This window comes from Streptomyces sp. NPDC005962, assembly GCF_040629205.1.
Lineage (GTDB): Bacteria > Actinomycetota > Actinomycetes > Streptomycetales > Streptomycetaceae > Streptomyces.
Window position 1 is genome coordinate 172,010 of sequence record NZ_JBEXVE010000002.1, and the last position, 230,686, is coordinate 402,695.

General features: G+C 72.2%; 115 protein-coding genes, 4 pseudogenes and 1 riboswitch (2 of these 120 cut by a window edge). Of the genes and pseudogenes, 70 read left to right on the forward strand and 49 right to left on the reverse strand.

What is annotated here, in order from left to right; translation table 11 throughout:
• From ABZ370_RS04770 to ABZ370_RS04810, 9 genes are all read left to right on the forward strand, one after another.
• On the forward strand, positions 1–710 hold the final stretch of the coding sequence (locus tag ABZ370_RS04770) for a hypothetical protein (RefSeq protein WP_358616451.1). 949 nt of this gene lie to the left of the window's left edge; the window shows 710 of its 1,659 coding nt (coding positions 950–1,659); its start codon lies beyond the left edge, outside the window; it ends in the stop codon at positions 708–710.
• Positions 707–1,474, forward strand: a complete 768-nt coding sequence (locus ABZ370_RS04775; protein ID WP_358617417.1) for an SDR family oxidoreductase — start codon at positions 707–709, stop codon at positions 1,472–1,474. The genes ABZ370_RS04770 and ABZ370_RS04775 overlap by 4 nt, the downstream gene beginning before the upstream one ends.
• A 187-nt stretch (positions 1,475–1,661) precedes the next feature.
• Positions 1,662–2,312, forward strand: coding sequence for a TetR family transcriptional regulator (locus ABZ370_RS04780; RefSeq protein ID WP_358616453.1), 651 nt, complete (start codon positions 1,662–1,664; stop codon positions 2,310–2,312).
• A 120-nt stretch (positions 2,313–2,432) separates the two neighbouring features.
• On the forward strand, positions 2,433–2,633 hold the full coding sequence (locus tag ABZ370_RS04785; protein ID WP_358616455.1) for a ferredoxin: 201 nt from the start codon (positions 2,433–2,435) through the stop codon (positions 2,631–2,633).
• On the forward strand, positions 2,630–3,823 hold the full coding sequence (locus ABZ370_RS04790) for an FAD/NAD(P)-binding oxidoreductase (protein ID WP_358616457.1): 1,194 nt from the start codon (positions 2,630–2,632) through the stop codon (positions 3,821–3,823). Before ABZ370_RS04785 ends, ABZ370_RS04790 begins: the two co-directional genes overlap by 4 nt.
• Positions 3,820–5,106 carry a cytochrome P450 gene (locus ABZ370_RS04795; RefSeq protein WP_358616460.1) on the forward strand — a complete coding sequence of 429 codons (1,287 nt, stop codon included), beginning with the start codon at positions 3,820–3,822 and terminating at the stop codon, positions 5,104–5,106. Before ABZ370_RS04790 ends, ABZ370_RS04795 begins: the two co-directional genes overlap by 4 nt.
• 171 nt (positions 5,107–5,277) lie before the next feature.
• Positions 5,278–6,540 carry an amidohydrolase gene (locus ABZ370_RS04800; RefSeq protein ID WP_358616462.1) on the forward strand — a complete coding sequence of 421 codons (1,263 nt, stop codon included), beginning with the start codon at positions 5,278–5,280 and terminating at the stop codon, positions 6,538–6,540.
• 176 nt (positions 6,541–6,716) lie between these two features.
• Positions 6,717–8,039 (forward strand): PHB depolymerase family esterase, encoded by a 1,323-nt coding sequence (locus ABZ370_RS04805; protein ID WP_358616464.1) that lies wholly within the window; start codon positions 6,717–6,719, stop codon positions 8,037–8,039.
• Positions 8,040–8,151: 112 nt separating this feature from the next.
• Complete coding sequence (locus ABZ370_RS04810; RefSeq protein ID WP_358616466.1) at positions 8,152–8,940, forward strand: fumarylacetoacetate hydrolase family protein; 789 nt, start codon at positions 8,152–8,154, stop codon at positions 8,938–8,940.
• A gap of 22 nt (positions 8,941–8,962) precedes the next feature.
• Here the strand turns inward: ABZ370_RS04810 and ABZ370_RS04815 are convergent, their stop codons facing one another.
• Together ABZ370_RS04815 and ABZ370_RS04820 are read right to left on the reverse strand one after the other, a co-directional pair.
• Positions 8,963–9,556, reverse strand: a complete 594-nt coding sequence (locus tag ABZ370_RS04815) for a TerB family tellurite resistance protein (protein ID WP_358616469.1) — start codon at positions 9,554–9,556, stop codon at positions 8,963–8,965.
• Between the two features lie 135 nt (positions 9,557–9,691).
• A complete protein-coding gene (locus ABZ370_RS04820; protein WP_358616472.1) occupies positions 9,692–10,660 on the reverse strand; it encodes an endonuclease/exonuclease/phosphatase family protein in 969 nt (322 codons plus the stop codon).
• A gap of 193 nt (positions 10,661–10,853) precedes the next feature.
• Here ABZ370_RS04820 and ABZ370_RS04825 point away from each other — a divergent pair, with 193 nt between their 5' ends.
• The 6 genes from ABZ370_RS04825 to ABZ370_RS04850 all read left to right on the forward strand — a co-directional run bounded on the left by ABZ370_RS04825 (position 10,854) and on the right by ABZ370_RS04850 (position 44,677).
• Positions 10,854–15,788 carry an SDR family NAD(P)-dependent oxidoreductase gene (locus ABZ370_RS04825; protein ID WP_358616474.1) on the forward strand — a complete coding sequence of 1,645 codons (4,935 nt, stop codon included), beginning with the start codon at positions 10,854–10,856 and terminating at the stop codon, positions 15,786–15,788.
• A 40-nt stretch (positions 15,789–15,828) separates the two neighbouring features.
• Positions 15,829–26,079 carry a type I polyketide synthase gene (locus ABZ370_RS04830; protein ID WP_358616477.1) on the forward strand — a complete coding sequence of 3,417 codons (10,251 nt, stop codon included), beginning with the start codon at positions 15,829–15,831 and terminating at the stop codon, positions 26,077–26,079.
• Between the two features lie 7 nt (positions 26,080–26,086).
• A complete protein-coding gene (locus tag ABZ370_RS04835; RefSeq protein WP_358616480.1) occupies positions 26,087–32,113 on the forward strand; it encodes a type I polyketide synthase in 6,027 nt (2,008 codons plus the stop codon).
• A gap of 100 nt (positions 32,114–32,213) precedes the next feature.
• The gene (locus ABZ370_RS04840) at positions 32,214–33,179 is read left to right on the forward strand and encodes a proline iminopeptidase-family hydrolase (protein WP_358616483.1); all 966 of its coding nucleotides are present in this window, start codon (positions 32,214–32,216) and stop codon (positions 33,177–33,179) included.
• Between the two features lie 7 nt (positions 33,180–33,186).
• On the forward strand, positions 33,187–43,359 hold the full coding sequence (locus tag ABZ370_RS04845) for a type I polyketide synthase (RefSeq protein WP_358616485.1): 10,173 nt from the start codon (positions 33,187–33,189) through the stop codon (positions 43,357–43,359).
• A 79-nt stretch (positions 43,360–43,438) separates the two neighbouring features.
• Positions 43,439–44,677 (forward strand): cytochrome P450, encoded by a 1,239-nt coding sequence (locus ABZ370_RS04850; protein WP_358616488.1) that lies wholly within the window; start codon positions 43,439–43,441, stop codon positions 44,675–44,677.
• A gap of 97 nt (positions 44,678–44,774) precedes the next feature.
• On the opposite strand, the gene ABZ370_RS04855 is transcribed toward ABZ370_RS04850, so the two are convergent.
• On the reverse strand, positions 44,775–46,343 hold the full coding sequence (locus ABZ370_RS04855) for an MFS transporter (RefSeq protein ID WP_358616490.1): 1,569 nt from the start codon (positions 46,341–46,343) through the stop codon (positions 44,775–44,777).
• A gap of 97 nt (positions 46,344–46,440) precedes the next feature.
• Here ABZ370_RS04855 and ABZ370_RS04860 point away from each other — a divergent pair, with 97 nt between their 5' ends.
• The gene (locus ABZ370_RS04860; RefSeq protein WP_358616493.1) at positions 46,441–47,037 is read left to right on the forward strand and encodes a TetR/AcrR family transcriptional regulator; all 597 of its coding nucleotides are present in this window, start codon (positions 46,441–46,443) and stop codon (positions 47,035–47,037) included.
• 1 nt (position 47,038) lies between these two features.
• Here ABZ370_RS04860 and ABZ370_RS04865 read toward each other — a convergent pair whose 3' ends face one another.
• On the reverse strand, positions 47,039–48,553 hold the full coding sequence (locus tag ABZ370_RS04865) for an AMP-binding protein (RefSeq protein WP_358616495.1): 1,515 nt from the start codon (positions 48,551–48,553) through the stop codon (positions 47,039–47,041).
• 150 nt (positions 48,554–48,703) lie between these two features.
• Between ABZ370_RS04865 and ABZ370_RS04870 the strand changes: the two genes are divergently transcribed.
• Entirely contained in the window at positions 48,704–48,940 is a 237-nt protein-coding gene (locus ABZ370_RS04870; protein WP_358616497.1) for an acyl carrier protein, read from the forward strand.
• 16 nt (positions 48,941–48,956) lie between these two features.
• Here ABZ370_RS04870 and ABZ370_RS04875 read toward each other — a convergent pair whose 3' ends face one another.
• The gene (locus ABZ370_RS04875; protein WP_358616499.1) at positions 48,957–49,898 is read right to left on the reverse strand and encodes an ACP S-malonyltransferase; all 942 of its coding nucleotides are present in this window, start codon (positions 49,896–49,898) and stop codon (positions 48,957–48,959) included.
• A 281-nt stretch (positions 49,899–50,179) separates the two neighbouring features.
• Here ABZ370_RS04875 and ABZ370_RS04880 point away from each other — a divergent pair, with 281 nt between their 5' ends.
• The 5 genes from ABZ370_RS04880 (at position 50,180) to thiO (ending at position 66,303) form a co-directional block, all read left to right on the forward strand.
• Positions 50,180–51,778: an AMP-binding protein gene (locus ABZ370_RS04880; protein ID WP_358616502.1), complete on the forward strand. Its 1,599-nt coding sequence runs from the start codon at positions 50,180–50,182 to the stop codon at positions 51,776–51,778.
• Positions 51,779–51,841: 63 nt separating this feature from the next.
• Complete coding sequence (locus tag ABZ370_RS04885; RefSeq protein ID WP_358616505.1) at positions 51,842–62,506, forward strand: type I polyketide synthase; 10,665 nt, start codon at positions 51,842–51,844, stop codon at positions 62,504–62,506.
• Positions 62,503–63,066 carry an FcoT family thioesterase gene (locus tag ABZ370_RS04890; RefSeq protein ID WP_358616508.1) on the forward strand — a complete coding sequence of 188 codons (564 nt, stop codon included), beginning with the start codon at positions 62,503–62,505 and terminating at the stop codon, positions 63,064–63,066. The genes ABZ370_RS04885 and ABZ370_RS04890 overlap by 4 nt, the downstream gene beginning before the upstream one ends.
• 28 nt (positions 63,067–63,094) lie before the next feature.
• A complete protein-coding gene (locus ABZ370_RS04895; protein ID WP_358616511.1) occupies positions 63,095–65,209 on the forward strand; it encodes a type I polyketide synthase in 2,115 nt (704 codons plus the stop codon).
• The gene (thiO, locus tag ABZ370_RS04900) at positions 65,206–66,303 is read left to right on the forward strand and encodes a glycine oxidase ThiO (RefSeq protein ID WP_358616513.1); all 1,098 of its coding nucleotides are present in this window, start codon (positions 65,206–65,208) and stop codon (positions 66,301–66,303) included. The genes ABZ370_RS04895 and thiO overlap by 4 nt, the downstream gene beginning before the upstream one ends.
• Positions 66,304–66,370: 67 nt before the next feature.
• Here thiO and ABZ370_RS04905 read toward each other — a convergent pair whose 3' ends face one another.
• From ABZ370_RS04905 to ABZ370_RS04920, 4 genes are all read right to left on the reverse strand, one after another.
• Positions 66,371–69,496, reverse strand: a complete 3,126-nt coding sequence (locus ABZ370_RS04905) for a type I polyketide synthase (RefSeq protein ID WP_358616516.1) — start codon at positions 69,494–69,496, stop codon at positions 66,371–66,373.
• Positions 69,493–88,638: an SDR family NAD(P)-dependent oxidoreductase gene (locus ABZ370_RS04910; RefSeq protein ID WP_358616519.1), complete on the reverse strand. Its 19,146-nt coding sequence runs from the start codon at positions 88,636–88,638 to the stop codon at positions 69,493–69,495. Before ABZ370_RS04910 ends, ABZ370_RS04905 begins: the two co-directional genes overlap by 4 nt.
• A 216-nt stretch (positions 88,639–88,854) precedes the next feature.
• Positions 88,855–91,665, reverse strand: coding sequence for an AAA family ATPase (locus ABZ370_RS04915; protein ID WP_358616521.1), 2,811 nt, complete (start codon positions 91,663–91,665; stop codon positions 88,855–88,857).
• Positions 91,666–92,049: 384 nt separating this feature from the next.
• Positions 92,050–92,913 carry a calcium-binding protein gene (locus tag ABZ370_RS04920; protein ID WP_358616524.1) on the reverse strand — a complete coding sequence of 288 codons (864 nt, stop codon included), beginning with the start codon at positions 92,911–92,913 and terminating at the stop codon, positions 92,050–92,052.
• Between the two features lie 398 nt (positions 92,914–93,311).
• Here ABZ370_RS04920 and ABZ370_RS04925 point away from each other — a divergent pair, with 398 nt between their 5' ends.
• The 3 genes and pseudogenes from ABZ370_RS04925 to ABZ370_RS04935 all read left to right on the forward strand — a co-directional run bounded on the left by ABZ370_RS04925 (position 93,312) and on the right by ABZ370_RS04935 (position 97,291).
• Positions 93,312–95,717 (forward strand): excinuclease ABC subunit UvrA, encoded by a 2,406-nt coding sequence (locus tag ABZ370_RS04925; RefSeq protein ID WP_358616527.1) that lies wholly within the window; start codon positions 93,312–93,314, stop codon positions 95,715–95,717.
• A 142-nt stretch (positions 95,718–95,859) separates the two neighbouring features.
• Positions 95,860–96,250, forward strand: a pseudogene (locus tag ABZ370_RS04930) (VOC family protein).
• Positions 96,251–96,355: 105 nt separating this feature from the next.
• Positions 96,356–97,291, forward strand: a complete 936-nt coding sequence (locus ABZ370_RS04935) for a serine hydrolase (protein WP_358616530.1) — start codon at positions 96,356–96,358, stop codon at positions 97,289–97,291.
• A gap of 95 nt (positions 97,292–97,386) precedes the next feature.
• Here the strand turns inward: ABZ370_RS04935 and ABZ370_RS04940 are convergent, their stop codons facing one another.
• The 4 genes from ABZ370_RS04940 to ABZ370_RS04955 all read right to left on the reverse strand — a co-directional run bounded on the left by ABZ370_RS04940 (position 97,387) and on the right by ABZ370_RS04955 (position 112,171).
• Positions 97,387–108,480: an amino acid adenylation domain-containing protein gene (locus ABZ370_RS04940; RefSeq protein ID WP_358616533.1), complete on the reverse strand. Its 11,094-nt coding sequence runs from the start codon at positions 108,478–108,480 to the stop codon at positions 97,387–97,389.
• Positions 108,404–109,873: an AMP-binding protein gene (locus tag ABZ370_RS04945; protein ID WP_358616535.1), complete on the reverse strand. Its 1,470-nt coding sequence runs from the start codon at positions 109,871–109,873 to the stop codon at positions 108,404–108,406. The genes ABZ370_RS04940 and ABZ370_RS04945 overlap by 77 nt, the downstream gene beginning before the upstream one ends.
• Before the next feature lie 81 nt (positions 109,874–109,954).
• Positions 109,955–111,217, reverse strand: coding sequence for an MFS transporter (locus ABZ370_RS04950; protein WP_358616537.1), 1,263 nt, complete (start codon positions 111,215–111,217; stop codon positions 109,955–109,957).
• A gap of 150 nt (positions 111,218–111,367) precedes the next feature.
• The gene (locus ABZ370_RS04955) at positions 111,368–112,171 is read right to left on the reverse strand and encodes a DeoR/GlpR family DNA-binding transcription regulator (RefSeq protein WP_358616540.1); all 804 of its coding nucleotides are present in this window, start codon (positions 112,169–112,171) and stop codon (positions 111,368–111,370) included.
• A gap of 116 nt (positions 112,172–112,287) precedes the next feature.
• On the opposite strand from ABZ370_RS04955, the gene ABZ370_RS04960 reads away from it, so the two are divergent.
• The 5 genes from ABZ370_RS04960 to ABZ370_RS04980 are packed head-to-tail and all read left to right on the forward strand — an operon-like array spanning position 112,288 to position 117,827.
• Entirely contained in the window at positions 112,288–113,007 is a 720-nt protein-coding gene (locus ABZ370_RS04960) for an HAD family phosphatase (RefSeq protein WP_358616543.1), read from the forward strand.
• A gap of 5 nt (positions 113,008–113,012) precedes the next feature.
• On the forward strand, positions 113,013–114,128 hold the full coding sequence (locus tag ABZ370_RS04965; protein WP_358616545.1) for a 2-hydroxyacid dehydrogenase: 1,116 nt from the start codon (positions 113,013–113,015) through the stop codon (positions 114,126–114,128).
• Positions 114,125–115,585 (forward strand): FGGY-family carbohydrate kinase, encoded by a 1,461-nt coding sequence (locus ABZ370_RS04970; RefSeq protein WP_358616548.1) that lies wholly within the window; start codon positions 114,125–114,127, stop codon positions 115,583–115,585. Before ABZ370_RS04965 ends, ABZ370_RS04970 begins: the two co-directional genes overlap by 4 nt.
• Entirely contained in the window at positions 115,582–117,366 is a 1,785-nt protein-coding gene (locus ABZ370_RS04975) for a dihydroxyacetone kinase family protein (protein ID WP_358616551.1), read from the forward strand. The genes ABZ370_RS04970 and ABZ370_RS04975 overlap by 4 nt, the downstream gene beginning before the upstream one ends.
• Positions 117,363–117,827: a ribose-5-phosphate isomerase gene (locus ABZ370_RS04980; protein ID WP_358616553.1), complete on the forward strand. Its 465-nt coding sequence runs from the start codon at positions 117,363–117,365 to the stop codon at positions 117,825–117,827. Before ABZ370_RS04975 ends, ABZ370_RS04980 begins: the two co-directional genes overlap by 4 nt.
• A 50-nt stretch (positions 117,828–117,877) precedes the next feature.
• Here the strand turns inward: ABZ370_RS04980 and ABZ370_RS04985 are convergent, their stop codons facing one another.
• Complete coding sequence (locus tag ABZ370_RS04985; protein WP_358616555.1) at positions 117,878–119,407, reverse strand: amidase family protein; 1,530 nt, start codon at positions 119,405–119,407, stop codon at positions 117,878–117,880.
• A gap of 166 nt (positions 119,408–119,573) precedes the next feature.
• Between ABZ370_RS04985 and ABZ370_RS04990 the strand changes: the two genes are divergently transcribed.
• Positions 119,574–120,854, forward strand: a complete 1,281-nt coding sequence (locus tag ABZ370_RS04990) for a YeeE/YedE family protein (protein WP_358616558.1) — start codon at positions 119,574–119,576, stop codon at positions 120,852–120,854.
• A gap of 49 nt (positions 120,855–120,903) precedes the next feature.
• Positions 120,904–121,857 (forward strand): NAD-dependent epimerase/dehydratase family protein, encoded by a 954-nt coding sequence (locus tag ABZ370_RS04995; RefSeq protein ID WP_358616561.1) that lies wholly within the window; start codon positions 120,904–120,906, stop codon positions 121,855–121,857.
• Positions 121,858–121,893: 36 nt separating this feature from the next.
• Here ABZ370_RS04995 and ABZ370_RS05000 read toward each other — a convergent pair whose 3' ends face one another.
• Positions 121,894–122,943: an NAD(P)/FAD-dependent oxidoreductase gene (locus ABZ370_RS05000; protein ID WP_358616563.1), complete on the reverse strand. Its 1,050-nt coding sequence runs from the start codon at positions 122,941–122,943 to the stop codon at positions 121,894–121,896.
• 76 nt (positions 122,944–123,019) lie between these two features.
• Positions 123,020–123,958 (reverse strand): helix-turn-helix domain-containing protein, encoded by a 939-nt coding sequence (locus ABZ370_RS05005; RefSeq protein WP_358616566.1) that lies wholly within the window; start codon positions 123,956–123,958, stop codon positions 123,020–123,022.
• Between the two features lie 200 nt (positions 123,959–124,158).
• Between ABZ370_RS05005 and ABZ370_RS05010 the strand changes: the two genes are divergently transcribed.
• The 3 genes from ABZ370_RS05010 (at position 124,159) to ABZ370_RS05020 (ending at position 125,624) form a co-directional block, all read left to right on the forward strand.
• The gene (locus ABZ370_RS05010; RefSeq protein ID WP_358616569.1) at positions 124,159–124,620 is read left to right on the forward strand and encodes a hypothetical protein; all 462 of its coding nucleotides are present in this window, start codon (positions 124,159–124,161) and stop codon (positions 124,618–124,620) included.
• Complete coding sequence (locus ABZ370_RS05015) at positions 124,617–125,018, forward strand: DUF6010 family protein (RefSeq protein WP_358616571.1); 402 nt, start codon at positions 124,617–124,619, stop codon at positions 125,016–125,018. Before ABZ370_RS05010 ends, ABZ370_RS05015 begins: the two co-directional genes overlap by 4 nt.
• A gap of 123 nt (positions 125,019–125,141) precedes the next feature.
• Entirely contained in the window at positions 125,142–125,624 is a 483-nt protein-coding gene (locus ABZ370_RS05020) for a hypothetical protein (protein WP_358616574.1), read from the forward strand.
• A gap of 258 nt (positions 125,625–125,882) precedes the next feature.
• Here the strand turns inward: ABZ370_RS05020 and ABZ370_RS05025 are convergent, their stop codons facing one another.
• Positions 125,883–126,314, reverse strand: a complete 432-nt coding sequence (locus ABZ370_RS05025) for a hypothetical protein (RefSeq protein ID WP_358616577.1) — start codon at positions 126,312–126,314, stop codon at positions 125,883–125,885.
• A 133-nt stretch (positions 126,315–126,447) separates the two neighbouring features.
• On the opposite strand from ABZ370_RS05025, the gene ABZ370_RS05030 reads away from it, so the two are divergent.
• Both ABZ370_RS05030 and ABZ370_RS05035 read left to right on the forward strand, forming a co-directional pair.
• Entirely contained in the window at positions 126,448–127,995 is a 1,548-nt protein-coding gene (locus tag ABZ370_RS05030) for a DUF4158 domain-containing protein (RefSeq protein ID WP_358616580.1), read from the forward strand.
• 385 nt (positions 127,996–128,380) lie between these two features.
• On the forward strand, positions 128,381–129,670 hold the full coding sequence (locus ABZ370_RS05035) for a transposase (protein ID WP_358617419.1): 1,290 nt from the start codon (positions 128,381–128,383) through the stop codon (positions 129,668–129,670).
• Between the two features lie 175 nt (positions 129,671–129,845).
• Here ABZ370_RS05035 and ABZ370_RS05040 read toward each other — a convergent pair whose 3' ends face one another.
• A complete protein-coding gene (locus tag ABZ370_RS05040) occupies positions 129,846–130,457 on the reverse strand; it encodes a helix-turn-helix domain-containing protein (protein ID WP_358616583.1) in 612 nt (203 codons plus the stop codon).
• 131 nt (positions 130,458–130,588) lie between these two features.
• Here ABZ370_RS05040 and ABZ370_RS05045 point away from each other — a divergent pair, with 131 nt between their 5' ends.
• The 3 genes from ABZ370_RS05045 (at position 130,589) to ABZ370_RS05055 (ending at position 133,712) form a co-directional block, all read left to right on the forward strand.
• The gene (locus ABZ370_RS05045; protein WP_358616586.1) at positions 130,589–131,521 is read left to right on the forward strand and encodes a chlorophyllase; all 933 of its coding nucleotides are present in this window, start codon (positions 130,589–130,591) and stop codon (positions 131,519–131,521) included.
• A gap of 41 nt (positions 131,522–131,562) precedes the next feature.
• Complete coding sequence (locus ABZ370_RS05050) at positions 131,563–132,414, forward strand: LLM class flavin-dependent oxidoreductase (protein WP_358616588.1); 852 nt, start codon at positions 131,563–131,565, stop codon at positions 132,412–132,414.
• A gap of 230 nt (positions 132,415–132,644) precedes the next feature.
• Positions 132,645–133,712: a tyrosine-type recombinase/integrase gene (locus ABZ370_RS05055; protein WP_358616591.1), complete on the forward strand. Its 1,068-nt coding sequence runs from the start codon at positions 132,645–132,647 to the stop codon at positions 133,710–133,712.
• A gap of 65 nt (positions 133,713–133,777) precedes the next feature.
• Here ABZ370_RS05055 and ABZ370_RS05060 read toward each other — a convergent pair whose 3' ends face one another.
• From ABZ370_RS05060 to ABZ370_RS05070, 3 genes are all read right to left on the reverse strand, one after another.
• Entirely contained in the window at positions 133,778–133,954 is a 177-nt protein-coding gene (locus ABZ370_RS05060; RefSeq protein ID WP_358616594.1) for a hypothetical protein, read from the reverse strand.
• Positions 133,955–134,124: 170 nt separating this feature from the next.
• Positions 134,125–134,589 carry a hypothetical protein gene (locus ABZ370_RS05065; protein ID WP_358616597.1) on the reverse strand — a complete coding sequence of 155 codons (465 nt, stop codon included), beginning with the start codon at positions 134,587–134,589 and terminating at the stop codon, positions 134,125–134,127.
• A 21-nt stretch (positions 134,590–134,610) separates the two neighbouring features.
• A complete protein-coding gene (locus ABZ370_RS05070; RefSeq protein ID WP_358616600.1) occupies positions 134,611–135,342 on the reverse strand; it encodes a helix-turn-helix transcriptional regulator in 732 nt (243 codons plus the stop codon).
• 440 nt (positions 135,343–135,782) lie between these two features.
• On the opposite strand from ABZ370_RS05070, the pseudogene ABZ370_RS05075 reads away from it, so the two are divergent.
• The 6 genes and pseudogenes from ABZ370_RS05075 to ABZ370_RS05100 all read left to right on the forward strand — a co-directional run.
• Positions 135,783–136,043: pseudogene (locus tag ABZ370_RS05075) on the forward strand (TerD family protein); the annotation flags it as partial.
• Positions 136,044–136,079: 36 nt separating this feature from the next.
• Positions 136,080–137,226, forward strand: a pseudogene (locus ABZ370_RS05080) (DUF475 domain-containing protein).
• Between the two features lie 564 nt (positions 137,227–137,790).
• Positions 137,791–149,496 carry an amino acid adenylation domain-containing protein gene (locus tag ABZ370_RS05085; protein ID WP_358616603.1) on the forward strand — a complete coding sequence of 3,902 codons (11,706 nt, stop codon included), beginning with the start codon at positions 137,791–137,793 and terminating at the stop codon, positions 149,494–149,496.
• Positions 149,493–151,472, forward strand: coding sequence for a class I adenylate-forming enzyme family protein (locus ABZ370_RS05090; RefSeq protein ID WP_358616605.1), 1,980 nt, complete (start codon positions 149,493–149,495; stop codon positions 151,470–151,472). The genes ABZ370_RS05085 and ABZ370_RS05090 overlap by 4 nt, the downstream gene beginning before the upstream one ends.
• 1 nt (position 151,473) lies before the next feature.
• The gene (locus ABZ370_RS05095) at positions 151,474–152,040 is read left to right on the forward strand and encodes a cupin domain-containing protein (protein WP_358616607.1); all 567 of its coding nucleotides are present in this window, start codon (positions 151,474–151,476) and stop codon (positions 152,038–152,040) included.
• A gap of 115 nt (positions 152,041–152,155) precedes the next feature.
• On the forward strand, positions 152,156–153,610 hold the full coding sequence (locus tag ABZ370_RS05100) for a glyceraldehyde-3-phosphate dehydrogenase (RefSeq protein ID WP_358616609.1): 1,455 nt from the start codon (positions 152,156–152,158) through the stop codon (positions 153,608–153,610).
• Here ABZ370_RS05100 and ABZ370_RS05105 read toward each other — a convergent pair.
• From ABZ370_RS05105 to ABZ370_RS05115, 3 genes are all read right to left on the reverse strand, one after another.
• Entirely contained in the window at positions 153,589–161,772 is an 8,184-nt protein-coding gene (locus ABZ370_RS05105) for a type I polyketide synthase (RefSeq protein WP_358616611.1), read from the reverse strand. The genes ABZ370_RS05100 and ABZ370_RS05105 overlap by 22 nt on opposite strands.
• A 63-nt stretch (positions 161,773–161,835) precedes the next feature.
• A complete protein-coding gene (locus ABZ370_RS05110; protein ID WP_358616613.1) occupies positions 161,836–164,940 on the reverse strand; it encodes a glycoside hydrolase family 2 TIM barrel-domain containing protein in 3,105 nt (1,034 codons plus the stop codon).
• 48 nt (positions 164,941–164,988) lie between these two features.
• A complete protein-coding gene (locus ABZ370_RS05115; protein ID WP_358616616.1) occupies positions 164,989–167,211 on the reverse strand; it encodes a family 43 glycosylhydrolase in 2,223 nt (740 codons plus the stop codon).
• 174 nt (positions 167,212–167,385) lie between these two features.
• Between ABZ370_RS05115 and ABZ370_RS05120 the strand changes: the two genes are divergently transcribed.
• The 3 genes from ABZ370_RS05120 to ABZ370_RS05130 all read left to right on the forward strand — a co-directional run bounded on the left by ABZ370_RS05120 (position 167,386) and on the right by ABZ370_RS05130 (position 171,178).
• Positions 167,386–168,207, forward strand: coding sequence for a PaaX family transcriptional regulator C-terminal domain-containing protein (locus tag ABZ370_RS05120; protein WP_358616619.1), 822 nt, complete (start codon positions 167,386–167,388; stop codon positions 168,205–168,207).
• 179 nt (positions 168,208–168,386) lie between these two features.
• Positions 168,387–169,808, forward strand: coding sequence for an MFS transporter (locus ABZ370_RS05125; RefSeq protein WP_358616622.1), 1,422 nt, complete (start codon positions 168,387–168,389; stop codon positions 169,806–169,808).
• Positions 169,805–171,178, forward strand: coding sequence for a DUF6351 family protein (locus ABZ370_RS05130; protein ID WP_358616625.1), 1,374 nt, complete (start codon positions 169,805–169,807; stop codon positions 171,176–171,178). Before ABZ370_RS05125 ends, ABZ370_RS05130 begins: the two co-directional genes overlap by 4 nt.
• Here ABZ370_RS05130 and ABZ370_RS05135 read toward each other — a convergent pair.
• The 5 genes and pseudogenes from ABZ370_RS05135 to ABZ370_RS05155 form a co-directional block, all read right to left on the reverse strand.
• The gene (locus ABZ370_RS05135) at positions 171,175–171,789 is read right to left on the reverse strand and encodes a DUF742 domain-containing protein (protein WP_358616628.1); all 615 of its coding nucleotides are present in this window, start codon (positions 171,787–171,789) and stop codon (positions 171,175–171,177) included. The two genes, ABZ370_RS05130 and ABZ370_RS05135, sit on opposite strands and share 4 nt — an antisense overlap.
• A gap of 7 nt (positions 171,790–171,796) precedes the next feature.
• A complete protein-coding gene (locus ABZ370_RS05140) occupies positions 171,797–172,240 on the reverse strand; it encodes a roadblock/LC7 domain-containing protein (RefSeq protein ID WP_358616630.1) in 444 nt (147 codons plus the stop codon).
• A 32-nt stretch (positions 172,241–172,272) separates the two neighbouring features.
• Complete coding sequence (locus ABZ370_RS05145; RefSeq protein ID WP_358616633.1) at positions 172,273–175,116, reverse strand: nitrate- and nitrite sensing domain-containing protein; 2,844 nt, start codon at positions 175,114–175,116, stop codon at positions 172,273–172,275.
• A 270-nt stretch (positions 175,117–175,386) separates the two neighbouring features.
• Positions 175,387–175,536 carry a hypothetical protein gene (locus ABZ370_RS05150; RefSeq protein WP_358617461.1) on the reverse strand — a complete coding sequence of 50 codons (150 nt, stop codon included), beginning with the start codon at positions 175,534–175,536 and terminating at the stop codon, positions 175,387–175,389.
• A 350-nt stretch (positions 175,537–175,886) separates the two neighbouring features.
• Positions 175,887–177,203: pseudogene (locus ABZ370_RS05155) on the reverse strand (OFA family MFS transporter); the annotation flags it as partial.
• A gap of 568 nt (positions 177,204–177,771) precedes the next feature.
• Here ABZ370_RS05155 and ABZ370_RS05160 point away from each other — a divergent pair.
• Both ABZ370_RS05160 and ABZ370_RS05165 read left to right on the forward strand, forming a co-directional pair.
• On the forward strand, positions 177,772–178,170 hold the full coding sequence (locus ABZ370_RS05160) for a DUF485 domain-containing protein (RefSeq protein ID WP_358616636.1): 399 nt from the start codon (positions 177,772–177,774) through the stop codon (positions 178,168–178,170).
• Positions 178,167–179,762: a cation acetate symporter gene (locus tag ABZ370_RS05165; RefSeq protein ID WP_358616638.1), complete on the forward strand. Its 1,596-nt coding sequence runs from the start codon at positions 178,167–178,169 to the stop codon at positions 179,760–179,762. The genes ABZ370_RS05160 and ABZ370_RS05165 overlap by 4 nt, the downstream gene beginning before the upstream one ends.
• Before the next feature lie 63 nt (positions 179,763–179,825).
• Here ABZ370_RS05165 and ABZ370_RS05170 read toward each other — a convergent pair whose 3' ends face one another.
• Positions 179,826–180,908, reverse strand: coding sequence for a LacI family DNA-binding transcriptional regulator (locus ABZ370_RS05170; protein ID WP_358616641.1), 1,083 nt, complete (start codon positions 180,906–180,908; stop codon positions 179,826–179,828).
• A gap of 193 nt (positions 180,909–181,101) precedes the next feature.
• On the opposite strand from ABZ370_RS05170, the gene ABZ370_RS05175 reads away from it, so the two are divergent.
• From ABZ370_RS05175 to ABZ370_RS05205, 7 genes are all read left to right on the forward strand, one after another.
• Positions 181,102–182,028 carry a sugar ABC transporter permease gene (locus ABZ370_RS05175; RefSeq protein WP_358616644.1) on the forward strand — a complete coding sequence of 309 codons (927 nt, stop codon included), beginning with the start codon at positions 181,102–181,104 and terminating at the stop codon, positions 182,026–182,028.
• A 4-nt stretch (positions 182,029–182,032) separates the two neighbouring features.
• Positions 182,033–182,980, forward strand: coding sequence for a carbohydrate ABC transporter permease (locus ABZ370_RS05180; RefSeq protein WP_358616646.1), 948 nt, complete (start codon positions 182,033–182,035; stop codon positions 182,978–182,980).
• Between the two features lie 74 nt (positions 182,981–183,054).
• Positions 183,055–184,395 (forward strand): sugar ABC transporter substrate-binding protein, encoded by a 1,341-nt coding sequence (locus tag ABZ370_RS05185; protein ID WP_358616649.1) that lies wholly within the window; start codon positions 183,055–183,057, stop codon positions 184,393–184,395.
• Positions 184,396–184,440: 45 nt separating this feature from the next.
• Entirely contained in the window at positions 184,441–186,510 is a 2,070-nt protein-coding gene (locus ABZ370_RS05190; protein ID WP_358616651.1) for a beta-galactosidase, read from the forward strand.
• A 29-nt stretch (positions 186,511–186,539) separates the two neighbouring features.
• Positions 186,540–188,591 carry a glycoside hydrolase gene (locus ABZ370_RS05195; RefSeq protein ID WP_358616654.1) on the forward strand — a complete coding sequence of 684 codons (2,052 nt, stop codon included), beginning with the start codon at positions 186,540–186,542 and terminating at the stop codon, positions 188,589–188,591.
• 131 nt (positions 188,592–188,722) lie between these two features.
• Positions 188,723–190,609, forward strand: coding sequence for a glycoside hydrolase family 9 protein (locus tag ABZ370_RS05200; protein ID WP_358616657.1), 1,887 nt, complete (start codon positions 188,723–188,725; stop codon positions 190,607–190,609).
• A gap of 90 nt (positions 190,610–190,699) precedes the next feature.
• Entirely contained in the window at positions 190,700–192,043 is a 1,344-nt protein-coding gene (locus tag ABZ370_RS05205) for an NAD-binding protein (RefSeq protein WP_358616660.1), read from the forward strand.
• Between the two features lie 9 nt (positions 192,044–192,052).
• Here ABZ370_RS05205 and ABZ370_RS05210 read toward each other — a convergent pair whose 3' ends face one another.
• From ABZ370_RS05210 to ABZ370_RS05220, 3 genes are all read right to left on the reverse strand, one after another.
• Positions 192,053–194,014, reverse strand: a complete 1,962-nt coding sequence (locus ABZ370_RS05210) for a phosphatase PAP2 family protein (protein WP_358616663.1) — start codon at positions 194,012–194,014, stop codon at positions 192,053–192,055.
• 84 nt (positions 194,015–194,098) lie between these two features.
• On the reverse strand, positions 194,099–194,740 hold the full coding sequence (locus tag ABZ370_RS05215; RefSeq protein ID WP_358616666.1) for a YceI family protein: 642 nt from the start codon (positions 194,738–194,740) through the stop codon (positions 194,099–194,101).
• Between the two features lie 275 nt (positions 194,741–195,015).
• The gene (locus ABZ370_RS05220) at positions 195,016–196,233 is read right to left on the reverse strand and encodes a helix-turn-helix domain-containing protein (protein ID WP_358616669.1); all 1,218 of its coding nucleotides are present in this window, start codon (positions 196,231–196,233) and stop codon (positions 195,016–195,018) included.
• Positions 196,234–196,421: 188 nt separating this feature from the next.
• Here ABZ370_RS05220 and ABZ370_RS05225 point away from each other — a divergent pair, with 188 nt between their 5' ends.
• Positions 196,422–198,212: an FAD-binding dehydrogenase gene (locus ABZ370_RS05225; protein ID WP_358616671.1), complete on the forward strand. Its 1,791-nt coding sequence runs from the start codon at positions 196,422–196,424 to the stop codon at positions 198,210–198,212.
• 41 nt (positions 198,213–198,253) lie between these two features.
• Here the strand turns inward: ABZ370_RS05225 and ABZ370_RS05230 are convergent, their stop codons facing one another.
• Both ABZ370_RS05230 and ABZ370_RS05235 read right to left on the reverse strand, forming a co-directional pair.
• Positions 198,254–199,399, reverse strand: a complete 1,146-nt coding sequence (locus ABZ370_RS05230; protein ID WP_358616673.1) for a Glu/Leu/Phe/Val dehydrogenase dimerization domain-containing protein — start codon at positions 199,397–199,399, stop codon at positions 198,254–198,256.
• A 139-nt stretch (positions 199,400–199,538) separates the two neighbouring features.
• Positions 199,539–200,453, reverse strand: coding sequence for a LysR substrate-binding domain-containing protein (locus ABZ370_RS05235; protein WP_358616676.1), 915 nt, complete (start codon positions 200,451–200,453; stop codon positions 199,539–199,541).
• A 176-nt stretch (positions 200,454–200,629) separates the two neighbouring features.
• On the opposite strand from ABZ370_RS05235, the gene ABZ370_RS05240 reads away from it, so the two are divergent.
• The 5 genes from ABZ370_RS05240 to ABZ370_RS05260 all read left to right on the forward strand — a co-directional run bounded on the left by ABZ370_RS05240 (position 200,630) and on the right by ABZ370_RS05260 (position 206,917).
• Positions 200,630–201,805: an FAD-binding oxidoreductase gene (locus ABZ370_RS05240; protein ID WP_358616679.1), complete on the forward strand. Its 1,176-nt coding sequence runs from the start codon at positions 200,630–200,632 to the stop codon at positions 201,803–201,805.
• A 71-nt stretch (positions 201,806–201,876) separates the two neighbouring features.
• Positions 201,877–203,280, forward strand: coding sequence for a VOC family protein (locus tag ABZ370_RS05245; protein WP_358616682.1), 1,404 nt, complete (start codon positions 201,877–201,879; stop codon positions 203,278–203,280).
• Positions 203,281–203,309: 29 nt separating this feature from the next.
• The gene (locus ABZ370_RS05250) at positions 203,310–204,839 is read left to right on the forward strand and encodes an aldehyde dehydrogenase family protein (protein ID WP_358616685.1); all 1,530 of its coding nucleotides are present in this window, start codon (positions 203,310–203,312) and stop codon (positions 204,837–204,839) included.
• Positions 204,840–205,000: 161 nt separating this feature from the next.
• A complete protein-coding gene (locus tag ABZ370_RS05255; protein ID WP_358616688.1) occupies positions 205,001–206,503 on the forward strand; it encodes a hypothetical protein in 1,503 nt (500 codons plus the stop codon).
• A gap of 84 nt (positions 206,504–206,587) precedes the next feature.
• Positions 206,588–206,917 (forward strand): hypothetical protein, encoded by a 330-nt coding sequence (locus ABZ370_RS05260; protein ID WP_358616691.1) that lies wholly within the window; start codon positions 206,588–206,590, stop codon positions 206,915–206,917.
• Between the two features lie 37 nt (positions 206,918–206,954).
• On the opposite strand, the gene ABZ370_RS05265 is transcribed toward ABZ370_RS05260, so the two are convergent.
• From ABZ370_RS05265 to ABZ370_RS05310, 10 genes are all read right to left on the reverse strand, one after another.
• Positions 206,955–208,289, reverse strand: coding sequence for a protein kinase (locus ABZ370_RS05265; RefSeq protein ID WP_358616694.1), 1,335 nt, complete (start codon positions 208,287–208,289; stop codon positions 206,955–206,957).
• Positions 208,286–209,191, reverse strand: coding sequence for a protein phosphatase 2C domain-containing protein (locus ABZ370_RS05270; RefSeq protein WP_358616696.1), 906 nt, complete (start codon positions 209,189–209,191; stop codon positions 208,286–208,288). The genes ABZ370_RS05265 and ABZ370_RS05270 overlap by 4 nt, the downstream gene beginning before the upstream one ends.
• Complete coding sequence (locus ABZ370_RS05275) at positions 209,185–209,847, reverse strand: tellurium resistance protein (protein WP_358617422.1); 663 nt, start codon at positions 209,845–209,847, stop codon at positions 209,185–209,187. The genes ABZ370_RS05270 and ABZ370_RS05275 overlap by 7 nt, the downstream gene beginning before the upstream one ends.
• 65 nt (positions 209,848–209,912) lie before the next feature.
• Positions 209,913–210,044, reverse strand: a complete 132-nt coding sequence (locus tag ABZ370_RS05280) for a hypothetical protein (RefSeq protein ID WP_267893802.1) — start codon at positions 210,042–210,044, stop codon at positions 209,913–209,915.
• Between the two features lie 61 nt (positions 210,045–210,105).
• Positions 210,106–211,731: a hypothetical protein gene (locus ABZ370_RS05285; protein WP_358616698.1), complete on the reverse strand. Its 1,626-nt coding sequence runs from the start codon at positions 211,729–211,731 to the stop codon at positions 210,106–210,108.
• On the reverse strand, positions 211,728–214,199 hold the full coding sequence (locus ABZ370_RS05290; RefSeq protein WP_358616701.1) for a GTPase-associated protein 1-related protein: 2,472 nt from the start codon (positions 214,197–214,199) through the stop codon (positions 211,728–211,730). The genes ABZ370_RS05285 and ABZ370_RS05290 overlap by 4 nt, the downstream gene beginning before the upstream one ends.
• Positions 214,196–215,485 (reverse strand): hypothetical protein, encoded by a 1,290-nt coding sequence (locus ABZ370_RS05295; RefSeq protein WP_358616704.1) that lies wholly within the window; start codon positions 215,483–215,485, stop codon positions 214,196–214,198. The genes ABZ370_RS05290 and ABZ370_RS05295 overlap by 4 nt, the downstream gene beginning before the upstream one ends.
• A gap of 1 nt (position 215,486) precedes the next feature.
• Complete coding sequence (locus ABZ370_RS05300) at positions 215,487–217,277, reverse strand: hypothetical protein (RefSeq protein WP_358616707.1); 1,791 nt, start codon at positions 217,275–217,277, stop codon at positions 215,487–215,489.
• Between the two features lie 588 nt (positions 217,278–217,865).
• A complete protein-coding gene (locus tag ABZ370_RS05305) occupies positions 217,866–220,682 on the reverse strand; it encodes a SpoIIE family protein phosphatase (protein WP_358616710.1) in 2,817 nt (938 codons plus the stop codon).
• 33 nt (positions 220,683–220,715) lie between these two features.
• Complete coding sequence (locus ABZ370_RS05310; protein ID WP_358616713.1) at positions 220,716–221,102, reverse strand: VOC family protein; 387 nt, start codon at positions 221,100–221,102, stop codon at positions 220,716–220,718.
• Positions 221,103–221,193: 91 nt separating this feature from the next.
• Here ABZ370_RS05310 and ABZ370_RS05315 point away from each other — a divergent pair, with 91 nt between their 5' ends.
• Positions 221,194–222,216: a WYL domain-containing protein gene (locus ABZ370_RS05315; protein ID WP_358616715.1), complete on the forward strand. Its 1,023-nt coding sequence runs from the start codon at positions 221,194–221,196 to the stop codon at positions 222,214–222,216.
• 68 nt (positions 222,217–222,284) lie between these two features.
• Here ABZ370_RS05315 and ABZ370_RS05320 read toward each other — a convergent pair whose 3' ends face one another.
• Together ABZ370_RS05320 and ABZ370_RS05325 are read right to left on the reverse strand one after the other, a co-directional pair.
• Positions 222,285–223,172 carry a fructosamine kinase family protein gene (locus ABZ370_RS05320; protein ID WP_358616718.1) on the reverse strand — a complete coding sequence of 296 codons (888 nt, stop codon included), beginning with the start codon at positions 223,170–223,172 and terminating at the stop codon, positions 222,285–222,287.
• Positions 223,169–223,633: a low molecular weight protein-tyrosine-phosphatase gene (locus tag ABZ370_RS05325; RefSeq protein WP_358616720.1), complete on the reverse strand. Its 465-nt coding sequence runs from the start codon at positions 223,631–223,633 to the stop codon at positions 223,169–223,171. The genes ABZ370_RS05320 and ABZ370_RS05325 overlap by 4 nt, the downstream gene beginning before the upstream one ends.
• Positions 223,634–223,727: 94 nt before the next feature.
• Here ABZ370_RS05325 and ABZ370_RS05330 point away from each other — a divergent pair, with 94 nt between their 5' ends.
• Complete coding sequence (locus ABZ370_RS05330; RefSeq protein WP_358616723.1) at positions 223,728–224,222, forward strand: MarR family transcriptional regulator; 495 nt, start codon at positions 223,728–223,730, stop codon at positions 224,220–224,222.
• A gap of 18 nt (positions 224,223–224,240) precedes the next feature.
• Here ABZ370_RS05330 and ABZ370_RS05335 read toward each other — a convergent pair whose 3' ends face one another.
• Positions 224,241–225,791 (reverse strand): carboxylesterase family protein, encoded by a 1,551-nt coding sequence (locus tag ABZ370_RS05335; protein ID WP_358616726.1) that lies wholly within the window; start codon positions 225,789–225,791, stop codon positions 224,241–224,243.
• A 159-nt stretch (positions 225,792–225,950) separates the two neighbouring features.
• Here ABZ370_RS05335 and ABZ370_RS05340 point away from each other — a divergent pair, with 159 nt between their 5' ends.
• Positions 225,951–226,106: a DUF6131 family protein gene (locus ABZ370_RS05340; protein WP_358616729.1), complete on the forward strand. Its 156-nt coding sequence runs from the start codon at positions 225,951–225,953 to the stop codon at positions 226,104–226,106.
• A 37-nt stretch (positions 226,107–226,143) separates the two neighbouring features.
• On the opposite strand, the gene ABZ370_RS05345 is transcribed toward ABZ370_RS05340, so the two are convergent.
• Complete coding sequence (locus ABZ370_RS05345; protein ID WP_358616732.1) at positions 226,144–226,998, reverse strand: LysR family transcriptional regulator; 855 nt, start codon at positions 226,996–226,998, stop codon at positions 226,144–226,146.
• Between the two features lie 68 nt (positions 226,999–227,066).
• On the opposite strand from ABZ370_RS05345, the gene ABZ370_RS05350 reads away from it, so the two are divergent.
• The 3 genes from ABZ370_RS05350 to ABZ370_RS05360 form a co-directional block, all read left to right on the forward strand.
• Positions 227,067–227,996: an EamA family transporter gene (locus ABZ370_RS05350; RefSeq protein ID WP_358616735.1), complete on the forward strand. Its 930-nt coding sequence runs from the start codon at positions 227,067–227,069 to the stop codon at positions 227,994–227,996.
• Between the two features lie 85 nt (positions 227,997–228,081).
• Positions 228,082–228,283, forward strand: a riboswitch (cobalamin riboswitch).
• A gap of 27 nt (positions 228,284–228,310) precedes the next feature.
• Complete coding sequence (locus ABZ370_RS05355; protein WP_358616737.1) at positions 228,311–229,411, forward strand: HoxN/HupN/NixA family nickel/cobalt transporter; 1,101 nt, start codon at positions 228,311–228,313, stop codon at positions 229,409–229,411.
• 146 nt (positions 229,412–229,557) lie between these two features.
• Positions 229,558–230,686 carry the 5' portion of an aconitate hydratase gene (locus ABZ370_RS05360; protein ID WP_358616739.1) on the forward strand. Its footprint extends 848 nt past the window's final position, so 1,129 of the gene's 1,977 nt are visible here — the first part of the coding sequence; its start codon is at positions 229,558–229,560; its stop codon lies beyond the right edge, outside the window.

The window sequence follows — 230,686 nt, forward strand, 5'->3', positions numbered from 1 at the left end:
CGGTCGCCGCCGACGGGGCGGACGAGGCGGGCGGCGTCACCTCGCTCACCCTGATGCCCTTCGTCCACGGTGTGACCAACGCGGGCGGACTCGTGCACTTCACCTCCCAGTACGGCGACGTCCACACCCACGACCCCGACCGGCGGACCACGCGGCAGCGGGCGACGGGCCTGACCGAGCCGGTCGGCATCGCCGTGGGCCCGGACGGCTCGCTCGTCGTCGCGGAGGCGGGCGCGGGCCGGATCGTGTCCATCAGCGATGACGATGGCGATGGCGACACCGTTACCGTCCTCGCCGAAGGGCTCGGCCACCCGGTGGACGTGGCCTTCGACGACCGGGGACGGTGCCATGTGAGCGACGACCGGCTCGGGGCCGTCCTCCGGATCGGCGAGGACGGGACGACGGCAGTGGTCGCGGACGGGCTCGGCGCACCCCAGGGGCTGGCGGTCCGCGGCGACACGCTGTTCACCGTCGAGACCGGGCCGCGCAGGCTGACGGCGATCTCGCTGAGCACCGGGGAGCGCCGGACCGAGGCCGAGGATCTGCCGGTCGGACAGCCCCCGGGCACCGCGCCGCGCACCGCGCCCGCGCTCTTCGCCCACGGCATGGTCGGCGCTCCCCGCCCGTTCGCCGGACTCGCCACCGGCCCGGACGGCTCCCTCCTCCTCTCGGCGAATGGGGAGGGGACGGTATGGGAACTGAAGCCATGACCGGTACGGGTCTTGAGGGCCACGGTGTCGTCGTCACCGGCGCCGCGTCCGGAATCGGCCGGGCCACGGCCCTGAAGTTCGCGGGGGAAGGCGCGAGGGTGCTGGTCGCGGACGTCGACCGGGCGGGCGTCGAGGAGACCGTGGCGGAGATCGGCGCCGCCGGGGGAACGGCCCTCGCGGTCGTCGGCGACCTGAGCGACCGGCGGGTGGTGGACGAGGTGGCCGGGCGGGCCGTCGACGCCTTCGGCCGCCTCGACGTCCTGGTGAACAACGCCGGGATCATGGACCGTATGTCCGCGCTCGGCGAGACCGACGACGCCGAGTGGGAACGGGTCATCCGGATCAACCTGACGGCGCCGTTCCTGCTCACCCGTGCGGTGCTGCCGCAGATGCTGGCGGCCGGACGCGGGTCGATCGTCTTCACCGCGTCCGAGGCGAGCCTGCGCGGCAGTACGGCGGGCGCCGCCTACACGGCCTCCAAGCACGGCATCGTCGGCCTGGTGAAGAACCTGGCCGTCATGTACCGGGGGCAGGGTATCCGTGCCAACGCCATCGCCCCCGGGCCCACCCTGACCGGTATGCGGGTGGACGCCGCCGAGGAAGCCCTCGGGCCCGCCCTCGTGAGCCGGTTGAGCGCCGCCATCATGGGCCGGTACGGGTCGGCGGAGGAGCAGGCCGCCGCCATCGTCTTCCTGGCCTCCGACGCGGCGTCCTTCGTCAACGGCGCCGTCCTCCCGGTCGACGACGGCTGGGCCGCCGTCTGACGGAAGCCGCTGTCTGACGGAAGGGGCTGTCGGACGGAAAATAACGGGGTTGGTGGACGATTGTCCGGGTCGGCCGTGGGATTGCGTACGCTTTCCCCGTCCGACCTCGCCGACCGGCCGAGGAGCCGCGGTGGCCTGGGGGACGGGCCCCCGCGGACCAATGTGATGTCCCGAAGCGGTGGTGACGATGACCGGCAGGGTGCGGCGGGACGAGCAGGTCAGTGCGACACGGGAAGCGCTCCTCGGGGCGGCGGAGCGGCTGTTCGCCGAGCACGGGGTGCACGCGGTCGCCAACCGGCAGATCAGCCTGGCCGCAGGGCAGGGAAACAACGCCGCGGTCACCTATCACTTCGGCGCCAAGACCGACCTGGTGCGCGCCATCGCCCGCAGGCACGCCGAGACGATGGAGGCCGGGCGGCTGCGCATGATGACCGACATCGGCGACTCCACCGATCTGCGGGACTGGGTGGCCTGCGCGGTCCGCCCGGTCACCGGGCATCTGGAGGCCCTGGGCACCCCCAGCTGGTACGCCCGCTTCATCGCCCAGGTCACGGCCGACCCGGCGCTGCGCGCGATCACGGTCGAGGAGTTCGCGGCGGGCTCGTCGTCGATGCGGAAGCTTCAGGAGGGGATGGAGCGCTGTCTGCCCGACCTTCCGGCCGAGGTGCACGCCGAGCGCGCCGCCATGACACGTCACCTGATCACTCAGATGGCCGCGGAGCGGGAGCGTGCCCTCGCGGATAACGCACCGACGTCCAGGGCAAGTTGGCGGGAGACGGCGGACGGTCTGATCGACGTCATCGTCGCCCTGTGGCAGGCGCCGGTCACGGCCGCGTAGAGCCCCAAGAGCCTGGCTTGATCGTGGGGGTCGCACAAGATCGTTTAAGTCATTTGCTTGACTTTATTAAATCATCGGGTTTACCTGTGGGGGTCGACGGATCAACGAAGGGGCTCGGCGATGAAGGTCACTGTGGACGACGAGAAGTGCTGTGCCGCGGGCACCTGCGTGATGCTCGCGCCGGAGGTGTTCGACCAGCGTGAGGAGGACGGCATCGTCATCCTGCTGGACGCGGCGCCTCCCGGGGAGCTGCACGACATGGTGCGTGAATGCGTGCAGGTGTGCCCCGCGGGCGCGATCCAGGTGAGCGAGGACGCGTGAGTACTCCTGCCGGTGTTCTGGTGGTCGGGGCCTCCGCGGCCGGGCTCTCCACCGCGGAGGCCCTGCGGCGCAAGGGATTCCAGGGCCGCGTGACCCTGCTGGGCGCCGAACCGCATCAGCCCTACGACCGGCCGCCGCTGTCCAAGCAGGTCCTCTCCGGCACCTGGGAACCGGACCGGGCCCTGCTGCGTCAACCTGACCAACTCGCCGCTCTGGGCGCCGAGTTCATCCTCGGCGACCCGGCGGTCAGCCTTGACGCGGCGGCCCGCACCGTCCACACCGCATCGGGCCGGGTGCTGCGGGCCGACGCCGTCGTCCTGGCCACCGGTCTGCGACCCCGCACCTTCACCGGGCAGGACACTCTGGCCGGGGTCCATGTACTGCGCACCCTGGATGACGCGCAGGCACTGCGCGCCGAGCTGATGACCGCCTCGCGCGTCGTGGTGGTGGGGGACGGCGTGCTCGGCACCGAAATCGCCGCGACCACACACACCATGGGCCTGCCGGTCACCCTGGCCGGACCCCAACAGGCACCACTGGAAAGCCAGTTCGGCCCACTCATGGCGCGGCAACTCGCCGCACTCCACACCGACCGCGGCGTCGAACTGCGGCTCGGCACCGCGGTGACCGGCCTGGCCGAACACAACGGACACGTCACGGGTGTGCGCCTGGCCACCGGCGAGCTACTGCCCGCCGACGTGGTCATAGTCGCCTTCGGCTCCGCCCCGGCCACCGACTGGCTCACGGGCAGCGGCCTCAAAATCGACAACGGAGTCGTATGCGACTCCACCTGCCGCGCCGCCGACGGCATCTACGCGGTCGGCGACGTAGCCCGCTGGCACCACCACGGCCTGAACACCCTCCTGCGCCTGGAAAACCGCACCAACGCCACCGAGCAGGCAGCCCACGTGGCCGCCGCCATCCTCGGCGACCGGCGCCCCTACACCCCGGTCCCGTACTTCTGGACCGACCAGTTCGACGTCAAGATCCAGGCGTACGGCGTACCGTCGGCCGACGCCGAAGTAACCGTCGTGGAGGGCGACCTGGCACAGGGCCGCTTCGTCGCACGCTACCGCCGCAACGGCACCACGACCGGCGTACTCGGCTGGCGCATGCCCAAACAGACCCGGCTGCGCCGCCAGGAAGTCGTCGACGCGTTCCAGGACTCCCTCAGCGGAGGCACGCCATGACACGTGCGGCGAATCCGCCCGCGGAAGGCGCCGCGGGCGCCGAGACGGCGGAGCTCCCGGAGTTCCCCATGCCCCGGGCGCGAGGGTGCCCCTTCGACCCGCCCCCGGCGTTCCACGCGCTGCGGGAGGAGGGCCCGCTCACCCGGGTCCGGCTGCGGGACGGCAGCACCCCGTGGGTGGTGACCCGGTATGCCGAGCAGCGGACCCTGCTGGCCGACCCGAGGCTCAGTGTCCTCCCCGCCCTGCCCGGCTTCCCGCGCCCGGAGCGGCCGTCCGCCGACGCCGACACCGGCCACGGGGGCGGCGAGGAGTCGTCCGCCGACGCCCATGGCCTCAGCTTCATCAACATGGACGACCCCGAGCACGCCCGGCTGCGCCGGATGGTCACCGGGCCGTTCGCCATCAAGCGGATGGAAGCCATGCGCCCGGCGGTCCAGAAGATCGTCGACGATCGGATCGACGACCTGCTGGCCGGACCGAACCCGACCGATCTGGTCGAGGCCTTCGCCCTGCCGGTGCCCTCCCTGGTGATCTGCGAACTGCTCGGCGTGCCGTATGACGACCACGCGTTCTTCCAGGTCAACAGCAAGGCCATCATCACCCGCTCCTCGACGCCCGAGCAGCGCGCCGAAGCCCACCGCCGACTGGGCGACTACCTCGGCGGCCTGCTGGACACCAAGCGCGACGAGCCCGGCGAGGACGTGCTGTCCGACCTGGCCGTGAAGGTGAAGGACGGCGCGCTGACCCGCCGGGAAGCGACCTCGATGGCGGTCCTCCTGCTGTTCGCCGGGCACGAGACCACCGCCAACATGATCTCCCTGGGCACCCTGGCCCTGCTGGAGAACCCTGGCCAGCTGGCCAGGCTCCGGGAGAGCGACGACCCGGCATTCGTCGCGGGCGCGGTCGAGGAACTGCTGCGCTACCTGCACATCCCGCACCTCGGGATGCGCCGGGTCGCCCTGGAGGACATCGAGGTCGGCGGCCGGACCATCCGCGCGGGCGAAGGGCTGCTGCTGCTCAACGAGATGGGCAACCGGGACCCCGACGTCTTCCCCGGCGGCGACCGCCTGGACCTCGACCGCGAGGCCCGCCGCCACATCACCTTCAGCTTCGGCGTGCACCAGTGCCTGGGCCAGCCGCTGGCCCGCATGGAACTCCAGGTCGTCTACAGCACCCTCTACCGCCGCATCCCCACCCTGCGCCTGGCCACCGAAGTGGATCACATCCCCTTCAAGCACGACTCGTTCGTCTACGGTGTCCACGAACTCCCCGTGGCCTGGTAAGACCACGCGCCGTGCGCTGATCGGCCCCGTGGCGAACGCGCAGCCGCAGCCGCCGGGGCCCCGTTCCGCCCCTGCTTCCCACCAGGCGGTACGCGGCCGTCGATCGCCGTGGCCGGGCCGTCTAACCTCGGCGAAAGGCGGCCTTGACCGGGCGGCCGTACACCGAGGAAAGTGAGACCACTGGTGGACTTCGAACAGCTCGTCGCCTTGCGCCGGGAACTGCACCGCAACCCGGAGCCCGCGTTCGTGGAGGTCGGCACGGCGGCCCGGATCGAAGCGGCCCTCGGGGGGCTGCCGATACGCGTCCTCACGGGGAAGGCCGCCCAGGACCTCTCCGCCGTCGTCAACTTCCCGTCGCCCGAGACCCTGGACGAATGGGCGGCGCGCGCGGTCGCTTCGGGTGCTCCGGAGGAGCGGGTGCGGTACTTCCGGGAGAACGGCACCGCGCTGGTCGTCGACCTCGTGGGCACCCGTCCCGGGCCGCGATGGGGGCTTCGCGTCGACATCGACGCGCTGCCGATGCGCGAATCGGCCGACGCCGCCCATTTCCCGGTGGCGAACGGGTTCGCCGCGACGAACGGCGCCATGCACGCATGCGGCCACGACGCCCACGCCACCATCGGCGTCGGCCTGCTGCACCGGCTGGCGGACCGCGACTTCGCGGGGTCGCTGCGGGTCCTGTTCCAGCCCGCCGAGGAGGGGGTCAGGGGAGCGCAGACGATGATCGACGCCGGGGTGGCCGACGAGATCGACCACATGCTCGCCCTGCACATGGCCGGGGACATGGCCGTCGGCGGGGTCGTGGGCAGCTTCACCGGTGGTCTGGCCACCCGCAAGCTGAAGGTCGACTTCGAGGGCAAGGCCTCGCACGCGGCCGGTGCGCCGGAAGCGGGCCGTAACGCGCTGCTCGCGGCGGCCACCGCCGCGCTGGGCATCATGGGCGTCCCGCGCTTCAGCTCGGCGGACACCCGGCTCAACGTCGGCACGCTCGTCGCCGGTGACGGAGTGAACATCGTGCCCTCCTCCGCGGCGATGACCTGCGAGGTCCGGGCGACCGACGACGAGGTCGTCGACGAACTGGTCGACCGGGTCCGGTCGATCGTGGAGGGGGCGAGCCTGGCGCAGGGGGTCCGGGGGAGCGTCGCGGTGATGGGCCAGTCCGCCACCGTCACACCGGACGACGAGATGATCGACCGCATCGTGGAGGTGGCCACCGCCCATGACGATGTCACCGAGGTCATCCGCACCCGGGCGTTCTCGGGCAGCGACGACGCCAACCTTCTCATCCGCCATGTCCAGCGGCGCGGGGGCAAGGGCGCCTATCTGATGGTCGGCGCGGGGAGCCCGGGGCCGCACCACAGCGAGAACTTCGACATCGGGGAGGAAGCGATCCCGACCGCGATCGACATCCTCGCCTCGCTGATCCGCGGATAGCCGCCGCTCTCCCGGGGCCCGTCGGCGTGGGAGCGTCGTGGGAGCTGTGGGAGCGCTTCCATGACGGTCGTGTTCATGCCACGATGCTGGGCGGGCAGGCCGCGCACGGGGGCGTCCTTCAGCGGCATGTCCTGATCACGAACGATCCGCGACCGCGATCAGGAAGGGATGAGGACGTGTCCCCATCGACCCGCACCACCCCGCGCAGACCACGGCGTTCGGTGCTCGTCGCCCTCGTCGGAGCGCTGGTCTCGTTACTGGCGGTCATGCTGCTGGGCGCGCCCACCGCCTCGGCCCGTACGGCCGCCGCCAAGGCTCCCACTGCGGCCCTCACCGAGATCAAGAACTTCGGCACCAACCCCAGCGATCTCCAGATGTACCTGTACGTCCCGGACAACGTCGCCCCCCACCCCGCCGTGGTGGTGGTCGTGCACTACTGCACGGGATCCGGGCCCGCGATGTACTCCGGCACCGAGTTCGCCTCGCTGGCCGACCGGTACGGCTTCATCGCCGTGTATCCGTCCGTCACCCGCAGCAGCAAGTGCTTCGACGTCTCCTCACCGCAGGCGCTGCGCCGTGGCGGGGGAAGCGACCCGGTGGGCATCAAGTCCATGGTCGACTGGGTGACCCGTACCTACTCCGCCGACACCAGCAGGGTCTTCGCCACCGGTACCTCCTCCGGCGCGATGATGACCAATGTGCTGCTGGGGGACTACCCCGATGTGTTCGCGGCGGGTTCGGCGTTCGCCGGTGTGCCGTTCGCCTGCTTCGCCACCACCAACGGGTCCGAGTGGAACAGCGACTGCGCCAACGGCACCATCACCCACACCCCGCAGCAGTGGGGCGATCTGGTCCGCGGCGCCTACCCGGGGTACAGCGGGCCCCGGCCGCGTATGCAGCTCTGGCACGGAACGCAGGACGAAACGCTGCGCTACCCCAACTTCGGGGAGGAGATCAAGCAGTGGACGAACGTCCAGGGCGTCGGCCAGACCCCGGCCCGCACCGACTCCCCCCAGTCCGGCTGGACCCGTACTCGCTACGGCTCCACCGGTGACCAGGCCCCCGTCGAGGCCATCAGCTTGCAGGGCGTCGGCCACAACCTGGTCACCAGCGGAATGGCGGCCCGCGTGATCACGTTCTTCGGCCTGGACGGCGCGGGCCCCGGCCCCGGGCCCGAACCGCAGCCGGGCGCCTGCCGGGTGTCGGCCACCACCAGCCCCTGGAGCACCGGCCTGACCGCGTCCGTGACCCTCACCAACACGGGCACCACCACGCTGAACGGCTGGCAGCTGGGCTTCACCCTGCCCTCCGGCCAGACCATCACCGGCGGCTGGGGCGCCACATACAGCCCGGCGAGCGGAGCCGTGACCGCCACCAACGCCGCCTACAACGCCACACTCGCCCCGGGCGCGAGCGTCACCATCGGCTACCAGGCCAACCACACGGGCACCACGAGCGCCCCGGGTGCCTTCACCCTCAACGGAAAGACCTGCACCTGACGTCCGCGGAGACTCTCGTGTCCACGGATTCGTAAGGTCGGTGTACAACAGGGTCACGTGCCGGGCGACTGGAAAGGCACTGGCGAGCCGCATGTTCGACGAGGAGCACGGGATGACCCTGACCGACGCACAGCGCGAGGAAGCCTGCCGACTGCTGCGGGAGGCCGAACGGAGCGTGGCGCCGATCGACCCGCTGACGGAGCTGATGCCCGGCCTGGAGGTGGCCGACGCCTACGCCGTCCAGCGGGACAACATCGCGCGGCGGCTGGCCGCCGGGGCCACGGTCGTCGGCCACAAGGTCGGGCTGACCGCCGCCGCGATGCGGCAGCTCCTCGGCGTGGACGAGCCGGACTTCGGCCAGCTGCTCGACGACATGGTCCACCGCGACGGCGGTACCGTACCCGCGGCGCGCTACTGCGCCCCGCGCATCGAACCGGAGATCTGCTTCCGTCTCGCCGCGCCGCTGCGCGGACCGGGCGTCACCGTCGAGGACGTCCTCGCGGCCACCGACGCGGTCGCCCCGGCCCTGGAGATCGTCGACAGCCGGATTCGCGACTGGAAGATCACCCTGGCCGACACGGTGGCGGACAACGCCAGTTCCGCCGGTCTGGTCCACGGCGCCTGGACGCCCCTGGCCGAGGCGCCCGACCTCGCCACCGTCGTGGCCGACCTGGTGGTCGACGGTGAACCGGTCGCCTCGGGCAGCGGCCGCGAGGTGCTGGGCCACCCCGCTGCCGCGGTCGCCTGGCTGGCCAACACCCTCGCCGGGTTCGGCACCGCCCTGGAGCCCGGACACCTGGTGCTGCCCGGCACCATGACCGGCGCCCCGTTCGTCAGCCCCGGCCAGCGGGTCGAGGCACGCTTCAGCGGCCTCGGGCCGGTGTCGGTGACCTTTACCTGAGATACCCGGCACCGGCCGCGGCTCAGATACCGAATTCCGTGGGCGCGATCCCGAGGGTGGCGCAGGCCTCGCGGATGGCCTGCTGCTCGGACGGCTCGATGTAGCCGTCGGCCCCGGCGATGATGATGCCGGTCTGGATGACCGCGCGGGCCTCCGTCGGCTTCTTGGCCGCCTTGGCGATCTCCTGCATCGCCTCGGTCTTGCCCAGCTGGAAGTTGGCCACGAGCCGGTCCAGGTTCTTGTTGAACCGCTGGCGGAGCTGGTCCGCCGGGAAGTTCTGCAGGACGTCGTTGGTGGTGATCAGTTCCTCTACGCGCTGCCGCTCGGCGGGCTCGATGTGCCCGTCTGCCGCGGCCACCAGCGCGCACATCGCCATCGTGGCATCGCGGTAGGCGCCGCTCTTCAGCTCGGTCTTGACCGACGCGAGCTGGGTCTTGAGCAGTCCGACCAGCTGGGCCTTGGAGCCGCCGGAGGACGAGCCGGACCCGTGGCCGCCGCCGTGCTGCCCCTGCCCGTAGGAGCCCTGCCCCTGCTGACCGGCCCCGCCTCTTCCCCGGGCGCTCTGGGTCTGCTGCAGGTTCTTGGCCTGGTCCTTGAGCCGGTCCCACATTGCCATCGGTGCCACCTCGGCTTCTGTTGCTGCTTATCCGGTTCTGCTCGTCTGTCGCGCTGCTTCGCGGTCTGCCTCAGGTGAACGCGCCTGGCGGCGACCGGGTTCCCTCACAGCAAAGCACACGTAAAGTCCCGCGCGTCAGCCCCGGGTGATCCGGGCCGTGACCGGAAGGTGGTCGCTGCCGGTGGCGGGCAGGGTGCGGAGGGGGCCGACCGTCGCCGAACGGGCCATGACCTGGTCGATCCGGGCCAGCGGGAAGGCGGCCGGAAAGCTGAACGCGAAACCCCGCTCCGCCACCTTCATCCGCGAGGTCAGCGGGGACAGCCCGCGGTCGTCGACCGTGCTGTTGAGGTCGCCCAGCACCAGCACGCTCCTCACCTTCTCGGCGGCGACGGCCTTCCCCAGCAGACCGGCGCTCTCATCGCGCCAGGCGGACCCGAGTCCGCCCGCCCCGACCCGGACCGAGGGCAGGTGCGCGACGTACGCCGCGATCCGGCCGCGCGGCGTGTGGACGACGGCCCGTAGCCCGCGACTCCAGTTCTCCGTGATCGCCCGGGGCTTGATGTCCACCCGGCGGGTGCCGCTCAGCGGATGCTTGGACCAGAGCCCGACGGTGCCGTGGACCGTGTGATACGGGTAATCCGGGGCGAGGGTCTTCTCGTAGACCGGCAGCGCCGGCGGAACCAGTTCCTCCAGCGCGATGAGATCGGGCCCGGCGTCGGCCAGGGCGCGGGCCGTTCCCCCGGGGTCGGTGTTCTCGTCGCTCACGTTGTGCTGCACCACGACCAGATCGTGCGCCGAGGGCTCCGCACCGGGGAGGAGCAGCGGGCCGAAGAGATACGCCCAGACCGCCGCCGGAAGCAGCAGGGCCACCAGCGCCGTGGCCGAGCGGCGCAGCAGCGCCGGGCCGAGCAGCACCACGACCGCCAGCCCGAGCCAGGGCAGGAACGACTCCAGCAGACTGCCCAGCCGGACCCCGGAGTTGGGCACGGCCCGGGGGAACGCCAGCAGCCCGGCCGTCAGCACCGCGAGCGCGGCGAGCACCCGCCCCCGCTGCCACCCCCACCGGCGCGTCGCCTTGTCGTCGCCGTCCGCCCGCTCCGTCATGTCTTTCCTCTCTGTAGCGCCCTCGCCTGTCTGGACGAGCGGGCAGGTGGATCAGGTTCTGCCGAGACGGAGCCGCTTTGCCGTCGCCGACGTTAGGGGCGATCAGGGGTTGGGGGGTCATTTCACCCTGCGTAGCGTTCCCGGCAAGCGCGCGTCGCAGTGTCGGGCGCCTCTTCGACCCGGGGTGGCTGTGGTGGGCAACCAGGAGAAGCTTCTCGACTACCTCAAGCGCGCGACCACGGACCTGCGCGCTGCCCGTAGGCGCATCGCGGAGATCGAGGACCGCGACCGGGAGCCGATCGCCATCGTCGCGATGGCGTGCCGCTATCCGGGTGGGGTGGACTCGCCGGAGGGGTTGTGGCGGCTGGTCGACGAGGGTGTGGACGCGATCTCGGAGTTTCCGGCCGACCGTGGCTGGGGCGTCGAGGACATCTACGACCCCGAGCCCGGCAAACCCGGGAAGACAGCCGCCCGCGAGGGCGGATTCCTCCATGACGCGGGCGAGTTCGACGTCCAGCTCTTCGGCATCAGCCCACGTGAGGCCACCGAAACCGACCCGCAGCAGCGATTACTGCTGGAGGTGTCGTGGGAGGTGCTGGAGCGCGCCGGAATCGATCCGCTGTCGCTGAAGGGCAGCCCGACGGGCGTGTTCGCCGGGCTGATGTACCACGACTACGCGCGCGGCAGCAACGGCGGCAGCATCGTCTCGGGCCGGGTGTCCTACACGCTCGGTCTCGAAGGCCCGGCGGTGACCGTGGACACGGCGTGCTCGTCGTCGCTGGTCGCCCTGCACATGGCCATGCAGTCGCTGCGTTCGGGGGAGTGCACGCTCGCGCTCGCGGGCGGAGTGACGGTGATGTCCACCCCCGAGATGTTCATCTACTTCAGCGAACAACGCGGCCTGGCGACGGACGGCCGCTGCAAGTCGTTCGGCGCGGGCGCTCATGGTGTGGGCTGCTCCGAAGGCGCGGGAGTTCTCCTCCTGGAACGCCTGTCGGACGCGCGCCGCCACGGTCACCCGGTGCTGGCGGTGGTGCGGGGGAGTGCCCTGAACCAGGACGGTGCCAGTAACGGCATGTCGGCTCCGAACGGTCCGTCGCAGCGGCGTGTCATTCGTCAGGCGTTGGCGAACGCGGGTCTGTCGGCGGGTGATGTGGACGCGGTCGAGGCGCATGGTACGGGGACGACGCTGGGTGATCCGATCGAGGCGCAGGCGCTGCTGGCCACGTATGGGCAGGACCGTGCGGAGCCGCTGTGGCTGGGGTCGGTCAAGTCCAACATGGGCCACACCCAGGCCGCTTCGGGCGTGGCCGGGATCATCAAAGTGGTGCAGGCGATGCGGCACGGGGTGTTGCCGAGGACCCTGCACGTGGAGGAGCCGACGCCGCAGGTGGACTGGTCGGCGGGGAATGTCCGGCTGTTGACCGAGCCGAGGGAGTGGCGGCGTGGCGAGCGCCCGCGCCGTGCGGGCGTCTCCTCGTTCGGAATGAGCGGGACGAACGCCCATGTGATCGTCGAGGAGGCGCCACCGGTCGAGGACGAGCCCGAGGAGCGCCGCGAGCTGCCGGTGGCGCCCATCGTCCTCTCGGCCGGAACCGCCGAGGCGCTTCAGGCGCAGGTTCAGCGGATGCGCGCGTTCGCGGCGGATCACGATGAGCTTGATGTGGCGTTTTCGGCGGCGACGGGGCGTGCCGCGCTGGAGCATCGTGCGGTGCTGGTCGGGTCGGAGACGGTCAGCGGGGTGGCGGCGTCGGGTGGGGGCGGCGGCAAGGTGGCGTTCCTGTTTACGGGGCAGGGGAGTCAACGCCTGGGTATGGGGCGGGAGTTGTATGGCGGCTTCCCGGTGTTCGCGGCGGCGTTCGATGCGGTGTGTGAGGCGTCGGGGCTTCCGCTGAAGGATGTGGTGTGGGGTGACGATGCGGCGGTGCTGCACCGTACGGAGTTCACCCAGCCCGCGATCTTCGCTCTGGAAGTGGCGCTGTATCGGCTGGTGGAGTCCTGGGGGCTTCGTCCGGATTTCCTGGCCGGGCATTCCATTGGTGAGCTGGCGGCGGCGCATGTGGCGGGTGTGCTGAGTCTGGAGGACGCGACGCGGTTGGTGGTGGCGCGGGGGCGGTTGATGCAGGCGCTGCCGTCGGGTGGGGCGATGGTGGCGATTCAGGCCACGGAGGAGGAGGTGGCGCCGCTGCTGGACGGTGAGGTGGGGATCGCGGCGGTCAACGGCCCGTCGTCGGTGGTGGTCTCCGGTACGGAGGGTGCCGTAGCAGCGGTTGCTGCCCGGTTCGGCGACCGTAAGACGAGCCGCCTGTCCGTCTCGCACGCATTCCATTCCCCCTTGATGGACCCGATGCTGGAGGAGTTCCGCAAGGTCGCGGAGAGTGTGGAGTACCGCGAGCCGATGGTCCGTTTTGTCAAGGATGTGGCGTCGGCGGAGTACTGGGTGCGGCATGTGCGGGAGGCGGTGCGGTTCGCCGATGACGTGCGTGCGCTGCGGGACGAAGGGGTCACGCGGTTCCTGGAGGTGGGTCCGGATGGTGTGTTGACGGCGATGGCGCAGCAGTCCGTCGAGGGCACGATGGCGGCCACGTTGCGCCGTGACCGGTCCGAGGTGGAGGGGGTGTTCGCGGGGGTTGGGCGGTTGTATGCGGCTGGGGTGGCGGTGGATTGGGGTGCGGTGTTCGCGGGGCGTGGTGCCCGGCGGGTCGAGTTGCCCACGTATCCGTTCCAGCGCAAGCGGTACTGGCTGGTCGAGCAGTCCAAGGCCCTCGCCGGGGCCGATGCCGTAGACCACCCGCTGCTGACCTCGATGGTGGAGCTTCCCGAGGACGGCGGGGCCGTGTTCACCGGGCGGCTCTCCCTCGACTCCCACCCCTGGCTCGCCGAGCACGACGCCTTCGGCGCGGTGGTGGTGCCCGGGCAGGTGTTCCTGGAACTGGCCCTGTTCGCCGCCGAGCGGACGGGCCATGGCCGGGTCGATGAGCTGGATCTCCACGCACCGCTGGTCCTGGCCGCCGACGAGGACGTCATGACGCTGCGCGTGCTGGTCGGCGCGGCGGGGGCCATCAGTGTGCACGCGCGGAGTGACGGCCGGACGGCCTGGGTGAAGCACGCCACGGGTGTCCTGGCCGCCGGGACCGGGGCCGAAGGTTCCTCCTGGGTGCGCGATGAGGCGACGTACGCCGAGATGCTCGACGCCGCCGCGCAGGCCGCCGGGGTCCACACCGACGGCGTACCGACCCTCGCTCACGAGTGGCGCGGGGCCTCGGTGCGCGTCGACGAGGAGGGGTGTCCGGTCCTGGCGGTGGAGTCGGCCGGGACACGTGCGATCTCCACGGAGGAGGTGCGGGCCCACACCGGAGGCCGCGAATCGCTCTTCCACGTGGAGTGGATCGCGCCCCCGGCACCGCCCGCAGACGCAGACGCCGAGACCGGCGCTCACCTGGTCTATGCGTGTCCGCCGGTGGCGGACGCCACGCCGGAGGGCTTCCGCGCGCTGGCCCGTCAGGTGCTGTCCGACGTCCAGAAGTGGCTGACCGATGAGCAGGCAGCGTCGTCCAGGCTCGTGGTCGTCACACGCGGTGCGACCGACGGCACCGACCTGGGGCATGCGGCGGTGTGGGGGCTGGTGCGCGCGGCGGCGGGGGAGCATCCGGGCCGGTTCGTCCTGGTTGACCTGGACGCCGATGCCGACGATGACGCCGAGCTGCCCGAGACGGCGCTGCGCCTCGACGAGCCCGAGATCGCCGTTCGCGGCGGCCAGATCCTGGTGCCGAGGCTTGCGCGCGTCCCAGCGCTGGACGGTGCCCCGGCGTGGGGGCCGGACGGTACGGTCCTGATCACCGGTGGCACGAGCGGGCTCGGCGCCCTGACCGCCCGCCACCTGGCCGGTGAGCACGGCGTGCGGAGCCTGCTGCTGACCAGCCGCCGAGGCATGGACGCGCCGGGCGCGTCCGAACTCGTCAAAGAACTAAACGAGTTGGGTGCCACGGCAGAAGTGGCGGCCTGCGATGTCACCGACCGGGACGCCGTGGCCGCGCTGCTGTCCGGCCGGTCCCTGACGGGCGTCGTGCACTCGGCCGGGGTCGTGGACGACATGCTGATCGGGGCGTTGACGCCCGAGCGGCTGGACGCGGTCATGAGGCCGAAGGTGGACGCCGCCTGGCATCTGCACGAACTCACCCGCGAACACGACCTCTCGGCGTTCGTGATCTTCTCGTCCGTCGCGGGCACCCTCGGCGGCGCCGGACAGGGCAACTACGCTGCCGCGAACGCCTGGCTGGACGCGTTCGCCCGGTACCGCACCGCCCAGGGGCTTCCCGCGCTGACCCTGGGCTGGGGACCGTGGACCCAGGTCGGCGGCATGGCCGACCGGCTGGACGAGGCCGAGTTGCAGCGGCTCCGGCGCACCGGAATGCCACCGCTGTCCCCCGACGAGGGACTGGCGCTGCTGGACGCGGCGACCGTGCCGGGGCGGCCGCCGGTGACACTTCCGGTCCGGTTCGACCTGGCGGTGATGCGCTCCCAGGCCGGAGCGGGGACGCTCCCCGCCCTGTTCGGCGGGCTGGTGCGCGCCCCGGCCCGCCACGCGCCGTCCGGCCGGGAGTCGCTGGAGCGGCGGCTCAACGGGCTGACCGGGACGGAACGCGAACAGCTCCTGCTGGAGCTGGTGCGCGGCCATGTCGCGCGCGTCCTGGGACACGACGGCGTCGAGGAGGTGCCGCCGGACCGCGCGGTGAACGAGCTGGGCCTCACCTCGCTGGGCGCGGTGGAACTGCGTAACGCGCTCAACGCCGAGACCGGTCTCGCGCTGCCGCCGACCCTGGTCTTCGACCACCCGACGCCCCTCGCCGTCGCCGGTCTCCTGCACGACGGGCTGCGGCCGGCCGAGGCCGACCGCGCCGCGCCGCTGCTGGCCGAACTGAACCGGCTGGAGGCCGCCCTGACCACGCTCGCCTCGGACGACGGCGCCGCACACGCCAAGGTCACGGCCCGGCTGGAGGCGGCGTCGCGGCGGGCCCGGGACGTGCGCAACGGCGTGGTGGCGGATGCCGGGCCGGACGACGCCCTCGCGCCCTCGTCAGACGACGAGCTGTTCGAGGCGCTGAACAAGGAACTGGGACTGTCCTGACGGACACCGCGTCTGCTTGTGGACTTTCACGGATGGGTTGATGACGATGTCGAAGGACTCCAACGAAGACCGGCTGCGGGAGTATCTGCGGCTCGCCACCGGTGAGTTGCAGCAGACCCGGCGCCGTCTGCACGAGGTGGAGGACCGGGAGCGTGAGCCGGTCGCGATCGTGGGAATGGCATGCCGTTTCCCCGGTGGCGCCGCCACGCCGGAGGGGCTGTGGGACCTGGTCGCCGACGGCCGGGACACGGTGGGCGAGTTCCCCACCGACCGGGGCTGGAACCTGGACGGGCTGTACGACCCGGACGGGACGGGCGAGAACACCAGCTACGTCCGGCTGGGCAGTTTCCTCGACGGCGCGGGCGACTTCGATCCGGAGTTCTTCGGCATCAGCCCGCTGGAAGCCCTGGCCATGGATCCCCAGCAGCGGCTGCTGCTGGAGACGTCCTGGGAGGCCGTGGAACGGGCCGGAATCGATCCGCCGTCGCTGAAGGGCAGCGCCACGGGCGTGTTCGCCGGGCTCGTGTACCACGACTACCCGGGCAGCAGCGTGACGGGCGCGCTGGTGTCCGGCCGCGTGGCCTACACCCTGGGCATCGAGGGCCCGGCGGTGACGGTCGACACCGCCTGTTCGTCGTCGCTGGTCGCGCTCGACATGGCGGTCAAGGCGCTGCGCGGCGGGGAGTGTTCCCTGGCGCTGGCCGGTGGGGTGACGGTGATGTCGACGCCGGTCACCTTCGTGGAGTTCAGCCGTCAGCGGGGCCTGTCGGTGGACGGCCGCTGCAAGGCGTTCGCGGCGGCGGCCGACGGCACCGGGTGGGGCGAAGGCGTCGGTGTGCTGGTGCTGGAGCGGCTGTCGGAGGCGCGCCGCAACGGCCACCGGATACTGGCGGTCGTACGCGGCAGCGCCGTCAACCAGGACGGCGCCAGCAACGGCCTGACCGCGCCGAACGGCCCGTCCCAGCGCCGGGTCATCCAGCAGGCGCTGACCAACGCGGGCCTGTCGGCGGCCGACGTGGACGCGGTGGAGGCCCACGGCACCGGGACGACGCTGGGCGATCCGATCGAGGCGCAGGCGCTGCTGGCCACCTATGGCCAGGACCGCCCCGACGACCGGCCGCTGTGGCTGGGATCGGTCAAGTCGAACGTCGGCCACACGCAGGCGGCCGCGGGCGTCGCCGGTGTCATCAAGATGGTGCAGGCGATGCGGCACGGCACGCTGCCCAAGACACTGCACGTGGACGAGCCGACGTCGCAGGTGGACTGGGCGGCGGGGAACGTCCGGCTGCTCACCGAGGCCCGCGCCTGGCCGGAGGGCGAAGGCCCGCGCCGCGCCGCCGTGTCGTCGTTCGGCGCCAGTGGGACGAACGCACACGTGATCCTGGAGGAGGCCCCGCCGGTCGAGGACGCGCCGCAGGAGGGCCCGGAGTCGCAGGACGGCTCGGAGGAGCGTGTAGTTCCGTGGGTGATCTCGGGCAAGTCCGAGGCCGCGGTGCGTGCGTACGCGGCGCGGCTGCGGGACGTGGCGGCGGAGCTGTGCCCGGCGGACGTGGGGTGGTCGCTGGCGACACGGCGGGCGCCCTTCGCGTACCGGGCCGCGGTGATGGGCGCCCGGGGCGAGGAGGTCGCGCAGGCCCTCGACGCCGTGGCGCAGGGGCAGGCTCCGGTGGTGTCCGCCCGTTCCACGACCGGCCCGGTGATGGTGTTCCCGGGGCAGGGGTCGCAGTGGGTAGGGATGGCGACCGAACTGATCGCTTCGTCCCAGGCGTTCGCGGAACACATGGCCGCGTGTGAAGAGGCGCTGGCGCCCTTCGTGGACTGGTCGCTCCGCGACGCGCTGGGCGACGAAGCCATGCTGGAGCGGGTCGATGTGGTCCAGCCCGTGCTGTGGGCGGTAATGGTGTCGCTGGCGGGGCTGTGGCGGCACTACGGCGTGGAGCCCGTCGCGGTGGTGGGCCACTCCCAGGGGGAGATCGCCGCGGCGACCGTGGCCGGAGCGCTGTCGTTGCGGGACGGCGCCCGGGTGGTGGCGTTGCGCAGCAGGGCGCTGCCCGCGCTGTCCGGCCTGGGCGGCATGGTGTCGGTCGCGCTGCCCCGGGAGGAGGTGGAACGGCGGCTCTCGCGGTGGGGCGACCGGGCGTCCGTCGCGGCGGTGAACGGTGGCGCCTCCACCGTGGTCTCGGGCGAGGTGGACGCCTTGGAGGAACTGCTCGCCACGTGTGAGGCGGAGGACGTGCGGGCGCGGCGGATTCCGGTGGACTACGCCTCGCACTCGGCCCAGGTGGAACGGATCGAGCAGGAGCTGCTGGAGGTGCTGGCCCCGATCCGGCCCCGCGCCGCGCGGATTCCGTTCCACTCCACCGTGACCGGCGACCTCATGGACACCACGGGGCTGGACGCGGGCTACTGGTACCGGAATCTGCGGCAGACCGTGGAGTTCGACCGGGCGATCGGCCTGCTCACCGAGCGCGGCATGGACGTGTTCATCGAGGCCAGCGCGCATCCGGTGCTGGCACCCAGCATGGAACAGACCGCGATCGGCACCCTGCGCCGCGACGACGGTGGCCTGGACCGCTTCCTGACCGCCCTGGCCCAGGCCCACACCCATGGCGTGGACGTCGACTGGGAGAAGGTGTTCGCCGGGTCCGGGGCCCGGCAGGTGGAGCTGCCGACGTACCCCTTCCAGCACCGCCGGTACTGGCTGACCGAACAGGCGGGAGGCGCCGACGCCGGCTCGATGGGCCTGGGCGCGCTGGGCCACCCGCTGCTGGGTGCGATGGTCATGCTCGCGGGATCGGACGAGGTGGTCCTCACCGGACGGCTGTCGACCGGCACCCAGCCCTGGCTGGCCGACCACGTCATCGACGGATCGGTCCTCTTCCCCGGCACCGGGTTCGTGGAGCTGGTGGTGCGCGCGGGCGACGAGGTCGGCTGCGGCCGGATCGAGGAACTGACCCTCCACGAGCCCCTGGTCCTCACCGAGCGCGGCGGAGTGGCCGTACAGGTCGTCGTCGGCACGGCGGACGAGGCGGGCCGCCGCGCGGTCACCGTGTACTCCCGCGACCAGGACGCCATCGACCTGCCCTGGAACCGGCATGCCACCGGTCTGCTGACCGTGGCCACCCCGGCCGGTGGCAGCGCCCTGACCGCTTGGCCGCCACCCGGGGCCGAGCCACTGGACCTCGATGTCGCCACCCTGTACGGGGAGTTGGTCGACGCGGGGCTGGCGTACGGGCCGACCTTCCAGGGGCTGCGGGCGGCCTGGCGGGCCGGGGACGAGGTGTTCGCCGAGATCGCCCTGCCGGACGGTGCCGAGCCGGATGGCTTTGGTCTGCACCCGGCCCTGCTCGACGCGGGCCTCCACACGATCGGCCTCTCCCCGGCGGGGGCCGGTGACGGGGCCGGTGATGGCGCCCTGCTGCCGTTCGCCTGGTCGGGCGTGGAACTTCACGCCTCCGGCGCGGGCGCACTGCGGGTGCGCGTCACCCCGCGCCAACACGGCGCCGTGGCGCTGACGATCGCCGACGCGACCGGTGAACCCGTGGCGACGGTCGAGTCCTTGGTGTTGCGCCCCCTCACCGCCGTCACGACACGGCCCCGCACCGAATCGCTCTTCCACGTCGCCCTGACCCCGCTTCCCGGCAGCGGGGACACGGCCACCGAAGCGGCTACGCAGGACACGCAGAACACGGACGTGCTGCGCGTCGCCGCCGGAGCCGATGTGCGTACGGCGGTGAACCAGGCGCTGGAGGCACTGCAGTCCGCCACCTCCCGGCTGACGGTGGTCACGCGGGGCGCGGTGCCGCTGACCGGCGAGGACGCCCCCGACCTGGCCGGGGCGGCGGTCTGGGGCCTGGTCCGCAGCGCCCAGACCGAGGACCCGGGCCGGTTCGTCCTCGTCGACCTGGACGACACGGCCGAAGGCCCGGACGACGCCGCCATCGCGTCGGCGTGGGCGACCGGAGAGCCCCGGATCGTGGTGCGCGGAGCCACTCTCTACGCTCCCCGGCTCGCCCGGGTGGCGGACACATCGGAGACGGAAGACGACGCGGCACCGGCGTTCGGCGACGCGGTGCTGATCACCGGCGGGGTGGGGGTGCTGGGCGGTCTGGTGGCCCGCCACCTCGTCACCGAGTACGGGGTACGACGGCTGCTGCTGACCGGCCGCCGGGGAGCGGACACGCCCGGCGCCGCCGAACTGGTGGCGGAGCTGACCGGGCTGGGGGCCGAGGTGGAGGTGGTGGCGTGTGATGTCGCGGACCGTGAGGCGCTGGCCGCGTTGCTGTTGGGCCGGGAGTTGTCGGGTGTTGTCCATGCGGCGGGTGTGCTGGACGACGGGGTGATCACGTCGCTGACGCCGGAGCGGGTGGACCGGGTGCTGCGTCCGAAGGTGGACGCGGCGCTGCATCTGCACGAGCTGACACGCGGGATGGACCTGAGCGCGTTCGTACTGTTCTCCTCGGCTGCCGGGGTGATCGGCTCACCGGGACAGGGGAATTACGCGGCGGCCAACGCGTTCCTGGACGCCCTGGCCGCACACCGCCGCGCCCAGGGCCTGCCCGCCCAGTCCCTGGCGTGGGGAGTGTGGCAGACCGACTCCGGTATGGCCGGGAGCCTGGGCGACACCGACCGGTCCCGGATGGCCCGCGGTGGCATCCTCCCGCTGTCCCACCGCGAAGGCCTGGCCCTCTTCGACGCGGCCGTGCGCGCGGACTCCGTACGAGCGGAAGCCGCGCTCGTCCCCGTGAAACTGGACCTCGCGGCCGTCCGGGCCAGCGGCTCGGTGCCGGAGCTGCTGCGCGGGCTGGTGCCCGTCGTCACCCGTGGCACCGCCCGGACCAGGGACGACGCGGACGGTCTCCGTCAGCGGCTGGCGGGCCTGACCGAGGACCAGCGGCTGGAGACGCTGCTGACCCTGGTCCGCGCCCAGGCCGCCATGACACTCGGCTACGCCGGACCGGAGGCCGTCGACCCGCAGCGCGCGTTCCGCGATCTGGGGGTCGACTCGCTGGCGGCGATGGAGCTGCGCAACGCGCTGAGCCAGACCACGGACCTCCGGCTGCCGGTCACCTTGGTGTTCGACTACCCGACCCCCACCGTTCTCGCGCGCCATCTCCTGGACGAGGTGTCGGGAACCGTGCACGAGGGCCACGTCACGCCCGTCACGACCCCGGCCGACAGCGACGATCCGATCGCGATCATCGGCATGGCTTGCCGCTATCCCGGAGGAGTGGCCTCGCCGGACGACTTGTGGCGGCTGGTGGACGACGGGACGGACGCCATCTCGGCCTTCCCCGACAACCGGGGCTGGAACCTGGAGCGGATCTACGACCCGACGGCCACCCGGCCACGGACCACCTACGTCGACAAGGGCGGTTTCCTCTACGACGCGGCCGAGTTCGACCCCGGCTTCTTCGGGATCGCGCCGAACGAGGCGCTGGTCATGGACCCGCAGCAGCGGTTGCTGCTGGAGGCGTCCTGGGAGGTGCTGGAGCGCGCCGGAATCGATCCGACGACGCTCAAGGGCAGCCCGACCGGTGTGTTCGCCGGGATGATGTACCACGACTACAGCCAGAACAGCAGCACGGGCGCCATCGTCTCCGGCCGCGTCGCCTACACCCTCGGCCTGGAGGGCCCGGCCGTCACCGTCGACACCGCCTGCTCGTCCTCCCTGGTCGCCCTGCACCTGGCCGCCCAGGCGCTGCGGTCGGGCGAGTGCACCCTCGCCCTCGCGGGCGGCGTCACCGTGATGGCCACGCCGGACAACTTCATCGAGTTCAGCGAGCAGCGCGGCCTGTCGCAGGACGGCCGGTGCCGGTCCTTCGCCGCCGCGGCCGACGGCTCCGGCTGGGGTGAGGGCGTGGGCATGCTGCTGGTCGAGCGGCTGTCGGACGCCCGCCGCAACGGCCACCCGGTGCTGGCGGTCGTACGGGGAACCGCGACCAACCAGGACGGTGCCAGCAACGGCCTGACCGCCCCCAACGGCCCCTCCCAGCAGCGCGTGATCCGTCAGGCGCTGGCCAATGCGGGCCTGTCGCCGACCGAGGTGGACGCGGTCGAGGCGCATGGCACGGGCACCACGCTGGGCGATCCGATCGAGGCGCAGGCGCTGCTCGCCACCTATGGGCAGGAGCGGGACCTGCCGCTGTGGCTCGGCTCGATCAAGTCGAACATCGGCCACACCCAGGCCGCGGCCGGGGTGGCGGGCGTCATCAAGATGGTCCAGGCGATGCGGCACGGCGTCATGCCGAGGACACTGCACGTGGACGAGCCGACACCACAGGTCGACTGGGCGGCGGGCGAGGTCCGGCTGCTCACCGAGCCGAGGGAGTGGCCACGCGGCGAGCACCCGCGCCGCGCGGCCGTGTCCTCCTTCGGCATCAGCGGGACCAATGCCCACGCCATCATCGAAGAAGCCCCGCCGCAGACCGAGGAAGTCGCTGCGGAACGACGGGAGTTGCCGGTGGTTCCGCTGGTGATGTCGGCCAGGACACGGGCGGCGCTGGAGGCCCAGCTCGACCGGATGACCGCCACCGGACAGGACGCGCTGGACGTGGCGTACTCGGCCGCCACGGGTCGGGCCGCGCTGGAGCACCGCGCGGTGCGGGTCGGGCCGTCCGAGACCGTCGTCGGCTCGGTCACCGAGGGCAGGCTGGCGTTCCTGTTCACCGGGCAGGGCAGCCAGCGGGCGGGAATGGGCCGGGAGCTGTATGACACATTCCCGGTGTTCGCGGCGGTGTTCGACGAGCTGTGCGACGCGCTCGACGTGCCGCTGCGCGAGGTGATGTGGGGCGACGAAGTCGCCCTGCACCGCACGGAGTTCACCCAGCCCGCCGTCTTCGCGCTCGAAGTGGCGCTGTTCCGGCTGCTGGAGTCGTGGGGAATGAAGCCGGACGTGCTGACCGGGCATTCCATCGGCGAGGTGGCGGCGGCACATGTGGCCGGGGTGTTCGACCTCGCGGACGCGGCCCGCCTGATCACCGCGCGCGGACGGCTGATGCAGGCGCTGCCGCCCGGTGGCGCCATGGTGGCCATCGAGGCCACCGAAGAGGAGATCACCCCGCTGCTCGGGGAACGGGTGGGGCTCGCGGCCGTCAACGGCCCGGCGTCCATGGTCGTCTCCGGCGCCGAGGACGCCGTGGCTGCCCTCGCCGAGCGGTTCGGCGACCGCAGGACGACCCGGCTGAAGGTGTCCCACGCGTTCCACTCGCCGCTGATGGACCCGATGCTGGACGACTTCCGGGAGGTCGCCGAGGGGGTCACCTACCGTGAACCGGCCATCCGGCTGACGAAGGACATGGCGTCGGCCGAGTACTGGGTGCAGCATGTTCGGGACACCGTGCGGTTCGCCGACGATGTGCGCGTACTGCGGGACGAAGGCGTCAGCCGGTTCCTGGAGATCGGGCCGGACGCCGTGCTGACGGCGATGGTGCGGCAGACGGTGGCCGAGAGCACGACGGCGGCTGAGGGCACGACACTGGCCGAAGGGGCGGCGGCCGAGGGCACGATGGTGGCCACCTTGCGCCGTGGCCGTCCCGAGACCGAAAGCCTGTTCACCGCGGTCGGGCGGCTGTTCACCGCCGGAGTCCGGGTGGACTGGGCGGCCGTGCTCGGCGGCCGCGGGGCGCGGCGCGTCGATCTGCCCACCTATCCCTTCCAGCGGCAGTCGTTCTGGCTGGAGTCGGGGCGCGGGCCCGAGTCGTCCGATCATCCGCTGCTGGATGCGGCGGTCGCAGTGGCGGGCACGGATCAGACGGTGCTGACCGGGCGGCTGTCGCCCGGCACGCAGCCCTGGCTCGCCGAACACGTCGTCGGCGGCGGGCCGATCTTCCCCGGTACCGGCTTCATCGAGCTGGCGGTCCGCGCGGGCGACGAAGTGGGATGCGGCCGGATCGAGGAACTGACGATCGAGACGCCACTGGTCCTCGCGGAGCGCGGCGCCGTGGCCCTCCAGGTGCTGGTCGGGCCGGATGACGGCTCGGGGCGTCGGCCGGTCGAGGTGTACTCGCGCGGCGAGGACGAGATCCATCAGCCCTGGGCCCGGCACGCCGCCGGAACCCTGGCCCCGGCACCGGCCACCGCCACCGAGGCGGCCCAGCCGATGCCGTGGCCGCCGCCCGGGGCGGAGCCAGTGGAGGTGGCGGGCCTGTACGAGGCGCTGGCGGATGCCGGAGTGGCGTACGGGCCGGTGTTCCAGGGGCTGAAGGCCGCGTGGCGGCGCGGCGACGAGGTGTTCGCCGAGGTCGTGCTGTCCGGCGCGGCGGACCGGTTCGGGCTGCACCCGGCGCTCCTGGACGCGGCCCTGCACGCGATTCCGCTGCTGTCGGCCGAGGACCGCGTCGTGCTTCCGTTCTCCTGGACGGGCGTGGAACTGCACGCCTCCGGCGCCGATGTGCTCCGCGTGCGGCTGACGTCGCCCGGCCAGGATCAGGTCACCCTGGACGCCGTGGACGGCACGGGCCGTCCGGTCATCTCTGTGGACTCCCTGACCCTGCGCCCGATGGCGACACCGTCGCTCGCCCGCGTCGACTCGCTGTTCCAGGTGGAGTGGACACCGGTGGCGGTGGCCGCGCAGGGCCATGACGACTTCACGGTGTGGCGGGCCGAGGGCGACGACGTCCGGTCCACGCTGCGATCCGCGCTGACGGCGCTCCAGGGGGCCGGGACCGGCACCCTGGCGGTCGTCACCCGGGGCGCGGTGTCGGTGGCCGATGAGGAGATCACCGACCTGGCCGGTGCGGCGGTGTGGGGCCTGGTGCGCAGCGCCCAGTCGGAGGACCCGGGGCGGTTCGTCCTGGTCGACGTGGGCGTGGCCGGGACGGCGGACGACGCGGATGACGCGGACATCGCGCTGGCGCTGGCGGCGGGCGAGCCGCAGGTGGCGGTCCGGGACGGGAAGGTGTACGCACCGCGCTTGCGGGCCGCTTCGGTGACGGAGTCCGAACCGTCGTCCGTCTTCGGCGACGAGGTACTGATCACGGGCGCGTCCGGAGCGCTGGGCGGGTTGGTGGCGCGCCACCTGGTCACCGGACACGGGGTCCGGCGGCTGCTGCTGACCAGCCGTCGAGGGATGGCCGCACCGGGCGTGGCCGAGCTGGTGGCGGAGCTGACCGGCCTCGGTGCCGAGGTGGAGGTGGCGGCGTGTGATGTCGCGGACCGGGAGGCGCTGGCCGCGTTGCTGGCGGGTCGGGAGCTGTCGGGTGTTGTCCATGCGGCGGGTGTGCTGGACGACGGGGTGATCACGTCGCTGACGCCGGAGCGGGTGGACCGGGTGCTGCGTCCGAAGGTGGACGCGGCGCTGCATCTGCACGAGCTGACGCGTGAGATGGACCTGAGCGCGTTCGTGCTGTTCTCCTCGGCGGCGGGCGCGGTCGGCGCGCCGGGTCAGGGGAATTACGCGGCGGCCAACGCGTTCCTGGACGCGCTGGCCGCACACCGCCGCGCCCAGGGCCTGCCCGCCCAGTCCCTGGCCTGGGGCCTGTGGGCCACCGACGCCGGTATGGCCGGGGAGCTGGCGGACCACGACCGGCAGCGGATGGGCCGTACGGGCCTGGTGGGGCTGTCGCCCGCCGAAGGGCTGAAGCTCTTCGACACGGCCTGCGCACTCGCCACCCCCGTACTGGTCCCCGTGAGCCTGGACATCAAGGCGCTGAACGCGGCCGAGGTGCCCCCGATGCTGCGCGGCCTGGTGCGTGGCTCCACGCGGCGCGCGGTGTCGGGGCGGCACGACGAGGGAAGGTCGGCCGAGCTGCGGCAGCGGATGGCCGCACTGCCCGCCGACGAGCGGTACGACGAACTGCTCACCCTCGTCCGCACCCATGCGGCCGCCGTGCTGGGCCACGCGGGTCCGCAGGCCATCGAACCCGAGCGGGCCTTCGGCGACCTCGGATTCGACTCGCTGGGGGCGGTCGAATTCCGCAACGCCGTCAATGCCGCCACCGGACTGCGGCTGCCACCCACCCTGATCTTCGACTATCCCAATGCCCGGGTGCTGGCCGAGCACCTCGCCGCCGAACTGGCGCCCGACGGCGCCGACGGTGGCGCGGGCACCGACGAGGAGGAGACGGTCCGCCGTCTGCTCGCCTCGATCCCGCTCACCCGGCTGCACGACGCGGGGGTGATGGACACCCTGCTCGAACTCGCCGGAGCCGCCCCCGCCCCCGCCACGGCCGCGCCGGTGGCGGAGCAGGGGGACGCGATCGACGCGATGGACACCGAAACCCTCATCAGCATGGCGCTGCAGGACACCGCCGTGGCTGCCCTGGACGACGACGCGACGCGAGAAGCCTGAGGACACGATGGCCGACACCGACCACAAACTCGTGGCGGCGCTGCGCGCGTCGCTCAAGGAGACCGAGAACCTGCGCGTCCGCAACCGCGCCCTGCTGGCCGCCTCCCGCGAACCCATCGCGATCGTGGCCATGAGCTGCCGCTACCCCGGCGCGGCCTCGCCCGAGGAGCTGTGGCGGCTGGTCGCCGACGGGACGGACGCCGTCTCACGGTTTCCCACCGACCGCGGCTGGGACGAGAAGGGCATCTACGACCCCGAGCCCGGCCGCCCCGGCAAGACGTACAGCCGGGAAGGGGCGTTCCTGTACGACGCGGCCGAGTTCGACGCCGAGTTCTTCGGGATCGCGCCGAACGAGGCGATGGTCATGGACCCGCAGCAGCGGTTGCTGCTGGAGGCGTCCTGGGAGGTGCTGGAGCGGGCGGGCATCGATCCGACGACGCTCAAGGGCAGCCCGACCGGTGTGTTCGCCGGGATGATGTACCACGACTACACCTACAACAGCAGCACGGGCGCCATCGCCTCCGGCCGCGTCGCCTACGCCCTCGGCCTGGAGGGCCCGGCCGTCACTGTCGACACCGCTTGCTCGTCCTCGCTGGTCGCCCTGCACTGGGCGGTCCAGGCGCTGCGGTCGGGGGAGTGCTCGCTCGCGCTCGCGGGCGGTGTCACGGTGATGGCGACGCCCGAGACGTTCATCGAATTCAGCCACCAGCGCGGGCTGGCGCCCGACGGCCGCTGCAAGTCGTACGCGGCGGCCGCCGACGGCACCGGCTGGGGCGAGGGCGTGGGCATGCTGCTGGTCGAGCGGCTGTCGGACGCGCGCCGCAACGGCCATCCGGTGCTGGCGGTGGTACGGGGCATGGCGGTCAACCAGGACGGCGCCAGCAACGGCCTGACCGCCCCCAACGGCCCCTCCCAGCAACGTGTGATCAAGCAGGCCCTGGCCCACGCCCGGATATCCGCCGACCAGGTCGACCTGATCGAGGGACACGGCACGGGAACGACGCTCGGCGACCCGATCGAGGCGCAGGCGCTGCTCGCCACCTACGGCCAGGAGCGGGACCGCCCGCTGTGGCTCGGCTCGATCAAGTCGAACATCGGCCACACTCAGGCGGCGGCGGGCGTGGCGGGCGTCATCAAGGTCGTCCAGGCGATGCGGCACGGCGTCATGCCGAGGACGCTGCATGTGGACGAGCCGTCACCGCAGGTGGACTGGGCGGCGGGCGAGGTCCGGCTGCTCTCCGAGGCGCGGGAGTGGCCCCGCGGCGAACATCCGCGCCGCGCGGGCGTCTCCTCCTTCGGCATCAGCGGGACCAACGCCCACGTCATCATCGAGGAGGCGCCGCCCGCCGAGGCGGACGAGGACGCGCCACCGGCCGCCGCCACGGTCCCCACTCTGTGGACCCTGTCGGCCAGGAGCCCGGAGGCGCTGCGGGCACAGGCCGAACACCTCCACTCCCACCTGGAGCAACGCCCGGACCTGGCCCCCGAGGACGTGGCCTTCTCGCTCGCGACCGGCCGCGCGGCCCTCGAACACCGTGCGGCGGTCGTCGCCGACGACCGCCCCGGCCTCCTCGCGGGCCTCACCACACTGGCCCGGGGAGTCCCGTCGCCGTCCGCCGTCACCGGCAGGGTCCGCGAGGGCAAGGTGGCGTTCCTGTTCACGGGGCAGGGGAGTCAACGCCTGGGTATGGGGCGGGAGTTGTATAGCGGCTTTCCGGTGTTCGCGGCGGCGTTCGACGCGGTGTGCGAGGCGTCGGGGCTTCCGCTGAAGGAGGTGGTGTGGGGTGACGATGCGGCGGTGTTGCACCGTACGGAGTTCACTCAGCCCGCGATCTTCGCTGTGGAGGTGGCGTTGTATCGGCTGGTGGAGTCCTGGGGAGTCCGCCCGGGCTATCTGGCCGGTCACTCCATTGGCGAACTTGCCGCCGCCCATGTCGGGGGAGTGCTGAGTCTCGCGGACGCCGCGCGGTTGATTACGGCGCGGGGGCGGTTGATGGGGGCGTTGCCGTCGGGTGGAGCGATGGTGGCGATTCAGGCCACGGAGGGGGAAGTTGCGCCGCTGCTGGATGGTGAGGTGGGGATCGCGGCGGTCAATGGTCCGTCGTCAGTGGTGGTCTCCGGTGCGGAGGGTGCCGTAGCGGCGGTGGCCGAGCACTTCAAGGACCGTAAGACGAGCCGCTTGTCCGTCTCGCATGCCTTCCACTCGCCCTTGATGGACCCGATGCTGGAGGAGTTCCGCAAGGTCGCGGAGAGTGTGGAGTACCGCGAGCCGGTGGTCCGTTTCGTCAAGGATGTGGCGTCGGCAGAGTACTGGGTGCGACATGTGCGGGAGGCGGTGCGGTTCGCCGACGACGTACGGCAGTTGGACGCGGAGGGCGTGACCCGGTTCCTGGAGATCGGGCCGGACGGCATCCTCACCGCCATGGCCCGGCAGACCGCGCCGGACGCCACCACGGTGGCGGCCATGCGCCGCGACCGTTCCGAGGCCGGGACACTGCTGACGGCGGTCGCGCAACTGCACACCACGGGCGCCTCTCCCGACTGGTCGGCCCTTTTCGCGGGACGGGGAGCACACCGCGTCGATCTGCCCACCTACGCCTTCCAGCGACATCGCTACTGGCTGTCGGAGCCGGTGGCCGGGACGGGCGGAAACGCGGTGTCCATGGGCCTCAGCGCGCTCGATCACCCCCTGCTGACCGCCGAAGTGGCGGTGCCGGGCTCCGAGACCGTGGTGTTCACCGGGCGACTGTCGACGGACACCCATCCCTGGCTGGCCGACCACGCGGTGTTCGGCACGACGCTGCTGCCGGGGACCGGGTGCGTCGAACTGGCCCTACGTGCGGGTGACCAGGTCGGGTGCCGTGTCCTCGAAGAGCTGACGCTGCACGCGCCGCTGGCCCTGCCCGAGGGCGGCGGTGTGCGGCTGCGGCTGACGGTCGGCGCGCCGGACGGCGTCACGGGCGCCCGCCACCTCACCCTCCACGCGCAGGCCGAGGACACCGACGCGGAGGCGGACTGGACCCTGCACGCGGAGGGTGTGCTGACGCCCGAGGACACCGCCGCCGCGCCGCCGTCATTCGACGATCTGAGGCAGTGGCCACCGCCGGGGGCGGCGAGGCTCGCCACCGACGGCGCCTACGAACGTTTCCGGGACTTCGGTTTCGCGTACGGCCCGGCGTTCCAGGGACTCAAGGCGGCCTGGCGCGTCGGCGACGAGACCTTCGCCGAGGTGGCGCTCGGCGACGCGGTCGGCGCCGGGGGATTCGTCCTGCATCCGGCACTGCTCGACTCCGCGCTGCACGCGATACTGCTCGGCTCGGGCGACGACGACGCGACGGCGTTGCCGTTCGCCTGGAAGGGCGTCCGGCCGCACGCCTCCGGCGCCACCGCCGCGCGCGTCCGGCTCACGCCCAAGGGCGAGGGCGCGATGGAAATTCGTATCGCCGACGCCCAGGGGCGGCCCGTGGCCACCGTGGACTCGCTGATCGCGCGGGAGGTCTCGGCCGAGCACCTCGCACCACCACCCGCACGGCCCGCCGACTCCCTCTTCCACGTGGCCTGGACGCCCGCCTCCGCCGTCACTGCCGGAGCCGACTGGACGATGGTCGCCGACCTGGCGGAACTCCCCGACCCGGTGCCCGCCACTGTGGCGTTGACGCTCCCCGGCGGCACGGGCGACCTCGCCGACGACGTCAGAACGGTCACCGGCGCGACACTCCGGGCCCTGCAGACCTGGCTCACGGACGAACGCTTCGCCGACCGCAGGCTCATGGTGGTCACCCGTGGCGACGACCTCGCCCACGCGGCCGCGAAGGGCCTGGTCCGCGCCGCCCACGCGGAGGACCCGGAGCGCTTCGCACTGCTGGACACCGGCAGCGACCACACCGGCGGCGACCACACGAACGGCGATGGCCTGGAGACGATCGGACGCGCCATCGCCTCCGGCGAACCGGAACTGCGCATCCAGGGCGCCGAAATCCTCGTACCCCGCCTGGCGCGCATCCCCGCCGACCCCGAACACGCCACCGCCTGGGACCGGTTCGGAACCGTGCTGATCACCGGCGGTACGGGCGGCCTCGGCGCGCTCGTCGCCCGCCATCTGGTCGCCGAGCACGGCGTCCGCGACCTGCTGCTGACCAGCCGTCGCGGCCTGGACGCCGAGGGCGCGGCCGGGCTCTGCGAGGAGCTGACCGGACTCGGCGCGACGGTCGAGATCGCGGCCTGTGACGTGGCGGACCGGGAGGCACTGAAGGCGCTGCTCGCCGATCGCCCGCTCGGCGCCGTCGTGCACACGGCCGGGGTGCTGGCGGACGGCCTGATCGCCAACCTGACGCCGCACACCCTCGACCAGGTGCTGCGCCCCAAGGTGGACGGCGCGCTCAACCTGCACGACCTCACGCGCGGCCACGACCTGGGCGCCTTCGTGCTGTTCTCGTCGTCGGCGGGTGTGCTCGGCGCGCCCGGCCAGGGCAACTACGCCGCCGCGAACACGTTCCTCGACGCGCTCGCCCGGCACCGCCACGCCGAAAGGCTGCCCGCGCAGTCCCTCGCCTGGGGGCTGTGGGCGGACACCGGTGGAGTGGCGGGCGGTGGAACGGCGGGTGCCGGGATGGCGGGCGGCCTGAGCGAGGCCGACCTGCGGCGGCTGCGCCGCCAGGGCATGCCCCCGCTGTCGTCGGCCGACGGTCTCGCACTGTTCGACGCCGCGTCCGCCCGCACCGAACCGGTGCTGGTGCCGATGGGGCTGGATCTGCGGACGCTGCGGAGCGGGACCGGTGGCGAACTCCCGGTGCTGCTGCGCGGTCTGGTTCCGGCCACCGGACGCCGTGCGGCGTCCGCCGATCCGGCGGCGCTGCGGCGCGAGCTGGTGGCGATGCCCGCCGAACGGCGGGAGGCGGCACTGCGCGACCTGGTGCTGGGCCTGGCCGCCGCCGTGCTCGGGCACAGCGGCCCCGAGGCGGTCGACCCCGAGCGTGACTTCCTGGAGTCCGGGTTCGACTCGCTCACCGCGATGGAGCTGCGGACCGCGCTGAACGCCGCCACCGGGCTGAAGCTGCCCGCGATGGCGGTGTTCGACAGCAAGAACCCGTCCCTGCTGGCCCGTCTCGTCGCCGATGAACTGGCACACCTCCCCGCCATCGAACCGCAGACGCAGACGCAGACGCAGACACAGGCACAGGCACAGACAGCGGCGGTGCCGGACGAGACCGTGACCGAGCTGTTCCGGCGGGCCGTCCACGCCGATGACACCTCCGGCGCGCTGGCGCTGATGTCGGCGGTGGCGGCACTGCGGCCCCGGTTCGCCGCGCCCGGCGACCTCGACCGCGCACCGCAGACGGTGCGGCTGGCCGATGGTCCGCGCCGCACACGGCTGATCTGCCTGGCCACGCCCATGGCCGCCGGTGGTGTGCACCAGCACGCCCGGCTGGGTGCGGAGTTCCGGGACATCCGCCAGGTGTCGGCGCTCGCGCTGCCCGGTTTCGCCCGGGACGAGCCGCTGCCCGATTCGGCCGAGGCGCTGTCGCGGGTGCTGGCCGACGCCGTACTGGCGGCGGCCGAGGGCGAGCCGTTCGCGCTGCTCGGCTACTCCTCCGGCGGCATCATCGGCCACGTCCTCGCCCGGCATCTGGAGGAGGTGGCCGGGGCCCCGCCCGCCGGGCTGATCCTGATCGACACCTTCCGCGTCGACGACACGGCGATGCAGGTCGGGTTCGGGCAGCTCATGCGGAACGTGCTGGCCATGGAGTCGGCCTACGGCCCGTACGACGCGGCGCGGCTGTCGGCGATGCCGCACTACTTCGGCGTACTGGGGGAGTTCGATCCCGTACCGCTGGCCGCGCCGACCCTGTTCGTCCAGGCCGCCGAGCCGTTCGTCGAGCCGCCCGAGGGCGTCGACCCGGCCGAGATGCGGGCCCGGCCCTGGGACCCGGAACACACGCTGCGCACCGTGCCGGGCGACCACTTCTCGCTCGGGCAGCGGCACGCCCCGACGACCGCCCGGACCATCGACGAGTGGCTGACGACGCTTGAGTGACACGCGACCGACGTACACGTTCCCCCGGGGAAATCCACGCCGCGCACGGGGGACGCGGAACCCCGCTGCCGAGCAGGACCGAACCGAGGTGGTTTGAGAAATGGCGCCCACGCCCAGGCCCAGGCCCACGCCCACGCCAAAGCCAACGGCCAAAGGAACCGTCCCCTTCCGGGAGTACCGCACCTGGTACCGCGTCACCGGACAGCTGGGGGCGGGCCGCCCGGCCCTCGTCGTCGTCCACGGCGGCCCCGGGTCCACCCACGACTACCTGATCCGGCTGGCCGCCTTCGCCGAACACGGCTGGCCCGTGGTGCACTACGACCAGATCGGCAACGGGGGCTCCACCCACCTGCCGGACGCCGACCCCGGCTTCTGGACACCTCAGCTCTTCCGCGACGAGCTGGAAAACCTCCTGCACCGGCTCGGCATCGCCGACGGTTACATCCTGTTCGGGCAGTCGTGGGGCGGGATGCTGGCCGCCTGGCACGCCTCGACCCGGCCCGCCGGGCTGCGCGGCCTGATCGTCGCCAACGCCCCTGCCTCCTACCGGCTGTGGCTGTCCGAGATGGACGTGTTGCGCGCCCAGCTGCCACCCGGTGTGGACGAGACACTGCGGCGGCACGAGGCGGCGGGCACCACCGACAGCGACGAGTACCTGGAGGCGATGCTCGTCTTCTACAGCCGCCACGTCTGCCGCCTCGACCCGTGGCCCGGCGAACTCATGGCCTCCTACCTGGAGGCCGTCACCGATCCGACGGTCTACCGCACCATGAACGGGCCCAACGAGTTCCACGTCATCGGCAGCCTGCGCGACTGGTCGGTCATCGACCACCTGCCCCGCGTCGAGGCGCCCACCCTGGTGGTCTCCGGCCGCCACGACGAGGCCACCCCGGTCACCGTGCGCCCCTTTGCGGAACTCATTCCGAACGCCCGCTGGGAGATCTTCGAAGACTCCAGCCACGCCCCGCACCTCGAAGAACCGGAACGCTTCACCGAGGTGCTCGGCACATTCCTTGACACGGTCGGCGCACCCGGCGCGCGGACCACGACGGTGAGCGGAGGCTGAGACGACGGTGGAAGCCAAGGTCGAGGAGATCGTCGAGGCGCTGCGCGGCTCGCTCGTGGAGAACGAGCGGCTGCGGCAGGACAACGAGAGCCTGCGCGCCGCCGCGCACACCGCCGCCGAACCCGTCGCGATCATCGGCATGGCCTGCCGTTTCCCCGGCGGTGTCACCTCCCCGGAGGGCCTGTGGGAGCTGGTCGCCGACGGCCGCGACGCCATCGGCCCGTTCCCCGCCGACCGTGGCTGGGACGTGAGCGCCCTGTACGACCCGGAGCCCGGAAAGCCCGGCAAGAGCTACGTCCGCCACGGCGGTTTCCTGTACGACGCCGCCGACTTCGATCCCGAGTTCTTCGGCATCAGCCCGCGCGAGGCCCTCACCATGGACCCGCAGCAACGGCTGCTGCTGGAGATCACCTGGGAGGCGGTGGAACGGGCGGGCCTCGACCCGGCGGCGCTGCGCGGCAGCCGTACCGGTGTCTTCGCCGGCGCGATGTACCACGACTACGGCATCACCAGCAGCGACGGCAGCCTGGTGTCCGGACGTGTCGCCTACAGCCTCGGCTTCGAGGGCCCGGCGGTCACCGTCGACACCGCCTGCTCCTCCTCGCTGGTGGCGATGCAGTGGGCGGCGCAGGCGCTGCGGACGGGGGAGTGCACGCTGGCGCTGGCGGGGGGCGTCAGCGTCATGGCCACGCCCGAGACGTTCGTCGAGTTCAGCGAGCAGCGCGGGCTCTCGCCCGACGGCCGCTGCCGCTCGTTCGCCGCCTCCGCCGACGGCACCGGCTGGGGCGAGGGCGCGGGCGTCCTGCTGCTGGAGAAGCTGTCCGACGCCCGCCGCAACGGCCACCCCGTGCTGGCCGTGGTGCGCGGCTCGGCGGTCAACCAGGACGGCGCGTCCAACGGCTTCAGCGCCCCCAACGGCCCCTCCCAGCGCCGCGTCATCAAGCAGGCGCTCACCGCGGCCGGGCTGACGACCGCCGACGTCGACGCCATGGAGGGACACGGCACCGGAACCTCGCTCGGCGACCCGATCGAGGCGCAGGCGCTGCTCGCCACCTACGGGCAGGAGCGTGCGGAGCCGCTGTGGCTGGGGTCCATCAAGTCCAACATCGGCCACTCCCAGGCCGCCGCCGGGGTCGCGGGCGTCATCAAGATGGTCGAGGCCATCCGGCACGGCACCCTGCCGAAGACCCTGCACATCGACGCGGCGACACCGCAGGTGGACTGGGACGCCGGAAACGTACGCCTCCTCACCGAGGCCCGCGCCTGGCCCGACACCGGCCGTCCGCGCCGCGCCGCGGTCTCCTCGTTCGGCGTCAGCGGGACCAACGCCCACGTCATCATCGAGCAGGCGGACCCCGACGCCGACCCCGAGCCCCGGTCCGCCGGGCGGCCGTCGGCCGTCCCCGTGCCGCTGCCCCTGTCCGCCCGCAGCACGGCCGCCCTGCGCGCCCAGGCCCGGCAACTTGCCGACCTCCTGCGGAACACGCTCGGCCTGGACCCCGTGGACGTGGGATTCTCCCTCGCCACCGGCCGTGCCGCCCTGACCCGCCGCGCCGTCGTCATCGGCAGCGACCGCGAAGAACTCCTGACCGCGCTGACCGCGCTGGCGGACGACACGGACGACGCGGCCCTCGGCGCCGCCGCCCGGCCGACCGGGCTGACCGCCTTCCTGTTCACCGGCCAGGGCAGCCAGCGCCTCGGCATGGGCCGGGAGCTGCACGCGGCGTTCCCCGTCTTCGCGCGCGCCTTCGACGAGGTGTGCGCCGCGCTCGACCCCGCCGTACGCGAGGCGGTGTGGAACGACGAAGTCGCCCTGCACCGCACCGAGTTCACCCAGCCCGCCGTCTTCGCACTCGAAGTGGCGCTGTTCCGGCTGCTGGAATCCTGGGGCGTACGGCCCGACTTCGTCGCCGGACACTCGATCGGCGAACTGGCCGCCGCCCATGTGGCCGGGGTGTTCACCCTCGCCGACGCGGCCCGGCTCATCACCGCCCGGGCCCGGCTGATGGGCGCGCTGCCGCCCGGCGGCGCCATGGTGGCCGTCGAAGCCACGCCGGACGAAGTGGCCCCGCTGCTCGGCGAGGGCGTCGGCATCGCCGCCGTCAACAGCCCCGCCTCGGTGGTGCTCTCCGGCACCGAGGACGCCGTGACGGCAGCCGTCGCGGCGGCCCTCGAACGGCTCGGCGCCCGCAGGACCAACCGCCTCACCGTCTCGCACGCCTTCCACTCGCCGCTGATGGACCCGATGCTCGACGAGTTCCGCCACGTCGCCGAGACCGTCACCTACGCCGAGCCGCGCATCCCGGTCATGGCGGACGGCGAGGTCACCACCGCCGGCCACTGGGTGCGCCACGTCCGTGAGACGGTCCGGTTCGCCGACGCGGTCGCCCGACTGGAGGCCGAAGGCGTCACCCGGTACGTGGAGCTGGGGCCCGACGGTGTGCTGACCGCCATGGCCCGGCAGTGCCTCACCACCACCGCCGATACCGCCGTACTCGTCCCGGCGCTGCGCCGCCGCGACCCCGAACCCGTCGCCGTCCTCACCGCCCTCGGCCAACTGCACGCCGCGGGCCTGCGCGTCGACTGGGCGGGCGTGTTCGACGGACGTGGCGCCCGGCGGGTCGACCTGCCCACCTACCCCTTCCAGCGCGCCCGCTACTGGCTCGACAAGAGCGGCCACGGCGGTGACCTCACCTCCGCCGGACTCGACCGGCCCGACCACCCGCTGCTCGGCGCGATGGTGCGGCTGCCCGGCTCCGACGGTGTGGTGTTCACCGGACGGCTGGCCACCGGAGCCCACCCCTGGCTGTCCGACCACACCGTGCTCGGCTCCGTACTCCTGCCCGGCACCGCGTACGTGGAACTGGCCATACGAGCCGGAGACCAGGTGGGATGCCACCGCGTCGAGGAACTCACCCTGGGCGCGCCCCTGATCCTGCCCGAACACGGCGGCGTCCACCTCCAGGTCGCCGTCGACGCGCCCGACGCGTCCGGCCGCCGCCCGGTGGCCGTGTACTCCCGCGCCGACGACGCCCCCCTCGACCGCGAATGGGTTCAGCACGCCGAAGGGGTCCTGGCACCCGACGCCGGTGAACCGTCCACCGACCTCGCCGCGTGGCCACCGCGCGACGCCGAACCCCTGGCCGCCGAAGGGCTCTATGAGCGGCTCGCCTACGGGCCCGCGTTCCACGGACTGCGCACCGCGTGGCGGCGCGGCGACGAGATGTTCGCCGAGGTCGCCCTCCCGGCAGGTATCGACGCCGGACGCTTCGGCCTCCACCCCGCCCTGCTCGACTCGGCGTTGCACGCGCTCGACCTGGCGGACGGCGCCGCGACCGTCCTTCCGTTCTCCTGGTCGGACGTCACACTGCACACCGAAGGCGCCACGGCCGCCCGCGTCCGCCTGCGCCTCCGGAGCGACGACACGGTGTCGCTGGAGCTGGCCGACGCCATGGGACGGCCCGTCGCCTCGGTCGGCGCGCTGACGCTGCGCCCCGTCACCGCGGACGGTCTCGCCCTGGCCTCGGCCCAGGTCACGGACGCCCTCTTCCGCGTCGAGTGGGTCCCCGCCACCGGCGGTGCGTCGCCGGACGACGACGCCGAAGTGGCCGTCCACCACTGCCCGCCGACCACCGGCGACACGCCGACCGCGGTGCGCGCGGCGGTGGGCGGCGCGCTGGCAGCCGTACAGGCGGCGGCCGATCGAGACGCCACCCTCGTCGTCGTCACCCACGGCGCGATCGACGGCTCCGACCTCGGCCACGCCGCCGTCCGGGGACTGGTACGCGCCGCCGCGAGCGAGAACCCCGGCCGCGTCGTCCTCGTCGACACGGACTCCCCTGCAGATCCGCGCGCCGCCCTGAAGACCGGTGAACCCGAACTGTGCATCCGTGGCGGCGAGGTGCGCGTACCGCGGCTGACCAGGGTGCCACTCAGCCCGGACACCCTCGTCTGGGACACGGAACGCCCCGTCCTGATCACCGGCGGAACGGGCGCCCTCGGCGCCGCCGTCGCTCGCCACCTCGTCACCCGGCACGGGGTGCGGCGGCTGCTGCTGACCAGCCGCCGCGGACCGGAGGCGCCGGGCGCCGCCGAGCTGGCCGAGGAGCTGACGGCGCTGGGCGCCGAGGCCGAAGTGGCGGGGTGCGACGTGTCCGACCGCGACGCCCTGGCCACGCTGCTCGACGGCCGGGCCATCGGCGGGGTCGTGCACACGGCGGGCGTACTGGACGACGGCGTGATCGCCTCGCTGACACCCGACCGCGTCGACCACGTGCTGCGCCCGAAGGCGGACGCGGCATGGCATCTCCACGAACTCACCCGCGACATGGGGCTCACCGCGTTCGTCCTCTTCTCGTCCGTCGCGGGCGTCCTCGGCGCTCCCGGACAGGGCAACTACGCGGCCGCCAACACGTTCCTCGACGCCCTCGCGTACCACCGCCACGCGCACGGTCTCCCCGCGTTGTCGCTGGCCTGGGGCCCGTGGGCCGGGGACGGCATGGCGGACGGCCTGGACCAGGCGGGCCTGCGCACCCTGGCACCGGAAGAGGGCCTCGCGCTGCTCGACGCCGCCGCCGGTGGCGTGGACCCCGCGCTGGTGCCCGCCCGGTTCGACCCGGCGGCCTTCGACACGCCCCCGCCGCTCCTGCGCGGCCTCGTTCGCGGCCGGTCGCGCCGCGTCGCCGACGCCACCGCCTCCGCGACCGGAGCGCTGCGGCAGCGCCTGGCCGCACTCACCGACGACGAACGCGCCGCCGAACTCCTCGGCCTCGTCCGCGCCCGGGCCGCCACCGTCCTCCGCAGCGCCGGCGCCGAGGCCATCGACCCCGAACGGGCCTTCCGCGACCTTGGTTTCGACTCCCTCACCGCGGTCGAACTGCGCAACCTCCTGGGCGCCGCCACCGGTCTCCGGCTGCCCGCCACCCTCGTCTTCGACTACCCGACCCCCGGCGAGCTGGCCCGCCACCTCCTCGGCGAGCTGTCCGGCGCCGTCGAGAACACCCCGGTCGCGACCGCCACCGCCCGGGCGGACGACGAGCCGATCGCCATCGTCGCGATGGCGTGCCGCTATCCGGGTGGGGTGGACTCGCCGGAGGGGTTGTGGCGGCTGGTCGACGAGGGTGTGGACGCGGTCTCGGAGTTTCCGGCCGACCGTGGCTGGGGCGTCGAGGACATCTACGACCCCGAGCCCGGCAAACCCGGCAAGACCTATGTGCGCGACGGCGGTTTCCTGCACGACGCGGCGGAGTTCGACGCGGACTTCTTCGGCATCAGCCCCCGCGAGGCCCGCGAGATGGACCCGCAGCAGCGGCTGCTGCTGGAGGTGTCGTGGGAGGCGCTGGAGCGCGCCGGGATCGACCCGGGCACCTTGAAGGGCACCCCGACAGGTGTGTTCGCCGGGGTCATGTACCACGACTACTCCGGCGGCACCGGCGGCGGCAGCCTCGTCTCCGGCCGGGTCGCCTACACCCTCGGCCTCGAAGGCCCTGCGGTGACCGTGGACACGGCGTGCTCGTCGTCGCTGGTCGCCCTGCACTGGGCGGCCCAGGCGCTGCGTTCCGGCGAATGCTCACTCGGCCTCGTCGGCGGCGTGACCGTCATGGGAACGCCGCAGTCGTTCATCGACTTCAGCGAACAGCGCGGCCTGGCGGCAGACGGCCGCTGTAAGTCCTTCTCCTCTTCCACGGACGGCACCGGGTGGGGCGAGGGCGTGGGCATGCTGCTGGTCGAGCGGCTGTCGGAGGCTCGCCGCCAGGGCCATCCGGTGCTGGCGGTGGTGCGGGGGAGCGCCCTGAACCAGGACGGCGCCAGCAACGGCATCTCGGCCCCGAACGGTCCGTCGCAGCGGCGTGTCATTCGTCAGGCGTTGGCGAACGCGGGCCTGTCGGCGGGCGAGGTGGACGCGGTCGAGGCGCATGGCACGGGGACCACGCTGGGCGATCCGATCGAGGCGCAGGCGCTGCTGTCCACGTATGGGCAGGGGCGGGAAGAGCCGCTGTGGCTGGGGTCGGTCAAGTCCAACATGGGCCACACCCAGGCCGCCGCCGGGGTGGCGGGCATCATCAAGATGGTGCAGGCGATGCGCCATGGCGTGTTGCCGAGGACGCTGCATGTCCAGGAGCCGACGCCGCAGGTGGACTGGTCGGCGGGCAATGTCCGGCTGCTGACCGAGCCGAGGGAGTGGCGGCGTGGCGAGCGCCCGCGCCGTGCGGGCGTCTCGTCCTTCGGCATCAGTGGGACGAACGCCCATGTGATCGTCGAAGAAGCCCCGCCGGTCGAGGACGAGCGCCAGGAGCGCCGTGAACTCCCGGTGGCGCCCATCGTCGTGTCGGCGAAGACGCATGACGCACTCCAAGCCCAGATTCAGCGGATCGGCGCCTTCGCCGCCGATCACGATGAGCTTGATGTGGGGTTCTCGGCGGCGATGGGGCGGGCTGCGCTGGAGCATCGTGCGGTGCTGGTCGGTTCGGAGACGGTCAGTGGTGTGGCGGCGTCGGGTGGGGGCGGCAAGGTGGCGTTCCTGTTCACGGGGCAGGGGAGTCAACGCCTGGGGATGGGGCGGGAGTTGTATGGCAGCTTTCCGGTGTTCGCGGTGGCGTTCGATGCGGTGTGTGAGGCGTCGGGGCTTCCGTTGAAGGATGTGGTGTGGGGTGATGATGCGGCGGTGTTGCATCGTACGGAGTTCACTCAGCCCGCGATCTTCGCTCTGGAAGTGGCGCTGTATCGGCTGGTGGAGTCCTGGGGGCTTCGTCCAGACTTCTTCGTCGGCCATTCGATCGGAGAGCTGGCGGCGGCCCATGTCGCGGGCGTGTTCAGCCTGGAGGATGCGACGCGGTTGGTGGTGGCGCGGGGGCGGTTGATGGGGGCGTTGCCGTCGGGTGGGGCGATGGTGGCGATTCAGGCCACGGAGGAGGAGGTGGCGCCGCTGCTGGATGGTGAGGTGGGGATCGCTGCGGTCAATGGGCCGTCGTCGGTGGTGGTCTCCGGTGCGGAGGATGCCGTAGCGGCGGTTGCTGCCCGGTTCGGTGACCGTAAGACGAGCCGCCTGTCCGTCTCGCACGCATTCCATTCCCCCTTGATGGACCCGATGCTGGAGGAGTTCCGCAAGGTCGCGGAGAGTGTGGAGTACCGCGAGCCGATGGTCCGTTTCGTCAAGGATGTGGCGTCGGCGGAGTACTGGGTGCGGCATGTACGGGAGGCGGTCCGGTTCGCCGACGACGTACGGCAGTTGGACGCGGAGGGTGTGACCCGGTTCCTGGAGATCGGGCCGGATGGTGTGCTGACGGCGATGGCGCAGCAGTCCGTCGAGGGCACGATGGCGGCCACATTGCGCCGCGATCGGTCCGAGGTGGAGGGGGTGTTCGCCGGGGTTGGGCGGTTGTACACCGCTGGGGTGGCGGTGGATTGGGGTGCGGTGTTCGCGGGGCGTGGTGCCCGGCGGGTCGAGTTGCCCACGTATCCGTTCCAGCGCAAGCGGTACTGGCTGGTCGAGCAGTCCAAGGCCCTCGCCGGGGCCGACGCGGTCGACCATCCGCTGCTGGGCGCGAGGATCGTGCTGCCGGACACCGGCGGGGCCGTGTTCACCGGGCGGCTCTCCCTCGACTCCCACCCCTGGCTCGCCGACCACGATGTGCTGGGCACTCTGCTGCTGCCCGGCACCGGGCTGGTCGAGCTGGCGTTGCACGCCGCCCAGCAGGTGGGATGCGAGGCCATCGACGAGCTGACCCTCGAAGCGCCACTCATCGTTCCCGAGAAGGGCGGGGTCGCGGTGCGGGTCGTGGTCGGCGGCCCGGACGCCTCCGACGCCGCGCGCACCATCGAGATCTACTCGTCCCTCGACGACGAGACCTGGACCCGCAACGCGGCCGGTGGCATCGTCCCGTCCGCCACCACGTCACCGTCGTCCGATCTGAGCGTCTGGCCGCCGGTCGACGCGACGCCGCTTCCGGTGGACGGCGCCTATGAGCGGCTGCTCGCCCGGGGGTATGACTACGGCCCGGCCTTCCAGGGGCTCAGGGCGGCCTGGCGGCGCGGCGACGACGAGGTGTTCGCCGAGGTCGCGCTGGAGGACGGGGCGGAGGCGGCCCGGTTCGGTGTGCATCCGGCGCTGCTGGACGCGGCGATGCACGGCGGCCTGATCGAGGGTGACGACGACGGTGCGCCGGAGTTGCCGTTCTCCTGGGGCGGCGTCGTACTCCACCGGGCCGGTGCCTCGGCGCTGCGCGTCCGGCTGTCGCACCGGGACGGGGGCGACGGCACGGAGGTGCTGGTCGCCGACGAGACCGGCGCGCCCGTCCTTTCCGTTGCCGCCCTGGCATCGCGGCCCGTTTCGGTCGGGCAGTTGCGGAGGGGCGGTGACCACCGCGAGTCGCTGTTCGCCCTCACCTGGACCAAGGCCGCCGCTCGCCCCGCGCCGGAGACACCTGTCGAGGCGCCCGTCGAGGTGTACGAGGTCCCGCAGGCTGCGGAGGACACGCCCGAGGCCGTACGCCGCGTCCTGGCCGAGGTGCTGACGCGGCTCCAGGAGTGGCTGGCCGATCACGGCAGGGACGAGGAGAAGCTCGCGGTCGTCACCCGTCGTGCGGTGTCGGTCGAGGGCGAGGACGTCGACTTGAGCCAGGCGCCCGTGTGGGGTCTGGTCCGGGCGGCCGCGGCGGAGAATCCCGGCCGGTTCCTGCTGCTCGACCTCGACGACCTCGATCACCTCGACGACGAGGCCACCGTGTCACCCCTGATCGCCGCGGCCGACGCGCCCGAGATGGCGATCCGGGGCGGTGAGTTGCTGGTCCCCGAGTTCGCCCGGGTTCCCGCTGCCGCCGTGGACGAGGCGCACGGTCCGTGGGACCGGGCGTCCACGGTGCTGATCACGGGCGGGACCAGTGGCCTCGGTGCCCTGGTCGCCCGCCACCTGGTGACGGCACACGGCGTCCGGCGGCTCGTCCTGACCAGCCGCCGGGGCGAGAGCGCGCCGGGCGCGGCGGAACTGCGCACCGAACTGGCGGCCCACGGCGCGCACGTGGCCATCGAGGCGTGCGATGTGGCCGATCGCGCCGCGCTCGCCGGAGTACTGGACCGCCATCCGGTCGACGCGGTCGTCCACGCGGCCGGTGTCGTGGACAACGGGCTGGTCCGGGGGCTCACGCCGGAGGCCATGGACGCGGTCCTGCGGCCCAAGGTGGACGGGGCCTGGAACCTGCACGAGCTGACGGCCGACCGCGACCTGTCGGCGTTCGTCCTGTTCTCCTCGCTCGCAGGGCTCCTGCTGGCCGCGGGGCAGGGCAACTACGCGGCGGCGAACGTGTTCCTGGACGCGCTCGCCCACCACCGCCACCGCGCCGGTCTGCCCGTGACATCGCTGGCGTTCGGGCTGTGGGAGGCCGACACCGGTCTCGGCGAGCTGGCCGAGGCCGACCGGAAACGCATGCTGCGCATGGGCCTGCCCGCACTGTCGCAGGAGGAGGGCTTGGCGCTGCTGGACGACGCGTTGCGTACGCGGGAGCCCGCGCTGGCGCCGTTCCGCCTGGACGCGGGCGCCCTGCGCGCACGCCCCGCCGACCGGCTCCCGGGGTTGCTGCGCGGACTGGTGCCCACTTCGCGCCGCCGTGCCGGGGGCCCGGGTGTGGCGGGCGGCGGGGACGGCGGCGCGGGGCTGCGGCGGAGGCTGGCGGCCCTGGCCGACGACGCCGAACGCGACGGCCTGCTGCTGGACCTGGTGCGGACGCAGGTCGCGGCGGTGCTCGGCCACGACGGGTCCGACGCCGTCCGGGCCGACCGGGCGTTCAAGGACCTGGGCTTCGACTCGCTCACCGCCGTGGAGTTGCGCAACGGCCTGCGCGCGGCGACCGGGCTGAAGCTGCCCGCCACGCTGGTGTTCGACCATCCGACGCCCGCCGCGGTCGCCGACGAGTTGCGCGAGCAGCTCAGCGGCGGCGAGGAGCGCCAGGAGCCAGCCGGGTCGCCACTCGATGCCGAACTGGCCCGGCTGGAGGCGGCGTTGGCGTCGGCGACACCGGACGAGGAGGCCTACGGCCGAGTCGCCGACCGGCTGCGTGCGCTGACGGCCGGTTGGCTGGAGACCCACCGGCCGGACGGGGGCGAGGAGGCCGACCTCGCATCGCTCTCGGCCGACGAGCTGTTCGACGTCCTCGACGACGAACTGGACACCCGGTCCGCACCGTAGCCGCGCACCGGACCACACCCAACCGCCACACCCAACCAAGGCACCACACACAGGCACCACACCGAGGAGAACGCCCCAGATGACCACCGAAACGACCCCGACGGCCCAGCAGGCCGACGAAGCGCTGATCGCGCTCATCTCGCCGCCCTTCCCCGCCGACCCCTTTCCCCTCTACGAGACGCTGCAGTCGGTGAATCGGGTCCACAACGCCGCCGCGCTCGGCGTGTGGGTGATGTCCGGGTATGAGGAGGTCACCGAGTTCCTGCGGCTGCCCGACGTCCAGAGCGGCGCCCGTGCCGCCACCCAGATGCGCGAGGACTGGGCCGACCATCTCTCCCTGCGCATGTACCTGAACTCGATGGTCACCCTCAACCAGCCCGACCACGGCCGCATCCGCGGTCTGGCTGCCCGCGTCTTCACCCCCAACAAGATCAAGACGATGCAGCCCGCGGTGGAGCGGCTGACCACCGGACTCATCGACGGCCTCGTCGAGCGGGCCGACGGCGGCGAGCCGGTCGACCTCGTCGACCTGCTGGCCGTGCCGTTCCCGGTCGCCGTCATCAGCGACATGCTCGGCCTTCCGTTCGAGGACGGCAATCACCTCTGGAAGCTGGCCGACGACTGGTCACACGTCTTCTCCGGCCTCTACACCGACGAAGACCTGGTGCGCGCCGACGCCGCGGCCGAGGAGCTGGCCGAGTACTTCCGTGAGGTGATCAAGAGTCGCCGCGCCAGTCCGCGCGACGACCTGATGTCCTCCCTCGTCCAGGAGGCCACCAACGGCCGTCTCGACGAGGACGAGCTGATGGCGCTCATCCTGTTCCTGTTCACCGCGGGCTTCGCGGCCACCACCAACCTCGTCGCGAGCGGGGTGCTCGCGCTCCTCGACCACCCCGACGAGCTGAACCGCTGGCGCGCGGACAAGAGCATCACACCGTCGGCCGTGGAGGAACTGCTGCGCCACACCACCCACACCACCGCGGCGAGCAGGGTCACCACACGGCCGGTCACCATCGCCGGTGCCGAGATACCCGAGGGGGTGCTCGTCCTGACCCTGCTCGCCGCCGCCAACCGCGACCCGCGCCGGTTCCCCGACCCGCACCGCCTGAACCTGACCCGCGACAACGGCCCCCACCTGAGCTTCAGCGCCGGAGCCCACTACTGCTTCGGCGGCAGCCTCGCGCGCATCGAGGGCGCCGAACTCTTCCCGAAGCTCATCGACACGTTCCCGAAGATCGAGCAGGCCGGTACGCCCGAGCGCCGCGCCGTCATGGGGCTGACCGGCTACACCACGCTCCCCGTGATCCTCGGCCGCTGACGGCCCGTAAGGCCCGTAAGGCCCGTACGGACGGAGTCCCTGCGCGACCATCGCGCAGGGACTCCGTCGTCACTTCCTCGTACGGCAGGGGCAGCGCTCACTCCGTGCTGGGCGCGGGAGCGGGCTCGGCCTTGGCCGGGGCGGCCGTGGCCGGTGCGGCGGCGGGAGTCGTGACGTGGCGCATGAGCAGCGCGGTGGCCACGGCGCCCACCAGCATGACGGCCCCGGCGACCATGGCGCTGATGTTCATACCTCGGGTGAACGCCTCCCCGGCGACCTGGAGGAGCGGCTCGCTCGCACGGTCGGGCAGGTGCTTGGCCACCTCCGCGGCGCCACCGAGCGAGCCCTGCGCGGCGTCGGCGGCCTCGTGCGGAAGTCGGGACGTCGCGTCGGACACATCGCGGGTGTAGATGGCGGAACCGATGCTGCCCAGGATGGCCACCCCGAGCGCCCCGCCGAGCTGGTTGCTGGTCTCCGGCAGCGCCGAGGCCGCGCCCACACGCTCCGGTGGCGCCGCGGAGACGATCAGGTCGGCGGTGAGGGGGATCGCCATGCCCACCCCGCCCGAGATCACCGTCGCACCGATCACCGCGACGGCCAGGCTCGAATCGGCGCGCAGCTGCGTCATGACGACGAATCCGGCGGTGGCGATGACCATGCCGGCGCTGATGATGTAGCCGGGGCGGATGGACTTGGCGAGCACGGCGGCCACCGTTGTCGTCACCGCCACCGCCAGTGGCGCGGGCAGTGTCCACAATCCGGCCTTCAACGGGCTGAGCCCGTAGACCAGTTGAATCCACTGGGTGGCGAACAGCAGGAAGCCGACCATCGCGAACAGGGACACCAGGTTGACGCCGATGGACGCGCTGAACCCCCGGTCGCGGAAGAGGCTGAGGTCGATCAGCGGGTTGGCAGCCGAGCGCTGACGGAGGAAGAACAGCACACCGATGACGACCCCGGCGGCCGTGCTGGCCGCGTACTTCCACGCGAAGCCGTCGTTGGCCAGTTCCTTGATGCCGTAGATGACCGGGAGCACGGTGCCCAGCGACAGGGCGGCGCCGAGGAGGTCGAACCGGCCGGGCCGCGGGGCGCGGTACTCCGGCAGCAGCAGCGGGCCCAGCAGCAGGATCACGGCCATGACGGGGATGTTGATCAGGAAGACCGAGCCCCACCAGAACTTCTCCAGCAGCAGCCCCGACACGATCGGCCCCAGCGCGGCGCCACCGGAGAGGCCCGCCGTCCAGATCGCGATGGCGGTGCGGCGCTCGGTGGGATCGTGGAACATGTTGCGGATCAGCGCGAGGGTCGACGGCGCGAGCACGGCCCCGGCGATGCCCAGGACGGCACGCGCGGCGATCAGCAGCTCGGCGCTGCCCGCGTAGGCGGCGCCCAGGGACGCGGCGCCGAACACCACGGCCCCCAGCATCAGCAGCAGTCTGCGGCCGATGTGGTCGCCGAGGGTGCCCATGGTGATGAGCAGCCCGGCGAGCATGAACGCGTAGATGTCCACGATCCATAACTGCTGCGTGGCACTCGGTTCCAGGGACGCACTGAGGAACGGCAGCGCGAAGTACAGGACGGTCATGTCCATCGACATCAGAAGGACCGGGATGACGAGGACGGCAAGGCCGATCCACTCTTTCCGGCTTGCTCGTTCGTGAGTCATGGCCTGAGTCATGGCGTTGACTCTAGATTTGTATAAGTAATCTGTCTAGGACGCTTGTCTAAGACAGATCTCTGGTCGTGCGACTAGACTCCCCGGCATGGGACACCGAGAGGACCTGCTGGCCGGGGCGAAGCGCTGCCTGTACGCGAAGGGGTACGCCCGCACCACCGCGCGGGACATCGTCGAGGCGTCCGGCGCCAACCTGGCCTCGATCGGCTACCACTACGGCACCAAGGAGGCCCTGCTCAATGCCGCCATCATGGAGGCGCTGGAGGAGTGGGCCCAGGAGCTGAAGCGGGCCGTGGCCGATGTGGGAGACCTGCCCGACGACCCGATCGGACGGTTCGAGCGGGCCTGGACACGGGTGATCGAGCTCTTCGAGCGGCACCGCCCGGTATGGGCCGCCCAGTTCGAGGCGATCTCCCAGATCGAGCACGTACCCGAGGTCCGCAGCTTCATCGCCGAGGCACAGCAGCAGGCCCAGAAGGGCCTGGTGGAACTCCTCCTCGGCGGCGAGGAGTTGCCCCCGCACACCGAGACCGCGGTCGGGCAGTTCTACCACGCGCTGCTCAGCGGCGTGATGATGCAGTGGGTCATCGACCCCGAGCACGCCTCGACGGGCGCGTCGCTCGCCGAGGCGCTGCGGACGGTCGTCGAGGACGCCCGCCGCTTCGGGTCGGGAATGGCCGTCTGATTTACGACGGGCCCTCCGCCGCCGCGGCCGCCTCGCGGGCCAGCCGCCCCCGGTCCACCTTGTGGTTGGCGTTCAGCGGGAACTCCGCCACATGCCGGAACACCTTGGGCACCATGGGGTCGGGCAAATGCGCGGACAGCTCGCGGTGCAGCGCCACCGGCGCCATGCGGTCGCCGGTGTAGTAGAGGACGAGTTCCAGCCCGCCACCCGGCGCCGGGCGGGTCACGGTGGCGGCGTTCTGGACGCCCGTACACCGCCGGACGACATGGTCGACCTCGGCCAGTTCGACCCGGAAGCCCTGGATCTGGACCTGGGTGTCCAGTCGGCCGAGATACATCAGCTCGGCGTCGTCCAGCCGCCGTACCCGGTCGCCCGTCCGGTACCAGCGGCGGCCGTCGCGCTCCAGGAACCGGCCCTCGTTGTCCTCGGGGTCCAGATAGCCGGGCGTCATCTGCGGCCCGGTGATACACAGTTCGCCTTCCACCGCCGACTCGGTGTCCCCGTCGAGCAGCAGATGGTCATGGCCGGGGTGCACGTTTCCGATCGGCACGACGCCGTTCACCGCCCGGCCCGGTGACGTCTCCGGTGACCAGCGGTGGCCGGTGATGGTGACGGTCAGCTCGGTCGGCCCGTAGAGATTCTCGATCCGCGAGTTCGGCGCGGCGGCCTGCCAGGCGGCGGCGTCGTCGCACAGCAGCGCCTCGCCCGCGAAGAAGCTCCACCGCAGTGTGGGCATCGCCCCGGGGGTCAGTCCGCCCATCCGCCGGATGAACGACGTACCGCTCGGGGTGGAGAACCACACGGTCATCCGCCGCTCGGCGAGGAACGCGGGCAGGTCCCGGTGGGCCGCGGGGGGAATGGCGTGCACCGGGGCGCCGCGTCCCCAGGCGCAGAACAGCTCGAACATCGCGCAGTCGAAGTTGAGGCCCACGTTCTGGCAGAACACATCGCCGGGGCCGAAGTCGTAGCGCCGGTCCAGCAGGGTGAAGTAGTGGTCGTTGGCCCCGTGGGTCATCGGCACGCCCTTGGGGCGGCCCGTCGACCCCGAGGTGAACAGGACGTACGCGATGTCCGACGGCCGCACGGCCACCGGCGCGTCCAGCGGGGGAGCGGCCGAGGACTCGTCCAGGACGGGCAGGTCGAGCTCGGTTTCGGCGAGCGCGGCCCGGCCGACCGGATCGGCGACGACCGTCGAGACGCCCGCCGCGGTGAGCATGCGGCGGGTGCGCTCGGCGGGGAACCGCGGATTGAGCGGTACGAGGGTGGCGCCCGAGTACAGCGCCGCCAGTATCCCCACGTACGCGGTCAGGCTCTTGTCCGCCAGGACGGCGACGGCGCCCGGACCTTGCGGGGCCCGGGCCAGCAGCGCCCCCGCCCGGCGCAACGCCAGTTCGTGCATCGCCTCGTACGTCAGGGTCTCGTCGTCCACACGGATCGCGGCCCGGCCGGGCGACAGCGCCAGACCGCGCAGAAACCGTTCGTGCAGACCGTGTCCGGGGACCGGTGTCTCGATCATTGTCCTTCCTCCGGGGAGAGAAAAGGGGTGGATAGGGGTGCCGACTCGCGGGAGGCAGGGCTTACGTTGGCCGCGACGCCGACTATTCGGCAGCCGGTTATTCGGACACCGATCATTCGGTAAGGGCCAGGAGAAAACAGGGGAGCGCGCATGTGGGACGAGTCTTTCGGGCAACTGCTCCGCAAACACCTTCCTTTACTGGAATCGGGGGATGAACTCACCGCAGACCTGAATCTGCGTGACTTCGGCCTCGATTCCATGGGAATGGTCGCGCTGCTGTCCTCGCTGGAGGACATGTACGGCGTCCGTTTCGTCGACGACGCGCTCAACGACGACAACTTCGCCACCCCCACCACGCTGTGGAAGACCCTGGCGGCCATGCGCTGACCCGCCCACCGTCCGCTCATGCGATCGCGCTGCGCCGGCGCGGTCGCATGGCCGTCTCCGGCCGCACCGCCACCACCTCGAACGCCTCGGTCATGACGTCCACCCGGCCCCACAGCCCGTCCTGCCCGGTGACGTGCACCCGCTCGACGCCCAGCCCCTGGAGTGCGCCGACGACGGCCGGCCAGCGCACCGTCCGGGTCACCGCGTCCAGCAGCAGCGCCCGTACCCCCGCGCCCGTCCGCACCAGCGAACCGTCGTGGTCGGAGACGACGGGGATCTCGGGGTCGCGGAACGGCACGGTCGCGGCGAGCTCCGCCTCGAGCTCCGTCCGCAGGTCGCCGAAGACGGCCGAGTGCATCGGCGGCCGCATGACGTACAGCGGCAGGCCGCCCACCGCCCGCAGCCGTCGCTGCAGCCAGTCCACCATCTCCTCGCGCACCGACAGCATGTGGAAGTCGTGGTCGACGTGGCAGGCCACCTCGTTCCATTCGCCGCGCGCGTCCAGCTCGGCCCGGATCTCGGCCAACTGGGCGGACGGGACGCGGGCGAACGACTGGGCGACGAGATCGCCGTGCTCGCGGGCGAAGTACGCGTCCACCAGGCGGCCCTGCGCGGCGGTCATCGCCACGGCGTCGGCGAACGGCAGCGCCCCGGCGAACACCGCCGCCGCGGTGCCGCCGAAGCTGGCACCGGCGCACGCCACCGGCGCCACCTCGTGCTCGGCGACCGTCCATTCGGCCAGCGCCAGACAGGAGACCAGGAAGGCGATCCGGGCCGGTTCGGGGAACGCGCCCTGGTCGCCGCGGGCCTCGGCCTCCCGGTACCGGTCGATCAGGGAATAGCCCAGGGCCCGGTCCGCCTCGGCGACCAGGCGGCGTGCCACCGGATGCACCGCCAGGAACCGTGCCGAGTCGGCGAACCGCGTCGGGCCGATTCCAGGAAAGACAATCGCCGACATATTCTCGCTCTCCCTTGTGTCACGCTCGTCGCGTGCGCATTCTGAAAGCCCGGAAGTTCGATCTCGTACAGTTCGGCTTGTTCAGTTCGGCATGTTCAGTTCGATCTTATTCTTTCCGGCCAGTCTTGTTGGCCCCCGGTACCCGCATAACCCCTAACGCCCCCTAGTTCACCGGTAGGCGGGCGAGAGTTCTTGTGGGGTGTAAAAGGGCCCTGTTAGAAACAGCCTGGCATTTACTGGGAAGGCCCGAATCGGAAGGGTGGCGCATGAGCCCGAAGCGCATGAGCCCGAATGGAGCGCGTCCCGCCCGGGCGCACGCATCGGTGGACAACCTGCGGACCTATCTGCTGGCCGCCGCCCGCGGGGGCCCCGACCGGCCTGCCGTGATCCAGGCGGCGGCGGACGGCGGTCTGGAGACGGTCACCTACGGCGAGCTGGAGCGGCGCACCGACGCCTGCGCCGAGGCGCTCGACGCGCTCGGCCTCGACGTCGGCGACCGCGTCATCCTGGAGTCCGACACCGACGCCGACGCCGTGGCCACGCTCCTCGCCTGCGCCACTCTGGGGCTGCCGTTCACCCCGGTCAGCCCCGAGACCCCGGACGAACGGCTGCTGACGATCATCGACAGCGCGGAGCCCGCGCTGTACCTCCAGCCCGCGCACGGACAGCGCACCGGCATCCCCGCGACCGTCGGCACGGCCCGGTTCGGCGCGGGCGGCCTCACCGTGGAGCGGGCGCCCGCGCCACGTGTGCGCCGCCGCCGCGCGGTCACCCCCGTCGACACCGCGTACATCACCTTCACCTCGGGCACGACGGGCCGCCCCAAGGGCGTGGTCATGAGCCACCGCGGGGTCATCGCGTTCCTGCGCGGCGCGGAGGCCGCGGAGCTGATCACGGCCGAGGACCGGGTGGCGGGCACCGCGCCGCTGCAGTTCGACTTCGCCCTGTTCGACATCGGGTTCGCCCTCAGCCACGGCGCCGCGCTGGTGCCCGTACCGCGCGACCGCCTCAACTGGCCGCGCCGCTTCCTGTCGTTCCTGCGCGACACCGGAACGACGCAGGTCGACGCCGTCCCGTCGGCGTGGCGCCCGGTGCTGCGCCACGAGCCCGACCTGCTGGCCGAGCTGGGCGAGCACGGCACGCTGCGGCGTATCGCGTTCTCCGGGGAGGACTTCCCCCTGGAGGAACTGCGCGCCCTCCAGGAGTTGTTGCCGAAGGTGCGCTTCACCAACGGCTACGGGGCCACCGAGACGATGGCCGCGTCCATCACCGAAGTGCCCAACCCGCTGCCGCCCGGCACCGAACGCCTGTCGATTGGCCACGCGGTCGCGGGCGCGGAGATGCTGCTCATCGGGCCCGACGGCCGCCCGGTGGACGAGCCCGGAGTGCTCGGCGAGATCCATCTGCGCACCCCGTCGCTGTTCTCCGGCTACTGGAACGACCCGGAGGCCACCCGCGCCGTCGTCGTCCCCGACCCGTTCGACCCCAGGTCGGGGCAGCTGGTGTTCAAGACCGGCGACCTGGCCACCATGGGGCCGGACGGTGAGCTGTACTTCCACGGCCGCGCCGACTCCCAGGTGCAGATCCGTGGCAACCGCGTCGAACTGGGCGAGGTGGAGCGCCGCATCGGCGAGTTCACCGGCATCACCGGCGCTGTCGCGATGATCCTGCCGCGCACGGACGGTGACCCGGTGCTGCACGCGTTCGTCACCCGCGCCCCCGACGGTCCCGCGCCGGACGCCAGGGACGTCATCGCGTTCTGCCGCGCCGCGCTGCCCGGCTACATGATCCCGCAGGGTCTGCACGTGGTGGACGAGTTCCCGCTGACCGTCAACGGCAAGGTCGACCGCGCGGCCCTGACCGCCCTCGCACCGTCCTGACCTAACGGTCGCCCTCATCGTCCTGATCGTCTCCCTGCCTCTTCTTCGTTGCGGAGTATGCACATGACCGAGCAGTCACAGGCCGCGATGCTGGAACTGGTGCTGGCGCAGGCCGCCGCCGTCCTGCGGGCCGCCGACCCCGACGCCTACGGGGACGCGCCCACCGACGTGGCGGCCGACCGCCCGTTCCTGGCGGAGGGCCTGGACTCGCTCGGCCTGGTCCAGCTGCACCGGCGGCTCACCGCCGAACTGGGGGTGGAACTGCCCGTCACCATCGGCTTCGACCACCCGACACCGGCCGCGCTGGCCCGCCATCTGGTGGCCGTGGTGCACGGCACCACGGAGCCGGAAGACCACCACGAGCCCGCGGCGCCCGCCGCCCCCACGGTGTCCGACGAGCCGATCGCCATCGTCGGCATCGGCTGCCGCTTCCCCGGCGGGGTGACCTCGCCCGACGACCTGTGGCGCATCCTGGTTGACGGCACCCATGTGCTCACCGACTTCCCCGCCGACCGAGGCTGGGACCTCGACCGCCTCTACGACCCCGACCCGGCCGCCACCGGCACCAGCTATGTGCGGCGCGGCGGATTCCTGCCGGACGCCGCCGACTTCGACGCCGACTTCTTCCAGATCAACCCCAAAGAGGCCCTCGCCATGGACCCCCAGCAGCGGCTGCTGCTGGAGACCACCTGGGAGGCGCTGGAGCGCGCGGGCATCGACCCGGGACGGCTGCGCGGCACCCCGTCGGGCGTGTTCATCGGCGTGGAGCCGCACGAGTACGGGCCCCGCACCCACGAGGCGCCGGACGGCCTCGATGGCTACGTCCTGGGCGGCAGCCTGCCCAGCGTCGTGTCCGGCCGCGTCGCCTACACCCTCGGCCTCGAAGGGCCCACGCTCACCGTCGACACCGCCTGTTCGGGCTCGCTCACCGCGCTCCACCTGGCCGTACGGTCCCTCCAGCGCGGCGAGTGCGGGCTGGCGCTGGCGGGCGGCGTGACCGTCATCTCCAGCCCCGGAACGTTCACCACGTTCAGCCGTCAGCGCGGTCTGGCCCCGGACGGGCGCATCAAGGCGTTCGCCGCGGCGGCGGACGGCACCTCCTTCGCCGAGGGCGCGGGCGTGTTCGTCCTGGCCCGCCTCTCCGACGCGCTGCGCGAGGGACACCCGGTGCTGGCCGTGATCCGCGGCACCGCCATCAACCAGGACGGCGCGAGCAACGGCCTCGCGGCGCCCAACGGCCTCGCGCAGCAGCGCGTCATCCGCCAGGCGCTGGCCGACGCGGGGCTTGTCCCCGACGAGGTCGACGCGGTCGAGGCACACGGCACCGGCACCACGCTCGGCGACCCCATCGAGGGCCAGGCCCTGGTCGCCGCCTACGGACGCGGACGCTCCTCCGACAACCCCCTGTGGCTGGGGTCGGTGAAGTCCAACATCGGGCACACCGGCGCGGCGGCGGGGGCCGCCGGGATCATCAAGATGGTCCAGGCGATGCGGAACCGTACGCTGCCCCGCACCCTGCACGTGGACGAGCCGACCCCGCACGTCGACTGGTCGGACGGCACCGTCCGGCTCCTCACCGAACCCGTCCCGTGGGAGGCCGCGGACACTCCGCGCCGGGCCGGGATCTCCTCGTTCGGCGCGAGCGGCACCAACGCCCACGTCATCATCGAAGAGCCACCGGTCGAAAGCGCCGAAAACGCCGAAAACGCTGAGGACTCCGCGCCCCCCGCCGCCGACCGCCCCGTCCCCGTCGTCCTGTCCGCCCAGGGGGAGGACGCCCTGCGCGGCCAGGCCGCGCGGCTCCTGACGATCGTGGACGAGGCGTCACCGCTGGACATCGCGTACTCGGCCGCCACCACACGCGCCGCGCTTCGCCACCGCGCCACCGTCGTTGCCACCGACCGCGACCAGCTGCGCCGCGCCCTGACCGCCCTCGCCGAGGGCGCCACCGCGCCCGGACTGCTCACCGGGGCGACGCGGGCGACGGGCCGGACCGCGTTCCTGTTCACCGGCCAGGGCAGCCAGCGCCCCGGCATGGGCCGCGAACTGGTGCGGGCCTTCCCGGTGTTCGCGCAGGCGCTCCAGGAGGCCGCCGACCACCTCGACCTCCACCTCGACGAACCACTCGGCGACGTGCTGTTCGCCGAGCCCGGCTCGCCGCGGGCCGGACTCCTCCACCAGACCCGGTACGCGCAGCCCGCGCTCTTCGCCGTCGAGACCGCCCTGTTCCGGCTGCTGGAGTCGTGGGGCGTCACCCCCGGCCTCGTCACCGGACACTCCATCGGCGAGATCGCCGCCGCGCACGCCGCCGGGGTGATGTCGCTGGCCGACGCGGCCCTGCTGGTGGGGGCGCGCGGCACGCTGATGCACGAACTCCCCCAGGGCGGCGCGATGGTGGCCGTCCAGGCCGAAGAGGCCGAGGTCCTCCCGTATCTGACCGAACGGGTCGGCCTCGCCGCCGTCAACGGCCCGGCCGCGGTGGTGCTGTCCGGGGAGGCCGACGCCGTCCTGGCCGTCGCCGCCCGCTTCGCCGGGCAGGGCCGCAAGACGCGGCGGCTGCGCGTCTCGCACGCGTTCCACTCACCGCTGATGGACCCCATGCTCGACGACTTCCGCCGGATCGCCGAAACCCTGGCGTACGCGCCGCCGCGCATCCCCCTGGTGTCCACCCTGACCGGCGAGGTCGGCACCGTGTTCGACGCCGACTACTGGGTGCGCCACGTGCGCGAGCCGGTGCGGTTCGCCGACGGCATGCGTCTGCTGGAGGGCCACGGCGTCACCACCTACCTGGAGCTGGGCCCCGACGCCGTCCTGTCGGCGATGGGACGCGACTGCCTCACCGACGGCGGCCCCGACACCGCGTTCGCCGCGCTGCTGCGCGACGGGCACGACGAGGAGCGCCAGGCCGTCACCGCGCTCGGGGTGGCGCACGCCCACGGCGCCGCCGTCGACTGGGACCGCTTCTTCGACGGCCGCGGCGCCCGCCGGACCGCGCTGCCCACCTACGCGTTCCGGCGCAAGCGGTACTGGCTGGACGCCGGGAGCGGCCCGGGCACCCTCGGGCATCCGCTGCTGGACACCGCCGTCAGCCTCGCGGGCGTCGACGGGCTGGTGCTGACGGGCCTGCTGTCCACCCGGTCGCAGCCCTGGCTGGCCGACCACGTCATCGCCGGTGTCGTCCTCGTCCCCGGCACCGCCCTGGTCGAGCTGGCCGTGCGGGCCGGGGACGAGGCGGGCTGTGGCGTGGTGGAGGAACTCACCCTGGAGACGCCGCTGTCGCTGGCCGGGGACGCGGCGGCGGAGGTCCAGGTCGTCGCCGGGGCGCCCGACGCGGCGGGCCGACGTACCGTCGAGATCTACTCGCGCCCCGCGCGCAGCGAGGAGAGCTGGACCCGGCACGCCAGCGGGGTGCTGGCCGAACACGGCGAGGGTGCGGCGGCCGACGGGGCCGCTTTCGCCCAGTGGCCACCGGACGGCGCCGAGCCGATCGACGTCGACGGCCTCTACGAGCGCCAGGCCGCGCAGGGGTACGGCTACGGGCCCGCGTTCCAGGGCGTGCGCGCCGCGTGGCGCCGCGGGGACGAGGTGTTCGCCGAGGTCGCCCTCGACGAGGCGGGCGCCGACCGGTTCGGGCTGCACCCGGCGCTGCTGGACGCCAGCCTGCACGCCGCCGAGGGGCCGGAGGACGACGGTCAGGTGCGGCTCCCGTTCGCCTGGCTCGGCTACGAACTCCACGCCGCCGGCGCCACCGCCGTACGCGTCCACCTGCGCCGGACGGCCGCCGACGAAGTTTCGGTCGAACTGGCCGACACCACCGGGACCCCCGTCGCCACCGTCCGGTCGCTCGTCCAGCGGCCCGTGCCGCTGAACGGGGTGCTCTCCGGTGCGCGGGACGGGGCGCTGCTGCGCGTCGAATGGACCGAGATCCCGGCCCCGCCGGATCCGGACACCACGGCCACCGGCCGGGCCGCCGGGGAATTCCACCTCGCCCATGTGCCCGCCACCTTCCCCGGCGCACCGGCCGAGGCGGCGCGCGAGGCCACGCTGTACGGCCTGAAGCTCATCGAGAACGCGCTGCGCGACGACACCCGGCTGGCCATCGTCACCCGTGAGGCGCCGGGCGATCTCAACCTCGCGCCCCTGTGGGCGCTGGTGCGCTCCGCCCAGGCCGAGAACCCCGGGCGGTTCGTCCTCGTCGGCACCGACCGCGAGGTGCCCGAACCCCGGATACGCGCCGCCCTGGCCACCGGAGAACCCCAACTCGCCCTGCGCGACGGCGCGGTGCTCGTACCGCGCCTGGCACGCACACCCCTGCCCGACGCCCCGCCGCCCGTCGCCTGGGACCCGGACGGCACGGTGCTGATCACCGGCGGCACCGGGGGGCTCGGCGGCCTGGTCGCCCGCCACCTCGTCCGCCGGTACGGGGTGAAGCACCTGCTGCTCACCGGGCGGCGCGGCCCGGACGGCCCGGGAGCCGCCGAACTCGCCGCCGATCTGCGGGCGTTGGGCGTACGGGCCACCGTGGCCGCGTGCGATGTCGCCGACCGCGCCGCCCTGGCCGCGCTGTTGGAGACGATCCCCGACGAGCATCCGCTGACGGCCGTCGTCCACGGCGCCGGAGTCATCGACGACGGCCTGGCCGGATCGCTCACGCCCGAGCAGGTCCGTACCGTCTTCCACGGCAAGGCGGAAGGCGCCTGGCATCTGCACGAGCTGACCCGGGACCGTCCACTGGCCGCGTTCGTGCTGTTCTCCTCCGCGGCCGGGACCCTGGAGTCCGCCGGGCAGGGCAACTACGCCGCCGCCAACGCCTTCCTCGACGCGCTCGCCGAACACCGCGCCGCCCACGGCCTCCCGGCCACCTCCCTGGCGTGGAACCTGTGGGCGGGCGACGCGGGCATGGGCGCCCGCCTCGACGAGGTGACCCTCCGCCGCGCCGCGCGCTCCGGGCTCCCCGCCCTCGGCTCCGACGAGAACCTCGCCCTCCTCGACCAGGCCCTCACCTCCGGCGTCCCCGCCCTGGTGCCGCTGCGCCTCGACGTCCCCGCGCTGCGGGCCCGCCCGGACGGCATCCCGCCGATGCTGCGCGGCCTGGTCCGCGCCCCCGCCCGCCGCACCGCCGCCGCCACGGCCGCGGGCGGCGGCCCCGGTGGCGCGCTCGCCGACCGGCTGGCCGGGAAGCCCGACGCCGAACAGGCCCGGATCGTCCTCGACCTGGTCCGGGCGCAGATCGCCGTCGTCCTCGGCCACGACGGCGCCGCCGCCATCGACCCCCGCCGCGCCTTCACCGAGCTGGGCTTCGACTCCCTGGCCGCCGTCGAACTGCGCAACGCGCTCGGCGAGGCCACCGGGCTCCGGCTCACCTCCACCCTGATCTTCGACCACCCGACCCCGGGCGCCCTCGCCGACCATGTGCTCGACAAGGTGAGCGGTACCGTCCCCGCCGCCGCCCCGCCGCGCACCACCGTGCGGGCCTCGGCGGACGAGCCCATCGCGATCGTGGCGATGGCCTGCCGCTACCCCGGCGGCGTCACCTCCCCCGAGGAGCTGTGGCGGCTGGTCGCCGACGGCACCGACGCGATCGCCCCGTTCCCCGAGGACCGGGGCTGGAACACCGAGGAGATCTACCACCCCGAGCCCGGCAGACACGGCACCACCTACGCCCGCGAAGGCGGCTTCCTCTACGACGCCGCCGACTTCGACCCCGCCTTCTTCGGCATCAGCCCGAAAGAGGCCCAGGCGATGGACCCGCAGCACCGTCTGCTGCTGGAAACCGCGTGGGAGGCCGTGGAGCGCGGCGGCATCGACCCGCTGTCCCTGAAGGGCAGCCCCACCGGCGTGTTCGCCGGGGTCATGTACCACGACTGGGCGCCGCCCTCCGGCTCCGTCCCCGAAGACCTCGCGGGCTTCACCGCGGGCGGCGGCCTCGGCAGCGTCGCGTCCGGCCGCATCGCCTACACCCTCGGACTCCAGGGCCCCGCGGTCACCATCGACACCGCCTGCTCCTCCTCCCTGGTCGCGATGCACTGGGCGATGCAGGGGCTGCGGCAGGGCGAGTGCACCCTCGCGCTGGCCGGTGGCGTCACCGTGATGGCCACCCCCGAGACGTTCATCGGGATGAGCCTGCAGCGCGGACTCGCCGCCGACGGCCGCTGCAAGTCGTACGGGGCGTCCGCCGACGGCACCGGCTGGGGCGAGGGCGCGGGACTGCTGCTGCTGGAACGCCTCTCGGACGCGCGCCGCGCCGGACACCCGGTGCTCGCGGTGATCCGCGGCTCGGCCGTCAACCAGGACGGCGCGTCCAACGGCCTCTCCGCGCCCAACGGCCCGGCCCAGCAGCGCGTCATCCGGCAGGCCGTGGCCGCCGCCGGGCTGACCCCCGCCGACATCGACGCCGTCGAGGGCCACGGCACCGGCACCACCCTCGGCGACCCGATCGAGGCGCAGGCGCTGATGGCCACGTACGGGCAGGAGCGCGGCGCGGACGGCGAACCGCTGTGGCTGGGGTCGGTCAAGTCCAACCTGGGGCACACCCAGGCCGCCGCCGGGGTCGCGGGCGTCATCAAGATGGTGATGGCGATGCGCCACGGGGTGCTGCCCCGCACCCTGCACGCCGACACCCCCTCCCCGCACATCGACTGGACCGAGGGCGCCGTCGAACTGCTCACCGAGGCCAGGGACTGGCAGGCCGACGGCCGCCCGCGGCGGGCCGCGGTGTCCTCGTTCGGCGTCAGCGGCACCAACGCCCATGTGGTCCTGGAGGAGGCTCCCCCGACCAGCGCGAGTGAATCGCGTGGCGAGCGGCCCCCGGTCCTGCCGCTGACCGTGGCGGCGTCGTCCGCCGAGGCGCTGCGCGCCCAGGCGGCACGGATCGCCGCCCATCTGCGTGACCACGACGACACCGGCACACTCGACACCGACACACCTGACGTCGACCTTCTCGACGTCGCCGCCTCGCTCGCCCGTGGCCGCGCCGCCCTGGAACACCGGGCCGTCATCGTGGACGGCGACCGCGACGGACTGCTCGCCGGGCTCGACGCGGTCGCGGCCGGGAAGACGCCCGCCTCCGTCGTCCAGGGCGTGCGGCGCGGCGACCCGCGCGCGGTGTTCGTCTTCCCCGGGCAGGGCTCGCAGTGGCCCGGCATGGGCGTGGCGCTGCTGGAACACTCACCGGCCTTCGCGACCCGCCTCGGCGAATGCGCCAAGGCCCTCGAACCGTACGTCGAATGGGACCTGCTCGACGTGTTGCACGGCGTCCCCGGCGCACCACCCCTGGAGGCCGTCGACGTCATCCAGCCCGCGCTGTGGGCCATGATGGTGTCGCTGGCCGAGGCGTGGCGCGCCGCCGGGGTCGAACCGGCCGCCGTCGTCGGCCACTCCCAGGGTGAGATCGCCGCCGCCTGCGTGGCCGGTGCGCTGTCGCTGGAGGACGGCGCGCGCGTCGTCGCCCTGCGCAGCCGGATCATCCGCGAGGACCTGGCGGGCCGGGGCGGCATGATGTCGGTGGCACTGTCCGCCGACCGTACGGCAGGGCATCTGGCCGACTGGGACGGCCGCCTCCAGCTCGCCGTCATCAACGGCCCCGGCTCCGTCGTGGTGTGCGGCGAGCCGGGGGCCCTGGACGAGCTGCGGGACCGGCTGGACGCCGAGGGCGTCCAGACCCGCCGTATCCGCGTGGACTACGCCTCCCACTCGGTGTTCGTCGAGGAGATCCGCGACCGGCTGCTCACCGAGCTGACCGGCCTGACCCCGCGCACCTCGGCCGTCCCCTTCTACTCCACCGTCACCGCCGGGCAGTTCGACACCGCCGGTCTGGACGCCGCGTACTGGTACACCAACCTGCGGCAGACCGTCCGGTTCGAGGAGACGACACGGGCACTGCTGGCCGACGGCTTCGAGATCTTCGTCGAGACCAGCCCGCACCCCGGCCTGCTGGCCGGACTCGGCGAGACCGCCGAATCGGCCGCGGTGGCCGCCACGCTCGTCGGCACCCTGCGCCGCAACGCCGGAGGCCCGCGCCAATTCCTCACTTCGCTGGCCGAGGCGTACGTCCAGGGCGCCACCGTCGACTGGGAACCCGGGTTCGCCGGAACCGGGGCCCGCCGCGTCGACCTGCCCACCTACCCGTTCCAGCGCAAGCGGTACTCGCTGCCCGCGCCCGAACACACCGGCGACGCGCGGGGCATCGGCCAGCTGCCCGCCGACCACCCGCTGCTGGGCGCGGCGGTGCCGGTCGCCGGGGCCGGGGGAGTGCTGCTCACCGGGCGGCTCTCGCTCTCCGCACAGCCGTGGCTCGCGGACCACGCCGTCGGCGGCACCGTTCTCTTCCCCGGCTCCGGCTTCGTGGAACTGGCCGTCCGGGCAGGCGACGAGGCGGGCCGCGGCCGCGTGGAGGAGCTGGCGATCGAGACGCCCCTCGCCCTCCCGGCGCGTGGCGGCGTGGCGATCCAGGTCGTCGTCGGCCCGGACCTGCGCACCGTGTCCATCCACTCGCGGCCCGACGACGCGCCCGCCGACGCCACGTGGACCCGCCACGCCCAGGGCACGCTCGCCGACGCCGCCCCGGAACCGGCCCCCGACCCTGCGCCCTGGCCGCCACCGGGCGCCGAACCGGTCGACCTCACCGGCTTCTACGAGCCCCTCTCCGACGAGGGGCCGGTGTACGGGTCTGTCTTCCAGGGGATGCGCGCCGCGTGGCGGTCCGGCGACGAGGTGTACGCGGACATCGCGCTGCCCGAGCAGGCCGCCGCCGACGCCCCGCGGTTCGGGCTGCACCCGGCCGTACTCGACGCCGCGCTGCACGCCACCGCGCTGCTCGCCACCGACGACGGGCGGGTCACGCTCCCGTTCGCCTGGACACGGATCGACCTCCACGCCTCGGGGGCCGCCGCGCTCCGGCTGCGGATGACCCGGCTGGGCGACGACGAGGTCGCGCTGCGCCTCACCGACACCGCGGGCCGCCCCGTCGCGTCCGTCGACTCGCTCGTGCTGCGCCCGATGGCCACCGGTCGACCGGCCCCGACTTCCCACGACGCGCTGTACGAACTCACCTGGGCGCCCGCCGTGTCGCGCGAGGCCACCGCCCCTGCTCCGGTCGTCGTGCACCGCTGCGCGGGCGGCACGACCGCCGAGGCCGTACACGCCGGGACCGCGGCGGCGCTGGACACCCTCCAGTCGTGGTCGCGGGACGACCGGGACGACGACGCCACGCTGGTGGTCGTCACCCGGGGCGCCGTATCGGTCGACGGCGAGGACATCACCGATCTCGCCGGGGCCGCGGTCTGGGGGCTGGTCCGCAGCGCCCAGACGGAGAACCCGGGGCGCGTCGTCCTCATCGACCTCGATGCCACCGAAGCCGGGGCCGCCGAGCCCGACGTCGGCGCGGCGGTGGCCACCGGCGAAGCGCAGCTCGCACTGCGCTCCGGCACCCTCCACCGCCCCCGCCTGACCCGCGCCACCGCCACCGCCTCCGGCGACCGGTCCGGAGCCCCCGCCACCGTCTTCGGCGACCGGCCCGGCACCGTGCTGATCACCGGCGGCACCGGCACCCTGGGCGCTCTGGTCGCCCGCCACCTGGTCACCGCCCACGGTGTCACCGACCTGCTGCTCACCAGCCGCCGCGGCCCCGGCGCACCCGGCGCCGACGGCCTGGCCGCCGACCTCACCGCGCTCGGCGCCCACGTAGAGGTGGCCGCCTGCGACGCCGCCGACCGTGACGCGCTGGCCGCCCTGCTGACGGGCCGTACCCTCGCCGGAGTCGTCCACACCGCGGGCGTCCTCGACGACGGGACCATCTCCTCCCTGACACCGGAGAAGCTGGCCACGGTGCTGCGCCCCAAGGCCGACGCGGCGCTGAACCTCCACCAACTCACCGCAGACCAGGACCTCTCGGCGTTCGTACTGTTCTCGTCCGCCGCGGGCGTGACCGGGGGCGCCGGGCAGGGCAACTACGCTGCCGCCAACTCCTTCCTCGACGGCCTCGCCGCCCACCGCCGCGCCCGTGGCCTGCCCGCGCAGTCGCTGGCCTGGGGGCTGTGGGCGGAGGCCAGCGGCATGACCGGCGCGCTGGACGCCGCCGACCTGGCCGGTATGCGGCGCGACGGCGTCCTGCCCCTCGCCTCCGACGAGGGCATGGCGCTGCTGGACGCCGCCGGGGCGCTCGACCGGGCGTTCCTGGCCCCCGTACGGCTCGACCTGACCGGGCAGCGCCGCTCCGACGTGCCGTATCTGATGCGCGACCTGGTACGCGGCCCGGCCCGCCGCGCCGTCGACCCCGCCGCCACCGCCACCGAACCCGCCGAGAGCCTGCGCGACCGGCTGGCCCGCCTGACACCCGCCCGCCGGGAACAGGCACTGCTCGACGTCGTCCGCACCCGGGCCGCCGCCACCCTCGGCTTCGCCGACGCCGACGAGGTCGACGCCGAACGGTCCTTCCGCGACATGGGCTTCGACTCCCTCGCCGCCGTGCGGTTCCGCAACGCCCTCGGCGAGGCCGTCGGGGAACGCCTGTCCGCGACGCTCGTCTTCGACCACCCGACCGCGCTCGTCCTCACCCGCCACCTGCTGGACGAACTGGGCCTGAGCAACCCGGAATCCACCCCGGACGGCCCCGAGCCGGGCCCGGACGCGCAGGACACGCAGGACCTGGAGAACCGCACCGCGGCCATCCAGAACATGAGCCTGGCCGAACTGCTCCGCACCGCGCAACGATCAGGAGATCCGACATGACCCGGTTGCTCGACGACACCGATCAGCGCGTCTACCCCACCGACGAGGAACTGCTGCACCGCGTGCTCACCCCCTACCGGGCCAAGCGGTGCGAATACCTCACCTCGGCCGCGGTCACGGTGGAGGGCGACCCCCTCGACGGCGGACGGCTCGGCGCCGCCTGCACCTTCCTGATCCCCGAGTCCTGCTACATCGACGACACCGGACACTTCAACTCGGTCGAGTTCAACATCTGCTACAACCAGATGGCCTACTACCTGATGGCCAAGTCGGTGAAGGAATCGCTCGTCGCGCCCTTCTCCCACTGGACGCTGGAGCAGTTCTGGACCCGGCAGCTCGCGGACGTGTTCATCACCGACTTCAGGAGCACCTTCCGCACCGCCATGAGCGGCCGCCACTTCCGCGGCGAGATCGAGATCGCCGACATCGCCGAATGGGACGCCAACGATCTGCGCGACGCCCTGGTGATGCTGCGGACCCGCTGCCGCTACTGGGACGAGCACGGCGGCGAGAGCCATGGCGAGATCGCCGCCGCCATCACCAACCCGCCCGAGAACTGATCCGCCCGGCCCCGCGGAGGAAGCGACCATGAACAACCCGGAACGGCCAGGGCTTCCGAGGGAAGCCCGGCAGATCGACATCGCACACATCTACCGCCGTCTCGCCGACCGCGGCCTCCCGTACGGGCCCGCCTTCCGCGGCCTGCGCGCCGTGTGGTCCGACGGCGAGGAGGTCTACGCCGAGGCCCGGCTCGACGACGCGTCCGCCGGTGACGGCGACTACCACCTGCACCCGGCGCTCTTCGACGCCGCCCTGCAGGCCGCGCTCGTACCGGACCTCGACCGCGACGACGCCACCTTCCTGCCCTTCGCCCTGCGCGGGGTGCGCCTCCACAAGGCGGGCGCGCGGCGCCTCGGCGTCCACACCCGGCCCGGCGAGGGCGGCGTGTCCCTGGCCCTGACCGGCGACGACGGCGAACCGGTCGTCACGGTCAAGTCCCTCGTCAGACGCCCCGTCACCGCCGACCAGCTCGACGCCGCAGCCCAGCGCACCCAGCTGCTGCGCGTCGCCTGGAAGGCCGTCGAACAGCCGTCGGTCGCCGCGGACCAGAGCCGCTGGGCGTTCCTGGGCACCGACCACATCGGCGTCACCGGCGCCCTGAAGTCCATCCGCCGCTCGTTCGACTCCTACCCCTCGCTGGCCGCCCTCGACTCCGCGCTCCGCGACGGCGCCTCCGTACCCGACGTGGTCGTGGTCTCCTGCACGGACCAGGACTCGCCGGTGCGCTCCGCCGCCCAACGCGCCCTGATGCTCGTCCAGGAGTGGTCGGCCGACCGCCGCCTGGCCGGTGCCCGCCTCGTCCTGGTCAGCAGCGGCGCGCTGGCCACCCGCCCGCAGGAAGACCTGTCCGACCTGCCGGGCGCGGCCGTCTGGGGCCTGCTGCGCAGCGCCCAGACCGAACACCCCGGCCGCTTCGTCCTCGTCGACGTCGACGACCCCGAGGACTCGGGCCGCGCCCTCCTCGCCGCCGTGGCCTCCGGCGAACCGCAACTCGCCGTGCGCCACGGCGCCCTGTTCCGGCCACGCCTCGTCCGCTGCCCGCCACCACCGGGCCGTACGAGCCTCACCGGCACCGTCGTCATCACCGGCGGCACCGGCGCGCTCGGTCGCCTGGTCGCCCGGCACCTGGTCACCCGCCACACCGTCCGCCACCTCGTACTGCTCAGCCGCCGCGGCCCGGACACCCCCGGCGCCGACGGCCTGAGCGCCGAACTCACCGCGCTCGGCGCCCGCGTCGACCTCATCGCCTGCGACGCCGCCGACCGCCCGTCACTTGAGCGCGCCCTCGCGGACATCCCCGCGCCCTCCGCCGTCATCCACACCGCGGGCGTGCTGTCCGACGCCACGGTCGACACCCTGACGCCGCGCAGGCTCGACGCGGTGCTGCGCCCCAAGGCCGACGCCGCGCTCCATCTGCACGACCTGATCCGCGACCCGGACTGCGCGTTCGTGGTGTTCTCCTCCGTCGCCGGGCTGACCGGCAACGCCGGACAGGGGAACTACGCCGCCGCCAACGCCGTCCTCGACGCGCTCGCCCACCACCGCCGCACTCTCGGGCTGCGCGGCACCTCCCTCGCCTGGGGGCTGTGGGAGAGCGAGGACGGCATGGGCGCCGAGCTGTCCACCGCCGACCTCACCCGCATCAAGCGCTCCGGCTTCGCCCCGCTCGGCCACGACCAGGGCCTGACCCTCTTCGACGCCGCCCTCGCCGGGGACGAGGCCGTCCTCGCGCCCGTACGGCTCAACGAGTCGGCCCTCGCCGGGTCCGCCGCCGGGTCCCTCACCGGGGGCATCCCGCCCGTCCTCTCTGATCTGGCGCCCGCCGCCACGCCCCGGCCCGCCACGACCGACACCCTGCTCGTCCGCCTGGCGACCCTCCCCGAGGCCGAACACGACCAGGCCGCGCTGGAGTCCGTCCGCATGGCGGCCGCCACCGTCCTCGGCTACGACAGCCCCGACGACATCGACCCCGACCGGGAGTTCCACACGATCGGCCTGGACTCCATCGGCAACCTCGAACTCAGCCGCCACCTGTCCGCCGCCACCGGACTGCGGCTCCCCGCGACCCTCACCTTCGACCATCCGACCCCCGCAGGCCTCGCCACCCATCTGCGGCGACTCCTCCAGGAGAGCGAATCATGAACACCGTTGTCGTCGGCGGAGGCGTCATCGGCCTCGCCACCGCCTGGCGGGCCCTGCGCCTCGGCGTCACCGTCACCGTGATCGACCCGGCCCCGGCCACCAAGGCATCCCACGCGTCGGCGGGCATGCTCCCGCCCAGCAGCGAGCAGATCCATTCCGAGAACGACCTGCTGCGGCTCTGCCTGGCCTCCCGCGACCTCTACCCGTCCTTCGCCGCCGAACTGGAGGAGTTCGCCCCCTCCGGTTTCCGGCGCGACGGCGTCCTGGACGCCGCCTTCGACGAGGACGCCCTGCGCGGCCTCGACCACCAGCAGGCCTTCCGGGAGTCGCTCGGCATCCGCAGCGAACGCCTCACCCCCGAGGAGTGCGCCAAGCTCCAGCCCGCCTTCGCCCCCACCCTGGGCGGCCTGCTGGGACCCGACGACGGTGCCATCGACCCGCGCACCCTCACCGCGGCGCTGCTCACCGCCATCGACGCCCTCGGCGGCACCGTCATCCGCCGCCGCGCCATCCGGGTCGCCCACCACACCGTCACCCTCGACAACGGCGACACGGTGCCCTTCGACCGCGTCGTCCTGGCCGCCGGCTGCTGGACCCACCACATCGGGGGTCTCCCCGAAGCGGCCATCCCGCAGATCCGCCCCGTCAAGGGCCAGATCCTCCGCCTGCACTCCGACCCGCCCCTGCTGGGTGTGACGGCCCGTGCCCTCTCCAAGGGCCGGTCCCTCTACCTGGTGCCCCGGCTGGACGGCGAACTCGTCGTCGGCGCCACCTACGAGGAGCGCGGCTACGACGAGACCGTCACCGCCGACGGCACCCGCGGCCTGCTGGCCCGCGCCGCCGAGGTCATCCCCGGCGTCGGCGCCCTGCGCTTCGCCGAGATCAGCGCGGGCCTGCGCCCCGCGTCGCCCGACGAGCTCCCCCTCATCGGCCCGACCGCCGTCCCCGACGTCCACCTCGCCACCGGCCACTTCCGCATGGGCATCCAGCTGACCCCCATCACCGCCGAGGCCATGGCCGCCTACCTCACCGACACCGCCCCGCACCCCTCCGCGCTGCCGTTCACCCCGCTGCGCCTGGGCGGCGCGGCCTGACAGAACACACCGACAGGGCCGGACACCGTGATCGGTGTCCGGCCCTGTCGGCGCGTACGCGGGACGGTCAGGAGACCGGCACGGGGGCGGGGGTGCTCAGGTGGCCGGTGGCGTTCTCCGTCCAGGCGTGGTCGCCTTCCGAACGGGACCTGATGGTCAGGGCGCGGCCCGTGGACGGGTCCTCGGGGCCGGCGATGACCTGGAGCAGCGCCGCGCCCTGGGCGCCGAAGGTGACGGGGGCGTTCAGGACGAGTTCCGCTATCTCGTCGGTCCCCACCGCATGGGCGGCGTGGAACGCCAGCTCGACGAAGGCGGTGCCGGGCAGGATGACGGTCCCCATGACGATGTGGTCGCCGAGCCACGCGTGGTCGGCCAGCGTCACCCGGCCCGTGAACAGGCGGCTCCCGTCCGGGAGTTCGGTGGCCGTGGCCAGCAGCGGGTGCGAGGCGGGCTCCAGGCCCAGGCCCGCGGGGGAACCGGCGGGATCGGGGACGCCGAGCCAGTAGCGGCGGCGCTGGAAGGCGTACGTGGGAAGGGGGACGCTCCGGGCCCCGAGCCTTTCGAGGAAGCCCTTCCAGTCGACGGCGACGCCGTACGCATGGGCCTGGGCCAGGCCGCTGACCAGGCTGGTCGGCTCATGGTGGCGGGGGCGCAGCAGCGGTACGGCGGCGGCCTCGGGGAGCGCCTCGCGGGTGAGCGCGGTGAGCACGGCGTCCGGGCCGATCTCCAGACAGGTGGTGACGCCCAGGCCGTCGAGCGCGGTGAGGCCGTCGTGGAAGCGGGTGGTGCCGCGGATGTGCTCGGTCCAGTAGGTGGCGTCGAACGCGGTGCCGACCTCCCCGGTCAGGGTGGACACCAGCGGGATGCGCGGCGCGTCGTAGGTGAGCGTCTCGGCGACCTGGCGGAAGTCGTCGAGGACGGGGTCCATATGGGGTGAGTGGAAGGCGTGGCTGACGGTGAGGCGGCGGGTGCGCCGTCCCTGGCCGGAGAACTCCTCGGCGATGGCGGTGACGTCGGTTTCGTCGCCGGACACGACGACCGAGCGGGGCCCGTTGACGGCCGCGACGCCGACACGTTCGGTGAGATACGGGGTGACCTCGTCCTCGGTCGCCTCGACGGCGACCATGGCGCCACCGGGAGGCAGGGCCTGCATCAGGGCGCCGCGGGCTGCGACGAGGCGGCAGGCGTCGTCGAGGGAGAGGACCCCCGAGGTGTGGGCGGCGGCGATCTCACCGATGGAGTGGCCGATCAGATGGCTCGGGGTGATGCCGAAGTCCTCGCGGAGGAGCCGGGTGAGGGCGGTCTGGAGCGCGAACAGGCCGGGCTGGGTGTAGCGGGTCTGGTTCAGGAGGGTGGGGTCGTCCGCGAAGACGACGTCCTTGAGGGGGCGTTCGGCGGTGAGATGGCGGTCGAGGGTGGCGCAGACCTCGTCGAACGCGCCGCGGAAGGTGGCGTAGGTGTCGTAGAGCTGTCGGCCCATGCCCGGGTGCTGGGCGCCCTGGCCGGTGAAGAGGAAGGCGACCTTCTTGGTGCGGGGCCGGGCGGGGAGAGCGGCGGAGCCGGGGTCCTGGGCGAGGGCGTGGAGCTGGGCGAGGAGTTCGTCGCGCGTGGCACCGACGACGGCGGCGTGGTGGTCGAAGGTGGTGCGGGTGGTGGCGAGGGTGTGGGCGATGTCGGTGGGGTGGAGGGTGGGGTGTTGGGCGAGGTGGTCGAGGAGGCGTTGGGCCTGGTCCCGGAGGGCTTGTTCGGTCTTGGCGGAGAGGAGCCAGGGGACGGTGGCGGTGTCGGTGGGGAGTTCCGGCGCGGGGGTGGTGGGGGCTTGTTCGAGGATGAGGTGGGCGTTGGTGCCGCTGATGCCGAAGGAGGAGATGGCGGCGCGGCGGGGGTGGTCGGTCTCGGGCCACGCACGGGCCTCGGTGAGCAGCTGGACCTTGCCCGAGTCCCAGTCGATGTGGGGGCTGGGTTCGTCGACGTGGAGGGTTTTGGGCAGGGTGGCGTGGCGCATGGCCTGGATCATTTTGATGACGCCACCGATGCCCGCGGCGGCTTGGGCGTGGCCGATGTTGGACTTGAAGGAGCCCAGCCACAGGGGTTCGTCGCGATTCTGTCCGTAGGTGGCGAGCAGGGCCTGTGCCTCGATGGGGTCGCCGAGGGCGGTGCCGGTTCCGTGCCCTTCGACCGCGTCGACCTGGTCGGGGGTGAGCCCGGCGCTCGCGAGGGCGGCATGGATGACCCGCTGCTGGGCGGGGCCGTTGGGCGCGCTCAGCTGGCTGCTCTTGCCGTCCTGGTTGATCGCCGAGCCACGGATGACGGCCAGGACGTGGTGGCCGTTGGCCTCGGCGTCGGAGAGCCGTTCGAGCAGGATCGTGCCCGCGCCCTCGGCCCACGTGGTGCCGTCGGCGGCCGCGGAGAAGGACTTGCACCGGCCGTCCGCGGCCAGTCCGCGCTGACGGCTGAACTCCACGAACATCCCCGGCGTCGGCATCACGGCGGCGCCACTGGCCAGCGCCATGGCCGACTCGTCGTTCCGCAGCGACTGGCAGGCCATGTGGAGGGCCACCAGGGAGGAGGAGCAGGCCGTGTCCACGGTGACCGCCGGGCCCTCCAGACCGAGCGTGTACGCGATCCGCCCGGACGCCACGCTGAGCGTGGTACCGGTCAGCAGATGCCCCTCGACATCCTCCGGGCCCCGGTGGATGAGTGAGGCGTACTCGTGCCCGGACACCCCGCTGAACACCCCGGTACGGCTGCCGCGCAGCTCGCCCAGGGACAGCCCCGCGCTCTCCACGCACTCCCAGGCGGTTTCGAGGAGCAGCCGCTGCTGGGGGTCGAGCGCGAGGGCCTCGCGGGGGCTGATGCCGAAGAACTCGGGGTCGAAGCGGTCGGCGTCGTAGAGGAAGCCGCCCTCGCGGGCGTAGGTCTTCCCGGTGGCGTTGGGGTCCGGGTCGTACAGACCGTCCAGATCCCAGCCCCGGTTGTCCGGGAACGGCCCCACCGCGTCGCGCCCCTCGGACACCAGCTCCCACAGCCCGTCGGGCGTGGTGGCCCCGCCGGGGAAGCGGCAGGCCATCCCGACGACCGCGATCGGCTCGCGGCTCCGTGACTCCGCCTCGGCCAGCCGCTGACGGGTCCGCTGGAGGTCGGCGGTCACCCGCTTCAGATAGTCGCGCAGCTTGTCCTCGTTCATGGTCATGAGAGCCCCAGCTCATTGTCGATGAAGTCGAAGATCTCGTCGTCCGTCGCGGACTCGATCTCCACGTCCTCCGGCCCCGGCCGCTCCGCTCCGGCGTCCTCCGCCGCCAGGCCGTCCAACCGCAGCAGCAGCGCCTGCATACGCGCGGCCACCGCGGTACGGACACCGGGGACGGCGGTCCGCAGACCGCTCTCCAGCCGGTCCAGTTCGGCCACCAGGAGCGGCGGAACCTCGTCGGGAGCCCGGTCGGGGGCCAGTTCGGCACGGAGCATGGCGGCCAGCTGAACCGGTGTGGGGTAGTCGAACAGGGTGGTGGGCGGCAGCCGGAGGCCGGTGGCGTGGTTGAGGTTGTTGCGGAACTCGACGGTGGTGAGCGAGTCGAGCCCCATCTCCAGGAATCCGCTGTCGGCGTCGATGGCGTCCGGCGAACCGTGGCCGAGGACCGCGGCGGCCTGCCCGCGGATGTAGGTGAGGAGGATGTCCAGCTGTGTGGGCTCGTCATGCGGGGCGAGCCGCTGCCGCAGCGTGTCCGCGTCGCCCGCACCGCCCGTGGCGGCGGCCCGCCGGGCCCGGGAGCGGACCAGCCCTTGGAGGACCACCGGAACCGGCGCGTCGCCGCCGCCCAGCCGCGCGAGGTCCAGCTTCGCGGGCATCAGAACGGCCTGGGGCGAGCCAAGCGCCAGGTCGAGCAGGCCGAGCGCCTGCGCCGTGGGCATCGCGGCGATGCCGCCACGGCCCAGCCGCGCCCGCCCGACGGTGTCCAGCCCCGAGGTCAGTTCGCTGGTCTGCGCCCACAGGCCCCACGCCAGCGAGAGGCCCGGCAGGCCCCGTCCCCGGCGGTGGCAGGCGAGGGCGTCCAGGAAGGTGTTCGCCGCCGCGTAGTTGGCCTGACCGGCGTTGCCGATCGCCCCGGCCGCGGAGGAGAACAGCACGAACGCGGCCAGGTCCAGGTCTTCCGTCAGCCGGTGCAGGTGGTAGGCGGCGTCGACCTTGGGCCGCAGCACCGCCGACAGCCGTTCCGGTGTCAGCGAGGCGATGGCGGCGTCGTCCAGGACTCCGGCCGTGTGGAACACCCCGGTCAGCGGATGCGCGCCGGGAATCGACCGCAGCAGCCCGGCCACCGCCTCGCCGTCCGCGGTGTCGCAGGCGACGACGGAAACGTCGGCGCCCAGCGCCTTCAGCTCGGCGGCCAGCTCCGTCGCGCCGGGCGCCGCCGGACCGCGCCGACCGGCCAGGAGCAGATGGCGTACGCCGTGCCGCTCCACGAGGTGCCGGGCCAGCACGCCACCGAGGGTGCCGGTGCCGCCGGTGATGAGTACGGTCCCCTCGGGGTCGAGCCCGGCGCCGTTCTCTCCGCCATCCGTCTCCGGCGCGGGGAGCGTCGCACGCACCAGCCGGGGCACGCGCAGCTCACCGCCGCGGATGGCCACCTGCGGCTCTCCCGTGGCGAGCGCCGCCGGGAGCGCCCGGTACGAGGCGTCCGACTCGTCCAGGTCGACGAGCACGAACCGGCCGGGGTACTCCGCGTCCGCCGTGCGCATCAGCCCCCACACCGTGGCCGCCGCCGGATGCGGCACCCGCTCACCGTCCGCCGCGGCCACCGCCCCCCGGGTCAGCACCACCAACCGCGCGTCGGCGAGGGTGTCGTCGGAGACGAAGTCCTGTACGAGGGCGAGGAGTTCGGCAGTCGTGGTGTGCGCGTCCGCCGCCAGGTCACCGCCATCGGAGCGGCCGGGCCCGGCCACCACGATCTGCGGTGGCTTGGTGCCCTCCCCCGCCAGTCCACCGAGCGTGGCGTGAGCCACCGCGTCGATCCCGGCGGTACGGAGCGCGGTGGCCACTTCCGCCACGCCGACCACCGCCCACGGGCCGCTGCTCTGCGACGCAGGCGCCGGTACGGGCAGCCAGCTCGGCTCGTACAGGGCGTCGCTCTGCCGGGCGCGGGCGGCGGCGAGCTGATCCGGGGCCACCTCGCGCATGGCCAGCCCGCCGATGCTGAGCACGGGAGCGCCGGTCGCGTCGGCCACTGCCAGCGCCATCACGTCCCGCTCCGAGCGGGACAGCCGCACCCGCAACCGGGACGGGCCGACGGCGTGCAACGCCGCACCGCTCCAGGAGAAGGGCAGCCGGACGCGCTCCGACTCGTACCAGAACAGCATGAGCGGATGCAGCGCCGAGTCCAGGAGGGCGGGGTGAACGCCGTACGCCTCCGGGTCCGTGCCGTCCGGGAGCGCGATCTCCGCGTAGAGGGTGTCACCGACCCGCCAGCCCGCCCGGAAGCCCCGGAACAGCGGCCCGTATTCGTATCCGCGCCCGATGAACCCGCGGTAGAAGTCCTCGACGTCGATCGGCTCGCCCTCCGCGGGCGGCCACGCCGTGAGGTCGAACGCGGGCTCCGGCGCGCCATCGGCGAGGAAGCCACTGGCGTGACGGGTCCACTCGGCCGTCTCCTCGGTCGCCTCGCTCTCCGACGAGAACAGGGAGAACGACCGCCGCCCCGCCTCGTCGGCGGCGCCCACGGAGAGCCGCAGCTGCCTGGCCCCCCGCTCCGGTACGGCCAGGAAGGCGTGGTGGGTCAGCTCTTCGATCTGATCGCATCCGACGTACCCGGCCGCGTGCAGCAGCAGATCCACGAAGGCGACTCCCGGCAGCACCACCGTTCCGTGGACGACGTGATCGTTCAGCCACGGCTGGGCCTTCAGCGACACCTCGCCGGTGAACACGGCCCCTTCGCCGTCGGGGAGGGTGATCGCCGCGGTGAGGAGGGGGTGGGTGGAGGCGTTCGGGGCGCTGGTGGTGGGCTTCGACGTCTCCAGCCAGTAGCGCTGGCGCTGGAAGGGGTAGGTGGGGAGGGTCGTGGGGAGGGAGGTGTCGCCGATCAGGGAGGTCCAGTCGATGGTGGTGCCGTGGGTGTGTGCGGTGGCGAGTGCGGTGAGGAGGGTGTTCGTTTCGTCTCGGTCGCGGTGGAGGAGGGGGATGAGGGTGGTGTCGGTGTCGTCGGGCAGGCTGTCCTGGGCCATGGTGGTGAGGGTGGCGTCGGGGCCGAGTTCGAGGTAGTGGCGGACGCCGTGGGTGTGGAGGGTGGTGATGCCGTCGGCGAAGCGGACGGCTTCGCGGATGTGGCGGGCCCAGTAGGCGGGGGTGGTGATCTCGTCGGGGTCGGCGAGTTGCCCGGTGAGGTTGGAGATGAGGGGGATGGTCGGTGCGTGGTAGGTGAGTTCCCCGGCGATGCGCGTGAACTCCTCCAGCATCGAGTCCATGTGGGGGGAGTGGAAGGCGTGGGAGACGGTCAGTCTGCGGGTTTTGATGCCGTCTTTGGCGAGGGTGGTGGCGATGTCGGTGGTGGCTTGTTCGTCGCCGGAGATGACCAGGGAGGTCGGTCCGTTGATGGCGGCGATGGCCACTTCGTCTTCGCGGCCTTCCAGCAGGGGACGTATCCGCTCTTCGGTAGCGCGTATGGAGATCATCGCTCCGCTGGACGGAAGGGCCTGCATGAGGGTGCCACGGGCGGCGACCAGGCGGCAGGCGTCGTCGAGGGTGAGGATTCCGGCGATGTGGGCTGCGCTGAGTTCGCCGATGGAGTGGCCGGTGACGTAGTCGGGGGTGATCCCGAAGGATGCGACCAGGCGGTAGAGCGCGGTTTCCAGGGCGAAGAGGCTTGCTTGGGTGTAGAGCGTCTGGTTCAGCGCGCCCTGGTCCTCGGCGAAGGTGACGTCCTTGAGGGGGCGTTCGGCCTGGAGGTGCTGGTCGAGGGTGGCGCAGACCTCGTCGAAGGCGTCCCGGAAGGTGGGGTAGGTGTCGTAGAGCTGACGTCCCATGCCTGCCCGTTGGGCGCCTTGGCCGGTGAAGAGGAAGGCGGTCTTGCCCGGGTGGGGTGTGCCATGGACCACGGCCGGGGACGGTTCGCCCCGGGTGAGGGCGGCCAGTGCGCGTTCGAACGCCTCGCGCTCATCCGCCACCACCACGGCCCGGTGGTCGAAGGTGGTGCGGGTGGTGGCGAGGGTATGGGCGATGTCGGTGGGGTGGAAGGTGGGGTGTTGGGCGACGTGGTCGAGGAGGCGTTGGGCCTGGTCCCGGAGCGCTTGTTCGGTCTTGGCGGAGAGGAGCCAGGGGACGGTGGCGGTGTCGGTGGGGAGTTCCGGCGCGGGAGCGATGGGGGCTTGTTCGAGGATGAGGTGGGCGTTGGTGCCGCTGATGCCGAAGGACGAGATGGCGGCGCGGCGGGGGTGGTCGGTCTCGGGCCACGCACGGGCCTCGGTGAGCAGCTCGACCTTGCCCGAGTCCCAGTCGATGTGCGGGCTGGGTTCGTCGACGTGGAGGGTTTTGGGCAGGGTGGCGTGGCGCATGGCCTGGATCATCTTGATGACGCCACCGATACCGGCGGCCGCTTGGGCGTGGCCGATGTTGGATTTGAAGGAGCCCAGCCACAGGGGTTCGTCGCGGTTCTGCCCGTAGGTGGCCAGGAGTGCCTGTGCCTCGATGGGGTCGCCCAGGGTGGTGCCGGTGCCGTGGCCTTCGACCGCGTCGACCTGGTCGGGGGTGAGCCCGGCGCTGGCCAGGGCGGCGGTGATGACGCGCTGTTGGGACGGTCCGTTCGGTGCGGTGAGGCCGTTCGACGCGCCGTCCTGGTTGACCGCCGAGCCACGGATGACGGCCAGGACGGGGTGGCCGTTGGCCCGGGCGTCGGAGAGCCGCTCCAGCAGGACCATGCCCGCGCCCTCGGCCCAGATCGTGCCATCGGCGGCGGCCGAGTAGGACTTGGCCCGGCCGTCGGGCGCCAGTCCGCGCTGGCGGCTGAACTCCAGGAACATCCCCGCATTGGCCATGATCGTGGCGCCACCGGCCAGGGCCATGGTGCATTCGCCACTGCGCAGCGACTGGCACGCCAAGTGGAGCGCCACCAGCGACGAAGAGCACGCCGTGTCGACCGTGACGGCCGGGCCCTCGAAGCCGAATGTGTACGACACCCGCCCGGACGCCACGCTCGCCGTCGTGCCCGTCAGCAGATAGCCCTCGACGGGCTCGCCGCCGTGATGTGTCAGCGACACGTACTCCTGGGCGGCCACTCCGGCGAAGACACCGGTGGCGCTGCCGCGCAGAGTGTCGGGCCGAATCCCCGCGTCCTCGAACGTCTCCCAGGCCGTCTCCAGAAGGAAACGCTGCTGAGGGTCGAGCGCGAGGGCTTCACGTGGGGTGATGCCGAAGAACTCGGGGTCGAAGCGGTCGGCGTCGTAGAGGAAGCCGCCCTTCTGGACGTAGGTCTTGCCGCGCACATCGGGGTCGGGGTCGTAGAGGTTCTCGACGTCCCAGCCACGGTTGTCGGGGAACGCGCCCACCGCGTCGCGGCCCTCGGCCACCAGCCGCCACAGCTCCTCCGGTGTGCTCGCGCCACCGGGGAAACGGCACCCCATGCCCACGATCGCGATCGGATCGGCCGTGTCGGTTGCCGCCGGTGCGGTACGGGTGGTGCGCCGGGCCACCTGGGCACCGGTCTCCGCCTGCCCGCTGCCCATCAGCTCGCCGCGCATGTAGCCCGCCAGCACGGCGGGGGTGGGGTAGTCGAACAGCAGGGTGGACGGAAGGCGCATCCCGGACGCCTTGTTGAGCGAGTTGCGCAGTTCCACCGAGCTGAGCGAGTCGAAGCCGAGGTCCTTGAACGAGTGCGCGGGGTCGATCGCGTCGGGCGAGCCGTGTCCGAGGACGGTGGCCACGTGGCCACGCAGGAAGTCCAGGATGATCCGGTTCTGCTCGGGCTCGGGATGACCCGCGAGCGACTGCCGCAGGCCGCCCGCGTCCCCTCCGGCCGCGACCGACTGGGCGGCGCTGCGCAGCGGCGTGCGGACCAGCCCACGGAAGATCGGTGCCACGGGGGCGGACGTGGCACGGGCCCGCAGACCCGCGAGGTCGAGCTTGGCCGGGACCACCACCGCCGGTTCCGCGCCGAGCGCGGCGTCGAAGTGGGCGAGCGCCTGTTCGGCGGGCATCGGCAGCAGCCCGTTGCGGCTCATCCGGGCCCGGTCCTGCTCGTCGAGGGTTCCGGCCATGCCGCCACCCTGATCCCACAGCCCCCAGGCGAGCGACGTCGCGGGCAGCCCGGCCGCACGGCGGTGCTGGGCGAGTCCGTCCAGGAAGCTGTTGGCGGCCGCGTAGTTGGCCTGCCCGGGCGAGCCGAGGACACCGACCGCCGACGAGAACAGGACGAACGCGTCCAGGTCCGCGTCCCGGGTCAGCAGATGGAGGTTCCACGCGGCGTCCACCTTCGGGCGGAGCACCTCGTCGAACCGCTCAGGGCTGAGCGCCGTCACGATGCCGTCGTCCAGCGTCCCGGCGCAGTGCACCACCGCACCGAGCGGATGCTCCTCCGGCAGGCTCCCGAGCAGGGCTTCCAACGACGGCCGGTCGGCGGCGTCGCAGGCCGCGACCGTGACCTCGGCGCCGAGTTCGGCGAGTTCCGCGGCGATGGTGCTCCCTGCCCGTGGGCCGCTCCGACTGATGAGCAGCAGCCGCCTGACGCCGTACGTGGTGACGAGGTGGCGGGCGAGGAGCGTGCCCAGGGCGCCGGTGCCGCCGGTGATGAGCACCGTCTTGTCGGGGGCGAACGGCGCGGCTGAGGGGGCGGGTGCGGTGTCGGGAGCGGTTTCGGTGGCGGTACGGGCGAGGCGCGGGGCCAGGAACGCGCCGTCCCGCACGGCGAGTTGGGGCTCTGCCGTGGCGAGGGCGGCGGGTACGGCCCTCAGCGAGGAATCCGAGCCGTCGAGGTCGATGAGGGTGAACCGGTCCGGGTGCTCCGACTGAGCGGTACGGATCAGTCCCCAGACCGCCGCTCCGGCCAGGTCGGTCGGCTCGTCGTCGGGGCTGGTGGACATCGCGCCCCTGGTGAGGATCACCAGGCGGGAGTCCGGCCGTTCGTCGGACACGACGGCCTGGACGAGACCGAGCACGCGATGTGTGAGGGAGCGGGTGGACTGTGCCGGGTCGGCGTCGGTATCGGCGTCGTCCTCGTTCTCGTCGTCGGAGACACACCACGTGACGAACACTTCGGGCCCGGTGGTGCTGTTGTCTCGCTGCGCCGTCGGGAGTGCCACCGCATCCTGTGGGACCTCGACCGTTTCCCGAACCTCGTCCTCGGGCGTCGGAACGGCGAGCCAGTCGACCTCGTACAGCTCTCCGGCGTCGGCGGCACGTGCGGCGGCGAGTTGGTCGGGGCCGACCGATCGCATGATGAGGGCGTCGATCGTCATCACCGGCGCACCCGTCTGATCGGCGATGACCAGCGACACCGTGTCCGGGGTGGGCCACATGAGGCGGATGCGCAGGGCCCGCGCGCCCGTCGCGTGGAGGGACACGCCGCTCCACGAGAACGGGACCCTGATGGTGTCTTCCGTCGCGTCGCGCCCTGCGATGAGCGCCGCCGGTTGGAGCGCCGAGTCGAGCAGGCCGGGGTGGATGCCGTACGCGCCGGGGTCCGCGTCCGTGGGGAGGGACACCTCCGCGTATGTGGTGTCCCCGTCCCGCCAGGCCGCGCGCATCCCTCGGAACAGCGATCCGTAGCCGAAGCCCGCACCGGTGACCCGCCGGTAGAACTCCTCCGTGTCCATGGGGGCCGCGGTGGCCGGGGGCCAGACATCGTCCGTCAGCACGCCGGTCGTCGAGGGGGCTTCCCGCTCCTCGGCCGCGAGCACTCCCGTGGCATGGCAGGTCCACTCGTTCTCGGCCGGGGCGTCCTCCGGCCGGGAGTAGACCGCGAGGGAGCGCCGCCCGGAGTCGTCCGCCGGTTCGACGAGGACCCGTAGCTGGAGGGCGCCGCGTTCCGGCACGGCCAGGAACACATGGTGGGTGAGTTCCTCGATGTGGCCGCAGTCCACATGGCGTGCCGCGTGGAGCAGGAGATCGACGAAGGCCACACCGGGGACGATCATGGCCCCGAAGATGGCGTGCTCGGCCACCCAGGCGGGGTCGGACCCGGTGACGCGGCCCGTGAAGAGGTGCCCGCCACCATTGGGAAGCTCGGCCAGGGTGGTCAGCACGGGGTGGCCGGTCGCCGTCAGCCCCAGACCGTCGGCACCCGCGGTGGGCTTGTGCCTCTCCAGCCAGTAGCGCTGGCGCTGGAAGGGGTAGGTGGGGAGCTCGGTGGGGGTGGGGGTTTCGCCGATCAGGGCAGTCCAGTCGACGGTGGTGCCGTGGGTGTGTGCGGTGGCGAGTGCGGTGAGGAGGGTGTTTGTTTCGTCCCGGTCGCGGTGGAGGAGGGGGATGAGGGTGGTGTCGGCCTCTTCCGGTATGGAGTCCTGGGCCATGGTGGTGAGGGTGGCGTCGGGGCCGAGTTCGAGGTAGTGGCGGACGCCGTGGGTGTGGAGGGTGGTGATGCCGTCGGCGAAGCGGACGGCTTCGCGGATGTGGCGGGCCCAGTAGGCGGGGGTGGTGATCTCGTCGGGGTCGGCGAGCTCGCCGGTGAGGTTGGAGACGAGGGGGATGGTCGGTGCGTGGTAGGTGAGTTCCCCGGCGATGCGCGTGAACTCCTCCAGCATCGAGTCCATGTGGGGGGAGTGGAAGGCGTGGGAGACGGTCAGTCTGCGGGTCTTGATGCCGTCTTCGGCGAGGGTGGTGGCGATGTCGGTGGTGGCTTGTTCATCGCCGGAGATGACCAGGGAGGTCGGTCCGTTGATGGCGGCGATGGCCACTTCGTGTTCGCGGCCTTCCAACAGCGGGCATATCTGCTCCTCGGTGGCGCGCACGGAGATCATGGCGCCGCCGGAGGGGAGTGCTTGCATCAGTGAGCCACGGGCGGCGACCAGGTAGCAGGCGTCGTCGAGGGTGAGGACTCCGGCGATGTGGGCTGCGGTGAGTTCGCCGATGGAGTGGCCGGTGACGTAGTCGGGGGTGATCCCGAAGGACTCCACGAGGCGGTAGAGCGCGGTTTCCAGGGCGAACAGTGCGGCCTGGGTGGAGCGGGTCTGGTTCAGCGCGCCCTGGTCCCCGGCGAAGACGATGTCCTTGAGCGGCTGCTCGGCTTCCAGGTACTGGTCGAGGGTGGCGCAGACCTCGTCGAACGCGTCGCGGAAGGTGGGGTAGGTGTCGTAGAGCTGACGTCCCATGCCCGCTCGTTGGGCGCCCTGGCCGGTGAAGAGGAATGCGGTCTTGCCCGGATGGGGCGTGCCATGGACCACGGCCGGGGACGGTTCGCCTCGGGTGAGGGCGTCGAGTGCGCGGTCGAACGCCTCGCGCTCGTCCGCCACCACCACGGCCCGGTGGTGGAAGAGGGACCGTGTGGTGGCGAGTGCGTAAGCGACGCGGTCCGGGCGCAGCTCGGGGCTCAGCCCCAGGTGGGTGCGCAACTGCTGGGCCTGGTCCCGCAGGGCCTGCTCGGTCTTGGCGGAGAGGAGCCAGGGGACGGTGGCGGTGTTCGTCGACGGTTCTTGGACGGGGGCGGCGGGGGCCTGTTCGAGGATGAGGTGGGCGTTGGTGCCGCTGATGCCGAACGCGGAGACGGCGGCACGTCGGGGGCGGTCGCCCTCGGGCCAGGGCCGGGCCTCGGTGAGCAGTTGGACTCTGCCGGTGGTCCAGTCGATGTGCGGGCTGGGTTCGTCGACGTGGAGGGTCTTGGGCAGGGTGGCGTGGCGCATGGCCTGGATCATTTTGATGACGCCACCGATACCGGCGGCGGCCTGCGCGTGGCCGATGTTGGACTTGAAGGAGCCCAGCCACAGGGGTTCGTCGCGGTTCTGGCCGTAGGTGGCCAGGAGTGCCTGTGCCTCGATGGGGTCGCCGAGGGTGGTTCCGGTGCCGTGGCCTTCGACGGCGTCGACCTGGTCGGGGGTGAGCCCGGCGCTGGCCAGGGCGGCGGTGATGACGCGCTGTTGGGACGGTCCGTTGGGTGCGGTGAGGCCGTTCGAGGCGCCGTCCTGGTTGACCGCCGAGCCACGGATGACGGCCAGGATGCGGTGGCCGTTGGCCTGGGCGTCGGAGAGCCGTTCGAGCAGGACCATGCCCGCGCCCTCGGCCCAGATCGTGCCATCGGCGGCGGCGGAGTAGGACTTGGCCCGGCCGTCGGGCGCAAGCCCGCGCTGGCGGCTGAACTCCAGGAACATCCCCGCATTGGCCATGACGGTGGCGCCACCGGCCAGGGCCATGGAGCACTCGTCACCGCGCAGGGACTGGCACGCCATGTGGAGCGCCACCAGCGAGGAGGAGCAGGCGGTGTCGACCGTGACCGCCGGGCCTTCGAAGCCGAACGTGTACGCCACCCGGCCGGACGCCACGCTCGCCGTCGTGCCCGTCAGCAGGAAGCCGTCGACGGGCTCGCTGCCCTGGTGGACGAGGGAGCCGTACTCCTGGGTGACGACTCCGGCGAAGACACCGGTGGCGCTGCCGCCCAGGGTGTCGGGGCGCAGCCCCGCGTCCTCGAACGTCTCCCAGGCGGTCTCCAGCAGCAGCCGCTGCTGGGGGTCGAGCGCGAGTGCTTCGCGGGGGCTGATGCCGAAGAACTCGGCGTCGAACTCGGCCGCTTCGTAGAGGAATCCGCCCTCGCGGGCGTAGGTCTTGCCGCGCACGTCCGGGTCGGGGTCGTACAGGCCGTCGAGGTCCCAGCCACGGTTGTCGGGGAACGCGCCCACCGCGTCGCGGCCCTCGGCCACCAGCCGCCACAGCTCCTGTGGTGAGCTCGCGCCACCGGGGAAACGGCACCCCATGCCGATGACCGCGATCGGCTCGTCGTCGGCAGCGGGCTTGGTGGGCTTGGTATCAGCGGCGAGTGGGGTCTCCGGAGCCCTCGTCGCTTGGGCAGGGGCAGGGGCATCCGACAGGGGAGCGTCGCCGCCCAGTTCGTCCCTGAGGTGGGTGATCAGGGCGGCGGGGGTGGGGTGGTCGAACAGCATGGTGGACGGCAGGTGCAGTCCCGAGGCCTCGCCCAGGACGATGAGCAGTTCGATGCCCGCGAGCGAGTCGAAGCCCAGGTCCTTGAACGAGGTTCCGGGGTCGATGTCGGGCGGCGAGCTGTGGCCCAGGACGGTGCCGATGTGCATGCGGAGGACGTCGAGCAGTAGGTCGCGCTGTTCGGCCTCGGGCAGCCCGGCGAGCCGCCCGCGCAGCGAGGCATCCTGGCCGGTGTCGCCATCCCGGGCGGGGCGCGGGGCCGGGACGGAGGCGGGGACCAGATCGGCGAGCAGCGGGGACAGCGGGCTCGACGCGTGCCGCGCACGTGCGCCGGTGACATCGAGCCCGGTGGGCACGAGCACCGGGTGCCCGGCCGCGAGGGCCGCGTCGAAGAGCGCGAGCGCCCGGTCGGTGGGCATCGGCGCGAGCCCCTCGCGGCTCATGCGGGCCAGGCCCCGGCGGTCCAGGGTGCCGCCCATGCCGCCCTCTTCCGCCCAGAGGCCCCAGGCGAGGGAGGTGGCGGGCAGGCCGTGCTCGCGGCGGTGGTGGGCGAGCGCGTCGAGGAAGGCGTTGGCGGCGGCGTAGTTGGCCTGCCCCGAAGTGCCCAGGGTGCCTGCCACGGAGGAGAACAGCACGAACGCGGTCAGGTCGGCGTCCCGGGTCGCCAGGTGGAGGTTCCACGCGCCGTCGGCCTTGGGGCGCAGCACCGTGTCCAGCCGGTCCCGGTCCAGTTCGGTGACCACGCCGTCGTCCAGGACGCCCGCGCAGTGCACCACCGCGCCGAGGCGGTGTTCATCGGGCAGGGCCGCCAGCAGCGCGGCCAGGGCCTCGCGGTCGCCGACGTCGCAGGCGGCGACGGTGACCTCGGCGCCGAGAGCGGTCAGCTCCTCGACGACCGGGCCCGCCGCTTCGGGGCCGCTCCGGCTGGTCAGCAGCAGCTTCCGGACGCCGTGCCGGGTCACGAGGTGGCGCGCGAGGAGGGCGCCGAGGGCGCCGGTGCCGCCGGTGATGAGGACCGTGCGTCGTGCGTCGAATGCCGTGGCGGGCACTGGGGGCGTGGTCGGTCCCGACGCCGTACGGGTGAGTCGGGGAACGAGTAACCGGCCCTCGCGTACGGCTAGTTGGGGCTCATCGGTGGACAGGGCCGTCTCCATGGCCTCTTCGGAGGCCTGCGAGCCGTCGAGGTCGATGAGGGTGAACCGGTCCGGGTGCTCGGACTGGGCCGAGCGGATCAGGCCCCACACCGAGGCCGAGGCCGGATCAACTCCGAGCTCAGCGTGGTTCGCCGAAGTGGACATCGCGCCCTCGGTGAGAACCACCAGGCGCGAGCCCGGCTCCCCGTCGGCCAGGGTCGCCTGCAGCAGGTCCAGGGCGTGGCGCGTCGCGGCGTGTGCGGCCTCGGCCCCGCCTCCGGCGGCCCCGGCGCACCGGGCGACGACCGTCTCCGGCCGGGCCGCACCGGACCGCAGCGCCGTGCGCAGGGCTTCGGCGTCCGGGTATGTCCCGGCCGCGGGGCCGAGCGCGGCCAGTGTCGCGGCGACCAGCCGGTCGTCCGCGTCCCCGACCACGGCCCACCCCGCCCCCTCCGGGGACACGGCGCCCTCCGGGGACACGGTGGTGTCCGGTGGCGTGGCCACCGCGCGCCAGGTGACCTCGTGGAGCGCGCCGTCGCGGTCGGGCCTGGCCGCGGCGAGCTGCTCGGGCCCGACCGGGCGCAGGACAAGGGAGTCGACGGTCAGAACCGGCGCACCGGCCGGGTCCATGACCCGCAGCGCGACCGCGTCCGGCCCCAGCGGCGCGAGCCGGACCCGCAGGGCGCGTGCGCCGGTGGTGTGGAGGGCCACGCCGTTCCAGGAGAACGGCACATTGAGCGTGCCGTCCTCGGAGTCGCCCGAGGCCAGGGCGAGCGGGTGGAGCGCGGAGTCGAGCAGTCCGGGGTGGATGCCGTAGGGGCCCGGGTCGGTGCCCGTGGGCAGGGCGACCTCGGCGTAGAGCACACCGTCGCCGTCCCGCCAGGCGGCCGTGAGCCCCTGGAAGAGCGGGCCGTAGCCGAAACCGGCGTCGGCGAGCCGCCGGTAGAGGCCGTCGGTGCCGAGGGGTTCGGCGGAGGCCGGAGGCCACGCCGCGTCGGCGGGCACGCCGGTGTCCTCCGTGGCGTTGCCGAGCGCGCCGGTGGCGTGGCAGGTCCAGTCGGTGCCCGGCGGGGCGTCCTCGGGGCGTGAGTGGACGGCGAAGGTACGCCACCCCGTGTCGTCCGCCGCCCGGATCAGGACCCGCAGCTGGAGGGCGCCGTGCTCGGGCAGGGCCAGGAAGACATGGTGGGTCAGCTCCTCGACGCGGGCACACCCCACCCGTGCCGCGGCGTGCAGCAGCATGTCCACGAACGCCACGCCCGGCATGACCGGTGTGCCGAAGACGGCGTGGTCGGCCGCCCAGCCGGGGGAGGTGGCGTTCACCCGGCCGGTCAGGAGCAGCCCGCCCGGGTCGGGAAGTTCGGCCGCGGTGGTCAGCACCGGGTGGCCGGTCGCCGTCAGGCCCAGGCCACCGGCGCCCACGGTGGGCTTCGGCATGTCCAGCCAGTAGCGCTCGTACTGGAACGGGTAGGTGGGCAGGTCGACGGCCGGGGGCGGGGCGTCGCCGAACAGGCCCGCCCAGTCCACGGCGACGCCATGGGTGTGCAGTCGGCCCAGAGCGCCCATCAGCGCCTGCGGTTCGTCGCGGTCGCGGTGGAGGGTGGGGACGAGGGTGGCGCTGTCGGGGTCGGTGAGGCTGTGGCGGACCATGGCGGTCAGGACACCGTCGGGCCCCAACTCCACGTAACGCGCGACGCCTTCGGCCTCCAGCCGGGTCACCGCGTCGGCGAACCGGACCGTCCCGCGCACATGCCGCACCCAGTACTCGGGGTGCGCCACATCGCCGTCCGCCACCACCGGGATACGCGGCTGGTCGTACGTCACGGCCCGGGCGACCTGCCGGAAGTCCTCCAGCATCGGGTCCATCAGCGGCGAGTGGAACGCGTGGGACACCGTCAGGCGGTTCGTCCTGCGCTCACCGAGCCGTTCGAGGATCGCGGCGACGGCGTCGGTGACGGCGTCCTCGGTGCCCGAGAGCACCACGGAGGTGGGGCCGTTGACGGCGGCGAGATCCACCCGCTCGGTCAGATACGGCGCCACCTCGTCCTCGGTGGCCTCGACCGCCACCATCGCACCCCCGGGCGGCAGCGCCCCCATCAGCCGCCCCCGTGCGGTGACCAGTGCGGCGGCGTCCTCCAGCGAGAACACCCCGGCCACGTGTGCGGCGGCCAGCTCCCCGATCGAGTGACCGGCGACGACGTCGGGCCGTATCCCCCAGGACTCCACGAGCCGGAACAGCGCCACCTCCACCGCGAAGATCGCGGGCTGGGTGAACTCCGTACGGTGGAGCGCCTCCTCGTCCCCCCACATCACCTCGCGCACCACGGGGTCGAGCGCGGCGCACACCTCGTCGAAGGCGCGCGCGAACACCGGGAACGCCTCATACAGCCCCCGGCCCATCCCCAGCCGCTGACTGCCCTGCCCTGTGAACAGGAAGGCCGTCCTGCCGGGGCGGGAGGTGCCGCGCACCACGGCGGGCGACGGTTCGCCGCGGGTGAGGGCGTCCAGCGCGCGGTCGAACGCCTCGCGGTCGGCCGCGATGACGGCGGCGCGGTGGGGGAGATGGGCGCGCGTGGTGGCCAACGAGTGGCCGATGGCGGCGGGCGTGAGACCGGGAAGGTCGGCCAGGTGGCCGCGCAGCCGCCGGGCCTGGTCCCGCAGAGCCTGCTCGGACTTGGCGGAGAGCACCCATGGGATCAGGGCCCCTTCGGGCGCGTCCTGGCCCTGCAGGTCCTCCGCGTCCTCGGCGGCAGGGGCTTGTTCGAGGATGAGGTGGGCGTTGGTGCCGCTGATGCCGAAGGACGAGACGGCGGCGCGGCGCGGGTGGCCGTTCTCGGGCCAGGGCCGGGCCTCGGCGAGCAGCCGGACGCTGCCGGTGGTCCAGTCGACGCGAGGGCTGGGCTCGTCGACGTGGAGGGTTCTGGGCAGGGTGGCATGGCGCATGGCCTGGATCATCTTGATGACGCCACCGACACCGGCCGCCGCCTGCGCGTGGCCGATGTTGGACTTCAACGAGCCCAGCCACAGCGGCTCTTCGCGCCCCTGGCCGTAGGCGGCGAGCAGGGCCTGCGCCTCGATGGGGTCGCCGAGCGTGGTGCCGGTGCCGTGGCCCTCGACGGCGTCCACCTGGTCGGGGGTGAGCCCGGCCCCGGCCAGCGCGGCGGCGATGACGCGCTGCTGCGACGGCCCGTTCGGCGCGGTGAGGCCGTTCGACGCACCGTCCTGGTTTACCGCAGAGCCACGGATAACGGCCAGGACGGAGTGACCGTTGGCCCGGGCGTCGGAGAGCCGCTCCAGCAGGACCATGCCCGCGCCCTCGGCCCAGATCGTGCCGTCGGCACCGGCCGCGAACGACTTGCACCGGCCGTCCGGGGCCAGCCCGCGCTGCTGCCCGAACTCCACGAACATGCCGGGGGTCGCCATGACGGTGACGCCACCCGCCACCGCCAGCGCACAGTCCCCGGCCCGCAGCGCCCGCACCGCCTGGTGCATCGCGACCAGCGACGACGAGCAGGCCGTGTCGATCGTCACCGCCGGGCCTTCGAGCCCGAAGGCGTAGGCGAGCCGCCCCGAGGCGACACTCGCGGTGGTGCCGGTGAGCAGATAGCCCCCCAGCCCGTCGTCGCCCTCGTGCAGCCGCGGGCCGTACTCCTGCGACATCGCACCCACGAACACCCCGGTGCCGCTGCCGTGCAGGGTGCCCGGATCGATCCCGGCGCGCTCGAACGCCTCCCAGGTGACCTGCAACAACACCCGCTGCTGCGGGTCCATCGCGGTGGCCTCGCGCGGGCTGATGCCGAAGAACTCCGCGTCGAACCCGGCGGCGTCGTCCAGGAACCCGCCGTGCCGGGTGTAGGTCTTGCCCCGCACACCGGGCTCGGGGTCGTACAGGGCGTCCAGATCCCAGCCCCGGTCGGCGGGGAAGCCCGAGATGGCGTCCACGCCGCCGTCGACCAGCCGCCACAGCTCCTCGGGCGAACCGGCGCCACCGGGATAGCGGCAGGCCATGCCGACGACCACGATCGGGTCGTCGGCGTCCACCGCCCGTGCCACGGACGCGACGGGCAATGCGCCCTCGCCCAGGGTCAGTTGGCACAGCCGCCGCGCCAGCCGGGACGGGCTGGGGTGGTCGAAGACGATGGTCTCCGGCAGCGTCAGCCCGGTGAGGTCCATGAGGTTCTGCCGCAGCTGGACCGCCAACGTGGAGTCCATGCCCAGCTCACGGAACGCCCGGTCGACATCCACCGTGTCCGTGCTCAGGTGGCCGAGGACGATGGCCGTGCGCAGCCGCACCAGCTCCAGCGCCGCACGGTCCCGCTCGTCTTCCGGCAGCCCGGCAAGCCGCTCCGGCCACGTCCGCGGCGCGGAGTGCGCCGCGGGGGTCTCCGTGCGCTCCGCCGCCCGGTGCCGCTCGGCGGGCTCGAACGCGGTGGACACCTCCGGCCAGTGGCGCTCGCGCTGGAACGCGTAGGTGGGCAGCGCCACCCGACGCGGTGTCCGCCCCGTGAAGGCGGCGGACCAGTCCACGGGCAGGCCGCGCACATGCAGCTCCGCCAGGGAGGTCAGCAGCGGCGGCCACGGCTCCTCGTTCCGCCGCAGCGACCCCACGACCAGCGCGTCCGGCAGCGTCTCGCGCAGTCCGAGCGTGAGCACGGGATGCGGGCTCGACTCGACGAACGTGCCGAATCCCGCCTCCGCCATGGTCCGCAGCGTCGTCTCGAAGAGGACGGGCCGACGGAGGTTGGTGTACCAGTACGCGGCGTCCAGCCCGGCCGTGTCGATGGCGCTTCCGCTGACCGTCGAGTAGAACGCGATGTCACACGAACGCGGCGTCACCCCGGCGAGCTGCTCCAGCAACCGCTCCCGGATGGCCTCCATATGCGGCGAGTGCGAGGCGAAGTCCACGGCGGGGACGGCCTTCGCCCTGATCCCGTCGGCCTCGCAGCGGGCCAGCAACGCGGCCACCACCTCGGGAGCCCCGGCCACCACCGTGGTGCCGGGCCCGTTGACCGCGGCGATGGAGAGCCCGTCGGACCCGTCGCCGAAGGGGGCGATGTACGCGGTGACCCGCTCGGCCGGCAGCGGCACCGACGCCATCGCCCCGGTGCCCGCCAACGTCATGATCGTCTGACTGCGCAGCGCCACCACCCGGGCGGCGTCCTCCAGACTGAGCGCTCCCGCGATATGCGCCGCCGCCACCTCGCCCTGCGAATGCCCGACCACCGCGTCCGGCCGCACACCCAGCGACTCCCACACCCGGGCCAGCGACACCATCACCGCGAACAGCACGGGCTGGACGACGTCCGCCCGGTCCAGGGACGGTGCGCCGGGCGCACCGGTGAGCGTGTCCAGCAGCGACCAGTCGGTGTGCGGGGCGAGCGCCTCGTGGCAGGCCTCGATCGAGGCGCGGAAGACCGCCGACGTACGCAGCAGCTCGCGCGCCATGCCCTCCCACTGCGAGCCCTGCCCCGGGAAGACCAGCGCCACCTTGCCGTGGTCGCCCGTGACACCCGTGATCAGCCCCGGCACCTCGTCCCCGGCCCGCAACGCCGCCAACTGCGCGTCGTGGTCGAGTCCGAGAGCCACGGCGCGGTGCTCGAAGTGGGTGCGGGTGCGGGCCAGGGACCAGCCGATGTCGTACGTGTCGCCTTCCCCGTCCCCCTCGCCGTCCGCCGTCCGGCGCTCCAGCAGCCGTCCGGCCTGGGCGCGCAGGGCCGCCTCCGTACGGCCGGAGACCAGCCACGGCGCCAGCGGGATTGCCGAGCCCCCCTCGGAAGCGGCGGGCGCGGCCTCCTCGGGCGCCTCGGCGACCACGACGTGGCAGTTCGTGCCGCCCACGCCGAACGAACTCACCCCGGCCAGCAGCCGCGCGTCCGGCCACGGGCCGTGCTCGCTCTGGACCCGCAGGTTCAGCGCCTCGGGGTCGATACGCGGATGGGGCCGCTCGTAGTTCAGGCTCGCCGGAAGCTCCCGGTGCCGGATGCTCAGCGCCGTCTTGATCAGCCCGACGATCCCCGCCGCGCCCTCCAGATGCCCCACGTTGGTCTTGGCCGAGCCGACGCGCACGGGCGAGCCCGTGGGCCGCGCGCTGCCGTACGCGGCACCCACGCCCGCCGCCTCCAGCGGATCGCCCGTCGGCGTGCCCGTGCCATGGAGCTCCACATAGCCCACCCGCGCCGGGTCCACCCGCGCGTTCTCGCACGCCTGTCGCGCCACCGCCGCCTGCGCCTCGGCGCTGGGCACGGTGAGCCCGTCGGTGGCGCCGTCGTTGTTGACCGCGCTGCCGAGGATGACCCCGTACACCGTGTCCCCGTCGCGCACCGCGTCAGCGAGGGGTTTCAGCACGACGACCCCGCCGCCCTCACCGCGTACGTAGCCGTTGGCCCGTGCGTCGAAGGTGAAGCAGCGCCCGTCCGGGGAGAGTCCGCCGAACCGCCCGGCGACCTCGGCGCTCTCGGGCGCGAAGTTGAGCGCCACACCGCCCGCCAGGGCCAGCGTGCACTCGCCCCTGCGCAGGCTCTCCACCGCCAGGTGCACCGCCACCAGCGACGACGACTGCGCGGTGTCCACCGCCAGGCTCGGGCCGCGCAGACCCAGCGCGTACGACACCCGGTTGGCGATGACACCGCGGTTCAGCCCCGGCAGCGAGTGCTGGGTGATCGCGCCACCGCGCTGCGCCACCGCCGCGTAGTCCGAGGCGATCGCCCCGACCATCACACCCGTGGCGGTGGAGCGCAGCGTCTCCGGGACGATGCCGGCGTCCTCCAGCGCCTCCCAGGCCAGTTCGGCGAAGAGCCGCTGCTGCGGGTCGATCGCCACCGCCTCGCGCGGCGAGATGCCGAAGAACGCCGCGTCGAACGTGTCCACCCGGTCCAGGAAACCGCCGTGGCGCAGCCCGGCCCGATGCCGTTCCCCCGCGTCCGAGAACACCGAGTCCGGCGGCACCGAGTCCGGCAGCACCGCGTCCGGGTCCCAGCGGTCCGGCCGTACCTCGGTGATCGCGCTGCGGCCCGCGCGCAGCAACTCCCAGAAGGCACCGGGGTCGGGCGCCTGGGGGAGGCGGCACGACACGCCGGTGATTGCGATGGCATCGGTACCGTGAACAAGATCACTCGTCATGGTGGCGAGTGCCTCCCTCATCGCGCGCTGTCGAAAACGCCGGGCTGGCGTTCGTCCTGAGGGACGATCCTCGGCTCCGCCACGCGCCCCTAGCTACCCGTAGAGCCCCCTAGGAGGCCGTGTGCCAGGCGGCGATGGCGTGGCGGAACGCGAAGTCCGCCTGCCCCGGAAGGAAACGGGACAGGCGGACGACGCCCCCTCGCGGAGGCACAACGGGCCAGGCGGGGTCAGGCGCGGTCAGGCGGACTCGTAGCTGACGGCGTGGGCCCCCTGCAGCAGCTGCTCGCGGTTTCTGATGCCCATCTTGCGGTAGACGCGGGTCAGATGCTGTTCCACGGTGCTCACCGTGATGAACAGCTTGTCGGCGATCTCGCGGTTGGCGTACCCCTGGGCGGCCAGCATGGCGACGCGCCGTTCGGATTCGCTGAGTCCGCCGAAACCGCCCTGGTCGGCACGGTCGCCACCGAGGGATTCCGCGCTTCCCCCCGTGCCGATGCTCCGTGGCGCGGACGTCGGAAGCAGCTCCTGGCACAGGGGTTCCGCCTGGCAGCTCTTGGCGAGCCGCCACGCCCGCCGCGCCGTCGGCCGGGCCCGCTTGTCCCCCAGCTGCTGGTACGCACGGCTCAGATCGGCCAGCACCGCGGCCGCCTCGTACCGTGCGCCACTGCCCTCCAGCAGGCGGAACGCGTCCCGCAGGATGGGGGGTTGCTGGGCGGTGGCCTGGACCAGGGCCAGACCGTGCAGGGCCATCCCGCGCGACCGGCTGAGCCCGGTGTCCGGCCGCGCGAGCTGCTTCTCGACGAGCCGGGCCGCCCGCTCCCGGTCGCCCAGCCGCAGCCACGCCTCCGCCTCGCCCAGCCGCCAGGGCGCCAGGGCGGGCGTGTCGATGTTCCAGCGGCGCATCAGGCTGCCGCACCCCTGGAAGTCGGACAGTGCCAGATACGTCTTGCCGGTGGCGAGATGGTGGCGGCCGCGCGCGTACAGATAGTGCAGCCCCGCGCGGGTGAAGAACAGCTCCGGCGGCGGCTCCGGCGCCAGATACCCGGCCGCGGCCTGGTGGTCGCCCATCGCGGTGTGCGCCTCGATCAGTATGGCCAGCGCCAGCGCACTGCTGACGTTCCACCTCGGCCCGGACAGCCGGGCGTACGCCGCCTCCGCCTGGCGCACGGCGTCGGCCAGCCGCCCGCGCCGCAGCGCCACCAGGGCGCCGACGCAGGCGATCTGCGCCCGCCAGGCCGGGGCGTCATGGCGCCCCGCGTCGCCCGCCAGCTGGTCGTGCCACTTGGCCGCGGCGTCGAGCTGATCCGCGTAGCAGAGCGCGAGCAGCGCCTTCGGTAAGCTGCTGAGCTGCGACGTCACCGCGTTCTGGCTGCTGCGGAACACCTGCTCGGCCAGGGCGAGGGCGTATTCGTCGGCCCCCCGCTCCAGGACCAGGGCGAGGGCGTGCCGGGCCCGCAGCTCGGAGTGGGACATGGCCGGGGCGGCGGTGGCCGGCAGCGGACGGCTCAGCCGGTCGAGCAGCCCGGGGACCTCCGAGGCCATGAGCATCCGCGTGCCGTGCAGCGCGGTTGCCATCTCCTCGTCCCCGTCGTTGAGATACTCGACGGCCAGTAGCGCCTCGTCGAAGTTCAAGTGGAACAGCATGCCCTCCGCGACCCACAGCGCGTCGTGCCCCGCCAGCTTGCCTTCGAGGATGGGCGCCTTGAGCGCGAGGAAGTGCGGGGCCGAGTCGGCGGGCCGCAACTGCCACTGGCCACAGGCATATTGCGACTTCACCGACAGCCGCTGCCCCTCGTCCGAGCAGCACTCACGGGCCAGCTCCAGGCACCGGATGCCCCGCTGGACATCACCGTCGTCCAGGGCCTGGCAGGCGGCCTCCCGCAACACGCCCAGCGCCCAGTCCTCGTGCAGCGGACCGGCGCCGAGCAGCTGCACGGCGACCGCCTGGGGCGGCGCGCCGCTGTCGTACAGCAGGCGGGCGGCGCGATACCGCAGCGCCGTCGCCTCCTCGTGGGGCATCTCGCCGAGGACCGCCTGCCGTACGCCCGCGTGCCGCAGCCGCGCACCGCTGAGCACACCGATGCCGGTGAGCAACCGGAGGTAGCGCTTCAGCAGCTCCGTGTCGATGCCGCTCAACCGGCTCAGCAGCAGGGGCGTGGCCGCCTCGTCCAACAGCGCGACACACCGGGCCAGCAGGACCGCGCGCGGGCCGATCCGGTGCAGATACGCGAGGACCGCCTGATGGAAGAGGGGCCCGATCGGCACCCCTCCCTCGGGCAGCGGCCCGGCCCCCTCGCACTCCGACGAGGCCGGTCCCGCCCCGGATTCGGGCGCGGCGCGCAGCCGGTGCTCCTCGATGAGCGCCTGGGCGAGCAGCGGATTGCCACCGCTCAGGGTGTGGATCTCGGCGAAGAACCGGTCCGATGGCAGAGCCGAACCAGCCGAGGCGGATGGGGCAGGGGCGGGTGCCAGCTCCCTGATGCCCGCCCGCGAGAGCGGCCCCAGGTGGAAACGGCGCACGCTCGTCCGGTACAGCAGGTCGTGCAGGATGCGCGACGGCTGCTCCTCGACGGTGACCCCGCGCGTGAACACCAGCGCCACGGGGAGCCGGGTCAGGCGCTGCGCCACGTAGCGCAGGCAGGAGAGGCTGGCCGTGTCGGTGTGCTGGATGTCGTCCACCGTGATGAGCAGCGGACACCGGGCCGCCAGGGCGGCGATGACCTGGTACGTGTGCTGTGCGGCGGCCAGGGAGTCGTCCCCGGCCACCGGCGGTACGGAACGCGCGTCGAGCGCGTGGAAGAGCTGGGCGAGCGCGCTGTACGGGACCTCGCGCTCGTGGGGCGAACTCACCACACCGAGCACCGTGGCCCCCGCCGCGGTGGCCCGTTCGGCCAGTGCGTTGAGCACGGTGGTCTTGCCCATCGCCGTCGAACCGCTGACCGCGGCGATGGCCCCCCGGCCTCGCGCGGACTGTGTCAGGAGATCATCGAGCTGTTCCAGTAATTTTCTTCGCTCCACCAACACTGCTGAGCTTCCCCCTGTCGGCATCTTTGATCACGAAGCCGGTTCCGCTTTCCAGCAAGGCCGGAAACGGAACGGACCCGTCAATGCTGGAAGTTCACGACCTTCATTCGACTACTATCCGGGCGGTAGGATATTCGGCGTGACGCCGCTGAACACCCCTTGGCCGTGTTCCTAGGGGAATCTTAGTCCTGGGAACCCGCGGTTTCCTGGAAGAAGGCCCGGTCAGGTCGTTGCGGAGTGATGAATTCCCTGCGTGTCGCGCGCTCGGATCATGGAAATGCCAAAGCAGTAGAGAAACAGGGTATTTTGTTGTAGACACCTGTCACGCACCGAGACCAGAAGTCATAGTCCTGAACACGGCGAAGACCGCGGCGGGGTCCGCCGCGGTCTTCGGTGACGGCTCGGCCGTCAGTCCTGGTACACCTTGTTCCGGCCCGCGCCGCCGGAGAGCGTGTCCGTGCCCTTGCCGCCGTACAGCGTGTCGTCGCCGCTGTTGCCGTACATGGTGTCGTTGCCGTCTTCGCCGTACAGCGTGTCGTTGCCCTTGCCGCCGTATACGAAGTCGTTGTCGGCCCCGGCGCGCAGGATGTCGTCGCCGTCGTCGCCGTACAGGTTGTCGGCGTCGCCGGTTCCGGTGAGGGTGTCGTTCCCGGCGTCGCCGCGGCACTCGTACTCGCAGGCGCCGGTGATGGTGTCGTCGCCGTCGCCGCCGCGGACGCCCATGCCGTTGCCGCCGTCGACGCGGTCGTCGCCGCCCTCGCCCATGAATTGGTTCTGCCCGGTGCCCTTGAGGACGTCGTCGCCCTCGCCGCCGCGGAGCGCGGCGATCGTACCGGCCTTGCCGTCGACCGTCGCGGTGTCGTCGCCGTCGCCGAGGAAGAGCTCGAAGGTGGTCGAGTCGTCGGAGCCTAGCGGCTCGGCGATGACGCACCGCACGACGGTGTGATCGGCCGCCGAGGGGTACTTACAGGCGTCCCACTGCCCGGCGGACGGGTCGATGGCCATGCCGGCCTGGTCGCGGAAGGTGATGAGGAAGTCGCCGCCGAACTCGGAGGGGTCGACGTCGATGTTCTCCGTGGAGACTGTCACGTTGTTTTGCTGCCCGGCGGCGGCCTTGTACGAGAGCACACCGTCGTCGTGGGTCAGGGTGGTCTGGGCCGCCGCGGCGGCGGTGTCCGCCTGGGCGGCGGGCGCCCAGAGCACGGCTCCGCCTAAGGCGATGAGCGCGGTGGCGGCGGTGGCGGCGGAGGCGAGGATTCTGTGCTGAGCCATGCGGAAGTGCCCCTTCAGGGAACGGGTGGATGATCGCCCGCTAAGACAGGGCGCCGGGGGAGGGGGTTGCGCTGGAACGGCCACCTCGGTTGCCCTGCGCGAACATGTCACCCCGGCGCTTCCCCGCGTTCTCCCGGAGAGCACCGGAGGGCAACCCCCGAGGCGGATTCCCGGACCGGTCAGAGATGGAGAAGCGCGGCGGCCGGGCCGAAGCTAGCGTGGCTCCAGCGCGTCATGGCCGCCTCTTGCCCCGACTGCCCCGGCCGCCCCGACTGCCCCGGCCGCACCGACGTGTAAGAAGCGAGACATACTACTCGAAGCCGGTCAGGCCGGTCAGGCCGGGTCGGGCGACGCCGACGGAGCCCGCGAAGGCGGCCCGCCCCATGGATGGAGACACGATGAGCATGACCCGAGGGACGGACCCGCGGCCGCCTGCCCCGCATATCGCCGACAGCCATGATCTGATCCGTGTGCACGGCGCCCGCGAGAACAACCTCAAGGACGTCAGCATCGAGATCCCCAAGCGCCGCCTGACGGTGTTCACCGGTGTCTCCGGCTCGGGCAAGAGCTCGCTGGTGTTCCACACGATCGCCGCGGAATCGCAGCGGATGATCAACGAGACCTACAGCACCTTCGTCCAGGGCTTCATGCCCACGCTCGCCCGGCCCGAGGTCGACGTACTCGACGGGCTGACCACCGCGATCATCGTCGACCAGCAGCGGCTGGGTTCCGACCCCCGCTCCACGGTCGGCACCGTCACCGACGTCCACGCGATGCTGCGCATCCTCTTCAGCCGGCTCGGGCAGCCGTACATCGGCCCGCCCGGCGCGTTCGCCTTCAACGTCCCCTCGGTCCGGGCGAGCGGCGCGATCACGGTCGAACGCGGCAACAGCAAGGCCGTGAGGACGACCTTCAGCCGCACCGGCGGCATGTGCCCGCGCTGCGAGGGCCGGGGCACGGTCTCCGACATCGATCTCACCCAGCTCTACGACGACTCCAAGTCGATCACCGAGGGCGCGTTCACCATCCCCGGCTGGAAGTCGGACAATGTATGGACCGTGGGGATCTACGCCCAGTCCGGCTTCCTCGACCCGGATAAACCGATCCGCAGGTTCACCAAGAAGGAGATGCAGGACTTCCTCTACCGCGAGCCGACCAAGGTCAAGGTCAACGGCGTCAACCTCACCTACGAGGGGCTGATCCCGAAGATCCAGAAGTCGTTCCTGTCCAAGGACCGGGAGGCGATGCAGCCGCACATCCGGGCGTTCGTGGACCGGGCGGTCACCTTTACCACCTGCCCCGACTGCGACGGCACCCGGCTGAACGAGGGGGCCCGGTCGTCCCGCATCGGCGGAATCAACATCGCCGACGCCTGCGCGATGCAGATCAGCGACCTGGCCGCCTGGGTCGGCGAGCTGGCCGAGCCGTCGGTGGCGCCGCTGCTCGCCGCGCTGCGGCACACCCTCGAATCGTTCGCCGAGATCGGCCTCGGCTATCTCTCGCTCGACCGGCCCTCGGGCACGCTGTCGGGCGGCGAGGCGCAGCGCGTCAAGATGATCCGCCACCTCGGCTCTTCGCTCACCGACGTCACCTATGTCTTCGACGAGCCCACCATCGGGCTGCACCCCCATGACATCCAGCGCATGAACAACCTGCTGCTGCGGCTGCGGGACAAGGGCAACACGGTGCTCGTCGTGGAGCACAAGCCCGAGACGATCGCCATCGCCGACCATGTCGTCGACCTCGGTCCCGGTGCGGGGACGGCGGGCGGCAGTGTCTGCTTCGAGGGCACCGTCGAGGGGCTGCGGACCGGTGGCACGGTCACCGGCCGCCACTTCGACGACCGGGCCGCCCTCAAGGAGACGGTGCGCAAGCCCACCGGCACCCTGCCGATCCGTGGCGCGAGCGCGCACAACCTGCGCGACGTCGACGTCGACATCCCGCTCGGCGTGCTGGTCGCCGTCACCGGCGTGGCGGGCTCCGGCAAGAGCTCGCTCCTGCACGGCTCACTGGTGGGCAGCGCGCAGGCCGCCGACGCGGGTGTGGTGGCGATCGACCAGAGCGCCATCCGCGGCTCCCGGCGCAGCAACCCGGCCACGTACACCGGTCTGCTCGAACCGATCCGCAAGGCGTTCGCCAAGGCCAATGGTGTGAAACCGGCGCTGTTCAGCGCCAACTCCGAGGGCGCCTGCCCCCACTGCAACGGCGCCGGTGTCATCTTCACCGATCTGGCGATGATGGCCGGTGTCTCCACCACCTGCGAGGAGTGCGACGGGAAGCGGTTCCAGGCGTCGGTGCTGGACCACCGGCTCGGCGGCCGCGACATCAGCGAGGTGCTCGCGATGCCGGTGGCCGAGGCCGAGGAGTTCTTCGGGGCCGGTGAGGCACGTACCCCGGCCGCGCACCGCGTCCTCGGCCGCCTCGCCGACGTCGGGCTCGGCTACCTCAGCCTGGGCCAGCCGCTCACCACGCTGTCCGGCGGTGAGCGGCAGCGGCTCAAGCTGGCCACGCACATGGCGGAGAAGGGCGGTGTCTACGTCCTCGACGAGCCGACCACCGGTCTCCACCTCGCCGATGTCGAGCATCTGCTCGGCCTGCTCGACCGGCTCGTCGACGCGGGCAAGTCGGTCATCGTCATCGAGCACCACCAGGCGGTGATGGCGCATGCCGACTGGATCGTCGACCTCGGCCCCGGCGCGGGCCACGACGGCGGCCGGATCGTCTTCGAGGGCACCCCCGCCGACCTCGTCGCCGCCCGCCCCACCCTCACCGGCGAACACTTGGCGGCCTACGTCGGCGGCTGAAGACCCGAAGCTGGTGGTACGGGACACCAGCGCGCCACCCCGGCCGTAGGGCCCCACCTACCCCGGCGTAGACGGCTGCTCCGGCGGGGTAGGTGGTCCATACCGATCCGAACATCCGTTACTTGACTGGGAGATCCTGGACATGGCCAGTAAGTTCACCGAGCTTGCGATCGACTGCGCCGATCCTCAGGGTCTCGCCCGATTCTGGTGCGTGGTCCTCGACTACGAGGTGCGGGACGAGGAGGACGGGCTCGTCACCATCGGCTCCCCCGCGGTGCCCGAGGGCAGGAACCGTCCCGGGGCCGGTGCCGCCGACGTTGACCTTCGCGCGCGTGCCCGAGGGCAAGACCGCCAAGAACCGGCTCCACCTCGACGTCAGCCCGACCGACAGGGAGCGGGACGAAGAGGTCGGCCGCCTGCTCGACCTGGGCGCCCGGCACGCCGATGTCGGTCAGACGGGCGACGAAAGCTGGGTCACGCTGGCCGACCCGGAGGGCAACGAGTTCTGCGTCCTCGCGGGCCGCCACCCCTGATCGTGCACACCCCTGATGGTGTAGAGGGGCCCCGCAGTGCGTTCCTCCTGCACACAGTGAGACGATGCGCCCGCTGAATCGATCTTCAACTGAAACGGAGGGCGAATGCATAAACGTCGTGGAACCGTGACCCGTCGCTGGAAAGTGGCGGCAGTCGCGTCCACGGTGGCCGTGGCGATCGTGGTCCCGGTGGCGGTGGCTCAGGCCTCGACCGAACCACCGGAGGTCAGCGCCAAGGGCGCGTACCTGCTCGACACCGGCTCCGACGAGGAGCTGATGGCCAAGGACGCCGACACCAAGCGTCCGATAGCGAGCACTACGAAGATCATGGCCGCGCTCGTGGTACTCGAGACCAAGAACGTGGACCTCACCAAGCAGGTCACCGTCAAGCAGGACTACCGGGACTACGTCACCAAATCGGAAGCCAGCACGGCGGACCTGCAGACCGGTGACAAGCTGACCGTCAACCAGCTGCTGTACGGGATGATGCTCCCGTCGGGCTGTGACGCGGCGATGGCACTGGCCGACACGTTCGGCACCGGCGACACCGTGGCCGACCGCACCAAGTCGTTCGTCTCCAAGATGAACGCCAAGGCGAAGGACCTGGGGCTCACCAACACCCACTACGACTCCTTCGACGGTGTCTCGGCGAGCAGCGACAACTACTCGACGCCCCGTGAGGTGGCGGAGCTGACGCAGCGGGCGATGGAGCACTCCAGCTTCGAGACGGTCGTCAAGTCGGTGTCCACCAAACAGGAGGCACCGGCGGCCAACGGCCGTACCCGGTACTACTCCTGGGACAACACCAACCGCCTCCTGGGCTCGTACAAGGGTGCGATCGGGGTCAAGACGGGGACCACCACCCCCGCCGGTCCCTGCCTGGTGTTCGCCGCCAAGCGCGATGGCCGCACGGTCGTGGGAGTCATCCTCAACGACGCCGCGGACCGTTACCCGGACGCGCAGAAGATGCTCGACTTCGCGTATGACGCCGACACCGACATGAAGTTGCGCAAGCTCCCGGCGGACGCTCAGCGGGACTGACCCGTACAGCCTCCCGAAACAGGAGCAAGAGGTAGGAGCAAGAGCAGGAGCATGGTGCCCCGGCCGGGTTGTTTCCCGGCCGGGGCACCGGCGTTTCAGGCCGAGCCCGTACGTCGATCCGCCGCCGACGCGTCGAGGGTGTGGCCGAGCAGATGGAGCGGCGCCGCGCTCACCCCGGCCGCCTCGACCGCCTCCCAGTAGGCGTGGGCGTGGGAGGCGTCGACCAGCCCGTGGACCAGCGGCAGGCCCGGCACGGCGGTGTGCAGCAGGGATTCGAGCCGACAGGAGGCGACCGTGCCCGGCAGCCACGACTGTGCCGCATAGCCGGAGGCGGCTGCCGGTGGCAGACCGTCGGCGATGTGCCGCAGGGTGTCGCCGACCGCGAGCAACCCGCCCCCGACCATGAGCACATCGCGCCGCCGACGCATCCGGTCGAGGGCGCGTGCGGTGTCGAAACAGTGCGGGAACGAGTCGTCGACCACGACGGTTCCGGCGCGCAGCCGGTCGACGTCGAGGACGGTCGTACCACCGCTGACGGCCGTGACGATCAGGTCGGCCTCGTACACCACATCGGGCACGGCCGGGGCGGACTCGGCCGTCTCCACCGGCCCGGCGAGACCGCTTCCGCGCAGCTCCGCGGCGAGCGCGCGCAGACGCGGCGCGCTGCCCGCGAGGTCGCACAGCACCAGGCGGGCGGGTGGCCGCGGGGCGTTGCCGAGCAGCAGGTTGAGGGACGACGTGCCGATCGAGCCGAGCCCGACCATGGCGACGGTGAGGTCCCCGATGTCGTGTCCTGCCGCTCCGTCCGCCGCGAGTGCGGCATGGACGGTCTTGACCACGGACACCGCGGTGGCCGCGTGGCCGGTGGTGACGGTCGTGTCCCCGCCGATGGGGTGTGCGGTGGCGGGTGCGTTGACGCGTGCGGTGGCGCGTACCACCTCGAATCCGTAGCCGGTGTACGCGGGGATCATCCCGGCCAGGGAGACACAGCGCGCACCGAGGGAGGCGGCGTGGCCGACGGCGCGGGCGGTGTGGCCGATGAGCCCGTTCCCCGGCGCCAGTTCGTCGGCGAACAGGGGCAGCGATACGAACGCCGAGCGGCCCAGCGGCGTACTGATCTCTTCCAGCAGACGGGGGCCGCCGTCCGGGAAGAGCAGGTTCCGCAGGTGTTCCCGGGGCAGCTCCGGGGCCGGTACCCCGGCGAGCGCCGCCAGGTGTCCGGGCGCCGGGAGGTAGCCGACGAGCGCGGCGTCCGTCCCGGAAGAGCGCTTGGTACGGCGCGGGCGCGGCGCGACGGCCCGGGTCAGCTCGTCCCGCAGCGCACGGGCGAACGCCTCCGTGGCCGTCGCGTCGAGAGCCGCGGCCGAGGCCCGCAGGGTGACGCGCAGGCCGTCGCCGACCGGCCGGACGGCCAGGAACACATCGGTTCCCACCGGGGGCGGGGCGAGTTCCGTGTCGTGGTGATCCCAGTCGAGGGTGAGGGACGCGCCGGTGGACGGCCCGAGGGCGGAGAAGTCGAGGTAGCTGAAGAGGAACTGGGTGGCGCGTGGCAGGCCGTGACTGTGGCCATGGCTCTCGCCGGACGGCTCGCCACCGGTGCCGTACGCCCGCGCGGTGGCCGCTTCTTTGGCGATCCGGCGCAGATCGTCGCGGAAGGCCGTGGCGGGTGTGGTGCTTTGGTCCTCTTCCGCCATGGCCGGGCGCAACGGCACGGCGGCGGCCAGCGGGCCGAACAGCCGATTGATGTCGGGCAGCGTGTGGTCGCGTCCGGTGACCGCGAGCCCGAGGACGAGGTCCCGTTGGGCGGTGAGATCCGCCAGGGCCCGGTAGTAGGCGGTCAGGACGGGGGCGTACGGCGTGGCGCGAACGGTGGCGGCGAGTTGGCGCAGCCCGGCCGTCACCTCGGCGTCGAGGGTGAACCCCGCGACCTCGGTCGTGTCCCCGGTGCCGCGGCGCAGCGTGGGCCGCTCGTACGGAGCGTCGTGGCGGGCCCGCCAGGTGCTTACCGCCGGGTCCGGGTCCGGGGCCGACTGCCCGAGCAGGGTCACGTAGTCGCGGAAGGTGCTGCGCAGCGGGGGTGGTGCGGGCTGTTCGCCGCGGCCGAGCCGGCCGTAGACGTCGAGCAGTTCCCGGCCGAACAGGGCCGCGCTGTAGCCGTCGCCGATGAGGTGGTGGGCGTGGACGACGAGCGTGTGTTCGTCGGGGGCGAGCGTCAGCACCCGCAGGCGCAGAAGTGGCCAGGCCCACGGTTCGAACCGGCGACGGCGTTCGTCGGCGACCCGTTCGTCGAGTTGTCCGGGGGACGTCAGGGTCTCGAAGTCCACCGGGAGCCGCAGCGCGGGCGGCAGCTCCTGCTGGACCGGCGGGCGGGCGCCCGAGGGGAAGACGGTGCGCAGCATGGGGTGGCGGACGACGAGGGCGTCGACCGCGCGCTGGAAGAGTTCGGCCCGCAGCGGGCCGCGCAGCCGCAGCCGGGCTAGCCACGCCGAGCCGGACCCGGGCGCGATGGCCTCGGCGACCAGGAACCCGCGTTGGGTGGGGGTGAGGGGGTACGGCGTGGCGTCCGCCCCGGCGGGGGCGGTGGGCACCTGGTCCGTGGCGGGCGTCTCGTCGACCGCGGTGGCCAGCGCGGCGAGCGTGCTGTGTTCGTAGATGACTGTCGGCCTGGGCAGGGTGGTGTTCCGCCGTGCTTCGTCGTACGTCTTCTCCAGCCGGGCGAACACCTCCAGGATGAGGAGGGAGTCGCCGCCGAGCGCGAAGAAGTCGTCGTCGCGGCCGACCTGCGTCACGCCCAGCACCTCGGACCAGATGTGGGCCAGGGTGTCTTCGGTGGGTGTGGCGGGTGGGGCTTTGAGGCTTGCTGCTCCGGTGTCCGTGTCCGGCGCCGATGTGTCGAGGTGCCGGCGGTCCACCTTGCCGGTGCCGGTGAGGGGCAGCGTATCGAGGTACCGGAAACGGGCCGGGAGCATGTAGTCCGGCAGTGTGCCGCGCAGATGGGCACGGAGCTGTGCCGGTTCGGGGCGCGGCCCGCCCGGCAGGGGTTCCACGAAGGCGGTCAGGCGGCCGTGCCGGTGGAGTACGGCGGCCTGCGCGACGGCGGGGTGGGTGTGCAGCACCGCCTCGATCTCGCCCGGTTCGACCCGGTGGCCGCGCACCTTCACCTGGTCGTCGAGACGGCCGAGGAACTCCAGTACGCCGCCTGGCCGCCTGCTGACCCGGTCGCCGCTGCGGTACCAGCGCCTGCCGTCGCGCTCGGTGAACGCCGCCGCCGTCTGCTCGGGGTCGCCGAGGTAGCCCGGCGTCAGCCCCGTGCCGCCGATGAGCAGTTCACCGGGCTCGCCCGGGGCGCAGTGGCGCCCGTCCTCGGCCACCACCGCCACCACGGTGCCGGAGACGGGGAGGCCGATCGGCAGTCGGCGTACGTCGTCGCCGGGGCGGGTGTCGATGACGTGGCAGGTGGCGTTGATGGTGGCCTCGGTGGGCCCGTACAGGTTCGCGATGCGGTGGCCGGGCCCGAACAGGTCGTACCAGCGGCGGACATGTGCGGCGGGCAGCGCCTCCCCGCCGACGTGAATCCAGCGCAGCGCCGACAGATCGGGGCGGGGCGCACCGCGCCGCACCCTGGTCTCGGCGGCGGTCAGCAGCCGTTCCCACAGGGTCGGCACCGAACTCCATACGGTGATCCGGTCCCGTACGACGCGGTCCAGCAGCGCTTCGGGGTCGCGGACGAGGTCGCGCGGCAGGGTGTGCACGGTGGCTCCGACCAGCAGCGGTGCCAGCAGCTGGCGTACGGACGCGTCGAAGCACACCGAGGCGGTCTGGGCGAGCCGGTCGCCCGCCCGGTAGCCGAAGGTGTCCACGGCCCAGTCCAGGTAGTTCACCATCGCCCGGTGGGTGATGGGCACGGCCTTGGGGTGGCCGGTGGAGCCCGAGGTGAAGATGGTGTAGGCGATCGCGTCGGGATCGGCCGGTGCGGGGTCCGGGGTGCGGGTGGGCGCGGGCGACGGATCGTCGATGGCGACGGCCGTCACCTCGTCGAACGCGTCGGCCATGGCGCGGGTGGCGGGGTGGCACACCACGGTCCGGGCCGTCGACCGGTGCAGCTGGTCGGCCAGGCGCGCGGCGGGATGGGTGGCGTCCAGCGGCACCCACCCGGCTCCGGCCCGCAGGATGCCGACCACACCGACGACGGTGTCGGCGCCCGGCTCGGTCAGCAGGCCGACCAGATCCCCGGGGGTGACGCCGTGGGCGCGCAGGCGGGCGGCGAGCGTGGCGGAGGCCGCGTCGAGTGCCGCGTACGTCATGGTGGCCTCGCCGGTGTCCACCGCCACGTGGTGGGCGGCCGCCCGGAACCGTGCGCACAGGCGCTCGACGATCCCGCTGTGTTCGGCGGGTGTGGTTCGTTCGGTGAGTTCCGTGAGTTCCGCGAGGTGTTCGTGGGCCAGGCGCTCCACGGTGGCCGGGGTGAACAGCCGGGCCGGGAAGTTCCAGGAGAAGTGGAGGGCCCCGTCGCTCTCCCAGCACAGCAGTCCCAGGCGCGTGGCGGCGGAGGCGGTGCGCGCCGCGGCCGGGCGTACCGTGACCGGACAGTCGGGGTCCGTGGTGACGGGGAAACGGGCGAAGCTGAACCCCGCCGGGGAGACCGTGCGCGGCCGCGCCCCCACGGTGGGCAGCAGCCGGGCGATGTCGAGGCCGGACAGCCTCGCGTGCCGCTCGGCGTCCAGCCAGACCTCGCGCAGCCGCTGCGCCAGGGCGGGCACCGGTTCGTCCGGGGCGACGGTGGCCAGCAGCGGCAGGGTGTCGGCGAGCGGGCCGACCAGCCGGTCGAGCCCGGCGAGCCGCAGCTCACGACGGGCGCGGGCCACGTTGACCGCGATGTCGCGCTGCCCGCTCCACCGCGCCAGGCAGCGCGCGTAGGCGGCCAGCAGCAGGTGGAAGAGTGACACGCCGTGGGCGGCGGCGCAGTTGCGCAGCGCGGCGGTGAGGCGGGGGTCGGTGGCCACCTGGTGTGCGGTGAGTGGTGCGGCGGGAGGTGTGTCGGGGTCGCCGTCCCACGGCAGGTTCAGGGGGCGGGTGCGGTCGGCGAGCCGGTCGCGCCAGTACCGGCGGTCCGCGTCGGATTCCGGGGAGGACCGTTCCGCGTCGACGGCGGTGGCGTAGTCGGCGAAATCGGCGTGCAGGGTCGGTAGTTCGGGGGAGCGGTTGTGGGCGAGGGCGGTGTAGACCGACCACAGCTCCTCGCCGAGGACGTTGACGCTGAATCCGTCGGCGGCGGCGTGATGCAGGACGAGCAGCAGGTGGGCCAGGTCCGCGTGTTCGCGTACGAGCACGGCACGTACCGGTGCCTCGGTGGTCAGGTCGAAGGGCTGGTTGCACAGCGCCCCCTCCAGGTCGGTCAGCGAGCCGCCGTCGGCGTCGCGGACCTCGTACCAGGAGGGGGTGGTGTGCGGTTCGGGCGCCGCCACGCGCTGCGTGGGCGCCGTACCGCCGGGGCCGGGCTCGATCCTGACGCGCAGCATCGGGTGCCGCTCGGCGAGGAACGCGAGCGCCCGGCCGAGCAGTTCGCCGTCCACGGCGCCGCTGACGGTCTGGCGTACGTATGCGTACGCGGCGACCTCGGGATGCAGCCTGCTGCCGGTGTGGAAGGCCAGCTGTACGGGGGTGAGCGGAAGCGGTGCGCCGGTGCCGGTGCGGCTGTGGGTGGGGTGTGGCGGGTGGACGGTCGGCTGTGCGCCCACCCGGTCCGGGTCGGCCGTCAGGTGCGCGGCCAGCTCGCGGATCGTCCGGTACTCGAAGAAGAGGGTGGGCGGCAGCGCCCGCCCCACCTCCGACTCCAGCCGCCGGACGAGGTCCACGGCGGAGAGCGAGTCGAGCCCCATGGTGAGGAACGGCTCGTCGTCGGCGACATCGGCGGGCGCGCGGTGCAGGGCCTCGGCGAGGAGGCGGCGCAGGATATCGGCGAGGAGGCGGGGTGAGGCGGCGTCGGCCGCGTGTGGCGCGGCGGGGGCGGACAACGGCCCTGCGTCCCCGGTTCCGGCTGCGGTCGGCGGCGGGGTTGCGTTGGTCCCGGACGGTTCGGGTTCGGTTGCGTCGGCCCTGGACACGGCGGCCTTCGCTGCGGGTGCCGTCGTCGGCGGCACGGCGTTGAGCTCGGCCTCGCCGGTCCTGGGCCGGTCGGGCCCCGGCGCGTCAGCCCAGGCGGTGGCGTGGGCAGCTGCCTGGGTGGCCGATGTTGCGGCCCCTGCTCCGCTTGTCGTCGGAAACGGTGCGGCGTTGGTCTTGGATGTGTCGGTGCTGGGCTGGCCGGGGTTGGACGCGTTGGCCTCAGATGTGGCGGCCCCTTCCCCCGCCCCCGTCGCGGTTGCCGTCGGCGACGGCGCGGCGTCGGCCTTGGCCCCGTCGGTCCTGGGCTGGTCGGGCCCGGTCGGGTCCGTCCGTGACGCGGCGAGGGGCGCCGCTTCGGTGGCCGACTCGGCGACGGTGAGCCCGGCGGCGGCCGACGTGGCAGGGGCAGGCCCAGTGGCGGCCGACACATCGGCGGGTGACGTGGCCGTGGCGGTGGCCGATACACTGGCCGCCGACTCCGTCGCCAACTCGGCCACGACCAGCTGGGCGGTGTCCATACCGCAGGCCGTGTGCAGCGCTGCCAGCCCCGTGCCGGTGGTCAGCGGTGCGATGCCCCGGGCAGCGGCGGTTGCCCGGGACGGTCCCCGCGCGGCCAGGCCGGTGTCCGTGAACGCGGCGAAGTTCAGCGACTGCCACGGCCGCCCGGCGGCCCGTTCGGCGGTGGCGAACGCGTCGAGGAAGGCGTTGGCCGCGGCGTAGTCACCGAGGGCGCCCGCCAGCCCCGGCAGCACGGCGGAGACCGAGGAGAACGCCACGCACACCGCCGGGCGGTGGCCGTGCCGCCACAGGGCCCGGGACAGCAGCTGGCTGCCGCGCACCTTGGCGGCCATGACCTCGGCCATCTCCTCCGGCGACTTGGTCCGCAGCGTGCCGGGGCGCACTACTCCCGCCGCATGGAACACCCCGTCCAGCGGCGGCAGTCCGGCCATCAGGGCCTCGACGTCGGCTTCGGCCGACACATCCGCCACGCGGTACTCGGCGGTGGCGCCGAGCGCGCCGAGTTCGGCCGGCAGACGGTCCGCCGGACGGGCCGACCGGCCGACCAGCACCAGGGTCGGACGGCCGCGTCCGGCCAGGTCACGTGCGAGCGCGGCGCCGATTCCGCCCGCACCGCCGGTGATCAGGTAGGTGCCGTCGGGCGGCAGTGGCGGCAGTGGCGACGCGGGTGGCGGACCGGCCACCGCCGGTGTGGTCGTACGGGCCAGGCGGTGGCCCGCACGCCACGCCACCGCCCCGCGGTCCGACGGCGCGTGGCGCCCGCACACCTCCCGTTCCAGCTCGTCGAGCCGGACGTCCAGGGAGTCGTACGAGGACACGTCGACGCTGTACGCGGTGAGGCCGGAAAACTCCTCGGGCAACGCGAGCGTCAGGCCGGTCAGCAGCGCCTGGGCCGGGCGGAGCCGTTCGGCGGCCGCCCCGGTGGCGTGCACATCCTCCGTGACCGCCACCAGACGCGCGCCGTCCTGGCTCATCCGGGTGAACAGATCCCGCAGCGTGGACACGGTGGACAGCACGGTGTGCGTCGTGGCATCGAGGTCCGCCACGGTCGCGCAGTCGGCCGCCGGTCCGGCGAACAGCACGGTGACCGGCGCGGACGGCTCGGCGGGGGACGCGTCGCCCCTCAGGACCGCGATTCCGCGCCGCTCCAGGCGGTGGGCCAGCGCGCGGGACAGCTCCGAGTCCGGCCCGGCCAGCCGGACCGCGCGCGGGGTGTCCCCGGCCGCCGCCGGAGGCGCGTCGCACCAGGTGAGGCGGTGCAGAAGCGGCGCCGCCGCAGGCTCGGGCCAGTACCGGCGGCGCTGGAACGGATACGTCGGCACGGCGACGCGGGACCGCCCCGCGCCCAGCGCCGCGTGGTCCAGCTCCACCCCGCGCGTCCACAGCCGCCCCAGGGCCGTCAGCAGTGCCCGCCCGGTGTCGTCGCCCGGCCCGGGAGCCGCGAGCGCGAACACCTCGGGCGACGGGTCGCGTCCGGCCGCGACGGAGCGGACCGGCCCCGGCAGGGTGGCGCCGGGCCCCAGCTCGACGAACGTGTCGTATCCGTCGTCCAGCAAACGCTCCACGGCGGAGCCGAAGCGCACGGGCCGCAGGGCGTGTTCGCGCCAGTGCGCCGGGTCCGGCGACGGCTGCCACCGGGCGGTCAGCGTGCTCAGCAGGGGGACCGATGGCGGACGGGGGGCCAGGGTGGCGGCCGCGGCGGCGAGCGGATCGGCCACCGGGAGCATCGCGGGGGAGTGGAAGCCGTGGGAGACCGGGAGGATACGGGCCGTGATCCCCTCGGCGGCCAGCCGCGCCACGGCCCGGTCGATGGCGTCCGGGGTTCCGGAAATGACCGTCTGATCGGGGGAGTTGGCGGCGGCCACGCACAGCGCACCTGCCGATTCGGCCAGCAGCGCGGCGACGGCGTCCTCGCCACCCCGTACGGCGGCCATGGCGCCGGGGGCGGCCAGATCGCGCATCAGACGCCCCCGCTCGGCGGCGAACCGCACCGCCTCGGCCAGGGTGAGCGCCCCGGCCACGCAGGCGGCGGTGATCTCGCCGACGCTGTGCCCGGCCACCGCGTCCGGGCTCACGCCCCAGCCGCGCAACTGCCGGGCGAGCGCGACGCCATACGCGACGAGCAGCGGCTGCGCGACCTCTGTACGGGCCAGATCGGCGGGCGTGGCATCGGGGTCCAGACACCACCGGGTCAGGGTGCGTCCGCACACCGGGCCGATGAGCGCGGACGCCTCGTCCATCGCGTGGCGGAACGCGGGCGCGCGGCGATACAGCTCACGGCCTGCCCCCGGTCGGACGGCGCCCTGGCCGGGCAGCAGGAACACCAGCCGGGGCCGGAACGCGGCCACCGCGGGAGCGGGGTGGGCGGCGAGGCGTTCGGCCAGGTCGCCCCGGGACACCACCGCCAGGCGGTGACGGCCGTGGTCGCGGGCGGTGTTGACGGTGGCGCACACGTCGCCCTCGTCCAGCTCCGGGTGGGCGCGCAGATGGGCCGCGAGGTCACGGGCCGCGGTCTCCAGGGCGTCGACGCCGCGCGCCGAGAGCGTCAGCAGATGCGGGCCGTCGTCCTCGCGGCTCGACGCGCCGTCCGCACGTGGTGGCGCCTGCTCGAGGATCGCGTGTGCGTTGGTACCGCCGAACCCGAAGGCGTTGATGCCCGCCACCAGCGGGCCGGGGGCCGTCCATGGGCGATGCTCGCCGACCACCGCGAAATCATCCGCTTCACCTGGCGGATCGTGGTGCAAGGAGGCGGGCAGCTCCCGGTGGCCCAGGGCCAGGACCACCTTGACCAGGCTCGGCATGGCGGCGGCGTTGAGCAGATGGCCGACGTTGGTCTTCACCGAGCCCAGCGAGCGGAGCCGTCCGTCGGCGCGTGGCCCGAATGCCTGGCGCAGGGAGCGCAGTTCGACGGGGTCACCGAGGGCCGTACCGGTGCCGTGCGCCTCGAGGTAGGACACGCTGTCGGGGTCGACACCCGCGTCCCGGTACGCCTGGACGATGATCTCCCGCTGGGTGAGCGCGTTGGGGGCCAGCAGACTCAGCGAGCGCCCGTCGTTGTTCACGGCGGTGCCGCGCAGCACGGCCAGGACCGGGTCTTCCGCGCGGTACGCGTCGTCCAGCCGGGCCAGCACGATCGCCGCGCCGCCCTCGCCGGGGACGAAACCGTCGGCCGCGGCGCTGAAGGCGCGGCAGCGCCCGGTCGGCGACAGCACCCCCGCCTGCTCCAACAGCCGGTGGCCGGTGGAGGTCAGCGCGAGGTTGACCCCGCCGACGACGGCGAGATCGCACTCGCCGGACTGCAGGCTGCGGCGCGCCAGGTGCAGCGCGACCAGCGCCGACGAGCAGGCGGTGTCGACGGCGAGGGCCGGGCCGGTCAGGTCCAGGCTCTGCGCCACCCGGGCGGCGACGAGGTTGGGCAGGTTGCCGGTCAACGCGGCGGGCGGCAGCCCGCCCTCCGGCCCGGCGGCCCGGGCCAGCACCTCGCGGTAGCCGCTCTCCCCGGTCGCGGCAAACACACCGACGCGTCGGCCCGCCCGTCGCGGGCCCGCGTATCCGGCGCGTTCCAGGGCCTCGTGGGCCAGCTCCAGAAAGATCCGGGCCTGCGGGTCGGTCGCGCTCGCCTCCTGCTCGTCGATGCCGAAGTACGCGGCATCGAAACCGGCCGCATCGGCCAGGAACGCGCCCCACCGGGCGGTGGCCTCCGGCGGGGTGGCCCACCGGTCGGCCGGTACGGGACCGACGGCGTCGTGGCCCGCCACGAGCCGGTCCCAGAAGGCCTCCGGGGTGTCCGCCCCGGGAAAGCGGCAGGCCATGGAGACGACGGCGATCGCGCTCTGGCCGCCCCCGCTCGGACGTGAGCGACCGGATTCCGGCTGCTCACCGCTCCGGGCCGCCACCAGGTATTCGGTGAGCGCGGCGACGGTGTCGTGGTCGCGCAGCACGCCCGGCGGTACGGAGACCCCGAAGGTGTCCTCCAGCGCGGCCAGCACCTCCATCGCCTTCAGCGACGACCCACCGATGGCAAGGAACCGGTCGTGCACCCCGATGCTGCGCGCAGGCCGCCCCAACACCCGAGCCCAGACCCCGCTGACCACCCCCGCAACCTCCCGCCACGAAGCCGCCACCCCGGACCCCTCTGCCGCCATCGCGGCGCCGCCCATCGCGCTGCGACCGTTCGCAGAGTCGCCCTCGGCGGGGAGGGCCGGGGGCGGGGCAATCGCCGCCGGGCCATGCCCTGCCGGGCCGCCCCGCTCCGGGCCGTCTTCCGCCGGAGTGGCCGCACCGGTGGTGGCTGGCGTGGTGGCCGACCATCGGGTTTCGACCGTCGCGTACGCCCCGGCCTCGAAGCGCTCGCGCATCGTGCGGCGGCGGAGCTTGCCGCTGGTCGTCCGAGGGAACGCTGCCGGGGGCAGTGGCAGCACTCGTACGTTGTCGTGGGCCAGGGCCTGGCGTACGCGGGCCCTCACCTGGGCGAGTACGGTCGCCGCTTCACGAGGTGGCCTCGGCCACTGGACGAAGACGACGACGCGCTCCGTGCCGTCGGCCGGGTCGGTCGAGCCGATCACCGCGGCCAGCGGGGCCGGCAGGCCGGGGGGGGGCCGTCGCCACGTGCTCCAGGTCCGGGGCGTGGAAGGTGCGGCCGCTGACGAACACCACGTCCTTGTCGCGGCCGGTTACGCACAACCGGCCGTCGTCCAGGAACCCCAGGTCGCCGGTGCGCAGCCAGCCGTCGGTGAACGTGGCGGCGGTCGCCTCGGGGGCCTCGCGGTAGCCGCGGGCGACCTGGGGGCCGCGTACCTGGATGTGGCCGACCCGCCGGTCGCCCAGGGCGCGGCCCGCGTCGTCCGTGATGCGCACCTCGCAGCCCGGCACCGGCAGGCCGACGTCCATCAGCTCCACCGCGTCCGGGCCCGGGGCGGTGTCCACCGCGCGGCCGCGGCTGAGGGCCGCGCGGTCCAGGACGCGGGGTGCCGCCACCTCGTCCAGGGGCGGGAAGGTGACGGCAAGGGTGGCCTCGGCCAGGCCGTAGACGGGTTGCGGGGCGCGGGCGTCGAGCCCGGATGCCCGGGCCTTCGTGGTGAACCGCCGCCACACCGCCGGGGCGATCGGCTCGGCGCCCACCAGGACCAGCCGCACGGCGGTCAGGTCGAGTCGGCCGAACACCTCGTCGGGAATCCGCCGGGCGGCCAGCGCGAGGGCGAAGTTGGCCGCGGACAGGAGCGTGGCCCGGTGCCGGGCCGCCGTCTCCAGCCACAGCGCGGGCCGTTTGGCGAACGACAGCGGCTCCAGCCGCACCTGCTTGGCGCGCGCGGCGAGCGGGGCCAGATGGGTGCCGATGAGCCCCATGTCGTGGAAGTACGGCATCCAGCTCGCCACCACGTCGTCGGTGGTGAGGGCCGCGGCGGCGCGGATCTGCTCCAGGTTGGCCAGGACGCAGGCATGGGTCAGCTCCACGCCCTTGGGCGCCCCGGTGCTGCCCGACGAGAACTGCAGGAAGGCCACGTCATCGGGGGCGGCCACCGGAAGCCGTCCGGGCGGGCGGCCCCGCCGTAGCGTTTCCAGCCTCAAATGCCGTACGCCGGAGGGGAGTTCGGCCAGCAGGGAAGCGGTCGTCCCGTCGACGGCCACCGGCGGATGGCCGAGCAGTTCCCACACCGGCAGCACCCGCCGCGCATCGGGCGCGAGGGGCACCGGGACGAGCCCCGCCGCCAGCGCGCCCCAGAACATCGCCTGGAAGTCGTCACCGCGGTCGGCGAGCAGGGGGACGCAACTCCCCGGGGCCACACCGGCCGCCGCGTAACCGCCCGCGACGCGCAGCGCTTCGTCCCGCAGCTGCGCGTGGGTGACGGTCCGCTCGGTACCGTCGCCCCGCACATGCACCATCACCTGGTCGGGAGCCACCTCGGCGGCGTCCAGCAAGACCCCCAGGAGCGTGGTCTCGCCATTCGGTCCGGACATCAAGGCTCTCCTCGTTCGCTCGCTTCCATCCTGAGGGAGGGGCGAGGGGGAGTGCCTGGTTCCGTAGAGCGGTTTACGACGTTACGCGGAGGTCGTGGTCGCGCCCGCCCGGGGCTGATCGGGGGCCGTCGGCTCGCCGTCCCGCTCCTCCGGCAGCTTCAGCAGCAGCGTCAGCACGAACGCGACGAGATAGAGGGCGAGGAAGACCAGGGTGACTCCGCCGGCGCCGACGAGCGGGAAGAACAGGCTGGCGAGCGCCGGGCCGACGAAGGCCGCGCCGCCCGCGCCCAGGTTGAGCAGGGCCATCGAACCGCCCTTGTTCTCCGGGGCCATCGACGGGATGAGCGCCGAGATGGGCACGAACCCCGCGAGGGTCGCCCCGTAGAACATGCCCGCGAGCACCGCGACCCAGAAGTAGTCCGGGCCGAGCCACACCGGTACGAAGTACAGCGTCGTGACGCTGATCGCGCAGCCCAGGGCGCCGAAACCGGCGATGGTCGTGCGCCAGCCGATGCGGTCGGAGAGGACACCGAAGATGAGGTTGAAGAAGATGTTCGTGCCGTAGATGATCGCCAGCAGCTGAAGCCACTTGTCCTCGCCGAAGCCGACGTCGTCGGAGAAGATCCGCGGCAGGTACACCAGCATGCCGAACTCGGGGGCGGTGTTGATGACCCGGACCAGGCAGCCCACCAGGACACGCGGATGGGTCCAGATGATGGAGACCGAGTTGAGCAGGCTCTCCCCGGTGGTGACCTCCGGTGGCGCCATCCGGTCACCGCCGGGCCTCCGGCGCGCGCCGACGAGGGCGATGGCACCGCCGAGGAGGATGAGGGCGAGCGCGGACCACAGCGTGCCGAGGCGGCCGAACGAGGGGATGGTCAGGCTCGACCACAGCGAGCCGAGGGTGGGCAGGCCGCCGGTGAAGGCGAAGTAGAACCAGCCGACGGCCGTACCCAGCCGGGCCTTCGGTGCCGTGTTGGTGATCCAGACGAGGAAGCCGAACGCGAAGAGCGGGTAGCCGAAGCCCCGGAGGCCGTAGAAGAGCAGCATCAGCGGGTAGTTCTCGGTGCCCAGGGCGAAGAGCAGATACGCGGCGTCGAAGACGGCCCAGATCACCAGGCCCACCCACATCACCCGGCGCGGCCCCCACACCTGGCAGAGCGCGCCGGAGAACCAGGACGCCAGCATGACGGCGATGCCGTACACCGTGATGACGTACCCGGCCCGTACGTCCGTCCCGGCGCCGTGGTCGGCCATGTACGGGGCGATGAAGCCGGATTCGACGCCATCGCCGATCATGAACAGGAGCACGCCCACATAGCCCAGGACCAAGGCTTTCGGCATCGCTACCTCCACTCTGAGGTGTTGACGGAGTATGACCGCAGATACTCAAGCGCGCCGAGAGAAATATCAAGAGTCTTGGTAAGACTAACGAGATCGGATGTTAATTATCCCGCCTGGATCACGCTCGGTCCCGCCTCGGTCACGCCTCGATCACGCCTCGATTCCCCTCGAACCCCCCTCGATCACCCGCACATCGGTCAGCTCCCGCATCTCCCGCACCAGCTCCTCGTCCACCGGGCCGGTCAGCAGCACATGGTCGAAGGAGTCCACGCTCTCCAGCCGGTGCAGCGCCCGGCGGCCCACCTTGCTGTGGTCCATGAGCAGCACGCTCGTCGCGCCCGCCTGCCGGGCCGCCCGCTTGATGCTGACGATCTCCTGCTCCTGATGGAACGTCATGCCCGCGGTCATCCCGGAGGTGGACAGCACGGTCAGATCGACCGAGATGCCGCTGATCATGTCGATCGCGGGCAGTCCGATCCACGAGTCGTGGGTGCGCGAGTACTCGCCGCCCACGCAGATCAGCCGGATGCCCTCGGCGTTCCTCAGCTCCTCCGTGATCAGGCGGTAATTGGTCACCACGGTCAGCGGCCCCACGTCGGGCAGCATCCGGGCCAGGGCCAGCGCCGAGGTCGAGTCGTCCAGCATCACCGACATCCCCGGCGCCACGAACGGCAGCGCGGCGCGGGCCAGCGCATCCTTCTCCTCGCGGTGCGCGTGCAGCCGGAAGTCCGAACTGGACTCGAAGACCATCGAGGGCTGCGCGGAGACACCGCCGTGGTACTTGCGCAGGATGCCGCGGTCCGCCAGCTCGGCGATGTCCCGGTGGACCGTCATCAGGCTGACGCCGGTCAGCTCGGCGAGTTCGGCCACGGTGGCGTCCCCCCGGGCCAGAACGTGGTCGACGATCACTTGGTGTCGCTGTTGCCGCGCACCGCGCGAAGACGGGAGAGTCATGGCTCCATCCTGCCGTGCCGATTTCTCACATGGAACCAGTGACAAGTCACACCGCGACTGTTAATTTCGCTGTGACGTAATCAGCAGCCAGGGGATCAAGGGGATCAGGGGTACGCATGGCCGACGCAGTGGTCTTCGACATGGATGGCGTACTGGTGGAGAGCGAGCATCTGTGGGAGGAGCTGTGGACCGCGTACGCCGCCGCACACGGCCGTTCCTGGGGCCCGGACCAGACCCGTGACGTCCAGGGGATGAGCGCCCCCGAATGGGCCGCCTACCTCACCCGCTTCTGCGGGGCGGACGGCTCCGCCGAAGGCGCCCAGGCGACCGAAGGCGCCCAGGGGACCGCCGAGGACACCGAACGGACCGTCGTCGACGGCATGGTCCAGGCGCTGGCCGACGGGCGCATCGAGCTGCTGCCCGGCGCCCGCGAGATGATCACCGACACGGCCGAGCGCGGCCCCGTCGCGCTCGCCTCCTCCGCGCCGCGCCGGGTCATCGACGCCGTCCTCGTCCACCACGCGGTCGACCACCACTTCAAGGCGACCGTCTCCAGCGCCGAGGTGCCGCGCGGAAAGCCGAGCCCGGACGTCTATCTCGCCGCCGCGAGCGCGCTCGGCGTGGCCCCGGAGCGCTGCCTCGCGGTCGAGGACTCCAGCAACGGACTGCGCGCCGCGGCGGCCGCCGGGATGACCGTCGTGGCCATCCCCAATCCGCAGTACCCACCGGCCGAGGACGCCCTCGCGGCCGCCGCCTTCCGCTCCCCGGACCATGGAGCCGTACGCGACTTCCTGCTCAGCAAGCTCGACGCCCAGCCCGACACCCGAGGGGAGTGACCGACATGACCACGGTCCTGGTAGCAGGCGACGACTTCATCGCCCCCGAACTCTTCTCCGCCGCCCTCAGCGAGGCCGCCCTCAGCGAGGCCGCCCTCGGCGGGGCTGCCCAGAGCGGGGCCGCGCCCTCCGCAGGGCTGGCCTTCCGTACGCTGCGCACCCGCTGGCCGAACGAACCCTTCGGCCCGGTCGGGGCCGACGCCGACGGAAACGGCGGCGTCAAGGAGGCCAGCGGCACCGAGGAACAGGTGCTGGAGGCGCTCGGTGACGCGAGTGTCGCCCTCACCCAGATGGCGCCCTTCACCGCCCGCGTCATCCGCGAGTCGCCCCAGCTGAAGTTCATCGGCGTGGCCCGCGGCGGCCCCGTCAACGTGGACGTGGCCGCCGCCACCGCCGCCGGAATCCCCGTCACCTTCACCCCCGGGCGCAACGCCGCCGCGGCCGCCGAATTCGCCGTCGGCCTGATCCTCGCCGCCCTGCGCCGCATCACCTTCGCCGACGCCGCCCTCAAGGAGGGCGTGTGGCGCGGCGACTACTACGCCTACGAGAACGCCGGGCTGGAACTCGACGGCGCCACCGTCGGCCTCGTCGGGTACGGCGCCATCGGCGCGATCGTCGCCCGCGTGCTGCGCGCCTTCGGCGCCCGCGTCCTGGTGTCCGACCCGTACGCGGACCCGGCCAAGGCGCAGGCCGACGGGGTCGAACTCACCGGCCTGGACGACCTGTTGCGGCGCAGCTCGGTGGTGAGCCTGCACGCCCGGGTCACCCCCGAGACGCGGCATCTGCTCAACGCCGAGAACCTCGCGCTGCTGCCCGAGGGCGCCGTCCTCGTCAACTCGGCCCGTGGCGATCTGCTCGACTACGCCCCGCTGCCCGGGCTGCTGGAGTCCGGTCGGCTCGGCGCGCTCGCGCTCGACGTCTACGACGTCGAACCGCCCCCGGCCGACTGGCCGCTGCACCGCGCCCCCAACGTCATCGTCACGCCGCATCTGGCGGGCGCCACCCGGCAGACCGCCGACCGGGCCGCCACGATCACCGCGGCCGAGGCCGCCCGCTTCCTGCGCGGCGACCCGCTGCGGCACGTCGCCAACCCGGAGGTGCTGACCGGAGGCCGATCGTGATCGTCGGAGTCGATATCGGTACGTCGGTCACCAAGGCCCAGCTGATCTCCCGCGACGGCCGCACCACCCCCGCCCACGAGGCCCGCAGCACCGTCTACACCCTGCCCGGCCAGCGCGTCGAACAGGATCTGGACGACGTCGTGGGCACGGTGGAGACCGTCATACGGGCGGCCCTCGCCGACACCGCGCAGATGAAGGGCGAACCGGTCGAGGCCCTGGCCCTCACCGGGCAGGGCGACGGCCTGTGGCTGCGCGACGCCACCGGCGCCCCCGTCGGCCGCGCGCTGTCCTGGATGGACGGCCGGGCCGCGGACCGGCTCGACCGGTGGACCGCCGACGGCACCCTGCGCGCCCTGCACCGGCGTACCGGCGTCGGCCTGTTCCCCGGGTCCGCCGCACCCCTGCTGGCCCATCTCGCCGAACACGAGCCGGACCGGCTGGCGGCGGCCCACGTCGCCGGGTACTGCGTGGACGCCGTCGTGCAGCGGCTGACCGGCGAGGTGACCGTCGACGCCTCGGACGCCTCGCAGCCGTTCCTCGACGTCGCCACCCGTACGTACGACGACGCCGCGCTCGAACTGTGCGGACTGTCCGACCACCGTCGACTGCTGCCGGACCCGGCGCCGCCCGGCACCCTGCACCGGCTGCTGCCCGAGGCCGCGCGGCGGCTGGGCCTGCCCGCCGGACTGCCGGTCTCCGCCGGTCCGTTCGACATACCGGCCTGCGCCTTCGGCTCGGGAGTCGCCGAACCCGGCGAGGGCAACCTCATCATCGGCACCACCCTCGCCGCCCAGACCCTCGACAGCGAGCCGCGCCCGGCCGCCACCGACGAACCCGCCGGAATGGTCCTGGCCACCCCGTACGAGGGCCGGTTCCTGCGCGTCATGCCCGCCATGATCGGCACCGCGGGCCTGGACTGGCTGCTGAAGCTGCTCGACGTGAAGATCGAGGCGCTGGACGCGCTGCTCGTCCAGTCCGCGCCCGGCGCCGCGGGCGTCACCGCGCTGCCGTTCCTGTCCGCGAGCGGTGAGCGCGCCCCCTTCGTCGACGCGCGGGCCCGCGGCCGTTTCGACGGCCTCTCCCCGCTGACCGGCCGCGCCGACCTGGTACGGGCGCTGTGCGAGGCCGTCGCCTACTCGGCCCGGCACTGTATGGACACCCTCGGCGTCAGCGGGGCCATCACCGCGTGCGGCGGCGGCGCCCGCTCCGGGGAATGGGCGCGCATCTTCGCCGGAGTCCTCGGCCGCGACCTGGAGGTCTGCGACGACGCGGTGGGCATCCGTGGCGCCGCCCAGACCGCCTGGTACTCGCTCGGCATGCCCGTCGACACCGGCGTCTGGCGCGCGCCCCGCCGTACCGTGCCCGCCGAGCGCGGGCTGATCGACCACTACGCCGAGGGCTACGCCGACTACCGCCTCGCCCTCGATGCCGCACGCGACGGCTGGAGCACACGATGACCAGGCTCTTCAACGACCCCGCCCGGTTCACCGACGACATGATCACCGGGTTCGCCGCCGCCCACCCCGAGCATGTACGGGCCGTCCCCGGCGGGGTGGTGCGCGCCCGCGCCACCCCTGCGGGGAAGGTGGCGGTCCTCACCGGCGGCGGCTCCGGCCACTATCCCGCCTTCTGCGGTGTCGTGGGCGCCGGATTCGCCGACGGCTCGGTCATCGGCGACGTGTTCACCTCCCCGTCGGCCGCCCGCGCCCGCTCGGTCGCCGAAGCGGCGGAGGCGGGCGGCGGTGTCCTCTTCCTCTTCGGCAACTACGCCGGTGATGTGATGAACTTCGGCCTCGCGGCACGGCAGTTGGAGGGCGACGGCATTCCCGCCCGCTGCTTCGCCGTCACCGACGACATCGCCTCCGCACCCGCCGACCAGGTGGCGCGGCGGCGTGGCATCGCGGGCGGCTTCGTCGTCTTCAAGACGGCGTCGGCGGCGGCCGAGGAGGGCGCCCCGCTGGCCGAGGTCGTCCGCGTCGCCGAGCACACCAACGCCCGCACCCGCACCCTCGGCGTCGCCTTCGACGGCTGCACCCTGCCCGGCGGCGACGCCCCCCTGTTCACCGTCCCCGAGGGCCGTCTCGGCCTCGGCCTCGGCATCCACGGCGAACCGGGTGTGAGCGAGGACGCCCTCGGCACGGCGGAGGAGCTGGCCCGCACCCTGGTGGCCGGGGTGCTGGCGGAGCGGCCCGCCGACGCGGGCGACGGCGGGCGGGTCGCCGTCGTCCTCAACGGCCTCGGCGCCACCAAGTACGAGGAGCTGTACGTGGTGTGGGGCGCCGTGGCCCGGCTGCTGGACGAGGCCGGGCTCACCCCCGTACGCCCCGAGGTCGGCGAACTCGTCACCAGCCTCGACATGGCGGGCTGCTCGCTGACCCTGAGCTGGCTGGACGACGAGCTGGAGCGGCTGTGGCGCGCCCCCGCCGACACCCCCGCCTTCCGCCGAGGCGCCCTGCCCGAACTCCCGGCCGGTGATACCAACACCAACACCGCCACGGCCGACGCCTCCGCCGACACCGGACGACCCGCCGCCGCGCGCCGCCCGGACCGGGCCGCCACCGCGTCCGGCGCGGCGGCCGAGGTCGCGGAACTGGCCGTCCACGCCCTGCGTGCCGCCCGCGACACGCTGCACCGGGACGCGGCGGAACTGGGCCGACTGGACGCCGTCGCGGGCGACGGCGACCACGGCCGCGGCATGTGCAAGGGCGTCGACGCGGCCCTCGCGGCCGCCGAGAAGGCGCACACCGAACAGCTCGCCCCGGCCGTGGTGCTCACCGCCGCCGGTGACGCCTGGGCAGCGGAAGCCGGAGGCACCTCCGGTGCGCTGTGGGGCGCGGCGCTGCGCGCCCTCGGCGCCGTATTCCCGGCGGACCGGGCGCCCGGGCGCGAGGAGCTGGCGGCCGCCGCCATGGAGGCGCTCACCGCTGTCACCTCGCTGGGCGGGGCCGAAGTGGGCGACAAGACCCTGGTCGACGCGCTCGCCCCGTTCGCCACGGCCTTCGCGATGCGGCTGCGCGCCGGAACCCCGGTGGCCGAGGCGTACGCGTCGGCCACGGCCGAAGCCCGTACGGCCGCCGAGCACACCGCCACCCTGCGCCCCCGCCTCGGCCGCGCCCGCCCGCTCGCCGACCGCAGCGTGGGCACCCCCGACCCCGGGGCCACCTCGCTCGCCGCGGTACTGACCGCGGTCGCCACCCTCCCCACAACTCCCGCGACGACAGGAAGCGATGCCGTATGACCACCGCGACCCCGTTCCGGATCGTCGTCGGCTGCGACGACGCCGGATACGGCTACAAGGAAGCCCTCAAGCAGGATCTGCTGGCCGACCCCCGGGTCGCCGAGGTCATCGACGTCGGCGTGGGCAGCGACGAGCACACCGCCTACCCGCACGTGGCGGTGGAGGCGGCCCGCCACGTCGCCGACGGCATCGCCGACCGCGCCCTCCTGGTGTGCGGCACCGGCCTCGGCGTGGCCATCAGCGCCAACAAGGTGCCCGGCATCCGCGCGGTCACCGCCCACGACACCTACTCCGTACGCCGCTCCGTCCTCAGCAACAACGCCCAGGTGCTCTGCTTCGGCCAGCGCGTCATCGGCCTGGAACTCGCCCGCGCGCTGACCGACGACTGGCTCGCACAGCGCTTCGACGAGACCTCCCCCTCGGCGGAGAAGGTCGCCGCCATCCGCGCCTACGAGAGCTGACGCGGCGCCTACTAGGGCTGACGCGACGCCAACGAGAGCTGACGCGGCGCCTACGGGGTGTTCGACGGCAGATAGCGCGGTGCCCGCCACGCGTGCAGCCGCCGCTCCACCGCGGCCCCCAGCGACAGCAGCTCGCCGTCCTGGTGGCCACCGGCCATCAGCAGCAGGCCCACCGGCAGCTCGTCCACCGTTCCGGCGGGCACCGACAGGGACGGGTACCCGGCCACGGCCGCCGGGGTGGAGGACGGGATCACATCGTTGTCACCCCGTGCGCAGTCCGTCGTCCAGGCGGGCGGGTTCGTCGGTGAGGCGATGGCGTCAAGCCGGTGGGCGGCCATGGTCTCGTCGATGGAACGCCGGGAGAGATCCTTCAACTCGGCGCGCATGGCCCGGTATCCCGGGTCCGTGGTGGCGGGTGCGGCCAACGCCTGCTCGAACAGCTCCTGGCCCGCGAAGCAGGTCCGCTCCGCCGGGTGGGTGCGGTTGAACTCGACCAGCTCGGCGAGGTCGCTCGGCCCCTTCCGGGTGGCGAGATACGCGTCGATGTCGCGGTGGAACTCGCTCAGCAGCGCCGGGAATTCCAGTTCGGCGAGGCGCTCCTGATACGGGGGAGTCACCTCGACGACCTCGGCTCCCGCGCTCCGCAGCCGCTCCGCCGTACGGGACATCACGGCGTCCACGTCCGCGCCGAGCGACGGCAGCCGCCACAGGCCGATCCGTTTGCCGCGCACGCTGCCGGGGCTGACCGCGTTCCCCCGGGCGTATGAGGTGTCGCCGCTGAGCACCGAGAGGGTGAGCGCGGTGTCGGTCACGTTGCGTGCCATGGGCCCCGCGGTGTCCTGCTCCGCGGAGATCGGCACCACTCCGTCCTGGCTGACCAGGCCGAGACTGGGCTTGTGCCCGACCACCCCGTTCATCCCGGCCGGGCACACGATGGAACCGTCCGTCTCGGTGCCGATCGCCACCTGCGCCAGGGACGCGGCGAGCGCGGCGCCCGAACCGGCGGAGGACCCGCAGGGATTCCGGTCCAGTACGTACGGATTGCTGGTCTGCCCGCCCACCGCCGACCACCCCGACGTCGGCTTCTGCGCACGGAAGTTCGCCCACTCGGACAGGTTGGTCTTGCCGAGGATCACCGCCCCCGCGTCCCGCAGCCGGGTCACCAGCGCGGCATCCGCGTCCGGCGGACTGCCCGCCAGTGCCAGCGACCCGGCCGTCGTGGGCATGCCGCGGGTGTTCACGTTGTCCTTGAGCAGCACGGGGATGCCGTCGAGCGGGCCACGGGTCTGACCGCGCCGGTGCCGGGCGTCGCTGGCGGCGGCCTGGCGCGGCGCCGTCGGGTCGGTGCGCAACACGGCGTGAATGGTGGGGTCGATGGCGTCGATCCGCCGCAGATAGGCGCTGGTCAGGGCCGACGAGGTCAGGGAACCGCCCGCCATACGCGCCTGCAACTCCGGGATCGTCACCGTGTCGAGATCGACGGCGGCGGCGTCGGCCGCTTCCGCCCGTGGCGGCGCGCCCGTGCCAAGGGAACCCACGACCAGCGCGGCGATCGCCACGGCGGTGCGCCGCCTGTTCATACCCCTCGTGTTCCTCATACCCCACATACTCCTCATGCCTTACTTGCTCCTCATGGACCCGATGCTCCTCATAAGGATCAGCGCACAATAGGGTGGCGGCCCGCCGCAAGACCCTTTCGCGTCGCCGACACCCAACCGCATTCCCGAACGTCCCCGGAGTCCGCCCGTGACCACCGCCCCGCCCGCCGAGGCGTCGAAGACCGCCGCGCTGCTGTCCCCCTCACCCACCTCCGCGCCCCGGCCGGAGGCGCCCGCCGCGCCGCCGGTACGCCGGGTACCGCTCGCCGTGTCCGGGCTGCTCGCCACGGCGCTGACCGCGTACGTGTGGTCCGCGCAGGGCGCCAAGCCCGGCGTCCTGCTGCTGCTCGGACTCGGGCTGGGCATCGCGCTCTTCCACTCCCGCTTCGGGTTCACCTCCGCCTGGCGGCAGCTGGTCGCCGTCGGCAACGGCACCGGGCTGCGCGCCCACACCCTGCTGCTCGGCACCACGGCCACGCTGTTCGCCCTGCTCATCGGCACGGGGACCGGACTGTTCGGGTCCGTCCCGGCGCCCTCGGCCGGACCGCTGGGCCTGGGGCTGCTGATCGGCTCGTTCGTCTTCGCCGTCGGTATGCAGCTCGGCGGCGCGTGCGCGTCCGGCACCCTCTTCGCGGTCGGCTCGGGGCAGTCGTCGATCGTGCTCACCCTCGGCGGCTTCATCGGCGGTGCGACGCTCGCCGCCTGGCAGTTCGACCTGTGGAAGGACCTGCCCGCGCTGGACCCGGTCCTCATGGCCGACCACATCGGCTGGTTCGGCTCCTGGGCGGTGACGATCCTCGTGCTCGCCGCCGTCGTCCTGGTCAGCCGTCTCGTACAGGCCCGCCGCACCCCGCCGCCGACCGGCCCGGTGCCCTCCGCGCGCGGCGCCGCCGCCCGGGTGCTGCGCGGCTCCTGGCCGCTGGCCGTCGGCGCCCTGGCGCTGGGCGTGCTGGGCGCCGGGGTGCTGCTGGTGTCCGGCGGCGCGTGGGGCGTCACCAGCGCCTTCAGCCTGTGGGGAGCGGAGCTGGTACGAGCCCTCGGCGGCCACCCGGAGACCTGGAGCTGGTGGCAGCAGCCCGGAAACAAGGAGATGCTCGCCGGGCCGGTGCTCGCGGACAAGACCAGCCTCACCGACATCGGCATCATGATCGGCGCGGCGGCCGCCGCGGCACTCGGCGGTACGTGGACGCTCCACCGCGGCGTGCCGTGGCGTACGGCGGTCGCGGCCGTGCTCGGCGGGGTGCTGATGGGCATCGGCGCCCGGCTGGCGGGCGGCTGCAACATCGGCGCGTACCTCGCGGGCATCGCCTCGGGCAGCCTCCACGGCTGGCTCTGGGGAGCCTTCGCGCTGCTGGGCACCTGGGCCGGACTGAAGCTGCGGCCGCTCTTCGGACTCGGCAACCCGAAGCCGGGCGACGGCATTTGCTGAGGGTGACATTCCTGTAGAGAGCGGGACTCACGCGCGCTAGTGTGCGCGCGTGAGCCTTCATGTCGTTGTGGGATTCGGGCCCGCCGGGGCTGCCACCGCCCGGCTGCTGGCCGAACAGGGCCATTCCGTACGGGTCGTCACCAGGTCGGGGCGCGGCGCGGAGCCCGGCGCGGAACCCGGCGTCGAGCACGTCGCGTTGGACGCGACGAACAGCGAGGAGCTGACCGCGGCCGCGCGCGGCGCCACCGCGATCCATCACTGCGCCGCACCGCCCTACCAACGCTGGGCGAGTGAGTGGCCGCCGCTGATGACGTCGGCCTGCGCGGCCGCCGAGGCGACCGGGGCCGTCCTGGTCATGCTGGGCAACCTCTACGGCTACGGCCCGGTGGACGGCCCCCTGACCGAGAAGCTGCCGCTCGCGGCCACCGGCCCGAAGGGCCGGGTGCGCGCCGCCGCGTGGGAGCAGGCACGGAGCCTGCACGAGCAGGGCCGTATCAAGGCGGTCGAAGTACGGGCCTCGGACTTCTTCGGCCCCGGCGTGACGGACGGCGGGCACTTGGCCGCGCGGGTCATGCCACGTCTGCTGCGCGGCAAACCGGTCTCCGCGCTCGGAGATCCGGACGCCCCGCACAGCTGGACCTACCTCCCCGACGTGGCCAGGGCACTCGTCGAGGTCGCGGGCGAGGAACGGGCCTGGGGGCGCGCCTGGCACGTGCCGACGGAGCCCGCGCTGTCCGCCCGGCAGATGGCCGACCGCCTCGCCGCCCATGCGGCAACGGGGCCGGTCGCGGTGCGCGGGCTGCCGCCGGCCGTCCTGGGCGTCGCGTCGGCGTTCTCCCCGCTGATCCGTGCGCTCAAGGAGATCCGCTACCAGTTCGACCGGCCGTTCGTGGTCGATTCGAGCGCCTACGAAGCCGAGTTCGCGGTGCGCGCCACCCCCGTCGACGAGCAGATCGGAGCGACGGTGGAGTGGTGGCGAGCGCGACTGGGCAGCGCGGGGTGACGCACGATCGGGCGGATGGCTTGCCGGTCGGGACCTTCACAGCCCGTGCCGACTATGGCTCAGGACACGCTCGCTGACCTGGCGTTCCATCTCGGCCGAGAAGGCGGTCCCGGTGCGCGGGGCGGTGGCGCCGCGCCGGGTGGCGACGGCGAGGCGGGTGTCCTCGGCGACCAGGTCGGCGTTGATGGCTCCGGCGGCACGGGCCCCCGCGGCGGCGGCGCCGACGACCTGTTCCATGATGCTCGCCACGTTGCCCGCCACCCACACACCGGGCACAGCGGTCCGCCCGGTGGCATCGGCCGGGACGCTGGAGCCGATCACGGTTCCGGCCATCTCCTGCTCGACCGGTTCCAGGCCGAGCCCGGCCAGGAAGCCCGCGCGGGCGGTGAACCGGGGCGCGACGGCCAAGGCCTGGCAGGCGACGAGGGTGCCGTCCGCCAGCCGTACGCCGGTCAGCCGGCCGCTCTCCCGTTCCAGGGCGGCCACGTCGCCGTCGACCACCGCGATGCCACAGGCGGCCAACTGCTCGTACTCGTCGTCGCCCGGCTCGGGCGCGGTGTGCGCGAAGAGGGTGACGTTGTCGCTCCACTGCCGCCACAGCAGGGCCTGGTGCACCGCCATGGGCCCGGTGGCCAGGATGCCGATCGCCAGGTCTCGTACTTCCCAGCCGTGGCAGTAGGGGCAGTGCAGGACGTCCTTGCCCCACAGCTCGGCAAGGCCCGGCACCTCCGGCAGTTCGTCGACCAGTCCTGTCGCCACCAGCAGCCGTCGGCCACGGGCCGCGCCGCCATCGGCGAGGCGGACGCTGAACCCGGCCGTGTCCTGTTCGACGGCGGTGACGTGTCCCCGGCTGATCCGGCCGCCGTAGGACCGTACGTCGTCGCGTCCGGCCGCCAGCAGTTCACCGGGTGGCCTGCCCTCGTGGCCGAGGTAGGCGTGGACCCCTGCCGCGGGTGCGTTACGCGGCTCGCCCCCGTCGATGACGAGCACCGACCGCCGGGCCCGCCCCAGGGTGAGCGCCCCGCTCAGCCCCGCGGCACCGCCGCCGATCACCACCACGTCGTACGCACTCATCTGCTCGCTCATGTGCGCCACCTCCTTGTCCACCGCAGAGTGCGCGCGGTGACGCGAATCGAGCAAGAAAGATTGCCATAGCGGCAAATCAGCTGAAGGTGCGGCGGTAGGTGTGCGGGCTGACCCCGGTGGTGCGTTTGAAGCGGTCGCGGAAGGCGGTGGGGGAGCCGAAGCCGACCTGGGCGCCGATGCGTTCGACGGAGTGGGGTGTGGTCTCCAGGAGGTGCTGGGCCTGGCGGATGCGGGCGCGGTGCAGCCACTGGAGCGGGGTGGTGCCGGTCTGCTCGCGGAAGCGGCGTATCAGGGTCCGGGTGCTGGTTCCGGCGCGGGCGGCCATGTCGGCGAGGGTGAGGTCGTGGCCCAGGTTGTCCTGCAGCCAGGCGAGCAGGGGTTCGAGGACGGAGCCCTGCGGGGTGGGCGGGTAATCGTGGACGATGAACTGCGCCTGCCCGCCCTCGCGTTCGAGCGGCATCACCGACAGCCGGGCCGCGTGCGCGGCGACGGCCGAGCCGTAGTCGCGGCGGATCATGTGCAGGCACAGGTCCAGACCCGCGGCGGCACCTGCGGAGGTGAGGAACTGGCCGTTGTCGACGTACAGGACGTCCGGGTCCACCTCGATGTCCGGGTAGGCGGCGGCCAGGGATGCGGCCGCGAGCCAGTGGGTGGTGGCCCGCAGGCCGTCGAGGAGACCGGTGGCGGCCAGGATGAAGGTGCCCGAGCAGATGGAGGCGATCCGTGTGCCGTCCGCGGCCGCCGCCCGCAGGGCGTCGCGGACAGCGGGCGCCAGCGGGGCCGACGGGGTGGCGGTGCCGGGCAGGATGATCGTGTCCGCCCCCTTGAGCCCGTCGAGACCCCAGTGCGCGCGCAGGACGAATGCCCCGGTGTCGATGTCCCGGGGCTCGGCACACACCCGGATCTGGTAGCCGGAGCGCCCGTCCGGCAGCCGGGTGCGGGTGAAGACCTCGATCGGCGTGGACAGGTCGAACGGGATCACCTGGTCCAGTGCGAGAACGGCGATGGTGTGCATGGCCGGAAGATACCCCCTCGCAGGGTGGTCCGGAGCGCGATGTTCGCGACTTCGTCGCAGGTCGGGAGCGTTCTCGCCAGCGATGGCGGCGATGGCACTATCCCGTTGAAAGGTGGCGCTCATGCCACTGGGAGGCGGGGCGGCAGCCGAATACCTTCGGTGGCGTTCCCGTTCTGATCACGCCTCAGGGGTCGACACCCATGACGAAACTCTTCCTCACCCTCCATGTCCTGGCCGCCGTGGTGGCCATCGGCCCCGTCACCGTCGCCGCGAGCATGTTCCCGCCCGCCCTGCGCCGCGCCCATGGCGACCCGGACGACCACGAGGCCCTCGCCAACCTGCGGATGCTGCACCGCATTTGCCGCGTCTACGCCGCCGTCGGCGTCGCCGTACCGGTCTCCGGGTTCGCCACCGCCAGCAGCCTCGGTGTCCTCGGCAGCGCATGGCTGATCGCCTCGATCGTCCTGACCGCCGTGGCCGCCGCCGTCCTGGCCCTGCAGATCCTGCCCGCCCAGGAGGGTGCCCTCACCGCGGCCGGGACTCCCGGCGCCGCCCTCGGCGCGCCGGGCCGCCTCGCCATGCTGACCGGCGTGTTCAACCTGCTGTGGGCCACGGTCACCATCCTGATGATCATCCGCCCCGGCTCCACCACGGGAGCGTGACCGTGTACGTCGCGCCGATCGTCGTCGGCGTCGTCTACGCCCTGCTGATGTCGCTGATCCGTGAACCGCACCGACGCCGCTTCAACGCCATCATGGTGGCGGGAGCGGGGGCGGCCTACCTCAGCGGTGGCGGCCTGGGCGGCTGGGAATTCCCCGCCACCGCCGCCATCACCTACGTCGCCTACCGCGGGCTGGAGTCCTGGACGTTCATCGGCATCGGCTGGCTCCTGCACACCGCGTGGGACGTGGTGCACCATGTCAAGGGCAACCCGATCATCCCCTTCGCCCACGACTCCTCCCTCGGCTGCGCCCTCTGCGACCCCGTCATCGCCCTGTGGTGTTTCCGGGGCGGCCCCTCGCTGATCGGCCTCATCCGCGGCCGGGTCAAGCCCACTTGACCGGGCAGGGGAGGCGTTCGCCCGGGCGCGGGTGGTGCGCCGGATCGCGTCCGGCGCGCCACAGCGCCTCTCCGGAATCTTCATGCCTTGTTTGTATCGGCCGGATCGGGCAATTCGCACAGCATGGCTAACGCAGGAGCGAACAACGAATCGACCGACCGGGCGACCAAGGCCACGAAGGCGACAGCCGCGAAGGCCAAGGAGACCTCCGCGAAGGCGGCGGAGAAGACGGCGGCGAAGGCGGAGTCCGCGGGCCAGTCGACCGCCGGTGTCGCCAAGTCCGTGGGGACCGGCGCGGGACGCGCCGCGACCAGTGCGGGCAGCGCCGTCGGCAACGCCGTGACCTCGGTGGGGGCCACGGCGGGCAAGGCGGCCGAGTCGGCCGGCACCGCCGTGACGAGCACGCTGAAGGGCGTGACCTCGGCGGCGGGGCAGGTGACCTCTGCCGCCTCGACCGCCTGGTCCGTCGTGAAGAACCGCAAGCTCATCGCGGCCGGTGCCGCGGCCGGTGTCACCGCCCTCAGCGCGGCCTCCTACGCCGTGGGCCGCCATGCGGAGCGCAGCGGCCACGGTCCCGTCACGCGGATGACGGGCGGCCGTATCTGACCGGCCCGCCCGCTCAACTGAAAAGCGGAAGGTCGCCGGTTCGGCGCCGGCCCCAGCCACCGCCGAAGAAGTTCCCGACGAGATCACTCGCCGGGGGCTTCTTCGTTGCGGGTGACGCCTACGGCTGACGCCGGCATGGCCGACTTGAACGGGTGACGCGGTACCTGTGATGCAGGGCTTCCCGCGTGGGGCACGCTCGGTCGGCGAGGCAGTCCGGGCAGGCCATGCCGTGGTCGAGGAAGCGGCGCCAGGCCCGCATCAGGCCGTCCCCTGCTTGCGGGACTGGTTCGCGGCAGCACGTCCGCCGGTCCACGGGTCGCGCTGTTGCGCGAAGCTGGACGCATGCGCGGGGCAGGTATAGATCGTCGCCCCGCCGACGCTGCCTCCGTGTTCCATCGCCACCGGGATCGGCTCGTCGGTCGGTAACTGGCAGTGGTAGCAGAGCTGTCGACCGCCGGAAGCCGGGCCCAGGACGTCGGTGACCGCCTGCGCCAAGGCCGCGTGCAGCCGTACGGCGCCGGTGAGGCACCGATCGTGGGCGAGGGGTACGCGCCAGTAGGTGTGGTGTTCGGTGGTCCAGTGCGCGGGAGGCACGCCCAGCAGGGTGGTTTCGTCGGCCAGCGCGGTGAGGATGCGTACCTGGCGCAGATGCCAGCTCCTGGCGCTGCCGGTCTCGATCAGCCAGTACAAGGGGTCTGACCGAGATACGCGCCAAAGGGGCAACGAGATGATCTTGAAGCCCTGAGCGCCCGTCGGCCGTCACCCATTCGGCTCAGTGTCGTTGGTGGTGATGTTGAGCGTCGTCTGGGGCCTGGGGTGGGTTGTGACATCGATCGAGCGAACCGCGTATCCGCGGTTCAAGCGGCTGATCACCGCGCATGAGCTGCACCTGTTCTTCTCCCCGACTCGCGATGAGCTGGAGTGGGCGGCCGATGCCACGGACTGCGATGAGCATCTGCTGGCGCTGCTGCTGATGCTGAAGTCGTACCGGCGCATGGGGTGTTTCCCGGCGTTGGAGGATGTCCCGGAGATGGTAGTGGACTTCGTCCGGCGGGCGGTGGAGCTGCCGGATGGCACGCTGCCGGTGTACCGGGCGGAGCGGACCGCCAAGCATCACCGGGGCCTGGTCCGCAAGCAGGCCGGCGTGACGTACGACCAGGCCAGGGCCCGGGGGATCGTCGAGCAGTCGATCCGCAAGGAGGCCGCGGCGAAGAACCGCCCGGCGGATCTGATCAACATCGCGCTGGAGAAGGTGGTGGAGGCCGGGCTGGAACTGCCCGGGTTCTCGACCTTCGACAAGATGGCCTCGAAAATCCGCACCGAGGTGAACACCTCGATCTGCACGGGCATCCACGACCGCATGAGCGCCGCTCAGCGGGCGGGGCTCATGCGACTGCTGGAGGACCGCGACAGCGACGGGACGACGCTGTTCAACCGGCTGAAGAAGTCCGCCAAGGGCCCGACCTGGTCGCACTTCAAGAACCTGACCAAGCGTCTGGAATGGCTGGACGAGCTCGGTGACACCGACGTGTGGATGGACGGAGTCGCCGCGGGGAAGGTCACCGACTTCGCCGGGGAGGCGGACGCGGCGGATGCCTCGGAGCTGCGGGACTTCGCCCCGGTCAAGCGCATCGCGCTGGTCGGGGCCCTGACGCACAAGGCTCGGATGCGGGTGCGGGACGACCTGGCGACGATGTTCTGCAAGCGGGTGGCGACGAAGATCAAGAAGGCCAAGGCGGAGCTGGAGGAGATCCGGCTCGCCGAGCGGGAGATCGTAGAGTCCCTGATCGGGAACTACCGCACGGTGCTCAAGCACATCGACGAGGGCGGCCCGGCCCAGGAGGCGCTCACGAAGGCCGCGGCCATGACCGCCGAGGTCCGCCAGGCCCTGGACGGTCTGGACGAGGAGGCGCCGGTGGACGAGGTCGCGACGCGGCTGGAGGGCAGGGTCTCCCCGGCGGTCCTCGCCTTGGTGAAGGCTCAGGTTGGTGCAGGCCGGCGGGTTCGGCGCGGTCACCCGCGCGGTGGACGGCTTCGGCGGGTTCGCGAAGCAGTACGAGCAGATCGAGAAGGTCTCCGCCCATCACGGCAACTTCTGGGAAGTGCTGCTGTACGGGCAGATCGGCCGGGACCGGGCGGTGATGTTCGACCTTGCCGACAACGACAAGCTGAAGTTCACCGCGACCAGCGAGGACAGCCGGGTGCTGGACGCCCTCGCGCACGCCCAGCGTCACCAGGCGGCCCGCGGCGAGTACATCACCGCCTTCAACGAGGAGGGCAAGGAGGTCGACATCTCCTTCGCCACCCAGAACTGGCGCAAGGCAGTGGTCGACAAGACCCGGACCGGGCAGTTCGTCCGCAAGCACTTTGAGGCGATGGTCTTCACCGCGCTCGCCGAGGAACTGCGCACCGGCGACGTCGCGGTGGTCGGCTCGGAGGAGTACGCCGACTGGTCCGAAAAGCTGCTGGCCTGGGAGGTCGTCCAGGAGACGCTGGGGTCCTACCTGGTGGAGGTCGGACTCGCCGAGCCGGGCGAGAGCGCCGAGTTCGACGCAACGTTCTTCCGCCGGCAGCTGGAGGACAAGCTGCGCGGCGCCGCCGCCGCGGCGGACGCCGGGTACCCGGAGAACGACGGGCTGGTCATCGATCCGGAGACGGGCATCCCGTCACTGAAGGCGTTTAGGTCTGACGGTCAGCGGCCCTCGGCGAAGCGGCTGGAGCAGGAGATCAAGGCGAGGATGCCGGAGCGTTCCCTGATGGGGATCGTGGCCCGGACCGCGTACTGGGTGGAGTGGTGGCGCCGTTTCGGCCCGCCGTCGGGCAATGAGCCCAAGCTCACCGACCCCTTGGGCCGCTACGTCATCGTCACGTTCGTCAAGGGCACCAACATGGGTCCGTACGAGGCCGCCCGGCACATCCCCGGCGTGAGCGGGCACGAGCTGTCGTACGTCGCCAACAAGCACTTCTCGATCGTGCTGCTGAACGAGGCGGTCGCCGACCTGGTGAACGCGCACGCCCGCCTGGACATCTCGCAGGCGTGGGGCGACGGGACCGCCGTGGCGGCGGACGGCACCCACATGGACACCTATCTCGACAACCTGCTCTCCGAGACGAGCGTGCGGTACGGCAAGCCGGGCGGCATCGCCTACCACCACGTCTCGGACACCTACATCGCGCTGTTCACGCACTTCATCCCGTGCGGGGTGTGGGAGGCCGTCTACATCATCGAGGGCCTGCTGAAGAATACGTCCGAGGTGCAGCCGACCACGGTGCACGCGGATACGCAGGGCCAGAGCTTCCCGGTCTTTGCGCTCGCCCACCTGCTGGGCTTCGACTTGATGCCCAGGATCAGGAACTGGAAAGAACTGACCTTCTACCGGCCCTCCAAGCACAGCGAGTACGTGCACATCGACGCCCTGTTCGGCGAGCCGGGCAAGAACGTCATCGACTTCGACCTGATCGAGTCCCAGTTCCGCCACCTGATGCGGGTGGCCGTCTCCGTACGCGAGGGCACCATCTCCTCCTCCACGCTGCTCAAGCGGCTGCGGTCGGGGTCGCGGAAGAACGCCACCTACGCGGCCTTCCGCGAGGTCGGCCGCGTAATCCGCACCGTCCAGCTCCTGCGCTACCTCTCGGACGCGCCGCTGCGCCGGCGCGTGACCGCGGCAACGAACAAGGTCGAGTCGTTCAACCGGTTCTCCCAGTGGATCGGCTTCGGCAACCGCGGCGTCATCGCCGACAACGACCCCATCGAGCAGGAGAAGGCGATGAAGTTCAACGCCTTGCTCACGAACGCGGTGATCTTCCACAACGCCCTGGACATCGCGGAGATCGTGCGGCAACTGCTGGAGGAGGGATGGGAGATCGACCCGGAGGACCTGGCGCACATCTCGCCGTACCTGACCGAACACATCAACCGGTTCGGCGAGTACAGCACTCACGAACTCGGCATCCAGCCCGAGGCGTACGACCCGAAACTCGACGTCGACTTCACCCCGCTGCGCGAGCAGGACCTCATCACTGCCGGCCTCGGTCAGGCCGCCTGACTGCCCGACTTGCCGAAGGACTTCGCCGGGACTCCCGAGCAGTTCGGTCTTCAGTGCCTACGGGCCCGTCCCTGCGCACGGTCCGTCGAACAGCTCCCACTCCGGTGCTGACGGCCCCGCCCGCGACCTGCTTGGCTTTAGAGGGTCCTGGCACGGGTCCGCGAGAGCGCTGGCGCTATTTCGGTTCGCCGGCTGTCGGTGCCGGGGCGGTCTGTGCCAGGCCGGCGAGCAGCAGGTCGATCATGCGGCGGGCCTGGTAGTCGGGGAAGGTTTCGACTCCGATGCACAGGTTGCCGATGGCGAGCATGAAGTCGTAGGCGCGGATGTCCGCGTGTGTGGAGCCGGCGGCGGCGGCCGCTTTCAGCAGCTGGTCGAGCACGGGCAGCAGCCGTTCGACGAACTCGTTGTGCAGGCTCTCGAATCCGGCTTGGTCCGAGTGCAGTGCCTCGGCGAGGCCGTGCTTGGTGACCAGGAAATCGGCGAATTCGTGAACCCAGAGCCGCAGGACCTCGTACGGCGTATCCGCAGCGGGCGCCGCGTACGCGGCAGCGGAGAGCGCGTCGACCTGGTGTCTGAAGACGGCGACCACCAATTCCGCCCGGGTGGGGAAGTGGCGGTAGATGGTGCCCATGCCGAGACCCGATTCGGCGGCGATCTCCCGCACGGGAGCGTCGACTCCCGCACGGACGAACACGGCCGCCGCGGCGTCCAGCAGTATCTGCTCGTTTCGGCGGACGTCGGACCGCTTGCGGGCGGCAGGGGGTGGCGGCGTGTTGGGCGTGGACATCGTGAGCACCTCCCACTTGCAAAGCGGAGCGACGCTCCGTATCGTAATGCGGAGCGGGGCTCCGCATTTCAATCATGCCAGACACCGCACAGCACGGGCCACTGGGCCCCTCCGAGAAAGACATTCACGTCATGAGCGACACCACGTCCGCCGACGGCGGCAACGACTCCACCACCCCGGTCACATCTGTCAGGCCGATCACACTTGCCGCCCCGGACCGCGGCCAGGACCTGCAGGTACGGGTCACAGCGCCGACGACGGGCCACAATCTGCCCGTCGTCGTCCTCTCGCACGGCATGACCGTGACCATGGACGAATACGCACCGCTGGTCGGCTTCTGGGCCGCCCGCGGGTTCGTCGTCATCCAGCCCACCCATCTCGACTCGCTGGGCCTGCCCCCCGACGACCCGCGCACCCCGCTCATCTGGCGTATCCGCGCCGACGACCTGACCATGATCCTCGACCAGCTCGGCACCATCGAAGCCGGCGTGCCCGGGCTGGCCGGCCGCATCGACCACGACCGCATCGCGGTCGCCGGACACTCCTGGGGCGCACAGACCGCCAGCATGCTCGCGGGCGCACGGGTCGTCGACGCCGACGGCACTCCCGGTGAGAGCGTGAGCGACTCGCGTGTGAAGGCGGCGGTACTGTTGTGTCTGCCTGGTACCGGCGGCGCCGACCTGAGCCCGCTCGCCATCCAGTACTTCCCGTTCATGAGCCCTGATTTCGCCGAGCTGAAGACGCCGAGCCTCATGGTCGCCGGCGACCATGACCAGTCCCCGCTGACGGTGCGCGGTCCGGACTGGTTCACCGACGGCTATCGCCTCAGCTCGGGCGCCACCGATCTGCTGACCCTGTTCGGCGCGGACCACGGACTCGGCGGCATCCTGGGTTCCAACGACACGCGGAACACCGACGAAAGCCCCGAGCGTGTCGCGGTCGTCCAGCACGTCACCCTGGCGTATCTGCGTACCGCGCTGGGCCTCGACAACGACGCGTGGCCTACCGCCCGCCGGTCCCTGGCCGCGGCCGTCGACCCCCTGGGAAGGATCGACTCGAAGTGACCAACCCCCTCGCACCGGCCCGCAGGCCCAGTTTCGGAATCATGACCGCCCCGGCGCAGGTCGCCTATGGCGACGTCCTGCGGGTCTGGCGTGAGGCGGACGGCATCGCGCAGATCGAGCACGCCTGGCTGTTCGACCACCTCATGCCGCTCGGCGGCGACCCGAACGGGCCCACCTTCGAGGGCTGGACACTGCTGTCCGCCCTCGCAGCCCAAACCGAGCGGTTGCGGCTCGGGGTGATGGTCACCAGCAACAGGTTCCGCCCACCGGCCATACTGGCCAAGATCGCCGCCACTGTCGATGTCATCTCCGGCGGCCGGCTCGAGTTCGGCATCGGCGCGGGCTCGCGGCCCGACGTGCCAATGGCCCGGCGTGAGTACGCCGCTCACGGCCTTCCCTTCCACAATGCCGCCCACGCGGTCAAAAGCCTCGCCGAGGCGTGCACGATCATCCGCAGACTATGGACCGAAACCGCACCGTTCGACTTCCAGGGCGACTACCACCAGCTGACCGGCGCGTTCTGCAGTCCCAAACCCGTCCAGCGACCCCACCCGACGATCCTGATCGGCGGCCAGGCCACCCCGACGCTGCGCGTGGTGGCCGAGCACGCCGACCGCTGGAACATGCCCGGGGGCAGCATCGAGCAGGCAATCGCCCGCAGCGCCACGCTGGACCGGCTGTGCGTCGAGATCGGCCGCAACCCGGCCGAGATCACCCGATCCATCATCCTGCCCGCCTCCTACGACCGGCCCCAGGACACCCGCCACATCGTCCGCGCGGCACTCGACGGCGGGTTCAGCCACATCGTCCTCGGACTCGACGCGCCCTACCCGGCCGAGGTCGCACGCCGGGTCGCCGACACCATCATCGACCCCCTCTCCGACACAAACTGAAACACCGAATCACGGTCCACAACGCGAGGGCGGCGCCACCGCTGCCCCTGAAACCGAGGAACCACCGATGGCTAGGACCCACCCACCCCGTCAGGGTGTTGCCGCAGTAAATGCCGGATTTACTGCGACGGAGCCCCTACCGTGATCATCGCGACCTGCGGCGGGGCATTCCGGCCGCCGGGGTGAGGTGTACGCATTTACTGCGGCAGTGCCGGGAGGGCGGAGAGGGCATGACGATCGAACCGGTGACCGAACTCGGGAGCGGGGGCGCGTTGCGGTTGCCGCGCGCCCGCATCGTGCCCATGTCCGCCCCTCCCGCGTCGTACACCGCGGCGGTCGAGCGCTACCTCACCGGCGCGGGCATCGCGAAGTCCTCCGCGCGTATCTACCGGATCTCGCTGACGACCTGGGGGTGGATGCTCACCGGTGAACCGGCGCCGACCGGACCCGCCCGCCGGGGCGCGAAGCCGCCCGTCTTCGACGTCGCCGCGATCGATGACCCGGCGCTGCCCGAGGTGCTGGCCGAGCTGGCGGCGGCGCGGGCGGATGAGATGGACGCCGACACCGTCAACCGGGAGTTGTCCATCGCGCGCAAGGCGATCGGCTGGTGGCAGCGCCAGGGTTGGAACGAGTGCGATCCGACGATCGGCATCGAGCGGCGGCCGGCGCCGCCGGACCGCACCAAGGCTCTCGCGGAGAACCAGATCGCTGCCCTGTGGCGCCTCGACGTCGCGCTACGGGAGAAGACGCAGTGGAAGATGCTCTACGAGTCCGCCGCACGGGCCGACGAGGTGCTGTGCCTCAACGTGGAAGACCTGTACCCGCAGGACAAGCGGGGCAGGATCACCGCCAAGGGCGGGGCGACCGAGTGGATTCACTGGCAGTCCGGCACCGCCCAGCTCCTGCCCCGCCTCATCGCCCGCCGCACCCGCGGCCCGCTGTTCCTCACCGACCGCAAGGCGCCGGCCGGAACACCGACGCTCGACGTGTGTCCGGAGACCGGCCGGGCTCGGCTCTCCTACCGCCGCGCTGAGGAGATCTTCGAGGAGAACACCCGGCTGCTGGCCAACCCCCTCGCCTCACCCGACGACATCGAGGACCTGGACGGCTGGACCCTCCACCGGCTACGGCACAGCGCCCTCACGCACGACGCGGAAGACGGCACCTCCACCCCGATGCTGCTGGCCCGCTCCCGCCACGCCTCCGTCCGCTCCCTGGAGCGATACGCACGGCCCGGCGTCGACTCGGTCGCCCGGCACGTCGCCGAACGCGACCCCGCTGCACGTCGCCGCACATAGATCCGAGCGCATCAGGGCTTCAAGATCATCCCGTTGCCCCTTTGGCGCGTATCTCGGTCACACCCCTACAAGGTGCCGTACCCGTCGTCCTGGATGACGGCACCGGACACCTCGCCGAGCACCTCCAAGGCACGGTTTCCGACGTCGGCAGTCGCACGCACGGCATCCCACCAGCGGCCCACCGGTAACACCTCCACGTCGGCATTGTTCGGTGGGGTCCACGACAAGGCTCTGGTCGTCACGTCGATCTCTCCTGCGGTCTGCGCGGAGCGGCACCGGCCAGTGCCCTTGCGGGCATGAGGTCGGCGACGCCATCGTGCAGCTCACGCTAGGTGTGTGAGCGATCACAGCCCAGTGACGTAGTGCACCAGATACCGGGACAATGTGGACCGGCCAGGACGTCACGTCCCAGTCAGAGCGCGGGCTCGACTCCGAGTCGGGCAGCCAGTCCGCGGAGCCGGGTGTTGCGCCGCTTCTCCTCCTCGCGCATCTCCAGCACGGTGGCCCGCGCGAGGGCCTGATACCGGATCCACTCGGGCTGAGCGGCTTCCACCTCCAGCAGCGTCTCCAACGCTCCCTCATTGTCGCCGGTCTGGTACTGCGCCTGGGCCACGTCCAGCCGGTGAGCCGCCAGATGGACCGGCCGCTTGATCAACTCGCGACGCACATCCCCCGACGCCTCCAGCGCCCTCACCGGATTCGGCTCAGTCCCCGCCATAGCAATGTTGACGATCTGCGTCTTCACGTCGACCGGGGAGAACGCCGTCCCGTACACGCGCACCGAGCCGGACCGTACAGCCGCAGCCTCGGCGAAGTTGAGGAACTGATCGGCGTCATCCTTACGATCCCGCCGCGCGGCGGGCGTGGCCGCTGCCACGAGCAGATTCCCGTACACCGCCTACTGCGCACTCGTACCGTCCCGCATCGACGGTTCCAGGGCGTCCGCCTTCCGCTCGGCGACCGACTGCGCCTCCTCCCACCGGCCCTGCCGCAACAGCACCCACGACAGCGTGGAGATACCCATGCCCTCCATCGGTGGATCGGACGCCCGCTGCGCCGCCTCCAGTTGCTTGGCCACCGCCTCGAAGGCCCAGTCGGGGTGCCCGGCCTGTACGGATAGGCTGGCCGCGAGCTGATAGGCGAGCGCGAGTTGCTTCCAGACCTGTTCCAGGAGCGAACCGGTCGTCTCCCGGACGACCGCGCGCCCATCGCGAAGGACGAGCGGCAACGAGCCGGCGAGCCTGCTGTAACCACCCTTCCAGTAGAGCGTCGTGGCGGCGCGGACCTGGTCCATCCACGCCTCCGCGGAGGGCGGATCCTCGTCGAGGCCGTCAGCGGGGACACCGGGCAGCGCGCTGATGTCCTGGATGGCGTCGCGAAGGGCGATCAGGCCGCCGTCGTCGGAGAGTTCCGTGGTCACGGTGGGCTGCCCCAGGAGTCGGTCCAGCTCAGTGTCGAGTGCCCTCGCCAAGGCCCGGAGCGTGGACAGGCGCGCCGATTGCCGGATGTTCTGCTCCAGCTTTCGGATGGTGTCGACGTGCACTCCGGACCGCTCTGCCAGCCCCTCTTGAGTGACATCACGGTACCGGCGGAGTTCGCCAAGGCGGTCGCCAATGGTCTTGTCACTCATGGTGCGCACCCCCACCAGACGGTCTTTCAGTCACGGTACGCCCGGCGAACGGGATCGGGTGGTGCCACACACGAAAGAGCACCCTTCCGGGGCGAGATGCACGCTAGGAAGTGCAACAGGGGCAACGGCGTCAGCGGAGACGTCGTCGGCCTCTACGTCGGTCAGCCGCGCGCAGCGAAACCGAGGCACTCGGCGTCAAGGATGAGATATAGCCAGACCGTCAACCGCACGAGTCGCCACGCCGATGCTCAGGGGGCATACGTACCTGCTGCTGGCGTCCACAACCGGCTGCGGAAGTGGGCCGCCGACGGCACGTGGGAGAAGGTGTTCATTGCCCTGCTCGCCCAGGCCGACGCCGAGGGCGCTCAGGCGGTGAACAAGCGGTTCATCTCTGCCAGGTCCCTGGCCTCACGGCCGACCTCGCCCTTGTCGGAGGCGATCTCCACGAAGCCGACAACCGCGGGCAGGCTTTCGGCCAGGTCAGCAACGCGTTCATCCGCGTGGTGAACCAGGCCGATGGACAGGAGTTCGCCCGCTATGACCTCGGCGAAGACGCGTCCACGGAGACGGCGATGACCTTCGGCGAGGTCTACCGGCACGGCGGCGAGGGGAAGTTCCGCGCCGTTGACCCGGGGTTGCGCCAGGGCTGCGAGGGGTACCGCTCTAGACTCTGGGTCAACGTTTCGCAAAGTCGGGTATGACGCGGGAGAGCCCCGTACAAAACGATTGGGTAGCCAGTGCTTCTGAAAACGTTCGGCTGGTCGTTCGCGGTCACCGCGCTCGGCCTGGTCGCGGCGGTGTTCTACGGGGGGTGGACCGGCTTCGGGATCGTGGCGATCCTGTCCATCCTCGAGATATCGGTGTCCTTCGACAACGCCGTGGTCAACGCCGGGATTCTGAAGAAGATGAATGCCTTCTGGCAGAAGATCTTCCTCACCATCGGCGTCCTGGTCGCGGTCTTCGGCATGCGCCTGGTCTTCCCGGTCGTGATCGTCGCCGTCAGCGCCAAGATCGGTCCGATCGAAGCGGTACAGCTCGCGATCGACGACAAGGACAAGTACCAGCAGCTGGTGACCGACGCCCACCCGTCGATCGCCGCCTTCGGTGGCATGTTCCTGTTGATGATCTTCCTCGACTTCATCTTCGAGGACCGGGAGATCAAGTGGCTCGGCTGGCTGGAGCGTCCGCTCGCCAAGCTCGGCAAGGTCGACATGCTCTCCGTCTGCATCGCGCTCATCGTGCTGCTCGTCTCCGCGACGACCTTCGCCACCAACGCCCACCAGCACGGTGGCATCCATGTGGACAAGGCGGAGACCGTCCTGATCGCCGGCGTCGCGGGCGTGATCACCTACCTGATCGTCGGCGGCCTCTCCGGCTACTTCGAGAACAAGCTCGAGGAAGAGGAGGAGCGCGAGCACGAGGTCGAGGAAGAGGCCAAGAGGAGCGGCAAGAAGGTCCCGGCGGTCGCGATGGCCGGCAAGGCCGCGTTCTTCATGTTCCTCTACTTGGAGGTCCTCGACGCGTCCTTCTCCTTCGACGGCGTCATCGCCGCCTTCGCGATCACCAACGACATCGTCCTGATGTCGCTCGGCCTCGGCATCGGCGCGATGTACGTCCGCTCGCTCACGGTCTACCTGGTCCGCCAGGGCACCCTGGACGACTACGTCTACCTGGAGCACGGCGCGCACTACGCGATCGGCGCCCTCGCCGTGATCCTGCTCGTCACCATCCAGTACGAGATCCACGAGGTCATCACGGGCCTCGTCGGCGTCGTCCTGATCGCCTGGTCCTTCTTCTCCTCGGTCCAGCACAACCGCAGGCTGGCGGCGGCCGAGGGAAAGGGCACGGGGGCCAACGAAGGCTGAGGTCTCCTCCGGCCTCTGAGCCGGGCCGCCAGTGCGGGCCGCGGCGCCGCCGCCAGGCGGCACCCCGCATGCCCGACCGCCCGCCGAAGGCCACCCCGATGTGGCTTTCGGCGGGCGGTTTCGTGCGGAGGCGGGCGCTCGCGAGGACGGGCCGCATCCCGTGTCGCGTTTGCGGGTGGGACGGTTGCTCGCGAACGGGCGGTGCGATCGGGGGTTCAGGGATCGGCGCGTGGGCAGTCAGGGGAGGGAGTAGCGGCCAAGGGTCCAGTGTGCTCGTCGGAGCGGGGCGCGAATCGGCCCTTTTCGTGGCCGAGTTGCCGCTCTAGGGCTGTGAACTGCTGTGACCTGCCGTGACCTGCCGCGTTCCGAGGCGTTCCGGCGCGGTTCGGTGGCACGAAGTGATGATCCTCTCCATTGCCATCCCTTTGCGATGGCTTTACCCGCCTGTTAGTCTTCCGGCGACCGGACAGGATCGGACCACCGCCCAGCGGCCCGTGCCCGAACAGCCCGACGACAGATGCAAATCGCCCTGTGAAGCCACTTCTACGTTGAGGTCGTCGCACGGCGACCGGGCGGGAACCTCATGGCCCTGGACGAAACCGGCACCGAACTCCCCCTCTCCGAGGCGCAGTCAGGCGTGTGGCTGGCCGAGCGGTCCCGGCCCGACCTCTCCTCGCCGTATCTCTGGGGCGAGTACACCGACATCACCGGCGCCCTCGACACCGGTCTCCTGGTGGCGGCCGTCCGGCAGGCCGTGCGCGAGACCGAGGCCCTCCACGTCCGCTTCACCGAGGCGCCGGACGGACGGCCGGTCCAGCACGTGACGCGCCCGCGCTCCGTCTCCTTTCCGGTACGCGACCTGCGGCACGAGCCCGACCCGTACGCGAGCGCCCTCGACTGGATGCGCAAGGAGCTGTCCCGGCCCGTCGACCTGGCCGAGGGCGAGCTGTTCGACGGCGCCGTCCTGCGGATCGGCGACGACCGGCATCTGCTGTTCACCCGGGTGCACCACATCGCCCTCGACGGCTTCGGCATGACGCTCTTCTCGCGCCGCGTCGCCGACCTCTACGGCAGCCTGCTCGACGGCGGCCCGATCCCCGAAAACGGCTGGAGCCCGCTGCGGGCCGTCCTCGACGAGGACCGCGCCTACCGCGCCTCACCCCAGTGGGATGCCGACCGGGGCTGGTGGCTCGGCCAGATGGAAGGGCATCCGGAATTCCTGAGCCTGGCCGCCCGCCCGGCCCCGGTGCCCGCCGCCTCGCTGCGGCTGACCAGCACTCTGTCCGCAGTGGAGTTCGCCCAACTGCGGTCGGCTGCCCGGGACATGGGTCAGCGCTGGTCACGGCTCGTCATCGCGGCGACCGCCGTCTTCGTCCACGCCATGACCGGCAGCCGGGACGTCGTCCTCAGCCTGCCGGTCACCGGACGGGTCAGCGAGCAGAGCAGGCAGGTGCCCGGCATGTCGGCCAACGTGCTGCCGCTGCGGCTGTACGTCGACCCCGCCGCCCCCTTCACCGACCTGGCCGCCCGGGCCGACGAGGCGATCGCCCACGTCCAGCACCACCAGCGCTACCGGGGCGAACAGCTGCGCCGCGACCTGGGATACCCCCAGGACGGGCGGCGCTTCTTCGGGCCCGTGCTCAACATCCAGCGCTTCGCCTATGGTCTGCGCTTCGGACCCGCCACCGCCACCGTGCACAACGTCCAGGCGCCGCCCTCGGAAGACCTGTCCCTGGTGGCGTACGACCGTGGCGACGGACCCCTCACCATCGACGCCGACGCCAACCCGGCCAACCACTCCCCGGAACTGCTGCGCGACGCCAGCGACCGCTTCCTGCGCGTGCTGCGCCAGGCCGCCGACCGCCCCGGCCGGACTCCCGTGGCGCGTTACGCCGTCACCTCGGCCGCCGAACGCGACCACATCCGTACGGCGGGCAGCGGGCGGCCGCAGCGGGACACCGGCCCGGCGCGCACCGCGCTCGCACGGTTCGAGGCCCACGTCGCCGTCACGCCCGAGGCGTTCGCCGTGCGCTCGGCCGCCACCGGCGAACGGCTCACCTACCGGCAGCTCGACACCCGCGCCACCGCCCTCGCGGCCGAGCTGACCGCGGCGGGCGTCACCGCCGAGACGCCGGTGGTCCTCCTCGCCGAGCGCTCGCCCGAACTCGTCGTCGCCGTACTGGGCGTGGCCAAGGCGGGGGCCGCGTATCTGCCGCTGCACCGCGCGGACGGCACCAGCCGCCTGACCGCGATCGCGGAGGGAGCCGGAGCGCGGTTCCTGATCACCGACGCCACGACCCGGGAAGACGACATCGCCGCGTGGTTCCGCGACCGGGGACACCGTACGTTCGTCCTCGGCGACCTCAGCGACGAACCGTCTGCCTCCCGCCGCGGTGGCTCTCCGGCCGTCCACCCGGAACACCTCGCGTGCGTGATGTACACCTCGGGTTCGACCGGCACCCCGAAGGGCGTCGCCATCACCCACGGCAATCTCGTACGGCTCGCCACCGACCGCTGGTGGAGCGAAGGCGCCGCCGAACGGGTGCTGCTGCACTCCCCGCACGCCTTCGACGCGCTCACCCTGGAACTGTGGGTGCCGCTGCTCACCGGCGGAGAGATCGTCATCGCCCCGCCGGGCCGTACGGACCTCGGCGCCCTGCGCGAGGTCATCGCCGCGCACCGCGTCACCGGGCTGTGGCTGACGGCGGGCCTGTTCGCGGCGGTCGCCGAGGAGGACCCCGACTGCCTCGCCGGTGTCCGCCAGGTGTGGACCGGCGGCGACGTCGTCGCGCCCGAGGCCGTACGGCGCGTCCGCTCCTCGCCCCGGGCCCCCGCCGTAGTCAACGGTTACGGACCCACCGAGACCACCGTCTTCGCCACCCGCCACCCGGTGGACCACCTCCCCGCGCACACCGCGTCCGTGCCCATCGGCACCGCGCTCGACGGCACCGGGGTGCACCTCCTCGACGACGCGCTGCGGCCCGTCCCGCCCGGTGTCACCGGCGAGGTCTACCTCTCCGGCACCGGGCTCGCCCGCGGCTACCTCGGCGCGCCGCGCCGGACGGCGGAGCGCTTCGTGGCCTGCCCGTTCGGCCCGCCCGGCGCCCGGATGTACCGCACCGGAGACCTCGCCCGCTGGACCCCGGAGCGGACCCTCGACTTCGCGGGCCGCGCCGACAGCCAGCTCAAACTGCGCGGCTACCGGGTCGAACCCGGCGAGGTCGACGCCGCGTTGTGCCGCCACCCCGCCGTGACCCGGGCCGCCACGGTGCTCCGTGAGGACCGGCCGGGTGAGCGCAGGCTCGTGTCGTACGTCGTCATGGCGCGGCCGGAAGCGGTCGGCGATGACACGTTGACGCGCCACGCCGCCGAGCACCTTCCGGCGTTCATGGTGCCGTCGGCGATCGTCCCCGTCGAACGGCTCCCCCTCACCCGCAACGGCAAGCTCGACCGCGCCGCACTGCCCGCACCGCCCACCGCGCGACGCGACGGCGGGGATGGCGCGGATAACACCGCCACGGACCGGCCGCCCCGCACGCCCGCCGAGGAGACGCTCACCACGCTGTTCCGCGACATCCTGGGCGAGCGGCACATCCCGCCGGACACCGGCTTCTTCACCCTGGGCGGCGACAGCATCCTGGCGATCCACCTGGTCAGCCGGGCCCGGCGGGCAGGGCTCCCGCTCACTTCGCAGGATGTCTTCCGCCACCCCACAGTCACGGCCCTGGCCGCGACCGTGGCCGACCGCTCCCCGTCGCCCACGGGCCCGAGCGCCACCGCCCCGAGCGACACCGATACCGACGTGGACACCGACACCGACCCGGCGGTGGAGCCGACACCCGTGATGCACTGGCTGCGCGAACGCGGCGGGCCCATCACCGGATTCGCGCAGTCCATGGCGCTGCGCACCCCCGCCGCACTGGACCTGCCGAGGCTGCGCACCCTCCTCGACGGGCTGCTCGACCGCCACGACATGCTGCGCCTCCGCCTCTCCGCACGGGACTCCTCCTGGGAGCTGCGGACCGACCCCGGCGGCCGGATCGCGCTGGTCCGGCACGACGCGGCCGGTCTGGACCGGCAGGCGCTGGAGACCGCCGTACGGGAGCACGCCGCGCGGGCCGGAGAGCGGCTGGACCCCGCCGAGGGGCGCGTCGTACACGCGGAGTGGTTCGACGCCGGAGCCGACCGGCCCGGCACGCTCGTCCTCACCGTGCACCACCTGGCCGTCGACGGGGTGTCGTGGCGCATCCTGCTCGACGACCTGCGCGACGGCTGGCGCGCGCTGGCCGACGGCCGGACCCCGGCACCGCCGCCGGTCGGCACGGGGTTCGGGAGGTGGAGCAGGGCGCTTGCGGCGCACGCCCGGGACGCCTCGGTGCTGGCCGAACTCCCGTACTGGACGCAGGTCGCCAACGCGGTGGGCCACCTCCGGGCGGAGTCGCGGCCGGAGCGGCCGGACCCGGCGCGGGACACCGAGGCCACGCGCCGCCACCACACCCGCACCCTTCCGGCAGCGCTGACCTTGGCCCTGGCGGAGCGGGCCACCGCCGCGTTCGGCGCCTCGCTGAACGACCTGCTGCTGACCGCGTTCGTCCGGGCCGTCGCGGACTGGCGAGGCGCGGAGGAGACGGGGGAGACGGCCGTCGGGCTGGACCTGGAGGGCCACGGCCGGGAGGAGTTCGCCGCCGGTCTCGAACTGTCGCGTACGGTCGGCTGGTTCACCGTCATCCACCCGGTGCTGCTCGACGCGGGGGACGGGGACACGCCCTGGGACGTGGCCGTGGCCCGGGTTCGCGCCACACTGCGCGACATACCGGCCCATGGCCTCGGCTACGGCCTGCTGCGCCACCTCAACCCGGACACCGCCACCCGGCTGGCCGCACCGGCCGCGCCCCGGATCGCCTTCAACTACCTCGGCCGCTTCGAGGCGGACGGCGAGCGGGACTGGAGCCCGGACGGGAGCGTCCTCGCGTCCGGCGCGTCGCCGGAGCTGCCGTTGGCGCACGCCGTCGAACTCGACTCCGTCATCGTCGACCACCCCGAAGGCCCGCGGCTCACCGCCATGTGGTCCTGGGCCGGTCGCCTCCTGGACGAGGCGCACCTGGCCGACCTGGCCGGGCGCTGGTTCGACCACCTCGCGGCACTGGCCGCCGGTGCGGACGAACGACCGGTGGCGCCCGCAGCAGAGGATGAGGGTGAGGCGTTGCCGCTGGCGCCCCTCGCCCAAGGGCTGCTGTTCCACTCCCAGTACGACCATGGCGAAGACGGCGGCGCCGACCCGTATCTCGTCCAGTTCGTCTTCGAGCTGACCGGCGAACTCGACGCCACCGCGCTGCGCGAGGCACTGCGCGCCCTACTGCGCAGGCGCCCGAACCTGGCCGCCGGGTTCCGGCCGGACGCCCTCGGCAGGCCCGTGCAGGTGGTGCCGGACCACATCGACGTTCCGTGGCGGGAGGAGCGGGTGGCCTCCCCCGAGGAGGAGGACGCCTTCCTCGACCGGGACCGGCGGGTGCGGTTCGACCTCGCCCAGCCGCCCGCGCTGCGCGCCACTCTCCTGCGCGCCGCAGGTCACCGGCATGTCTTCGTACTGACGGCCCATCACATCCTGCTGGACGGCTGGTCCTGGCCGATCGCGGTCCGGGAGCTGTTCGCCCTCTACGTGGGCGGAACGCCCCCGGCCGCCACGCCCTACCGCGCCTATCTGGACTGGCTCGCCACGCGCGATGCCGAGGCCGACGAGACCGCGTGGCGCGGTGTCCTGTCCGGGCTGGACGGCCCCACCCTGGTCGGTGGCGAGCGCGACCGGGACAGCTCCGACCACCACGGCCAGGCCGACGCCGAGCTGGACGCCGGAGTGACGGACGCGCTGCGGCAAGCGGCCCGTACGCACGGGCTGACCGTCAACACGCTCGTACGGCTCGGCTGGGCCATGCTGCTGGGCGCCCACACCGGCCGTGACGACGTCGTCTTCGGCGCCACGGTCTCCGGCCGCCCGCCCGAGCTGCCCGGTGTGGAGAACATCGTCGGTCTGCTCATCAACACCATCCCGGTGCGGGTCCGCCTCGATCCCTCCCGCACCGTCGAGGAGACGCTGCGCGCGCTGCGCGACCAGCAGCTCGCCGTCGTCGAGCACCAGTACGCCGACCTCACCCGGCTGCAGCGCCTGGCCGGACACGGCGAACTCTTCGACACCCTCGTCGTGTTCGAGAACTACCCCCTCGACGCCGATGTGCTGCGGGACGTCGCGCCCGGCATCGAGATCACCGGGCTGCGGGTGATGGACGGTACGCACTACCCCCTGTCGCTCATCGTCCTCCCCGGCGACGGAACGCGGCTGGGCCTGCGGCTCGACCACCACACCGGGGTCCTCGACGCGGACGCCGCCCGGCGCCTGCTCGACCGGCTCGGCGCGCTGCTCCACCGTATCGCCGCCGCGCCCGGCGCCCGGCTCGCCGACATCGGCCTGCTGCTGCCGGACGAGCGGACACCTCGGCTCCCGGCCGACACCGAGCGGACACCGGGCCGTGTCACCCTGCCCACGCTGTTCGAGGCACAGGCCGCGATGCGACCCGACGCCCCCGCGCTGACCGATGGCGAACGTACCCTCGGATACGGGGAGTTGAACGAACGGGCCAACCGTCTCGCGCGGGCGCTCGTGGCGCGCGGCGCGGGCCCGGGCCGCCTCGTCGCCCTCGCCCTGCCACGCGGCGCCGACCTGGTGACCGCCATCCTCGCCGTGCTCAAGTCCGGTGCGGGCTATGTGCCGCTGGACCCGGCCACCCCGCCCGAGCGTGTGCGCCATGTGCTCGACGAGGCGAATCCGCCGCTGGCCGTGGCGACGGCCGACACCGCGGCCATGCTGCCGCCCGGCCAGGACCGGTTGCTGCTGGACGACCGGGAGGACGACCCGGAGACGGCCGCCGCCCTGGCCACCGGGCCGGCCGGTGACCTCGGCCGGTGCACCGACCCGCACACCACCGCCTACGTCATCCACACCTCCGGTTCGACCGGCACCCCCAAAGGCGTCGTGGTCACGCACGACAACGTCGTACGGCTGCTGAACACCACCGATGAGCGGTTCGGCTTCGGCCCGGACGATGTGCACGCCCTGTTCCACTCGTACGCTTTCGACGTGTCCGTATGGGAGCTGTGGGCGGCGCTCGGCCGTGGCGGGCGGCTCGTCGTCGTACCGCACACGGTCAGCCGGTCGCCACGCGAGATGTGGCAGCTGCTGGTGCGCGAGCGGGTCACCGCGCTGTGTCAGACGCCGTCCGCCTTCTACCAACTCGCCCAGGCGGAAGCCGACATGGCGCGGGAGGCCGACGGCCCGCCCCGGCACGCGCTGCGCGTCGTGGTCTTCGCCGGGGAGGCGCTGGACCCGCGCCGGATTCGCCACTGGTATCCCGACGGCCCCGCCATCCACGGCCGTCCCCGGCTGGTGAACATGTACGGCATCACCGAGACCACCGTGCACTCCACCTACGCCGAACTGACCGACCCGGCCGACACCCGCAGCGCCATCGGCGAACCACTCGCCGATCTGCGGCTGCACCTGCTCGACCATGCGCTGCGGCCCGTGCCGCCCGGCTGTCCCGGCGAGATCTACTTGTCCGGCCCGGGTGTGACCCGCGGCTACCTGGGACGGTCGGCCCTGACCGCGACCCGTTTCGTGGCCGACCCCTCCGGCCCGCCCGGCGCCCGGATGTACCGCTCGGGCGACCTGGCGCGGCGGTGGCAGGACGGCACGCTGGAGTACCTGGGCCGCACCGACCAGCAGGTGAAGGTGCGCGGTTTCCGCATCGAACCGGGCGAGATCGAGGCCGTCCTGGAGCGCCACCCCGACGTCGTCCAGGCCGCGGTCATCGCCCAGTCCGCCGAGGCCGATGGCGGCGCGGGCGGCGTACGGCTCGTGGCGTACACCGTGCCCGCCACCGTGGACACCCACCTTGACCCCGCCGCGCTGCGCCAGCACACCGCCGACCACCTGCCCGGATACATGGTGCCCAGCTTCGTGGTGCCGATCGCCCGGCTGCCGCTGACCCGCAACGGCAAGCTCGACCGGCGCGCCCTGCCCGCACCCACGCGGACCGGGGCCGTGGGACGGACGCCCGCCACCGAGCTGGAGCGGTTCCTGTGCCGCGCCTTCGCCGAAACACTCGGCGTACCCGAAGTCGGCGTGGAAGACGACTTCTTCGACCTCGGCGGCCACTCGCTGCTCGCCACCCAGCTCATCAACAAGATCCGTGCGGGCCTCGGCATCGACCTCGCCATCCGCACACTCTTCGACGCGCCCACCGTGGCCGCGCTCGCCCCGCGCGTCACCGCACAGCGCGAGCCCCGCCGGGCGCAGGCCGGACGTCCGGCGCAGCGCCCGCCGCTGCGCCCCGGACTGCGGCCCGCCCGTGTCCCGCTTTCGTTCGCCCAGCGCCGTCTGTGGTTCCTCCACCACTTCGAGGAGGCCGGGCCGACGTACCACATGCCCTTCGCCTTCACGCTCGACGGCCCGCTGGACACCGGGGCGCTGCGCGCCGCGCTCATGGACGTCCTGACGCGCCACGAGATCCTGCGCACCGTGGTGGAGGTCCACGACGGCGAGCCCTGGCAGCGCCCCACCACCCCCGCCGAACCGCCCATCGAGACCGTGGTGCTGGACGAGGCGGAGGGCTATGGCGCCGACGAAGCGCGACTCGTCGAACGGCTCGCCGCCGACGCCGCCCGCCCCTTCGACCTGGCCACGGAACTGCCCCTGCGGGCGACGCTGTACGTGCTGGGCCCCGACCGCCACGTCCTGATGCTGCTGCCGCACCACATCGCGGCCGACGGCTGGTCGCTGACCCCGCTCACCCGCGACCTGTCCGCCGCCTACCGGGCCAGGGCCTCCGGCACCGCTCCCCGGTGGGAGCCGCTGCCCGCGCAGTACGCGGACTTCGCCCTCTGGCAGCGGGAGCTGTCCACCGACGCCGACGCCGCGTACTGGACGCGCGCCCTGAGCGGCATCCCGCAGGTGCTGTCCCTGCCCGCCGACCACCCGCGCCCGCCGACCACCTCGCACCGTGGCGGCACCGTCGAGTTGGCCCTGGACGCCGAACTGCACCGGGGGCTCACCGCCCTCGCCCGCGAACACGAGGCGAGCGTGTTCATGGTGCTGCACGCCGCGCTCGGCGCCCTGCTGTCCGGGCTCGGCGCGGGCGAGGACATCCCGATCGGCACGGCCGTCGGCGGCCGCCACGACGCGGCACTGCACGACACCATCGGCTGCTTCGTCAACACACTGGCCCTGCGCACCGACCTGTCGGGAACCCCCTCCTTCGCCGAGTTGCTGCGCCGGGTGCGCGCGGCCGATCTGGACGCCTTCGACCACCAGGAGCTGCCGTTCGAGCAGCTGGTGAAGCTGCTCAACCCGCCGCGCTCCACCGCGCACCACCCCGTCTTCCAGGTGATGCTGGCCTTCCAGGACACCGGGAACGCCGACATCGACCTGCCGGGGATCACCGCGCGGCAGGTGCAGGTGCACGGCGACCGGGCCCGCCTGGACCTGCTGTGGAGCCTGCGGCAGGAGTACGACGCGACCGGCGCGCCCGCGGGCGTGTCCGGGGTGCTGGAGTACAACGCCGACCTGTTCACCCGGGGGACGGCGGACGCGCTGAACGAGCGGCTGGCCCGGCTGCTCCGCGCCGCCGTGGCCGACCCCGGCCGGGTCGTCGCGGACCTGCCCCTGCTCACGGCGGACGAGGAGCGGCGGACCGTCACCACCTGGAACGACACCGTGCACGAGGTCACCGGGCCGGGCGTGGTCGAGCTGTTCACGGCCCAGGCCCGCCGCACCCCGCACGCGCCCGCCCTGATCGGGGCCACGGAGACGCTGGACTTCCGGCAGCTCGCCGAACGGGTTGCGGACCTGGCCCGGACGTTGCGGGACCGTGGCGCGGGCCCCGGACGGCTGGTCGCCGTCGGCCTGCCGCGTGACACCGGCCTGATCACGGCATGCCTGGCTGTGATGTCCACCGGCGCCGCCTATCTGCCGTACGACCCCGACCTGCCGCCGGACCGGATCGCCACTCTGCTCGCCGACGCCCGCCCCGCCCTCGTCCTGCGCGCCCCGGACACCGGTGGCGATCCGTGGACACTTGCCACCTCACCCGCCCCGGCCCTGCTGCCCGACGACGCCGCGTACGCGATCCACACCTCCGGCTCCACCGGCCACCCCAAGGCCGTCGTCGTCCCGCGGCGGGCGCTCGTCAACCTGCTGACGACCATGCGCCACAACCTCGGTGTCCAGGAAGGCGACCGCCTTCTGGCCGCCGCCCCCGCCAACTTCGACATGTCGGTGCCCGAGCTGTTCCTCGGCCCTGTCACCGGGGCCGCCACGGTCGTCGCCGACGCCGCGACGCTCCGCGACCCGGACGCCCTGCTCGCCCTCCTGGCCCGGCACCGCGTCACGGTCATGCAGGCCACTCCCTCGCGCTGGCAGACCCTGGCCGACCGGCGGCCGGGCGTGCTGCGCGGCATGCGCGCGGTGATCGGCGGCGAGGCCGTGCCCGGTCCGCTCGCCGAGACCCTCACCGGCCTCGGCTGCGAGCTGTTCGCCTATTACGGCCCCACCGAAACCACCGTCTGGTCGGCCTGCCACCCCGTCACCGGCCCCCAGGAGCCCGGCGTACCGCTGGGCCGACCCGTCGCCAACACCCGCGCTTACGTCCTGGGCCCCCGGATGCGGCCCGTGCCGCCCGGCGCCCTCGGCGACCTGTATCTGGCGGGCGCGGGCGTCGCCCACGGCTATCTGCACCGCCCGTCGCTCACCGCGCAACGCTTCGTCGCCGACCCCTTCGGCCCGCCCGGCACCCTCATGTACCGCACCGGCGACCTGGCCTCGTGGCGGGCCGACGGCACACTGCGCTTCCACGGCCGCGACGACGACCAGATCAAACTGCGCGGCCATCGCGTCGAACTCGGTGAGATCGAGGCGGCGTTGGCCGGACACCCCGAGGTCGGGGCCGCCGCGGTGGCGGTGTGGGACATGGGCCCGGACGACCGGCGGCTGGTCGGCTACCTGGTGCCCGGCCCGGATACCGATCTCGAATCCGTGCGCACACACCTGGCTGCCCGGCTGCCCGGCTACATGCTCCCGGCCCGTCTCCATACGCTCGACCGCCTCCCGCTGACCCGCAACGGCAAGGTGGACCGGCGCGCGCTGCCGGAGCCGGACTGGGGGAGCGGCACCGGCAGCCGGGCGCCGGGCACGCTCCGGGAGGAGACGCTGTGCCGGTTGTTCGCCGAGGTGCTCGGCGTGGACCGGGTCGGCGCCACGGACAGCTTCTTCGCCCTGGGCGGCCACTCGCTGAGCGCCACCCGGCTCGTCACCCGCATCCGGGACGTCCTCGGTCTGCGGCCCTCCATCCGCGACCTGTTCGAGGCGGCCACCCCGGCCACGCTCGCCGCGCGTCTCGACGACGGCATCCCCGCCACCCGGGGCCACCTCATCGCGTACCGCGCCACCGGCGAGGCGGCGCCGGTGTTCTGTGTGCACCCACTGAGCGGCATCGGCTGGCTGTACGCCGGGCTGCTGCACCACGTCGACGGCGCCCATCCGCTCTACGCCCTGCGGGGCGAGGGCCCCGGTGGTATCGGCGAACTGCCCTCCAGCATCGAGGAGATGGCCGAGCAGTACGTGGACGAGCTGCGGTCGGTACGCCCGCACGGCCCGTATCACCTGGTCGGCTGGTCCTTCGGCGGACTCGTGGCCCACGCCATGGCCGTACGGCTGCGGGAGCTGGGCGTCGCACCGGGACTGGTGTGCGTCGTCGACGCCCTGCCACCCACCGGAGACGGAGACGACGGTGGAGAAGCACCCGGCGCACCCATCGACGAGGAGCGCGTCCACCGCATCCTGGTGACCGCCGCAGGCCACGACGAGCGCCGATTCCCGCCCGGCGCACCGGACTTCGCCACCGTCACCGCCCTGCTCCGCACCGAGGGCAGCGCGCTCGCGACCCTCACCGAGGACGACATCGGCCGCATCGTCGCGGTGGCGAAGAACAACGCCCGGCTTCTGCGCGCCTACCGCCCGCCCGTCCTGGACGGCGACGCCGTCCACGTGGCCGGGGCCGGAAACCGCGCGGCGCTGGAGAAGGCGTGGCGCCCGCTGGTCACCGGCGTGCTCACGCTCCACGAAGTCGACAGCGACCACGAGCGGATCATGCAGCACCAGCACATCGGCGCCTTCGGCCACCTCCTCGCCGGGGAACTGCGCCGCCACGACCGCACCGCCCGAGGGACGGAGAACACATGACATCCGTGGCGCACCGAGCCCCGCTGGACACGGCGGAACTGGCGCGGCGTTTCCGGTCGGAGCTGCTCGGCCTGGACGCCCTTCCGGCGGGCGCCCGCGTCGTCATCCGGCTTCCGCACGGCGAGCCGCTGGCCGGGGCCCTGCTCACCTGCTTCGACCTGCGGCTCGTCGCCGTACCGCAACACCCGCGCACCTCCGACGCGGAACTGGCGGCCACCGTGCGGCGCGTGGACGCCTCGGCCGTCATCGACACCCCCGCCGACCGCACCCACCCGATCGGGCTGCGCATCCTCCCCGGGGCTCCCACCGAGCCCGATCCCGGGGCGGCGGAGCTGGCGTTCATCATGTTCACCTCCGGCTCCACCGGCACCCCCAAGGGCGTGATGCTCAGCCGCCGCGCCGTCCTCGGCAACGCCGCCAAGACGGCCGAGCTGCACCGCTTGGCCCCCGACCGCCCGCACGGCACCTGCCTGCCGCTGTACCACTGCAACGCGCTCGTGATGTCGCTCATCGGCGCCCACACCACACGCACCCCGCTGGTCCTGCACACCGCCTTCGACCCCGAGCGCTATCTGCGCGACCTGGCGGCGGGCGGCGCCCGCACCGCCTCCATCGTCCCCGCCCTGCTCACGGAGCTGGTGGAGGCCGCACCGGCCTGGCCGGACGGACTGGACTACCTGATCACCGCGGCCGCCCCGCTCACCGGCGACCTCGCCCGCCGTTTCCACCAGCGCTACGGCCCCAGGCTCCGCCAGGGGTACGGGCTCACCGAAGCGGTCAACTTCAGCTTCACCATGCCCGAGCCGACCGGCGAGGACTTCACGGCGCAGTACCTCGACCGCTTCCCGCCGGTCGGACTCCCGCTGCCCGACACGGAGGTGCGGCTCGAATCGGGCGAGGTGTGGATCAGAACACCGGACATGATGGACGGCTACTGGCACGACCCGGCCGCCACCGCCCAGGCCCTTACCCCCGACGGCTGGCTGCGCACCGGCGACCTCGGAGAGCTGCGCGACGGACTGCTCGTCCTGCGCGGCCGCGCCAAGGAGCGCATCGACCGCGGCGGCGAGAAGCACTACCCGCTGGACGTGGAGCGCAGCTGGCACGAGACGGGCCTGCGCGGCCGGTTCGCCGCCGTGCCCGTCGCCGAGGCCGCCCTCGGCCATGAGGTCGGTCTCGTCACCGAGGGCCCTCCCGCCGACACCCTCGACGCGGTGCGCACCGTGTGCGAGCGGGCCGCCGTACGCCCCGCCGCCGTCCGGTGGGGCGGCTTCCTCGCCACCGCCACCGGCAAACCGCGGCGCACCGCGATGGGCCGCACCCTGGCCGTACGCCGGATCTCCGCCGTCCGCTACGAACGGCTGCTGCGCTACGCCGCCGTCACCGCCCGGACCCTGCTCGGCACCGGCCCGGCGCCCTCGCCGGACCTGCCCTCGGGCGACGTGCACCGCGACCTGCACCGCGCGCTGCGCGCGATCGCGCCATATGCCGTGTACGAGCCGGTCCCCACCGGCGAGGAGCCCGTCTTCGCCGCCTTCGACTTCCTGCGCGAACACATGCGCGCGCAGGGGATGTGGGAGCCCCTGCCGGAGGGAGAGAAGGCGAGGTGGCGCGCATATCTGCGGTCCCAGTGGCCCCTGACGGAACACGCCGAACTCGCCGCGGAGATTGGCGCCATTGAGGGCGAAACACCCGATGAGTCTGATATGCCCCGGTTCGGGGCGTGGTGGGAGTCCGGCGACGGCCGGTCGCGGCTGCTTCCCCACGCCCCCGCCACCACCCCCGACGGCACGCCATGGGCGCTCGACTACCTGTGGCGCTGCCTTGCGGACGACCACGGGACCGCCCGTGCCGACCGCTGGACATGGGCGCGGCAGCCGCGCACCGGCCACCCGGCCACGGTGGGCTTCTCCGTGCTGCGATCCGGCCGCCACGACCTGGGCGGCGTCGTATGGGATTCACAACCGAGGGAGTGACATGCAGGAACAGGACACCAAAGCCCCGCTGAACATCGCCACCTGGGCGGAGAAGACGATACGCCCCGAACACACCGGACTGCATGTGGAGCACGCCCCGCTGCCGGTCGCGGTGCACGGCACGACGTCGGCCAGCGGGCGCGAACTGGTGACCAACGGTGCCATCGGCGCCGACCTGATCCGGCTGCCCGCGGGCGCCGGGTTCGTCCCGCACACCCACCCCGGCCACCACATCCTGACCATCGTGGCCGGGGTCGGCACCATCACCTACGACGGCCGTATCCATGAGACCCAGGCCGGGCAGACCCTGCTGATCGAAGGTGGTATCCCGCACGCCGTCGGCGCGATCACCGACCACCTGATCCTCGCCGTCGGCGCGCCGCACAAGCGGATCGGCGCGGACGACCGGATGACCCCGGTGGCGTACGAGGAAGTGGTCGCCGACGACGGCGAGCTGACCTGCATGATCTGTCTCTGTACGGCCGGTCCGCCGCGCTTCCTGCACTCCGTGGGCTGTCCGCACTGTCCCTGCCGGACGTGCGCGGGCATGACGCCCGATCACGGCTAGGGTCCAGCGCCGGACCCGCCGGGAGGTGTCGCCGCGCGCTCGGCGACACCTCCTGCCTGATCAAAGGTGCAGGCGGGTTACCATCTGAGCACCGCCTAGCTCGAAAGATGAACTTGTGACTGTCAACGAGGACTCGTTCACCAACTGGAACACCCGCGAGGAGATCGCGGAGTCGATGATCCCGATCATCGGGAAGCTGCACCGGGAGCGGGACGTCAACATCCTGCTCCACAGCCGCTCCCTGGTGAACAAGTCGGTGGTCAGCATCCTCAAGACCCACCGGTTCGCCCGGCAGATCGCCGGGGATGAACTGTCGGTCACCGAGACGCTGCCGTTCCTGCAGGCCCTCACCACGCTCGATCTCGGCCCGTCCCAGATCGACATCGGCATGCTCGCCGCCACGTACAGGACCGACGACCGCGGTCTGTCGGTGGAGGACTTCACCGCCGACGCCGTGGCCGGTGCCACCGGCGCCAACAAGATCGAGCGCCGCGAGGGACGCGACGTCGTCCTCTACGGGTTCGGCCGCATCGGGCGGCTCGTGGCCCGTCTGCTCATCGAGAAGGCCGGGTCCGGCAACGGTCTGCGGCTGCGCGCCATCGTCGTCCGCGGAGGCGGCGGCCGGCCCGCCGACGATCTCGTCAAGCGCGCCTCGCTGCTGCGCCGTGACTCCATCCACGGCCAGTTCCAGGGCACGATCACCGTCGACGAGGCGAACAGCAAGATCGTCGCCAATGGCAACGAGATCAAGGTGATCTACGCCGACGACCCGACGGCGGTCGACTACACGGCGCACGGCATCAAGAACGCCATCCTCATCGACAACACCGGCAAGTGGCGCGACCGCGAGGGCCTGTCCAAGCACCTGCGCCCCGGCATCGACAAGGTCGTCCTGACCGCGCCGGGCAAGGGTGACGTTCCCAACATCGTCCACGGCGTCAACCACGACACGATCAAGCCGGACGAGCAGATCCTGTCCTGCGCGTCCTGCACCACCAACGCCATCGTGCCGCCGCTGAAGGCGATGGCGGACGAGTACGGCGTCGAGCGCGGCCACGTGGAGACCGTCCACTCGTTCACCAACGACCAGAACCTGCTGGACAACCACCACAGCTCCGACCGGCGCGGCCGCTCGGCGCCGCTGAACATGGTCATCACCGAGACCGGCGCCGCCTCCGCCGTCGCCAAGGCGCTGCCCGACCTCAAGGCGAAGATCACCGGCAGCTCGATCCGCGTCCCGGTGCCGAACGTCTCGATCGCGATCCTCAACCTCCAGCTCGCGCGCGAGACCACCCGCGAGGAGGTCCTCGACCACCTCCGCGATGTGTCGCTGACCTCGCCGCTCAAGCGCCAGATCGACTTCATCAGCGCCCCCGACGCGGTGTCGAGCGACTTCATCGGCTCGCGCCACGCCTCGATCATCGACGCCGGTGCCACCAAGGTCGAGGGCGACAACGCGATCCTCTACCTCTGGTACGACAACGAGTTCGGCTACTCCTGCCAGGTCATCCGCGTCGTCCAGCATGTGTCCGGCGTGGAGTACCCGACCTACCCGGCCCCGGTGGTCTGATCCCCGCGCCCCGCACGGGGCGCGGTACCGAGTTCGGTGAGCCACGCGCGGATGGCCTCGGCCGTCGTCCGCGCGTGGGTCTCGGTCATGCTCCAGTGGTCGCCGGGCACGTCCACGGTGTCGTACGGCGCCCGCCAGGAGGTGCGCCACGTACCGCCGTGGTGTGCCTCCCGCCCGCCGTGGGTCCGCATCTCCGGCACCCGCTCGGTGGCGCGGACCAGCAGGGTGGGGACACCGGTCGGCCCGGGGCGCCAGCCACGGGTCATGCGGGTGTAGGCCCCGAGTGCGGCCATGGACATGTCGTCCACGGCCAGATCGAACCGCTCTCCCATCTCCAGGGGGACGCGTGCGGGCATGGCCAGCAGCCAGGGCTCGTCCTCGCGGTCCGGGGTGACGTGGTAGGTGTCCACGATGACGAGCCCTGACGGCGGTGTACCGGCCGACGTGAGCCGGGCCGCCACCGAGTGCGCGGGGTAGCCGCCCATCGAGTAGCCCAGAAGGACATACGGGCGGTCCCCGACGTGCTCTTCCACGGTGGCGGCGTGCAGATCCACGAGAGTCTCCCAGTCACGCGGGACAGCATCCCCATGGGCGACGCCGGGGTGCTGGATCTCCAGGACGTCCCGCTCACCGCCGAAGAAGCGGGCCAGCGTCCGGTACCAGGGCCCGCCGGGGCCGGGGGAGAAGCCCGGGAAGCAGACGAGGACGGCGTGCTCGGTACGTTCGTCACCGCCGGCCAGGGTCAGTGGCGCGAGCGTGTGCCGGGCGCGGTCGGCCCGGTCGAAGACGGGCACGGCGAGCGAGGCGTTCATCAGCAGGTGCATCGCCTGGACCACCTCCCCGGTCTGGCACACCCGCCGGTAGAGAGAGGCGAGCGCCTGCGGCGGTCGGGCGGTCGGCGCGTGCGGTGCCGGTTCGGCGGCCATCGGCTCTTCGTGCAGGGCGGGCAGCGCGCGCGTCGCGGGCAGTGCGGGGCCCAGCTCCGTGAGCAGGTGGTCGGCCAGCTCCGCGACGCTGGGCCGGTCGAAGGCCAGCGTCGCGGGCAACGGCAGACCGGTGAGCGTACTCACCCGGTTGCGCAGCAGGACACCGGTGAGGGAGTCGAAGCCCAGCTCGCCGAAGTGGGCGCCGGGGTCCACATCGGTCGCGTCCGGGTGGCCGAGAACCAGGGCGGCCTCCTCGCGGACCAGCGCCAGCAGAGCCGATGCCCGGTCGGCCCCGGGCAGCGAGGCCAACTGGTTCCGCCAGTCGGCCGGGTGTGCCGCCGCCTCGGCGGTGTCCGCACCGTCGGCCACGGACCGGGCGGCCGGGCGGGGGGTGCGGATCAGCCCGCGAAGCGGCGGCGGGATCGGCGGCCCGGCGGTGCCTGCGGCCCGGGCAGGGGCCAGCGGCAGCGGAGCCAGCACCGCCTCGTCCATGCCCAGCGCGGTGTCGAACATCGCGAGGCCCTGTGCGGCCGAGACCGGGCGGACCGGACCATATCCGGCCCGGGCGGTGCGAGCCGCCATGCCGCCGTCCCCCTCCCCGATCCCGTCTTCAGTTTCCGGCCGTTCCGCCCAGGGCCCCCAGGCGAGGGAGAGCGCGGGCAGGCCGAGCGCGGCGCGGTGGAGTGCGAGCCCGTCCAGGAAGGCGTTCGCGGCGGCGTAGTTGCCCTGGCCCGCGTTACCCAGCAGCCCGGCCGCCGAGGAGAACAGCACGAAGTGCGACAGCGGCAGATCCCGCGTCAGCTCGTGGAGATGCCAGGCCGCTTCCGCTTTGGGACGGAGCACGGCCGCGAGCCGCTCGGGCGTCTGCGCCTCCAGTACGCCGTCGTCCAGCACTCCGGCGGCGTGGACGACCGCCGTCAGGTCCGGTGCGTACTTCCCCACCACGGTGGCGAGCCGGTCGCGGTCGGCGGCGTCACACGCGAGCACGTCCACCTGGGTTCCCGTCTCCTCCAGCGCGGCCCGCAGCCGCCGCGCGCCCGGTGCCGCCGGGCCACGGCGGCTGATCAGCACCAGACGGCCGACCTGGTGACGGGTGGCCAGGTGCCGGGCCAGCAGCCCGCCGAGAGCCCCGGTGCCGCCGGTGATCAGCACGGTGCCGTGGAGCGTGGCCGCGTCGGCGGGGGCCGGGGCGGCGGCCAGCCGGGGGACGCGCACGGTGCCTTCCCGGACGGCGAGCTGGGGCTTGCCCGTGGCGATGGCGGCGGGCAGCAGACGCAGCGACTCCGGCCGCCCGTCCACGTCCACGAGGGTGAGGCGGCCGGGAAACTCCGACTGGGCGGTGCACAGCAGCCCCCACACCGTGGCGGCGGCCAGGTCCGGCGACGGGGCGGCGGCGTCCCGCACCACCACGACCAGGTGCGGCCCGGGGGCGGACAGCCTGGTCCGCAGCATCTCCAGGGCGCGGACGGTCAGCGCGTGGGCGTCCGCGACCGGCCCCCCGGAGAAGGACGAATACGAGAGCGGAGCCGGGGGCCCGGACGGGGCGGCGAGCGAGACCACGACCGGGCCCCCGCCACCGGCGGGAAGGAACGAGCCCAGCCCCAGGTCGTCGGGCGCCGCCACGACCGGCGCGGGCGCGTCCGGTCCGGCGGCGGCCGGGATACCGGTCCACCGGGGGCGGTACAGGGTTCCGGCCGCCGCCTTCCCGGCGTCCCGGAGCGGCCGGGTGGTGAGGGAGTCAATCCGGAGCACCGGACGGCCCGTACGGTCGGCGAGGTCGACGGTGACCGTGTCCTCGCCGGTGGCGCGCATCCGCACCCGTACGGCCGTGGCACCACCGGCGAACAGGGTCATGCCGCGCCAGGCGAAGGGCAGTCGGGCGCCGCCGCCCTCGGGCGGTGCGGCGAGCAGCCGGGTGTGCAGGGCGGCGTCCAACAGGGCGGGATGGATACCGTACCGCCGGGCGTCCGCGTCCACCGGTTCCGCGAGCCTCACCTCGGCGAACAGCTCCTCGTCCCGCCGCCATACGGCCGTCACCCCCTGGAACGCCGGGCCGTAGGCGTAGCCGGTGTCCGCCAGCCGCCGGTAGGCGCCGGTGAGGTCCACGGGTACGGCGTCCGGGGGCGGCCACGCGGTGGCGTCGCGGGCGGGCCCACGGGACCCGGTGGCCGGACCGAGACGCCCGGTCGCGTGGTGGGTCCAGGCACTGAGCGCACCGGAGTCCGCGGGGCGGGAGTGCACCTCGGCGGAGCGGCGGCCGGACGCGTCCGGCTCTCCGAGGACCACCTGCAACTGCACGCCGTCGCCTTCGACGGGCAGCACCAGCGGGGCGAGCAGCGCGAGGTCCTCCAGCACCTCCGTACCGCACGCGTCGCCCGCGTGGACCACCAGCTCGGCGAACGCGGCACCGGGCAGCAGCACGTGGCCGGCGACGACGTGATCGAGCAGCCACGGCTGGTCCACCGTGGACAGTTGGCCGGTGCACAGCAGACGCTCGGTGCCGGGCACGGTGGTCATCCGGTCCAGCAGCGGATGGCCGTCCGGCGCGGGTACGGGTCCGGCGGTGTCCGGCGCCGGTCCGGCGGTGTCGGCCAGCCAGTAGCGCTTCCGCTGGAAGGGGTACGTCGGCAGGTCCACCCGCCGGGCACCGCTGCCCGCGAACACCCGGCGCCAGTCCACCGGCAGGCCGCGCACATGCAGTTGGGCCACCGCGTCCAGAGCCGTCCGCGGTTCCGGCGCACCGGGCCGTACCGTGGCCGTGCACACCGGCTCTTCACCCGTTCCGGCCAGGCCCGCCATGGTCGCCGCGGTGAGCTGCGCGCCGGGCCCGATCTCCACGAAGGCGGTCACCCGCTCGTCGTGGGCCAGCCGCTGCACGACGTCACCGAAGCGCACCGTCTCACGGGCGTGCCGCACCCAGTAGGCGGCGGAGTGCGGTTCGTTCCCCGCGCCCGCCCGCCCGGTGAGTGCCGGTACGACGGGGACGCGCGCAGGACGGTACGTCAGCCGGGCGGCGACCCGGCCGAACGCGGCGAGCATCGGCTCCACCAGCGGGGAGTGGAAGGCGTGGGAGACTCGGAGCCGCGTGGTGCGGCGGCCGCGCGCGGCGAACCGCGCCGCGACGGTGAGGACGGGCGCCTCCGCTCCGGAGATGACGACCGACCGAGGTGCGTTGACGGCCGCGATGGCGACGCTGTCGGCGCTGTCCGTGCTGTTCGCGAGATCCGCCAGCGCTTCCGCCGCCTCCTCCTCGGCGGCGTCCAGGGTCACCATGGCACCGCCCGTGGGCAGTTGGCGCATCAGCCGCCCCCGGGCGCCGACCAGCTCGACGGCGTCCGCTTCCGACAGGATGCCCGCGGCGTGGGCAGCCGCCAGTTCACCGACGGAGTGCCCCGCCAGGAAGTCCGGCCGCACCCCCCAGGACTCCAGCAGCCGGAACAGCGCCACCTCGAACGCGAACAGGCCCGCCTGCGAGAAGTCCGTCCGCTCCAGCAGACCGGCGTCCCCGGTGTCCGGCCCGGCCCACAGCACGGTGCGCAGCGGACGCTCCAGCCCGCCGGCGTCGTCGAACCGCTCGCACAGGGCGTCGAAGGCCCGGGCGAAGACGGGGAATGCCGCGTGCAACTCCCGTCCCATGCCGTGCCGTTGGGAGCCCTGCCCGCTGAACATCAGGGCCAGCCGCCCGGCGGACACGGGCGCCGGGAGGGGCCCGTCCGTGGCGAGCGCGTCCAGCGCGGTCAGCGGCACCGCACCGTCCCCGGTGGGCAAGGCCGCCCGGTGCGCGAGCGTGGCGCGCGTGGTGGCCAGGGAGAACGCGACGTCGGCCAGGTCCGCTCCGGGGTGTGCGCGCAAACGCGCCGCGAGCTGCCGGGCCTGCGCGCGCAGCGCCCCCGGGCTCGCGGCGGAGAGCAGCAGCGGAGCGGCCGAGAGCGGCAAGCGAGGCGACGACGGTTTGCGGGCAGGGGCTTCCGGGAGCGGAGTACCGACCGCCCCGGCCCGATCCGCGTCTTCCGGGGCGGGCTCCTCCACGATGACGTGCGCGTTCGTCCCGCTGATGCCGAACGCCGAGACCCCGGCTCGGCGTGGGCTGCCGGGCGCCGGGTGCCACTCCTCCTCCCGCGTCAGCAGCCGTACGGCGCCCGACGACCAGTCCACTCGGGGCGACGGCTCGCCGGTGTGCAGGGTGCGGGGCAGCCGTCCGTGACGCATCGCCAGGACGGTCTTGATGACCCCCGCCACCCCGGCCGCGGCCTGGCTGTGTCCGATGTTCGACTTCAGCGCGCCCAGCCACAGCGCCCGGCCGCCGGTCCGGCCGGGACCGTACGCGGCCATCAGCGCCCGCGCCTCGATGGGATCGCCGAGCGCGGTACCCGTGCCGTGGGCCTCGACGCCGTCGATGTCGGCCGGGGACAGCCCCGCGTCCGCCAGGGCGCCCAGGATCACCTGCTCCTGGGCCGGGCCGCTGGGCGCGGTCAGCCCGTTGGACGGACCGTCGGAATTGACGGCGGAGCCGCGGAGGACGGCCAGTACGGGATGACCGTTGCGGCGGGCGTCGGACAGCCGTTCCAGCAGCACAAGACCGACTCCCTCACCCCACCCCGTGCCGTCGGCGGCCGCCGAGAACGGCTTGCACCGGCCGTCCGGCGCCAGCCCCCGCAGCCTGCTGAACGCGACGAACGGGCCGGGAGTCGCCATGACGGTGACGCCTCCGGCCAGCGCCAGCGAGCACTCCTTCGACCGCAGCGCCCGCGCCGCCCAGTGCATCGCCACCAGCGACGAGGAGCACGCGGTGTCCACCGTCACGGCCGGTCCGCGCAGGCCCAGGGTGTAGGCGACGCGGCCGGACGCCACGCTGCCCGCCGAGCCCAGCGCGAGGTGGGCCTCCAGTTCGTGCCCACCGTGGTGGCTGAACCGGCCGCCGTAGTCACCGTGCATGATCCCGGCGAAGACGCCGGTGTCGCTGCCGCGCAGCTCTGCCGGGTCGATACCGGCCCGCTCCAGGAGCTCCCAGCCGGTCTCCAGCAGCAGCCGCTGCTGCGGGTCGGTGGCCAGGGCCTCTCGCGGGGACATTCCGAAGAAGGCCGCGTCGAAGTCGCCCGCCCGGTGCAGGAATCCGCCCCGCCGGGTGACGGAGGTGCCCAGCCGGTCCGGATCGGGGTCGAAGAGCCCCGGCAGAGCCCAGCCACGGTCGGTGGGGAAGTCCGAGGTCGCGTCCGTCCCCTCGGTGACCAGCCGCCACAGATCCTCCGGCGAGTTCACGTCCCCGGGGTAACGGCAGGCCATGGAGACGATGACCACCGGGTCCTCGCGCTCCTCGGCGGAAGGACGAGGCGTTACGGCCGTCGGCACTCTGGCCGGGCGCGCCGTAGCTCCGCCGAACAGTGCGGTGAGCAGGTGATCCGCCACCTCGGCCGGGGTCGGCCGGTCGAACACCAGGGTCGCGGGCAGATCGAGGCCGGTCGCCGCGCCGAGCCGGTCCCGCAGCAGGACGCCCCCCAGGGAGGCGAGCCCGAACACGGTGAAGGGCCGGTCCGGCTCCGGACCGGGTGCGGGTACGTCGCACACGCGGGCCGTGGCGTCGAGGACGAGGCGCAGCACGGCGTCGTACCGGCCGGACGGAGGCAGCGGCAGCAGCCGTTCGCGCAGTGCGGCCGAGGCGGACTCGCGCGCCGTGGTCAGGCGTTCGGTGAGCTGTCGCACCAGGTCCGCCCGGAGGAGCTTGCCGGAGGAGGTGCGGGGTACCGAACCGGTCTCGTACACCTCGTCGGGCACCTTGAACCCCGACAGCCGCTCCCGGCAGGCGGCCAGCGCCCGCCCGGTGTCGACACCGCCGGACCCGGAGCCGGGAACGACGAAGGCGATGGGCACCTCGCCGAGTACGTCGTGCGGCCTGCCGACGACGGCCGCGTCGGCGATGTCCGGGCAGCCGAGCAGGACCTGCTCCACCTCGGGCGGGTTGATGTTCTGGCCGCCGCGGATGATCAGTTCCTTGAGGCGGCCGGTGACCTGGATACCGGAGTGCGGCAGACGGCGGCCGAGGTCCCCGGTGCGGTACCAGCCGTCGTGGAAGGCCCGGGCCGTGGCGTCCGGGCGGTTGTGGTAGCCGAGCATCAGATTCGGGCCGCGGACCCGCAGCTCGCCCTCCTCGCCGTCGGCGACATCCTCTCCGGTCGTGGGATGGACCACCCGCACCTCGACGCCCGGCAGCGGCAGACCGTTGGAGTCGTCGGTGCGGAACTCGCCGAGCCCGTTGGCGGTGATCTTCCCGCAGGTCTCGGTGGAGCCGTAGGTGTCGAGCAGCGGCGCGCCCAGCAGTTTCTCGGCCTCCGCCCGCAGCGCCGGGGGACACGGCGCGCCCCCGGTGGCGCACAGGCGCAGACCGGGCATTGGCCGTACGCCCTTCCGCACCGTGTCCAACAGCAGATGGAAGGTGGCGGGCACTCCGGCCAGAACGGTGTACGGCCGTTCGGCGAGCGCCCGCGCGACGCTCGCGCCCCGGTCGAGGAGGTACGCGCTCGCTCCCACCGAGACCACCCCCAGCAGGCACATCGAGTGGGCCATGGCGTGGTGCAGCGGCAGCGGCCACAGCATCCGGTCCTGCCGCCGGAAGTCCCAGCGCGGCACGTAGGCCGCCGCCACCGACCACAGGGCGCCGCGCTGGCTGGAGACCACGCCCTTGCTCTCGCCGGTGGTGCCCGAGGTGTAGAGAATCCACGCCGGTTCGTCCAGGCCGAGGTCGTCCCGGGGCGGAACGCCCGGGTCCGTTCCGGCCAGCGCCTCGAACAGCACCGCCCCTGCGGGGGCATGGCCGGGTAAGCGGTCCGTGGCCACCACCACGACCGTCCATCGCTTCGGGCCGTCAGTGGGCCCGGCGATGCGCGGCAGCAGCGCCTCCTCGGTGATGACCGCCGTCGCGCCGCTGTCATCGAGGACGTACGACAGCTCCGCGTCCGTGGCCCGCGGATCGAGCGGCACCCCTACCGCCCCCGCCCGCAGCACCGCGAGGTAACTCTCCATCATCTCCACGCGGCTGCCCAGGCAGAGCGCCACCCGGTCGCCGTGCCGCACACCGAGCCGTGCCAGGTGGCCCGCCAGCCGCCGGGTACGTTCCTCCAGAGCCGCGTAGGTCACCGCACGCCGGGCGTCCTGGAACGCCGTCCGGCCCCCCGCCCGCCGCGCATGCTCTTCCAGAACACCGGGCAATGCGCGGATAAACTCCCCGCGAACCTCCGTCATCCCCACCCCTCCAGCCGAAACGGGCGAAACCCGATATACGCCCTTCCCGTGGCTGGGGGTGTCCTAATCGTCCAGGACGTCGAACCTAGTGATCCACTGGGCGCCCTTGGCCTCCCCGGGGTACCGGCTGACCAGGTCCAGCCGGAGCCGTGAGGTGCGGACCGCGCTGAAGGTGATGACTGTCGGTTCGCCGGAGGCCTCGGCCCAGGTGATGTCCGTTCCCCGGACCGGGACATAGGTGTGGCCGTCCCAGGCGGAGACGGTGAGCGAGGCGGGCAGGGTGTGGGTCGCGTCGACGGTGAAGGACACCTCGACGCGACGGACCCGGCGCTTTGCGGCCCAGGTCAGCGAGACCCAGTCGGCCTCCCTGGCCCCGTCGAACGCGGGGAGCAGCGACGTGGCGACCTTGGCGACGGCGTTGGACCAGCCGGTGGCCGGGTCGCCGTCCAGCATGGCGGCGGGCAGCGTGGTGGGCGCGCCCGAGTAGCTGGCGTCGGCCAGCGGGTAGCCGGGCGCGGCCGGGCCGGGGTCGGGGGCGAACGGCGGGGTGGGAGTGACCTGTTCGGATGTTCCGCCGGTGGCGCGGACGGTGGCGGTGGCCTTGCGCAGCCCCTTCACGCGGGCGGTGATGGTGAGGTGTCCGGGTGTGGTGCCGGAGCGGATGATGGCCAGGGCTTTGCCGTGGTAGGCGGTGCGGGTGGTGGCCTGGTAGCGCTCGGCGCTTTCCTGTTGGCCGTTGTCGACGCCTGCCAGGGCGCCTCCGGTGACGTCGAAGGTGATGAGGTGGTCGGCGTCGGGGACCACTGTGCCGTGTGCGTCGACCACTTCGGCGGTGATGAAGGACAGTGAGCGGCCGTCGGCGTGCACGGTTTTACGGTCGGGGGTGAGCCGTACGGCATGGGCGCGTCCGGCGGTACGCAGCACATCGGTGGCGACCACTCGTCCGCCTCGTCGGGCCACGGCCTTCAGCTCGCCCGGGGCGAAGGGGATTTTCCAGGTGAGGTGGAGTTTTCCGGCGCTGCCATTGGGGCTGGTGTAGCTGCCCGGGTAGGCGCCGGTGGTGACGGTTTTGTCGTCGCCGGTGGCTTCGGTGGTCTCCAGGTAGGTGCGGCCGTCGGTGGTCTTCTTGGTGTCGAAGTGGCGTACGCCGAGCGAGTCGCCGTTGAGGAAGAGTTCGACGGTGTCGACGTTGGCGTAGGCCCAGACCTCGACGTCCTCACCCGGCCGGTGATCGGTCCAGTTCATCGGCACCAGATGGACCATCGGCTCACTGGTCCACTGGCTCTTGAACAGGTAGTAGGCGTCCTTGGGGAATCCGGCGGTGTCCACCGCGCCGAAGAACGAGGACTTCACCGGGAACACCTTGTACGGGGTGGGTTCGCCGATGTAGTCGATACCGGACCACAGGAACTGCCCGGTGAGGAACGGGCGGTCGCGCTCCTTCTTCAGCTCGTACTCGCCACTCGCCGCCCAATTGACGATGTTGTTGTCGTAACTGGAGGCCTCGCGCTTGCCCGGGGTCTGGTTCTCGGCCGTGTTGAGATGCTGAGGCTCCTGGTAGGCCCCGCGCGAGGAGGTCGCGGAGGAGGTCTCCGACTCGAACAGGAACAGCCGCGGATAGCGGGCGTGGAGGGCGTCCACCGAGGAGGCGATGTTGTAGTTGAGGCCCAGGCCGTCGACCTTGGCGAGCATCAGATCGGCGGCGGAACCGGGGGTGGGCGGGCCGCCGCGGTACTTGTTGGAGCCGATGACGACCGGCCGGGTGTCGTCGGTCCGCTTGATGGCGTCGATGATCCGCTGGGCCATGGCCAGACCGGGCGTGCTCGTCGAGTCGGTGATCTCGTTGCCGATGGACCACAGGATGACCGCGGGGGAGTTGCGGGCCGCGCCGACCATCTCGGCGGTGTCCGCCTCGCAGTACTCGTCGAAGAAGCGCCCGTAGTCATGGGCGGTCTTGCCGGTGCGCCAGCAGTCGAAGGCCTCGACCATCATGACGATGCCGAGCCGCTCGCACACCTCGACCACCTCGGGTGCGGGCGGATTGTGCGAGGTGCGCAGCGCGTTGACGCCCATGCTCTTCATGATCGTCATCTGGCGCTCGAACGCATCGGTGCTGAACGCGGCGCCGAGCGCTCCGAGGTCGTGGTGTAGATTGACGCCCTGGAGTTTGGTGTACTCGCCGTTGACCGTCAGCCCCTGGTCGGGGTCGATGGTGATGTGGCGTATGCCGAACGGAGTGCGGTAGCGGTCGGTGGTCCGGTCCCCGACCAGCAGTTCGGTCTCCAGGGTGTACAGCCGGGGCGTCGCGAGGGACCACAGCCGTGGCCTGTCGACCGTCATCTCCTGGGTGGCGTCACGGGTGGCGCCCGCTCCGACGCCGACGGTCGAGCGGGCCCGGGCGACCGTCTTCCCACCGGGATCTTTGAGGGTCGAGACGACGGTCACGGACTGCTCGTCGTCCGATGCGTTGACCACGCTGGTCCGGGCCCGCACGGTGGCGTGGTCCTGGCTCGGGGCGGGTGTGGTGACGTAGGTGCCCCAGCGGGCCACGTGGACGGGGTCGGTGATGACGAGCCGGGCGTGGCGGTAGATGCCGCTGCCGGAGTACCAGCGGCTGCTGGGCAGCTGGTTGCGGACCTGGACGGCGAGGACATTGGGGGTGCCGTCGGTGTGCGCCACGTCGGTGAGGTCGAGGGCGAACCCGGTGTAGCCGTAGGGGTGGTTGCCGACGAGCTTGCCGTTGCAGTACACGTACGCGTCCATGTACACCCCGTCGAACTCGACGGAGATCCGCTTGCCCGCGACCCCGGACGGCAGCGTGAAGGACTTGCGGTACCAGCCGAGCCCGCCCGGTAAGTAGCCGGTGCCGCCGTTGGTGCCGTGCTCGGTGGTCGGGGTCTGCTCGATGCTCCAGTCATGCGGAACGGCGACCTCGCGCCACGCGGAGTCGTCGTAACCGGGCTGCTGCGCGTCGGCGTACTCCCCGGTCGGGTCGGTGATCCCGCCGGGGTTGACCAGGGCGAAGCGCCAGCCGTCGAGCAGCGGAAGGGTCCGGCCCCCCAGGGCGCGGGACGGGGCCGCGCCGGATGCGGGGGTGGCCGTGGCGAGCGCCCCGGCCATGGGGGTGGCGGTGCCTGCGATCAGTAACGATCTTCGGGTGACCGCCACGGCGATCTCCTCTCCTCGATGGTGATGACGTCGGCTTCGGCTTCGGCGTCAGGGTCGGCGGAGCGGGTCGATCGATTCCAGGGTCGGCACCACCGGCTTGATCGTTCCGTCGGCCGCGAACTCCATGCGGTCGATGGTGGTTTCCCGGTGGGTACCGTCACCGCCCGCCGTGCCGGGGCCGTTGACGGCGAACCGGTGGTAGGCCATGTACCACTCGTCCGTGCCGGGGACGTTCACCACCGAGTGGTGGCCGGGCCCCTTGATGCCGTAGTCGAGGCGCTTGGAGAGGATCGTGCCCCGCTTGGTCCACGGACCCATCGGCGACGAGCCGGTGGCGTACGCGACGTGGTAGTTCTCGCTGCCGGTGTCGTCCTCGGACCACATCAGGTAGTAGGTGCCCTTGCGCTTGACCACGAAGGAGCCCTCCCGGAAGTTGTCCGGGGTGAACTTGCGCATCTTCGCGGGGTCGTACGACGTCATGTCGTCGTTCAGCGGCACACCGTAGGCCTGGCCGTTGCCCCAGTACAGATAGGCCTGGCCGTCGTCGTCGGTGAACACCGACGGGTCGATCATCTGGCCGTCCAGCTGGCCCTTGGGCACCAGCGGCTTGCCCAGCGCGTCCTTGAAGGGCCCTGCGGGGGAGTCGGCGACCGCGACGCCGACCTGCTGTTCGGCGCAGAAGTAGAAGTAGTACTTGCCGTCGCGCTTCGCCATCGCGGGCGCCCACGCGTACTTGTCCGCCCAAGCGACATCCGGACCGAGGTCCAGGATCACCCCGTGGTCTTTCCAGTGGACCAGGTCCTTCGAGGAGTACGCCTTGAACTTGGTGCCGCCCCAGCCGCGGAAGCCGTCCGTCGTGGGATAGATCCAGTAGCGGCCGTCGGCGTACTGGATGTCCGGGTCGGCGTTGAGTCCGGGCAGGATGGGGCTGCGCATCGGCACGGCCTCGACGGTCCAGTCATGGGTTGTTCCGTCGGCGGACGTCAGCGTGTACTTCTGGGCCTTGCGGAAATCCCGCCGGGTGCCCGAGGGCGGGCTGAGGGTGGCACCCGCCGGGAGCGCGAAGCGGGGTGCCAGCCGCCGCAGATCAGCCTTGGGGTCCATCGGCAGCACGGCCTTGGCTGCCGCCTCGGTGACGATCGCGTACCCCTTCTGGCCCTTCGCCGTGACATCGGCGGGCGCCGCCTGGGATGCGGGATAGGTGCGCAGCAGCCGGTCGTACTCGGCCTGGGTCACGGGCAGCACCGTGCCGTGGCGGGGGCTGGCGGGCAGCTGGTAGTTCGTGGACGGGGTCCACTTGCCGGAACTGAGGTCGGTGGTCTCGAAGGGGATGTAGCCACGGCCGCCGAACTCGTCGATGAACAGATACCACTTGTTCTCGGTGTTCGACTTGAAGATGGTCGGTCCCTCGCCGCGGTCGATCGCGTCCTTGCCGATGCAGTCGGAGACGAAGTCGTACGAGGTGTTCGTCAGCGAGGTGGACTTCTCGGCCGTGATGAACTTCGAGCAGGGGGTGCCGGAGGACGGGTCGCGCTCGTCCTTGGTGAAGCGGTAGTAGGAGCCCTTGTCCTTGATGACGGTGGAGTCGATGACCGAATAGCCGGGGTCGTTCCACACCTTGGGCTCGCTGAAGCTGCGGAAGTCCTTCGTCGTCGCGTACATCATCTTGTTGTAGGTCGAGCCCGAGTGGTCCGGGTCGTCCTCGGCGTAGAGCTTCGAGGCCCAGAAGACGACGTATGCGCCGAGCTTGTCGTCGTAGTACGCCTCGGGCGCCCAGGTGTTGCCCGCGGTGTCCGGGGAGACCTTGACCAGGCGCTGGTCGGTCCAGTTGACGAGGTCCTTCGACTCCCACACCATGATCGACTTGCTGCCGGTGCGCTGTACCTGGTCCCAGCTGCCGCTGCTGTTCTTGTACATCCGCAGATCGGTGGCGATCAGATAGAACCGGTCGCCCTTGGGGGAGCGGATGACGAAGGGGTCGCGCAGGCCCTTCTCGCCGAGGCCGGAGGTGAGGACGGGCTTCCCGGCGTTCAACTCCCGCCAGTTCAGGGGATCGTTGCCGCGGCTGAGCGCCATCCGTATCTGTTCGCCGTCGGCGGTGCCCTCACCGGTGAAGTACGTGAAGAGATACCCGGCGTACTTGGGCTTCGACGGCGCAGCGGACGGCGCTCCGCTCAGCGCGGGGCTGGGCGGAGCGGTGAAGATGCTCGTCACCAGCGTGAGCAGGGCGAGCAGCGGCACGAGGAGCATGCGGGCGGAGCGGGGACCCATGACACATCCTGTGGGAGTCTGGTGGGTTCTGTTGAGCTGGTTGCACCGGAGTGTGTCCAGTGGGGCCCCGGTGCGTCAACGGTGTGCGGCCCGCTCGGCCCGAGCGAAAGTTTCGACGCCTCGGCCCCCCGACGCGCCGCCGCCGCCCCGCCGGGTGCGCGTACCGTTGGCTTCGTGACCACTGCTGATGCCGCACCCCGGCCCCAGTCGCTGATGCTCACCTTCCTGGGCGACTGGGTGCTGGGCCGGGACGTGTGCGTGTACTCGGGGAGCGTCATCGACCTCTTCGGCCGTGCCGGTGTCGGCGAACACGCGACCCGCTCGACGCTCACCCGCATGGTGGGGCGCGGTCTGCTGCGGCGGCAGCGTGAGGGCAGGCGCATGTACTTCGGGCTCACCGAGCGCTCGGAGGCGGTGCTGCGGGACGGCGAGTGCCGCATCTGGCAGACCGGCGCCGTCAACCGGAACTGGGACGGCACCTGGACCCTGCTCGGCTTCTCGCTGCCCGAGTCCTGGCAGCGCCAGCGCCACGACCTGCGTGCGCAGCTGACCTGGAGCGGCTTCGGGCCGCTGTTCAGCGGGCTGTGGATCGCGCAGGGCGAGGTCGACGTGGACCCGATCCTCGTGGAGCTGGGCCTGGCCGCGCATGTGAAGGTCTTCCGTGCGCACGCCGACGCGGGCATGGACATCGGCGCGATGATCGAGGAGACCTGGGAGCTGCCCGCGCTGGCCGGGCGGTACGAGGAGTTCGTACGCCGCTGGCAGCCGCAGGAGCACACGTCCGCCGGGGACGACGCCTCGCTGGTGGCACGGTTGCGGCTGTCCACCGAGTGGCTGCGCATCATCCGGCAGGACCCGCGGCTCCCGGTCCGGCACCTGCCCGAGGACTGGCCCGCCGAGCAGGCCGAGAAGACCTTCCGCACGGTCCACGAGCGCCTCACGCCGGGGGCGCGGACGGCGGCGCGGCGCCTGCTCGACGTGGTGCCGGTGCGATAACCCGGGGCCGCTCCCCGATTTTCCTCCAGCGCTGAGCGCTGCCCGGGGCTGTCCGTCGCGGACAAATGTTGTGCAGAACATTGACCGCAGTTGGATAACTGCCTACCTTCGCGGGAATACCGGCACCGGCTCGATGCCACCCCCGACGGCACATCCCCGACGGCACCAGGGAGCTCCCCGTGCAGCCAGCCCCCGTCCCCGTTCCCCCGCCGCCCCCCGATTCCCGGCAGTTGCGCCGCGTCGCGCTGTCCGGACTGCTCGGCACCGCGGTCGAGTTCTACGACTTCCTCGTCTACGGCACGGTCGCCGCGCTCGTCTTCGGCGAACTGTTCTTCCCCGACGCCGACCCCGCCGTCGGCACCATTGCCGCGTTCGGCACCTTCGCCGCCGGATACCTGGCGCGGCCCCTCGGCGGCATCGTCTTCGGACACTTCGGCGACCGGCTCGGCCGCAAGTCGATGCTGCTGCTCACGATGGTCCTGATGGGCAGTTGCAGCTTCCTCATCGGACTCCTGCCGACCTACGACGCGATCGGCGTCTGGGCGCCGGTGCTGCTGATCGCCCTGCGCGTCGTACAGGGCCTCGCGATCGGCGGCGAGTGGGGCGGCGCCACGCTCATGGTCGTCGAGCACGCCGAACGCACCGGGGGTGCCGAGCACCGCCGCGGTCTGTGGTCGAGCTTCACCCAGCTCGGTGCCCCGCTCGGCTCGATGCTCTCGGCGGGCGTGGTCACGGTCGTCTCGACCCTGCCGGACGACGAGTTCCGGTCCTGGGGCTGGCGGGTGCCGTTCCTGCTGAGCGTGGTGCTGCTCGCCGTCGGGCTGTTCGTACGGCTGAGGGTGGCGGAGAGCCCGCTGTTCACGGAGGCCCAGGCGCAGGAGGGGCCCTCGCGGGACGAACCCTCGCGGGACACGCCGCCGCTCGCCGAGGTGTTGCGCCGCCCGGGGCCGCTGCTGCTCGCGGGGTGCGTCGGCATCGGCGCGTTCACGGCGCAGGTGCTGCTGACCAGCTTCATGATCTCCTACGCCGTCCGCCACGGGTACACCCGGCCGCAAGTGCTCACCGCCGTGACCGTCGCCTCCTGCGTGGCGCTCTTCGCGCTGCCCGCCGCCTCCGCGCTGTCCGACCGGGTGGGCCGCCGCCCGGTCGTGCTCGCCGGGGCCGTCGCGTCCGCCGCGCTGGCCTTCCCCGTCCTGGCGCTCGTCGACTCCGGATCGCCCGGGCTGCTGATCCTGGCCCTGGCGCTGGGTCACGGCGTGGCGCAGTCCACCATGTACGGACCGCTCGGGGCCCTGCTCAGCGAGATGTTCGGCACCCGGGTCCGCTACACCGGCGCCTCCCTCGGCTACCAGCTCGCGACCCTGGTCGGGGCCGGTTTCTCACCGTTGATCGCGAGCAGCCTGCTGGCGGCGAACGACGGCAGCAGCACCCCGCTCTCGCTGTTGCTGTGCGGCGGCGCGGCCATCACCGCGCTCACCGTGTGGCGGCTGCGCGAGACCCACGCCGACACCCTCGACGCCCGCACCACGGCCATCTCCGCCACGGCCACTGCCACCTCCGCCTCCGCCGATGTATCCGCTGCCGAAGGAGCCCGCCCGTGAAGCCCCGCGCCCGCGCCCTCGCTCTCGCCGCGACCGCCGTGCTCGCCGCCACCGCCCTGCCCGCGCAGGCCGCGAGCGCCGAGGGCGAACACCTGGAAGGCCGGCTGGCGTCCGGGGCCGCGTACATGGTGGACATGCCCGCGCGCTGGAACGGCACCTTGCTGCTGTTCAGCCACGGCTACAGTCCGCAGGGCAGCCCCAACCCCGCCCAGAACGCCCCTAGTTCCGCCGCCCGCGCCCGCCTCCTGGACCAGGGATACGCCCTGGCGGGCTCCTCGTACGCCACCACCGGCTGGGCCGTGACCGAGGCGGTACCCGACCAACTGGCCACACTGGACCTGTTCTCCCAGCGGTTCGGCGCGGCCCGCCGGACCCTCGCCTGGGGCACGTCGTACGGCGGGTTCGTCACCACCGCGATCGCCGAACGCCACCCCGGCCGCGTCGACGGATCGCTGTCGATGTGCGGACTCGTCCAGGGCGGGGTCGCCAACTGGAACAGCACCCTCGACCCCGTCTTCGCGCTGAAGACCCTCCTCGCGCCGGACTCCGGCATCCGCCTCACCGGCTTCGCCGACCAGACGGAGGCCAAGGACGCCGCGAACGCGCTCACGGGGAAGCTCACAGCGGCCCAGCAGACCCCGCAGGGCCGGGCCCGGATCGCGCTCGCCGCCGCCCTGCACAACATCCCCGGCCACAACGACCCGTCACAGCCGAAGCCCGAACCGGCCGACTGGACCGGACAGCAGGCCAACCAGTACGCGGCGGTCGCCGGACTGCTGCGGACCGCCGCGTTCTCCTGGCGGCAGGAGGCCGAGTCCCGCGCGGGCGGCAACCCGTCCTGGAACACCGGTGTCGACTACCCGGCGATGCTGCGGCAGTCCTCGGTGTACAAGGAGGTGACCGAGCTGTACCGGAAGGCGGGGCTGAGGCTGCGCGACGACCTCACGGCCCTGAACCGCGCTCCGCGCACCGCCGCCGACCCCGAGGCCGTGGCCTGGATGCGACACACCAGCGCCTTCACCGGCAGGCTGAACCACCCGCAGCTGAACATCCACACCACCGGCGACGGGCTGATCCCCGTACAGGCCGAGAGCGCCTACCGCCGGGCCGCCACCGCGGGCGGATCGGCGGGGCTGCTGCGCCAGGCGTACGTCGACGGGCCCGGCCACTGCACGTTCAGCACCGGCGAGTCACTCGCCGCCGTACACGCGCTGGAACGGCGTCTGGCCACCGGCCGCTGGGACACCTCGCCGGACACGCTCAACTCCGCCGCCGAGGCGGAAGATCCGGCCGCCGAGGCCCGGTACGTCGCCTACCGGCCCACGGCCTATCCGCGCCCGTACGACCTGGCACACGGGGACCGGCCCTAGAGTCGCCGAAGTCCGGTCAGCACCCGCTCCATCAGCGTCACGCTCGGGACCTCGCCGTCCTCGGTCCCGGTCTGGTGGACGACGATCAGCCCGCGCTCCGCCATGTCGCTGAGCAGGACCCTGGCCACTCCCAGCGGCACCGAGAGCCGGGCCGCCACCTCGGCCACCGATTTCGGCTCCTGGCACAGCGAGATCACGGGAATGTGGTCCGCGTGGGTGAAACCGGCGGACTGGTGACCCAGATCGGTGGTCGTCACCAGGGTCTCCAGCTCGAAGTGATACTGGGACCTGGTGCGGCCACCCGTCCACGTGTAGGCGCGGACGAACGAGGGCGAGCCCTGCTGCTGCTCGTATTCGCCTTCCCACTCCGCCTGCCGCTCGTCCCGCGACGGCGGGTACGGGTACGACTCCGGGGGAGCGGGGGGCGGCGCGTCCTCCGGCTGGGGGCGGGCCGCGGTCTCCGGACCGGAACCGGAGTCGGAACCGGACTTCTTCCGCGGCCGCCGTGCCTTGCCGAAACTGAACGCGTTGAGCACGTCGGCGAAGGTCTGGTCGTCCTCCGCTCCCTGGTCTCTCCGAGTGTGCCCGGAAGGGCCTTCACCGGTGCTCATGATCTCCTCATCCGGGCTGGTGGGCTGCTGTCTGCTGGAATCCCTGGAGCTCGGCGCGCAGTTCGGGGGTCAGCATTTCGCCGACCTGGTCCACGAGCACCGCCATCTCATAGGCCACCTGGCCGATCTCGCAGTCCGGCGCGGCCAGTGTCACCAGGCACGAGCCGTCCTTGATGGACATCAGCAGCATATGTCCGTACTCCATCTGGATCACAGTGCTCTTCACCTCGCCGGTGTCCAGACACCGCGCGGCGCCCTGGATCAGGCTGATGGCACCCGCGGCGATGGTGGCGAGGTGTTCGGCATAGTCTCCCGCCAGCCGGTTGGAGGCGGTGAGCAGAATCCCGTCGGCTGATACCACCACGGCGTGGGCCACATTGGGAACACGTTCGGTGAAGTTGGTGACCAGCCATCCGAACTGGCTCACCTCCCGCGGGTGGGGTGAGGTCATGGCTTCTTTCCTGCCCGTTCGTCGATGGAATCTTAGCGCTCGTCGGGACGGGCCCGACGGATGCCTGATTGGTAGTTGCTGAGGAAGCTGTGTGTGCTGCCCGCGTCCTGGTTCGGCTTCGCCTTACCGGGGGCCCTGCCGGGGGCGGTTCGCGGCTCGGCATGCTCACCGGGCCGGGGCGTACGCGGCGTCCGCTTCGGCAGTCCGGACTGGGTGCGGTCGGCCTCCTCCGGGGCCTCCGAGGACTCGGCGGAAGGCTGGGCGGGGCCGCCGGGGCGGCGTTCGGCCAGCCGGTCCGTCCTGTTCTCCCCGGTACGCGCCGCACCGGGACCCGGCGCGGGGTCCGGCTGCTGGGCGGCCGGGGTGAAGAGGCCCGGGGAGCCCTGCGGACGGGCACTCGCCGGCGCCGGTGCCGGGGCCGGTGGCCCGACATCCGACGAGGGGGGCGCGAACCACGAGGGGCCGGGGGCGCGCTTCTCCTCAGGACCCGCCCCGCGCTCCTGCTGCGGACCGGACCGCTGCGGCGGCACCAGACCGTGACCGGGGTGCCGGGCGCTCTGGGCGTCCGGGGCGGGCTGAGCGGCCTGGGCGGGCTGTCCGTCCGCCGGTGTCCTGCCGTGCTCGGCCCCGTCACGGGCCGTGTCACGGGACGGGGACGGTGTGCCCTTGCCGCCCGGACCGGGGCGGCCGGTCCCGTCGGCCCCGGCAGGTGTCCGACGCGGCAGCCGCTGCGGCAGCGCGGGGTCCGTGCCGGTTCCGCCGGTTCCGCCGGTCCCGGCGGTTCCGCCGGTTTCGGGGCGGTCCGGCTGGGCGCCGCCCCAACCCGGGGACCGCGTACCGGAGTCGGCGGGGGCCGCCGGGCGGGTCCCGTTGGACGACGCGCGCGACGCGGCGGGGGCCGCCGCGGCCTGCCCGATCTCCGGCCGTCGCCGCGCCGGTTCGAAGGCCTTGGCGGCGGTCGGCGTCGGCCCGTTGCGGCGTGGTGCGGCCCCTCGGGGAGCCTCCTCGGAGGACTCCAGGGGTACGAGGTTGGCCGGGACGAGCACCCCGGCCCGCAGACCCGCGCCCCACTCCGAGCTGAGGTTCACGGAGATGCCATGGCGCCCGGCCAGACGGCCGACGACGAACAGACCCATCTGACGGGAGGACGAGGCCTCCTCGGAGGACGTCGCCTCCAGTCGCCGGTGCGCCTTGGCCAGTTCGGCGCCGCTCATCCCGATGCCCTGGTCCCGCACCTCGATCAGGGCGGAACCGTCCCGGCGCGGCGTGGTGCTGATGACCACCTGGGTCTCCGGCGGGGAGAACGCGGTGGCGTTGTCGAGCAGTTCGGCGATGATCCGCGCCAGGTCACCGGCCGCGTAGCCGGTCACCGCCACGGAGGCGGAGGGCTGCACCTCCGCGCGCCGGTAGTGCTCGATCTCGGAGACCGCGGCCCGCAGGATGTCCTCCAGCGGCACGCGGTTACCGTGCGAGCGGACGAGCGTGCTGCCGCAGAGAACCATCAGGTTCTCGTTGTTGCGCCGCATCCGGGTCGCCAGGTGGTCCATCTGGAAGAGGTTGGCCAGCTGGTCCGGGTCCTCTTCGTGCCGTTCGAGCTGCTCCATCAGACGCAGGAGCCGGTCCACCAGGGTCTGGCTGCGCCGGGAGAGGTTGACCAGGGTGTCCCTCAGGTCGCCCCGCAGCGCGGCCTGTTCCGACGCCAGGCGCACGGCCTGCCCGTGCACCGCGTCGAAGGCCCGGGCCAGCTGCCCGAACTCCTCCGTCGTGTGCACCGGCACGGCGCTGACGGTGGTGTCCGCCTTCTCGCCCTCGCGGATGCTGGAGACGGCGGCCGGGAGCCGGTGCTCGGCCACGTCGAGCGCGGTGGAGCGGAGGAGGGTCAGCGACCGCAGCAGATGCCGGGCGATCGCGAAACCGATGGCGAAGGCGAGCAGCAGCACCGCGAGCAGCGCCACCGAGAACGCACCGGCCCGGTTACTGGTCTGGTCCTGCAGCTGGGCGGAGTTCACCCGCAGCTGCTGGGCGAGGTTCTTCTCGACCTTCCCCAGGAGGGTCGCCGTCGTTACCGAGCTGCGGTTCCACTGGGAGGCCGGGACCCGCGGCGCGGTGGCGCCCTGCTGGGTGCCGCCGTCCGACTGGGACTGGGACAGCGCGGTACGCACCAGATCCGAGCGCCGGGACACCAGCTTCCCGGTGACCGTCCGCTGGTACATCTCCTGCTCCGCGGGCGTGGCCACGGCCTGGAAGTCGCCGAGCTTGTCCGTCAGCCGGATGTCGGACTCCTCCAGCGCCCGGACCAGCTTCAGGTCCATGGGCCGCCCGGGCTTCATCGCCTCCAGGAGGGTCACATGCTGGAGGTGGACTTCCTCCTGGACCGCCTCCAGGTCGTACAGCGCGGACGCCGGTCCGGTCAGCTTGGGCTCGGCGAACCGGCTGCCCAGCGACTGGTCCAGGTCCAGCAGACTGTTGATGACGGTGCGGTACTTGTTCACCGCGGTCCAAGAGCTGATGCTGCCGGACTTCACCTGCCCACGCAGGTCGGTCAGGCCGTCCAGGGCCTTGACCGCGTCCTGGTAGCGGTTCCCCGCGGCACCGCTGAGCTGGGGTGCCTGCTGCGAGGTGCCGACGAGCACGGTCCGGGCGCGGTCGGTGGACCGGGCCTGCCGCCGCATGTCGGCGGAACCGCCGTCGGCCCCGTCCCGCAGCTGTCCGGCGGCCATGGTCCGCTCCATTTGGAGGCTGCCCAGCAGAGGCATCAGCCCGGAGCGCAGCTTGACCAGCCGCTGCATGTCGGCGTACGAGTCGGCGCGGTCGACTTCGCGCTGAATCTGGACGACGCCCAAGGCGACGGCCAGCAGCGCGGGCACAACCAGCACGGCGCCCATCTTCACCGGCAGCCGCCAGTTTCGCCATTGCACGAGGGTGGCCCACAGGCCCGGGCCGCGTACAACTTCGGCCGCATGCCTGCCCGGGGTCACGAGACGCGCTCCGCGCCCAGAGCGGCTTGGCCACAGCGATGTATCACGATGCGCTTTCTCCTGGGATTTCTCCTGAAGAGGAAGTCGAACGACCGGCGGCACACCGGCCAGGCCGGGGGCGGCGGAAACGCCCACGGCCGGACTGGTGATGTGCCGGCTCGCCCACCTCTACTCGAACAGCTTGCGGCTCGTCAGGGCGAGCTCATAGAGGCCGTACGCGAAGGGAATGCCCACCCACAGCCACGCCACGGCCAGCAGGACGGGCGAAGACTTCACGGCAGCGCCCGCGCCCTGTGACGGTTCGTTCTCGTGAGCCATCAGTTGCCCCTCTCGGCGGGGATGCGGTCGGTGCCGCCCTCGTCGCCCTTCTCGACCTTCTCGCCCTGCTCGCCCTGCTCGGCCTGCTCAGCCTGCTCGGCCTGCTCGGCCTTTCCGGCTTCCTCGGCCTGCTCGGCTTCGTCAGCCTTCGCGGCTACCTTGGCCTTCTCAGCCTTCTCAGCCTTCTCAGCCTTCACGGCCTGTTCAGCCTTCACGGGCTCCTCGGGCTGCTTGGCCTTGGCGGGCTTCTCAGCCTTCTCGGCCTGCTCAGCCTTCGCGGGCTTCTCCGCCTTCTCGCCCGGGGCGGCCTTCTCACCCGAGGCCACCGGCTCGGCCACCGGCTCCGCCTCCGGCTCGTGGAACTTCGGGTTCACCGGCCGTACCAGCTCGTTGGCGACGAAGCCGATGACGAGCAGTCCGATCATGAGGTAGAAGGAGACGGCGTAGAGGCCGGGCCCGGTGTCCCCGGACTTCTTCCCGGCGTCCGCGACGGCGTCCACGATGATCGGCCCGGCGACCCCGGCGACCGACCAGGCGGTCAACAGCCGACCGTGGATCGCACCGACCTGGTAGGTGCCGAACAGGTCCTTCAGGTAGGCCGGTACGGTCGCGAAGCCACCGCCGTAGAACGACAGGATCACCATCGCCGCGACCACGAACAGCACGGTGCTGCTGTTCTTCCCGAGCAGGATCGTCAGGTAGAGCAGAGCACCGGCGCCCAGGTACAGGCGGTAGATGTTCTTCCTGCCGATCGCGTCGGAGACCGACGACCAGACGAAGCGACCGGTCATGTTGGCCAGGGACAGCAGGGCGACGAACCCGGCGGCGGCGGTCGCGCTCACCGGGCCGTCGGTGTCCTGGAAGAAGTCCTGGATCATCGGGGCTGCCTTCTGCAGGATTCCGATGCCTGCAGTGACGTTCATGCACAGCACGATCCACAGCAGCCAGAACTGAGGGGTCTTCACCGCGTTCTTCGCCGAGACGTTCGCGGTCGTGACGAGCTGCTTGCCGGTGTCCTCGGTGGGCACCCAGCCCGCCGGACGCCAGTCGTCGGCCGGCACCCGGATGAGCAGGACGCCGAGCGTCATGAACGCCGCGTAGACCAGGCCGTGCACCAGGAAGGTCTTGGCGATGCCGCCGGTGTCGCTGCCGAAGGAGGACAGCATCTGCGACGACCAGGGGGAGGCGATGAGCGCGCCGCCGCCGAAGCCCATGATCGCCGTACCGGTGGCCATGCCCGGGCGGTCCGGGAACCACTTCATCAGCGTGGACACCGGCGAGATGTAGCCAATGCCGAGGCCGACTCCGCCGATGACGCCGTATCCGAAGATGACCAGCCAGTACTGGCTGGTGGCGACGCCGAGCGAGGCGACCAGGAAGCCCGAGGAAAAGGTCACGAGCGATACGAACATCGCCCATCGCGGCCCCTTCCGCTCGACGAGCGTTCCGCCGAAAGCGGCGGAGAGCCCGAGAACGAGAATGGCGATCTGGAAGGGGAGTGCGCTAGCCGTCCCCGAAATATCTAGTGCTTTCTCCAGTGGCGTCTTGAAGACGCTCCAGGCGTATGCCTGACCAATGGAGAAGTGAATCGCAAGTGCCGCCGGAGGAATCAGCCATCGATTCCACCCCGGCCCCGCGATAATACGAGAGCGGTCGAGAAAACTCACCGATTACCTACCTCCGTCCTCGGGAACCCATTGCCGCAGGCTCTATTTCTGGAGACGCCAAAGCATGTCTCGGGCGGTGGCGAGTGTAGAGCACCCTGAACAGCGGTAACAACGACGGGACGTCGTCACGGGCCCCGCAGTGGAGCAGCCTCCCACACGTTCGCATAGTTGGGGCGGTCAACCAAGATCGACACATCGCATACATCCCTTGTTCACGGGATATCCGCAAGTCAGGCGGGTCGCGGTCGTCATCATCTCGTGACACCAGGTCAGACGGACCGAAAGGAGGAAGGATCGGTAAAAGTGCGCATCCCGAGAAGTTCTGACAGATGATCACAAGCCACTCACTGCCGGATATGTGGCATGGAGTCACCTGGATCGGGCGGTCCCGGTACATCCCCGGACGGGGCGTCCGCCGGACATCCCCGGAGTTCCCCCGCGCGTTGACTGCGCCCGGCGCCTTACTACACTGACCCCGCCATGGGGCTGCGGGTTGCTCCTCCTCCCCACCATCCACCGCAGGAAGATCCGTACGAATTCTCCTGCCCGAAACTCCCGGGAGAGGGCCATGACGAAAGCGGTGCGACCTCCCGCGCCCAATTCATCCGAGCGGGCCGCTGGACAGGGTTTTGCCGGCCACGGCGATGAAAACGGTGAGCCCGACTTCGCCGCGATCCAAGCCAGTCCGGAATTCGACCAGCTCCGCAAGAGGCTGCGCCGGTTCGTCTTCCCGATGAGTGCGCTCTTCTTCTGCTGGTACATGACGTTCGCGCTCTTCTCGGCGTACGGTCATGGTTTCATGAGCCGTAAGGTGTACGGCTCGATCAACCTGGGCACCGTCTTCGGCCTGCTGCAGTTCGTGACGACGATGGCGATCGTCCTGCTGTACCGGCGCTTCGCCGACAGGAAAATCGACCCGCAGGTGGACAAGGTGCGCGGGCTGGCGGGGGTCGACGACAAGGAATGACATTGCAGATCGCGGAAGAGGCGACCGGTAGCCCGGTCATCAACGTCAGCGTATTCGTCGTTTTCGTCCTGATTACGCTGTTCATCGTCTACAAGGCCACCACCAGGAACCAGACGGCGGCCGACTACTACGCCGCGGGCAGCGCCTTCACCGGCGTACAGAACGGCATCGCCCTCTCCGGCGACTTCCTCTCCGCCGCGTCCTTCCTCGGGATCTCCGGGGCGATCGCCGTCCATGGCTACGACGGGTTCCTCTACTCCGTGGGATGGCTCGTCGCCTGGCTGGTCGCCCTGCTGCTCGTCGGTGAACGGCTGCGCAACACCGGCCGGTTCACCGTGGGTGATGTGATGGCCTACCGGATGAAGCAGCGCCCGGTGCGCGCGGCGGCGGCCAACGCCACGCTGGTGATCACGTTCTTCTACATGCTCGCCCAGATGGCGGGTGCCGGCGGGCTGATCGCCCTCCTGCTGAACGTGCACAGCAAGGGCGGACAGGCCCTCGTCATCACCGCCGTCGGCCTGGTGATGGTCTTCTACGTCCTGGTGGGCGGCATGAAGGGCACCACCTGGGTGCAGATCATCAAGGCGGGTCTGCTCCTGCTCTGCGTGACCTTCATGAGCGTGTTCATCGTGGGCAAGTTCGGCTTCAGCCTCTCGGCGATCCTCGACCAGGCGGCGCAGCGCAGCCCGTTGGGCGAGAGCCTGCTCGAACCGGGCGGCTGGTACGGCGACGGCGCGATGGACAAGCTCGACTTCGTCTCGCTGTCCCTGGCGCTGGTCCTCGGCATCTCCAGCCTGCCGCACGTGCTGATGCGCTTCTACACCGTGCCGAACGCCAAGGAGGCGCGCCGGTCGGTGGTGTGGTGCTCCTGGTCGATGTTCCTGTTCTACCTGGGGATTCTCGTCGTCGGCTACGGCGCGGCCGCGCTGGTCGGCCCGGACGCGATCCTGGAGGCCCCCGGCGGGGAGAACTCGGCGGCACCGCTTCTCGCGTTCAAGGTCGGCGGCGCGGTGCTCCTCGGTATTGTGTCCGCGGTGGCCTTCGCGACGATCCTCGCGGTGGTGGCCGGTCTGACCCTGACCGCTTCGGCCTCGTTCGCGCACGATGTGTACGCCAACGTGCTGCGGGAGGGGAAGGCCGACGCGCGGTCCGAGATCCGGGTCGCCCGGCTCACCGCGATCGCGGTCGGCGTCCTGGCCATTGTCGGCGGCATCGTCACCAGCGGCCAGAACGTCGCCTTCCTGGTGTCGCTGGCCCTGGCGCTCGCCGCGTCCGCCAACCTGTCGACCATCCTGTACACGCTGTACTGGAAGCGGTTCAACACGGCGGGGACGCTCTGGAGCATCTACGGCGGTCTGGGGTCGGGGCTCATCCTCATCATCTTCTCCCCGGCGATCTCGGGTTCCTCGACGGCCATCTTCAAGGGCGTCGACTTCCACTGGTTCCCGCTCACCAACCCCGGCATCGTGTCGATCCCGCTCTCCTTCCTCCTCGGATACCTCGGCACGGTCCTGAGCAAGGACCAGGCGGACCCCGGCAAGCAGGCGGAGATGGAAGTGCGGTCGCTGACCGGAATCGGCACCAAGATCTAGCCGAAGCCCGCGCGTGACGAGGCCGGTACGGGGAGCACACCCCCGTACCGGCCTCGGTCGTTTCTACCGCGAGGGCGGCGGCGCGGTGCTGCTGCGGGGGACGAGCCGGGTGGGGACGAGCGTGGTGCCGCGGCCCGGCGCGCTCTGCCGCATCTGCCGCAGAACGCCCTCGACGCAGCGGCGCCCGACCTCGCCGAAGTCCTGGTGGACGGTGGTCAGCGGCGGCCGGAACTCCCCGGCCTCGGGGATGTCGTCGAAGCCGATGACGCTGACGTCGTCCGGCACCTTCCGGCCCTTTTCGTGCAGGGCCCGCAACAGGCCCAGCGCCATCTGGTCGTTGGCGGCGAACACCGCCGTGCAGCCGTTCTCGGCGGCGAGCGCGAGCCCGGCCCGGTAGCCGGACTCGGCCGACCAGTCACCCCGTACGAGCGGCGGCGGCACCCGTCCGGCCTCGACGAGCGCGGCGTGCCAGGCGTCGGCGCGGCGCTGCGCCGCGAAGGAGTCCTCGGGCCCGGCGAGATGCCATACGGTCCGGTGGCCGAGGGCGAGCAGATGGTCGACCGCGTCGCGGGTGCCGCCCGCCTGGTCGGTGTCGACCACCGTGTAGCGGTCCCCGGCGTCCGAGTCGGCCACGACGACCTGGACGTGGGGCGGCAGGGAGAGCGCCGCCGCGTCGAGGAGGTGGACTTCCATGATGACGATGACGGCGTCGACGGCGAGTTCGCCCAGCCGGGAGAAGGCGCCGCGCACCTCGTCCTGGGTGGGGACGGCGACGGGCAGCAGGGTGACGGCGTAGCCCTCGTGCGCCGCGGAGGTGGCGATCGCCTCCAGCGTGCGCACATTGCCCGTGGTGGAGAGGGTGAAGGTGATGACGCCGATGGTGCGGAACTCGCCGCGCTTGAGCGCCCGGGCGGCGCTGTTGGGCCGGTAGCCGAGCTCCTTCATGGCGGCCTGCACCTCCCGCCGCGTCTCCTCGGTGACACCGGGGAAGCCGTTGGAGACCCGGGAGACGGTCTGCGCGGAGACACCGGCGAGCCGGGCCACGTCCGCCATGGACGCGCGCTGGGCGCGCCGGGCGGCCCGCGTCCGGGGGGTGCCACCGTCCGTCGAGGGGCCGCCCGCCGAGGGGCTGTCCGCTGCTTCCACTTTCTCCCTCGCCGTTCGCGTCCCGGATTTCTCAGACGGCTCTTGACCACCGTCATTGGGGCAGTGTAGACATTCCGCCATCAGATGTTTACGTAAACATAACACCTCCGGGTCTCCTTGAGCGCCGAAATGTTTACGCAAACATCGCGACGGCGCATGGCGCCGGTTCCGTGATGGACGAGCGAGGAACGACATGACGACGCTGCAACCCCCCGCCGCCGTGCCCCGGCGACCGGCCCCGCCTCCGGCGAAGCGGGACCGCCGCTCCTGGTCGGGGTGGGGGTTCATCGGCCCCTTCGTGGTGGTCTTCGCCTTTGTCTTCCTGGCCCCGATCGTCTATTCGATCTACCTCAGCCTCTTCCGCGACCAGCTCATCGGCGGCACCACGTTCGTCGGCCTGGACAACTACCAACAGGCCCTGCAGGACGACAGGTTCTGGGAGTCGCTGACCCGGGTGTCGCTGTTCCTGCTGGTGCAGGTGCCGATCATGCTGGGCATCGCCCTGCTCGTCGCCCTCGCCCTGGACAGCGGGCGGCTCTACGGACGCGACTTCTTCCGGATCTCGATCTTCCTGCCGTACGCGGTGCCCGCCGTCGTCGCCACCCTCATGTGGGGCTTCATGTACGGCAACCGCTTCGGCCTGGTGAACGACATCAACGACGCCCTCGGGGTGTCGCTGCCGAACCCGCTGTCGCCCGAACTGGTGCTGACGTCCATCGGCAACATCGTCACCTGGGAGTTCGTCGGCTACAACATGCTGATCTTCTACTCCGCGCTGCGCGTCATCCCGCACTCTCTGTACGAGGCCGCGGAGATCGACGGCGCCGGGCAGCTCCGCGTCATCACCGCCATCAAACTCCCGGCGATCCGCGGCGCCCTGGTCATCGCCACGATCTTCTCGATCATCGGCACCTTCCAGCTGTTCAACGAGCCGAACATCCTGCAGAAGCTGGCGCCCAACTCCATCACCACCGACTACACCCCGAACTTCTACACGTACTCGCTGTCCTTCTCCGGCCAGCAGCACAACTACTCCGCGACGGTCGCCATCATCATGGGGCTCATCACCATGGTCATCGCCTACGTCGTCCAGCTGCGCGGCATGCGCAAGGGAGCGTGAAGCGATGAGCACCCCGGTCACCACCGCCTCCCGGCCCGCCCCCGCCACGTCCGGCGCCCAGGGCTCCGCGCCCCGGCTGCGCGGGCCGCGCAAGCGCACCGAAGGCCGCCGCCCGCGCCGCAGCGTGCTGCTGACCGTCCTCACCGGGCTGGTCCTGCTGTACTCGCTGGTGCCGCTGGCCTGGCTGGTCATCAGCGCCACCAAGACCCAGGAGGGACTCGCCCGGTCGTTCGGGCTGTGGTTCAGCGACGACTTCGCGCTGTGGGACAACATCAGTGAGACGTTCACCTACAACGACGGTGTCTTCACCCGCTGGCTGCTGAACACCGTGCTGTACGTGGTGGTCGGGGCCGGTGGCGCCACACTGCTGGCGGTCCTGGGCGGTTACGCCCTGGCGAAGTTCACCTTCCCGGGCAAGCGCGCCGTCTTCGCCGTCATCATCGGCGCGGTGGCGGTGCCCGGCACCGCGCTGGCCGTCCCCACCTTCCTGATGTTCAGCGAGATGGGGCTGACCGACACCCCCTGGGCGGTGATCATCCCGTCCCTCATCTCGCCGTTCGGCCTGTATCTGATGTGGGTCTTCGCCACCGAGGCCGTACCCGAAGAACTGCTGGAGGCCGCCCGCATCGACGGGGCGAGCGAGGTGCGCACCTTCTTCCAGGTCGTCCTGCCGCTGCTCGCCCCCGGCATCGTGACCGTGCTGCTGTTCACGGTGGTCGCCACCTGGAACAACTACTTCCTTCCGCTGATCATGCTGAAGGACCCGGACTGGTATCCGCTGACGCTGGGCCTCAACAGCTGGAACGCCCAGGCCGCGACCGCCGGTGGCGAGGCCGTCTTCAACCTCGTCGTCACCGGCTCCCTGATCACCATCGTGCCGCTGATCGCCGCGTTCCTCCTGCTGCAGAAGTACTGGCAGTCCGGGCTCGCCGCCGGAAGCGTCAAGGAATAGCCCCGTCAAGGAACAGCCCCACCGTCCCGCACCACGAAGAAGTCCCGCACCACGAAGAAGTGGAAAGCACGCCCATGCCCATGAACGCTCGCCGCCTGCTGCGCGGCATCGCCCTGGTCTCCGCCCTCACCCTGGGGGCAACCGCCTGCGGTGGCTCCGACGACAGCGCCGCCGAACAGAAGCCGGTGTCCGCCAAGGACATCGACGCGGCCCTGAAGAAGGGCGGCACCCTGAAGGTGTGGGCCTGGGAGCCCACGCTCAAGAAGGTCGCCGACGACTTCGAGAGGGAACACCCCGCCGTCAAGGTCGACTTGATCAACGCGGGCACCAACAAGGACCAGTACAAGGCCCTGCAGAACGCCATCGCCGCGAAGAAGGGCGTCCCCGACGTCGCGCAGATCGAGTACTACGCGCTGGGCGAGTACGCCCTGACCAAGGCCCTCGACAAGCTGGCCCCGTACGGCGCCGACAAGCTCGCCGACAAGTACTCCCCGGGCCCGTGGAACTCCGTGAAGTCCGGCAAGGACGTCTACGCCCTGCCCATGGACTCCGGCCCGATGGCGATGTTCTACAACAAGAAGGTCTTCGACAAGTACAAGCTCAAGGTGCCGACCACCTGGGACGAGTACGTCAAGACCGCCCGCGATCTGCACAAGGCCGACCCCAAGGCGTACATCACCGCTGACACGGGAGAGGGCGGCACCGCCACCAGCATGCTGTGGCAGGCCGGTTCCCGCCCGTACCAGGTCGACGGCACCAAGGTGAAGATCGACTTCTCGGACGCGGGCGCCAAGAAGTACACCGACACCTGGCAGAAGCTCCTCGACGACAAGCTGGTCGCGCCCATCACCGGCTGGACCGACGACTGGTACAAGGGCCTCGGCGACGGCACCATAGCCACCCTGAACAGCGGCGCCTGGATGCCCGCCAACTTCGTCTCGGGCGTGAAGGACGCCTCCGGCGACTGGCGCGTGGCACCGCTGCCGCAGTGGAAGGCCGGGGACAAGACCACCGCGGAGAACGGCGGCAGCTCCCTGGCGCTGCCCACCCTGGGCAAGCACAAGGAACTCGCCTACGCCTTCGCCGAGTACGCGAACGCGGGCAAGGGTGTGCAGACCCGCGTCAAGGAGGGCGCCTTCCCGGCGACCACCGCGGACCTCGAATCCGACGCGTTCCAGAACACCGCGTTCCCGTACTTCGGCGGGCAGAAGGCCAACAAGATCTTCGCCGAGTCGGCCGCGAACGTCGGCCGGGGCTGGTCGTACCTGCCCTACCAGGTCTACGCCAACAACATCTTCAACGACACCGTCGGCAAGGCCTACGTCTCCAGGACCAAGCTGGCCGACGGCCTGAAGGCCTGGCAGGACGCCTCCGTCAAGTACGGGGAAGAGCAGGGCTTCACCGTCCAGAAGTAACCCAGCACGCCGCGCCGCCCCGTACGGTTCACCGGAAGGACCACCATGATCTCCACCCTCCAGTCCCAGTCTCCGGATGGGCCGGACGGTGACCCCACCCCACGCCTCGGCTACGGCGCGGACTACAACCCCGAGCAGTGGCCGCGTGAGGTGTGGGAGGACGACATCCGGCTGATGCGCGAGGCCGGTGTCACCATCGTCTCCGTGGGGATCTTCTCCTGGGCCCGCCTCCAGCCGGCCCAGGACGAGTGGGACTTCGGCTGGCTCGACGAGGTCATGGACCTGCTGCACACCGGCGGCGTCGGGGTCGACCTGGCCACCGCCACCGCGTCCCCGCCGCCCTGGCTCACCACCGCGCACCCGGAGATCCTCCCGGTGACCGCCTCCGGTGAGACGGTGTGGCCGGGGGCGCGGCAGCACTGGCGCCCCACCTCGCCCGTCTTCCGCACCCACGCGCTGCGCCTGGTGCGGAAGCTGGCCGAGCGGTACGCGGGTCATCCCGCCCTGGTGGCCTGGCATGTCTCCAACGAGCTGGGCTGCCACAACATCTACGACTACTCCGACGACGCCGCCCGCGCCTTCCGCGACTGGCTGCGCGCCCGCTACACCACCCTGGACGCTCTCAACCACGCCTGGGGCACCGCGTTCTGGTCCCAGCGGTACAGCGCCTGGGAGCAGATCCTGCCGCCCCGGCTGGCCGCCTCCCACCCGAACCCCACCCAGCAGCTGGACTTCAAGCGCTTCTCCTCCGACGCGCTGAAGGAGCATCTGCGCGCCGAGCGGGACGTCCTGCGCGAGGTCACCCCCGGGGTCCCGGTCACCACCAACTTCATGGTGACGGGCGGCACCAAGGGGATGAACTACGCCGACTGGGCCGGTGAGATCGACTTCGTCTCCAACGACCACTACGTCCACCCCGGCCCACAGGACCGCGACGAGCTGTCCTTCTCCGCGAACCTCGTCAGCGGCATCTCCGGCCACCGCCCCTGGTTCCTGATGGAGCACTCCACCAGCGCCGTGAACTGGCAGCCGGTCAACGTGGCCAAGCGGCCGGGCGAGCTGGCCCGGGACGCGCTGCTGCACGTCGCGCACGGCGCCGACGCCGTGTGCTACTTCCAGTGGCGGCAGTCGGCGGCCGGGGCCGAGAAGTACCACTCGGCGATGGTGCCGCACGCCGGGGAGGACAGCGAGGTCTTCCGCGCGGTGGCCGACCTCGGCCGGACCCTGCGCACCCTCGCCCCGGTGGCGGGGACCGAACGCGAACCGGCCCGGGTCGGGATCGTCTTCGACTGGGAGTCGTGGTGGGCGAGCGAACAGGACTCCCACCCGACCTCGCGCCTGGACTACCGGCAGGAAGCGCTCGACTGGTACTCCGCGCTCCTCGCCCTCGGCATCCGCGCCGACGTCATCACCGCACAGGACGGGCTCGACCGGTACGAGGTGCTGATCGCGCCGGTGCTGCACATGGTCCCCGCGGCGCTGGCCAAGGAACTCACCCGGTACGCGGAGCAGGGCGGCCACCTGATCGCCACCTACTTCTCCGGTGTCGTGGACGAGAACGACCACATCTGGCTGGGCGGCTACCCGGGCGCCCTGGGCGAGCTGCTCGGTATCCGCATCGAGGAGTTCGGCCCGCTGCTCGACGGCGAAACGGTCGAGATCGACGCCCTCACCGGGGCCGCGTCCGACGGCAGGGCCACCGGCACCCTGTGGACCGACCGGATCACCGTCACCGACCCCGGCGTGGAGGTGCTGGCCCAGTACCGGAGCGGGACGTACGCCGGGCGCCCCGCCGTCACCCGCCGCGCGGTGGGCGGGGGATCGGCCGCGTACGTCTCCACCCGGCTGGGCGCGGACGGCCTCGCCGGACTGCTGCCGGGGCTGCTCGCGCCCGCCGGTGTCGGCAGTGAACTGCCGGACGGCGCACGGGGAAGCGTCGAGCTGGCCGTGCGCCGCGGCGGCGGCAGCCGCTATCTGTTCCTGGTCAACCGCACCGACGCGACGGTGCCGCTGACCGGACTCGCCGGGGAACCCCTGACCGGCGGTGCCGGGGGCGACGGAGCGCTCGTCCTGGCCCCCAGGGGTGTCGCCGTACTGCGACAGCCCGCGACCTGAATCGTCCGCATACGAGTTGGGAGCACACGTTGGCACGCCGTACCCGCACACGACGACTTCTGGGCACCATCGGAGTCACCGCTCTGGCCACCGGGGCCGCCCTGATCACCGCGCCACCGGTGACCGCGCAGGCCCCGGCGGCGGCGACGGCCGACGCCGTCACCGTCTCGCCCGACCCCTCGTACAAGGCGGAGAGCTTCGAGGGCTGGGGCACCAGCCTGGTCTGGTTCGCCAATGCCACCGGCGACTACCCCAAGGAGATACGCGAGAAGCTGGCCAGGCTCCTCTTCGGGGACAGCGGCCTCGCCCTCAACATCGCCCGCTACAACATCGGCGGCGGCAACGCCCCCGACGTCAAGGACTACCTCCGCGCCGGGGGAGCGGTCGAGGGCTGGTGGAAGGCCCCGGCGGGCACCACGCGCGAGGACACCGACTGGTGGAACGCGGACGACCCGGCCGACTGGAACCCCGGCGCCGACGCCACCCAGCGCTGGTGGATCGACCGCATCAAGGACGACATCGACCACTGGGAGACGTTCAGCAACTCGCCGCCCTGGTTCATGACCAACAGCGGCTATGTCTCCGGTGCCTTCAACGCCGCCGACGAGCAGCTGAGGCCCGACTCCGTCGACGACTTCGCCGCCTATATGGCGGGCGCCACCAAGCGGCTGGAGAAGGCACACGGCATCAAGGTCGACACCGTCGACCCGTTCAACGAACCGAACACCAACTACTGGGGCACCCAGCTGGGAGCCGACGGCGAGCCGGTCGGCGGCCGCCAGGAGGGCGCGCACATCGGCCCGGAGGTCCAGCAGAAGGTGATCGGCGCACTGGCCCCCGCCCTGAAGAAGGCGCGGACCGGCGCGAAGATCTCCGCGATGGACGAGACCAACCCCTCCATCTTCACGCAGAACTGGAACACCTACCCGCAAGCGGTGCGCGACCTCGTCGGCCAGATGAACGTCCACACCTATGGCACCGGCGGCCGCACCAGCGTGCGCGACCTCGCCAAGGCGGCGGACAAGCCGCTGTGGATGAGCGAGGTCGAGGGCGACTGGGGCGACGGCCAGAGCTTCACCGACATGCGGCCCGGCCTCGGCCTCGCCCGGCAGATGGTCGACGACCTGCGTGAACTGGAGCCCAAGGCCTGGGTGTTCTGGCAGCCCGTCGAGGACTACGACAACATGAAGCCCGGCGGCGAGTCGGGCAAGGGCGGCAACTGGGGCTCCATCCAGCTCCCCTTCAGCTGCACCTCCAAGGACACCCTCGACACCTGCCCCATCCGTACGAACACCAAGTTCGACACGGCCCGCAACTTCACCCACTACATCAAGCCCGGCGACCGGCTCATCAAGACCGACGACACCTCCAGCGCCGCCGCCGTCTCCAGGAAGGGCGACGCGGCCACCGTCGTCCACGTCAACAGCGCCGCCGCGGACCGTACGGTCACCCTCGACCTGTCCAAGTTCGGCAAGGTCGGCCGCCACGCCACCGTCACCCCCGTGGTGACCAGCGCCGAGGGCAAGCTGGAGCGGCAGGACGCCATCGAGGTGACCGACAAGAAGGCCACCTTCACCGCCCCCGCCCAGTCCGTGACGACCTTCCTGGTCAAGGGCGTGTCCGGGGTGGCCAAGGACGCCGCCGAGCTGCGGAAGGGCCACACGTACCAGCTGACCGGTGTCCAGAGCGGCAAGGCGCTCACCGTCGCGGACGACGGGAGCAAGCTCGTCATCAAGGCCGCGGGCACGGACCCGGCCGCCACCGGACAGAAGTGGCGGCTGCGCCAGATCAGCGGCGACACCGGCAACCGGCAGCGGTATGTGTTCACCAACCCGGCGGAAGGCAAGCGGATGGCCGTCCGCGACGGCGCCCCGGTACTGGAGCCGGATCGCGGGAAGCGGGACAAGGCCACCCAGTGGATCATGTCGACGACCGGTGACTGCACCTGGACCCTGGTCAACGCGGCCACCGGCCGACTGCTGGAGGTCGGCGGCCAGGCCACCCACGACGGCGCCGCCGTCACCACGTACACCCCGAATTCCGGCGCGAACCAGCGCTGGAAGGTCTCCGATCTGACCTGACCGGTGTGACGTGACGACGCCGATGCCCGTCTACCTCAATTGAGGTAGACGGGCATCGGTCGATATGCGTAGCCAGATTTCGACTAAGCGTACGAAGCGCCAGGTCAGGCCCTCTTTCTAGGCTCTGAGGCATGGCACAGCACGTCGAACGATACGCACGCATGCTGGGCACGGCGCTCGCCGCGAGCCTGGCCCTGGGCGCCCTGGCCGCCCCCGCCGCCGGGGCCGTGGACCACCGGGCCCGGCCGGGTGCCGAGAAGCCCGGCCCGCACGCCGACACCGGCTCGCCGGTGCGGGTGAACCAGGTCGGCTACCTCACCCACGGCCCCAAGAAGGGCACCGTGGTGACCGGCGCCACCCGGCCCTTGACGTGGACACTCAAGACCGCCGACGGCACGAAGCGTGCCTCGGGCGTCACCACCCCCGCGGGCGTCGACCCCAGCTCCCGGCAGCGCGTCCAGACCTTCGACTTCAGCGAGGTCACCGACGCGGGCGAGGGCTACACCATCACCATCGACGGGAAGAAGAGCGAGCCGTTCACCATCGGTGACCACCTGTACGACTCGCTGCGCACCGACGCGCTGGCCTACTTCTACAACAACCGCAGCGGCATCAAGATCGACAAGGATCTCGTCGGCGCCCGGTACGCCCGCCCCGCGGGCCACGACAAGGCCGCTCCGCACCGCGGCGACACCGACGTCCCCTTCCGGTGGCACGGGTCCGACTACCGGCGGAATGTCTCCGGCGGCTGGTACGACGCCGGTGACCAGGGCAAATACGTCGTCAATGGCGGTATCTCCGTCGCCCAGCTGATGTCCGCCTACGAACGCACCCGCACCACCCGGGGTGCCGGCGGCGACGCGCTGAGTGACGGCAAGCTGCGGGTGCCCGAACGCGGCAACGGCGTCCCGGACATCCTCGACGAGGCGCGCTGGGAGATGGACTTCCTGCTGCGCATGCAGGTGCCCCGGGGCAAGCCGTACGCGGGCATGGCGTTCCATAAGGTGCACGACAAACGCTGGACCGGGTTCCCGACCCGCCCGGACCAGGACGAGCAGCCCCGCGTGCTGCGCCCGCCGTCCACCGCGGCCACCCTCAATCTGGCGGCCACCGCCGCGCAGTGCGCCCGCCTCTTCAAGCCCTACGACCCGCACTTCGCCGCCCGCTGCCTGGACTCGGCCCGGACCGCCTGGGCCGCCGCCAAGAAGCATCCGAAGATGTTCGCGAGCGACAAGGACTCGGTCGGAGGCGGTGCCTACGGCGACCGCCACGTCGGCGACGAGTTCTACTGGGCCGCCGCCGAGCTGTTCCTCACCACCGGGGAGGACACCTACCGCACGGCGCTCCTCCACTCACCGCTGCACGGCGACACCGACGCGCTCTTCCCGCGCGGCGGCGGCCTGTCCTGGTCGGCCACCGCGGGCCTCGGCGCGCTCGACCTGGCCACCGTCCCCAGCAAGCTCACCCACGAGCAGCGCGCCGCCGTGCGCGCCACGGTGACCAAGGCCGCCGACACCTACGCCTCCGATTCCGAGAAGTCGGCCTACGGTGTGCCGTACGCGCCCAAGGGCGGCAAGTACGAGTGGGGCTCCAACAGCCAGGTGCTGAACAACATGATCGTGCTCGCCACCGCCGACGAGCTGACCGGCAAGGCCCGCTACCGCGACGCCGTGCTGCGCGGCATGGACTACCTGCTGGGCGGCAACCCGCTCGATCAGTCCTACGTCACGGGCTACGGCGAACGGAACTCCCACCGCCAGCACCACCGCTTCTGGGCACACCAGCTCGACCACAAGCTGCCCAGCCCGGCGCGCGGTTCACTGGCCGGGGGCCCGAACTCCGGACTGCAGGACCCGGTCGCCCGCAAGAAGCTCAAGGGCTGCGCCCCGGCGATGTGCTACGTCGACGACATCATGGCGTTCTCCACGAACGAGATCACCATCAACTGGAACGCGCCGCTGGCCTGGGTCTCCTCCTACCTCGCCGACGTTGAGCATATGTCTGACCAGCGGCGCTGACCCTGTGGCATCTGTTCATGGCGGCGCGGCGTCCTCGCCCTTAGCGTGTGCGGGCAAACGCCAAGGTCGAGTGCGCCGAGGAGGAGCCGGATGCGGGAGGAGCGGCACACCCCCGACGCGGTCGGTGAGCGGTACTTCGTCGTGATCGGCAGCGAGGTGGCGCGCAAGGTCTGCGGTTCCCTGCGGGCGGCCGGACACCGGGTGCGCCACTTCGCCCAGCCCACGGACGAGGAGCTGCGCCGGGCGCTGGACCGGGAGGTGGCGGGCGTCGCGATCCTGCTGGAGGACGACGCCGAGGCCCTGCGCTACGCGCTCGCGGTGGAACACATCCACCCCAAGGTCCCCCTGGTGGTGACGATCTTCGACCGGACGGTGGCCGAGCAACTGGTGCGGGTCATCCCGAACTGCCAGGTCACCTCCCCGGCCGACGTGGCCGCGCCGGTCCTCCTGGCGGGCTGCCTCCAGCCCGATCTGCTCGCCCTCACCACGACCCCCTCGGGCCACGCGGGCGCCCGCTGGGACGGGGACACCGTGCGCCTCCAGCCGTACCGGCCGCCGCGTTCCCTGCGATACCGGGCGTGGCTGGGGAAGTTCCGGGGACAGCTGCGGCCGCACGACGGCGGTTCGCGGATCATGCTGATGGGTTTCGCCGGGCTGCTCGCCGTGCTGCTGACGGACTGGGTCTGGCTGGTGGCCCTGCACCACCGCACACCCGTCGAGGCGTTCTTCGAGGCGGCGCGCACCGTATCCGCCGTCGGCCCGGCGCTCGCCCACGGCTCGCACGCGTATCTGATGTTCTCCGGCCTCGCGATGCTCATCACCATCGTCTTCACCGCCGTCTTCACGGCAGGTGTGGTCGACCGGCTGCTGGCCCCGAGGGCGATCGGCATCGTGGGTCCGCGCGCCCTGCCCCGGGGCGGCCATGTGGTCGTCGTCGGGCTCGGACAGGTCGGGCTGCGATTGTGCACCCAGTTGCAGGACCTGGGTATCGGTGTGGTCGCGGTCGAGCGGAACCCGAAGGCCCCGAACCTCCGGCTGGCCAGGGCGCTCGGGGTGCCCGTCGTCGTCGCCGACGCCAGGGACCGGTACGTGCTGCGCACCCTGCGCCTCGGGCGTGCGCAGGCGATGGCCGCGGTGGCTTCGGACGACCTGGACAACATCGCCGTCTCGGTGGCGGCACTCGCCGTCGCGCCCGAGCTGCGGGTGGTGATGCGCGCCGGGGACCACGAGGCCATCGCGGAGACCCGTTCGCTGTTCAAGATCGGCCTGGTGCACGACCTGGGCAGCCTGAGCGCCGCGTACACCACCGCGAGCCTGACCGGGCTCCGGCCGCGCGGGGTGCTGGCCCACGACAAGCGGCTCCTGGTGGAGCGGGCGGACGGGGCGTTCGTACCGTGGCCGCAGCCGGAGCGCTGCGGCCACGCCGATCGCTGACCCCGCGGTTCACTCCAGGCGTACGGTCAGCGTGTCGCGGGAGTACGACGGTACGGCCGTGTACGTGTGCCCCTCGAAGCGGACCCGGATGGCGGCGAACCGGCCGCGCAGCCCGCCGCGGGCACGCAGCACCCGGATGACGGTGTGCCGGGCGGGGGAGCGGTGGCCGTCCAGCCGGATGTCCAGGACACTGCCGTCGCCGAGCACGGCGGAGCGGGCGACCGTGAGCGCGGGCGTACCGTCCTCGACGGTGCCCGCCGCCACCTCCAGCGTGGCGCCGGAGGCCACGACCATCCCCCGCCGCGCCCGCACCCCGCCGGGGGACGCGAGCCGCAGCGCCCCGCCGCCGTGCACGTGGACCTCTCCCGTGCCCAGCGCGTCCGGTGCCCCCGCGACCAGGGTTCCGGCCTCGACGCGGGTGCCGCCGGTGTAGCGGTTGCGGCCGGTGAGGGTCAGGGTGCCGGTGCCCCGTTTGACGAGCCCGCCGTCGCCGGAGATGTCGTTGCGCCAGGCGTCGGCCGTGTGGAACCCGCCCTGCCGCGCGTCCATCTCCACGCGGACGTCGCGGTCGAAGGCCCCGAAACCGTCCGCCGCCGCGAAGAGGTTGAGCCGCCCCCACTGCTCGGGCCCCTCCAGCAGGGCGTAGCCGGAGGGCAGGGCGGTGGTGCGCAGCACCTCCCGGCGCTGGTGCGCGGTGAGATAGGGCAGCCGGGTCTCGATGAGCACCTCGGCGCCCTTGGGCACGGTCATCTCGCGGTGCTCGCCGCCCCCGGGCAGGACGTAGGTCAGACGTGGGGTGAACGCCCGGGCGTTGGCGGCACGGTCGGCGTACGGGTCGGTGTCCGTGGCGGCCGAGTGCGCGTAGTCCCAGAGCGTGTCGGCCGTGGTGCCGGTCCGGGAGCGGAGGTAGTCGGCTGCCTGCCGGCGCGCGGCGGCCTTGAGCCCGGCGTTGGCCGGGTCGTACAGCGCGGCGGCGGCCAGCGCGGTGGCCAGGATGCGCCCGCCGACGACGTCGAGGGCGGAGTGCATGCCGGACACGATCCGGGTGTGGGCGGCCGCGGAGGCGTGGGTCACCAGCTCCTGGAACCTCTCGGGTATCGCGTACGCCAGCGCCAGACCGGCCAGGTACAGCGCGTTGGTGTGGCCGCTGGGGAAACCGCCGTCCTCCGACGGCGTGCCGCCGCGCTGGCGCAGCAACTGCGGGGTGACGGCCACCTCGGAGGCGTAGACGGGGAAGCCGAAGGCGTCCGTGGCGCCGGTGTCGACGACCTCGTTGCGCTCCGTCATCCGCCACGGACGGGGGTACTGGTAGCCGAACTTGGCGGGGTTGCCCGACGCGTACGGGCCGCGCAGCGTCCGCACGAGCCGGACGACGTCGCCCAGGTCCGAGTCGGTGGCCCCGGCCCCGATGGCGGAACCGGCGGGCGCGCCGGGCGGTACGGCGTCGCTCACCGTGGTGGCCGGGGTGGTGTCCGGGGCGCCGGTGATGCTGGTGACGGCCTTGGCGCCGGTGCGGTAGATCTCGGTGAGCGGGCCGAGACCGGCGGTGGCCGCGTAACTCTGGTCCTGGCGGTCGTAGAGGAAGGATTCCCGGGCCTGCGCGTCGGTGCGCCGCGTGGTGAGGGCGATCGAGTAGCGCATGTTGGCGTGCAGCACGGCGGCCGCGCGCGGGGCGCCGTTGTTCCAGGCCGTGCCGGTGTGCCAGAGCCGCCGCACACCGCTCAGGACGCGGAGGGCCGCGTTGGTCTCGGGGGTGACGTTGGCGGTGGTGTTGGTCTTGTAGTCGTCGACGAAGGAGGTGAGGACCCGCCCGGCCGTCCGCTCCGCCGCCCTGGCCGGGGAGCCGGACAGGAGGGATAACGCCGTCGGGACGGTGATCAGCCCCGCCGGAACGGAGGCGGAACGCCGGAGGAAACCCCTGCGGTCCAGAGTGGGTCCCGCGGACCGGCCGGGGGAGGTACGCGCCGTCATGCTGCCCTCGCGATTCTCGTCGTAAGCGCTTGCTGGAGACGTGACGCGAAGGAAGTGTAGAGGCCTCCACGGCGGAGGGGTGGGTCAGCCGGTGGCAGGGGTGCGGATGGCCGCGATGTCGAACTGGAGGCGCACCTTCTCGCTCACCATGGCGCCGCCCTGGGCCAGTTTGGCGCTGTAGGTCAGGCCCCAGTCGGAACGGTTGATGGTGGTGGTGCCGTCGAAGCCGATCCGCTCGTCGCCGAAGGGGTCGGTGACGTGCCCGATGTAGGTCAGCTCCAGGACCACGGGGTGGGTGGCGTCCCTGATGGTGAGGTCACCGGACATGCGGTACACGTCCTGGCCCGCGAGCTCCACCGAGCGGCTCCGGAAGGAGATGCGCGGATAGGTCCGGGCGTCCAGGAAGTCGCGGCTCATCAGATGGGCGTCGCGCTGCTCGACACCGGTGTCCACGCTGGCGGTGGACAGCACGATCTCGGCCCGGGAGCGGGCCGGGTCCCGGCCGTCGAAGTGAAGACGGCTTTCATAGGCGGTGAAGGCGCCGCGCACCGTGGTCACCATGGCGTGCCGGACGGAGAAACCGATCCTGCTGTGCGCCGCGTCGATAGTCCATTCCCCGGTGAGCGCCGACAGTCCGGGGCCCGACTGGTCGGCACGGTCGGGGGAGGCAGGAGCGTCCTGGGTAACCGAGCTGCGAGGCGCGAAGTTGCGAGTAAACAGTTTCATGGGCCATGTTGTTACTGCACGGGTAAGTATCGCTGCAAGTCCTGTTCATGAGCCGACCCGGGACTGCACAGGTCACCCTACCGCTCGGGCCGCAATTCCCCCCGCCCGACGGCCTCATGGCCATGGATCGACACCGCGTCTTCACATGAAACGATGCGGTGCGGAGTGTCGAATGGCGGCGAATCGGCGGACGAAACGCTCTTTGGGCACCCGGCCTTGTTCCGCATTCGGCATCACCGCTTTATCTCCGGCATACGCGCCGTCACTCTTCGGTTTCATTTCTTCAAAGAATCTCCACCATCGCGAATAGCTGTGGCGGATTGTGTGGGGGACCGGCCCAGCCAGGTGGTCAGGGCCCACCACCGGTGCAGGGTCTCCAGCGGCCCGCCGCGGCCGTCGGGCCGGGTGTCGGTCAGCGAGGTGCCGGTGATCTGCTGGAACCGGCCGAGCCGGTAGCGGATGGTGTTGGGGTGGGTGAACAGGGTCGCCGCACTCTGGTCCAGGCGGCGGCCACAGTCGAGGAACGTCAGTGCGGTGAGGGCGAGTTGACGGTGGAACGCGTCCGACGGGTCGAGGCCGCCCAGGAGCCGGTCGCTCAGGTGGGCGCCCAGCAGCGGCTGGTCCGCCACGGCGATCTCCGCGGCGAAGTCGGTGAGTTCGTACCATCCCTGCCGCCCCTCCGCCGTGCCGAGGTCCACGGCGCGTACACAGAGCCGGTACAGCGGGCGTAGCCGGTCCAGGGGAGCCGCCGGAGAGGCCACGACCAGGGCGGGCAGGTCCGGGTCTTCGCCCTGTGGCAGCCGGGCGCACAGGCCCACCACCCGTCCCTCGACCAGCCCGGACAGCCCGCGCAGCGCGGAGAACCGGTGCGTCAGACGGTGGGCGTGCCCGGGCCCGGTGGCCTCGGCGACGAGGCAGTGATACGGGGCGTGGCCGTCCTCCGCCCGGATTCCGGCCCTTCCCAACTCCTCGGCGCCGGGGGCGACTCCGTCGACCAGTACCCGCCGGAGCAGCCGGGTGCGGATCTCGTGCGCCTCGGGTGCCGGTCCCCGCTCCGCCGCGTGGTACCCGTTGATGACATGGCGCTCGATGGCGTCGCCGTACTCCTTCAGCCGGAGGATGACGGGGAGCAGCGCACTGTCGGGCACCCCGGACATCCGGCAGCGGTCGACGCTGATCTCCGCGACCCGGGTGAGCGCGGCCTGCACACCGCGCAGCACGGCGGTCATCGGCACGCCCTGGCCTGCCCGGTCGGCGCCCAACAGCAGGGCGGTGGTGAAGTCCTGTTCCTCGACCCGGTCGAAGGTGCCGAACCACGCACCGGCCGCGCGGATCATCGCCAGCACATGGGAGCGGGTCTCCGCCTCGGTCAGCCGGGCCACCTCGGGGGAGTGGGCGCGCGCCGCGCGCACGAGTTCGCCGCATACGTCCGCGTCGACGGCCATGGCCCGCAGGATCTCGGTGACCGGCTCGCGCTCCTGGACGACAGCCATGAGCCCCTTTTCCGTCCTGGCGCTGTCGCCGGGCCACAACGAAGCGGTGACCGCGTTGGCGCCCGGCTACTACCGCGCCGCCGTGCGGACCTGATTTCCTGTGCGCTACCGACGGTAACAGCGCGGCGGCCGCGGTGACAGCCATCGCGTCGCCCCGCGCTGTCCGCACCTCACCGGGAGGGCAGCCCATGGAGAACCCCGCATCCCCGACGCCGATCACCCGACGCCGCGCCCTGACGGTGGCCGGAGGCGTCGTCGTGGCGGCCACCCTCGACCAGGCGGTCCCCGCCTTCGCGGCCGGGTCCTCGGACACGGCCGCCGACGCGATCGTGGTCGGCCACGGGCTCGCCGGACTCGTCGCGACGGCGGAACTGGCGGCGGCGGGGCGCAAGGTGCTGCTCCTGGACCAGGAACCGGAGAGCAATATGGGCGGGCAGGCGTTCTGGTCCTTCGGCGGGCTGTTCTTCGTCGACTCCGATGAGCAGCGTCTGATGGGCATCAAGGACTCCCACGAACTGGCCTGGCAGGACTGGCTGGGCACGGCCGGATTCGACCGTGGCGTGAGCGATCCGCGCGGCCAGGACCACTGGGCCCACCAGTGGGCCGAGGCCTACGTCGACTTCGCCGGGGGCGAGAAGCGGTCCTGGCTGTACGGGCTCGGGGTGCGCTGGTTCCCGATCGTCGGCTGGGCCGAGCGCGGTGGCGGTCTCGCGGACGGCCACGGCAACTCGGTGCCCCGCTTCCACGTCACCTGGGGCACCGGCCCGGCCGTGGTCGAGCCGTTCGAGAAGAAGGTGCGGGCCGCGGTGGCGGACGGCCACGTGACGCTCAAACACCGGTACCGCGTCGACGAGATCGTGACCACCGGCGGCGCCGTGACCGGTGTCCGCGGCGCGGTCCTGGAACCGAGCAACGCCCAGCGCGGCAAGGCCACTTCCCGCACCGTGGTCGGCGACTTCGAGCTGCGCGCGCCGGTGGTCGTCGTCACCTCCGGCGGCATTGGCGCCAACCACGATCTCGTACGGCAGAACTGGCCGGACCGGCTGGGCACCCCGCCCAAGCGCATGATCACCGGCGTTCCGGCGTATGTGGACGGCCGCATGCTGGCCATCACCGAGAAGGCGGGCGGGCGGATCGTCAACCCCGACCGGATGTGGCACTACACCGAGGGGCTGAAGAACTACGACCCGATCTGGCCCGACCACGGCATCCGCATCCTGCCGGGGCCGTCCTCGATGTGGTTCGACGCCAAGGGCAAGCGGTTCTCCGCCCCCGACCTCCCCGGATACGACACCCTCAGCACCCTGAAGACGATCACCGAGTCCGGCTACGACTACTCCTGGTTCGTCACCACACAGAAGATCATCGCGAAGGAGTTCGCGCTCTCCGGCTCCGAGCAGAACCCGGACCTCACCAACAAGGACATCCTGCAACTCCTCTCGCGTATCTGGCAGACCCCGGAGCCGATCGAGAAGTTCAAGAAGAACGGCGTGGACTTCGTCGTCGCCACGTCACTGTCCGAACTGGTCCGCGGGATGAACAAGCTGACCGGGGACAACCTCATCGACCTGGCCGACCTCAAGCGGCAGATCGACGCACGGGACCGGGAGATCGACAACCCGTACACCAAGGACGTCCAGGTCATGGGCATCCGCAACGCCCTCGCCTACCCCGGCGACACCCTCAGCCGCACGGCCCCGGTGCACAAGATCATGGACTCCGCCGCCGGACCGCTGATCGCCGTACGCCTCAACATCCTCACCCGCAAGACCCTCGGCGGCCTCCAGACCGACCTGTCCGGCCGCGTCCTGGGCGCCGATGGTGAACCGGTGCCGGGGCTGTACGCGGCCGGGGAGGCGGCGGGGTTCGGCGGCGGCGGAGTCCATGGCTACCGCTCCCTGGAAGGCACGTTCCTGGGTGGCTGCCTGTTCTCCGGACGGCAGACGGGGCGGGCCGCGGCCGACGCCACCGCGACCTGACGCCTCGGCGGCCCGCGACCTGCCCCCCGGCGGCGATCGGCTCAGCCGGGCAGCCGTCCCTTGCTGCGCATGGCGGTGCGGACGCGCTCCTCGGCCAGCCCGAGCCCGGCCGTGTGCGGAGTGGTGCCACGGCGCTCGGCCTCGTCCAGGACGGTGACGGCGTTCGCGCGCAGCCGGGTGGAGATCGTCTCGAAGATGGTGGCCGTCTCGGGCCGGAACCCGGAGTAGCGGGCGTCCATGGCGAACGCGGCGGCGACGACACCACCGGCGTTGGCCACGAAGTCGGGCAGCACGGTGACACCCCGCCCGGCGAGGATCTCCTGAGCCGCCGGGGAGGTGGGCAGATTGGCGCCCTCGACCACCAGCCCGGCCTTGATCAGGTGAGCCGTCCGGTCGTCGATGACGTCCTGCAGGGCGGCGGGGACCAGGATGTCGCAGTCGACGGTGAGTTCCCGGCCGGAGGCGAGCACCTCGCCCCGGGCGTGGCGGCCGACGAAGTCGTCGCCGTGCTCCTCGCGGGCGGCCAGCAGGGCGGGTACGTCCAGCCCGCCGGGATCGTGCAGCGCGCCACGGGCCGTGGACACGGCCACGACGGTGGCGCCCAGTTCGGCGAAGCGTGCCGCCGCGGCGGCGCCCACGGCGCCGAACCCCTGGATGGCCACCCGGCAGCCGGACAGGGACAGCCCGCTCCGCCGCGCGGCGGCATCGGCGGCCTCCGCGACGCCGTAGCCCGTGACCCCGAGCTTGTCGTAGGCGACGCCGCCCAGGTGCTCCGGGGTGCCGACGGCGGCGCCGCGGTCGCCCAACTCGTCCTGGATGATGGCCGCGTCGCTCTCCGTCAGCCCCATGTCCAGCCCCATCACATACTCGCGGGGCACCTCGTTGGACAGCGCGCGGGCGAACGCGCGCAGGATCGCCTCCTTGTCGCGGGACGCCGGATCGGCGACGATGCCCGCCTTGGCGCCACCGTAGAAGAGGTCGACACCGGCCCACTTCCACGTCATGACCCGGGCCAGCCGGGCGACTTCCCCGACCGTCACCGTGGGGCTCATCCGGGTTCCGCCCTTGCCGATGCCCCGGGCCGTGTTGTCGATGACCAGCACGCCCTTCATGCCGGTACGCCGGTGGGAGACGACGACGATCTTCTCGGGGCCCCAGTCGTCGACGAGCGAGAGTGCGTCAGCCACGTCTGTCCGTCCTTCTCGGTCGCTCTCGGTCCTTCTCCGGTTCTTCTCCGTAGATCGGTCCACCTCACGATGTGGCCGCCGACACCGGCACACAAGGGTCGGCAGGGCGACAGAAATGACGCCGGGGAGCAAGGAACGCTTACGCTGCCCCGCCCAGCCCCGTCCGCGTCACGGCGCGCAGGACGTCGACCAGGGCCACCACGGTCGGCCGCCGCTCCGCGGCGCAGCGGAACACCACGACGATGTGCCGCTCGACCGTCTCGCGCAGCCGCACCACATCGAAGCGTGACGGCCGCAGCCTGAGCATCAGATCCGTCACCGTGCTCACCCCCACCCCCGCCTCGACCAGCGCCAGGGTCGCCGCGGTGTCCGTCACCTCGTGCAGCACCTCCGGTTCGACGCCCGCCCGGCGGAAGGCGGTGCGCACGGCGCGCCCGTAATAGCTCTCGGCGGACGGCAGAATCCACCCCAGGTTCCGGGTCTGCGCCATGGAGACCGTCTCCCGGCGGCCCATCGAACCGGTCGGCACCGCGAGCGAGAAGCGCTCCCGGTGCAGCTGCGTCACCCGCAGGGCCGGATCGCGCGGGATCGGCAGATCCGGATAGTCGAGGCCGAGCGCCAGATCCACGGCCCCGGAGGCCACCGCGTCGTACACCTCGTCCACGTCCATGTCACGGCTGCGGACCGTCAGCCCCGGATGCTCCTCGCGCACCTTGCGCAGGGCCGGGGGCAGGATCTCGGCGGCGGCCGTGGTGAACAGGCCGACCAGCAGCGTACCCGAGGCGTCGTTGCGGGTGCGCTCCAGCGCCTCGACGGCCTCGGCCTCCGTGGACAGAATCCGCTCGGCGTGCCGGGCCAGCGTCATCCCCGCGTCGGTCAGCTCCACTCTGCGCCCGGTCCGCCGCAGCAGCTCCATGCCGGTGGCCTTCTCCAGTGCGGCGATCTGCTGGGAGACTCCGCCGGGGGTGTACCCCAGCGACTCGGCCACCGCCGTGATGGTGCCGCGCCGGGTCAGTTCGACGAGGGAACGCAGCTGGGCACTCGTCCAGTCCATATAGAGACCCTAATAGATCACGAGCAATAACTGTTCATGGACGTCAATGGTCGGAGTGCTGCACGATGACCGGCAGATCGCTGATCGGCATCGTCACGCACTGCGACAGCCGCGCCGCGCCCGGGGCCGGAGACCCTTTTCGGACCCGGCGCCCGCCTCGGGAAGGGATCGGCCACTTGTCCTCCTCGTCCTCCTTCCGCACCGTTCCGCCCGCCGCCGACGTCGTGATCATCGGCGGCGGTGTCATGGGTACCAGCACCGCCTTCCACCTGGCCGAGGCCGGGGTGGAGAACATCGTCGTCGTCGAGCGCGGAGACCTGGGCTGCGGCAGCTCGGGCAAGCCCATCGGCGGTGTGCGGGCCCAGTTCTCCGACCCGCTCAACATCCAGCTGGGCAGCCGTAGTCTGCGCGCCTACCAGGACTTCCCGCACCGTCCCGGCGCCGACATCCGGCTCGACAGCGTCGGCTACCTCTTCCTGCTCACCAGCGACCAGCAGGCGGCGGACTTCGAGGCCTGCGTCAGGACCCAGAACGCGCTCGACGTGCCCAGCCGCATGATCGGCTCGGACGAGGCACACCGTCTGTGCCCCTACGTCAGCACCGACGGGCTCGTGGCGGCCGTCCACTCGCCCACCGACGGCCATGCCCGCCCCGGGCTGGTCATCCAGGGCTACGCGCGCGCCGCGTCCCGGGCCGGGGTCACGTTCGCCACGCACACCGCCGTCACCGCCATCGACACCGCCGGGGACCGGATCACCACCGTGCACACCGACCACGGGCCGATCGCCTGCGCCACCGTCATCTGTACCGCGGGCGCCTGGTCGGCGCGGATCGGGGACATGCTGGACATCAGCCTCCCGGTGCGTCCGGTACGCCGTCAGGTGGCCTTCACCGCCCCGCTTGCCCCGCCCGCCCCGCGCATACCCTTCACCATCGACTTCTCGTCCACGGCCTACTTCCACAACAGCGACGACGGGCTGCTGTTCGGCCTCGCCGACCCCGGCCAGGCCGAGGGCTACGACACCAACTGGACCCCGGACTGGCTGGAGCTGTTCCGCGCCGCCGCCCGGCGCCGAGCCCCGGCCCTGGCCGATATGGAGACGGCCGACGGCTGGGCCGGGCTCTACGAGATCACCCCGGACCACAACGCCCTGATCGGCCGGGCGAACGACCTGGACAACTTCTTTTACGCGACCGGGTTTTCCGGGCATGGCTTCCTCATGGCCCCGGCGGTCGGTGAGATCGTCCGTGACCTGTATCTGGACCGCACACCGTTCCTCGACGTCCGCCCGTTCAGCGCCGACCGCTTCACCACCGGGGCGCGGACGCGCCCCGAAGCCCATGTGGTGTGAACCGCCGACCGCACCACCCTCGACCGCACACCGCCGACCGCACGGCAGCCAACCGAAAGGCAGCACTCCCGATGACCAGCCGGACACATCGTCAGTGGCAGCTGCGCGCCGCGTTCGCCGCCCGGCTCTCGGACATGTACGGGCGGGAGGTCCCCGCCTACACCACCCTTGTGGACGTCTCCCGCGAGGTCAACGACGACGTGCTGCGCGCCCGGGGCGCCGACGCCGAACGGCTGGGCTCCATCAGCCGGGTCACCGCGGAACGGCACGGCGCGATCCGCGTCGGCACCCCGCGGGAAATGAGCCAGGTCGCGCGCGTCTTCGGCGCCCTCGGCATGCGTCCGACCGGCTTCTACGACCTGCGCGAGGCCGCCGCCAGCGCGGTGCCCGTCATCTCCACCGCCTTCCGCCCCACCGACGGCGAGGAACTCGCGCGCAACCCCTTCCGCGTCTTCACCTCCATGCTCACCCCCGCCGACCCGCGCTTCTTCGACGACGATCTGCGCGCCCGGCTGGAAACCTTCCTCGCCGGACGTGAGCTGTTCCCGCCGGAGCTGCTCGCCCTCGCCGACCGGGCCGAGGCGACGGGCGAACTGCCCGAAGCGGCGGCGGAACGCTTCCTCCAGCTGGCCGTGGGTGCCTTCGAGCTGTCGGCCGAGCCGATCGACCAGGGCTGGTACGCAACCCTGGAACGCGTCTCCGCCGTCGCCGCGGACATCGGCGGCGTCCGCAGCACCCACATCAACCACCTCACCCCCCGCGTCCTGGACATCGACGAGCTCTACCGGCGCATGACCGACCGCGGCATCGAGATGATCGACACCATCCAGGGCCCTCCGCACTGGGACGGCCCCGATCTGCTGCTGCGCCAGACCTCCTTCCGGGCCCTGGCCGAACCCCGGGCCATGCGCACCGCCGACGGCGGCGTGGCCGACGGGTCCCTGCGGGTGCGGTTCGGCGAGGTCGAGGCGCGCGGCATCGCCCTCACCCGCGAGGGCCGCGCCCTCTACGACCGGCTGCTGACCCGGACCGACCAGGAGGCGGCCGCCCGCCCCGGCGCGGACCGCGGCGACATCGCCCGCGCGCTGTGGGCGGAACACGTCCCCGCCACCGAACGGAGCCTCGCCGACGAGGAGTTGGCCTACTTCACCTATCACGTGGTGCCCGACCGGCCACGGGACGGCAGCCGCCCGCCCGCCGACGTCGGCGAGCTGGTGGCCCGGGGCTGGCTGCGCACCGAACCCATCGTCTACGAGGACTTCCTGCCCCGCTCCGCGGCCGGGATCTTCCAGTCCAACCTGACCGGCGAAGGCACACGCGACAACGACCACGCGGGCACCGCCTACGACAGCGCATGGCTGTCCGGCGCCATCGGCCGCGACGTCCTCGACCCCTTCGCCCTCTACGAGCGGCAGCAGAACCACTCCATCGCCCAGGCCGCCCGAGCGCTGGAACTCGACGGCGAACTCGGCTGAAACAGCCCACACTTCCCGAGGGAGCATTCATGACCAGCACCGTCCTTCCCACCACCGACGACCTGCGCGGCCGGGCCCGTACCGCCCTGGAGCGCGTCGGCGCGAGCGTTCCGCCGGGCAGCGGCCTCACCGCGCGCACCCCCATCACCGGCGACCACCTCTTCGAGCTGGCAGCCGCGACCCCCGCCGACGCCGAAGAGGCCCTCACCGCCTCCCGCGCGGCCTTCCTCACCTGGCGCACCACCCCCGCCCCCCGGCGCGGCGAACTCGTGCGCCGCCTGGGCGGGTTGCTGCGCGACCACCAGAGCGACCTGGCCGACCTCATCACCATCGAGGCGGGCAAGATCCGCTCCGAGGCGCTGGGCGAGGTCCAGGAAATGATCGACATCTGTGACTTCGCCGTCGGCCTCTCCCGCCAGCTCTACGGACGCACCATCGCCTCCGAGCGCCCCGGCCACCGGCTCGCCGAAACCTGGCACCCGCTCGGCGTGGTCGGCGTCATCTCCGCGTTCAACTTCCCCGCCGCCGTCTGGTCCTGGAACACCGCCGTCGCCCTGGCCTGCGGCGACACCGTGATCTGGAAGCCGTCCGACCTCACCCCGCTGATCTCCCTGGCCTGCGACCGGCTCCTCGCCCGGGCCGCCGAGGACGTCGGCGCGCCCCGCGATGTCCACCGGCTGCTGCTCGGCGACCGCGCCATCGGCGAGAAGCTCGTCGACGACCCCCGGGTCGCCCTCGTCAGCGCCACCGGCTCCACCCGCATGGGCCGAGAGGTCGGCCCCCGCGTCGCCGCCCGCTTCGGCCGCAGCCTGCTCGAACTCGGCGGCAACAACGCCGCCGTCGTCGCCCCCTCCGCCGACCTCGACCTCGCCGTCCAGGGCATCGTGTTCGCCGCGGCCGGAACCGCCGGGCAGCGCTGTACGACCCTGCGCCGCCTCATCGTCCACCGCGACATCGCCGACACCCTCGTGGCCCGGCTCACCGCCGCCTACACCAAGCTGCCCATCGGCGACCCCTTCGACGAGGACACCCTCGTCGGCCCTCTCATCTCCACCGGCGCCCTCGACGCCATGCGGCACGCCCTCACCCGCGTCCGGGCCGAGGGCGGCAAGATCCTGGCGGGCGGCAACCGCCGCCTGGCCGACGCGCTGCCGAAGGCCGCGTACGCCGAACCCGTCATCGTCCGCGTGGACGAGCAGAGCGACGTCGTACGGGAGGAGACCTTCGCCCCCATCCTGTACGTGCTGACCTACGACACCTTCGAGGAGGCCATCGCCCTCCACAACGACGTCCCCCAGGGCCTGTCGTCCAGCATCTTCACCCGCGACCAGCGCGAAGCCGAACTCTTCCTCTCCGCCGAGGGCTCCGACTGCGGCATCGCCAACGTCAACATCGGCACCTCCGGCGCCGAGATCGGCGGCGCCTTCGGCGGCGAGAAGGAAACCGGCGGCGGCCGCGAGTCCGGCTCCGACTCGTGGCGCGCCTATATGCGCCCGGCCACCAACACCATCAACTACTCCAGCCACCTCTCCCTCGCCCAGAACGTCAGCTTCCTCTGACGCCACGCCCTCCCCCAACTCGGGCCCGTGGACCAGCGCCAGGAGCAGGCACCGGGCTAAGGTTGCCACCAGTATCGGAAGCGTCACTCACGCGGCAGCGCGTGGGACAGGGCCGTGCCCATGCAACGGGTGGAAAACGGGCGGAGCCTCGGGGAGGGCGAATGACGAGACGGCAGGTACCGGCGTTGCCGAGGTACCGGAACGACGCGGTGACGCGGCGCCTGTGTGCCGCAGTGCATCTGGACGAGCGCTTCGCGCGCCAGGTGCGTGAGGAGCTGAGCGGTGACCGGATGACCGCGATCGGGCTGCCGCTCGGGGTCAACCTGGTGGCGCTCGTACGGCACGCCCGGATGGGTGCCCGGCGTATGGAGGCGCGGGACCGTCGGCTCGGCCGGCTCTTCGTCGGCCTGTGGGCAGCGGTGGTGGTCGCACTGTACGCATCCGTCGACGGGTCGTCCGTCGCCGCGGTGGCGGGTGGCGGCGCGGCGCTCGTCGTCATCGCTGCCGCGTGGTGGCTGGTGTACGCCGCGGAGAGCCAGGCCCGGGGCGCCGCGCAGGAGGTGTTCCGGGCAGGGGGAAAGCCCGAGGATCTCGCGCCGCCGGCCCCGCCCGAGGCCGAAGCCCGGCTGCTGGAAATGAAGGAGACCAACGTCGTGCCGTACACCGCGAGTGCCGAACGCACCAACCCCTTCGTGGGCAGCGGCGACAAGATCAAGGAAATGGTCTGGCAGCCCATCGACGTCAGCCGGCCGGCCGAAGCCCCGGGCGGCGGCAAGCTGGCCATCAAGTCCTTCGACGCCGTGGACCTGCACACCTACGTCGCGAAGGAAATGGCGAACATCGCCGGGCTCGAAGGGCTGCGGGCGAGGAACCGGCTGTACGTCATGGGCAATCATGTCCAGCACCTCGGCCCGGACCTGCTGCCCGACCCGTTGGGCAGGCCGCGTGTCCAGATACCCAAGCAACTGGTGCGGGCGGGCTTGCTGAATCCGGGCGCCGGAATGCGCACGTATCTGAGTCTGGAGCGGGTCGGCGACGGCGGACGTGTCATCGTGTCGATGCATCTGCGGGCCCGACTGCAGAGTCCCAGCCTGTCGTGGGAGGTCGCGGCGTACGGGATTCCCCCGGTGAGCGGTGTCTACAGCGTCGTGGACCGTTTGCCGGTCGACGGTGCTGAACGCTGGTGGAGCCTGCTGCGGTTCGCGACCGGGCAGGTTTGGCCGGCGTTGCGCGGCTCTCTCGGCCGCAACCACCGGCGTGGTGCGGCGCGGAACCGCAGGGCGCGTGAGCTGGACAAGCGGCGCAGGGAAATCACCAAGCGGCATGCCATCTACGACTACGGGGCCGTGGACAGTGTGCGCGAACGCGTGGCTTCCTGGGACCAGTTGGGTCACTCCGACCGTATGGACTCCCAGGACTTCCTGCACCGCCTCCAGCAGGGCGTGTTGATTGCGACGGAGCGGTTCCTGAAGGACCACAATGTCGATACCAGCTCCTTCGACCAGGCCCAGCAGGTCATCAACACCCAGACATACAATTTCTCCGGAGATGTCACCGGCCCCAGCAACTTCGGCAACAACGGGCACATCGCCGCATCGTACGGGCAGGGTCAGCCGTCAGGGGCCCCCGGAGGGGCGGCCGGGAACGTCGGTGGAGGCCCCTGACCCCGGCTGGGCGCTGCCCGTTGCGGCGTACCGACAGCACGTCACGAGATGATGTGCAGTTCATGTCCACGACCAGGAGTACTGATGAGCACGTTCAATTTCCACGGTGATATCTCGGGCCCGAGCAACTTTGGTGACGGCGGCAAGATCGAGGTCCATCACCACGGTGCGAGTCCGGCCGAGGCGCTGCACTTGGCGACCGAGCTCATCCGTCAGCTGCGCACCGAAGGTCAGCCGTCGCTCGCCGAGCAGGCGGAGGTGGTGCGCGGTGAGCTGTTGCAGGCCGAACAGGAGCAGCGCCCCGCCGACCAGGGGCGGGTCCGCAAGGCCCTGGAAATGATTTCGCTGGGGCTCACCACCGGCAGCGGAGGGCTGGCCCTCGCCCAGGAATTGGGGCGGGTCATCGGAGCGTGAACCGGGGCCGGGGAGCCGCACTGGCTCCCCGGCCGCGCTACTTCGGCTCCACGACGGCCTGGGCACCACCGAGGTCGAGCTCCATCCCGGAGCGGAGCGGAACGGTCTGGCCGGGCTCGATGTGCTGGGTCGTACCGTCCGATCGCGTCCCCGTCCATGTCGTTGCCGAACGGTTGATGAGGCCGAACTTGCCCGGTTTCGTGGGATGTTCGACGAGCTCGGCGACGCATGTAGCGTCGCTGTAGTCGTGCCGCGTGGGCTCGGGCACCAGATGGTGGGCGTGTACCCGGGCGGCGCGGCGTAGCCGGACATGGCGCTCGGCGCGCGGCGGGGGAGTGGTGAGTACCATCCGGGGCGGCAGTACCAGGGCGTTTTCGCAGGACCAGCAGGCCCCCGCCGTGGTCTCCTCGGGCTGGGGCATGTTCTGCCGCCCGCAGTGCGCACAGTCCACAACCGAGTCCACTACCGCCCGCAGTGCGTCCCGCCACTGGGACTCTCGCACCCGGGCCGCCGGATCCCGCAGACCGGTGGTGAAATTGTGCGTGAACAGGTCCTTCAGCGCGTCGGGAGCGGCACCCCAGGTGTGCAGGACGGTGGATTGCTCGACAGGGTCGGGAGCGTTCGAGCTGTCCTGCGGGTCGAAGACGAACAGCGGCTGCCTGCCGTACAACTTCCGCTCCGCCGCCTCGTCCAGACAGCGGATCGCCAGCTCCTGACTGCCCTTCAGCGGGTGGTGGTTCATGAGCAGCATGAACAGCAGTACCGAAAGGGAGTGCAGATCAGTCTGTGTGCCAGGCCTGGCGCCGGGTTCCCCGCGCACCAGCTCCGGTGCCATGAACTCCATGGTCCCGGAGATTCCGCTGGCGTCGCCCTCCACCACCGCGTTGTCGTTGTCACATACCAGGACGTCGCCGGTGGCGGGGTCGAAGAAGATGTTCCCCCAGGAGATGTCGCGGTAGGCGATGCCGCGGGAGTGCAGCGCCTGGTACGCCTCCACCATGTAGAGCCCCGCGGTCAGGAGGGCGCGCGGCGTGGTCCGCAGCTGCCTTCTGAACAGCGCGGGCAGCCCCTTGAAGCGGTCCGGGCGGATGTCCATCAGATAGCCGAAGGCGTCCTGCCGTGTGCCCCGGACGAACGCCGACGGCCAAAGGAAGCGGTCGTCGTCGAAGTCCCGGGCGACCAGCTCCTGGACGATCTCCTCCTGAGCCGACGTCGCGCAACTCGGGTAGTACCACTTGAGCGCCTTGTCACCGACAGCCGTGGATACGCGATATACCTCGCCCTGACCGCCGGCTCCGAGTAGACCGGTGATGTGGAGCTCTTCGCCGCCGTCTGCGCTGAGGCGGGCACCGGTGTCGAGCATGCCGCTCATTGTCTCTCCGTTGTCTGTGGTCCGGCGTGTGCCGATTCTGTGTCCTGCTCCGGCCGTCGACCGGCCGCCATGGTGGTGTCGTCGCCCGAATACCGCGCTGCCTTGGCCAGCCATTCGGGCAACACGGTCCGTACGCTCTCCAGCCCCCCTTCCGAGCACCGGGTGTCGAGTCCGGCCATGAACTCGACGAAGCCCTCGTCGGCCGCGAAGCTCTTGGACAGACCGTCCGTGGACAGGGCGATGAGCCGCGGCATGCGGTCCCGTTCCACGATCGGCGCCCAGTGCATCCGTACCAGACGCCATGCCTCACGGCTGCACAGCGACTCCGTCTCGTCGCCGATCTCCGCCTCTGCCGGAGCGAGCGGCAGATCCACCCGGCTGTCGTGTTCGACGACGGTCAGTTCCCCGTCGCCGAGCTGCCAGGCTGCGAACAGCCGTGGGGTCAGCACGGCGCCGATCAGCGTGGCCCCGTACAGCAGCAGCTTCTGTTCGTCGGTGGGCGGAGCGGTTCCGGTCCCGGAACAGTCCTCGTCCAGCTCGTATTGGCGCTGCCAGTGCCCCAGCACATTGCGTTGCCACTCGGAGACCAGCCGACGCGGCATCACATCGCGGGCATAGTTCATCAGCCAGCTGAGGCTGCGCGGCCCTTCAGCGCTGTCCACGTTCGTGAGGGTCGCGAACTCCCGGGCATGAGCGGCGAAGAGGTCCACCGCGCGCCGGGCCCCGACATCGCTGCGGGCATGCCGTGCCGATCCGTGTCCGTCGGCGACCGCGAGGACCAGAGGATCGGCCCGGGTACCGCACCCCTCGGCCGTGTACCAGTCCTGATTACGGTGCTTGTTGGCACCTCGGGAGGACGCGCTGAGTGTTTGCCAGCGCGGCAGGCAGGACTGGTTCACCACACGTCGTCATCGTCGTCGTCCAGCACCGGCGGAGCGTACGGCAGCGGCTTGGACAGGGCGTCGGAGGAAGCCGCCACCGGCTGCGAGGCCGCCTTCACCGCAGCGGTCGACGCCCAGCGGATCGCGGCCGCGAGCTGCTTGGGGCTGTTGGCGTCCAGCGGCCGCAGCTCCGGGTTGCCGAGGAAATCCTGCAGCACGTTCCGGTCGGCGTCCTCGCCGATGGCGATGGCCACCCGCACTGCCTTCCGGCCCCAGGGCGTGGCGTCGATGGCCTTCAGCCCGGCCCTCCAGTCGTCGGTCGGTACACCGTCGGAGACCAGCGCCAGCACCGGCTTCAGCGCACGTTGCGGCATCGGCGGAGTCTGAAGTTCGCGCGACACCAGATCCAGCGCCTCGCCGAGGTTGGTCATCCCGTCCACCTGTACGTCCTGCCAGGTGAAGTCGTCCACGGGGACGGGGTCCTTGTGATGCCACTGGGCCGTAGTGGAGAAGGTGAGCGTACGCAGCAGCAGCTGCGCCGCGGGATTGTCGTGCGCCACGGAGCGCATCTCCGGGATCGCCTCCCGGATGGCGTAGTTGAGCCGCGCGATCTTCTCGCCCTGCATGGAGTATGAGCAGTCCAGCAGCCAGATGAAGTGGACCGGCCGGTTGGCCATCGGCCCGCCGGGGATGTCACTCACGTCGTGTCCCTTTCGTATCGTCGTTCTCGCCCGGACCGGTGTCAGCCGCCGAGCTCATGTACCAGGTACCGGGCCAGTGCCACGGCCAAGGCCACCGTTGCCGCCATGGCCGTGAAGAGCAGGCCGAGCAGCAGCCTGCGCCACCGCGCGATGTGCCGTGTCACTGTCGTCATCCCGCCCCCGATCTCTGTTCCTTCGCATGATGATTCCCCACGTCGCTTGCCGTGCGGGGCTTCAGCGCCCCGACCGGTCCGGTACCGGCATGTCAACTGGCCCCGGGGCCTGGGTGCCTGCCGGGTTGGCGAGGAGACCCTTGACTCGCAGTCCGGAGCGAGCCAGCACCCACAGCACCGGCTCCGCCGCCCGGCGCTGTTCACTGTCCAGCGCTCCGGCGCCGGTGGCGGCATGTGCGCTCACCGCCCAGTAGCGTGCGGTCCCGAAGTCGTGCCCCAGACCGCGGACCAGCGCCCCGAGGCCGATCTCCGACAGCCACCCGTCGATCCCGGCACCGGGCACAGGCAGTGAGCTGATCTGGTCGAGCACATCCCGCTTGGTGACGACCGTGGCCACCGGCAGGCGCCCGCGCCGCCCGGTGAGCGCTGCCAGCTCGCCGGTCAGCCGCTGGTAGGTGTCCATCGGCCCCTGCTCCGCCGGGCGTGCCGCGTCCGCGCGCTCCACGTCGGGCCCCCTCAGCCGCCGACGCACCTCTGGTTCCGCGAGGACATCGGCGACGAGGACCACCCCGTCGGAGTGGGCCAGGTATTGCTGCTCCCGCACCGAGTCCGCGTCACGCAGCGACTCGCCCATCGGATCGTACAGATAGAGCAGCCGCCGCTGCCTGCCGTGGCGGACGATCAGCATGAACGCCCGGGGCTGCCCGCCCTGTGTCTTGAGGGCCCAGCCGCTCTGGCGAAGCTGCTGGTTGAGCGTCCCGGCGTCCTGGGAGTCGGTCCGGGAGGCGAACTCCACTTTCAGCCGGCTTCGCTGCGCCCAGGACTCGAGTCCCGCCACCATCGCCGCCATCAGCATCGTCTTGCCGGAGGAGGTGCCCCCGACAATCGGCACATGCACCACCCGGGTGCTGCCGACCGCCTCGGGCAGCTGCTGGTCGCAGTGCGGACAGCGGGCGGCGAGGCGCTGCCGGTCCGCGAGCGACGTGGTGACGAGGCGCCGCCCGCAGACGCACACATGCCAGAGCGCGCCGTACCGGCCGGGACGCAGTTCGGCATGGGCCTCGCCGCAGTTCGGACAGCGGTGCACGGCCAGCGGGAACGGCCGGTAGCAGCCGGGGTACGGGCACTTCATCCGGCCCCGGCGGACCGCTGTCCAGAGGCCGTCCGCACCGCGCAGGATGAGGACGGCCGATACCGCCGACAGCCAGACGACGCCGCACAGCAGTCCGAGGACGGCGAGGGACACCGATACCACCAGTGCCGCCGACAGGGCTCCCATGGCCGCTCCGACGGCCGTTCCCGGGGCGACGGCCCGCATGACCCCGCGGGTGAACCCGTTCTCGCCCCGCACACCGGTCTCCGGCCGACGGCCCTGGAACAATCGGGTGACCGAGCGCTTCAGCCAGTCGGTGGTGAGCCGGTACCAGATGCTCAGCATGGCGGCGCACGCCGCCGACCAGGTGTCCAGCCACATCTGCCGCCACCAGTACGCGCGATGGGCAGGCTCGCCGGACCCGACGCGCTCGATCCTCGGGTCCGGCACCCCGGCCTGACGGGGACCCAATACGGTTCCGGCGGTCGACAGCGAGACACCGAGGAACCGCCAGAACGTGTAGCCGACGCACAGCGCCACCGCCACCAGACCGGTCGCCCGTAGCGCCAGGAACAGGAAGTACTCCAGGTTCATGACGGGTTACCGCCCTTCCGCGGCGGTTCCACGTCGCCCCAGCGGTGTCCGTCCGCCGCGTCCTTGCGGCGCCGACCGGTCAGCCGACGGCTGATCCGGCCGAACGCCCCGGGCCGGTTCCAGGTCCGGAACTCATCCGCCCAGCGGGTACCCGCGTCCTCCAGACAGCGCTCCACCAGGGCAATGTCGGTATCGGGCAGGCCCCGTACGACCGGACGCAGCACCGAGTCCAGCAGCGCTGAGCGCGTCTTCTGCCAGGCCTCGCTCGCCTGCGGGTGGGAGCTCCAGGCGGTGAAGCAGTCGGCCACGTACGCGGGCCGGGTGCGCAGCCGGTCCCGTACCCGCTCGGACTTCGCGCACTGGCTGTACGCGGCGAAGAGGCCGGGGTCGCCGCTGTGGATCAACGCGTACACCTCGCTTTCCGGACGCTGCTCGGACAGCAGCCGACTCGCCAGCGCCCCGAAGGCGTGCTCGAGCACGGTAGGTTCCACCGGTTCCGCCACAGCCCGCAGCGACAGCGCCCGGTCGGTCCAGCCCGCGCTCGCCGAGCCGTCGCGGAGGTCGCGCGCCAGCTCGAGGAGGAGCAGGGACGCACGTTCGCGCGGAGCCAGATCCTCGGTGAAGCAGCGCAGCAGATCCTGGGCGAGATCCGGTACGTCCGGATCGTCCGCCGGCCCGTGGAGTGCGGCCCTGACCAGGGCGGACCAGGTCCCCGCCGCGCGGTGGGGGTCGGACCCGATCTCGACGAGCATCAGCCGCGCCTCTCCGGCGGTCGGCGGGTGGCCCTCCCAGACGAGCTGGACCGCGGTACGCAGGACGAGCGGCTCGGCGAACAGCGAGAGCCCGCCGGCGTGCAGCACGGTGTTCAGCGCGACGACACGGTCGCCACCGCCCGCCGTCGCCCGCGCGGCCTCGGCACACATCCGCAGGTGGGGCAGGGCCTGGTTGTCCGCAAAGCGCAGCGGGACCCGGGTGAGCAGCCGGGCGGCGGCGGGCGGATCCCCCGCGGCCAGGTCGTCGAGCTTGCCGAGCAGCGTGGTATGCAGCGTGAACTGCTCCTCCAGTGCCAGGCGCACGGTGGGCGTGTGCGTCCCTTCCGGATCGGCGAGCAGCGCGTGGGCGAGCCTGCGTGCCACCTCCGGCAGCAGGTCCGAGCAGTCCACACCGAGCGTGTCCGCGATGCGCAGCAACTCGGCGCTCCGGGAGGCGCCCTGCCCGGTGTCCGCGAGGCCCGAGCGCAGGTCGTGGGCCAGCTCGGAGGCGAGGCGCCGCCGGACCTCCTCGGTGAGGGCGTCGGGCCTCAGTCCCCCGATCTCCGGGCCCGGTCCGGGCGAGCGGACGGCCTCGGTGAGCACCAGCGCGGCGAGCGGCGCGGTGGCGGCAGTCGGCACTCGGCCGTCCAGCACCGAAAACAACTTTGTCAGGGCAGCCAGTTCGGCATCGGTCCGGTCCGCAGCGGGAGCGCACAGCGCGGCCACCAGACGGTGCAGCCGGTCGCCGCCCAGGGCCTCCCGGTGGCCATGCGCCCACGCCGCCGCCTCGGTGCGCCCGGCGGCCCCGAGCTCGATCCCCGCGCACAGCCCGACCGCGGCGAGCGGGCCCGGGGCGAAGGCGCCGCCCGGCAGCGTGGCCGCCTCCTTGAACAGCTCAGGGGCACCGCCCTGCCAGACACCTGCGGCCGCCTGCGCCCAGGTGTCGGTCACCGGCTCCCGGGGCTCCTCGCCCGCGCAGTCGTACATGCGGTAGCGGTGGTCGTACCCGGCCGGACCGCGCTTGTCCGCCGGGAGGACGCCGATGATGTGCTGCCGTGCCAGCTCCGGCCGTCGGGTGTACGTGGTGAACGTCAGCCGTTGGGCGTCTTCGCGCGGCAGCACGGTGCTGGCCAGGGCGATCCACCGGGCCACATCGGCGCTGTCCCGCTCGACGAGGATGATCTGTGGTGCCGAGTCGTCCTCGCTCAGCCTGCGCAGATCCGCGAAGAAGCCCGCGAGCCACGGCGCGCGGGAGGCCGCGAACGCGATCAGGCCGTCCCGGTCCAGGCGCCCCGAAACCGGCAGCTCCCTCAGCGGCTCCGGTGCCCCGCCGTCCGGAGTGCCTGCGGCCCACTGCGGGGCGCCCCAGGCGGTGATGGGCAGTGCGTCGCCCGGGAGGGACGCGCCTGCGGGCAGATGCACGGCGTGGGCATGGAAGTTGCCCCAGCGCCCGCTGTAGTCGGCTCCCGTGTAGACCGTGCGGGCCAGCAGCCGGCTGCCGTCGGAGAGCTCGCTGTAGCTGAAGGCCTCCGGAAACGCGGCCAGTTCGGAGTCTGTGGGACGCGGCGGGGCATCGCGCGGCGGCTCGTATCCGATCAGTTGCTCGGCCTCCCTGAGCAGCGATGGCGGCACCCCGGGGGTGACCGCGGTGAACCGGAACCCGGAGCCGTCGCGTCCCGGCGGTGCCGAGGTGTAGTGCAGCTGTCCCAGGTTCATGCTCCGGCCTCCTCGGCTCCGCGCATTCCGGCTTGGGCCTGCCCTGGCTTCCCTGGTTTCTCCGGCTTCCCCGGCTTACTCACGGGCAGGAGCCCGCGGCGCCCGAGCAGCCACAACAGCGGGTCCTCGACGCGCAGTGGCTGCGGTCCCGCCTTGGGCGCGTCCGAAGGAGCCTGCGCGGGGGGAGGGGCGCCGAGCGCCGACAGCCCGAAAAACGACAGCTGGGCAAAATCCCGCTCCAGCTGTCGGCGCAGCGCACCGGAGTCCCAGTCCTCCATGAGGGTGCGTATTTCCTCGTGGACGGCCAGTCGGCCGTCTTCGTCGAGGGCTCCGTCGTGGTGCGAGGCGTTGCGCAGCAGGGGCGAGTGCGAGCCGAGCAGCGGTCGCAGCATGTCGGTCTTGGTCACGGCCACCGCCATGGGAGTGGTGACCCGGCCGCGTGAGCCGCCGCGGCCGTGGGCGCGCAGCTGTGCGGCGAGATCCGCGGCGATCTGCTGCGGGGGCGTTTCGACGGTGGGCAGCGGGGGACCCTCACCCGGCACCAGCTGATCGCGTACGGAGCCGAGTTGCAGCGGATCCACCAGCAGGATGATGCCGTCGGCGGCGCGGAGATAGTAGGTGTAGCGGTCCATCGCCTCGGCACTGCCCAGGTCTTCGCCCGCGGCGTCGAAGAACACCAGCGCGGTGTGGCGGCTGCCCTCCCTCAGCCGTCCCCGCCGCGGGAGGCTCAGCCGGTACAGGAGCGGGTCGTTGAAGCCCATGGCCGCCGGCCGGGTGGCCTCGGGCAGCCGCAGCCGGTCGTACAGGTCCTCGGCCAGTTCCCGGTCCCGGCGCTGAGTGTCGCTCCCCATGGCGGCGAGCGAGGCGTCGTAGGCGCGCCCCACCCTGTGCCGCAGTTCGTTGACGAGCACCCCCACATAGGTGCTCTTGCCGGATGCCTTCGCGCCGACCAGAGCGATGATGCGACTGTCCTGGTCGCAGTAGTCGCTGGGGAAGTCGCTGTGGCAGCGGCGGCAGACCCGGACGGGCGTGGACACCCCGCAGCCGGGGCAGGCCACGCGCGAGCCGCCGCGCATCCCGCCGAGCGTGCGGGGCGGCGTGAAGACCGGGCCACGCATCCGCAGCGCCGGTGGCACGCTCGGACCCATGAACTCGGCCCAGACATCGTCGCGTTCCGGATCGCAGGGTTTGCCTCCGCGTACACCGGTTGCGGTCATCAGGCATCGGTACGGCAGCCGCGCGGCCTGGGCGCGGTCGAAGCAGTAGGGGCAGATGACAGTCGTCATGTCAGCGAACCACCAGAGTCGCAGGGGAGGGTTCTTCAAGACGTACGAACGCGGCCTTTCCACCGAGCAGAAACCCACGCAGAGCGTACGGGGGACGGCAGACATCGCTGCCGATCTTGCGCTCGATGCTCCGCGCGCGGTGCAGTTCCTCGCCGCTCAGGCGCAACACGGTGGTGCCGTCGGCGGGGTCGCGTGGGCGGATCGGCGACGAACCGGTGCTCTTGCGGGCGACCAGGACGAACTCCGGTAAATCTGCGGCGAGTTCATCGGCGGAGGAAGACAGGGTGACCCGCACGGTGGGAGGGCTTCTGCGAAGGGCCCGGCGGGAACCGGGGGCAACACGGTAGGCGATGGCGGCGTCGGCCGGCAGCACGGTCGCGGTGGGTGCGGGAGGGATGAGGACGGCATCCGCCGTACTGGCCGCGGCAGACGCGGTCAGCCGCACTCCGGACGGGCCGACCGGCAGTGTCAGGCCCTCGCGGAGGTACCCGCTGCGCATGACGCGATGTTCCGTGCGGTGTCCCTCCTGTTCCGCGGAAACGGTCACCTGCCGGACGCCCGTAGGCCAGTCGAAGGTGATACGGGCGCGTCCGTGGGCAAGGCGCTCAGCAGTCATCGCCGCGACGGAAGGAGGCGATTCGATGCGTACGCTCGGCCCGGCCAGGGCGCGCTCACCGCGTACGGCCACGGCCGTGACGCACACGAGGGCTCCGGGCGGCGGTACGAGCACCCCGGATGCCGTCTCCCGCCACGGCAGAGGTGACGGCAACTCCGATGCGGTGAGCTGTAGTTCGGCGCCTGACGCGGGTGCCCCGCCCGGCCAGTCGACCAGCCGTACCTCGGCGTCCTCGCCACCGGTCCAGGAGAAGACCACGCCTCCGTCCCGAGCCGTGGCGGTGAGGTCGTGCACCGGCGACGGCCAAGGGTGCACGGTGACGGATTCTTCAAGGCCGGGTGACCTCACCTCCCGGCCGTCCGCGGTGCGATAGCGGCAGCTGACCCGCACCCGGTATGTGCCGTCCCGCAGTCCGTATACGGCGAATCCGCCCTCTCTGTCCGCGGTCTCGACCCCATCGCCGTCAGACCCCGTCACGGTGGCGCCGACGCCGACGGCACCCGGAGGCTGTGTCCAGGTGGCCGTCACACGCTCCCTGCCGTCGACCAGCCGCAGACCGGATACCTCGGGTGTGAGGAGCAGCGGTTGCGAGACGAGAGGCGGACCGTCGACGAACCCATCACTCAGCGGGAAGGCCGCATACCGTACTTCCGAGCCGAAAGGGGGCCGGGCGTCCTGGGTGGCCCCGGAGGTCGTCCGGCCTTGGATCTCGGTGATGGGCGCCGGACCGTGGCGCGGTAAGCGCTCGAGCCTGATGACCCGCCAGGCCGTCACCTCTGTGCCGTCCACGGTGTTCGCCCAGGCCAGCTTCACCGCTTCGGGGGTGAGCTCGGCGGTCAGCGGCGCCGGCGCCCCCTCGGCGGGTCGGTGCGTACGGACCAGTCCGCGCAGCGCACGCTCGGAGTCGGACGCGAGCCGGGAAACCCTGAGGTATGCGTCGCCGGCGGCTTCTACGTCACCTTCCCCTTCGAGCCTCTGGGCTGCGGCGAGAAGGGTGTCCGTTTCCTTCACCAGGTTGGCGATGTGTATCAGACGGTTCGCGAGCAGAGGGTCCCGCCCGCCGTCGGGCGGGAGCAGCGATGCGAGCCGAGCGGCTCGACGGATGTGCCTGAGCGCCCACGCGTCCTGCACCTCCTCAGCCGCTTCCCGCTCCTTCGAGTTGAGCCGATGACGCATACGTGCGGCGTGGACCAGGGCCGGGGCCTCTCCCGCGTCCACCCCGAGGGAGACCGCAGTGGCCGCCCGACCCCCTTGCGGATGGCCCTGCAAGAGCTCGATCAGCTGATAGAGCAATACGCGCCGCAGTGCCGTCGGATCCTGGTCGCACAGCTCCGCCACCCGTTGCACGAGCGCTTCCGTGACGGGGTTTTCAGCGGCGGATCTCCGCAACTCGGCACTGTTCACATGCTTCCAGCCGCGCGGTGCACGCGACACGAACACTCCGTCGAGCACACGCAGGCGTGCACCGGCAGGGGTCAGCGCCTGGCCGATATGGCTCAGGCCCAGGGCACGTTGCCGGGCGACGAGCTCCTGATAGGCGTCCACGAGCGGAGACAGAGGTAACGCGGACAGGGCCCCAGGCAGCCCAAGGCGATGCCCGAACTCCAGCCCCACTGTCCGTCCCCCCGCTCACAGCTGTCCTACGCGAATGATTATCGCAGCAGATTCATGCCTACGGGGGGAGGCCCTCCGGGAGATGGGCTTCGGGCGAGTCGACAGGGCGTCCTGTCCCCGGCTGCCGACGACCGGGTCGGGCGGGGCGGTTCAGGTGAGAAGCTGCTCCGTCCAGATGCACTTTCCCTGCGCGGTGTAGCGGGCGCCCCAGCGATGGGCGAGGGCGGCGACCAGTTGCAGTCCGCGGCCGCCCTCGTCCAGGTCGCCCGCCCGGCGGATACGGGGTGTGGCCGGGCTGCCGTCGGACACTTCGCAGATCATGGCCCGGCTGCGCAGCAAGCGCAGTCCGATGGGGCCTTGGGCGTGCCGGACGACATTGCCCACCAGCTCGCTGACCAGCAGTTCGGTGGTCGTGGTGAGATCGTCCAGATGCCATGCGCCGAGCTGGCCGCGGACATGGGCGCGTGCCTGTCCGGCCGCCCGGGGGTCCTCGGGCAGCGACCAGGTGGCGATGTCCTCGGCGGGGAGGGGCCGGAGCCGGGCGACGAGCAGGGCCGCGTCGTCGTCGGTGTGCTGCTCCGGAGGCAGCAGGGTGGACAGGAGCGTGTCGCACAGCCGGTCGGGATCGGCGGACTCGCCGGGTGGTGTGCCGCGCACCGCGGTGGTGAGGCTGCGGGCGAGGTCCGCCATCCCCTGCTGGATGTCGCGGTCCGCCGTCTCGACCAGGCCGTCCGTGTAGAGCACGAGCAACGCCTCGTCGGGCAGGGCGAGTTCACAGGTGTCGAAGGGCGGCGTCGCGGCGCCGAGGGGCGGTACGACGGGGAGGTCGGGGAAGAACACCGTGCCGTCGGCCCGGACCACCGCGGGCGGCGGGTGTCCGGCGCGGGCGATGGAGCAGAGGTGGCGGGTGGGGTCGTAGGCGATGTACAGGCAGGTGGCGTAGAAGTCGTCGCCGAGGCCGCTGACGAGATCGTTGAGGTGGAAGAGGAGTTCCCCCGGCGGGAGTTCGAGGTCGGCGAGGGTATGGACGGCCGTGCGCAGCCGCCCCATGGTGGCGGCCTCGGACAGGCCGTGGCCCATGACGTCGCCGATGACGAGCGCCACCCGGCCCCCGGACAGCGGGATGAGGTCGTACCAGTCGCCGCCCACCTCCGCGCTCGCGCTGGCGGGCAGATAGCGTGCCGACGCGGTGGCGGCGGGCAGTTCGGGCAGGCTGCGGGGGAGCAGCCCGCGCTGGAGCTCCTGGGCATGCCGGTGCTCGGCGTCGTAGAGGCGGGCCCGCGCCAGGGCCTGGGCGGTCAGCCCGCCCAGGGCCGTCAGCAGAGTGCGCTCCTCGCCGGAGAGCGTGCGCGGGTGGTCGAACGAGACGGAGCAGTAGCCGATGGCGTCCCCGGAGACGATCAGGGGGAGGAACGCCCAGGCCTGCTTACCCGAAGCCGTGGGCAGATGGGCCAGTTCGGGGTAGCGCCGGACGAACTCCTCCGGCGAGGAGACGAAGGTGGGGATGGCCGAGCGGAGCGCCACCGTCAGCGGGTTCTCGCGCGGATGCCCCGGATCGGCCAGGAGCGCGATGAACTCGTCGGAGTAGCCCCGGGAGCCCGCCGTGACCAGGCGCGCGCCCTCGACCAGCTGGACCAGCAGCCCGATGGCGCCGAAGAGCGGCAGCACGCGGTCGGCCAGGGCGTCGATCACATCGTCCACGGTGGCCGCCGCGGCGAGGCTGCCCGCCAGCTCCTCCAGCCGGGTGGCGCGGTCCTCCCCGGGGTGCGCGCTGACCCGCTCCTGGGTGGCGTCGGTGACGTGGACGGTCACGCCGCCGGGTACGGGGACCAGCCGTATCCGGTACAGGTGCAAGGTGGCGGGCCACTTCGCGTCGAAGGTGAGCGGCCTGCCGTCGGCCACGGCCTGACGGCACGCCGCCTCCAGACCGAGGGCCCGCAGCGCGGGGACCGACTGCCAGGGCACGGTGCCGACCGGTGGCGCGTCGGGCGCGAGGAGCCGCTCGGCCTCCTCGTCGATCCGGGTGACGCGCCACGCCCCGTCGAGGGTGAGGGACCCGCCCTCGATGTGCTCCGGCGGCGGCCCGGAGGGGCCGGCGGTCGCGTCCTGGAGGCTGCCGAGCATGCGGTACGGAGTGCCGTCGTCCCCCGACAGCAGATGACCCCGGGCCCGGACCCGGCTGTAGCGTCCGTCCGGGCGGCGCACCCGGTAGGCGGCGCTGTACGTGCCCCGGTCGTGGATCGCCGCTTCGGCGGCGGCGAGCACCTGGGGCAGATCCTGGGGGTGGACGATGTCCATCCACTCCTCGACGCGTGCGGAGGCGGGGAGGGAACCGGCGCCGAGGAGCGCCAGCGCGGTCTCGTCCCAGTGCACCGTTCCGGTGGCGAAGTCCCACGCCCAGGTGCCGACGCCGCTCCCGCTCCGGGACCGCTGGAGGTCGGAGCGGGTCGGCCAGGTCCAGCCGGGCGGCCCGCCCTGCGGGAGCGTCGGTTCGTGCAGCCGTTCCGCGAGCCATCCGGCCACGGCGGTGAGCAGGGACCGCTCCGCCGGTCCCGGCCCGTCGCGCGCGGCGGTGAGGACGGTCAGCGCGCCCTGCGGCCCGCGCGAGGCGGGCAGGGGAACGGAGACCAGCCCGGAGCCGAGCGGGAAGGCCCGGCCCCCGGTCCGGCCCCCACTTTCGCCGTCTTCGATCAGGGGCGTCCAGACGAGGGCGTTGTCCCGCACGGCGAGGGCGGGCGCCACCGGCTCCTCGCCGCCGACGCGTTTCCATGCCTCGGTCAGGGACTCGGAGAGCCCGCAGCGCGTGGCCAGATACAGATGTCCGCTGCCCCCGCCGCCCAGATGCACCATGCCGCCGAGCCCGCCCACCCCGGCCACCGCCTGATCGAGGCCGATCCGCAGCGCCTCCGGGGCGTCGATGCGCTCGCCCGCGGCCATGAGCATGTCGATCCGGGAATCCCCACTCATCGCGTCACCTGTTCCCACAAGCTCTTCTCCACCCTATCCGGGCATACGACGGGCGGCCGGGGAGAAGAAGTTGACGAGGTTGCCGTCCGGGTCCCGGAACAGGAACGCGCGGTTGCCCCACGGCATCGTGGTGGGTTCCTTGACGACATCCTCCACGAAGCCGGTCAGGTTCCGGTACACGCTGTCCACGTCGTCCACCTGGAACTCCAGGATGACGCTGCGGTTGTCGGCCGGATGGGACGAGCCGGGCGCGAACATCGGGACGGTGCGGGTGCTGCCGATCGCCAGGGTGGCCGAGGCGGTCTTCAGCTCGGCGAAGTCCTCGGTGGCCCAGTTCGCCCCCACTCCGGTGGCGCGTTCGTAGAAGCCGACGAGGCGGGCGATGTCGCCGGTGATGATGCGGATCGAGACGAAGTCCATGGGTTCTCTCCTGGTCGTTCGGTGCTTCGGACCGCACGCTACGGCCAATACCGGGCAGAACCCGCCCGGTATCTGCGGGAGACTTGTGGGCATGCCCCGACCCATCGCCCGTGTGCTCACCCTGCTGGAGCTTCTGCAGTCGGGCGGCCTCCGCACAGTCGCCGAACTCGCCGACCGGCTCGGCGTGGACGAGCGCACCGTGCGGCGGTACGCCGACCACCTCATCGACCTCGATGTGCCCGTCGAGTCGGTGCGCGGCCGCTACGGCGGCTACCGGCTCGCTCCCGGCTACCGTCTGCCGCCGCTGATGCTGACCGACGACGAGGCGCTCGCCGTGCTGCTCGGCCTGGCCGCCGGGCGGCGAAGCGGCCTGACCACGGCCACGGGCACGGCGGGCGAGACCGCGGCGGCCAAGATCCGGCGGGTGCTCCCCGAGCGGCTGCGCCACCGACTCGACGCGGTGCTCGACTCCCTCGCCTTCACGGCCGAGCCCGACGCGTCAGCCGCCCCGCGGGCCCCGGTCCTGCTGGCGATCGCCGACGCGGTGCGCCATCACCGGCCGGTCCACATCCGGTACACCGCCGCCGACGGACGGCGCAGCGAGCGCACGCTGCACCCGTACGGGCTCGTCGCCCACGCGGCCAAGTGGTACGTGACCGGCGCGGACGCCGCGATCGGCGAGGACCGGACGTTCCGGCTGGACCGCATCGCCGATGCGCGGACCCTGCCCGGCTCGTTTCAGCCGCCCGCCGGACTCGACCCGGCGCGGCGCGTCCTGGACGGGCTCGCCACCGCGCCATATCGGCACCGGGTGACGCTGCGAATCCAGGGGACGGCCGAGCAGATCCACACCCGGCTGCCCGCCAGTGTCGCGATCGTGGCGGAAGCACCGGCCCCGGACTCTCCGGCCCCAAACCCTCCGGCCCCGGACTCTCCGGCCGAGGACTGGTCGCGCGTCGAACTGCGCGTGGAGCGGCTCGACTGGCTGCCCGCCGTGCTCGCCTCGCTCGACCTGCCGTTCGCCATCGAACGCCCCGACGAACTGCGCGACCTCGTCGCGGCACTCGCCGACCGCCTCACCCACTCGGCCCGCCGCGGCCCGCCCCGCGCGTGACCCCCGACTGTTCCCCGCACGTCGCCGCGGTCCGCGCCACGGTCGAGACCATCGGCGGCCCACCGACGTCATGAGCCCGCCAGGGCGGTCCGGGCCGCGGCGAGGGCCTGCTCGGCGTAGCCGCGGCCGAACAGGACCGCGTGCACCAGCAGCGGGAAGAGCTGGTGCAGTCCGATGCGGTCCGCCCAGCCGTCGGCGAGCGTCGATGCCTCCTGGTAGCCCTCCAGCACCCGGTCCAGATGCGGGCAGCCGAACAGGTGCAGCATCGCCAGGTCGGTCTCCCGGTGCCCGCCGTGCGCGGCCGGGTCGATCAGCCAGGCCTGCCCGTCGGCGTCCCACAGCACATTGCCGTTCCACAGGTCGCCGTGCAGCCGGGCGGGCGGCTCGGCGGGGCCCGCCAGCTCGGGCAGGCGCTCGCAGACGCCCTCGACGGTGGTCGCCTCGGCGGCCCGCACCGTGCCGTCGTCGACCGCGCGGCGCAGATACGGCAGCACCCGGTGCTCGGCGTACCAGCGCGGCCAGTCGCCGCCGGTGACGTTGCGCATCGGGGCGAGCCCGATGTACGCGTCCTCGGGGCCGCCCGGTGGCGGGGCGCCGAACGCGGGCGCGCCGGACGCGTGCAGGGCGGCCAGGTCGCGGCCGAACCGCGCCGCCGTCCGCGCGCTCGCCCGGCCGGAGGTGACCCGGTCGGTCACCAGCCAGCGCGGGTCGTGGCCGTGCACCGCAGGAACGCGGACCGTGCCGGTGTCGGCCAGCCAGCGCAGCCCGGCCGCCTCGGCCTCCACCGCGCCGGGGTCGTCACCGCGCTTGACCATCACCACCTGCCCGCCGTCGACGGTGACTTCGGCGAGCGCCCCGGACATCGCGCGCTCACCGGTCACCGGGCGGCCGGTGAGCCGGGCCGCCACCGCCCCCGGGCCTTCGCCGGTTCCGGCCGGGTCCGGGCGGGCGGTCATGCGTCCGCGTGCGCGCGCGCCCAGGCCAGCAGGCCGGGCGTCGCGGATTCGATCATGTCCAGTACCTCGTCGAATCCCTCCGGGCCGCCGTAGTACGGGTCGGGTACGTCCAGATCGCCGGTCGCGTCGGGGTCGAAGGACCGCAGCATCCGGACCCGCGCCGGATCGTCGACCAGCTTGCGCAGCGCCCGCTCGTGGCCGCTGTCCATGGCCAGGAAAAGGTCGGCGTCCAGATGCTCGGCGCCGACCTGGGCCGCGATGTGCTCGAAGGGATAGCCGCGCTGGTCCAGCACCTCACCGGCCCGTTCGTCGACGGGCTCGCCGACGTGCCAGGCGCCGATACCGGCGCTGGTGACCCGTACCGCGCCGCCGAGCCCCGCGCGGCGCAGCTGCTCGGCGAAGACCAGCGCGGCGGACGGTGAACGGCAGATGTTTCCGCTGCAGACAAAACAGATGTGCACGGCCACCAGGGTAGGGCCGTATCCCCCGGGGGAGGGGAACGGGGTCGGACGCGGGCCGGGTTCACGCCCGACGCCGGACGGTAGCGTCACGCTCATGAATCCCTTGGGCAACGGCCTCACCGACCAGGCTCCGGGCGATCCCGCCGCCGCCGACGACATGCTGGCGAGCCAGCCCGTCGGCTACTGGACCGGTCTGGCCCACACCACCGTCACCGGGCAGCTGCGCGACGCGATGGCCAGGATCGACGCCACCCAGCCGCAGTACTGGGTGCTCAACTGCGTGCACTCCTGGCCCGCCGCCCCGAGCCGCGAGGAGGTGGCCGCGCAGCTGACGCCCCTCGCGGACGGTCCGCACGAGATCGCCCGCGTCGTCGACCAGCTGCTGCACCGCCAGTGGCTCCGGGCCGACACCGGCGGCCGTCTGCACCTCACCGACGCGGGCGAAGCGGCCCGGCTGCGGCTGCGCGCTCTGGCCACCGAGGTGCGGGCCGTGGTGCACGAGGGGGTCGGGGACGAGGAGTACGTGGCCGCGCTCAAGGTGCTGCGGACCATGGTCGCCAACGTCCGGCGGGCCGAGGGCGTCAGCTGAGCAGCCGGGCCGGGGGCGTCAGCTGAGCAGCGGCAGGGCCGGGAAGGTGTGGTCCTGCCAGAGGAGCCGGGAGATCTCCTCCGGGTAGGCGGTGACCTCGGGCGTCGTGTCGAAGACCTGGGTCAGCCGCCCGGCGGGGTCGTACGCGGGCCAGCCCGGGTCGCCCGTCGTGGCGAACGCGGTCCAGGCCGCGCGGAAGCGGGACGACAGCGCCTCGGCCTCCGGCGGGGGCCCGGAGCGGTCGAAGAGCAGCATGCCGAGGTCGGCGTCGAAGGTGCCGAACAGCAGCGGTATGTCCAGGCCGTGGCAGGCGCCCATGACGCCGCCGCCCGCCGGGGCGGGCCAGGTCAGCTCGTACACATGCGCGCGGCCGCCCCCGGCCACCTGGGCCTCGGCCAGGTGCAGCGAGGGCATGTGGAACAGCCAGTCGGACTGGACGCGTTCGTGGAGTTCGGCGGGCGAGGCTCCGGGGAAGGCGGCGCGATAGGCCTGGGGGCCGTCCGGCCCCGGTGCGAAGGTGCGCAGGGCCGCCGCCGCTTCCTCCTCGCCCGCCTCTCCGAGCTGCCCGCCGAGCGCGAGGAAGAGCCGGAACTCGTCCCGGTTGTGCCCGGCGATCAGCTCCACGTCCCGGGCCGTACCGGCCGCCAGCGCCTGCCATGGAGTGGTCGGCAGCACCTCGCCGTCGACGACGGGTGCGAAGGGGATCGTCGTGTGGACGACCTGCCCCCACCGCTGCTCGTACTGGCGCATCTTGGGGCCCAGCGCCTCGCCCGCCGAGGTCAGCCGCCGCGGGTCCACCGTGGCCAGATCGGCGGCCGTGGGCCGCAGGCCCGCCTCGGCGGCGAGCGCGCCCGCGATGTCCCGGGCCAGCTCGCCCGAGAAGTACGTGCCCGGCACGCTCTGCGCGATGGCACGCCGGAACAGCCCCGCCGCGCTCGGCATGGCCAGCAGCGAGGCGATCGATCCGGCTCCGGCCGACTCCCCGAACACGGTGACCCGGCCGGGGTCGCCGCCGAACGCCGCGATGTTCTCCCGCACCCATTCCAGGGCCGCGACCTGGTCGAGCAGACCGCGGTTGGCGGGCGCCCCGTCGAGGAGGGCGAAGCCCTCGATGCCGACCCGGTAGTTCAGGGTGACCACGACGACATCGCCGTCGCGGGCGATGCGCCGGGCGTCGTAGCCGGGGCTGCCGGAGTGGCCGAGCTTGTAGGCGCCGCCGTAGATCCACACCATCACCGGACGGCGGGCCGCCGGGTCCGGCTCGGGTGTCCAGACGTTGACCGTCAGCCAGTCGTCGCCCACCGGCGTGTCCAGGACCCCGGCGCGGCCCGCGAACCCCGACTCCTGCGGGGGCGGCGGACCGAACGCGAACGCGTCCCGGGTCCCCTCCCAGCCGCGCACGGGGCGCGGCGCCTGGAACCGTGCGTCCCCGACCGGCGGTTCGGCGAACGGAATGCCGCGGAACACGGCGAGACCGCCCTCCCGGCGGCCACGCACCGCGCCGGCGGCGGCTCGCACCACGGGCGCGGCGGACCCGGCTGCCGACTCGCGGGACCCGGCTGTCGTCATCGATGGCTCCTCACGGTTCCTGGGGAACACGCTCCTGGGAGACACCACCATGCCCGAGCCCCACCCGATCGCCTCCGGCGGGGGCACGACGCGTTGGCGCGGCAGGAAGAAGAGGCAGATAGTGGAGGTGGACCCACTCCCGCGAGATCGGAGGACACCATGATTGTCCTCGGGGTCATTCTCCTCATCATCGGTCTGCTGACCGGCATCGCCATTCTGTGGACGATCGGCATCGTCCTTCTCGTCATCGGGGCGGTCCTGTGGGCCCTGGGCGCCGCCGGACACGCGGTCGCCGGACGGCGGCACTTCTACTAACGGATAGCGAATAGCGGATAGCGGACAGACGCGCGGGTCATCCCGCCCGGTAGAGCGCGGTGAGCAGTTCGATCACTGCCTGCCCCGCCGGATGCGGATCGTCCCGCCACCAGCCCAGCCGCACCGCGATCGGCTCGGCGTCGCGTACCGGTCGGTACACGATGCCGGGCCGCGGGTATTGGTGGGCGGTCGACTCGGCCGTCATCCCCACGCAGCTGCCCGTGGAGATCAGGTTGAGCCAGTCCTCGATGTCCTGCGTCTCCTCGGTGGCCGGGCGGGAACCGGGCGGCCACAGCTCGGGCGTGGTGGTGCCGGTCCGCCGGTCGACCAGCAGCGTGCGCTCGCCGATGTCGGCGAGCCTGATGGAGCGGCGCGAGGCCAGCGGGTCGTCCGCCGCCATCGCGCACAGCCGCCGCTCCAGCCCCACGATGGCCGAGTCGAAGCGGTGGTCCTCCAGCGGCCTGCGCAGTACGGCCAGGTCACAGGCGCCTTCCGCCAGACCGGCCGTGGTGGCGTTGACCCGGACGAGGTGCAGCCGGGTCTCCGGATGCGCGGCGGCCCAGCGGCGCTGGAAGGCGGGGGTGTGGCTGCCCAGCGCCGACCAGGCGTAGCCGATCCGCAGCCGGGTGTGGCCCGACGTGGCCTCCCGCACCAGATCGTCCACTTCCCCGAGCACCCGCCGGGCCTGCGCCACCACCCGCAGTCCGGTGCCGGTCGGGGTCACTGTCCGGGAGGTACGCCGCAACAGGCGTACCCCGAGGGCGCGTTCGAGCGAGGCCAGCGTGCGGGACACGGCCGCCTGCGACACCCCGAGCGCGATGGCGGCGTCGGTGAACGTGCCCTCGTCCACGATCGCGACGAGACAGCGCAGCTGCCGCAGCTCCACATCCATAACCACAGCGTATAGGTACGACGCTCAACGCATTTTGCGCAACGATCGCCCGACCGCACGATCGGGGTATGGACGCAGCCCACGCCACCGCTCCCGCTCCTGCCCCCGCGCACCGGACCGCCCCGTCACACCCCACCAGCGCCAGCGATCCGGACCGGAAACCGGCCGGGACGCCGCTGTCCGGTGTGCTCACCATGGCCGGCAGCGGCCTGTCCAACCAGACCGGCGCCGCGATCGGCTCCCTCGCCTTCCCCGTCCTCGGGGCCACCGGCGTCGTCGCGGTACGCCAGTACGTCGCCGCCGTCGTCCTGCTGGCCGTCGGCCGCCCCCGCTGGCGGTCCTTCACCAAGGAGCAGTGGTGGCCGGTGGTGCTGCTGGCCCTGGTCTTCGGCGCCATGAACCTGTCCCTGTACAGCGCCATCGACCGCATCGGCCTCGGGCTGGCGGTGACCCTGGAGTTCCTCGGCCCGCTGACCATCGCCCTGTCCGCCTCCCGCCGCCGCACGGACGCGTGCTGCGCGCTGGTCGCCCTGGCGGGCGTGGTCACGCTGATGCGCCCTCAGCCGTCGACCGACTACACGGGCCTCGGGCTCGGGCTGCTGGCCGCCGCCTGCTGGGCGTCGTACATCCTGCTCAACCGCACCGTCGGCCGCCGTGTCCCCGGCGCGCAGGGGTCGGCGGCCGCCGCGGCGCTCTCCGCCGTGCTGTTCCTGCCCGTCGGCATCGTCATCGCCGTCCAGCACCCGCCGACGCCGGGGGCGGCCGGGTACGCCATCGCCGCCGGTGTCCTCTCCTCCGCCGTGCCCTACCTCTCCGACCTGTTCACCCTGCGCCGGGTGCCCGCCCAGACCTTCGGGCTCTTCATGAGCGTCAACCCGGTCCTCGCCGCGGTCGTCGGATGGATCATCCTCGGCCAGAGCCTGGGGTGGACGGAGTGGGCGAGCGTCGGCGCCATCGTCGCGGCCAACGCGCTCAGCATCCTCACCTCGCGCGCGTGACCGCGACACCTCGCGCTTCGACCGCGACCTCGCGCGCGCGACCGTAGCTGAAAGTGCCTCACTTGCCGGTTTTGCGGGGTGCCGCCTACAGTTGCCGGGCCGTGGTGTTCGGGAAGCCGGTGGGAAACCGGAGCGGCCCTCGCCACTGTGATCGGGGAGTTCCCGTCCCGTTCCGAGGCCTCAGCAGCAGGCCGCGGAGCCACTGGCCGCAAGGGCGCGGCCGGGAAGGCAGGGGCGGTCGCGTCGACCCGTCAGCCAGGAGACCGGCCGCGGCATCTCACGAAGTGATCCACGAGGTGCTGGAGCGTGACCGCATGACCCTGCCCACCGCAACGCGCTGGCGGCGCGAGGACACCGTCCGGACCGCCGGGCTGCTGGCGGTGATCGTCGCCCTGCACGCCGTCGCCTTCGGCCTGCTCTTCCTGGTCGTCGCGCCCCAGCACTACGAGGCCGGGGCCAGGACGTTCGGCGTCGGCCTCGGGATCACCGCGTACACCCTCGGCATGCGGCACGCCTTCGACGCCGACCACATCGCCGCCATCGACAACACCACCCGCAAGCTGATGGCCGACGGCAAGCGGCCGGTGTCGGTGGGCTTCTGGTTCGCGCTCGGCCACTCCAGCGTCGTCGTCCTGCTGGCCGCGCTGGTCGCGGGCGGTACGCAGCTCGCGGGCACCCTGGTGAACGAGAACTCCGGCACCCACCAGGTGCTCGGCGTCATCGGCACCACCGTGTCCGGAACCTTCCTCTACCTCATCGCCGCGCTCAACCTGGTCGCCCTGCTCGGCATCCTGCGGGTCTTCAGGGCGATGCGCGCCGGGCAGTTCGACGAGACGGAGCTGGAGGCGCACCTGGACGCGCGCGGCTTCATGAACCGCGTCCTGGGCCGCTTCACGAAGTCCATCACCCGGCCCGGCCAGATGTACCCGCTCGGTTTCCTCTTCGGGCTCGGCTTCGACACCGCCACCGAGGTCACGCTGATGGTGATGGCCGGAAGCGGCGCCGCCGCGGGGCTGCCCTGGTACGCGATCCTGTGCCTGCCGCTGCTCTTCGCCGCCGGGATGAGCCTCTTCGACACCCTCGACGGCACCTTCATGAACTTCGCCTACCAGTGGGCGTTCTCCAACCCGGTCCGCAAGGTGTTCTACAACCTGGCCATCACCGGTCTGTCCATCGCGGTGGCCTTCCTCATCGGCACCATCGAGCTGGTCGGCGTCCTCCACGACAAGCTCGCCCTGCGGGACGCCGTCACCGGCTGGATATCCGCGCTGAACCTGGACAACGTCGGGTTCATCATCGTCGGGCTGTTCGTCGTGGTGTGGGCCGCGGCGCTGGCCTACTGGCGGATCGCCAAGGTCGAGCAGCGCTGGTCCGTCCGCACCGCCCCGGCCACCGCGGACGGCGACGGCGGCTGACGCCCCCGCGGCCCGGGGCCGGAGCCGGGGGCGTCCGTCCGGGTGACTGTGGTGGGGCGGGACCGACATGGCGGCCGCCGAACGGGAACCCGCATGGTGGCGCCCGGACGGTCCGGCCGCCCCCGCACCGGGAAGGCGGTACCGCTATGGGCCTGCCCCGTAACCGTGCACACGGCACCGTGACGCAGTGGCTGATCGGCGACCACCTCGTGTCCGGCCCGATGGAGCCGGGGGAGGAGATCGCGCTGCGCGTGGACCAGACGCTCACCCAGGACGCCACCGGCACCCTGGTGATGCAGGAGCTGGAGGCGCTGGCGCTGGACCGGGTCCGCACGCAGGTCAGCGTCCAGTACGTCGACCACAACATCCTCCAGGCCGACGAGCGCAACGCCGAGGACCACCTCTTCCTGCGCTCGGCCGCCCGCCGCTTCGGCCTGTGGTTCTCCAAGCCCGGCAACGGGGTCTCCCACCCGACCCATATGCAGCACTTCGGCGCTCCCGGCAGAACACTCGCCGGGTCCGACTCGCACACCTGCGCGGGCGGCTCGCTGGGCATGCTGGCGATTGGCACCGGCGGTCTGGAAGTCGCCCTCGCCATGGCCGGACGGCCGCTCCACCTCACCATGCCGAAGATCTGGGGCATCCGGCTGACCGGGGAACTGCCGCCCTGGGTCAGCGCCAAGGACGTGATCCTGGAGATGCTGCGCCGTCACGGGGTGCAGGGCGGCGTCCAGCGCGTGCTGGAGTATCACGGGCCCGGGCTGGCCTCCCTCACCGCCATGGACCGGCACGTCATCGCGAACATGGGGGCGGAACTCGGCGCCACCACCACCGTCTTCCCCGCCGACGACGCGGTGCGCCGCTTCCTCGACGGGGTCGGGCGCGGCGGGGACTTCACCGAGATCGTCGCGGACGAGGACGCCTCGTACGACCTCGACGAGGAGATCGACCTGTCGTCGCTGGAGCCGCTGATCGCACGGCCCACCTCGCCGGGCAACGTCGTACCGGTCCGGGAGGCCGCCGGGGAGCCCATCGGACAGGTGGTCATCGGCTCCTCCGCCAACCCCGGGTTCCGCGACTTCGCCGTACCGGCGGCCATGGTGGCCGGGCGGCAGACGGCGCCCGAGGTGAGCTTCGACATCAACCCGACGTCCCGCGAGATCCTCCAGGACCTGACGCGTTCCGGCGCCACCTTCGACCTGATCGCCGCCGGTGGCCGTATCCACCAGTCGGGCTGTCTCGGCTGCATCGGCATGGGACAGGCCCCCGCCGCGG

Bases quoted from the DNA above. Each gene is read 5' to 3' on its own strand.
- ABZ370_RS04775 (WP_358617417.1), top strand. From the start codon at position 707: ATGACCGGTACGGGTCTTGAGGGCCACGGTGTCGTCGTCACCGGCGCC.
- ABZ370_RS04780 (WP_358616453.1), top strand. From the start codon at position 1,662: ATGACCGGCAGGGTGCGGCGGGACGAGCAGGTCAGTGCGACACGGGAA.
- ABZ370_RS04785 (WP_358616455.1), top strand. From the start codon at position 2,433: ATGAAGGTCACTGTGGACGACGAGAAGTGCTGTGCCGCGGGCACCTGC.
- ABZ370_RS04795 (WP_358616460.1), top strand. From the start codon at position 3,820: ATGACACGTGCGGCGAATCCGCCCGCGGAAGGCGCCGCGGGCGCCGAG.
- ABZ370_RS04810 (WP_358616466.1), top strand. From the start codon at position 8,152: ATGACCCTGACCGACGCACAGCGCGAGGAAGCCTGCCGACTGCTGCGG.
- ABZ370_RS04815 (WP_358616469.1), bottom strand. From the start codon at position 9,556: ATGGCAATGTGGGACCGGCTCAAGGACCAGGCCAAGAACCTGCAGCAG.
- ABZ370_RS04820 (WP_358616472.1), bottom strand. From the start codon at position 10,660: ATGACGGAGCGGGCGGACGGCGACGACAAGGCGACGCGCCGGTGGGGG.
- ABZ370_RS04830 (WP_358616477.1), top strand. From the start codon at position 15,829: ATGACGATGTCGAAGGACTCCAACGAAGACCGGCTGCGGGAGTATCTG.
- ABZ370_RS04835 (WP_358616480.1), top strand. From the start codon at position 26,087: ATGGCCGACACCGACCACAAACTCGTGGCGGCGCTGCGCGCGTCGCTC.
- ABZ370_RS04840 (WP_358616483.1), top strand. From the start codon at position 32,214: ATGGCGCCCACGCCCAGGCCCAGGCCCACGCCCACGCCAAAGCCAACG.
- ABZ370_RS04850 (WP_358616488.1), top strand. From the start codon at position 43,439: ATGACCACCGAAACGACCCCGACGGCCCAGCAGGCCGACGAAGCGCTG.
- ABZ370_RS04855 (WP_358616490.1), bottom strand. From the start codon at position 46,343: ATGACTCACGAACGAGCAAGCCGGAAAGAGTGGATCGGCCTTGCCGTC.
- ABZ370_RS04860 (WP_358616493.1), top strand. From the start codon at position 46,441: ATGGGACACCGAGAGGACCTGCTGGCCGGGGCGAAGCGCTGCCTGTAC.
- ABZ370_RS04865 (WP_358616495.1), bottom strand. From the start codon at position 48,553: ATGATCGAGACACCGGTCCCCGGACACGGTCTGCACGAACGGTTTCTG.
- ABZ370_RS04870 (WP_358616497.1), top strand. From the start codon at position 48,704: ATGTGGGACGAGTCTTTCGGGCAACTGCTCCGCAAACACCTTCCTTTA.
- ABZ370_RS04875 (WP_358616499.1), bottom strand. From the start codon at position 49,898: ATGTCGGCGATTGTCTTTCCTGGAATCGGCCCGACGCGGTTCGCCGAC.
- ABZ370_RS04880 (WP_358616502.1), top strand. From the start codon at position 50,180: ATGAGCCCGAATGGAGCGCGTCCCGCCCGGGCGCACGCATCGGTGGAC.
- ABZ370_RS04885 (WP_358616505.1), top strand. From the start codon at position 51,842: ATGACCGAGCAGTCACAGGCCGCGATGCTGGAACTGGTGCTGGCGCAG.
- ABZ370_RS04890 (WP_358616508.1), top strand. From the start codon at position 62,503: ATGACCCGGTTGCTCGACGACACCGATCAGCGCGTCTACCCCACCGAC.
- ABZ370_RS04895 (WP_358616511.1), top strand. From the start codon at position 63,095: ATGAACAACCCGGAACGGCCAGGGCTTCCGAGGGAAGCCCGGCAGATC.
- thiO (WP_358616513.1), top strand. From the start codon at position 65,206: ATGAACACCGTTGTCGTCGGCGGAGGCGTCATCGGCCTCGCCACCGCC.
- ABZ370_RS04905 (WP_358616516.1), bottom strand. From the start codon at position 69,496: ATGACCATGAACGAGGACAAGCTGCGCGACTATCTGAAGCGGGTGACC.
- ABZ370_RS04910 (WP_358616519.1), bottom strand. From the start codon at position 88,638: ATGAGGGAGGCACTCGCCACCATGACGAGTGATCTTGTTCACGGTACC.
- ABZ370_RS04915 (WP_358616521.1), bottom strand. From the start codon at position 91,665: ATGCCGACAGGGGGAAGCTCAGCAGTGTTGGTGGAGCGAAGAAAATTA.
- ABZ370_RS04920 (WP_358616524.1), bottom strand. From the start codon at position 92,913: ATGGCTCAGCACAGAATCCTCGCCTCCGCCGCCACCGCCGCCACCGCG.
- ABZ370_RS04925 (WP_358616527.1), top strand. From the start codon at position 93,312: ATGAGCATGACCCGAGGGACGGACCCGCGGCCGCCTGCCCCGCATATC.
- ABZ370_RS04935 (WP_358616530.1), top strand. From the start codon at position 96,356: ATGCATAAACGTCGTGGAACCGTGACCCGTCGCTGGAAAGTGGCGGCA.
- ABZ370_RS04945 (WP_358616535.1), bottom strand. From the start codon at position 109,873: ATGTCCGGACCGAATGGCGAGACCACGCTCCTGGGGGTCTTGCTGGAC.
- ABZ370_RS04950 (WP_358616537.1), bottom strand. From the start codon at position 111,217: ATGCCGAAAGCCTTGGTCCTGGGCTATGTGGGCGTGCTCCTGTTCATG.
- ABZ370_RS04955 (WP_358616540.1), bottom strand. From the start codon at position 112,171: ATGACTCTCCCGTCTTCGCGCGGTGCGCGGCAACAGCGACACCAAGTG.
- ABZ370_RS04960 (WP_358616543.1), top strand. From the start codon at position 112,288: ATGGCCGACGCAGTGGTCTTCGACATGGATGGCGTACTGGTGGAGAGC.
- ABZ370_RS04965 (WP_358616545.1), top strand. From the start codon at position 113,013: ATGACCACGGTCCTGGTAGCAGGCGACGACTTCATCGCCCCCGAACTC.
- ABZ370_RS04975 (WP_358616551.1), top strand. From the start codon at position 115,582: ATGACCAGGCTCTTCAACGACCCCGCCCGGTTCACCGACGACATGATC.
- ABZ370_RS04980 (WP_358616553.1), top strand. From the start codon at position 117,363: ATGACCACCGCGACCCCGTTCCGGATCGTCGTCGGCTGCGACGACGCC.
- ABZ370_RS04985 (WP_358616555.1), bottom strand. From the start codon at position 119,407: ATGAACAGGCGGCGCACCGCCGTGGCGATCGCCGCGCTGGTCGTGGGT.
- ABZ370_RS05000 (WP_358616563.1), bottom strand. From the start codon at position 122,943: ATGAGCGAGCAGATGAGTGCGTACGACGTGGTGGTGATCGGCGGCGGT.
- ABZ370_RS05005 (WP_358616566.1), bottom strand. From the start codon at position 123,958: ATGCACACCATCGCCGTTCTCGCACTGGACCAGGTGATCCCGTTCGAC.
- ABZ370_RS05010 (WP_358616569.1), top strand. From the start codon at position 124,159: ATGACGAAACTCTTCCTCACCCTCCATGTCCTGGCCGCCGTGGTGGCC.
- ABZ370_RS05020 (WP_358616574.1), top strand. From the start codon at position 125,142: ATGGCTAACGCAGGAGCGAACAACGAATCGACCGACCGGGCGACCAAG.
- ABZ370_RS05035 (WP_358617419.1), top strand. From the start codon at position 128,381: ATGGGGATCGTGGCCCGGACCGCGTACTGGGTGGAGTGGTGGCGCCGT.
- ABZ370_RS05040 (WP_358616583.1), bottom strand. From the start codon at position 130,457: ATGTCCACGCCCAACACGCCGCCACCCCCTGCCGCCCGCAAGCGGTCC.
- ABZ370_RS05045 (WP_358616586.1), top strand. From the start codon at position 130,589: ATGAGCGACACCACGTCCGCCGACGGCGGCAACGACTCCACCACCCCG.
- ABZ370_RS05050 (WP_358616588.1), top strand. From the start codon at position 131,563: ATGACCGCCCCGGCGCAGGTCGCCTATGGCGACGTCCTGCGGGTCTGG.
- ABZ370_RS05055 (WP_358616591.1), top strand. From the start codon at position 132,645: ATGACGATCGAACCGGTGACCGAACTCGGGAGCGGGGGCGCGTTGCGG.
- ABZ370_RS05070 (WP_358616600.1), bottom strand. From the start codon at position 135,342: ATGAGTGACAAGACCATTGGCGACCGCCTTGGCGAACTCCGCCGGTAC.
- ABZ370_RS05085 (WP_358616603.1), top strand. From the start codon at position 137,791: ATGGCCCTGGACGAAACCGGCACCGAACTCCCCCTCTCCGAGGCGCAG.
- ABZ370_RS05090 (WP_358616605.1), top strand. From the start codon at position 149,493: ATGACATCCGTGGCGCACCGAGCCCCGCTGGACACGGCGGAACTGGCG.
- ABZ370_RS05095 (WP_358616607.1), top strand. From the start codon at position 151,474: ATGCAGGAACAGGACACCAAAGCCCCGCTGAACATCGCCACCTGGGCG.
- ABZ370_RS05105 (WP_358616611.1), bottom strand. From the start codon at position 161,772: ATGACGGAGGTTCGCGGGGAGTTTATCCGCGCATTGCCCGGTGTTCTG.
- ABZ370_RS05115 (WP_358616616.1), bottom strand. From the start codon at position 167,211: ATGGGTCCCCGCTCCGCCCGCATGCTCCTCGTGCCGCTGCTCGCCCTG.
- ABZ370_RS05135 (WP_358616628.1), bottom strand. From the start codon at position 171,789: ATGAGCACCGGTGAAGGCCCTTCCGGGCACACTCGGAGAGACCAGGGA.
- ABZ370_RS05140 (WP_358616630.1), bottom strand. From the start codon at position 172,240: ATGACCTCACCCCACCCGCGGGAGGTGAGCCAGTTCGGATGGCTGGTC.
- ABZ370_RS05150 (WP_358617461.1), bottom strand. From the start codon at position 175,536: ATGGCTCACGAGAACGAACCGTCACAGGGCGCGGGCGCTGCCGTGAAG.
- ABZ370_RS05160 (WP_358616636.1), top strand. From the start codon at position 177,772: ATGACGAAAGCGGTGCGACCTCCCGCGCCCAATTCATCCGAGCGGGCC.
- ABZ370_RS05165 (WP_358616638.1), top strand. From the start codon at position 178,167: ATGACATTGCAGATCGCGGAAGAGGCGACCGGTAGCCCGGTCATCAAC.
- ABZ370_RS05175 (WP_358616644.1), top strand. From the start codon at position 181,102: ATGACGACGCTGCAACCCCCCGCCGCCGTGCCCCGGCGACCGGCCCCG.
- ABZ370_RS05180 (WP_358616646.1), top strand. From the start codon at position 182,033: ATGAGCACCCCGGTCACCACCGCCTCCCGGCCCGCCCCCGCCACGTCC.
- ABZ370_RS05185 (WP_358616649.1), top strand. From the start codon at position 183,055: ATGCCCATGAACGCTCGCCGCCTGCTGCGCGGCATCGCCCTGGTCTCC.
- ABZ370_RS05190 (WP_358616651.1), top strand. From the start codon at position 184,441: ATGATCTCCACCCTCCAGTCCCAGTCTCCGGATGGGCCGGACGGTGAC.
- ABZ370_RS05200 (WP_358616657.1), top strand. From the start codon at position 188,723: ATGGCACAGCACGTCGAACGATACGCACGCATGCTGGGCACGGCGCTC.
- ABZ370_RS05205 (WP_358616660.1), top strand. From the start codon at position 190,700: ATGCGGGAGGAGCGGCACACCCCCGACGCGGTCGGTGAGCGGTACTTC.
- ABZ370_RS05210 (WP_358616663.1), bottom strand. From the start codon at position 194,014: ATGACGGCGCGTACCTCCCCCGGCCGGTCCGCGGGACCCACTCTGGAC.
- ABZ370_RS05215 (WP_358616666.1), bottom strand. From the start codon at position 194,740: ATGAAACTGTTTACTCGCAACTTCGCGCCTCGCAGCTCGGTTACCCAG.
- ABZ370_RS05220 (WP_358616669.1), bottom strand. From the start codon at position 196,233: ATGGCTGTCGTCCAGGAGCGCGAGCCGGTCACCGAGATCCTGCGGGCC.
- ABZ370_RS05225 (WP_358616671.1), top strand. From the start codon at position 196,422: ATGGAGAACCCCGCATCCCCGACGCCGATCACCCGACGCCGCGCCCTG.
- ABZ370_RS05235 (WP_358616676.1), bottom strand. From the start codon at position 200,453: ATGGACTGGACGAGTGCCCAGCTGCGTTCCCTCGTCGAACTGACCCGG.
- ABZ370_RS05245 (WP_358616682.1), top strand. From the start codon at position 201,877: ATGACCAGCCGGACACATCGTCAGTGGCAGCTGCGCGCCGCGTTCGCC.
- ABZ370_RS05250 (WP_358616685.1), top strand. From the start codon at position 203,310: ATGACCAGCACCGTCCTTCCCACCACCGACGACCTGCGCGGCCGGGCC.
- ABZ370_RS05255 (WP_358616688.1), top strand. From the start codon at position 205,001: ATGACGAGACGGCAGGTACCGGCGTTGCCGAGGTACCGGAACGACGCG.
- ABZ370_RS05260 (WP_358616691.1), top strand. From the start codon at position 206,588: ATGAGCACGTTCAATTTCCACGGTGATATCTCGGGCCCGAGCAACTTT.
- ABZ370_RS05265 (WP_358616694.1), bottom strand. From the start codon at position 208,289: ATGAGCGGCATGCTCGACACCGGTGCCCGCCTCAGCGCAGACGGCGGC.
- ABZ370_RS05275 (WP_358617422.1), bottom strand. From the start codon at position 209,847: ATGGCCAACCGGCCGGTCCACTTCATCTGGCTGCTGGACTGCTCATAC.
- ABZ370_RS05280 (WP_267893802.1), bottom strand. From the start codon at position 210,044: ATGACGACAGTGACACGGCACATCGCGCGGTGGCGCAGGCTGCTGCTC.
- ABZ370_RS05285 (WP_358616698.1), bottom strand. From the start codon at position 211,731: ATGAACCTGGAGTACTTCCTGTTCCTGGCGCTACGGGCGACCGGTCTG.
- ABZ370_RS05290 (WP_358616701.1), bottom strand. From the start codon at position 214,199: ATGAACCTGGGACAGCTGCACTACACCTCGGCACCGCCGGGACGCGAC.
- ABZ370_RS05295 (WP_358616704.1), bottom strand. From the start codon at position 215,485: ATGACGACTGTCATCTGCCCCTACTGCTTCGACCGCGCCCAGGCCGCG.
- ABZ370_RS05300 (WP_358616707.1), bottom strand. From the start codon at position 217,277: ATGCGTCATCGGCTCAACTCGAAGGAGCGGGAAGCGGCTGAGGAGGTG.
- ABZ370_RS05305 (WP_358616710.1), bottom strand. From the start codon at position 220,682: ATGAGTGGGGATTCCCGGATCGACATGCTCATGGCCGCGGGCGAGCGC.
- ABZ370_RS05310 (WP_358616713.1), bottom strand. From the start codon at position 221,102: ATGGACTTCGTCTCGATCCGCATCATCACCGGCGACATCGCCCGCCTC.
- ABZ370_RS05315 (WP_358616715.1), top strand. From the start codon at position 221,194: ATGCCCCGACCCATCGCCCGTGTGCTCACCCTGCTGGAGCTTCTGCAG.
- ABZ370_RS05320 (WP_358616718.1), bottom strand. From the start codon at position 223,172: ATGACCGCCCGCCCGGACCCGGCCGGAACCGGCGAAGGCCCGGGGGCG.
- ABZ370_RS05330 (WP_358616723.1), top strand. From the start codon at position 223,728: ATGAATCCCTTGGGCAACGGCCTCACCGACCAGGCTCCGGGCGATCCC.
- ABZ370_RS05335 (WP_358616726.1), bottom strand. From the start codon at position 225,791: ATGACGACAGCCGGGTCCCGCGAGTCGGCAGCCGGGTCCGCCGCGCCC.
- ABZ370_RS05340 (WP_358616729.1), top strand. From the start codon at position 225,951: ATGATTGTCCTCGGGGTCATTCTCCTCATCATCGGTCTGCTGACCGGC.
- ABZ370_RS05345 (WP_358616732.1), bottom strand. From the start codon at position 226,998: ATGGATGTGGAGCTGCGGCAGCTGCGCTGTCTCGTCGCGATCGTGGAC.
- ABZ370_RS05350 (WP_358616735.1), top strand. From the start codon at position 227,067: ATGGACGCAGCCCACGCCACCGCTCCCGCTCCTGCCCCCGCGCACCGG.
- ABZ370_RS05355 (WP_358616737.1), top strand. From the start codon at position 228,311: ATGACCCTGCCCACCGCAACGCGCTGGCGGCGCGAGGACACCGTCCGG.